The organism is Janthinobacterium sp. CG3 (genome assembly GCF_000344615.1).
GTDB lineage: Bacteria > Pseudomonadota > Gammaproteobacteria > Burkholderiales > Burkholderiaceae_D > Janthinobacterium.
In genome coordinates this window covers 507005-734442 of record NZ_KB467824.1, presented here as the reverse complement: position 1 = coordinate 734442, position 227438 = coordinate 507005, and the positions used below count along the sequence as shown (strand labels likewise).

The 227438-nt window shown below is 66.4% G+C and carries 202 protein-coding genes and 2 pseudogenes (2 of these 204 running past the window's edge); 112 read left to right on the top strand and 92 right to left on the bottom strand.

What is annotated here, in order from left to right:
• Positions 1-908 carry the 5' portion of a glycoside hydrolase family 18 protein gene (locus tag JANGC3_RS28260; RefSeq protein ID WP_081611745.1) on the bottom strand. The gene continues 550 nt to the left of window position 1, outside the view, so 908 of the gene's 1458 nt are visible here — the first part of the coding sequence; it begins with the start codon at positions 906-908; its stop codon lies off the left edge, out of view.
• A gap of 498 nt (positions 909-1406) precedes the next feature.
• Between JANGC3_RS28260 and JANGC3_RS0103415 the strand changes: the two genes are divergently transcribed.
• Complete coding sequence (locus JANGC3_RS0103415) at positions 1407-2351, top strand: cation diffusion facilitator family transporter (protein ID WP_017875089.1); 945 nt, start codon at positions 1407-1409, stop codon at positions 2349-2351.
• Positions 2352-2418: 67 nt separating this feature from the next.
• Here the strand turns inward: JANGC3_RS0103415 and JANGC3_RS0103410 are convergent, their stop codons facing one another.
• The 3 genes from JANGC3_RS0103410 to JANGC3_RS0103400 all read right to left on the bottom strand — a co-directional run bounded on the left by JANGC3_RS0103410 (position 2419) and on the right by JANGC3_RS0103400 (position 5978).
• Complete coding sequence (locus tag JANGC3_RS0103410; protein ID WP_017875088.1) at positions 2419-4665, bottom strand: RelA/SpoT family protein; 2247 nt, start codon at positions 4663-4665, stop codon at positions 2419-2421.
• A 7-nt stretch (positions 4666-4672) separates the two neighbouring features.
• Positions 4673-5023 (bottom strand): RidA family protein, encoded by a 351-nt coding sequence (locus JANGC3_RS0103405; protein WP_017875087.1) that lies wholly within the window; start codon positions 5021-5023, stop codon positions 4673-4675.
• Between the two features lie 73 nt (positions 5024-5096).
• Complete coding sequence (locus JANGC3_RS0103400; RefSeq protein WP_017875086.1) at positions 5097-5978, bottom strand: alpha/beta fold hydrolase; 882 nt, start codon at positions 5976-5978, stop codon at positions 5097-5099.
• 183 nt (positions 5979-6161) lie between these two features.
• Between JANGC3_RS0103400 and JANGC3_RS0103395 the strand changes: the two genes are divergently transcribed.
• Positions 6162-6944 carry a 3-hydroxybutyrate dehydrogenase gene (locus JANGC3_RS0103395; RefSeq protein ID WP_017875085.1) on the top strand — a complete coding sequence of 261 codons (783 nt, stop codon included), beginning with the start codon at positions 6162-6164 and terminating at the stop codon, positions 6942-6944.
• 201 nt (positions 6945-7145) lie between these two features.
• Complete coding sequence (locus tag JANGC3_RS0103390) at positions 7146-8465, top strand: dicarboxylate/amino acid:cation symporter (RefSeq protein WP_017875084.1); 1320 nt, start codon at positions 7146-7148, stop codon at positions 8463-8465.
• A gap of 98 nt (positions 8466-8563) precedes the next feature.
• On the opposite strand, the gene JANGC3_RS0103385 is transcribed toward JANGC3_RS0103390, so the two are convergent.
• Both JANGC3_RS0103385 and JANGC3_RS0103380 read right to left on the bottom strand, forming a co-directional pair.
• Positions 8564-9214: a 3-oxoacid CoA-transferase subunit B gene (locus tag JANGC3_RS0103385; RefSeq protein ID WP_035787529.1), complete on the bottom strand. Its 651-nt coding sequence runs from the start codon at positions 9212-9214 to the stop codon at positions 8564-8566.
• Between the two features lie 20 nt (positions 9215-9234).
• Positions 9235-9933 (bottom strand): CoA transferase subunit A, encoded by a 699-nt coding sequence (locus JANGC3_RS0103380; RefSeq protein ID WP_017875082.1) that lies wholly within the window; start codon positions 9931-9933, stop codon positions 9235-9237.
• A 140-nt stretch (positions 9934-10073) separates the two neighbouring features.
• Between JANGC3_RS0103380 and JANGC3_RS0103375 the strand changes: the two genes are divergently transcribed.
• A complete protein-coding gene (locus JANGC3_RS0103375; protein WP_017875081.1) occupies positions 10074-10643 on the top strand; it encodes a LuxR C-terminal-related transcriptional regulator in 570 nt (189 codons plus the stop codon).
• Between the two features lie 107 nt (positions 10644-10750).
• Here the strand turns inward: JANGC3_RS0103375 and JANGC3_RS0103370 are convergent, their stop codons facing one another.
• The gene (locus JANGC3_RS0103370) at positions 10751-11527 is read right to left on the bottom strand and encodes an SDR family oxidoreductase (RefSeq protein WP_017875080.1); all 777 of its coding nucleotides are present in this window, start codon (positions 11525-11527) and stop codon (positions 10751-10753) included.
• A gap of 226 nt (positions 11528-11753) precedes the next feature.
• On the opposite strand from JANGC3_RS0103370, the gene JANGC3_RS0103365 reads away from it, so the two are divergent.
• From JANGC3_RS0103365 to JANGC3_RS30560, 4 genes are all read left to right on the top strand, one after another.
• The gene (locus JANGC3_RS0103365; RefSeq protein ID WP_232429647.1) at positions 11754-13430 is read left to right on the top strand and encodes an electron transfer flavoprotein-ubiquinone oxidoreductase; all 1677 of its coding nucleotides are present in this window, start codon (positions 11754-11756) and stop codon (positions 13428-13430) included.
• A 176-nt stretch (positions 13431-13606) separates the two neighbouring features.
• Positions 13607-14713, top strand: coding sequence for a flagellin N-terminal helical domain-containing protein (locus tag JANGC3_RS30565; RefSeq protein WP_017875078.1), 1107 nt, complete (start codon positions 13607-13609; stop codon positions 14711-14713).
• Positions 14714-14868: 155 nt separating this feature from the next.
• Positions 14869-15702, top strand: a complete 834-nt coding sequence (locus JANGC3_RS0103355; RefSeq protein WP_026132481.1) for a flagellin N-terminal helical domain-containing protein — start codon at positions 14869-14871, stop codon at positions 15700-15702.
• A 98-nt stretch (positions 15703-15800) separates the two neighbouring features.
• Complete coding sequence (locus JANGC3_RS30560; protein WP_157406430.1) at positions 15801-16967, top strand: flagellar hook-length control protein FliK; 1167 nt, start codon at positions 15801-15803, stop codon at positions 16965-16967.
• Positions 16968-17071: 104 nt separating this feature from the next.
• Here the strand turns inward: JANGC3_RS30560 and JANGC3_RS0103345 are convergent, their stop codons facing one another.
• The 7 genes from JANGC3_RS0103345 to JANGC3_RS0103315 are packed head-to-tail and all read right to left on the bottom strand — an operon-like array spanning position 17072 to position 23396.
• A complete protein-coding gene (locus JANGC3_RS0103345) occupies positions 17072-19159 on the bottom strand; it encodes a flagellar biosynthesis protein FlhA (protein ID WP_026132480.1) in 2088 nt (695 codons plus the stop codon).
• Positions 19156-20295 carry an EscU/YscU/HrcU family type III secretion system export apparatus switch protein gene (locus JANGC3_RS0103340; protein ID WP_017875073.1) on the bottom strand — a complete coding sequence of 380 codons (1140 nt, stop codon included), beginning with the start codon at positions 20293-20295 and terminating at the stop codon, positions 19156-19158. Before JANGC3_RS0103340 ends, JANGC3_RS0103345 begins: the two co-directional genes overlap by 4 nt.
• A complete protein-coding gene (locus JANGC3_RS0103335) occupies positions 20288-21073 on the bottom strand; it encodes a flagellar biosynthetic protein FliR (protein ID WP_017875072.1) in 786 nt (261 codons plus the stop codon). Before JANGC3_RS0103335 ends, JANGC3_RS0103340 begins: the two co-directional genes overlap by 8 nt.
• Before the next feature lie 6 nt (positions 21074-21079).
• Entirely contained in the window at positions 21080-21352 is a 273-nt protein-coding gene (locus JANGC3_RS0103330; protein ID WP_017875071.1) for a flagellar biosynthetic protein FliQ, read from the bottom strand.
• Position 21353: 1 nt separating this feature from the next.
• Entirely contained in the window at positions 21354-22139 is a 786-nt protein-coding gene (fliP, locus tag JANGC3_RS0103325; RefSeq protein ID WP_017875070.1) for a flagellar type III secretion system pore protein FliP, read from the bottom strand.
• Positions 22136-22447: a FliM/FliN family flagellar motor switch protein gene (locus JANGC3_RS0103320; protein WP_409031785.1), complete on the bottom strand. Its 312-nt coding sequence runs from the start codon at positions 22445-22447 to the stop codon at positions 22136-22138. The genes fliP and JANGC3_RS0103320 overlap by 4 nt, the downstream gene beginning before the upstream one ends.
• A gap of 58 nt (positions 22448-22505) precedes the next feature.
• Complete coding sequence (locus JANGC3_RS0103315; protein ID WP_017875068.1) at positions 22506-23396, bottom strand: FliM/FliN family flagellar motor switch protein; 891 nt, start codon at positions 23394-23396, stop codon at positions 22506-22508.
• A gap of 602 nt (positions 23397-23998) precedes the next feature.
• Between JANGC3_RS0103315 and JANGC3_RS0103310 the strand changes: the two genes are divergently transcribed.
• From JANGC3_RS0103310 to JANGC3_RS0103230, 17 genes and pseudogenes are all read left to right on the top strand, one after another.
• Complete coding sequence (locus JANGC3_RS0103310) at positions 23999-24340, top strand: flagellar hook-basal body complex protein FliE (protein ID WP_017875067.1); 342 nt, start codon at positions 23999-24001, stop codon at positions 24338-24340.
• A gap of 21 nt (positions 24341-24361) precedes the next feature.
• Positions 24362-26083, top strand: a pseudogene (fliF, locus tag JANGC3_RS28245) (flagellar basal-body MS-ring/collar protein FliF).
• Positions 26067-27101 carry a flagellar motor switch protein FliG gene (locus JANGC3_RS0103300; RefSeq protein ID WP_017875063.1) on the top strand — a complete coding sequence of 345 codons (1035 nt, stop codon included), beginning with the start codon at positions 26067-26069 and terminating at the stop codon, positions 27099-27101. The pseudogene fliF and the gene JANGC3_RS0103300 overlap by 17 nt, the downstream one beginning before the upstream one ends.
• Positions 27098-27784 (top strand): flagellar assembly protein FliH, encoded by a 687-nt coding sequence (gene fliH, locus JANGC3_RS0103295; protein ID WP_017875062.1) that lies wholly within the window; start codon positions 27098-27100, stop codon positions 27782-27784. Before JANGC3_RS0103300 ends, fliH begins: the two co-directional genes overlap by 4 nt.
• On the top strand, positions 27781-29091 hold the full coding sequence (gene fliI / locus JANGC3_RS0103290) for a flagellar protein export ATPase FliI (protein ID WP_017875061.1): 1311 nt from the start codon (positions 27781-27783) through the stop codon (positions 29089-29091). The genes fliH and fliI overlap by 4 nt, the downstream gene beginning before the upstream one ends.
• On the top strand, positions 29088-29525 hold the full coding sequence (locus JANGC3_RS0103285) for a flagellar FliJ family protein (protein WP_017875060.1): 438 nt from the start codon (positions 29088-29090) through the stop codon (positions 29523-29525). The genes fliI and JANGC3_RS0103285 overlap by 4 nt, the downstream gene beginning before the upstream one ends.
• An 89-nt stretch (positions 29526-29614) precedes the next feature.
• Entirely contained in the window at positions 29615-30991 is a 1377-nt protein-coding gene (fliD, locus tag JANGC3_RS0103280) for a flagellar filament capping protein FliD (protein ID WP_017875059.1), read from the top strand.
• A gap of 53 nt (positions 30992-31044) precedes the next feature.
• The gene (gene fliS / locus JANGC3_RS0103275) at positions 31045-31434 is read left to right on the top strand and encodes a flagellar export chaperone FliS (protein ID WP_035787528.1); all 390 of its coding nucleotides are present in this window, start codon (positions 31045-31047) and stop codon (positions 31432-31434) included.
• Complete coding sequence (locus tag JANGC3_RS0103270) at positions 31427-31738, top strand: hypothetical protein (RefSeq protein ID WP_017875057.1); 312 nt, start codon at positions 31427-31429, stop codon at positions 31736-31738. Before fliS ends, JANGC3_RS0103270 begins: the two co-directional genes overlap by 8 nt.
• 2 nt (positions 31739-31740) lie before the next feature.
• A complete protein-coding gene (locus JANGC3_RS30555) occupies positions 31741-33210 on the top strand; it encodes a flagellar hook-length control protein FliK (RefSeq protein WP_051068212.1) in 1470 nt (489 codons plus the stop codon).
• A 7-nt stretch (positions 33211-33217) separates the two neighbouring features.
• Positions 33218-33712, top strand: a complete 495-nt coding sequence (locus JANGC3_RS0103260) for a flagellar basal body-associated FliL family protein (protein ID WP_017875055.1) — start codon at positions 33218-33220, stop codon at positions 33710-33712.
• A 24-nt stretch (positions 33713-33736) separates the two neighbouring features.
• Complete coding sequence (locus tag JANGC3_RS0103255) at positions 33737-34483, top strand: FliA/WhiG family RNA polymerase sigma factor (protein WP_017875054.1); 747 nt, start codon at positions 33737-33739, stop codon at positions 34481-34483.
• A 50-nt stretch (positions 34484-34533) separates the two neighbouring features.
• Positions 34534-35448, top strand: coding sequence for a flagellar motor stator protein MotA (motA, locus tag JANGC3_RS0103250; protein ID WP_035787527.1), 915 nt, complete (start codon positions 34534-34536; stop codon positions 35446-35448).
• Complete coding sequence (locus tag JANGC3_RS0103245) at positions 35432-36436, top strand: flagellar motor protein MotB (protein WP_017875052.1); 1005 nt, start codon at positions 35432-35434, stop codon at positions 36434-36436. The genes motA and JANGC3_RS0103245 overlap by 17 nt, the downstream gene beginning before the upstream one ends.
• A gap of 48 nt (positions 36437-36484) precedes the next feature.
• Positions 36485-36772, top strand: coding sequence for a flagellar biosynthesis anti-sigma factor FlgM (gene flgM, locus JANGC3_RS0103240; protein ID WP_017875051.1), 288 nt, complete (start codon positions 36485-36487; stop codon positions 36770-36772).
• The gene (gene flgN, locus JANGC3_RS0103235) at positions 36769-37206 is read left to right on the top strand and encodes a flagellar export chaperone FlgN (RefSeq protein WP_017875050.1); all 438 of its coding nucleotides are present in this window, start codon (positions 36769-36771) and stop codon (positions 37204-37206) included. The genes flgM and flgN overlap by 4 nt, the downstream gene beginning before the upstream one ends.
• A complete protein-coding gene (locus JANGC3_RS0103230) occupies positions 37193-37975 on the top strand; it encodes a glycoside hydrolase family 73 protein (RefSeq protein ID WP_051068210.1) in 783 nt (260 codons plus the stop codon). Before flgN ends, JANGC3_RS0103230 begins: the two co-directional genes overlap by 14 nt.
• On the opposite strand, the gene flgA is transcribed toward JANGC3_RS0103230, so the two are convergent.
• Entirely contained in the window at positions 37960-38622 is a 663-nt protein-coding gene (gene flgA / locus JANGC3_RS0103225) for a flagellar basal body P-ring formation chaperone FlgA (protein ID WP_232429646.1), read from the bottom strand. The genes JANGC3_RS0103230 and flgA overlap by 16 nt on opposite strands.
• 269 nt (positions 38623-38891) lie before the next feature.
• Between flgA and flgB the strand changes: the two genes are divergently transcribed.
• The 12 genes from flgB (at position 38892) to JANGC3_RS0103165 (ending at position 48816) form a co-directional block, all read left to right on the top strand.
• The gene (flgB, locus tag JANGC3_RS0103220; RefSeq protein WP_026132476.1) at positions 38892-39254 is read left to right on the top strand and encodes a flagellar basal body rod protein FlgB; all 363 of its coding nucleotides are present in this window, start codon (positions 38892-38894) and stop codon (positions 39252-39254) included.
• Positions 39255-39256: 2 nt separating this feature from the next.
• Positions 39257-39679, top strand: coding sequence for a flagellar basal body rod protein FlgC (flgC, locus tag JANGC3_RS0103215; RefSeq protein WP_017875046.1), 423 nt, complete (start codon positions 39257-39259; stop codon positions 39677-39679).
• 3 nt (positions 39680-39682) lie between these two features.
• Positions 39683-40363 (top strand): flagellar hook capping FlgD N-terminal domain-containing protein, encoded by a 681-nt coding sequence (locus JANGC3_RS0103210; RefSeq protein ID WP_017875045.1) that lies wholly within the window; start codon positions 39683-39685, stop codon positions 40361-40363.
• 26 nt (positions 40364-40389) lie between these two features.
• Positions 40390-41580 (top strand): flagellar hook-basal body complex protein, encoded by a 1191-nt coding sequence (locus JANGC3_RS0103205; RefSeq protein ID WP_017875044.1) that lies wholly within the window; start codon positions 40390-40392, stop codon positions 41578-41580.
• Between the two features lie 20 nt (positions 41581-41600).
• Positions 41601-42326, top strand: coding sequence for a flagellar basal body rod protein FlgF (locus JANGC3_RS0103200; RefSeq protein WP_017875043.1), 726 nt, complete (start codon positions 41601-41603; stop codon positions 42324-42326).
• A gap of 40 nt (positions 42327-42366) precedes the next feature.
• The gene (gene flgG / locus JANGC3_RS0103195; protein ID WP_026132475.1) at positions 42367-43155 is read left to right on the top strand and encodes a flagellar basal-body rod protein FlgG; all 789 of its coding nucleotides are present in this window, start codon (positions 42367-42369) and stop codon (positions 43153-43155) included.
• On the top strand, positions 43155-43835 hold the full coding sequence (flgH, locus tag JANGC3_RS0103190) for a flagellar basal body L-ring protein FlgH (protein ID WP_017875041.1): 681 nt from the start codon (positions 43155-43157) through the stop codon (positions 43833-43835). Before flgG ends, flgH begins: the two co-directional genes overlap by 1 nt.
• Before the next feature lie 58 nt (positions 43836-43893).
• Positions 43894-45000: a flagellar basal body P-ring protein FlgI gene (locus tag JANGC3_RS0103185; protein WP_017875040.1), complete on the top strand. Its 1107-nt coding sequence runs from the start codon at positions 43894-43896 to the stop codon at positions 44998-45000.
• Positions 45001-45012: 12 nt separating this feature from the next.
• Positions 45013-45402 carry a rod-binding protein gene (locus JANGC3_RS0103180; protein ID WP_232429645.1) on the top strand — a complete coding sequence of 130 codons (390 nt, stop codon included), beginning with the start codon at positions 45013-45015 and terminating at the stop codon, positions 45400-45402.
• 84 nt (positions 45403-45486) lie between these two features.
• The gene (gene flgK / locus JANGC3_RS0103175; RefSeq protein ID WP_017875038.1) at positions 45487-46860 is read left to right on the top strand and encodes a flagellar hook-associated protein FlgK; all 1374 of its coding nucleotides are present in this window, start codon (positions 45487-45489) and stop codon (positions 46858-46860) included.
• Positions 46861-46870: 10 nt separating this feature from the next.
• Entirely contained in the window at positions 46871-47767 is an 897-nt protein-coding gene (gene flgL, locus JANGC3_RS0103170; RefSeq protein ID WP_017875037.1) for a flagellar hook-associated protein FlgL, read from the top strand.
• Between the two features lie 5 nt (positions 47768-47772).
• On the top strand, positions 47773-48816 hold the full coding sequence (locus JANGC3_RS0103165) for a hypothetical protein (RefSeq protein ID WP_017875036.1): 1044 nt from the start codon (positions 47773-47775) through the stop codon (positions 48814-48816).
• 14 nt (positions 48817-48830) lie between these two features.
• On the opposite strand, the gene JANGC3_RS28235 is transcribed toward JANGC3_RS0103165, so the two are convergent.
• Both JANGC3_RS28235 and JANGC3_RS0103155 read right to left on the bottom strand, forming a co-directional pair.
• Entirely contained in the window at positions 48831-51002 is a 2172-nt protein-coding gene (locus tag JANGC3_RS28235; RefSeq protein WP_017875035.1) for a putative bifunctional diguanylate cyclase/phosphodiesterase, read from the bottom strand.
• A gap of 206 nt (positions 51003-51208) precedes the next feature.
• A complete protein-coding gene (locus JANGC3_RS0103155; RefSeq protein WP_017875034.1) occupies positions 51209-51646 on the bottom strand; it encodes a hypothetical protein in 438 nt (145 codons plus the stop codon).
• A gap of 150 nt (positions 51647-51796) precedes the next feature.
• Here JANGC3_RS0103155 and JANGC3_RS0103150 point away from each other — a divergent pair, with 150 nt between their 5' ends.
• Positions 51797-52009: a DUF3460 family protein gene (locus JANGC3_RS0103150; protein WP_035787526.1), complete on the top strand. Its 213-nt coding sequence runs from the start codon at positions 51797-51799 to the stop codon at positions 52007-52009.
• A gap of 123 nt (positions 52010-52132) precedes the next feature.
• Here JANGC3_RS0103150 and JANGC3_RS0103145 read toward each other — a convergent pair whose 3' ends face one another.
• Together JANGC3_RS0103145 and JANGC3_RS28230 are read right to left on the bottom strand one after the other, a co-directional pair.
• Positions 52133-52867 carry a YcbK family protein gene (locus JANGC3_RS0103145; RefSeq protein ID WP_026132473.1) on the bottom strand — a complete coding sequence of 245 codons (735 nt, stop codon included), beginning with the start codon at positions 52865-52867 and terminating at the stop codon, positions 52133-52135.
• A 103-nt stretch (positions 52868-52970) separates the two neighbouring features.
• Positions 52971-53798 (bottom strand): EAL domain-containing protein, encoded by an 828-nt coding sequence (locus JANGC3_RS28230; protein ID WP_051068208.1) that lies wholly within the window; start codon positions 53796-53798, stop codon positions 52971-52973.
• 223 nt (positions 53799-54021) lie between these two features.
• Between JANGC3_RS28230 and JANGC3_RS0103135 the strand changes: the two genes are divergently transcribed.
• Positions 54022-54837, top strand: coding sequence for a class II glutamine amidotransferase (locus JANGC3_RS0103135; RefSeq protein WP_081611743.1), 816 nt, complete (start codon positions 54022-54024; stop codon positions 54835-54837).
• Positions 54838-54870: 33 nt separating this feature from the next.
• Here JANGC3_RS0103135 and JANGC3_RS0103130 read toward each other — a convergent pair whose 3' ends face one another.
• Positions 54871-55398: a GNAT family N-acetyltransferase gene (locus JANGC3_RS0103130; RefSeq protein WP_026132472.1), complete on the bottom strand. Its 528-nt coding sequence runs from the start codon at positions 55396-55398 to the stop codon at positions 54871-54873.
• 315 nt (positions 55399-55713) lie between these two features.
• Between JANGC3_RS0103130 and JANGC3_RS0103125 the strand changes: the two genes are divergently transcribed.
• The 3 genes from JANGC3_RS0103125 (at position 55714) to JANGC3_RS0103115 (ending at position 58381) form a co-directional block, all read left to right on the top strand.
• Positions 55714-56748, top strand: coding sequence for a sulfate ABC transporter substrate-binding protein (locus tag JANGC3_RS0103125; protein ID WP_035788121.1), 1035 nt, complete (start codon positions 55714-55716; stop codon positions 56746-56748).
• 180 nt (positions 56749-56928) lie between these two features.
• Positions 56929-57147 carry a TOBE domain-containing protein gene (locus JANGC3_RS0103120; protein ID WP_017875027.1) on the top strand — a complete coding sequence of 73 codons (219 nt, stop codon included), beginning with the start codon at positions 56929-56931 and terminating at the stop codon, positions 57145-57147.
• Positions 57148-57439: 292 nt separating this feature from the next.
• On the top strand, positions 57440-58381 hold the full coding sequence (locus tag JANGC3_RS0103115; protein ID WP_017875026.1) for a serine hydrolase: 942 nt from the start codon (positions 57440-57442) through the stop codon (positions 58379-58381).
• A gap of 89 nt (positions 58382-58470) precedes the next feature.
• Here JANGC3_RS0103115 and JANGC3_RS0103110 read toward each other — a convergent pair whose 3' ends face one another.
• The 3 genes from JANGC3_RS0103110 to JANGC3_RS0103100 form a co-directional block, all read right to left on the bottom strand.
• A complete protein-coding gene (locus tag JANGC3_RS0103110) occupies positions 58471-59097 on the bottom strand; it encodes a helix-turn-helix transcriptional regulator (RefSeq protein ID WP_017875025.1) in 627 nt (208 codons plus the stop codon).
• The gene (locus tag JANGC3_RS0103105) at positions 59094-60305 is read right to left on the bottom strand and encodes an MFS transporter (protein ID WP_035788115.1); all 1212 of its coding nucleotides are present in this window, start codon (positions 60303-60305) and stop codon (positions 59094-59096) included. Before JANGC3_RS0103105 ends, JANGC3_RS0103110 begins: the two co-directional genes overlap by 4 nt.
• 110 nt (positions 60306-60415) lie before the next feature.
• Entirely contained in the window at positions 60416-61426 is a 1011-nt protein-coding gene (locus tag JANGC3_RS0103100; protein ID WP_017875023.1) for a DMT family transporter, read from the bottom strand.
• A gap of 105 nt (positions 61427-61531) precedes the next feature.
• On the opposite strand from JANGC3_RS0103100, the gene JANGC3_RS0103095 reads away from it, so the two are divergent.
• Both JANGC3_RS0103095 and JANGC3_RS28225 read left to right on the top strand, forming a co-directional pair.
• Positions 61532-62434 carry a LysR family transcriptional regulator gene (locus JANGC3_RS0103095; RefSeq protein ID WP_017875022.1) on the top strand — a complete coding sequence of 301 codons (903 nt, stop codon included), beginning with the start codon at positions 61532-61534 and terminating at the stop codon, positions 62432-62434.
• Between the two features lie 177 nt (positions 62435-62611).
• Entirely contained in the window at positions 62612-63019 is a 408-nt protein-coding gene (locus JANGC3_RS28225; RefSeq protein WP_017875021.1) for a DUF4124 domain-containing protein, read from the top strand.
• Here JANGC3_RS28225 and JANGC3_RS28220 read toward each other — a convergent pair.
• The 3 genes from JANGC3_RS28220 to JANGC3_RS0103075 form a co-directional block, all read right to left on the bottom strand.
• Positions 63016-63240, bottom strand: a complete 225-nt coding sequence (locus JANGC3_RS28220) for a hypothetical protein (RefSeq protein WP_051068206.1) — start codon at positions 63238-63240, stop codon at positions 63016-63018. The two genes, JANGC3_RS28225 and JANGC3_RS28220, sit on opposite strands and share 4 nt — an antisense overlap.
• A 3-nt stretch (positions 63241-63243) precedes the next feature.
• Positions 63244-63435, bottom strand: a complete 192-nt coding sequence (locus JANGC3_RS32270; RefSeq protein ID WP_198291981.1) for a hypothetical protein — start codon at positions 63433-63435, stop codon at positions 63244-63246.
• Positions 63436-63619: 184 nt separating this feature from the next.
• The gene (locus JANGC3_RS0103075) at positions 63620-65872 is read right to left on the bottom strand and encodes a PhoX family protein (protein WP_017875018.1); all 2253 of its coding nucleotides are present in this window, start codon (positions 65870-65872) and stop codon (positions 63620-63622) included.
• A 318-nt stretch (positions 65873-66190) separates the two neighbouring features.
• On the opposite strand from JANGC3_RS0103075, the gene JANGC3_RS0103070 reads away from it, so the two are divergent.
• Both JANGC3_RS0103070 and JANGC3_RS28215 read left to right on the top strand, forming a co-directional pair.
• Positions 66191-67933, top strand: a complete 1743-nt coding sequence (locus tag JANGC3_RS0103070; RefSeq protein WP_017875017.1) for a GMC oxidoreductase — start codon at positions 66191-66193, stop codon at positions 67931-67933.
• Positions 67934-67943: 10 nt separating this feature from the next.
• Positions 67944-68543: a cupin domain-containing protein gene (locus JANGC3_RS28215; RefSeq protein ID WP_051068204.1), complete on the top strand. Its 600-nt coding sequence runs from the start codon at positions 67944-67946 to the stop codon at positions 68541-68543.
• A gap of 63 nt (positions 68544-68606) precedes the next feature.
• Here the strand turns inward: JANGC3_RS28215 and JANGC3_RS32265 are convergent, their stop codons facing one another.
• Positions 68607-68885 carry a hypothetical protein gene (locus JANGC3_RS32265; RefSeq protein WP_157406429.1) on the bottom strand — a complete coding sequence of 93 codons (279 nt, stop codon included), beginning with the start codon at positions 68883-68885 and terminating at the stop codon, positions 68607-68609.
• A gap of 237 nt (positions 68886-69122) precedes the next feature.
• Here JANGC3_RS32265 and JANGC3_RS28210 point away from each other — a divergent pair, with 237 nt between their 5' ends.
• Entirely contained in the window at positions 69123-70544 is a 1422-nt protein-coding gene (locus JANGC3_RS28210; RefSeq protein WP_017875015.1) for a GGDEF domain-containing protein, read from the top strand.
• A gap of 172 nt (positions 70545-70716) precedes the next feature.
• Here the strand turns inward: JANGC3_RS28210 and JANGC3_RS32070 are convergent, their stop codons facing one another.
• On the bottom strand, positions 70717-70893 hold the full coding sequence (locus JANGC3_RS32070) for a hypothetical protein (RefSeq protein WP_017875014.1): 177 nt from the start codon (positions 70891-70893) through the stop codon (positions 70717-70719).
• Positions 70890-71315 (bottom strand): hypothetical protein, encoded by a 426-nt coding sequence (locus JANGC3_RS28205; RefSeq protein WP_017875013.1) that lies wholly within the window; start codon positions 71313-71315, stop codon positions 70890-70892. The genes JANGC3_RS32070 and JANGC3_RS28205 overlap by 4 nt, the downstream gene beginning before the upstream one ends.
• A 436-nt stretch (positions 71316-71751) precedes the next feature.
• Between JANGC3_RS28205 and JANGC3_RS0103040 the strand changes: the two genes are divergently transcribed.
• The 3 genes from JANGC3_RS0103040 (at position 71752) to JANGC3_RS31145 (ending at position 75262) form a co-directional block, all read left to right on the top strand.
• A complete protein-coding gene (locus JANGC3_RS0103040) occupies positions 71752-72243 on the top strand; it encodes an Hcp family type VI secretion system effector (RefSeq protein ID WP_017875012.1) in 492 nt (163 codons plus the stop codon).
• Positions 72244-72876: 633 nt separating this feature from the next.
• A complete protein-coding gene (locus JANGC3_RS28200; protein WP_017875011.1) occupies positions 72877-74064 on the top strand; it encodes an IS4 family transposase in 1188 nt (395 codons plus the stop codon).
• Positions 74065-74314: 250 nt separating this feature from the next.
• Complete coding sequence (locus JANGC3_RS31145; RefSeq protein ID WP_198291980.1) at positions 74315-75262, top strand: hypothetical protein; 948 nt, start codon at positions 74315-74317, stop codon at positions 75260-75262.
• Here the strand turns inward: JANGC3_RS31145 and JANGC3_RS31140 are convergent.
• From JANGC3_RS31140 to JANGC3_RS33130, 6 genes are all read right to left on the bottom strand, one after another.
• Positions 75234-76574: a site-specific DNA-methyltransferase gene (locus JANGC3_RS31140; RefSeq protein ID WP_035787525.1), complete on the bottom strand. Its 1341-nt coding sequence runs from the start codon at positions 76572-76574 to the stop codon at positions 75234-75236. The genes JANGC3_RS31145 and JANGC3_RS31140 overlap by 29 nt on opposite strands.
• A gap of 167 nt (positions 76575-76741) precedes the next feature.
• Positions 76742-78712 carry an exodeoxyribonuclease V subunit alpha gene (recD, locus tag JANGC3_RS0103025; protein WP_017875009.1) on the bottom strand — a complete coding sequence of 657 codons (1971 nt, stop codon included), beginning with the start codon at positions 78710-78712 and terminating at the stop codon, positions 76742-76744.
• Positions 78709-82395 carry an exodeoxyribonuclease V subunit beta gene (gene recB / locus JANGC3_RS0103020; protein ID WP_017875008.1) on the bottom strand — a complete coding sequence of 1229 codons (3687 nt, stop codon included), beginning with the start codon at positions 82393-82395 and terminating at the stop codon, positions 78709-78711. Before recB ends, recD begins: the two co-directional genes overlap by 4 nt.
• Entirely contained in the window at positions 82392-85814 is a 3423-nt protein-coding gene (recC, locus tag JANGC3_RS0103015; RefSeq protein WP_026132470.1) for an exodeoxyribonuclease V subunit gamma, read from the bottom strand. Before recC ends, recB begins: the two co-directional genes overlap by 4 nt.
• Positions 85815-86058: 244 nt before the next feature.
• Positions 86059-89082, bottom strand: a complete 3024-nt coding sequence (locus JANGC3_RS0103010; RefSeq protein WP_157406428.1) for a CHASE domain-containing protein — start codon at positions 89080-89082, stop codon at positions 86059-86061.
• A 254-nt stretch (positions 89083-89336) separates the two neighbouring features.
• Positions 89337-89879: an FxDxF family PEP-CTERM protein gene (locus JANGC3_RS33130; RefSeq protein ID WP_198291979.1), complete on the bottom strand. Its 543-nt coding sequence runs from the start codon at positions 89877-89879 to the stop codon at positions 89337-89339.
• Positions 89880-90237: 358 nt separating this feature from the next.
• Here JANGC3_RS33130 and JANGC3_RS0103000 point away from each other — a divergent pair, with 358 nt between their 5' ends.
• Both JANGC3_RS0103000 and JANGC3_RS0102995 read left to right on the top strand, forming a co-directional pair.
• Complete coding sequence (locus JANGC3_RS0103000) at positions 90238-91971, top strand: CehA/McbA family metallohydrolase (protein ID WP_017875004.1); 1734 nt, start codon at positions 90238-90240, stop codon at positions 91969-91971.
• A 218-nt stretch (positions 91972-92189) separates the two neighbouring features.
• Positions 92190-94277 (top strand): prolyl oligopeptidase family serine peptidase, encoded by a 2088-nt coding sequence (locus tag JANGC3_RS0102995; RefSeq protein ID WP_017875003.1) that lies wholly within the window; start codon positions 92190-92192, stop codon positions 94275-94277.
• Between the two features lie 106 nt (positions 94278-94383).
• Here the strand turns inward: JANGC3_RS0102995 and JANGC3_RS0102990 are convergent, their stop codons facing one another.
• Together JANGC3_RS0102990 and JANGC3_RS0102985 are read right to left on the bottom strand one after the other, a co-directional pair.
• The gene (locus tag JANGC3_RS0102990) at positions 94384-95232 is read right to left on the bottom strand and encodes an aldo/keto reductase (RefSeq protein WP_026132468.1); all 849 of its coding nucleotides are present in this window, start codon (positions 95230-95232) and stop codon (positions 94384-94386) included.
• Positions 95233-95319: 87 nt separating this feature from the next.
• Positions 95320-95949: a LysE family translocator gene (locus JANGC3_RS0102985; protein WP_017875001.1), complete on the bottom strand. Its 630-nt coding sequence runs from the start codon at positions 95947-95949 to the stop codon at positions 95320-95322.
• Positions 95950-96031: 82 nt separating this feature from the next.
• Here JANGC3_RS0102985 and JANGC3_RS0102980 point away from each other — a divergent pair, with 82 nt between their 5' ends.
• On the top strand, positions 96032-97357 hold the full coding sequence (locus JANGC3_RS0102980; protein ID WP_017875000.1) for an aminotransferase-like domain-containing protein: 1326 nt from the start codon (positions 96032-96034) through the stop codon (positions 97355-97357).
• A gap of 34 nt (positions 97358-97391) precedes the next feature.
• On the opposite strand, the gene JANGC3_RS28190 is transcribed toward JANGC3_RS0102980, so the two are convergent.
• The 3 genes from JANGC3_RS28190 to JANGC3_RS0102965 form a co-directional block, all read right to left on the bottom strand.
• Entirely contained in the window at positions 97392-97976 is a 585-nt protein-coding gene (locus tag JANGC3_RS28190; protein WP_157406427.1) for a GNAT family N-acetyltransferase, read from the bottom strand.
• A 165-nt stretch (positions 97977-98141) separates the two neighbouring features.
• Positions 98142-99173, bottom strand: a complete 1032-nt coding sequence (locus JANGC3_RS0102970) for an RNA methyltransferase (RefSeq protein WP_017874998.1) — start codon at positions 99171-99173, stop codon at positions 98142-98144.
• 40 nt (positions 99174-99213) lie between these two features.
• Positions 99214-99711, bottom strand: coding sequence for a VOC family protein (locus tag JANGC3_RS0102965; protein WP_017874997.1), 498 nt, complete (start codon positions 99709-99711; stop codon positions 99214-99216).
• Between the two features lie 199 nt (positions 99712-99910).
• Between JANGC3_RS0102965 and JANGC3_RS0102960 the strand changes: the two genes are divergently transcribed.
• A complete protein-coding gene (locus tag JANGC3_RS0102960; RefSeq protein WP_035787524.1) occupies positions 99911-100318 on the top strand; it encodes a hypothetical protein in 408 nt (135 codons plus the stop codon).
• Positions 100319-100410: 92 nt separating this feature from the next.
• On the opposite strand, the gene JANGC3_RS0102955 is transcribed toward JANGC3_RS0102960, so the two are convergent.
• Both JANGC3_RS0102955 and JANGC3_RS28185 read right to left on the bottom strand, forming a co-directional pair.
• Positions 100411-101091 (bottom strand): ribonuclease T2 family protein, encoded by a 681-nt coding sequence (locus JANGC3_RS0102955; RefSeq protein WP_157406426.1) that lies wholly within the window; start codon positions 101089-101091, stop codon positions 100411-100413.
• A gap of 189 nt (positions 101092-101280) precedes the next feature.
• Positions 101281-103098 (bottom strand): GAF domain-containing sensor histidine kinase, encoded by a 1818-nt coding sequence (locus JANGC3_RS28185; protein ID WP_198291978.1) that lies wholly within the window; start codon positions 103096-103098, stop codon positions 101281-101283.
• A 208-nt stretch (positions 103099-103306) separates the two neighbouring features.
• Between JANGC3_RS28185 and JANGC3_RS0102945 the strand changes: the two genes are divergently transcribed.
• From JANGC3_RS0102945 to JANGC3_RS0102935, 3 genes are all read left to right on the top strand, one after another.
• Complete coding sequence (locus JANGC3_RS0102945) at positions 103307-105151, top strand: putative bifunctional diguanylate cyclase/phosphodiesterase (RefSeq protein ID WP_157406425.1); 1845 nt, start codon at positions 103307-103309, stop codon at positions 105149-105151.
• A gap of 136 nt (positions 105152-105287) precedes the next feature.
• Positions 105288-110177 (top strand): HAMP domain-containing protein, encoded by a 4890-nt coding sequence (locus JANGC3_RS0102940; protein ID WP_017874992.1) that lies wholly within the window; start codon positions 105288-105290, stop codon positions 110175-110177.
• Complete coding sequence (locus JANGC3_RS0102935) at positions 110165-111028, top strand: CheR family methyltransferase (RefSeq protein ID WP_157406424.1); 864 nt, start codon at positions 110165-110167, stop codon at positions 111026-111028. Before JANGC3_RS0102940 ends, JANGC3_RS0102935 begins: the two co-directional genes overlap by 13 nt.
• A 99-nt stretch (positions 111029-111127) precedes the next feature.
• Here JANGC3_RS0102935 and JANGC3_RS0102930 read toward each other — a convergent pair whose 3' ends face one another.
• Positions 111128-111916, bottom strand: a complete 789-nt coding sequence (locus JANGC3_RS0102930; RefSeq protein WP_017874990.1) for a hypothetical protein — start codon at positions 111914-111916, stop codon at positions 111128-111130.
• Positions 111917-111983: 67 nt separating this feature from the next.
• On the bottom strand, positions 111984-112544 hold the full coding sequence (locus JANGC3_RS0102925; RefSeq protein ID WP_017874989.1) for a hypothetical protein: 561 nt from the start codon (positions 112542-112544) through the stop codon (positions 111984-111986).
• A 317-nt stretch (positions 112545-112861) separates the two neighbouring features.
• Between JANGC3_RS0102925 and JANGC3_RS0102920 the strand changes: the two genes are divergently transcribed.
• The gene (locus JANGC3_RS0102920) at positions 112862-113083 is read left to right on the top strand and encodes a hypothetical protein (protein ID WP_017874988.1); all 222 of its coding nucleotides are present in this window, start codon (positions 112862-112864) and stop codon (positions 113081-113083) included.
• Positions 113084-113179: 96 nt separating this feature from the next.
• Here the strand turns inward: JANGC3_RS0102920 and JANGC3_RS31135 are convergent.
• A pseudogene (locus JANGC3_RS31135) lies at positions 113180-113427 on the bottom strand (glutathione S-transferase N-terminal domain-containing protein); the annotation flags it as partial.
• 186 nt (positions 113428-113613) lie between these two features.
• Between JANGC3_RS31135 and JANGC3_RS0102905 the strand changes: the two are divergent.
• Positions 113614-116253 (top strand): M1 family metallopeptidase, encoded by a 2640-nt coding sequence (locus tag JANGC3_RS0102905; protein ID WP_035787523.1) that lies wholly within the window; start codon positions 113614-113616, stop codon positions 116251-116253.
• Positions 116254-116879: 626 nt separating this feature from the next.
• Positions 116880-117620, top strand: coding sequence for a YceI family protein (locus tag JANGC3_RS0102900; protein WP_017874986.1), 741 nt, complete (start codon positions 116880-116882; stop codon positions 117618-117620).
• A gap of 19 nt (positions 117621-117639) precedes the next feature.
• Here the strand turns inward: JANGC3_RS0102900 and JANGC3_RS0102895 are convergent, their stop codons facing one another.
• A complete protein-coding gene (locus JANGC3_RS0102895; RefSeq protein ID WP_035788100.1) occupies positions 117640-118269 on the bottom strand; it encodes a LysE family translocator in 630 nt (209 codons plus the stop codon).
• Positions 118270-118484: 215 nt separating this feature from the next.
• Between JANGC3_RS0102895 and JANGC3_RS0102890 the strand changes: the two genes are divergently transcribed.
• A complete protein-coding gene (locus JANGC3_RS0102890) occupies positions 118485-121346 on the top strand; it encodes a hybrid sensor histidine kinase/response regulator (RefSeq protein ID WP_017874984.1) in 2862 nt (953 codons plus the stop codon).
• 201 nt (positions 121347-121547) lie between these two features.
• A complete protein-coding gene (locus tag JANGC3_RS0102885; protein WP_157406423.1) occupies positions 121548-122012 on the top strand; it encodes a hypothetical protein in 465 nt (154 codons plus the stop codon).
• Positions 122013-122437: 425 nt separating this feature from the next.
• Here the strand turns inward: JANGC3_RS0102885 and JANGC3_RS0102880 are convergent, their stop codons facing one another.
• Complete coding sequence (locus tag JANGC3_RS0102880) at positions 122438-125509, bottom strand: NAD(P)-binding protein (RefSeq protein ID WP_017874982.1); 3072 nt, start codon at positions 125507-125509, stop codon at positions 122438-122440.
• Positions 125510-125879: 370 nt separating this feature from the next.
• On the opposite strand from JANGC3_RS0102880, the gene JANGC3_RS0102875 reads away from it, so the two are divergent.
• Together JANGC3_RS0102875 and JANGC3_RS0102870 are read left to right on the top strand one after the other, a co-directional pair.
• Positions 125880-126416 carry a hypothetical protein gene (locus JANGC3_RS0102875; protein WP_017874981.1) on the top strand — a complete coding sequence of 179 codons (537 nt, stop codon included), beginning with the start codon at positions 125880-125882 and terminating at the stop codon, positions 126414-126416.
• 424 nt (positions 126417-126840) lie between these two features.
• Positions 126841-127746, top strand: coding sequence for a PAS domain-containing protein (locus JANGC3_RS0102870; RefSeq protein ID WP_157406422.1), 906 nt, complete (start codon positions 126841-126843; stop codon positions 127744-127746).
• Between the two features lie 468 nt (positions 127747-128214).
• Here the strand turns inward: JANGC3_RS0102870 and JANGC3_RS0102865 are convergent, their stop codons facing one another.
• Complete coding sequence (locus JANGC3_RS0102865; RefSeq protein WP_232429644.1) at positions 128215-128442, bottom strand: hypothetical protein; 228 nt, start codon at positions 128440-128442, stop codon at positions 128215-128217.
• Positions 128443-128681: 239 nt separating this feature from the next.
• Between JANGC3_RS0102865 and JANGC3_RS0102860 the strand changes: the two genes are divergently transcribed.
• From JANGC3_RS0102860 to JANGC3_RS0102845, 4 genes are all read left to right on the top strand, one after another.
• The gene (locus tag JANGC3_RS0102860; RefSeq protein WP_026132464.1) at positions 128682-128882 is read left to right on the top strand and encodes a hypothetical protein; all 201 of its coding nucleotides are present in this window, start codon (positions 128682-128684) and stop codon (positions 128880-128882) included.
• Between the two features lie 61 nt (positions 128883-128943).
• Positions 128944-129519 (top strand): chromate transporter, encoded by a 576-nt coding sequence (locus JANGC3_RS0102855; protein WP_026132463.1) that lies wholly within the window; start codon positions 128944-128946, stop codon positions 129517-129519.
• Positions 129516-130100, top strand: coding sequence for a chromate transporter (locus JANGC3_RS0102850; protein WP_017874977.1), 585 nt, complete (start codon positions 129516-129518; stop codon positions 130098-130100). The genes JANGC3_RS0102855 and JANGC3_RS0102850 overlap by 4 nt, the downstream gene beginning before the upstream one ends.
• Before the next feature lie 135 nt (positions 130101-130235).
• Entirely contained in the window at positions 130236-131381 is a 1146-nt protein-coding gene (locus JANGC3_RS0102845) for a sensor histidine kinase (RefSeq protein ID WP_017874976.1), read from the top strand.
• Between the two features lie 18 nt (positions 131382-131399).
• On the opposite strand, the gene JANGC3_RS28175 is transcribed toward JANGC3_RS0102845, so the two are convergent.
• Entirely contained in the window at positions 131400-132725 is a 1326-nt protein-coding gene (locus tag JANGC3_RS28175; protein WP_198291977.1) for a diguanylate cyclase, read from the bottom strand.
• A gap of 442 nt (positions 132726-133167) precedes the next feature.
• Here JANGC3_RS28175 and JANGC3_RS0102835 point away from each other — a divergent pair, with 442 nt between their 5' ends.
• Complete coding sequence (locus JANGC3_RS0102835; protein WP_017874974.1) at positions 133168-134007, top strand: hybrid sensor histidine kinase/response regulator; 840 nt, start codon at positions 133168-133170, stop codon at positions 134005-134007.
• An 18-nt stretch (positions 134008-134025) separates the two neighbouring features.
• On the opposite strand, the gene urtE is transcribed toward JANGC3_RS0102835, so the two are convergent.
• The 8 genes from urtE to JANGC3_RS0102795 all read right to left on the bottom strand — a co-directional run bounded on the left by urtE (position 134026) and on the right by JANGC3_RS0102795 (position 142663).
• Positions 134026-134724, bottom strand: coding sequence for an urea ABC transporter ATP-binding subunit UrtE (gene urtE / locus JANGC3_RS0102830; protein WP_017874973.1), 699 nt, complete (start codon positions 134722-134724; stop codon positions 134026-134028).
• Between the two features lies 1 nt (position 134725).
• Positions 134726-135559 (bottom strand): urea ABC transporter ATP-binding protein UrtD, encoded by an 834-nt coding sequence (gene urtD / locus JANGC3_RS0102825; RefSeq protein WP_017874972.1) that lies wholly within the window; start codon positions 135557-135559, stop codon positions 134726-134728.
• On the bottom strand, positions 135556-136677 hold the full coding sequence (gene urtC / locus JANGC3_RS0102820) for an urea ABC transporter permease subunit UrtC (RefSeq protein ID WP_017874971.1): 1122 nt from the start codon (positions 136675-136677) through the stop codon (positions 135556-135558). Before urtC ends, urtD begins: the two co-directional genes overlap by 4 nt.
• Complete coding sequence (gene urtB / locus JANGC3_RS0102815) at positions 136677-138281, bottom strand: urea ABC transporter permease subunit UrtB (protein WP_017874970.1); 1605 nt, start codon at positions 138279-138281, stop codon at positions 136677-136679. The genes urtC and urtB overlap by 1 nt, the downstream gene beginning before the upstream one ends.
• 175 nt (positions 138282-138456) lie before the next feature.
• On the bottom strand, positions 138457-139710 hold the full coding sequence (gene urtA, locus JANGC3_RS0102810) for an urea ABC transporter substrate-binding protein (protein ID WP_026132461.1): 1254 nt from the start codon (positions 139708-139710) through the stop codon (positions 138457-138459).
• 315 nt (positions 139711-140025) lie between these two features.
• On the bottom strand, positions 140026-140802 hold the full coding sequence (locus tag JANGC3_RS0102805; protein ID WP_017874968.1) for a DUF4349 domain-containing protein: 777 nt from the start codon (positions 140800-140802) through the stop codon (positions 140026-140028).
• A 171-nt stretch (positions 140803-140973) separates the two neighbouring features.
• Positions 140974-141669 carry a M23 family metallopeptidase gene (locus JANGC3_RS0102800; RefSeq protein WP_232429643.1) on the bottom strand — a complete coding sequence of 232 codons (696 nt, stop codon included), beginning with the start codon at positions 141667-141669 and terminating at the stop codon, positions 140974-140976.
• Positions 141670-141679: 10 nt separating this feature from the next.
• Positions 141680-142663 carry a L,D-transpeptidase family protein gene (locus tag JANGC3_RS0102795; protein WP_017874966.1) on the bottom strand — a complete coding sequence of 328 codons (984 nt, stop codon included), beginning with the start codon at positions 142661-142663 and terminating at the stop codon, positions 141680-141682.
• 427 nt (positions 142664-143090) lie between these two features.
• On the opposite strand from JANGC3_RS0102795, the gene JANGC3_RS0102790 reads away from it, so the two are divergent.
• Genes JANGC3_RS0102790 through JANGC3_RS0102780 form a run of 3 tightly spaced genes read left to right on the top strand, consistent with a single transcriptional unit; the run spans position 143091 to position 148452 of the window.
• Positions 143091-143690: a DUF2760 domain-containing protein gene (locus JANGC3_RS0102790; RefSeq protein ID WP_017874965.1), complete on the top strand. Its 600-nt coding sequence runs from the start codon at positions 143091-143093 to the stop codon at positions 143688-143690.
• Positions 143687-145546 (top strand): Hsp70 family protein, encoded by a 1860-nt coding sequence (locus JANGC3_RS0102785; RefSeq protein ID WP_017874964.1) that lies wholly within the window; start codon positions 143687-143689, stop codon positions 145544-145546. The genes JANGC3_RS0102790 and JANGC3_RS0102785 overlap by 4 nt, the downstream gene beginning before the upstream one ends.
• On the top strand, positions 145543-148452 hold the full coding sequence (locus tag JANGC3_RS0102780; protein WP_017874963.1) for an Hsp70 family protein: 2910 nt from the start codon (positions 145543-145545) through the stop codon (positions 148450-148452). The genes JANGC3_RS0102785 and JANGC3_RS0102780 overlap by 4 nt, the downstream gene beginning before the upstream one ends.
• Before the next feature lie 67 nt (positions 148453-148519).
• On the opposite strand, the gene JANGC3_RS0102775 is transcribed toward JANGC3_RS0102780, so the two are convergent.
• Together JANGC3_RS0102775 and JANGC3_RS0102770 are read right to left on the bottom strand one after the other, a co-directional pair.
• Positions 148520-150679: a phosphocholine-specific phospholipase C gene (locus tag JANGC3_RS0102775; RefSeq protein WP_017874962.1), complete on the bottom strand. Its 2160-nt coding sequence runs from the start codon at positions 150677-150679 to the stop codon at positions 148520-148522.
• A gap of 52 nt (positions 150680-150731) precedes the next feature.
• Complete coding sequence (locus JANGC3_RS0102770; protein WP_017874961.1) at positions 150732-150923, bottom strand: hypothetical protein; 192 nt, start codon at positions 150921-150923, stop codon at positions 150732-150734.
• A gap of 254 nt (positions 150924-151177) precedes the next feature.
• On the opposite strand from JANGC3_RS0102770, the gene JANGC3_RS0102765 reads away from it, so the two are divergent.
• Entirely contained in the window at positions 151178-152359 is a 1182-nt protein-coding gene (locus tag JANGC3_RS0102765; RefSeq protein ID WP_035788093.1) for an aminotransferase class I/II-fold pyridoxal phosphate-dependent enzyme, read from the top strand.
• Between the two features lie 205 nt (positions 152360-152564).
• Positions 152565-156104 (top strand): Dyp-type peroxidase, encoded by a 3540-nt coding sequence (locus JANGC3_RS0102760; RefSeq protein ID WP_017874959.1) that lies wholly within the window; start codon positions 152565-152567, stop codon positions 156102-156104.
• Positions 156105-156261: 157 nt separating this feature from the next.
• On the opposite strand, the gene JANGC3_RS0102755 is transcribed toward JANGC3_RS0102760, so the two are convergent.
• On the bottom strand, positions 156262-156828 hold the full coding sequence (locus JANGC3_RS0102755) for a YceI family protein (RefSeq protein ID WP_017874958.1): 567 nt from the start codon (positions 156826-156828) through the stop codon (positions 156262-156264).
• Between the two features lie 341 nt (positions 156829-157169).
• On the opposite strand from JANGC3_RS0102755, the gene JANGC3_RS0102750 reads away from it, so the two are divergent.
• A complete protein-coding gene (locus JANGC3_RS0102750; RefSeq protein ID WP_026132459.1) occupies positions 157170-157553 on the top strand; it encodes a YbaN family protein in 384 nt (127 codons plus the stop codon).
• A 50-nt stretch (positions 157554-157603) separates the two neighbouring features.
• Here the strand turns inward: JANGC3_RS0102750 and JANGC3_RS0102745 are convergent, their stop codons facing one another.
• The 5 genes from JANGC3_RS0102745 to ssuE all read right to left on the bottom strand — a co-directional run bounded on the left by JANGC3_RS0102745 (position 157604) and on the right by ssuE (position 162246).
• Complete coding sequence (locus JANGC3_RS0102745) at positions 157604-158458, bottom strand: ATP-binding cassette domain-containing protein (protein WP_017874956.1); 855 nt, start codon at positions 158456-158458, stop codon at positions 157604-157606.
• Positions 158459-158583: 125 nt separating this feature from the next.
• A complete protein-coding gene (gene ssuC, locus JANGC3_RS0102740) occupies positions 158584-159360 on the bottom strand; it encodes an aliphatic sulfonate ABC transporter permease SsuC (RefSeq protein ID WP_026132458.1) in 777 nt (258 codons plus the stop codon).
• 2 nt (positions 159361-159362) lie between these two features.
• The gene (gene ssuD / locus JANGC3_RS0102735) at positions 159363-160511 is read right to left on the bottom strand and encodes an FMNH2-dependent alkanesulfonate monooxygenase (RefSeq protein WP_017874954.1); all 1149 of its coding nucleotides are present in this window, start codon (positions 160509-160511) and stop codon (positions 159363-159365) included.
• Between the two features lie 18 nt (positions 160512-160529).
• Complete coding sequence (locus JANGC3_RS0102730; protein WP_026132456.1) at positions 160530-161510, bottom strand: sulfonate ABC transporter substrate-binding protein; 981 nt, start codon at positions 161508-161510, stop codon at positions 160530-160532.
• A gap of 61 nt (positions 161511-161571) precedes the next feature.
• On the bottom strand, positions 161572-162246 hold the full coding sequence (ssuE, locus tag JANGC3_RS28170; RefSeq protein WP_051068201.1) for an NADPH-dependent FMN reductase: 675 nt from the start codon (positions 162244-162246) through the stop codon (positions 161572-161574).
• 224 nt (positions 162247-162470) lie between these two features.
• Between ssuE and JANGC3_RS0102720 the strand changes: the two genes are divergently transcribed.
• The 7 genes from JANGC3_RS0102720 (at position 162471) to JANGC3_RS0102690 (ending at position 169902) form a co-directional block, all read left to right on the top strand.
• Positions 162471-163691, top strand: a complete 1221-nt coding sequence (locus JANGC3_RS0102720) for an acyl-CoA dehydrogenase family protein (protein ID WP_017874951.1) — start codon at positions 162471-162473, stop codon at positions 163689-163691.
• Between the two features lie 7 nt (positions 163692-163698).
• On the top strand, positions 163699-164535 hold the full coding sequence (locus tag JANGC3_RS0102715) for a methionine ABC transporter ATP-binding protein (protein WP_017874950.1): 837 nt from the start codon (positions 163699-163701) through the stop codon (positions 164533-164535).
• Positions 164528-165190 carry a methionine ABC transporter permease gene (locus JANGC3_RS0102710; RefSeq protein WP_017874949.1) on the top strand — a complete coding sequence of 221 codons (663 nt, stop codon included), beginning with the start codon at positions 164528-164530 and terminating at the stop codon, positions 165188-165190. The genes JANGC3_RS0102715 and JANGC3_RS0102710 overlap by 8 nt, the downstream gene beginning before the upstream one ends.
• 224 nt (positions 165191-165414) lie before the next feature.
• Entirely contained in the window at positions 165415-166242 is an 828-nt protein-coding gene (locus JANGC3_RS0102705) for a MetQ/NlpA family ABC transporter substrate-binding protein (protein WP_017874948.1), read from the top strand.
• 9 nt (positions 166243-166251) lie between these two features.
• On the top strand, positions 166252-167640 hold the full coding sequence (locus JANGC3_RS0102700) for an LLM class flavin-dependent oxidoreductase (protein ID WP_017874947.1): 1389 nt from the start codon (positions 166252-166254) through the stop codon (positions 167638-167640).
• A gap of 141 nt (positions 167641-167781) precedes the next feature.
• A complete protein-coding gene (locus tag JANGC3_RS0102695) occupies positions 167782-169344 on the top strand; it encodes a methyl-accepting chemotaxis protein (RefSeq protein WP_017874946.1) in 1563 nt (520 codons plus the stop codon).
• Between the two features lie 75 nt (positions 169345-169419).
• The gene (locus JANGC3_RS0102690; RefSeq protein ID WP_017874945.1) at positions 169420-169902 is read left to right on the top strand and encodes a hypothetical protein; all 483 of its coding nucleotides are present in this window, start codon (positions 169420-169422) and stop codon (positions 169900-169902) included.
• 54 nt (positions 169903-169956) lie between these two features.
• Here the strand turns inward: JANGC3_RS0102690 and JANGC3_RS0102685 are convergent, their stop codons facing one another.
• On the bottom strand, positions 169957-170685 hold the full coding sequence (locus tag JANGC3_RS0102685) for a pyridoxine 5'-phosphate synthase (protein ID WP_017874944.1): 729 nt from the start codon (positions 170683-170685) through the stop codon (positions 169957-169959).
• A 33-nt stretch (positions 170686-170718) separates the two neighbouring features.
• Complete coding sequence (locus JANGC3_RS0102680) at positions 170719-171585, bottom strand: LysR family transcriptional regulator (RefSeq protein ID WP_026132455.1); 867 nt, start codon at positions 171583-171585, stop codon at positions 170719-170721.
• Between the two features lie 100 nt (positions 171586-171685).
• Between JANGC3_RS0102680 and JANGC3_RS0102675 the strand changes: the two genes are divergently transcribed.
• Positions 171686-172336, top strand: coding sequence for an FMN-dependent NADH-azoreductase (locus JANGC3_RS0102675; RefSeq protein ID WP_017874942.1), 651 nt, complete (start codon positions 171686-171688; stop codon positions 172334-172336).
• Positions 172337-172651: 315 nt separating this feature from the next.
• The gene (gene bla, locus JANGC3_RS0102665) at positions 172652-173545 is read left to right on the top strand and encodes a subclass B3 metallo-beta-lactamase (RefSeq protein WP_081611736.1); all 894 of its coding nucleotides are present in this window, start codon (positions 172652-172654) and stop codon (positions 173543-173545) included.
• A gap of 73 nt (positions 173546-173618) precedes the next feature.
• Here the strand turns inward: bla and epsC are convergent, their stop codons facing one another.
• The gene (gene epsC, locus JANGC3_RS0102660; RefSeq protein WP_017874939.1) at positions 173619-174602 is read right to left on the bottom strand and encodes a serine O-acetyltransferase EpsC; all 984 of its coding nucleotides are present in this window, start codon (positions 174600-174602) and stop codon (positions 173619-173621) included.
• A gap of 227 nt (positions 174603-174829) precedes the next feature.
• On the opposite strand from epsC, the gene JANGC3_RS0102655 reads away from it, so the two are divergent.
• Entirely contained in the window at positions 174830-176026 is a 1197-nt protein-coding gene (locus tag JANGC3_RS0102655) for a multidrug effflux MFS transporter (RefSeq protein ID WP_017874938.1), read from the top strand.
• A 7-nt stretch (positions 176027-176033) separates the two neighbouring features.
• Here JANGC3_RS0102655 and JANGC3_RS0102650 read toward each other — a convergent pair whose 3' ends face one another.
• Positions 176034-176282: a hypothetical protein gene (locus JANGC3_RS0102650; protein WP_017874937.1), complete on the bottom strand. Its 249-nt coding sequence runs from the start codon at positions 176280-176282 to the stop codon at positions 176034-176036.
• A 99-nt stretch (positions 176283-176381) separates the two neighbouring features.
• Positions 176382-176822, bottom strand: a complete 441-nt coding sequence (locus JANGC3_RS0102645; protein ID WP_026132454.1) for a carboxymuconolactone decarboxylase family protein — start codon at positions 176820-176822, stop codon at positions 176382-176384.
• A gap of 166 nt (positions 176823-176988) precedes the next feature.
• Between JANGC3_RS0102645 and pdxR the strand changes: the two genes are divergently transcribed.
• The 5 genes from pdxR to JANGC3_RS0102620 all read left to right on the top strand — a co-directional run bounded on the left by pdxR (position 176989) and on the right by JANGC3_RS0102620 (position 180576).
• Entirely contained in the window at positions 176989-178422 is a 1434-nt protein-coding gene (gene pdxR / locus JANGC3_RS0102640) for a MocR-like pyridoxine biosynthesis transcription factor PdxR (RefSeq protein WP_017874935.1), read from the top strand.
• Positions 178423-178555: 133 nt separating this feature from the next.
• Positions 178556-179008: an RrF2 family transcriptional regulator gene (locus JANGC3_RS0102635; RefSeq protein ID WP_035787522.1), complete on the top strand. Its 453-nt coding sequence runs from the start codon at positions 178556-178558 to the stop codon at positions 179006-179008.
• 114 nt (positions 179009-179122) lie between these two features.
• On the top strand, positions 179123-179359 hold the full coding sequence (locus tag JANGC3_RS0102630; protein ID WP_017874933.1) for a hypothetical protein: 237 nt from the start codon (positions 179123-179125) through the stop codon (positions 179357-179359).
• 132 nt (positions 179360-179491) lie between these two features.
• Positions 179492-179989: a GNAT family N-acetyltransferase gene (locus JANGC3_RS0102625; protein WP_157406421.1), complete on the top strand. Its 498-nt coding sequence runs from the start codon at positions 179492-179494 to the stop codon at positions 179987-179989.
• Positions 179990-180081: 92 nt separating this feature from the next.
• Positions 180082-180576: a GNAT family N-acetyltransferase gene (locus JANGC3_RS0102620; RefSeq protein ID WP_017874931.1), complete on the top strand. Its 495-nt coding sequence runs from the start codon at positions 180082-180084 to the stop codon at positions 180574-180576.
• 75 nt (positions 180577-180651) lie between these two features.
• Here JANGC3_RS0102620 and JANGC3_RS0102615 read toward each other — a convergent pair whose 3' ends face one another.
• Entirely contained in the window at positions 180652-182016 is a 1365-nt protein-coding gene (locus JANGC3_RS0102615; protein WP_017874930.1) for an NAD-dependent succinate-semialdehyde dehydrogenase, read from the bottom strand.
• Between the two features lie 231 nt (positions 182017-182247).
• Here JANGC3_RS0102615 and mdcA point away from each other — a divergent pair, with 231 nt between their 5' ends.
• The 7 genes from mdcA to JANGC3_RS0102580 are packed head-to-tail and all read left to right on the top strand — an operon-like array spanning position 182248 to position 188350.
• Positions 182248-183915, top strand: a complete 1668-nt coding sequence (mdcA, locus tag JANGC3_RS0102610; protein ID WP_026132452.1) for a malonate decarboxylase subunit alpha — start codon at positions 182248-182250, stop codon at positions 183913-183915.
• 55 nt (positions 183916-183970) lie between these two features.
• The gene (gene mdcC, locus JANGC3_RS0102605; protein WP_017874928.1) at positions 183971-184285 is read left to right on the top strand and encodes a malonate decarboxylase acyl carrier protein; all 315 of its coding nucleotides are present in this window, start codon (positions 183971-183973) and stop codon (positions 184283-184285) included.
• Positions 184282-185178, top strand: a complete 897-nt coding sequence (locus tag JANGC3_RS0102600; RefSeq protein WP_017874927.1) for a biotin-independent malonate decarboxylase subunit beta — start codon at positions 184282-184284, stop codon at positions 185176-185178. The genes mdcC and JANGC3_RS0102600 overlap by 4 nt, the downstream gene beginning before the upstream one ends.
• Positions 185178-185894, top strand: a complete 717-nt coding sequence (gene mdcE, locus JANGC3_RS0102595; protein WP_017874926.1) for a biotin-independent malonate decarboxylase subunit gamma — start codon at positions 185178-185180, stop codon at positions 185892-185894. The genes JANGC3_RS0102600 and mdcE overlap by 1 nt, the downstream gene beginning before the upstream one ends.
• Complete coding sequence (mdcG, locus tag JANGC3_RS0102590) at positions 185869-186537, top strand: malonate decarboxylase holo-[acyl-carrier-protein] synthase (RefSeq protein WP_017874925.1); 669 nt, start codon at positions 185869-185871, stop codon at positions 186535-186537. The genes mdcE and mdcG overlap by 26 nt, the downstream gene beginning before the upstream one ends.
• Positions 186537-187454, top strand: a complete 918-nt coding sequence (gene mdcB, locus JANGC3_RS0102585; RefSeq protein ID WP_017874924.1) for a triphosphoribosyl-dephospho-CoA synthase MdcB — start codon at positions 186537-186539, stop codon at positions 187452-187454. Before mdcG ends, mdcB begins: the two co-directional genes overlap by 1 nt.
• Positions 187451-188350 carry an acyltransferase domain-containing protein gene (locus tag JANGC3_RS0102580; RefSeq protein WP_017874923.1) on the top strand — a complete coding sequence of 300 codons (900 nt, stop codon included), beginning with the start codon at positions 187451-187453 and terminating at the stop codon, positions 188348-188350. The genes mdcB and JANGC3_RS0102580 overlap by 4 nt, the downstream gene beginning before the upstream one ends.
• On the opposite strand, the gene JANGC3_RS0102575 is transcribed toward JANGC3_RS0102580, so the two are convergent.
• The 4 genes from JANGC3_RS0102575 to JANGC3_RS0102560 all read right to left on the bottom strand — a co-directional run bounded on the left by JANGC3_RS0102575 (position 188255) and on the right by JANGC3_RS0102560 (position 190315).
• On the bottom strand, positions 188255-188638 hold the full coding sequence (locus JANGC3_RS0102575) for an aspartate/glutamate racemase family protein (RefSeq protein ID WP_157406420.1): 384 nt from the start codon (positions 188636-188638) through the stop codon (positions 188255-188257). The genes JANGC3_RS0102580 and JANGC3_RS0102575 overlap by 96 nt on opposite strands.
• 15 nt (positions 188639-188653) lie before the next feature.
• Positions 188654-189118, bottom strand: a complete 465-nt coding sequence (gene trxC, locus JANGC3_RS0102570; protein ID WP_017874921.1) for a thioredoxin TrxC — start codon at positions 189116-189118, stop codon at positions 188654-188656.
• Between the two features lie 10 nt (positions 189119-189128).
• A complete protein-coding gene (locus JANGC3_RS0102565; RefSeq protein ID WP_017874920.1) occupies positions 189129-189596 on the bottom strand; it encodes a hypothetical protein in 468 nt (155 codons plus the stop codon).
• Between the two features lie 113 nt (positions 189597-189709).
• Positions 189710-190315: a LysE/ArgO family amino acid transporter gene (locus JANGC3_RS0102560; protein WP_026132448.1), complete on the bottom strand. Its 606-nt coding sequence runs from the start codon at positions 190313-190315 to the stop codon at positions 189710-189712.
• A gap of 89 nt (positions 190316-190404) precedes the next feature.
• Here JANGC3_RS0102560 and JANGC3_RS0102555 point away from each other — a divergent pair, with 89 nt between their 5' ends.
• Entirely contained in the window at positions 190405-191289 is an 885-nt protein-coding gene (locus JANGC3_RS0102555; RefSeq protein ID WP_017874918.1) for a LysR family transcriptional regulator ArgP, read from the top strand.
• A gap of 92 nt (positions 191290-191381) precedes the next feature.
• Here JANGC3_RS0102555 and JANGC3_RS30545 read toward each other — a convergent pair whose 3' ends face one another.
• The 7 genes from JANGC3_RS30545 to JANGC3_RS0102520 form a co-directional block, all read right to left on the bottom strand.
• The gene (locus JANGC3_RS30545; protein WP_157406418.1) at positions 191382-191900 is read right to left on the bottom strand and encodes a hypothetical protein; all 519 of its coding nucleotides are present in this window, start codon (positions 191898-191900) and stop codon (positions 191382-191384) included.
• A 297-nt stretch (positions 191901-192197) separates the two neighbouring features.
• On the bottom strand, positions 192198-192908 hold the full coding sequence (locus JANGC3_RS0102545; RefSeq protein ID WP_232429642.1) for a phasin family protein: 711 nt from the start codon (positions 192906-192908) through the stop codon (positions 192198-192200).
• Positions 192909-193198: 290 nt separating this feature from the next.
• The gene (locus JANGC3_RS0102540) at positions 193199-193567 is read right to left on the bottom strand and encodes a VOC family protein (protein ID WP_017874915.1); all 369 of its coding nucleotides are present in this window, start codon (positions 193565-193567) and stop codon (positions 193199-193201) included.
• 127 nt (positions 193568-193694) lie between these two features.
• The gene (locus JANGC3_RS0102535) at positions 193695-193991 is read right to left on the bottom strand and encodes a cupin domain-containing protein (protein ID WP_017874914.1); all 297 of its coding nucleotides are present in this window, start codon (positions 193989-193991) and stop codon (positions 193695-193697) included.
• 168 nt (positions 193992-194159) lie between these two features.
• Complete coding sequence (locus JANGC3_RS0102530; RefSeq protein ID WP_017874913.1) at positions 194160-194747, bottom strand: C39 family peptidase; 588 nt, start codon at positions 194745-194747, stop codon at positions 194160-194162.
• A 51-nt stretch (positions 194748-194798) separates the two neighbouring features.
• Positions 194799-195476, bottom strand: a complete 678-nt coding sequence (locus JANGC3_RS0102525; RefSeq protein ID WP_017874912.1) for a hypothetical protein — start codon at positions 195474-195476, stop codon at positions 194799-194801.
• A 466-nt stretch (positions 195477-195942) separates the two neighbouring features.
• Positions 195943-196554: a cysteine hydrolase family protein gene (locus JANGC3_RS0102520; protein ID WP_017874911.1), complete on the bottom strand. Its 612-nt coding sequence runs from the start codon at positions 196552-196554 to the stop codon at positions 195943-195945.
• Positions 196555-196689: 135 nt separating this feature from the next.
• On the opposite strand from JANGC3_RS0102520, the gene JANGC3_RS0102515 reads away from it, so the two are divergent.
• Complete coding sequence (locus JANGC3_RS0102515; RefSeq protein WP_017874910.1) at positions 196690-197682, top strand: GlxA family transcriptional regulator; 993 nt, start codon at positions 196690-196692, stop codon at positions 197680-197682.
• A 205-nt stretch (positions 197683-197887) separates the two neighbouring features.
• Here JANGC3_RS0102515 and JANGC3_RS0102510 read toward each other — a convergent pair whose 3' ends face one another.
• Together JANGC3_RS0102510 and JANGC3_RS0102505 are read right to left on the bottom strand one after the other, a co-directional pair.
• Positions 197888-199594, bottom strand: a complete 1707-nt coding sequence (locus tag JANGC3_RS0102510) for an NYN domain-containing protein (protein ID WP_232429641.1) — start codon at positions 199592-199594, stop codon at positions 197888-197890.
• A 130-nt stretch (positions 199595-199724) separates the two neighbouring features.
• Entirely contained in the window at positions 199725-200882 is a 1158-nt protein-coding gene (locus JANGC3_RS0102505) for an alpha/beta hydrolase family protein (RefSeq protein WP_017874908.1), read from the bottom strand.
• A gap of 394 nt (positions 200883-201276) precedes the next feature.
• Here JANGC3_RS0102505 and JANGC3_RS0102500 point away from each other — a divergent pair, with 394 nt between their 5' ends.
• From JANGC3_RS0102500 to JANGC3_RS0102480, 5 genes are all read left to right on the top strand, one after another.
• The gene (locus JANGC3_RS0102500; RefSeq protein ID WP_017874907.1) at positions 201277-201912 is read left to right on the top strand and encodes a GntR family transcriptional regulator; all 636 of its coding nucleotides are present in this window, start codon (positions 201277-201279) and stop codon (positions 201910-201912) included.
• Between the two features lie 38 nt (positions 201913-201950).
• Complete coding sequence (locus tag JANGC3_RS0102495) at positions 201951-202499, top strand: isochorismatase family protein (RefSeq protein ID WP_017874906.1); 549 nt, start codon at positions 201951-201953, stop codon at positions 202497-202499.
• A complete protein-coding gene (locus JANGC3_RS0102490) occupies positions 202493-203614 on the top strand; it encodes a trans-sulfuration enzyme family protein (RefSeq protein WP_017874905.1) in 1122 nt (373 codons plus the stop codon). The genes JANGC3_RS0102495 and JANGC3_RS0102490 overlap by 7 nt, the downstream gene beginning before the upstream one ends.
• Before the next feature lie 217 nt (positions 203615-203831).
• Positions 203832-204164 (top strand): flagellar basal body protein, encoded by a 333-nt coding sequence (locus JANGC3_RS0102485; RefSeq protein ID WP_026132444.1) that lies wholly within the window; start codon positions 203832-203834, stop codon positions 204162-204164.
• 162 nt (positions 204165-204326) lie between these two features.
• Positions 204327-205487 (top strand): acyl-CoA dehydrogenase family protein, encoded by a 1161-nt coding sequence (locus JANGC3_RS0102480; protein WP_017874903.1) that lies wholly within the window; start codon positions 204327-204329, stop codon positions 205485-205487.
• 83 nt (positions 205488-205570) lie between these two features.
• On the opposite strand, the gene JANGC3_RS0102475 is transcribed toward JANGC3_RS0102480, so the two are convergent.
• Positions 205571-208687 carry an EAL domain-containing protein gene (locus JANGC3_RS0102475; protein WP_017874902.1) on the bottom strand — a complete coding sequence of 1039 codons (3117 nt, stop codon included), beginning with the start codon at positions 208685-208687 and terminating at the stop codon, positions 205571-205573.
• A 239-nt stretch (positions 208688-208926) separates the two neighbouring features.
• Here JANGC3_RS0102475 and JANGC3_RS0102470 point away from each other — a divergent pair, with 239 nt between their 5' ends.
• Entirely contained in the window at positions 208927-209433 is a 507-nt protein-coding gene (locus JANGC3_RS0102470) for a DUF1993 domain-containing protein (protein WP_017874901.1), read from the top strand.
• 59 nt (positions 209434-209492) lie between these two features.
• On the opposite strand, the gene JANGC3_RS0102465 is transcribed toward JANGC3_RS0102470, so the two are convergent.
• Both JANGC3_RS0102465 and JANGC3_RS0102460 read right to left on the bottom strand, forming a co-directional pair.
• Positions 209493-209687, bottom strand: coding sequence for a DUF1289 domain-containing protein (locus tag JANGC3_RS0102465; RefSeq protein WP_026132443.1), 195 nt, complete (start codon positions 209685-209687; stop codon positions 209493-209495).
• A gap of 71 nt (positions 209688-209758) precedes the next feature.
• On the bottom strand, positions 209759-210337 hold the full coding sequence (locus JANGC3_RS0102460; protein ID WP_017874899.1) for a DUF1415 family protein: 579 nt from the start codon (positions 210335-210337) through the stop codon (positions 209759-209761).
• A gap of 413 nt (positions 210338-210750) precedes the next feature.
• Between JANGC3_RS0102460 and JANGC3_RS0102455 the strand changes: the two genes are divergently transcribed.
• The 4 genes from JANGC3_RS0102455 (at position 210751) to JANGC3_RS0102435 (ending at position 215911) form a co-directional block, all read left to right on the top strand.
• Complete coding sequence (locus JANGC3_RS0102455; RefSeq protein ID WP_035787521.1) at positions 210751-212181, top strand: transglycosylase SLT domain-containing protein; 1431 nt, start codon at positions 210751-210753, stop codon at positions 212179-212181.
• 215 nt (positions 212182-212396) lie between these two features.
• Complete coding sequence (fabI, locus tag JANGC3_RS0102450; protein WP_017874897.1) at positions 212397-213185, top strand: enoyl-ACP reductase FabI; 789 nt, start codon at positions 212397-212399, stop codon at positions 213183-213185.
• 414 nt (positions 213186-213599) lie between these two features.
• On the top strand, positions 213600-215006 hold the full coding sequence (locus tag JANGC3_RS0102445) for a DEAD/DEAH box helicase (protein WP_017874896.1): 1407 nt from the start codon (positions 213600-213602) through the stop codon (positions 215004-215006).
• A gap of 209 nt (positions 215007-215215) precedes the next feature.
• Positions 215216-215911, top strand: a complete 696-nt coding sequence (locus JANGC3_RS0102435; RefSeq protein WP_081611734.1) for a YkgJ family cysteine cluster protein — start codon at positions 215216-215218, stop codon at positions 215909-215911.
• Positions 215912-216007: 96 nt separating this feature from the next.
• Here the strand turns inward: JANGC3_RS0102435 and JANGC3_RS0102430 are convergent, their stop codons facing one another.
• Positions 216008-218023: a UvrD-helicase domain-containing protein gene (locus tag JANGC3_RS0102430; protein ID WP_017874893.1), complete on the bottom strand. Its 2016-nt coding sequence runs from the start codon at positions 218021-218023 to the stop codon at positions 216008-216010.
• Positions 218024-218069: 46 nt separating this feature from the next.
• The gene (gene senA / locus JANGC3_RS0102425) at positions 218070-219266 is read right to left on the bottom strand and encodes a selenoneine synthase SenA (protein WP_232429640.1); all 1197 of its coding nucleotides are present in this window, start codon (positions 219264-219266) and stop codon (positions 218070-218072) included.
• A 36-nt stretch (positions 219267-219302) separates the two neighbouring features.
• On the opposite strand from senA, the gene senB reads away from it, so the two are divergent.
• From senB to leuA, 3 genes are all read left to right on the top strand, one after another.
• On the top strand, positions 219303-220334 hold the full coding sequence (senB, locus tag JANGC3_RS0102420; protein WP_017874891.1) for a selenoneine biosynthesis selenosugar synthase SenB: 1032 nt from the start codon (positions 219303-219305) through the stop codon (positions 220332-220334).
• A complete protein-coding gene (gene selD / locus JANGC3_RS0102415) occupies positions 220331-221389 on the top strand; it encodes a selenide, water dikinase SelD (RefSeq protein ID WP_017874890.1) in 1059 nt (352 codons plus the stop codon). Before senB ends, selD begins: the two co-directional genes overlap by 4 nt.
• Positions 221390-221807: 418 nt before the next feature.
• Positions 221808-223505: a 2-isopropylmalate synthase gene (leuA, locus tag JANGC3_RS0102410; protein ID WP_017874889.1), complete on the top strand. Its 1698-nt coding sequence runs from the start codon at positions 221808-221810 to the stop codon at positions 223503-223505.
• A 51-nt stretch (positions 223506-223556) separates the two neighbouring features.
• On the opposite strand, the gene JANGC3_RS0102405 is transcribed toward leuA, so the two are convergent.
• The 3 genes from JANGC3_RS0102405 to egtD all read right to left on the bottom strand — a co-directional run.
• On the bottom strand, positions 223557-224921 hold the full coding sequence (locus tag JANGC3_RS0102405) for a sensor domain-containing diguanylate cyclase (protein WP_232429639.1): 1365 nt from the start codon (positions 224919-224921) through the stop codon (positions 223557-223559).
• 337 nt (positions 224922-225258) lie between these two features.
• Positions 225259-226578 carry an ergothioneine biosynthesis protein EgtB gene (egtB, locus tag JANGC3_RS0102400; protein ID WP_017874887.1) on the bottom strand — a complete coding sequence of 440 codons (1320 nt, stop codon included), beginning with the start codon at positions 226576-226578 and terminating at the stop codon, positions 225259-225261.
• A gap of 2 nt (positions 226579-226580) precedes the next feature.
• Positions 226581-227438 carry the 3' portion of an L-histidine N(alpha)-methyltransferase gene (egtD, locus tag JANGC3_RS0102395; RefSeq protein ID WP_017874886.1) on the bottom strand. It continues 57 nt past the right edge of the window, so the window shows 858 of its 915 coding nt (coding positions 58-915); its start codon lies off the right edge, out of view; the stop codon is at positions 226581-226583.

The window sequence follows — 227438 nt, the reverse complement described above, 5'->3', positions numbered from 1 at the left end:
GGGCTTTCTGAGCCGGGATAATTGAACAACGGCGTGTTATGCCCTGCGATATCCGACCAGCCGCCGTTGATATCGTAACTCATGATATTAAAATAGTCCATGCTGGCCTGCAATCTCGCCCAATCAAATCCTTCCAAGGATACGGGAGAAGCGGACATGGCCGCCGTGATCAGTTTATCGCGGCCGATTTTCGCACGCACCTCCTCCATCATGATGGCAAAATTTCCGTAATCGGCCTCGGAATAATGCTCGATATTCATTCCCTTGGCATTGGGGTACTCCCAGTCGAAATCGATGCCGTCGAAGCCCATTTCGATCAGCTTGGAGCACTCGCGGACAAGGGTGCCGCGCATGGCCGGATCGGCCGCCACCTCGCAAAAGTGCTTGGACATGCTCCAGCCGCCCAATGAGGCCATCACCTTCGTACCTTCGGCGTGGGCCTTTGCCAGCAAACCGGGCCGCCCGTCCGGCTTGGGCAGTAGCAGCGGAAACGCGCCGCTTGCTTGCGTATTGATGTTTTTCCAGCCGCCTGCTTCGTTACGATAACCCTGCTGATATTCGTAGCTATTGTCCTGAATCCAGGAAATCACCAATAGTTCACCATGCAGAATATGCATATCAAAGCTGCTATAAATATCGCTGTGAATCAACTCATTCGGTTCTTGCACCTGCCCGGCCAGATGGATTTGTTGGTTGCGATGATCACCGCTATGCAGGGTGCCATCCTTCGCCAGGCCAAAGAAGGAGAAATTCAACATGGTGTATTTACTAAAATCCACGTTCAATTGATTATACCCGCCTTTTGGCACCAGGCCGGCGACATCCTTCCAACCGTCATACTGCGTTATATAACCAATAACCTGCTTGGAATGTTGCGTACCTGCGTTGGATCGTTTGATGGCTGACATATTTTCCTTTTATGGTTTATTTCCAGAGGTTATCCAAAAAATTCCCTAGCGCGCGCAGTAGTTTTCGCGGCTTGTCCAAAAACGGCCTACCCAAAATGATTACTTCCGCAATTAGCAACCAGAATAAGTTCCTTGCCGATGCGCGTTTATTTAAATGAAATAGGCACGTTGGACTTTCAAACAATAGCGCCACGCCGCATATTAATCGATGCCGGCGCGCGGCTTTATTGATCCTTCTCAAGCGAATTCATCATTGCCACCAAGGCGTTCATTTTATAGCTGAGTTTTTCGGATATAACCGCGTCGAGGCATTGAGACTACTCACTTGCACGTCAAAGCAGCACGATCGAAACGCCTATCGCCCTCGGGCGCGCAATCAAAAACCGCAAGCCTGCCGCAACGCGCGGGCGTCGCTTGACTGGCGCCGGCGGTTGACGTACACGCCCGCGCCACACTTCCTTTACACTGGCGTTACCCTTATTAACTTTGAAATCACCGATGCCCGCAAAAAATCCCTCTTCGGCCCATTTGCACGCCCACCTTGCCGGCGACGCCAAGCACGCGCATTTTTTCGAGAACCGCAGCCAGAAGATCCTCGCCTGGGCGCTTGGCCTGACCTTGGCGTTCGCCGTCGTCGAGGTGCTTGCCGGCTTCCTCTCCCATTCGCTGGCGCTGATTTCGGACGCCGGCCACATGGTCACCGACGCCGCCGCGCTGGGCCTGGCCTTGCTGGCCCAGGTCATCGCCAAGCGTCCGCCGTCGGCCAAGCATTCGTTCGGCTTCGGCCGCGCCGAGGCGCTGGCCGCCTTCGTCAACGGCCTGGCGATGTTGGCGGTGGTGTTGTGGATTGCCTACGAGGCGGTACAGCGTTTCGCCGCGCCGCAGCCGGTGCAGGGCGGCATGGTGGTGGTGGTGGCGGCGATCGGCCTGGCGATCAATCTGGTCGTGGCATGGGTGCTGTCGAAGGACAAGGACAGCTTGAACACCCGCGCGGCGCTGGTGCACGTGATGGGCGACTTGCTCGGTTCGCTGGCGGCGCTGGCCGCCGGCGCCGTGATCTACCTCACCGGCTGGATGCGGATCGATCCGCTGCTGTCGATTTTCGTCTCGCTGCTGATCCTGAAATCGACCGTCGGCGTGCTGCGCGAGTCCTACCATTTCCTGATGGAGGGCGTGCCGCGGCAGATCGATTACCTGGCCGTCGGCGCCGACCTCGCCCAAGTCGACGGCGTACTGTCGGTGCATGATTTGCACGTGTGGGATATGTCGCCGGGCCAGCCGGCGCTGATCGGCCATCTGGAGATCGCCGACCTGCGCGAGTGGCCGCGGGTGCTGCGGGCGGTAAAGGCGATGCTGCTGGAGCGCCACAACATCGACCATGTAACCTTGCAGGCGGAGGCGGCCGGCATGGGCGATTTGCACGCGGCCGAGCACACGCATTGATGGTTCGCGGTCCTGGTGCCGTAGTCGGATGCGCCGCCGACGTTGCGCAGCGGCGTGCCGCGTTGCGCTAGTGGCGGCGCGCCTCGAGCACGCCGCCGACGTCGCGGATGACCGTGAGCGCCTTCAGCAGTTGCGCGGTCGAGCCGATTTCGGCCGTGAACGTCATGCGCGCCTGCCCTTTCGCGCTTTGCGTGTTGACGCCGATGACGTTGATCTTCTCGCGTGAAAAAATCTCCGAGATGTCGCGCAGCAGGCCCTGGCGGTCGCCCGCCAGGATGAAGATATCGACCGGGTAGACGGTGTCGTGGCCGGCCCGGCCCCACTCGCTGGCGATGACGCGCTCGGGCGCCTTGGCGCGCATTTCGGCGAAGTTCTTGCAGCTGGCACGGTGGATCGAGACGCCCTTGCCGCGCGTGACGAAGCCGACGATGCCGTCCGGCGGCGCCGGTTTGCAGCATTTCGCCAGCGCCGTCATCAAGCCCTCGGTGCCGACCACCAGCACGCCCGACTTGGCGCCCTTCTCGACGCTGGAGGCGCGGCTCTTGCCCAGCACCACCGCGTCCTCCTGCTCGGCCACCTCGCCGTTGTCGTGCAGCGCCTGCTCGACCTGGCGCAGGCTAAACTCCTCCTTGCCGACCGACAGGAACAGCTCGTCGACCTTGGCGAAGCCGAGTTTTTGCGCCAGCGCCTCCAGGTTGACGGCGGTCTTGCCCTCGCGCTGCAGCGACTTTTCCACCATCGCCCGCCCGTGCGCCAGCGTTTCCTGCATGTCGATGGCGTGGAACCAGGCGCGTACCTTGGAGCGGGTGCGGTTGCTGACGCAGTAGCCGGCGCTGAGCCAGTCGCGCGACGGCCCGGCGCTGCCGGGCGCGCCCTTGGCGGTGAGGATCTCGCAGGTCTGGCCGTTCCTCAGCTGGGTGTTCAGCGGCACCATGACGCCGTCCACCCGCGCGCCGCGGCAACGGTGGCCGACGTCGCTGTGCAGGTGGTAGGCGAAGTCGATCGGCGTCGCGCCGACCGGCAGCTCCAGCACGCGCGCCTGCGGCGTCAGCACGAAGATGCGGTCGTCCAGCGTCGCCGATTTGAGCTTCTCCACCCATTCGCGCTGGATTTCCTCCTGGCCGACGACGGCGTCGGCGACGTCCGACTTCCACGCCAGCAGCTGGCGCAGCCAGGCGATTTTCTCGTCGTACTTCTGGCCGGCGAAGTTCGAACCGCCCTCCTCCTTGTAGCGCCAGTGCGCCGCCACGCCGTACTCGGCGAAGCTGTGCATTTCGTTGGTGCGGATCTGCACCTCGAGCGGACGGCCGTCGTCGGCCGTCACCACCGTGTGCAGCGACTGGTAGCCGTTCGGCTTGGGCCGCGAGATATAGTCGTCGAATTCCTTGGGGATCGGCGTCCAGATGTTGTGCACCACGCCGAGCACGGTATAGCAGGTCTTGACGTCGGCGACGATGACGCGGAAGGCGCGCACGTCGTACAGCTCGGTGAAGTCGAGTTCCTTGCCGCGCATCTTGCTCCAGATGCTGTAGATGTGCTTGGGCCGGCCGAACACCTCGGCCTGGATGCCGGCGCCGGCCAGCTCGCTCTGCAGGCGCAAGATCGCCGACGAGACGAAGCCCTCGCGCATCATGCGTTTTTCCTCGAGCATCTTGGCGATGCGCTTGTAGGCCTCCGGCTCGATGAAACGGAACGACAGGTCTTCCAGCTCCCACTTCAACTGCCAGATGCCGAGCCGGTTGGCCAGCGGCGCGTACAGGTCCAGCGTCTCCCGGCCGTAGGCGCGGGTGGTTTCGTTGAACAGCTTGTGGTCGGCGTAATAGCGCAGCGTCATCACACTCGAGGCCAGCCGCACCAGCACCACGCGCATGTCGGTGGCCATCGCCAGCAGCATCTTGCGCAGCGTTTCCACCTGGGCCACGGCCAGCAGCGCGGCGTTCTTGCCGCGCCCGCCGGCGCCTTGCTGGCCCTGGGTCAGCGCGCGCAGCCGGATCAGCTGGCGCACGCCGGTGACCAGGTCGCACACCTGCTGGCCGAAGCGCGGCGCGATCGTCGGCGCCTGCGTCGGGTCGAGCAAGGTCAGCTCGAACATCAGCCCGGCGATGCGGGTTTCGGCGTCGCTGCGCAGAAACGCCAGCGTGTTGGCCACGCCGACCGAAAACTCCAGCGCCGGCTGGCCGCTGGTGCCGGTCTTGTCGCCGTACATCTCGCTGGCGTACTCGAAGGCGGCCAGCACGCGCGCGCCGTCGGCCTCGCTCAAGCCCTGCACCAGTTGCTCGGTGGTTGCGCTCGCGAGCGCCGAAATGGACACCATGGCCCGCCTAACGCTGCGCCGCGACGACGACGATTTCGACCAGGCAGGCCGGGTCGGCCAGTGTCGACTCGACCGTCGCGCGCGGCGGCGTGTGGCCGGCGGCGACCCAGTCGTCCCAGACCTCGTTCATGCCGGCGAAGTGCGCCATGTCGGCGAGGTAGATCTGGCAGCTCAGGATGCAGGTCTTGTCGCTGCCGGCCTCGGCCAGCAGGCGGTCGACGTGGCCCAGCACCTCGCGCGTTTGCCCGACGATATCGGCGGCGGTGTCCTCGGCGATCTGGCCGGCCAGGTACACGGTGCTATTGTGGATTGCCACTTCGGACAGGCGTTTTCCTACGTACAGTCGTTTGATTTCCATGCTATTTCTCTTCATTGTTACTGGTTAAAGCGGTACGGATGTCAAGCTGCGCCCCGGGCCATACAAGGCCGGCTTAGCGGCCCAGCAAAAACCGGCGCGCGATGGCGATCTGGTCCTCGTGCGTAAAGGTCGGCGCGTGGCCGACGCCGGCGATTTCGACCAGTTGCGCCTTCGGCCCGCGCCCGGCCATGATGGCGGCGGTCTCGCGCGACAACAGGTCGGAGTCGGCGCCGCGCACCAGCAGCGTCGGGCAGCGCACGGCGTCGTAGGCGGCCCACAGCATCGCCTCGTCGGCCTTGGCCGACTCCGGCGTGGCCGAACGGAACGGCTGCGCCAGCCCCATATCGTAGTGCCGTATCCATTGCCCGTCCTTGTCTTGACGCAACACGTCGGACGCCAGCTTGTACCACTCCCGCTCGCTGTGTTCGCCGAAGGTCTGCGAGACGTCGCGGATGAATTTGGCGCCCGCCTCGAAGCTTGGAAAGCGCAGATCCTGGCCGATGTAGTCGCCGATGCGCTGCAAGGCCTCGGGGGCCAAGGTGGGGCCGATGTCGTTCAAAATCAAGCGTTCGACCGGACTGTCCGGCAGCGACGCCAGGCCCAGGCCGATCAAGCCGCCCATCGAGGTGCCGAACCAGGCCACGCTTTGGCGCTCGCCGTCGGCCAGCACGCGCGCCAGCAAGGTGACCATGTCGCTGACGTATTGCGGCACCCGGTACAACTGCGGGTTGCGCAACCAGCCGGAGCGGCCGCGCCCGACGACGTCGGGGCAGACCACGCGGAAGTCGGCCGCCAGCGCGCGCGCCAGGTTGTCGAAATCGTCCGACACGCGCGTGACGCCATGGACGCATACCAGCACGTTCGGGTTGTCCGCCTCGCCCCATTCCTTGTAGGCCATGTGGTGCAAGCCGGCCGGGGACAGGCACTGGACGGACTTTATTTTCGCTTCGATCATGCCGCTTCCTTGTGAGATGCGTATTTGTCGCCAACTACGCAGGGTGAATCGCGTGACAGTAAATGCGTGACGCGTGCACATGTGCGCCATTTTACCGGGCGTTGCCCTTAAAATCATAGGGCAGCGTGACTTTGGGTAGCAATCCAGCATCTTCCACTCACAGAGGACTCCATGACAAGCACTATGTTAAGCGGCAAGACCGCCCTGGTAACCGGCTCCACCTCCGGCATCGGCCTGGGCCTGGCCCGCTCGCTGGCCGCCGAGGGCGCCAATATCCTGTTCAACGGCTTCGGCGACGCCGCCGAAATCGAGCGCCTGCAAGTGGCCGTGGCCAAGCAATTCGGCGTGCGCACCGCCTACCACAACGCCGACATGTCGAAGCCGGCCGAGATCGAGGCGATGGTCAAGTTCGCCGACGCCACCTTCGGCGGCGTCGACGTGCTGGTCAACAACGCCGGCATCCAGTTCGTCGCCAACGTCGAGGACTTCCCGGTCGAGAAATGGGACGCCATCCTCGCCATCAACCTCAGCTCGGCCTTCCACACCTCGCGCCTGCTACTGCCGCAAATGAAGGCGCGCAACTGGGGCCGCATCATCAACCTGGCGTCGGTGCACGGCCTGGTGGCGTCGGCGCAGAAATCGGCCTACGTCGCCGCCAAGCACGGCCTGATCGGCCTGACCAAGGCCACCGCGCTGGAGACGGCGCACACCGGCGTGACGGTGAACGCCATCTGCCCCGGCTTCGTCCTCACGCCGCTGGTGCAAAAGCAGGTTGACGACCGCGCGGCCAAGGACGGCACCGGCGTCGACGAGGCCAAGAAGGCGCTACTGTCGGAAAAGCAGCCGTCGGGCGAATTCGTCTCGCCGGAGGAATTGGGCGCGCTAGCCGTGTTCATGTGCAGCGACGCCGCCAGGCAGGTACGCGGCGTGGCGTGGAACATGGACGGCGGCTGGGTCGCGCAGTAGGTTTTTTTGGGGAGGGGGTGAAGCGTACGCGTCAACCGGCGCCGCCCCCCCGGGCTCAGACCTTCCCGCCTTGGCGCGAAGGGTCTGTCCAGGCTCTTTGCCGTTGGTTTGAAATAGCGCCGACGGCGCGCACTGCGGTTATCCACAATTGTGACAAAACGCCCGCGGCGTGATCATGAAGTCTCTAGCCGGGAGACAATCATGAAAAAACCATTCTATAAAATCCTCTACATTCAAGTCCTGTTCGCCATCGTGTGCGGTGTGCTGCTGGGCGTGTTTTACCCCACCAACGCCGTCGACATGAAGCCGCTCGGGGACGGGTTCATCAAGCTGATCAAGATGATCATCGCGCCGGTGATTTTCTGCACCGTCGTCTCCGGCATCGCCGGCATGCAAGACATCAAAAAAATCGGCCGCGTCGGCGGCAAGGCGCTGCTCTACTTCGAAGTCGTCTCGACCATCGCCCTGGCCATCGGCCTGATCGTCGCCAACCTGCTGCAACCGGGCGCCGGCTTCAACGCCAACCCGGCCACGCTCGACACCAAGGCCATCAGCCAGTTCACCGACAAGGCCAAGACCCAGAGCACCACCGATTTCATCATGAACATCATCCCGAACACGGTCGTTGACGCCTTCGCCAAGGGCGACATCCTGCAGGTGCTGCTGATCGCCATCCTGTTCGGCTTCGCGCTGTCGATTCTGGGCGACAAGGGCCGCCCGGTGGCCAAGCTGGTCGACGACGTGGCGCACGCCTTCTTCGCCATCGTCAACATCGTCATGAAAGCGGCCCCGATTGGCGCGTTCGGCGCCATGGCCTTCACCATCGGCAAATACGGCCTGGCCTCGCTGCTGCCGCTGGCCAAGCTGATGGGTTCCTTCTACCTGACCTGCTTCCTGTTCATCTTTGTCGTGCTGGGCACGATCGCCAGAATGACCGGCTTCTCGATCGGCCGCTTCCTGCTCTACATCAAGGAAGAGCTGCTGATCGTGCTCGGTACCAGCTCGTCGGAAAGCGCGCTGCCTGCCCTGATGACCAAGCTGGAAAAACTCGGTTGCTCGAAACCCGTGGTCGGCCTGGTGGTGCCAACCGGCTACTCCTTCAACCTGGACGGCACCAACATCTACATGACCATGGCGGCCCTGTTCGTGGCCCAGGCCACCAACACCGACCTGACGCTGATGCAGCAACTGACCATCCTCGGCGTGGCGATGCTGACCTCGAAGGGCGCCTCCGGCATCACCGGCGCCGGCTTCATCACGCTGGCCGCGACCCTGGCCGTGGTGCCAACGATCCCGGTGGCCGGCATGGCCTTGATCCTCGGCATCGACCGCTTCATGAGCGAATGCCGCGCCATCACCAACTTCATCGGCAACGGCGTCGCCACCGTGGTCGTCTCGAAGTGGGAAAAGGAACTCGACGTCGAACGAATGCACCGCGAACTGGCTAACCCTAGCCATGCCACGGCCCACGCCGTGCCGGTGGCAGCGCCGGTGGCCGTCAAGCACGTTCGCGCCGCGTAAGTAATAGAGAAGGCGGCGCGCCAGCGGCGCGCTGGCGTAACAAGGCAATAAAAAAAGGCAGCGGATTGTTCCGCTGCCTTTTTTATTGCGCGCCGTTTTTACACGCCGCTGACGTCCAGCTCGGCGCCGCTGGCGGCGACGATTTCCTCTTTCGTCACGCCCGGCGCCAGCTCAATCAGCTTCAGCCCGGCCGGCGTGACTTCGATCACGCCCAGGTCGCTGATGACCAGGTCGACCACGCCGACGCCGGTCAGCGGCAAGTCGCATTGCTTGAGCAGCTTGTGCGAGGTGCTGCCGTCCTTGGCGGTGGCGACGTGTTCCATCAACACCACCACGCGCTTGACGCCGGCCACCAGGTCCATCGCGCCGCCCATGCCCTTGACCATTTTGCCCGGTATCATCCAATTGGCCAGGTCGCCCTTTTCCGACACCTGCATCGCGCCCAGGATGGCCAGGTTGATTTTGCCGCCGCGGATCATGCCGAACGAGTCGGCCGAGCTAAAGTAGGCAGCGCCCGGCAGCGCCGTCACGGTCTGCTTGCCGGCGTTGATCAAGTCGGCGTCGACTTCGGCGTCGACCGGGAACGGGCCGATGCCCAGCAAGCCGTTCTCCGATTGCAGGAACACCTCCATATTGGCCGGCACGTAGTTCGCCACCAGAGTCGGCAAACCGATGCCCAGGTTCACATAGAAGCCGTCCTGCAGCTCTTTCGCCGCGCGCGCGGCCATTTCATCACGAGTCCATGCCATAGTAATCTCCGTCTTTCTTATTAGTTGGCGCGCACGGTGCGCTGTTCGATGCGCTTTTCCGGGTTCGCGTTGACGACGATGCGGTGCACGAAAATGCTCGGCGTGTGGACGTCGTCGGGATCGATCTCGCCGATCTCGACCAGCTTCTCGACTTCGACGATGGTGATCTTGCCGGCCATCGCCACGTTCGGATTGAAGTTGCGCGCCGTCTTGCGGTAGACCAGGTTGCCGGCGCGGTCGGCCATGTAGGCTTTCACCAGTGACACGTCGGACACCAGGCTGCGCTCCATCACGTATTGCTCGCCGTCGAATTCGCGGATTTCCTTGCCGTCGGCGACGATGGTGCCGACCCCGGTTTTGGTAAAGAAGGCCGGGATGCCGGCGCCGCCGGCGCGCAGCTTCTCGGCCAGCGTGCCCTGCGGCGTGAATTCCAGCTCCAGTTCGCCGGCCAGATACTGGCGCGCGAATTCCTTGTTTTCCCCGACGTAGGAGGCGATCATCTTCTTGATCTGGCGTGTCGTCAACAACTGGCCCAGGCCGAAGCCGTCGACGCCGGCGTTGTTCGAAATGGCGGTCAGGTTGCTGACGCCGGAGTCGCGCAGCGCCTCGATCAGCGCCTCGGGAATGCCGCACAGGCCGAAGCCGCCGACCGCGATCGTCTGGCCGTCTTTGACAATACCGGCCAGCGCCGACGCGGCGTCAGGATAAACTTTATTCATACGTGTCCCTTTTCTTTTGTTAAGCTGTGTCGTGTCCGGTTGTAGCGTATCAGCATAAAATACGAGAAGGAAAAGCACAATACCGTAGAACTACCGGCCTTCCAGCGTTCCTTACCTTAACAGAATTGATTTCGCGCCCGATGAATGTTCCGCAAACTACGATCGACTATGAAACGATTTTTCTGCACGCGCCGGTCGGCATGTGTATTTCGGAAAACCGCATCATCCAGACCTGCAACGAGGCGCTGGCGGCCATGTTCGGCTACGCCCGCGCGCAACTGGTCGGGCAGTCGTTCCGGGTGCTGTACCCGACGATGGACGAGTTCCTGCGCACCGGCGACCGCATCATTCCGATCATGAACGCCAAGGGGCGCTATTCGGACGAGCGCATCATGCGCCGCGCCAACGAGGAATTGTTCTGGTGCCACGTCAGCGGCCACGCGCTGGTGCCCAGGCAGCCGCTGGGCGCCGGTATCTGGACGTTCGAGGATGTCAGCGAAAAGCGCCCGGTGACGGCCGAGCTGACCCCGCGCGAACGGGAAATCGCCGCCCTCTTGGTCGAGGGGAAAACCAGCAAGCTGATCGCGCGGCAGATCGACCTGAGTCCGCGCACGGTGGAAATGCACCGCGCCAAATTGATGCGCAAGTTCGCCGCGGCCACGTCGTCGGAGCTGGTGCACAAGCTGGTCGGGTTGCAAACGCCGCGCTGACCGGGTCCACACCAAGGACGCCACCCCGGGGTCGTATCCTAAGGCCTGACCCCGGCTCCCGCCATTGGGTTTGGCGACTGTCGCGGCGTCTGTGGAAATCCACCATTTTACAAGGCGGTCATGCCGCCGTCGGCGGAGATGATGGCGCCGTTGATGAAGTGCGAGTCTTCCCCGGCCAGCAGCAGCAGCAGGCCGTCGAGGTCTTCCGGCTTGCCAGGGCGCTTGTGCGGCAGCGTCTCGATCAGCTTCTTGCCCTGGTCGCTGGAGAAATAGTCTTCGTTGATCTCGGTCGAGATGTAGCCCGGGCAAATGGCGTTGGTGTTGATGCCGTACTTGCCCCATTCCACCGCCATGGCCTTGGTCATGTGCACCATGCCGGCCTTGCTCATGCAGTACACGCCGATTTGCGGCAGCACGTGCAGCCCCGCCATCGAGGCGATGTTGATGATGCGGTGCTGCTTTTTCGGGTCGCCCTTGGCGCGCGCGATCATGCGCTTGGCCGTTTCCTGCGCCACGAAGAAGGAGCCGCGCAGGTTGGTGTCCATGACGAAGGCGTAGTCCTCGGGCGTCACGTCGACCAGCCGCTGCGTCGTCGAGACGCCGGAATTGTTGACCAGGATGTCGATCGCCCCCGCCTCCGTCTCGGCGTGGGCGATGGCCGACTTGATGCTGGCGTAGTCGGTCACGTCCAGCGCCACCACGTGGGCGGCACCGCCGTCGGCCTCGATCTCGGCGCGCAACTCCTTCAAGCGCTCGGTGCGGCGCGAGGCCAGCACCACTTGCGCGCCGGCCTGGGCCAGCACTTTCGCGAAACGCGCGCCAAGACCGCTGGAGGCGCCGGTGATCAGGGCAATCTTGCCCTCAAAGTTCACTTCAATGCCCACGAGCTACTCCCTGTATTGTTTTTTGATAAAAATATGATGCAGCGTGCCTGCCGGCGCGGGGGCGACAGCGCCGCGCCGCCTATGCCACAGTAAACGCAATCATTACACAAATTATCAGGATTAGATTGCGGCGTCTAATAATGTCCCTCAAAATGGCGCCAAAGTTGCATTCCGCCCTAAAAACAAGCACACTCGTGCTTAAATTTTCTTTTACCACGACGAGACCATGACACAGCCTAATAATATTGTTGAACAGTACGGCCCCCGCGACACGATGGAATACGACGTCGTCGTTGTCGGCGGCGGCCCCGCCGGCCTGGCTGCGGCCATCAAACTGAAGCAGCTGGCCGCCGAAAAAGGCCAGGACGTTTCGGTATGCGTACTGGAAAAAGGCGGCGAACTGGGCGCGCACATCCTGTCGGGCGCCATCATGGACCCGAGGGCGCTCACCGAGTTGATCCCGAACTGGAAGGAACTGGGCGCGCCACTCCACACCGAGGTGACGGAAGACCGCATTTTATTCCTCACCGAAACCAAAGCCATCAAAACGCCGAACTTCGCCGTGCCGGCCTGCTTTGAAAACCACGGCAACTACATCGTCTCGCTGGGCAACGTGGTGCGCTGGATGGGCCAGCAGGCCGAAGCGCTGGGCGTGGAGATCTTCCCCGGCTTCGCCGCCGCGGAAATCCTGTACAACGACGACGGCTCGGTCAAGGGCGTGGCCACCGGCAATATGGGCGTCAAGCGCGACGGCCAGCCCGGCCCCGACTTCCAGCTGGGCATGGAACTGCACGCCAAGTACACGCTGTTCGCCGAAGGCGCGCGCGGCCACCTGGGCAAGCAATTGATGACGAAGTACGACTTGAACAAGGGCAAGGACCCGCAGTCCTACGGCATCGGCATCAAGGAATTGTGGGAAATCGACCCGTCCAAGCACACGCCGGGCCTGGTGATCCACTCGACCGGCTGGCCGCTCGACAGCAAAACCTACGGCGGCTCCTTCCTATACCACATGGAAAACAACCAGGTGATGGTCGGCTACGTGGTTGGCCTGAACTACGAAAACCCGTATCTGTCGCCGTACGAGGAATTCCAGCGCTACAAGACGCATCCGGCCATCAGCACCTTCTTCGAGGGCGGCAAGCGGATTTCCTACGGCGCCCGGGCGATCACCGCCGGCGGCCTGCAAGCGCTGCCGAAACTGGTGTTCGCGGGCGGCGCGCTGATCGGCTGTGACGCCGGCTTCCTCAACATGAGCCGCATCAAGGGCAGCCACGCGGCCATCAAATCCGGCATGCTGGCGGCCGAGGCGGCCTTCGGCGCGCTCGGCGCCAAGCGCCAGCACGACGAACTGGCCGCCTACCCGGTGGCGTTCGAACAATCCTGGCTGCACGAGGAATTGCACGTCGCGCGCAACGTCAAGCCTTGGCTGTCGCGCGGCTTGTACCTGGGCAGCGTGATGACGGCGATCGACCAGATGATTTTCCGCGGCAAGGCGCCGTGGACCTTGCGCCACAGCCACGGCGACCACGAGTGCCTGAAGCCGGCGGCGCAGTGCAAGCCCATCGTCTATCCCAAGCCGGACGGCAAGCTGACCTTCGACAAGATGTCGTCGGTGTTCATTTCCAACACCAACCACGCCGAAGACCAGCCTATCCATCTGACGCTGCGCAACGCCAGCGTGCCGGTCGACGTCAACCTGGCCACCTACGCCGGTCCCGAGGCGCGCTACTGCCCGGCCGGGGTGTACGAGTTCGTCAAGACCGACGAGGGCAAGGACCGCCTGCAGATCAACGCGCAAAACTGCGTGCACTGCAAGACCTGCGACATCAAGGACCCGACCCAGAACATCGTCTGGGTCACGCCGGAAGGCGGCGGCGGCCCCAACTACCCTAATATGTAAGATGTAATGTAGCAAGCTGCGCGGCGCCCGGCGGGGCCGCCCCCCCCCCCCCCCCCCGTTTTTTCACCTGCGTCCGCCGCTTGACGCAGCGCATCGGCTTTCACCGAATTTCCCAAAAGCATTTAATTGCTGTTACAGTTAGCCTATTCCCCCCACTTTGCATGGCCGCACTCCCGATGCTGAGTCTCCACACCAACACCGTCGCGTTGTACGCACGCAGCTCGCTTGCGCGCAGCCAAGGCAGTTTATCGACCGCCATGACGCGCCTGGCCACCGGCTACCGCGTCAACTCGGCCATGGACGACGCCGCCGGCCTGCAAATCGCCACCCGCCTGCGGGCCCAGACCAGCGGCATGGCCGTGGCCATGCGCAACGCCCAGAACAACATTTCCATGCTGCAAACGGCCGACGGCGCGCTGCGCGACGGCACCGACCTGCTGATCCGCATGAAGGATTTGGCCACCCTGGCCGCCGACGCCTCGGCGTCGGCGCAGGACAGGAACGCCATGCAGGCCGAATTTGGCGCGCTCAGCCAACAGCTGAGCAATATCTCCGGCAACACCACATTCGGCGGCGCCAAGATACTCTTGGGCGACACCAGCGTCGAACTGGCGGCCGCCGGCGGCGCCGCGGCGGCGGCCGCCGGCGCGTTGGCCACGGCCAACGCCCTGCTTGCCAGCGCCGTCGCCAACGACGCCAGCGCGTCCACGTCCGCCACCGTCGCCGCCGTCGCGGCGGCGGCGACGGTGGCGGCGGCGGCCAGCCAGACCGCCGCGTCGACCCTGGCGTATTCGGCGGCGGCCACGGCGGCCGCCGCCAAGGGCACCTTCTCCGCCGCGGTCGACTACCAGATCGGCGCGACCTCCGGCGACCTCATGTCCTTCGACTTTTCCACCCGCCTCGACGCGATGCACGCCGCTCTGCACGCCGCCGCCTCGACCTACAATACCTTCGGCATCGCCAGCGCCGGCGCCGGCGCCGGCACCGACCTGACACTGCCCGGTTCGGCCTCGGCCAGCATCGACACATTGCGCGCCGCGCTCGACGCCGTCGCCGCCGCCCGCTCGGAAATGGGCGCCGTCGGCAACCGCCTGGGCCGGGTGCTCGGCAACCTGTCCAACATCAGCGACAACACCCGGGCCGCCAGCGGGCGCGTCATGGACGCCGACTTCGCCCAGGAGAGCGCCGCCATGACTTCCAGCCAAATGTTGCTGCGGGCGGGCGGCAGCATGCTACAGCGCAGCAACGGCATGTCCTCGATCATCATGGCACTGTTGCAATAAAGCGCGCGCCGCCCGCCGGGCCGGAAAGGCGCTTGGAAATTATTTTTAAAAATTTCTTCAAAGCATTTAATAAGTTTCCCTGGACGGTCGTCTTGTACTTGGGAGAGCAGGAAGATTCGATGCTCCGAACCGAACCCACCTACCAGGAGTTACTCATGCTTAGCCTTCACACCAACAACGCTTCCCTGTCCGCCCAGTCCTCGGTCGCCAAAACCCAGCAAACCCTGTCGACAGCGATGACGCGCCTGAGCACTGGCTTCCGCATCAACTCCTCGATGGACGACGCCGCCGGCCTGCAAATCGCCACCCGCCTGAAAGCGCAAACCAGCGGCATGGCGATGGCGATGCAAAACACCCAGAAAAGCACCTCGATGCTGCAAACCGCCGACGGCGCGCTGAACGAAGTGTCGAACATGCTGGTGCGCATGAAAGACCTGGCAACCCAGGCGGCCGACGTGTCCTCGACAACCAGCGACAAAACCGCGATGCAAGCCGAATTCGACGCGCTGACGACGGAAATCACCAACGTCATGGGCAACACCACGTTCGGCGGCACCAAATTGCTGACCGGCGGCACCCTCGGCACGGCCGCCGTCAACTTCCAGATTGGCGCCACCACCGGCGAACAAATGAGCGTCGACTTCTCCACCGAAATGGGCGCCATCACCACCGCCACGGCAGCGTCGAACACCGGCACCTCGATTTCCAGCACCGCCAACGCGACCATCGACTTGCTCGACGCCTCGATCGCCGCCGTCAGCACGGTGCGCTCGCACATTGGTGCGACCAACAACCGCCTGGACCACATCAACACCAACTTGATGAACATCAGCAACAACACCAAAGCCGCCAGCGGCCGCATCATGGACACCGACTTCGCGACCGAAAGCTCGACCATGACGTCCAGCCAAATGCTGCTGCAAGCCGGTACCGCCATGCTGAAGCAAAGCAACAGCATGTCGTCGATGGTCATGTCCCTGCTGCAATAATGGTTCAAGATTCCTGACGCGGCGACGCGCGGGTCCACCAAGAGCCAACCCTTCAACCGGTTGGCTTTTTTTTACCCCTTACCTCTGGGGGAATGGCGATGGCGATAGACAGAATTCCCTTGATCAACCTGGCGCCGATGCTCACGCAACGCCTCGACATGAGCAACGTGACGGCGCTGGCGCCGGCCAGCGTGGCGGCGCTGGCGCAACTGGCGGCGTATACGCCGGAACTGCCGGCCGCCAGCGCCGGCCTGCCGGCCCACGGCCAGCAGGCCTTCGGCGGCGCGCCCGCCGCCGGCGCGGGCGCCGACGCCACCCCGCACGACACCAGCGCGATGCAGGTCAACCAACTGTTTTTTTCACGCCAACTGGTCTGGCAGGCGCCCAACCCCGCCACGCTGGCGGCGTCCTGGCGCGTCATGGTCAGGACCTACGGCGAGCAGCGCGCCGCGTTGCAGGAACAGGCGCGCGGCCAGCACGTGCCGGGCAACCTTTTCATGGCCGAGCAAAACCCGGCGGCGCTGCGCGAAGCGGCGCGCCCGCCCCTGATCATGGACGCCGAAGCCTGGCGCTTCGCGGTGTACGGCTGGGCCGGCCAACGGCTGATGCTGCGCGTGCTGGCCGGCGACCCGGACGAGGACGACGCGCCGAAGCGGCGCCACGGCAAGGTCGCGCTGCGCCTGGAGCTGGTGCTGGCCGACCTGGGCCGGGTGATGATTCAAATGGAGGCGATGGCCGACGGCATCTTGCTGGAGTTGGCGGCGCCCGACCCGGCCGCGCAGCAGTTGCTGCGGCGCATGCTGCCCGAGCTGGTCGAGGCGATCGGCCGCTCCGGCCTGCGCATCTTGCGCTGCCGCATAGGCCGCGAGCTGCAATCGGCGCGCGTGCACAACAATTATCCGATGCAGGCCGCGGCCGCCTCGCTGTCGCTGCCGGTGTTCCGCGCCATGGCCGAGGTGGCGCTGCTGCTGTCGCGCGAGGCGGCGGCGCCGGACTATACGGCGCTCGAACAGGACGCCGACACGGTGTTGCAGCAGCAGCGCGAAGCGGAACCCGCGCCGCCGCCGGAGCCGCTCACCTTGATGGTGGAACAGAGCCTGCCGCGGCAGGAGGCGCCGGCGCTGGAACCGGACCTGGCGCCGGACTTGCTGCTGGAAGCCGAGCTGGAGGCGGAAATCGAAGCGTCGATGCAGCTGGAGCTCGACTTGGGCTTGCCGCCGCCGCCGCCGCGCCGGGCGGCCGACGACCAGGCCGCCGGCGTTTGACGGCGCCGGCGCGCCGCGTACGCCTAACCACAGCTGGGGCACAGAGCCGGGGTCCGACCCCGCGGGTTCGCCCCCGGCGTTAAGCCTGGGTGTGAGGCGGCCCCTTAGCCGACGGTGCCGATGATGCTCACTTCGCGGTTTTCCGGTATTTCGTTGTACGACAGCACGTGCAGGCCGGGCGCGAACAGGCGCGCGTAACGCGCCAACAGCGGGCGGATCTGCGGCAGCACCAGCAGCAGCGGCGGGGTGGCCTGCTGCTTCATCTGCTCGCGCGCCACCGGCATGTTCAGTTGCAACTGCGACAACAGGTGCGGGTCGATCGGGTAGTTGTCGAGCGCCACCTTGCCACTCTGGCGGGCCTGGTTCAGCGAACCGAGCAACATGTTCTCCAGCTCGCCGCCAAGGTTGAACGCCTGCATCTCGGCGCGCTGGCCGAACAGGCCGCCGACGATTTGCCGGCGCAGCGCGCAGCGCACCTCGGCCGCCAGCAGGATCGGGTCCTTGGTGGTCTCGGCGCTGTCGAGCAGCGTCGTGGCGATCGACACGATGTCCTTGAGCGAGACGTTTTCGGCCAGCAGCACGCGGAACACCCGCAGCAGCTGGGTGTGCGTCAGCGCCTTCTCCAGCGCGCCCGACAGCTTCGGCGACAGCGCCGTCAGCCGCTCCAGCAGCGCCGGCACGTCTTCGTGGCGGAACAGTTCCGGCAGGTATTCGCGGACCATTTTCGACACGTGCGTGGCGATCACGCTGGGCGCCTCGATGACCTGGTAGCCCAGGCCCAGCGCGTGGGCCTTCTCGCCCACCTCGATCCAGGTCACTGGCATGCCGTAGGCCGGCTCGATGCCGGGAATGCCGTCCAACTGGCCGTAGACGTTGGGCGACGGGATCGCCATCAGGCGGTCCGCCATCACCTCGGCCTGGGCCACCACGCTGCCGCTGAGAACGATCGAATACTGCGACGGCTTCAGCGCCAGGTCGTCGCGCACGCCGATCGGCGGCAGCAGCAGGCCGAGCGCCTCGCTCAGGCTCTGGCGCACGCCCTTGATGCGCTTGTTCAGCGGCTCGCCCTGGCTCTTGTCGATCATGCCGACCAGCTTGTAGCCCAGCGCCACCGAGATCGGTTGCACCGCCGGCAGTTGCGGCCAGTCCAGGTCGGGCACGCGGTCGTCGCGCAGCGCCGCCTCGATCGCCGCCATATTCGCCAGGTCGGGCGCCTTGACGCGCTGGCTCAGGCGCCAGGCGACGAAGGCCAGCACCGCCGCGAAGGCCATGAACATCAACCACGGCATGCCCGGGATCAGCGCCAGCGCCACCATCATGCCGGAGGCGCTGAAGATCACCGTCGGCGAGGTCAGCACCTGGCCGGCGACCTGCTGCTCGAAGTCGCCCGAGTCGCTGATGCGCGTCACCAGGATGGCGGCGGCGGCCGACAGCAGCAGCGCCGGGATCTGCGCCACCAGGCCGTCGCCGATGGTCAACAGCGCGTATTGGCGGAAGGCGTCGCCGAACGACAGGTCGTGCATCATCGAGCCGATGGCCACGCCGCCGACCATGTTGATGATCAGGATCAGGATGCTGGCGACGGCGTCGCCGCGCACGAACTTCGAGGCGCCGTCCATGGCGCCGTAGAAGTCGGCCTCGGCGGCGACGTCGAGGCGCCGCATCTGCGCCTTTTCCTGGTTGATCAGGCCGGCGTTCAAGTCGGCGTCGATGGCCATCTGCTTACCCGGCAGCGCGTCCAGCGTGAAGCGCGCCGAGACCTCGGAGATGCGCTCGGCGCCCTTGGTGACGACGGCGAAGTTGATGATCATCAAGATCACGAAGACCACGATACCGACGACGAAATTGCCGCCGATGACGACGTTGCCGAACGCTTCGATCACCTGCCCGGCCGCGCCGGTGCCGGTGTGGCCGTGCAGCAGCACCACCCGGGTCGAGGCGACGTTGAGCGTCAGGCGCATCATCGTCGTCGCCAGGATCACCGTCGGGAACACCGAGAAGTCCAGCGGCCGCTTGGCCGAGACGCTGACCAGGATGACGATCAGGGCCAGCACGATGTTGAACGTGAACAGCACGTCGAGCAGCACCGGCGGCAGCGGCAGGATAATCATCGCCAATATCACCAGCAGGAACAGTGGCGTAGCGAACTTGTGGCGGCGCAGCTCGGCGACCATTCGGTTCAGGAAATTCATCTCGGAGAGACCTCACTCAGGTGAGATGGCACGGCCACCTCGTTGGGAAATGGGGGCTGGGCAGTGCGCTGCCCAGTTCGAAAAGCCTGCAATTGCAGCACGTAGTTCAGCACCTGCGAGACGGCCTGGTACAACTGCACCGGGATCTGCTGCTGCACCTGGCTGGTGTGGTAGATCGCCCGCGCCAGCGGCGCCAGTTCGAGCGTCTCGACGCCGTGCTCGCGCGCCACCTGGCGGATGAACAGCGCCATCTCGTCGACGCCCTTGGCGACGACGAACGGCGCCTCGGCGCGGCCGGCGTCGTACTTCAGCGCCACCGCGTAATGCTCCGGGTTGACGATCACCACGTCGGCCGTCGGCACCGTCTTGCGCACGCTGCGCCGGCTGATCTGCTGCTGCAGCTGGCGGATGCGCTGGCGCACCTCGGGCCGGCCCTCGCTGGTCTTGTGCTCCTCCTTCAACTCCTGCTTGCTCATGCGCTGGCCCTTGGCGAAGAAGAAGGCCTGGGCCGGCACGTCGACCACCGCGAAGATGACGAACACCGCGCACAGCGACATCAGGCCGTCGAGCATCAGGCCGGCGCCCTGCGCCATCGCCACCTGCAGCGGCGCGTGCTGCAGGCGCACGTAGGCGCCGACGGTGTCGCGCCCGACGTGCACCAGCACCCAGCCCAGCACGCCGGCCTTGGCCACCGAGGTGGCCAGCTCGAACGCGTGCTTGCCGCCGAACAGGCGGCCGAGGTTCTTGGCCGGGCTGAGCCGCTCCATCTTCGGCGCCCAGTGCTTGGTGCTGACCACCCAGCCGCCCGGCACCAGCGAACCGAGCACCACGAACAGCGGCACCACGAACAGCGGCAGCAGCATCGTCACCAGCAGCGACACCGAGCTGGCGAACACGCCCGAGAAGGCGTTGTCGAGCGTGCCGTCGCCGTCCAGCGGCAGGAAGGCCATGGCGAACAGCGCGCGGAAGTCCTCCATGTAGCCCGGCAGCAGGAAGACGAACAGCTTCAGGCTGGCCAGGATGCCGATGGCGGTGGCCAGGTCGCGCGAGCGCACCACCTGGCCCTCCTCGCGCGACTTGCGCAGCTTCTGGTGGGAAGCCTTTTCGGTCTTGTCGCCGCCGCTCGCGTCAGCCATGGCCGGCCGCCCGCATCTGCTGCTGCAGCATCTCCAGCACCCGGTTGGTCATGCCGATGTAGTGCTCGGGCACGAAGCGGATGATTTCCACCAGCATTACCAGGCCGAACAGGGTGATCATCGAAAACCCCAGCGAAAACAGGTTCAGCGACGGCGCCACCCGGTTCAGGAAGCCGAAGCCGAGCTGCACCACCATGGTCGAGAAGACGATCGGGATCGCCAGCAGCATCGCCGCGGCGAAGATCCAGGAAACGTTGTAGGCCACCGTCTGCAGCAGCAGCGGGCCGTAGCCCTGCCCCAGCGGCCAGGCGTGGAAGCTGGCGCCGATGACGCCGGCGATCACCAGGTGGCCGTCGATGGTAAAAAAGACGATGATGCTGAGGATCGACAGCAGCGCCGAGACCACGTCCGACGAGGTGCCGTTGATCGGGTCGTTCATCACCGCCATCGAAAATCCCATCTGGCTCGACACCAGGTAACCGAGCACGCCGATGACCGACATGCTGAAGTGGAAGGCCAGCCCGAGCACGCCGCCGATCACCGCCTGCTCGACGGTGGCGACGAGCGCGTGCAGCGAAAACGGGTCGATCGGCCCGACCAGGCCGCGCGTCATCGGCAGCATGACGATCGCCAGCACCAGCGCAACGAGCACGCGCACCGTCACCGGCACCATCAGGTCGCCCAGCACCGGCGCCGCCGTCAGCATCGCCAAAATACGGCAAAACGGCCACCACAGGGCTGACAGGAACGGCAGCAACTGGTTGAAAACCTGTTCCATCGCGCGCTAGCCGACCAGGGTGCCGGCGCGTTGGAAGATCGACACGCAAAAGTCCATCAGGTAGCCGGCCATCCAGCGCCCGGCCAGTATCACCGCCAGCAGCGTGACCAGCAGGCGCGGCAGGAAACTCAGCGTCTGTTCGTTGATTTGCGTTGCCGCCTGCACCAGCGCCACCAGCAGGCCGGTGATCAGGCCCGGCACCACCAGCACCACCACCAGCAGCATGACGATGCGCAGCGATTCGATGACCAGGTCGACGGCCACTTCCGGGGTCAGCATCTCAGTACGCCTGCACGCTGGTGACGAGGGTGTTGACGGTCAAGGTCCAGCCGTCGACGAGGACGAACAGCAGCAGCTTGAACGGCAGCGAAATGACCAGCGGCGAGAGCATCATCATGCCCATCGCCATCAGCACCGACGACACCACCAAGTCGATGATGAGGAAGGGGATGAACAGCATGCAGCCGATCTGGAAGGCAGTCTTGAGTTCGCTCAGCACGAAGGCCGCCAGCTTGACCGTAAACGCGTGCTCGGCCGGCTTGGTGGCGGCCGGCTCGCCGGCCAGGCGGGCAATCTGCGCCAGCGCCGCCTTGCTCGTTTGCGCCATCATGAAGCGCGACAGCGGCTTCTCGGCGATTTTCAGCGCCTCCTCCAGGCCGATCTTGTCGCGGTCGTAGGGGACGAAGGCCTCGCTCCAGATCTGTTCGCCGATCGGGCGCATCACCAGCAAGGTCAGGATCAGCGCGACGCCGGTGACGATGCGGTTGGGCAGGCCCTGCTGCAGGCCCAGGGCCTGGCGCAGCAGCGACAGCACGATGACGAAGCGGGTAAAGCTGGTCATCATCATGACCATCACCGGCAGCAGCCCGAGCAGGGTCATGATGACCAGGATCTGCGTCTTCACGGTCAGCTCGGTCTTGGCGCCGGGGACGATGCCGCCCAGCAAATCCACCGGCGCCGCCGCGCCGGCCGGGCCGGCGTACAGCGCCGCGCCCAGCAGGGCCAGCGCCGCCAGCGCGGCCAGTCCGGCCCGACTGCGCGCGCGGCCGGTCAAGCCCAGCGTCATGACGTCATCATGTCGAGGTTGAGGCCGTCCAGGTCGATTACCTTCAAGCCGTAGTTCTCGCCGGCGACGACGACCTCGGCGCGGCCGATCGGCGTGCCGTTGACCTTGATCACCAGCGGTTCGCCGGCCAGCATGTCGAGTTCGATCACGCTGTCCGGGCCGATCGCCATCAATTCTTGCAGCGAAATGCGGGCCGAGCCGACCTCGAGCGTCAGGGTCACCGGGATCTTGCGCATCATTTGCGGGATGTCGCGCCGCGTGCGCGCCGGCGAGACGTCGCTGATGTCGCTGACCTGCTCGATGATCATGTCGTCGGCCAGGTCCCCCAGCATGTCGTCGCCCTGGTTGGTTTCGTTCATATTCATATTATTCGACATCTTCAAATGAGGTTAAACAGAGCTTGCCCTTGTGTTCCGACACCGCCGCCGTGAACAGGCGCGAATCGGCCAGCATGACGTCGGTGCGGTTCAGGCTGACGGGGATCACGTCGCCCACGCGCAGGTCGAACAGCGCGCCCAGCTGCACCTCCTTGCTGACCAGCCGGCCCTCCAGCGTCACCTGCAGCCGCGCGGCCAGCGGGCGCACGCTCTTCAGGGCCTTCTTGGCCTGCTCGCGCTCGGGCAGCAGGCCGTGCAAGACGTCGGCCATGGCGGCCTTGTCGAGCGCGAACCAGAACTGGCCGCCGATGCCGGCGCCGGCGGCGCCGTCGCTGACGCCGACGCCGACCACCCAGCTGCCGCGCGCCGGCGCCGTGCCGGGCGCGGCGGACAGTTCGGCGGCGGCGGGGATGCCCAGCGGCGCCGCCTTGTCCAGCGCGGCCAGGTTGTGGCGCACGCGCGCCAGCAGGGCGGCCACCATGTGTTGCCCAAGAACAACGGCAAGCCGTTCCTCGGTGGTGGTCACGCGCACCGTCTGCGGGTCCGGCGCGGCGGCCGCCTTGGCGCCGCTGCGCCCGTAACGCTGGTTGAGCACGCCCAGCAGCACTTGCCGTTCGAGCAGGAAGCCAATCTGGCCGTGCTGGTCGCCAAAGCTGAGCCAGCGTCCGCGCGGCGCCTCGCCGTCGATGCGGCTGAAGGCGACGGCGTCGACCTGGTAGGCGCCCCAGTAGCGCCGGCTCAGCGGCAGGCGCATGGCGCCCGCGAGGTCGTCGCGCAGTTGCGCGGCGAACACGTGCAGCAGGTGGACAGGGCGCCCCAGCAGGCAGGAATCGAGCACTTGGTGCTGCGGCGTGGAATCTGTCTTGGTTATATTGGTCATGGAATGGTCATGTCAGATCACGTCGGTGGCGAAGCAATTATACGGATCGCGCGAAATTCCGGCGGCAATTGTGATTGCCCTTGCCGGACCATTTAACGCATCGTAACTTAAAGTCCGATGATCTCGGAAGTAAACGATACATCAATTTGACGATTATTGCCACGCATCAATACCCACGGGGCAAATCACCCTTTACAATATAGTTGCCAGCAGGTAAGCTTGGAAGGATAAAATTCCGTCCCAGCCGTGCCGGCGAGCGCGTCGGCGATATGCCATTCGCGCGGCGATTTTAATTATCGATATTGCCGTGAATTTTTATTACCGTTGATTTACAGCAGGTTTATCATAGGCATGTCGTAGCTGACATTGCCGTGCCGCCGCCGGCATGGGCGGGGCCGGCCCCGGTCCATGTAAAAACGGGCTCAAGTTAAAAACGGGCTCAAGTGGCCGGCCGGGCGGCCGATAACGGCATGGGCGGCGCGGGCGCGGCGCCCATCCGCCCCCATCCACAACGCGCCGTCCCGCGCGCGCACCGACACCCCAGCGTGTCCGGGCGGCGCGGGCGGCAACCATGGCAGCGAACGTGACAAAAGAGGTCCAAGATGGCGAATGAACTGGCGGGTCTGATCAAGGCCGATTTGGCGGCGTTGCAAAACGCCGCCCACAACCTCGCCGCGCCCCAGGTGGCGCCGGCGGCCCTGCTCGACGGCAGCGCCGGCGCCGGCCCCTCGTTTTCGCAGAGCATGCAGGACGCGCTGGGGCGGGTCAACAACGACGACCGCATGGCGGCCGAGCGCATGAGCGAGGTCGACAGTGGCAAGAGCGACGACCTGGTCGGCGCCATGCTGGCCAGCCAGCAAGCCAGCCTGTCGTTTTCCATGCTGATGCAAGTGCGCAACAAGGTCATGGGCGCGGTTGATGAACTCATCAAGCTGCCCCTGTAAGCCGATCCGAAAGACCGACACGTGAACAACCCCTTCAAGTCCGCCATCGCGCGCTGGCGCAGCGCCGGCCTGCCCTCGGCCTCGCCGGCGCTGCTGAAAACCCTGGCGCCGCTGCTGCTGCTGGCGATCGGCCTGACCGCCATGGTAATGATGTATTTCTGGCGCGACCAGGCCGGCTACAAGCCGGTCTTCGGCAACCGCGAGAAAGTCGCCGTCACCGAGATGATGAACGCGCTCGACGCCGAGCACGTGCCCTACCGCCTGCATCCCGACAGCGGCCAGGTGCTGGTGCCCGAGGCCCAGCTGGGCAAGGTGCGCATGATGCTCGCCTCCAAGGGCGTCACGGCGCAACTGCCGGCCGGCCTGGAGCTGATGGACAAGAGCGACCCGCTGGGCGTGTCGCAGTTCGTCCAGGACGTGCGCTTTCGCCGCGGCCTCGAGGGCGAGTTGGCGCAAAGCATCATGAGCCTGGACGCGATCGCCTAGGCCCGCGTCCACCTGTCCATCGCCAAGTCGACCTCCTTCGTCGCCAGCGACGGCGAGAAGTCGTCGGCCTCGGTGGTGGTGGCGGCCAAACCCGGGCGCACGCTGGCGCCCGAGCAGATCGCCGCCGTCATCAACATGGTCGCCGGCAGCGTCGCCAGCCTGAGCCCGCAGCGCGTCAGCCTGGTCGACCAGGCCGGCAACTACCTGTCGGCGCGCATCGACCTGAGCGAGGGTTTCGAGGCCGGCAACCAGGGCAACGAGAACGCCAAGCGCATCCAGGACGAGATCCGCCGCAACGTCAAGGATCTGCTGGGACCGGTCATCGGCGAGGATAATTTCAAGGTCAGCGTGACGGCCGCGGTCGACAACGACAAGATCGAGGAAACGCTGGAGAAATACGGCGAGGCGCCCAAGGTGACCAGCGAGGCCACCCGCGAGGAGCAGGACCGCAACCGCATGGTGCTGGGCGTGCCCGGCAGCCTGAGCAACCGCGCCCCGGCCGCCGGCGTGCCGGCGCCGGCCGGCGCGCCCGGCGCCGCCGGCGCCGACGCCAACAAGGGCGGCGACGAGGGCTCGGCGCACAAGAACGCCACCTCGCGCCAGTTCGCCTACGACCGCAGCATCACCCAGATCAAACGCAGCCGCGGCCGCCTGCAGCAGCTCAGCGTCGCCGTGGTGCTCAACAGCGCCGCCGCGCCCAACCCGAAAAGTGGCTGGAACGCGACGGAGATGGCGAATATGGACAAGATGCTGCGCAGCGGCCTGGGCATCAACGCCAGCCGCGGCGACGTGCTGGCGGTGTCGGCGCTGAGCTTCCCGGCCAAGGCGCCGGCGGCGCAGTGGTGGGAAGAGCGCGACAACGTCGTCGACATGAGCAGCTGGGCGATCTACCTGGTCGGCGCCTTGCTGGGCTTTTTGCTGATCGTGCGCCCGTTGCTGCGCTTGTTGACAGTACGCTTGACGCCGCCCATGATGCAAAACGTCGAGGCCACGCTGGCGCAGGCCGGCGCCGCCGCCAACGGCGCCTCGGGCGGCGGCGCCGCCGCGCTGGGCGCGCCGGGCGCGCCGCAGTTGCCGGGCATGGCCGCGAGCAGCCCGATGCCGGTGGTGCCGCTGCTGGAAAACTACGACCTGCCGCCGCCCGGCTCGGCGGTCGACGTGATGGTCGACCATTTGAAAGTGCTGGCCGAGAAGGAACCCGAACGGGTCGCCGAAGTCGTCAAACAATGGATGCAGAAAAATGGCCGAAACCAATAACATGAACGAGCGCGACGACGACGACGAGATCGCCCTGTCCCCGGTCGAGCAGGCCGCCATCGTGCTGCTGAGCATAGGCGAGGAGCCGGCCGCGGCGGTGCTGCGCTGCCTGTCGCGCGAGGAGTTGCTCGAGGTTACGCAGGTGATGTCGCGCATGAGCGGCATCAAGGTCGAGTCGGTCAAACACGCGATGCAGACCTTCTTCGACGACTACCGCCAGCAAAGCGGCGTGCACGGCGCCTCGCGCACCTACCTCAAGCGCGCGCTCGACCTGGCGCTGGGCAGCGACATCGCAAATAGCGTACTCAACAATATTTACGGCGACGCCATCCGCCCCAAGATGGCGCGCCTGCAGTGGGCCTCGCCGAAATGGCTGGCCGAGTACATCGTCAACGAACACGTGCAGATGCAGGCGGTGTTCCTGGCCTTCCTGCCGGCCGCGCTGGCCGGCCAGATCCTCGACGCGCTGCCGGTCGAGGGGCGCGACCTGGTGCTGCTGAACCTGGCGCGCCTGGACGAGATCGACCGCGACCTGCTGAGCGAACTGGACGAGCTGGTCGGGCGCTGCCTGTCGACCTTCGACACCCAGAGCACCAGCGTCGAGGGCGTGCGCCAGGTCGCCGAGATCCTCAACCGGCTGCCGGGCAACCGCTCCGACATGGTCGAACTGCTGCGCGCCCACGACCCGGAAGTGGTCGCGGCGATCGAACTGAGCATGTACGACTTCTTCATCCTGTCGCGCCAGAGCGAGGTGGCGATCACCCGCATCCTCGAGGACGTGCCGCTGGAACTGTGGGCCATCGCCCTCAAGGGCGCCGAGCCGCTGGTGCGCGAAGCCGTCATGAAGACCATGCCGAAGCGCCAGGCGCAAAGCTTCGAGGACATGATGCGCCGCTCCGGCCCGGTGCCGCTGAGCCGCATCGAGCAGACCCGCCGCGAAATCATGGCCACCGTCAAGGGCCTGGCCGACGCCGGCGAGATCGAAGTGCAACTGTTCGCCGAGGCGGTGGTCGAATGAAGCACTCCTTCCGCTCCTACCGCTTCCCGCCGCTGTCGCAGTTCATCGCCGCCGGCCAGCGCTCCGAGGACACCGACGGCCAGTGGCAAGCCTCGGTGGCGGAGGGCTTCGAGCAGGGCCAGCGCGACGGCTACGAGGTCGGCCTGGTGCGCGGCCAGCAGGACGGCTACGACGCCGGGCGCAGCGACGGCACCGCCCAGGGCCGCGAAGAGGGCCGCAACGAAACCCTGGTCGCGCTGGACCGCCTGGCGCGCCCGGTCGACGCCATCCTGAAGAACTTGAAGAAGGTGCGCGCCGACTACCGCGCCGCCCAGCGCAAGGAAGTCGTCGACCTGGTGGCCAAGGTGGCGCGCCAGGTCATCCGCGCCGAACTGGCGCTGCAACCGGTGCAACTGCTGGCCCTGGTCGACGAGACGCTGGCGTCGATGCCGCCGACGCGCGAGGAAATCGACGTCTTCCTCAACCCCGAGGAGCTCAAGCGCATCAGCGAACTCGATCCGAAGCGCGCCAAGCGCTGGAACCTGATCGCCGACGCCCGCCTGGACGCCGGCGAGTGCCGCATCAAGGCCGGCGACAACGAAGTCGACGCCGGCTGCCACCAGCGCCTGGCCGCCTGCATGGACCAGGTCAGCAGCCACCTGCAACTGGCGGCCGACCACGCCGACGAGGAAGTGACGTCATGATCGCCGACTCCCTGCGCAGTTTCGAGATCGACGCGGTACCGGTGGCCACGCCCACCGGGCGCCTGGTCGGCGCCTCCGGCCTGCTGCTCGAAAGCGCGGGGTGCCGCCTGCACACCGGCCAGCGTTGCCAGATCGAATCGGTCAACGGCGAGTGGATGGACGCCCAGGTGGTGGGTTTCCGCGACAAGCTGTCGTTCCTGATGCCGTTCAAGAAGGCCACCGGCATGACCACCGGCGCGCGCGTGCTGCCGCTGCCCGACAAGGCCAACCTGCAAATCGGCCCGTCCTGGCTGGGGCGCATGGTCAACGGCCTGGGCGAGCCGATCGACGACCTGGGCCGCCTGACCGGCGAGCACGTGCTCGAATCGACCCCGCCCAAGGTCCATCCGCTGAAGAAAAAACCCGTCGACGAGCCGCTCGACGTCGGCGTGCGCGCCATCAACGCCATGCTGACGCTGGGCAAGGGCCAGCGCGTCGGCCTGATGGCCGGCAGCGGCGTCGGCAAGAGCGTGCTGCTGGGCATTATCACGCGCCAGACCGTCGCCGACGTCGTCGTCGTCGGCCTGATCGGCGAGCGCTCGCGCGAGGTGCGCGAATTCGTCGAAAAATCGCTCGGCGTCGAGGGCTTGAAAAAGGCCGTGCTGGTGATCGCCCCGGCCGACGAGTCGCCGTTGATGCGCATCATGGCCACCGAACTGTGCCACTCGATCGCCGCGCACTTCCGCGACCAGGGCAAGCACGTGCTGCTGCTGGTCGATTCGCTGACGCGCTACGCGATGGCGCTGCGCGAGGTGGCGCTGGCGCTGGGCGAGCCGCCGGCCACGCGCGGCTACCCGCCGTCGGTGTTCTCGGCGCTGCCGCAACTGGTCGAGAGCGCCGGCAACGGCGAGAACCAGGAAGGCAGCATGAGCGCCATCTACACCGTGCTGGCCGAGGGCGACGACCAGCAGGACCCGGTCGTCGACACCGCCCGCGCCATCCTCGACGGCCACATCGTGCTGACGCGCGAGCTGGCCGAGCGCGGCCACTACCCGGCCATCGATATCGCCGCCTCGATCAGCCGCTGCATGGCGCAGGTGATCAGCCAGCCGCACATGCTGGCGGCGCGCGCCTTGAAGGCGTCGATGGCGCGCCACGCCCGCGTGCGCGATTTGATTCCGCTGGGCGCCTACGTGCCCGGCGCCGACCCGCTCACCGACCAGGCGGTGCAGTTGCACCCGCGGGTCGAAGCGTTCCTGTGCCAGGGCACGAAGGAAGAGGCGCCCCTGGTCCCTTGTGTAGTCCAACTCGAAGAGATGATGGCATGACAAGCTCGCACACGATTCAAAATTTGACCACCCTGGTGCAACTGCGCAACACCGAAGTCGAACGCCTGCAAGGCGAAATGGCGGCGCAGACCCAGGTCAAGGAGCGCTACCAGCGCAACCTCGAGCGCCTGACCGGCCTGTACACCGGCAGCGGCGCCTCCGGCGCGCTGCCGCTGGCGCTGTCGGTCAACTGCGGCAACTACAAGCAGGCGGTGATGCACATGGTCGACCTGCACCGCACCGACCTGCACCTGCACGAGGCCAACATGGCGCACTCGCAGCGCGCGCTGAACGCCGCCTGGGCCAAGCGCGAGGTGCTCGGCCAGGTGTTGGAAAAAAAACAAAAGGACGCCGACGGCGAGCAACACCGGCGCGACGCCAAGCGCCAGGACGAGGTGGCGACGCAGTTCTGGTTCCGCGGCCAGGCTAAATAAAGTTTCTTGTGGAAATCATTTCAGCGGCGCGCGGATTTGGTCGCCTTGTACTCAGGTATACATTGAGTTTCCCTTTTTAGGAGTCCGTCATGACCACCACCGCCCCCGTACCGTACAACGTCGACGCCTCGGCCAAGGCTTGGACCGACAAGTACACCGTCGACCAGCAAGCCCTGATCACCTTCCAGACCAGGCGCGCCGCGACCACGGCGAGCGCCCTGACGAGCTTGAAGACGGCGATCACCGCCTACCAGACCAGCCTGACGGCGCTGACGGCCAACAAGACCCTGATGGCCCAGGCCGGCACGCTGAGCAACCCGGCCATCGGCAGCGCCACGGCGGCGCCCACCGCCGCGCCCGGCACCTACTCCTTCTTCGTCGAAAGCCTGGCCACCAAGCACCAGGTGTCGTACGGCGGCTTGAGCGACGACGCCACCCCGACCGGCAACCTGGCCCTGAGCCTGGCCGACGGCAGCAATTTCACGGTGAACATGGCGGCCGCCGACAAGAACAACAACGGCACCCTGACGGCCAAGGAAATCGCCGCCGCCATCAACGCCGAGCCGACCAACCTGTCGAAGGTGACGGCCTCGATCATCACCATCGGCGGCGTGGCCCAGCTGGTGCTGACCTCGAACGTCAGCGGCAGCGCCGGCAAGATCACCCTCGACGCCAGCGCCCTGTCGAACGGCGCGCTGAAAACCGCGCTGACGACGCCGGCCAACGTCACCCAACTGGTGGCCGAGCAAGACGCCGTGGTCTACCTGGGCGGCGCCAGCGGCACCCGTATCCAGCAAAGCTCGAACACCTTCACCAACATCGCCGACGTCGCCGTCACCTTCACCAAGGCGCAGGCGCCGGGCGACCCGGCGGTGACGCTGACGGTCGGCCTGGACGGCGCCGCCACCAACGCCAACGTGCAAAGCTTCGTCGACGCCTACAACAAGCTCAAGGGCGTGCTGGACGACATGACCGACCCGGGCGACCCGCAAAAGGGCGTCGCCGCCGGCCCCTTCGCCGAGGACAGCGGCATGCGCGTGCTGCGCGACCAGATGACGCGCACGCTGCGCGAAAACAGCATCGGCGCGATGTCGACCTACGGCATCACGGCCACCCGCGAGGGCAAGCTGTCGCTGGACACGGCGCGCCTGGGCAAAATGCTGGCGGTCAACCCGGCCGGCCTGGACGCGGCGATCGGCAGCACCTCGGCGAGCGCGCCCAGCGGCGTCACCAGCAAGCTCGACAAGTTCCTCAAGCTGTGGAACAACGGCGCCACCGGCCAGTTGGTGCAGCGCCAGGCCGCCACCGCGAAACAGCAAATGGCGCTGGAGCGGCGCCAGGCCGATTTCGAGAAAAGTTATGTGGCAATGTTTAACAGCTACAAACTGCAGTTCGGCAAGTTGAACCAGTTGCAAGACCAGATGGCCCGCAACAACGACATGTTCGACGCCCTGTTCAGCAAGTAATCCGGCGGCGTCCGCGCCGCCTTGCCCCACCCAGCTTACACCGCGAGAATATTATGTTGAACCACGATGCATACAGCAGTTACCATTCAGTCAATCTGGATGCGCAAACGGCGCGCGCCTCGCCAATCGAACTGGTGCTGGTGCTCACCGACGGCTTGCTGGAGGAGCTGGCGCGCGCGCGCGGCCACATCACCGGCAAGCGCTACGAACAAAAAGGGATCAGCCTGAACAAGTGCGTGGAAATCATCAATGGCTTGTCCAGTTCGCTGGACTACGAGCACGGCGGCGAAGTCGTCGCCAACCTCGGCCACCTGTACGATTATTGCGCCGGCCGCCTGTACACCGCCGGGATCAAACTCGATCCCGCCATGATTGACGAGGTCAGCACCCTGCTGACCACGATCAAGCAGGGTTGGCTGGGCGTACAGGCGAAAAATGGATAGGCTGCGCGCCATCGCGCAGTTGAGCGCGCGCCTGGGCGCGGCCAGCGACGGCGCCGACTGGGACGCGCTGCAGGCCGCGTGCACGGCGCTGGCGGCGGACTTGCCGGCGCTGGCGGCGCGCGGCCCCTGGACGGCGCCCGAGCGCGCCGCGCTGGTGGCGCTGCGCTCGGTCCACGCGCAAGCGTTCCAGTTATGCTCCGAAGAAAAGCAACGCCTGGGCCTCGAGCTCGGCGACATACAGGCAAATAAAGAAGGCTGGCTCGCCTATGCCCTCATCGGCGAGACCGAACTGGACGGGAATTAAGAATGACTATGCACATCAGCAGCACGTCCACACCTAGCACGAAGGCAGCGCCGGCGCCGGCGCCGGCCGCTTCCGCCGCCATCCGCGCCAGCGCCGCCGCCAACGCGGCGCCGCCGGCCCGCACGCGCCAAGCGGCGCCGCCGCGCGCGGCGGCGCCGGCCGGCGCCGCCAACCCAGCCAACCCAGCCAAGGCGCCCGCCAACGCCAACGCTAACGCCGCCGACGCCGCAACCAGCGCTGCCAGGGCCGCGCCCGCGCCGCCGGCCGGGGCCGGCAACACCGTCCCGCCGCTGTTCGCGCAATTTCTCGGCTTGGCCGACACGCCGCACGAGGCCGGCGCGCAAGACGACGCCGACGCCGAGGCGGCGACCGACCCTGCCGCCGCCGACGCCGGCGCCGCCGCCGACACCCTGCTGGCGTCCATGATGCCGGCACCGCTGCCGTCGATGGCGCAGGCGGCGCCGATCCAACTCGGCGTTTATCTGGACAACCGCGGCGCCGCCGCGCCCGACGCCGCCAGCGACAACGGCGCCGACAGCGCCGCCGCGACGGCCACCGGCGCGCCGACCGCCACCGCCGCCGGCGCGCCCGAGCTGGCCGGCGCCAACCAGGCCAGCGTGGCGCTGACGCTGACAATGAATCCGACGCCGATCGCCTTCAACGCCCAGGCCGCCCAGGCCGCCCAACTGCCGGCGCGCGGCACCAGCGCCGCGCCCGCCGGCCCGGCCGTCGCCCCGGTCGCCGGCCACGCCAAGCCGGGCGCCGCCGCCCCGGCGCCAAACGCCGCGGCCGCCGCCGTCGCCGCTCCGGTGCGCCCGGCGTCGGTCTTGCCGCCGCCGTCCCAGCTGGCGAGCGCGGCGGCCAAGCCGGCCGACTACGCCGTCGTAGCCGCCGCCGCCAACGCGGCAGGCGCGGCGGCGGCGGCCGAACCCGAGCGCGCCGGCACCGGCGCGCCCGCGCCCGCCATAGCCGCCAGCGCCGCCAGCGCCGCCGTTGCCGGCGCCATCGCCGCGCCGGCCGCCGACAGCGTCAAGCTGGCCGGCCCGGCGCCGCAATGGCAGCAGACCCTGCGCGAGGCGCTGGGCGAGCGCCTGCAAGTACAGATCGGGCGCCACGCCGAACACGCGGTGATCCGCCTCGATCCGCCCAACCTGGGCCGCATCGACATTTCCATCGTCCACAGCGGCGGCGCGCTGCAGATCAACCTGAGCGCCAGCAACGCCGAAGTACTGCGCCAGTTGCAGCACGTCGGCGAAAGCATGCGCCAGGACCTGGCGCAGCGCAACACCGGCGACGTCGCCGTCAGCGTCAGCGCGACCCCGCGCGGCGCCGGCGCGCAAGGCCAGGGCCAGTCCGACGGCGACAGCCGCGGGCGCCAGCCCGGCCGCCAGCGGGACGAGGCCGAACCCGGCCGCGCCCTGTCCGACTCCGGCGCGGCCGGCGCCACCTACGCCATGCATGAACGGGAGTAAACGGTAGATGAAAAAGAATCTAAAACTAATCGTCGGCTTCGTCCTGGTCGCCGTCATCGGCGCCGGTGCCGCCGGCGGCGCGCTGTGGTGGTTGTATTTGAAAAAGCCGGCCCATTCGGCGCCGTCGGCCCGCGCCGACGCGCATGCCGAAGAGGCCGAGCCGCAGCCGGCCACCGGCAAGCACGCGCGCAAATACCTGACGCTGGAAAAAGTGATCGTCATGCTGCGCCGCAACCCCGGCGACGTCGAGTCGCACTACCTGTCGGCCGACCTGGTCATCACCACCACCGTGGAACAGGAAAAGCAGGCCAAGGACCACTTGCCGCTGATGCGCAGCATCGCCGTCAAGGCGCTGGCAAGCTATCCGATGGAGAAGGCGCAGGCGATGACGGTGGAGCAGTTCGCCGAGCAGATCAATACCGCGTTCGATGCCAGTTATGCCAAGGAAAAGGCGGAAAAGCCGTTTTCCGAGGCCATGATTGGCAAGCTCATCATTGAATAAGCCATGACACGCGCGGGAGCACACATGGGCGACGATCTGGCGTATCTGGAGCCGGGCGCGGCGTACGGCGAGGACTACGGCGCGAACGCGGCCGCGCCGCTGCTCAGCCCGGCCCAGGAGCAGCGCCACCTGCTGGCCTACGCGCCGCTGGTCAAGCGCATCGTGCGCCAGCTGAACTCGCAGGTGAGCGGCGCCATCGACCGCGACGACATGGAGCAAATCGGTCTGATGGGCCTGCTTGAAGCGCTGCGCCGCTACGGCGAGCCGGACGCCGCCTTCGGCAGCTACGCCGGCCTGCGCGTGCGCGGCGCCATCCTCGACGAGCTGCGCCGCCAGGACTGGCGCCCGCGCGCGGTGCGCCAGGAAAGCCACAAGCTGCGCGACGGCGTGCGCGCCCTCACCCGCAAGCTCGGGCGCGAGCCGGCCGAGCAGGACATCATCGCCGGGCTGGGCATCACGGCCGAGGCCTACCGCGACTACCAGATGGCGCAGAACGCCGAGTCGATCGGCAGTTTCGACGAGGTGCTGCAGGAAACCGTCGGCCAGGGCGAGAGCGCGCCCAGCCCGGAGGACCAGTTGATGGTGCGGCGCAGCCTGGAACAGGCCCTGCGCGGACTCGACGAACGCGAACAGCGGGTGGTGCAAATGTATTACGAGTTCGAACTGAGCTACAAGGAAATCGCCGCCGTGCTCGACCTGACCGACGCCCGCGTCTGCCAGCTCAACAAGGGCGCGCTGGGCAAGATGAAGGCGGTCCTGCAGAGCGCTTGAGCGCGGCGCGACGGCACAACGAGACACATGCAACTAAAAGGCAAAACAAGATGGTGATTATCGGTATTTTAATTGTATTGGGCTGCGTCTTCGGCGGCTTCGCGCTGATGGGCGGCAGCGTCAGCGCCATCTGGCACCCGATCGAGCTGGTCATCATCCTCGGCGCCGGCGCCGGCGCGGTGGTGCTGGGCAACCCCAAGCACGTGCTGATGGAAATGCTCGGGCAGATCCGCAAGGTCGTCACGCACAAGAAACAGGGCTCGGAATTCCAGCGCCAGTTGCTGCTGCTGATGTACGAGCTGCTGCAGACGGCCGCCGGCGGCCTGAAGGCGCTCGACGCCCACGTCGAGGCGCCGCGCGAGAGTCCGCTGTTCCAGCGCTACCCGCTGGTGCTGGAAGAGTCGAAGCTGCTCGCCTTCATCGTCGACAACTTCCGCCTGATGGCGATGGGCAAGATCAACGCGCACGAGTTGGAAGGCGTGCTGGAACAGGAGCTCGAAGCCATCCACGAAGAGTTGCTGCAGCCGTCGAAGTCGCTGCACAAGATCGCCGAGGCCATGCCCGGCTTCGGCATCATGGCCGCCGTGCTGGGCATCGTCATGGCGATGAACTCGGTGGCCGGCGGCGCCGACGCCGGCGAAATCTCGACCAAGGTGGGCGCCGCGATGGTCGGCACCTTCATCGGTATTTTCTTTTGCTACGGCGTGCTCGACCCGCTGTGCAACATGATGAAGCAGCTCGTCAGCGAGGAAGGCTCGACCATGGAATGCGTCAAGGTGGTGCTGGTGACCCACGTCGCCGGCAAGCCGCCGCTGCTGGCCATCGATGCCGGGCGGCGCCTGGTGCAACTGAACATCAAGCCAAGCTTCGCCCAGCTCGAGAGCTGGATCAACGCCCTCGAGGGCGCCGACGCCGCCGACGAACCACCGCGCCGCACAGGAGACCGTCGTGCTAAAGCCGCATGACAAACATGAACAGGCGGTCATCAAGCGCGCCGGGCGCAAGCACGCGCACGAAGAGCACGGCGGCGCCTGGAAGGTAGCCTTCGCCGACTTTTGCCTGGCCCTGCTGTGCCTGTTCCTGGTGTTGTGGCTGATGGCCGCGCGCGAGCAGCAGGCGATGAAGGAAATCATGCTCGAATCGAAGGGCGGCAAGCAGAGCGACGGCGCCGGCGTGCTGCCCGAGCAGAAAGGCGGCCCGCGCGGCAGCCTGATCGAGCGCCACCCGATGCCGCGCAACGGCAGCGGCAACAGCAGCAACGACGGCAAGATGATGGGCGCCGGCCAGGGCTCGCCCGACGCCAAAACCCAGCAGAAAGTGAGCTACCAGTCGCCCGAGGACTTGACCAAACTGGCCAAGGAACTCTCCAAACTGAGCGCCGAAGCCGGTCTGACCAGCAATTTGCAGGCGGTGGTGACGCCGTACGGCCTGCGGGTGATGTTGCACGACACCGACCACCAGGGCATGTTCGTGCGCGGCAGCGCGATACCCACCGGCCGCTTCCGCCGCCTGCTGCGCGACATGGGGCCGCTGTTCGCCCAGATGGACAACCAGATGCTCATCGTCGGCCACACCGATTCGGTCCAATACGCCGTCACCGACAACGAATCGTTCTCCAACTGGACGCTGTCGAGCAACCGCGCCATGTCGGCACGCGCCAACCTGCTGGCCGGCGGCATGAACAGCGACAGCGTGTTGCAAGTGGTCGGCATGGCCGACCGCGCGCCGGTCGACTCGAACAACGCCACCGCCGGCGTGAACCGGCGCATCGAGCTGCTGGTGCTGACCCGCGGCCAGGCCAACGGCGTGGCGGCGATGTTCGGCGTGCCGAAGTCGGGCGACGCGCTGGTCGGGGACGTCGACACGGTCGAAGCCGAATCGGCGGCGCTGAAAAAACTACGCCAGAAACTGGCCCCGGCGACGCGCAAGCCGCTCTCCGAGCAGGACCATTAACCCAGCAGAGCAGTCATGACCATTAACACTAAAGCACGAGGCCAGCGTATGAGAATCTCTTCCGGAAATGGCACGGCCGACACCGCGCCGCTGCAACGCGGCGCCGCCGTCGACGCCGCCGACGGCGCCGCCGAAGCGGCCGGCGCCGGCGCCGCCGCGGCCGCGCCGCTGCAATCGGCCGTGCTGCAACCGGCGCTGGAGTCGCTGCGCGCCATGCCCGAAATCGACCACGAACGCGTCGCCCAGCTGCGCGACGCGCTGGCCAAGGGCGAGCTGCCGTTCGACCCGGCCAAGCTGGCCGGCCTGATCCAGCGCTTCCACGGCGGCGAGTCGTGACGCCAGCCCCGGGCGAACGGCGCGACGCCATGACGCGCCTGCTGCGCGGGGTCGCCGACGACGTGCCCGCCTACCAGGCGCTGCTGCTATTGCTCGACGAACAATTCGACGCCGCGCTGCGCCACCAGAGCGCGCGCCTGGCGACGCTGGCCGAACACATCGGCGCCGCCGTCGACACCATCGAGGCGCGCCGCCGCGAACGGGTGGCGCTGGTCGCCACCCTGCTGGGGCCGGGCGGCACGCTGGCCGGCGCCGCCGAGCTGCTACGCGGCGCCACCCGCCAGGGACTGGAACGCAATTGGATCGAGCTCGAGCAGATGGTGCTAGAATGTAAGCGCCGCAACATCCGCACCAGCGCCCTGCTGAGCGAGCAATACAGCATCATGCAAAGGGTGCTCAACGGCGAGGAGGACCAAATCTATGCGCCACTCTGATACGCAGTCCACTATGTTTACCGCCGCCACCCGCCCCACCGCCGCCACCGCGCCGACGGCCGCGCCGGCGCGCGCCAGCCTGCCCGCCGGCGCGGCCGCCAACGCCGGCTTCGCCAGCGTATTCCAACAGGTGCGGCGCGACGTCGACAGCTTTATCAGCCAGGGCGGCCCGGCCGCCGCGCCGGCGCTCAGCCCCGAGGGCCGCGCCCTGCTCGGACGCAGCCTGCCCAGCGCCGCCATCGACGGCGTTGCCGCCGGCGGCCGCCCCGCTGGCGCCACCAGCTTGCTGCAACAACAATTCCTGGAATCGATCAAACCCTGGGCCGAAGAGGCCGGCCAGAAACTCGGCGTGGCGCCGGAGATCGTCGCCGCCCACGCCGCGCTGGAGTCGGGCTGGGGCCAGCGCCCGCTGCGCCAGAGCGCCGGCGCCGACACCAACAACCTGTTCGGCCTGAAAGCCGGCGGCCAGTGGCGCGGCGACGTGGCCGCCGCCACGACCACCGAATTCGAGGGCGGCGCGGCGTTGAAAAAGACCGAGCGCTTCCGCAGCTATCCGGACCAGGCCAGCGCCTTCCGCGACTACGCCCAGGTCTTGCTCGACAATCCACGCTACCGCGCCGCGCTCGGCGCCGGCGCCGACGCCGGCGCCTTCGCCCAGGGCCTGGCGCGCGGCGGCTACGCCACCGACCCGGCCTACGCCGACAAGCTGACGCGCCTGGCGCAGCGGCTGCAACAGGGCGCCGCGCCGGCGCTTCAGTCGGACGACTGAATGCGCCCCGGCAGATCGAGCGGTTCAACCGTCCCGGCTGCCACCACCCTGGCGCGTATCACCGCGCCGCTGTTGGCGTTGCGCACCCGCACCACCGCGTCCTGCGCGCCGCCGTCGAGCGCCTCGCCGGCCATGCTCACTTCAATCGCGCCGCGGCGCGCGACGATTTGCACCGCCTCGCCGCGCTTGACCAGCGCCGGCGCCGCCATCTGGCCGCTGCGCAGCAGCTCGCCGGCGCGCAGCGAGCGCCGGCTGGCCAGGCCGACGACCGCGGCCGGGTCGGCCACGCTGTCGGCCACCATCGACACGTCGCGCCGCTCCAGCGCCACCTCGTCGGCCGCCAGCGCCCGCCCGGCCGGCAGCGCGGCGGCGGCGACCGCCACGCGCGCCGTGACCTGCGCGCGCGCGACGAAGTCGTATTTCCAGCCGGCGGCCCCGGCGCACACGGCGGCGAAGCGCATCCTGTTGCTTTGCCGCACATCCAACGCCTCGATTGTGACCGTTTGGCCACACGCCGGCAGTACCCGGCCGGTGCGCGCCACCACCACCTCGAACTGCGGCTCGACCAGCCCGGCCGCCGCCGCCTGCTGCGCCAATTGCGTGCGCGCCGCTTTCTCAATGTGCGATATTATATTGTCGGCTGGCAATTCAACGCTTCCTGCACTACTATATAGGCTGGCCAGCGCGAGTAGCCAGGCCGGCGCTATCGGCCGGCGCCGCCCGATAGCGCCCGCAACGGGCCGCGCGCCGCGGCGGGAGTCGGCGAAATGGCTGGAATCGGTCATTGTTTTACCTTGAACAAAAGTTTTCACGCGGTATGCCGTTAAGATCCGTATGTGCGGCATTCTACAGCGCCCGCCGCGTTTATCAGCAAGCCGCGCCGCGCAATAACGGCGCCCAACGACAAAGGATGGCCATGAGTATTAATTTCACCGAAGCGCTGGGGGTGCACGCCGACGCGCTGCACCTGCGCGCCGAGCGCACGCGCGTGCTGGCGTCGAACATCGCCAACGAGAATACTCCCGGCTTCCAGGCCAAGGACATGGATTTCGGCGCCGTCATGCAGCAGATGCAGGACGGCGCCAACGGCGAACTGTCGCTCGACACCGACGCCGGGTCGCTGTACCGGGTGCCCTACCACCCCAGCCGCGACGGCAACACCGTCGAGATCGGCGTCGAGCAAGCGGCGTTTTCGCAAAACGCCTCCGATTTCCAGACCAGCCTGACCTTCACCAACATGAAGCTGCGCGGCCTGGCCAAAGCCATCGCCGGACAATAATTATGACCTTCAAAGACATTTCGCAAATCGCCGGCTCGGCCATGGCGGCGCAGACCGTGCGCCTGAATACCATCGCCAGCAACCTGGCCAACGCCGACTCGGTGGCCGGCTCCGAGGGCGAGGCCTACCGCGCCCGCAAGCCGGTCTTCGCCGCCGTCATGCAGCAGGGCCTTGGCGCCGCCGACGGCTCCTCGGCGCGGGTGCAGGTGCTCGACGTCGTCGAAAGCGACGAGCCGCTGCGCAAGGTCTACGAGCCCGGCCATCCAATGGCCAACGCCGACGGCATGGTGTTTTATCCAAACGTCAACCAGGTGGCCGAGATGACCGACATGATGTCGGCCTCGCGCGCCTTTGAAACCAATGTCGAAGTGCTGGGCCGTATCAAGGCCATGCAGCAGTCGCTGCTCAAACTAGGTGAAGGTTAAGCCATGCAAACGAATCTGTTCAATAACACCAGCGGCGCCAACACCGCCAACGCCAACAACGGCGTCACGCCGGCGATGGACCAGGCCAGCAAGACGTCCGACATGTTCACCAAGCTGCTGGTGGCGCAAATCCGCAACCAGGACCCGCTGGCGCCGAGCGACCCGAGCCAGTTCGTCAACCAGTTGTCGCAACTGAGCCAGACCGAGGCGCTGCAAAACCTGGCCAAGCTGACCACCGGCAACGCCGGCGTGCTGCAAAGCATGCAGGTGCTGGCGCTCGGCGCCCAGGTCGGTTCGGACGTGATGGTCAACACCGACAGCGTCAAGCTGGGCACCGACAAGGTCGCCGGCAGCTTCGCGCTGGACCAGGCCAGCAACAAGAACACCGTGGTGCTGACCGGCGCCGACGGCGCCGCCCACGAGGTGCAACTCGGTTCGCAGGGGGCCGGCGTCGTCAACTTCACGCTCGACCCGGCCGCGCTGCACCTGCCCGCCGGCACCTACAAGATTACGGTGCGCACCAGCGCGGCGACGCCGGCGCCGGTCGACATCGTCGGCAAACTCAACAGCGTGCGCCTGTCGGCCGGCGGCGCGATGGTGCTCAACGTCGCCAACGTCGGCGAAGTGGCACCGGCGGCGGTGACCGGTTTCAACGGCAAAAACACCTTGGCCTCGGCAAACTAACCCATTTCACTGAAGGGAATTCCACCATGAGTTTCGACATCGCTTTGTCCGGCATCCAGGCCATCAACGAACAACTGAACACCGTCTCGAACAACATCGCCAACGCCGGCACCTACGGCTTCAAGAGCAGCCGCGCCAACTTCTCGTCGATGTACGCCGGCAGCAAGGCCACCGGCACCGAAATCGGTTCGCTGACCCAGAACATCGGCCTGGGCGGCGGCGTGCTGAACACCGGCCGCGGCCTGGACGCCTCGATCAACGGACGCGGCTTTTTCGTCACCCGCGACAACCAGAACACCATGATGTACAGCCGCGTCGGCATCTTCAACGCCAGCGACGAGGGCTACCTGATCAACGCCTCCGGCAACAAGGTGCAGGGTTACGCGGCGGCCGTCGGCACCGGCGCGCTCGGCCCGATGGGCGACCTGAAGGTGCCGACCGGGCAAATCCCGGCGGTCGCCACCACCAAGCTCGGCTACGTCGCCAACATGTCGCTGGACTGGCCGGCGCCGGCCATGGCGACGTTCAACATGAACGAGCCGACCTCGTACAACATGTCCAAGCTGTCGGTGGTGTACGACTCGCTCGGCGCCAAGCACAACGTGACGCAATATTTCGTCAAGGGCCCGGCGACCAACCAGGTCACGGTGCACTACGGCATGGACGGCGCCGCGCCGACCCAGCAGACGACTTTGCAGTTCAACGCCAACGGCGTCTTGACGTCGCCGCCGGCGGTCAACGTCACCGTGCCCACCAGCAACGGCTCGGTCAGCCCGATCGCCGTCGCCCTCAACTACACCGGCACCACCCAGTACGCCGGCGAGGCGACCACGTCGTCGGTGATCGTCGACGGCTACGCGTCGGGCACCTACACCGGCGTCGAGCTCAGCGAGAACGGCTCGCTGCTGGCCGCCTACACCAACGGCCAGAAGCAAAACGTCGGCGCGCTGGCGCTGGGCACCTTCGCCAACGAGGGCGCGCTGAGCGCCGTCAACGACACCAGCTGGGTCGCCTCGACCACCTCCGGCACGCCGCTGTACGACCGCCCGGGCACCGGCATGACCGGCAAGCTGACGGTGGCCTCGCTGGAACAGTCGAACGTCGACATCACCTCCGAGCTGGTCGGCCTGATGACGTCGCAGCGCAACTACCAGGCCAACTCGAAGGTCATCTCGACCGAGAGCACGATGCTGCAGTCGCTGATGCAAGCCGTTTAACCTAGCCGGGGCCAAGCACGATGGACGCGCTGATTTATACCGCCATGAGCGGAGCCGACCGGGCTCTGCGGGCACAGCAGGTACACGCCAACAATCTGGCGAACATGGAAACCGGGGGCTTCCGCGCCAACCTGGAGGTCTCCAGCCAACAGCAGTTGTCCGGCTACGGCTACGACGACCGCCACATGACGCAGTTGCAGGCCAGCGCGATCGCCACCCGCTCCGGCGCCGTCAAGGAAACCGGGCGCGAACTCGACGTCGCCGTCACCGGCCCGGGCTACCTCACGGTGCAGTGGCAAAACGGCGAGGCCTACACCCGCGCCGGGGCGATGGACATCGACGCCGACGGCGCGCTGTCGATCAACGGCCACGCGGTACTCGGCGAGGGCGGACCGATCGTGCTGCCGCTGTACACCAGCATGGCCATCGGCGGCGACGGCACCATCTCGGTGCAGGTGCCGGGCGCGGCGCAGATGCAGACCGTCGACAAGCTCAAGCTGGTCAACGCCGAAGCCGGCACGCTGACCAAGAACGAGGCCGGCCTGATCGTCTCGCGCGGCGGCGAGCCGCTCGAGGCCGACCCGGCCGTCAAGGTGCGCGACCGCCACCTCGAGGGCAGCAACGTCTCGGCCGTCGAGGAAATGGTCGCGACGATGAGCCTGACCCGCAGTTTCGAGATCCAGATGAAGCTGTTCAAGGCCAGCGACTCGATGGCCGAGTCCGGCAACCGCCTGCTGGGCGCCTAAGCGCCCCGCCCTTTTTCACCGCACACTCTAGGAGCACCCCATGAATCCAGCAATGTGGATCAGCAAGACCGGCGTCCAGGCGCAAGACGCCAAGCTGCAGGCGATCGCCAACAACCTGGCCAACGTCAACACCGTCGGCTTCAAGCGCGACCGCGTGGTCTTCGAAGACCTGTTCTACCAGGTCGACCAGCAACCCGGCACCCAGCGCGCCGACAACACGCTGTCGCCGTCGGGCGTGCAGCTGGGCAACGGCACGCACATGGTCGGCACACAGAAGGTGTTTACCACCGGCAGCCTGCAAACCACCAGCCAGCCGCTCGACGTCGCCATCACCGGCAACGGCTTCCTGCAGGTGCGCCGGCCCAACGGCGAATCGGGCTATACCCGCGCCGGCCAGTTGTCGGTCGACGCCAACGGCATCCTGATCAACGCCCACGGCTTGCCGCTGGTGCCGCAGATCACCGTGCCCAACAACGCCACCGCCGTCACCATCGGCGACAACGGCATGGTCTCGGCGACCATTCCCGGCACCGCCGCCGGCGTCGAGCTGGGCCAGCTGACCTTGACCAGCTTTGTCAACCCGACCGGCCTGCTGGCGCTGGGCGAGAACCTGTTCCAGGAAACCGCCGCCAGCGGCACGCCGACCGAGGGCCGCCCCGGCGAGGGCGCGCTGGGCAAGCTGAAACAGGGCGCGCTGGAAGGCTCGAACGTCCAGGTGGTCGAGGAAATGGTCGACATGATCGCTGCCCAGCGCACCTACGAGATGAACACCAAGGTGCTGTCGGCGGCCGACAATATGCTGCAGTACCTGGCGCAAGTGGCACGCTGATGAAAGCCGCACTGAGCGCCGCGCTGGCGCTGGCCGCGGCCGCGGCGCTGGCCGGCTGCGCGGCGCTCGCGCCGGCGCCGGTGCGGCCCGGCCCCAGCCCGGACGACGAGGCGCCGCCGCTGGCGCGCAGCGCGCCGCGCGGCGGCGTCTCCGGCGGCGTCTTCAACGCCGACGCCGGCCTGTCGCTGACCTCGGACAGCCGCGCCTTCCGCGTCGGCGACCTGGTCACCGTGTCCCTGCAGGAAACCACCCAGTCGAGCAAGAAGGCGGGCACCACCTTCAACAAGGGTTCCACCGTCGGCGTCTCGCCGCTGGGCCTGCTCGGCAAGGTGTTGCCGAAGACCGGCATCGACCTGGCGGCCGACCGCGGCTTCGCCGGCGACGCCACCAGCACCCAGCAAAACGCGCTGAGCGGCGCGATCACCGTGGTGGTGCAGGAAGTGCTGCCGAACGGCCTGCTCAAGGTCAGCGGCGAAAAGGTGCTGACCTTGAACCAGGGCGAGGAATTCGTGCGCCTGCGCGGCTACCTGCGCGCCGCCGACATCGATTCCAACAACAACGTCTCGTCGCTGCGCATCGCCAACGCCCGCATCGCCTACTCGGGCCAGGGCACCTTGGCCGAATCGAACGCGCCGGGCTGGCTGATGCGCTTTTTCACCGGCCCGTGGATGCCGTTTTAGGCTGGGGCGGCGCCGCCGGCGCCGTTCCGCCGTTTTCAAGCTTAATTAGGTGAATGATATGAAAGTGCCCTACTCCGCCCTCGTCGCGTTGGCCCTGCTGGCCGGCCACTGCGCGCCGGCCCACGCCGCCCAGGCGCTGCGCGACCTGGTCAGCATCGAGGGGGTGCGCGACAACCCGCTGGTCGGCTACGGCCTGGTGGTCGGCCTGAACGGCAGCGGCGACACCACCCAGGTCAAGTTCTCCAGCCAGTCGGTGGTCAACATGCTCAAGCAATTCGGCGTCAAGCTGCCCGACGGCGCCGAGTCGAAGAGCAAGAACGTCGCCACCGTCATGGTCAGCGCGGTGTTCCCGCCCGGCTACCGGCGCGGCCAGGCGATCGACGTCACCGTCTCCTCGCTGGGCGATTCGAAGAGCCTGCGCGGCGGCACCCTGCTGCTGACGCCGCTGCGCGCGGCCGACAACGAAACCTACGCGCTGGCGCAGGGCAACCTGGTGGTCGGCGGCCTGGCCGCGGCCGGCAAGAGCGGCTCCAGCGTCACCGTCAACACCCCGACCACCGGGCGCATTCCGAACGGCGCCAGCATCGAGCGCGAAATCGCCACCGACTTCGCCACCAAGCCGAGCATCACGCTGAACCTGCGCCACCCGAATTTCCAGACCGCCACCAACATCGTCGACGTCGTCAACCGCCGCTTCGGCCAGGTCGCCACCACCAGCGACGCCACCAGCGTCGACGTCGTCGCGCCCGACAACCCGACCGCCCGCGTCGCCTTCATGGCCAAGCTGCAGGCGCTGGCGATCGACATCGGCGCCGACAGCCCGAAAGTGGTGTTCAATTCGCGCACCGGCACCGTGGTCATCGCCGACGGCCTGCGCGTGCGCGCCGCCGCGGTCACGCACGGCTCGCTCAAGGTGGTCATTTCGGAAAGTTCCAACGTCAGCCAGCCGGCCCCGTTCGGCCGCGGCCAGACCACCGTCACGCCGCAGTCGAAGGTCAGCGTCGACCAGGGATCGGGCCAGATGTTCCGCTGGCCGGCCGGCGCCAAGCTGCAAACCATCATCGACGTCGTCAACAGCCTGGGCGCCTCGCCCGACGATATCATGGCGATCCTGCAGGCGCTCGACCAGGCCGGCGCGATCGAGGGCGAGCTGGTGGTCATTTAAGGAGCAATGCGCATGAACCCTATCGACAACCGCGGCGCGGCCGCCACCGCCCCGCACGACGACGGCGCCGCCCCGGTGGCCGCCGCCGACCCGGGCTATATCGCCAAGGCCACCAAGGCGGCGCTGCAGTTCGAGGGCTTTTTCATCGCCCACATGCTGCACCAGATGCGCGCCGGCACGCGCGCCATGGCCGGCGAGGACAGCGTTTTCAAGGACCCGGTCAACAGCGACATGCTCGACCTGGCCGACACCCTGGTGGCCGACAAGATGGCCGGCCAGCGCGCCTTCGGCATCGCCGACGCGATTTTGCGGCAGTTGCTGCCGCCGGCGGCGCCGCCGGCCAAGCCCGCCGCCGCCGCCGCCGCGGAAAGTTTGCCGGCGCCGCTTAATCGCCCGGCGTAAACGGTCGCCTGTTACCTTTAACGGAAGTATGGGCCGTACCATGCCGCCAACGCGAAAAATCTTACTCCGAAAGAACATTGCAAAATGGGTATCCTGAATAACGCGCTCAGCGGCTCGCTGGCGGCCCAGGCCGCGGTCAACGCGGCCAGCCAGAACATCGCCAACCTGCAAACCCGCGGCTACACCCGCCAGGGCGTGCTGCTCGGCTCCCTGTCCGGCAACGGCGGCCGGCTCGCGCCGGGCAGCGGCGTCGAGGTGCAAAGCCTGCTGCGTTTCAGCGACGCCTACAAGAACCAACAAATGTGGCGCGCCGCCTCCGACCAGGGCGCGCGCTCGCAAACCCAGCCCTACCTGACGCAACTCGAACGCATCATGGGCGACAACGCCTCGAGCATCAGCAACGGCGTCGACAATTTCTTCCGCGCCCTCAACGCCGCCGGCGCCGACCCGACCTCGACGCCGCTGCGCCAGCAAGTGGTGACGGCCGCCGACGCCATGGCCCAGCATTTCAACAGCATCAACAACGTGATGAACAACCAGTTGCTGTCGGTGCACCAGCAGCGCAGCGCGATCCTGCCGCAGGCCAACACGGCGCTGGCCGGCATCGCCGAGCTGAACGCCAAGATCAGCGCCGCCGGCGCCAGCGGCGCCAACCCCTCGGCGCTGATCGACGCGCGCGACCTGGCCATCGACGGCCTGGCCACGCAAATGGCGCTGGAAGTGGTCGACCAGCCCGACGGCAGCCGCAACGTCTCCCTGCGCAGCGGCGAACCGCTGGTGATCGGCAACATCGCCGGCACCCTGGGCAGCGCGCTGGACGCCAGCGGCACCCAGATCATCAGCCTGCAGTTCACCAACGCCAATTTCAAGGTCGACAACGTCGGCATCGGCGGCCAGATGGGCGGCCTGGGCGCGTTCGAGCGCGACGTGCTGGCGCCGCTGCAACAATCGGTGCGCGATATCGCCAGCGCCGTCTCGGACAAGATCAACGCCCAGCTGGCGCTCGGCCAGACCATGGCCGGCGCGGCCGGCACGCCCTTGTTCGTCTTCGGCGTCAGCGGCGGCGCCGGCATCTTGAAGGTCAGCGCCGGCTTCGGCGCCGGCGACCTGGCGTTTTCCTCCGACGGCACGCCCGGCAACAACAACAACCTGCAATTGCTGATCGACATCAAGAACCAGGCCATCCCGGTGACCTCGATCGGCAACGTGCTGCTGAGCGACGCCGACACCCAGCTGGTCGGCAAGCTGGCCATCGACAGCCAGAAAAACAAGGCGCTGCTGTCGACCGCCGACACGGTGCGCAACCAGGCCGTGGCCGACTGGAACGCCACCAGCGGCGTCAACAAGGACGAGGAAGCGGTCAACCTGTTGGAATTCCAAAACATGTTCCAGGCGAATATGAAAGTTATTTCGGTAGCCAATGAAATGTTCGATGCCACTTTGGCGATGATGCGTTAAGGAGAAGACGATGCGAGTCGCCAGCAACCAATTCCAGTCCACGATCAACAGCGCGGTCCAGATGAACCAGGAGCGCATCACCGCGCTGACCCAGCAGGCGGCGTCGGGGCAGCGCATCCTGCTGCCGTCGGACGATCCGATCGGCAACGTGCAGATTTCGCGCCTGAAGCGCGAGCAATCCATCATCACGCAATACGAGAGTAACATCACCTCCGTCAAGACGCGCCTGCTCAAGAACGAAAACTACCTGTCGAGCATGGTCGCCGACCTCGGCCAGGCGCGCGACCTGCTGGTCACGGCGCCCGACACCAGCAACACCTCGGCCGACCTGAACGCCATGACCTCGTCGCTGACGGCGCTGCGCGACAGTATTTTCTTCACCGCCAACCTGAAGGACCAGGAGGGCCGCTACATGTTCTCCGGCACCGCCACCGACGTCGCGCCGCTGGCGCTGAGCGCCGGCGTGTATTCCTTCGCCGGCAACACGCAGCAGCAAACCGTGGTCGTCGGCAACGGCGTCAACCAGGTCGCCAACGTCGACGTCAGCGACGTCGAGGTGATCCTCAACAAGTTGAACAGCGTCATCAGCACCTTGCAGGCGCCGGGCGTCAACGTCAACGATCCGGCGGTGCGGCTGACGCTGGCGGCCGGGCTGGACGGCACCGACGACGCGATGGGCCTGCTCTCGGGCCGCATCGCCACGTTCGGCGGCGCGCAAAACATCCTCAGCACGCTGCTCGACAACCACGGCAACGTGTCGCTGTCGAACAAGATGGCGCTGACGGACCTGGAAAGCACCGATCTGGCCGAGACGATGACGGAGTTGAACGGCTACCAACTGGCGCTGCAGGCGACCTATAAGGCCTACGCCAAGGTCGGTAGCCTGTCCCTGTTCGACGTCATCTGAACATCATGCACATCGCGCAATCGAACCCCACCCCGGGCGTCGGCAGCGGCGCCAGCCGCGGCGTCGACGAGGCCGCGGTCAAGCTCAACGGCGCCAAGGCTGCGCCCAAGGCGGCCGCCGAGCCGGGCGCCGCGCCGCCCGCCCGGGCGGCGCCGCTGCGCCGCGGCCTGAGCAACTGGGACCACCAGTTGCAGGGCGAAATCTCCAGCGCCCAGCAGGCGCTCGACTTCCTCGAACAAAGCACCAGCCAGTTGCAGGCGCTGAAAAGCGAACTGGCCGCCAAGCTGGCGGCGCACCTGGGCCGCGACGGCCAGGTCGAGGCGCGCGTGCGCCAGTTCAACAACACCTGGCGCGCGCGCCAGAGCGCCTCCGGCGGCACCCTGAACAGCCAGCTCAACTACAGCAGCCCGGCGCCCGCCGTGCAAAACTTCAGCGTGCGCGGCCTGAACATGGCGGCGCTGCAAAACGGCCCGCGCGAAGTGCTGGCCTTTTCCATCGGCGGCGCCAGCCAGGCGCTGCGCTCGGTAAACATCGAACCGGGCATGAGCGAAGCCGAGATCGTGATGCGCTTCGACCAGGCGCTGGCGCCGTCGAACATCCGCGTGAGCGCCGGCAGCGAGGGCGCGCTGGTGTTCAGCACGCCCGAGGCGGCCTGGCCGGGCGTGCGCGACAGCCTGGCCGTGCGCGGCAGCGGGATCCGCTACCCGACCGGACAAATGAGCCGGGTCAAGGCCGACGAAGAGCCGCCGCTGATCGCGCCGGAAGGCTGGAGCACCGCCGACACCGAGGCGCTGCGCCAGACGCTGCACCAGGTGGTGCAGGCGCTGGCCCACATGCAGCAGGCGCGCGACTCGGTCAGCCTGGCGCTGTCGCTGGCCTCGTCGCGGGTGGAAACGGCGCAGCCGGTCGAGCTGGCCGGCATCGACCAGATGGCGCAAAACTTCACCAGCACCGCCAACGACCCGGGCTACGGCTCGCTACTGGCGATCACCTCGGCGCTGGTGGGCATCAGCCGCGAACGCGTGCTGTCCCTGCTCGGCCTGCGCTGACGCGGCCGGCGGCGTCAAGGCCGCGCCGCCCTGGCCATCGCCGCCACCTGTTCGGCCGGCAGCGCGGCGGCAAACACATAACCCTGCGCGTAGTCGCACCCCGCCGCCAGCAGTAAATCGCGCTGCTCCAGCGTCTCCACCCCTTCCGCCACCACTTCCAGCCCCAGCTTGTGGGCCATCGCGATGATCGCCTCGCACAGCGCCAGGTCGCTGGAGCCGGCCTTGAGCTGGCTGACCAGCGAGGGGTCGAGCTTCAGGCAGTCGATGTCGAACTTGCGCAGGCACGACAGTGAAAAATAGCCGCTGCCGAAGTCGTCCAGCGCCAGCTGCAAGCCCATCGCGCGGAACTGCCGCAGGCGCTCGACGACCTGGCGCGCCTCGTCGGCCAGCACGCCCTCGGTGATGTCGATGACGATCGCCCGCGGCGGCAGGCCCTGCTCGCCCAGGTAGTCGAGCCAGCCCTGGTAAAACGTGGCGTCGCAGCGAAATTCCAGCGGCGACTTGTTGACGCTGACCTGGAACGCCGGGTCCAGCTCGGTCTGCCAAATTTTGACCTGCCGCACCGCTTGGCGGAACACCCAGTCGCCGATCTCGACGGTCAGGCCGGCCGATTCGGCGAAGGGCAGGAATTCAGCCGGGCCGAGCAGGCCACGCAGCGGGTGGCGCCAGCGCAGCAGCGCCTCGGCGCGGCGGATGGCGCCGTCGCGCAGGCCGACGATGGGCTGGTAGTGGATCTCGAACTGCTGCGCCGCCAGCGCGGCGCGCAGGTCGAGCACGGTTTGCAGGCGCAGTTGCGCCGCCGCTTGCAGGTCGGCGGTGAAGTAGCTGTAGCGGTTGCGCCCGGCGTTCTTGGCCGCGTACATGGCCTGGTCGGCGTGGCGTATCAACTCCTCGATATCCGGCGCGTCGGTCGGATACAGCGCGATGCCGATGCTGGCCGACACCAGCGCCGACTCGCCGTTGAGCTCGAACGGCAGCGCCAGCCGGTTGACCATCTGCTGGGCCACCCGTTCCACGCCGGCGAGTTGCTCGAAGCCGGCCAGGATCACCGTAAACTCGTCGCCGCCCAGGCGCGCCACGGTGTCGGTGGCGCGCACGCACTCGACGATGCGGCGCGCGGCGCCGGCCAGCAACAGGTCGCCGCGGTCGTGGCCGAGGCGGTCGTTGACCTCCTTGAAATTGTCCAGGTCGATAAACAGCAGCGCCACGAAGCGGCCCTGGCGGCCGGCCTTCTTCACCTCGTTTTTCAAGCGGTCGAGGAACATGTGGCGGTTCGGCAGCGCCGTCAACTCGTCGAAATTGGCTTGCTGCCAGATGCGCGCCGACGACTCCTTGCGCTCGGTGATGTCGGTCACCAGCGCCAGCGCGCCCAGATAGGCGCCCTCGCCGTCGAAGATCGGGTTGGTCGCCAGCGTGGCCCACAGTTCGGCGCCGTCGCGGCGGATGAACTTGAATTCGTGGCGCTCGGCGATACCCTGCTGGCGCCGCGCGATATTGCGTTCGAGCATGGCGCGGCCCTCGTCGTCCATGAAGGCCACCAGCGGCTTGTCGAGCATGTCCTCGATACGGTAGCGCAGCATCTGCGCCATCTTCGGATTCACAAAGCTGGTGCGGGCCGAGGCGTCGATCTCCCAGATGCCCTCCTCGGCGCTGTGGACGATGCGCCGGAAGCGCTCCTCGCTGCGTTCGAGCGCGGCCAGCTTGCCCTCGGCCAGCTCGAGCACCACGCGGAAGGCCTGGCCGCTGCCGTCGGCGCTGGCCAGCAGCGTCACGGCGACGCCCTGGTCGTGGCGCCCGCGTTTGAGTTGCAGCTGTATGCGTTCGGGCTGGCTGCTGTTGAGGGCGAGATGCACGAAACTGTCGAAGTCGGGCAGGAAGGGCTCGCCGACGAAATGGCGGAAATGGTACTTGGCGGCGTGGTCGCGGGGCACGCCGAGCAGGTCGGCGCCGACCAGGTTGACCTGCAGGATCGCGGTGTCGAAGGCCAGCACGAAATAGCCGACCGGCGCCAGCAGATAGATGTCGTTGAAATAGGCTTGTTCGCGCTCGAAGCGCAGCCGCTCGGGGCTCAGCACGGCGTCGTCGAAGGCGTCCGGCGGCCCCCCGTACTCGGGCGTGCCGCCCATCGCGGCGATCACGGCGTGGTGCGGATGGAACGCCGGCGGCGCCTGCTGGTCTCTGTCCATATCGTTCCTCCGCGCACAAACCGATGGGATCGCAGCGCCGTCGACGCGCCCGCTGATGGCTATCATGACACTGTAAGCTGGAGCATGCAAGCAAGGAAACTCCGGGCAAACCGGAGCCGATTCTTATGCCGCGAGGCAATCATAAAGGATGGCGGGCGGCGGCGCCAGTGGTGCCGGGCTGACCCAGCGCAAAGATCGGGCGCCGCTCAGCGGCCAACGCCGATGGAACGGCGTTTCGCGCCGAACCGGTGGCCGACCACCAGCGTGGTGCTCGCCACCAGGCTGCTCAGGCCGAAGATCAGTTGGATCAGCTTATCGTCCGGCAAAATCCACAGCGACGTGCCGGGCGCCTCGGTGCGGGTGGCGGCGCTGATCAGCGGCGCCACCCACTCGGCGTCGGCGGTCACGTCGAGGACGACGGCGCCGTCGGCGCTGGTCTGCATGAAAATGTCGCCGCCCTCGGCCAGCGTGAAGCAGACGCCGTAGCCGCTCTCGTTCGGGCGTATGTTTTCCTGCAAGCTGCGGTTGTGTTCCTCGATCCACAGCTCGACGTCGTACGCCGACTCCAGGGGCTGCCACGGGCAGGGGCGAAAGCGTGGCCGCTCCGCCGTTGAATCGCTGTCGTTCTCTGTGACGCCTTGCATGATGATCCTGAATCTGGTTGCGATGGCCTGCTGCGGCCAGCCAAGACGATATTATCCCCTGTTCGCCGGCAACGTGGCGAAATAACCGCCGCGCGATGGAACGGCGCCGCGCCGCGCCGGTCAAATAGGAATATAAGGGAGCCAAGCGCCATGCGAAAAAAAGACATCCGCTATCGACCCGGCCACGCTGGATACGTGTCGGAATTCACCCGCTTTATCGACGACTTCATCGACGGGCATCCGGAAGTGCAACAGAGCCAACGGCACGGCTGGTACATCTACTGGGACCACAACATCGACTTGAGCGAGCTGGAGCGGCAAAAGCGCGACAACGTCCCGGCCAAGCCGTATTCCTACGACTAGCACGCCGCTGGCGCCACCGGTCGGCTTATCCACGCCGCGCAAGGGATTGCGGGCTAAGCTAAGCCGGCCTAGGAAAATTGCACTAAGGCGCAGAGCGGGGATGCGCCCCCTGGTTTTGGCCGCCTAGCCCTTCCACGTCCGCGCCAAGCCGGTGTCGGCGTGAATCCAGCCGCCCCTGGCACCGGCGCGGTAATAAAACCCGACCCCGCCCTTGCGGAAGCTTTTCACCAGCGAGCCCAACACTTCGGCGTTCAAATTCGGGATACGGATATCGGCGGCGCGCCCCGAGATGTGCAGCGACTGGCGCGCGGCCGGCACGCCGGCCTCGATCAGGCGCTTGTTCGAATTCGGCGTGCGGTAGCCGGACAGGATCTCCAGCGGATGCTCGATGCCGTAACGCGCCACGAAGGCCTGCGTGCCCCACAACGTTTCCAGCAATTTCGGATCGATGGGCGCGGTTTCCTTGCCGTTCACGTCGCGCAGCAAATGGCACAACTGTTGGTAGGCGGAGTCGATGACCTCGCCGTCTTTCCAGTACAGCAATTTGGCGTGTTCGTTGCTGGCCGGGCGCGTCACTTCCAGCACCCGCGGCCGCAACCAGAATTCCAGGTCCAAGGCCTGGGCGTCGAAAATATCCGGCGGCGGCTCCATCTCGGCGGCGCCGCCCTGGCTCGGCGCGACGGCGGAGCGGGCCGCGCCGGAGGCCGGCTTGGCGGCCGCGGCCAGCGCTTTCGGACGCCCGCTTGCCACCGGCGCCGGCGTTACCGTGCGGGCGGCGCAGCCGATCATCGGACTGGTGATAACGCCCAGGGCCGCCACGCCCATCCCCTGTTGAAGAAAATCTCTACGCGATGCCATATTCTACCCATTGAAACAAGGTGTTTACTATAGCGCATAGCAGGGGGAAACAAAAAGCCCGCAGGCAATCGCGCGGGCTGACGACGGCGTGCGCGGCCGCTCTTCAGGCCGGCGCCAGCAGTTCCAGCGCGCCGGGCCGCAGCAGCGGCGCCGGCGTATCCAGCAAATAACCCTGCGCCAGCACCGGCAAGCCGGCCGCCTCGCCGATCCGCAGCAGCGTCTCGAACTCCTTGCGCGACTCCAGCCGCTTGAAAACCACCTTGACGCGCGCCGCGTCACACACCTTCAGCAGGTCGACGACCGCGGCCTCGTCGGCGAGATCGCGGGAGTCGAGCTTGAAGGCGTCGGGACGCAGCCGCTCGAGCAGGGCGGCGGCCTCGCGCGGACCGCTGGCGTTGACGGCGAAACGGAAGCCGTTGCGGCGATAATTGTCGGCGACATAATTCAGCAACCAGCCCTGGTTCGGCGTCACCGCCGGCAACTGCAAGACGATACGGTCGATCGGCAAGCCCAGCGCGTCGAGGATGCGCTGGAAGGCGTAGCCGTGGTTGCTGCTGACGGCGCTCAACAGGCGATCGTGCACGTTCAGGTACAAGTCGGCCTGCTGGGCGTCTTGCTGGCGGAAGAAATTAATCGCGTGCAGCATCCGGCACAGGCGGTCGAGTTCGACCGACTCGTCGTCGCTGGCGGCGTGGTCCAGCAGCTTCCACAACGATAGCCCGGCGTCGGCCGCCGACACGCTGCGCGCCAGCCCCTCGAAGCCGATCACCGCGCCGGAGTCGAGTTGGCGCAGCGGCTGGAACGCGCTGGTCATCGTGCAATTGAAAAAACGCCCCTGCGCCCTGCCCTCGGCATCAAGGCGGACGCTGGTGGCCGGCTGGCTCGGATCGGACAGGCGGGCAAGATAGTGTTTCAAGACGGGGAACGGCATCACACTCCTTCGCATGGCGGCGCCCGGGATCACCGCCGGCGCCAAAGCATGCAGGATAGGCCGGCAAGCCACAAAGCAACACGAATCGTTTCAGCGTTGCTTATGCGCGCGGCGCATAAGGGCGCCCCGCATATGCATATAAAAAAACATTCCTTCACGCCGGCAGCGGCGCCGCTTACTCTCAAGCTTGGCACCAGTAAACTCGACACGGACAGGAACGCACATGTGCCAGCTACTCGCAATGAACAGCAGCAAACCGGCCGCACTGGGATTCTCCTTCGAGGGTTTCGCCGAACGCGGCGGCCGCACCGGCGAGCACAAGGACGGCTGGGGCATCGCCTTCCACTGCGGCGACGGCTGCCAGCTCTACACCGACGAGCTGGCGTCGATCGACTCGCCGCTGGCGGCGTCGATCAAGCAACACCCGGTCAAGGCCAGGAACATCGTCGCGCATATCCGCAAGGCCACCCAGGGCCGCGTCGCGCTGGAAAACACCCACCCGTTCACCCGCGACCTGTGGGGCGCGACCTGGTCGTTCGCCCACAACGGCGACCTCAAGGCCTGGCAGGCGCCGGCCGACGCCGAGTACCGCGCCGCCGGCGAAACCGACAGCGAGCGCGCCTTCTGCCACCTGCTGGCAAGCCTGCGCCAACGTTTCCCGTACGGCCGGCCGGCGCGCGCCGCCCTGTTCGCCGCCATTGACGCGCTGAGCGCGCCGATCGCCCAACACGGCACCTTCAACTTCCTGCTGTGCGACGGCGAAACCCTGTTCGCCCGCTGCTCGACCTCGCTGCACTATGTCGAGCGCGCCTATCCGTTCGCCCGGGCGACGCTGATCGACTGCGACCTGAGCATCGACTTCCGCCGCCACAACCACTTGGACGACCGCATCGCCGTCATCGCCACCGAACCGCTGACCTCGAACGAGCAATGGACCGCGTTCGCGCCGGGCGAGTTGAAAATGTTCAGCGGGGGAAAAGTGCTGGCGCCGGGGGCGGACGGCGCCGCGGCGCGCACGCCGCAATGGCGCATTTGCTGATGCGCGGCCGGAACCGGCCGCCCGCCTAGCCAATCAGACGTTATTGCAATTACAAAAACGCTTGCGTTTCGCGTCGACGCCGGCCGCGCCGGCGTCGAGTTGCTTCCAGAAAAATATCGTTTCCACGCCATAGGACGACTTGACGCTGCCGCCGGCGCTATACCCTTGGCCCGCGTAAAAGGACTCGGCGGTGGCGGTGCTGTGCAACTGCAGCGCCTTGATGCCCCACTCCCTGGCCTGCGCTTCTGTGCGCGCGAGCAAGGCCCGGCCGACGCCCTGGCGCCGCGCCTCGGGCAACAAATAGCACAGCGCCAACTTGCCGGCGCGCGTCAACAGGGCCACGCCGACGACCGCGCCGGACTCGACCGCGACGAGCGAAAAATTGGTTGGCGACGCGAACCAGCCGGCCACCATCTGCGGCGTTTTGTTGCCCAGCCAAGCCTCGAGGATGGCCGGATCGTCCTGATGATCCAGGCGGCAGCATTCGGTAATCGAGCGGCGCAAGACACCGCACGCCTCGAACGCGTCAGTCGACGTTGCAATACGAATTTCAAGACTCATGTGCACTCACAAAATAATACCAATAGCGAAATCAAGCCGACATGGACTCCCAAACTGCCCCTCAATACGCACTTTCGACTATACACCAAGCAGCAAAAACCGTGCTTTCACGCGAACGCTGCAGCACACAGCCTAGCGTCGGCGCGGCCTTTTTCCCACGAATCATTTCAAAAAAACATATGCGTTTTCGGCGCGCCCGGCGACCCGCACGGCAAGCTATGCGTCAGGCACATCTAAGCATATTACGAAAAGTTCTTGGCTTTTTCGGGGCGGATTTTAGACTATGACCGTCTGTCTTCACAATATGAGTTGATTATGACCATCAAATTTGCCTCCTTAAAACTTGCCGCCCAGCCGCGCCGCTGGTTCCTCGCCGCCGCCGTCGCGGCCCTGGCGCTGCCGTTGAGCCCCGCGCTGGCGGCCGAACCGGCGCTGCTGAACGTCTCCTACGACGTCATGCGCGAACTGTTTAAGGAAATCAACCCGGCCTTCATCGCCGAGTGGAAAAAGAACACAGGCGAAACGGTCAGCGTCAACCAGTCGCACGGCGGCTCCAGCAAGCAGGCGCGCTCGGTCGCCGACGGCCTGGAGGCGTCGGTGGTGACGATGAACCAGGCCAACGACATCGACCTGCTGGTCGAGCGCGGCCTGGTCGCGCCGGACTGGGCCAAGCGCTTCCCGAACAACGCCGCGCCGTTCTATTCGACCATGGTGTACCTGGTACGCAAGGGCAATCCGAAGCAGATCAAGAACTGGGACGACCTGGCCAAGCCCGGCGTCAAGGTGGTGGTGCCCAATCCGAAAACCTCGGGCAACGGCCGCTACACCTATCTGGCGGCCTGGGGCCATGTGATCAAGCAAGGCGGCAGCGAGGCGCAGGCGCGCGAGCTGGTCGGCAAGCTGTTCAAAAACGTGCCGGTGCTCGACACCGGCGGGCGCGCGGCCACCACCACCTTCACGCAGCGCGAGATCGGCGACGTGCTGGTGACGTTTGAAAACGAGGTGCAACTGGTGCGCACCGAGTTCGGCGATAACTTCGAGGTGGTCTACCCGCCGGCCTCGATCCTGGCCGAATCGCCGGTGGCCGTGGTCGACAAGGTCGTCGACCGGCGCGGCATCCGCAAGCAGGCCACGGCCTACCTGCAATACCTGTACTCCGAGCCGGGCCAGGAAATCGCCGCCAAGCACTTCCTGCGGCCGCGCTCGCCGGCGGTGGCCAAGAAGTACGCCGCCACCTTCAAGCCGATCAAGCTGTTCACCGTCGACGAGGTCTTCGGCGGTTGGCAGCAGGCGCAAAAGAAGCACTTCGACGATGGCGGCGAATTCGACAAGATCTACCAGAGCAAGTAAGCGCCAGGGGGGCCCGGCGCACACGACAAAAAAACCGGGGCCGCGCCCCGGTTTTTTCATGTGCGCATATGACGCATATGAATATGCGAATCGCTTCGTTCCCAAAACAGCGGCGCGACGTTAATCTGAACTCAAGCGCCATAGCGTGATCAGCCCCCTCACTCAAGAATAGGAAACACGATGGCCATTTCAGAAATCAATGTACGCAATCAGTTCAGGGGCAAGATCAAGGAAATCATCTTGGGTTCGGTGGTCTCGGAAGTCGACGTCGAAACCGAGCACGGCATCGTCACCTCGGTCATCACCACGCGCTCGATCAAGGACCTGGACCTGAAGGTCGGCAGCGAAGTCATCGCCCTGGTCAAATCAACGGAGGTATCGATCGCCAAGATCCAGTAATGGCCCCCGCCCCGCCCCTCCGCCACCCAACACCAGCCCTGCCAGCGCGCAGGGCTTTTTTTCGTCGACGCCGCGCCCATCTATTCCAACAATTAGCAACTTATTAACTGAAATTAAGCGGAGATGACGACGCCGCGACGTAAAAACAGGCAGAAAATTCCTGAAAAACATGGTCTACATCAAGGTTTAATGGTATGGTCTATTCTTGGCAAGAATATTGCCGCAGACCCACAAAATATTAGCGTGGCACCCTCTTCTGGTGCCCCACCCTGTCCCAGCCCATAAAAAGCCCATGTTTAAAAAAATTATCGCAGTTGTACTGGCGTCGCTGACGTCCGTCGCCCTCGCCGTTCCGCTCGGTTCGCAATCCGTGCTGGTGGTGGAAGACGGCACCGGCAAGATCCTGGTGGAGAAAAACTCCAACGTCGTCGTGCCGATCGCCTCGCTCACCAAGCTGATGACCGCCATGGTCGTGCTCGATTCGAAACCCGACATGAACGCCCCGATCAGCATCGACAAGAACGACGTCGACATGCTCAAGCACAGCACGTCGCGCGTGCCGGTCGGCGCCACCCTGAGCCGCCAGGACATGCTGCAACTGGCGCTCATGTCGTCCGACAACCGCGCGGCGGCCGCGCTGGGCCGCACCTACCCGGGCGGCCCGACCGCGTTCGCCCTCGCCGTCAACGCCAAGATCAAGGCGCTGGGCATGACCCAGACCGTGATCGAGGAGCCGACCGGCCTGTCGCCGAACAACCGCTCGACCGCCGCCGACCTGATCAAGATGGCCGTGGCCGCCTCCACCTACGCCGACATCCGCCGCATCACCACCGATTCCGAGGACGTCATCAACATCAACGGCCGCCAGGTCCAGTACCACAACTCGAACCGCCTGGTCGGCGCCAAAGGCTGGGAAATCGGGCTGTCGAAAACCGGCTACACGGAAGAAGCCGGCCGCTGCCTGATCATGCGCTTCAAATCGGCCGGCAGGAACGCCACGCTGGTGCTGCTCAACGCCCGCGCCAATTCGGCCCGCGTGATGGACGCGCTGAACATCCGCCGCTTCATCGCCGGCGACGAAGCCGAGCCGAAGGTGATGAAGGTCTCGCTGCGCAAGCAACGCCTGATCTCGGCCGGCGGCAGCGCCAAGCCGGTGGTGCTGAAGGCGTCGCCGCGCAAGAAAACGCGCATCGCCAAGGCGCCAAGCCGCCGCGTTCACCGCGTCGCCCACTAGGCGGGGCCTGGTTAGCGGGCCGGCAACGCTGAAACACACCAAAGGCAAAGTGCCGGGACGCCCTTGTTTTTTTAGCGTCGCCGAACGCTTTACGCCGCCACCGCTTTGATGACGTAGACGCAGCGCCGCTGGCCCGCCAGCAGGTGCTCGCTGCGCGCGACCGTGCAGCCGGCGCCGAGCACACGCTGGAATACGTTGAGTTCGGAGCGGCAAAAATTCTGGCACTCGCGCGCCGCCGCGCAAATCGGACAGTGGTTTTCGACCAGTAGCACGCTGCCGTCGGCCTGCGGCTCGGCGTTGGCCAGGTAGCCCTCGGCGTCGCGCGCCCGGGCCAGCGCCGCCACGCGCGCCGGCAAGGCGGCGTGCGCGTCAACGCTGGCGCGGTAGTGCGCTTCGCTGCTGCGCTCGCGCGCGACGATCAGCCGCTCCAGCCCCTCCTCGCCGAACAGTTCGCGCGCCTGCACGATCAATTGCAGCGTCAGCTCGGCGTGGCGGTCGGGGAAGCGCGCGTGGCCGGCGTCGCTCAACATCCAGCGCCGCGACGGCCGGCCCACCTTGTCGGCCACTTCCTCGAAGCCGACCAGGCCCTTTTCCCCGGCCGCCTCGAGCTGGCGCCGCGCGCCCATCGACGTCAGTTCCAGCAATTGCGCCAGTTGCTGCGCGGTTTGCGGGCCGCGCGTCTTGAGCAGGTACAGCATGCGTTCGGCGGTGTTCATGGCGCCACCCCGCCCACCGCCGCCGGCGCCACCCGCCAGCCCAGCATGCGCCAGCCGGCCCAGGCGCTCAGCGCCGCCCCCAGCAGCAGGATCAGGCGCGTGTCGATCAGCGTCAGCACGGCGCCGATCAAGGCCATCAAAATATTCGCCACGCAGAACGTCGTCGACAGCAAGCCCATCACCGCGCCCTGGCCGTAGCCGCCGAAGCGTTCGGCGCACCAGCCCTGCACCACCGAGTTGTAGAGCGCGTTCGGGATGCCGAACAGGGCGATCGCCAGCAGCCCGATCCAGACGTTGCCGACCGCCACCAGCGCCACCGCCAGCGCGCCGCCGAAGGCGAAGCGGGCCGCGCGGCGCAGCGGTTCGGCCGCGCTCGGGCCGCCGCCGAACAGCGACGCCAGCGTCATCAGGCCGCACAGCGCCATGTTGACCCAGGCGATGCCGCGGCTGTCGTAGCGCGCCACCTCCACCAGCCACAGCGGGTAAAACTCGTAGAACGCGGTGACGCCGCAGGTGTAGGCCAGTTGCACGCCGAACAACTTGCGCAGCTCCGTGTGGCGCAGCAGGTTCAGCGAGTGGCGCTCGCGCGCCACCTGCCACCACGACGTCGTCGCCAGCGACGACGCCTCGCGCGGCAGCGCCACCAGCACCAGCAGCGCCGCCAGCAACAGCGCGCCGACAGCGATCCAGAACGGCGTCGTCAAGCCCCAGTCCAGCGTAAAGCCGGCCAGTAGCGGGCCGACCAGCCAGCCCATATAGAAGGCGCCGTTCAGCCACGACATTGCGCGCAGCCGCAGCGGTCCCTGCAGGCGGTCGGCCAGGAGGGCGCGCGCCACCGAGCCGTTGCCTTCGAGCAGACCCGTCACGAAGCGCGCGACGATGAACAAGGGATACGATTGCAGCATCAGCGCCAGCGCCGTGATGGCGTGGCCGGCGGCGGCGCCAAACGCCGTGACCAGCAGCACGGGACCGCGGCCGTAACGGTCCGACAGCGGCCCCAGCAGCGCCGAACCGATCAGCAGGCCGAGCGGGTTGATCATCAGCGCCAGGCCAAACAGGAACTTCGGTGGCAGCCCGAGGAAATGATTGAAGTCGTTGGCGGCGCCGGCGGCGAACAGCGGCGGCAGGATAGGGAACGGCAGCGATGCCCCGGTCGTCGACAGCAGGGCCAGCAGGCAGGCGGCGGTAATCAACAGCGCGGTTTTCATGGACATCTTCAAGAGTCGGGATAGCCACGAATATACCGATGAGTGTTGATTAAGTAAACTAAGATGTTTACTTAATCCAACGAGGGATCCTGTGGCGGGCCGGCGCGGCGCTACCTGCCGCCCGGGCGATTGGTCAGGAACACCCCGACGATGGCCATGGCGCCGCCCACCAGCATCGATACCAGCACCGGCTCGTCGAGCAAGACGGCGGCCAGCGCGATGCCGAACACCGGCACCAGATTGTTGAACACGGCCGTGCGCGACGGTCCGATCGCCTTCACGCCCTCGTAGTACCAGACAAAACCCAGTACCGTGCCGAACACGCCGAGATAGGCGATCGATGCCCACGCCCGCCAGCCCAGCGCCGACCAGGCGATCGACGAGAACTCCAGCGCGGCGCCGCCGGCCAGCAGCGCCAGCCCCCACATCGCGGCATAAGTGGTGGCGGCGATCGGCGTCAGCCCCTTCAAGGCCGAGCGGCCGATCATCGTGTAGGCGGCCCAGCTGCAAATGGCGCAGAACATCAGCAACTCCCCCGCCCCGATCGACTGGCCCAGGTCGTCCAGGGCGCCGAGCGGGTCGCCGCGGGTGATGACGACGGCGGTGCCGGCGAAGGCCACCGCGATGCCCAGCCATTTGATGCCGCCCAGGCGTTCGCGCAACAGCCAGGCCGAGGCCAGCGCCGTCACGATCGGATTCAGCGCCACGAACAACGCGGTGCGGCCGGCCGGCATGCGCGCCAGCGCCGCCAGAAAACACAGGTTGTACAGGAAGATGCCGGTGAAGCCGAGCGCCGCCGTCGTCGCCAGCTGGGTCTTGTTCAGGCGCGGCAGGCCGCCCTCGACCTTCCAGGCCAGCAGCAACAGCAGCGCCACCGCCACCGCGAAACGCCCGGTGGCCGCCGTCATCGCCGGCAGCGCCTGGGCCACCACGCGCCCGGCGATGAAGGTGCCGCCCCAGAACAGCGCCACCAGCACCAGCTTGATGTAGACCAGCGCGGCGGTCGGCGCGGCGGCGGCGCGCTGGCTGGGCGGCGGGAACGCCGATGCGGCGGTGGCGGTGGCGGTGGCGGTGGCGGTGGCGGTGGCGGTGGCGGTGGCGGGCGAGGCGGGTGTCGGCATACGGTATCCTGGACGGTGCTGCTGGCTTGCGCGGGGAGTCGCGTCGCTATATATTAATGCTAATCCCAACTCATAGAAAAATGAGCGAAAGCTCATACCCCCCCCATGACTTTTACCCAACTGGAAATCTTCGCGCTGGTCGCGGAACTGCGCGGCTTCACCGCCGCCGCCGCCAAGCTGTCGATCAGCCAGTCGGCGGTGTCGCACGCGCTCAAGGGGCTCGAACGCGAACTCGGCGTCGAACTGCTGGTGCGCCACCAAGCCAGCGTCGAACTCACCGACATCGGCCGCCAACTGCTGCTGCGGGCGCGCGAAATCCTCGGCCTGTCCGAGGCCATGCGCCAGGAAGTGGCCGACGCGCGCGGCCAGCGCCGCGGCTCGCTGCGCATCGGCTCGTTCGGACCGACCTCCTCGCTCAAACTGCTGCCGGCCATCCTCGACGAATACCAGCGCCGCTACCCCGGCATCGAAGTGCGGGTCGACGAGGGCGGCGACGACGAAGTGACCCAGTGGATACTCGAGCGGCGCGTCGACGTCGGCTTCGTCGTCCTGCCGCAGGAACGCTTCCACACCGTCGCGCTGGCGCAGGACCAACTGGTGGCGTTGCTGCCGCGTACGCACCCGTTGGCGACCCGGCCCTCGGTCGCGCTGGCGCGGCTGTGCGACGCGCCCTTCATCATGTCCGAGGCCGGCTGCGCCGCGTTGATCGAACCCTTGTTCACGGCGGCCGGCCTGGCGCCGCAGGTGCGCTACCGGATCGCCCAGGTCATCACCATCCTCGGCATGGTCGAGCGCGGCATCGGCGTGAGCATCGTGGCCGAACTGGCGCTGCCGGACCGGCTGGCGGGCAACTACCCCGGCCTGGTCAAGGTGCCGCTCGACCCGCCCGCCACGCGCCGGGTCGGACTGGCGGTGCGCGACCGGCGCCAGAACAGCCCCGCCACCATCGCCTTCCTCGACGTCGCCAAGGAAGTGGCGCCCACGCTCGTGTTCGCGTCCCGCCGTTAAGTGAGCCGGCCGGCAGCGCTTAAAGCATAGCAAAGGCCCTCGGGGTCCGCCCCCGGTTTGCGTCGTTGGTTTTGGTTAACTTTAATGTCGATTTGCCAGCGCCAACGTGTGCCACCGAACGGATGCCGTAGCCGTACTCCAGCAAAATGGATTCATCAACCAAACAGGAGTACGACCATGAACCGCCCCGCCTTCACCACCACACTTTTTTTGAGCTGCATGATGGCCGCATCGGCCGCAATGGCCGGCTCCGAGATCGTTAAATGCGTAGACGTGGCCGGCCATGTCGTCTTGACCGACCAACCATGCGAGGGCGGCACGCAAATCGCATTGACGCCGGCGGCGGCGCCGGTCGAGGCCGCGGCGGAGGCGCCAGTCGCGCCGGCCAGCGCGGTCAGAACGGTAACGCTGGAGCGCTTCGCCGCCACCACCCAAGGGCGCCCGCGCGTTGTGCTGGCCAAGCGCGCCGCCATGCCAACGATGTCGGCGGACGCGGCGACACTGCGCGCCGCCCGCTTGAACATGCAGGCGTCGGACCATGCGTCGTCGCTGATGCGCCAGCAGCGCCTGGCCGGCCTCAACTAAGCGTCTTCCGGGGCGCCTTTATAGTTCGGACTTTGCTCGCACTTCGGCCAGGCCGAGAAGGCAAGCAAATACAGCGCGATCAGATTCACGCCCGGCACCATGGCCAGTAGCGCCCACCAGGACGGATACCCGGCCTTCGGCAGTATGCGGGAAAACAGCAGCGCCGGCACCACCAGCGCCAGCATGAACAGTAGCCAGTACTTCATTGGAAACATGCCCATGGCTTAGCCCCCCGGCGACGACAGACGCCGCCGCGCCGCCGCCGGCCATTCGGCGAACGCCAGGATACCGGCGACGACCAGCAAACCGAGCACCGGAACAATGGCAACGAGCGCCAAAGCCGGAGGAAAGCCGGCGCGCCCGCAGATTTTCCACAGCGGAAGCACCAACAACGCTAAAGCTAACAACGCACCCATGTCACCTCCCTAAGTTGCATCCTCTATCAATGCGAGCGATGCCGCGATACCGCGGCGGCAGCCTCGGCTGTGCCGAATCCATAGTATAGACCTCCTATTCATCAACATATCGGGGCGACCCGGCATAAAAAAAGGGCGGGATCGGTTCTCCACCGACCCCGCCCTTCGCATCGCCTAAGGCCGCTTAACTACCGATGCGGCCGCCGTCGTTCTTGGTAATGACAATAGTGGCCGAACGCGGACGCTTGCCGGCGCCATAGCCGGCGTTGCTCGGCCACAAGCTGCTGTACTTCGTCGTATCGCCGATGTTGGCCTGGCTGGTTCCTTCGCCCGGATGCTGGATATTGATGAACAGCGCCTTGCCGTCCGGCGTTTCGCAAATGCCGGTGATTTCGCTGTCGACCGGGCCGACCAGGAAACGCTTCAGCGTATCGGTGCTCGGCGCCTTGCCGACGTAGGTATCGACCAGCAGCGGCGCGCCGGCGGTGGTCGGGTAGCTCAGCGACACTTTCTTGCCGTCGCCGACCTGGCCGGGCAAACCCGCCAACATCATGCAGTTGGTCACGTCGGTATAGGCGCCGTCGTCGGTCTGGATCCAGATGATGCCGGTCGACGGGCTGAACGCCAGGCCGTCCGGGCTGGAGAAGTCCTGGTCCGAGGTCAGGCTCGACAGGTTGACCTTGTCGGCGGCGGCGCCCGACTCGGCGCCAAACAGATACACGTCCCATGTGAACGCCAGGGCGGTGGCGCCGGCGGCGCCTTCCTTGACGCGCAGAATGTGACCGTTCGGATTGCCTTTTTGCTCGCTACTCCCCTTCAAATCGGTGTAGGCGCGCGGATTGGCGCTGTCCGGCACCAGTTGCGAGGAACCGCTGGCGTTGACGTTGCGGTTGCTGTTGTTGGTCAACGAGAAATACACTTCGCCGTTGGCCGGATTCACCGAGCACCACTCCGGACGGTCCATCTTGGTGGCGCCGACGGCGTCGCCGGCAAGGCGGGCGTTGACCAGCACGTCGGCCTGGTCGGCGAAGGCGTAACCGGCGTAGGCGGCGATCTTCGGATTGCCGATCGCCAGTTCGATCCACGAACCGCTGCCGTCGGCGGCGAACTTGGCCACGTACAGCTTGCCGGAATCGAGGTACTTGTCGCCGGTTGCCAGCAGGTCCGACGGGGTCGCGTCGGCCGCGTTCCACACCGCGCCCGACACATACTTGTAGATGTATTCGTTGCGCGAGTCGTCGCCCATGTAGACCGCCAGCGGCTGGCCCGCGACCAGCTTGCCGAAGGCCGCGCTTTCGTGCGCGTAACGGCCCAGCGCGGTGCGCTTCTTGGCGGCCTTGGTCTTGTTGTACGGATCGGCTTCGAGGATGTAACCCATGCCGTTCATTTCGTTGCGGTAGTCGTCGCTGCCGTTGCTCGACGCGCCCAGCTTGCCGATGTTCCAGCGCGCGTACTTGTCGTCGGCGCCGCCGCTTTCCCAGCCGTGGCGCGAGGACGCGCCCTGGTTGCGGCCGTAGCGCTTGAGCGAGGCCACGCTCTTATCGTTGCCGCGCGCGGCATCGTCGGCGGCGCCGCGGGTGAAGTAGCCGGACCAGTTTTCCTCGCCGCTGACAAAGCTGCCCCAAGGCGTTTTGCCGGTGCCGCAGTTGTTCAGCGTGCCGCGGATCTTGGTGCCGTTGCCCGAATACTTGGTCACCGCCAGCGCGTTGCCGCGTACCGGGCCGGACAGCTCGCACTCGGTCAGGCAGGTGATGCGGCGGTTGAAGCTGGAATCCTTGACGTATTCCCACTTGCCGCCGGCCTTGCGCACTTCGACGAAGGAGACGCCGTGCAGCGCGGTTTCCTTGTCGATTTCGGCGGCCGGGCGCGGCAGCGTGTTGGTGCCGCCGTTGGCGTGGATGAAGAACGACGCGCGCGACTCGTTGGTGGTGGCCTCGTGGTTGACGCCCAGCAGGCCGCGCCCGACGCTGCTGCTCGACGCTTTGCCGTCGGCGCCCAGCCCGAAGAACTCCATACCGTCGTGGTGGTCGCCGGCGCGGTTCTCGAAATCGGTGTCAGTGCCGTCGTTCTTGTAGGCCGGCGTGGCGGCGTTAAGCGGATCGCCCAGCGCATAAATAATGCTGGCAGTGTAACCGGCCGGCACCACGACGGCGTCGGCCAGGCTCTTGCCGACGGCGGTAAAGCTGAGCAGTTTCTCGACCGGCACGACCACCGGCGGCACCACCGGCGCCACCGGCGCGGCGGTGCTGTCGCCGCCGCAGGCGCTCAGTCCCAACGAACCCAACATGACGCTGGCGGCCGACGCGGCGCCGCCGCGCAGCAGATTGCGCCGGCTCACCCGCTTGTCGAGGATGTCGCTGAAGTGTTCATTCGGGGTGTCGTTGTAGCCGATGTCATCCGGATCAATGGCTGCTGGTACGCGGTCTTTGCTGTTCATGAGCTTTTCTAGTGAGGGGTAAGGGAACTGACCGCGCTCATTCTAGAGATGAAAAATGACAAGATTGTGACTTGAACAGCAGCAAACAGAATTTCCTGGCGAGAATAGTCGGCGCGCGCAACCGGCGCGACCGGCGGGAGGCGGCGCCGGGCGCCCTCTACCGTGCGGCAAACGTGACAATTGAATAGAGTTGCGAAAATTTATTGAAATACTATCCATCTCAGCCACGGTATGTTGCAGGCCCCGAGCCTTGTCGTTACCGAATGGGGCTTACGCTGCCGTGCCATTCAACGTTCTTTTCTTCTGGCTAAAACTACAATGAAAACATACTCGTCCAGCAAGCAGTTCGCCAATGGCTACCCCACTCCCGGGCCGCAGCATCCGACCCCGCAAAACGTCATGGACCACGTCTTCTTCCTCTCCGAAGGCGGCTGGAAGGAGGCGCGCGAGCAAGACCAGTTTGACTACATCATTGTCGGCAGCGGCTTTTGCTCGCTGGCGTTCGCCGAGCGCATCCTCGGCGCCAAACCGCACAGCAAGATCCTGATCGTCGAGCGCGGCCCGTTCTTCCTGCCCGAGCATTTCCAGAACCTGCCGCTGCCTTACCAGAGCACCTTGGGCGGCCTGTCGGAAACGTTCCCGTGGACGCTGGCGCGCAGCACCGCGCAACAGCCGGCGGGCAACATCAACTTCCAGCACGGCATGGTGCCGTTCTTCGGCGGCCGCAGCATCATGTGGAGCGCCTGGTGCCCGCGGCCGACCGCCGACGAAATGCAGTACTGGCCGAAACAGGCGATCGCGGCCGCGCAAAAAAACTTCGAGTCGGCTGAAAAACTGCTCAACGTGGTGCCGGCCGACCAGATCGACGCCGGCCTGCCGCCCGCCGTACTGGCCCACGTCGCGCAGCAACGCCCCGTCTACGGCACGCTGCAACTGAGCCTGCAAACCATGTTGCAGGACAACCTGCATAAAATCGAAACGGCGACCCGCTGCATGGCCGCGCCGTTGGCGGCCGGCGCGGGCCAGCAGAAAGGCCTCGATTTCGCCAAATTCTCCACCCCGTCGGTGATGCTCGAGCTGGCCGCCAAACAGGCCCGGCTGAGCGCCGCCAACCAGGGCGCGCCGCTGAAAATCGTCACCAACTGCGTCGTCAAGCAAATCTTCGAACAGGACGGCGTCGCCACCGCGCTCGACACCTCGCGCGGCACGGTCAGCATCGGCAGCGCCAAACTGGTGCTGGCCATGGGCACGCTGCCGCCGGCGACCCTGCTGATGAACTCCTTCCCGCAAGTAAAGAACGCCGGCGCGCGCTTCACCGCCCACTTCATCACCTCGATCGTGGCGCGCATCCCGCGCAGCGACTACCCGTTCGCCGACAAACTGGCCGAACTCGAGCTGGCGGCGATCTACCTGGCCGGGAAAAATCCCGACAGCGGCATGCAATACCACGTCCAGCTGTCGGTGCTGTCCGACCTCAATCCCGCCGAGAACGCGCCAAAAGCGGCGCGTTACATGCCCGACGTCGTCGCCACCGCCTCGCTGGCCCAGCTGGAAAGCTCGCAGGACTATCTGGTGTTCGTCTGCGCGGTGCTGGGCGAAACCGACTTCAGGAACCCGGACAACCACCTGCGCCTGAACGGCCAGGACGATCCGACCAGCAACGTCACGCTGCAAGTGCTGGCGAACGACACCGACCGCGCGACCTGGGACACGATGGACCACGCCACCTTTGAAATGCTGGAACGGGCGTTGGCGCCGAAGGCTGGCCGCGTCCAGTACTGGCACGGCGAGCCGAACCAAGGCGAGTGGTCGGACGCGCGCCCCGCCGTCGCGCAGCGCCGCGTCGGCGGCCTGGTGCACGAAGGCTCCAGCCTGTGGCTGGGCGACAACGGCGAGGGCGTCGTCGGCCTCGACTACCGCCCCCATGGCGTGCAGAACGTCTACGTCACCGGCGGCGCGCTGTGGCCGGCCAGCGGCTCGTGGAACCCGACCATGACCATGGTGGCGCTGGCCCAGGACTTGGCCGACCAACTGCTTGAACCAACCGGCCCGCGCGCCTGAGGACGCCCGGATGCACACGCCCAACACCTTTTGCGCCGCCGACGGCGGCGCCAGCAACGCCAACAACATCGGCGGCGCCGAGTCCTTTGCCGCCACCGGCGACCCGGCCGACCGGCTGATCGCGCGACTGCGACTGCAGCCGACCGGCATCGGCGGCTACGTGGCGCCGGGACCGGGCGGCGCGGCCACGCTACTGCGCGCGACCCTGCCCGAGCGCTTCGACGGCGACCGCCCGATTTACTCGAGCAACTACTTCCTGCTCAAAGCCAGCACGGTGCTCCAACTGCACGGCCTCAACCAGGACGAGCAGTGGTTCTTCCACCAGGGTAGCGCCATCCGGCTGCACGCGTTTGCCGACACCGGGCTCTACACCAGTTGCGATATCGGCGCCGATCTCGAGCAGGGCCAGTCGTTTCACGGCGTCGCGCGCGGCCAGCAGTGGTTTGGCGCCGAACTGCTGGGCCCCGGGTACGCGCTGGTCAGTTGCAGCCTGGCCCCGGCCTGGGACAAGCGCGACTCGTCGCGTCCGAGCGCGGCGCAGATCAGCGCGCTGCAGGCGCAATTCCCGGCGCAGGCCGCCATCATCGCGCGCCTAGGCAGTCCAAGCTGACACGCGCCGGGCTTGCACCGATCGGGGTCGCATGCGGGACGCGGCCCCGGTTAGATCACGCCGTCAATCGCAATACAAGCCCTTTTCGGGGTGGAAGCCATCACGAATTTTCCAGTCAATACCTTTACATTCCGCCAGAGCCTGTTTCCGCATCAACTTCGCTTCGGCATCCGTATATCCCCATCCTCGTTTTTGCCGCTCCGTTTCGACCACCTCACAAAGTTTTACGGGCGTGTTTCTGGGATCGATAGTGCATGAGTCGCCCCCGACATACACGAATGGTGAAAAATACCTGCACCCACTAAGAGCGAAGACGACGCCCAAGCAGAGGCTGACGGTCATTATTGTTGCCTTCATTGTATTGTTATGTCCTTGTTAAAATACGGATAATACACGTTTAACGCCAAGCGGAAGCTGGGCGGGCACGCTGCGGTCGACCTGGCAGTGGCTGGTGAGTTCAATCATGGCAAGGGCGGGTACGACGACTGAGGCGCCGCGCCGCCACATCCTTGCCACGCCGATTGACTTGAGCTACCGACTTGCGCACAATGGACTGATTGATTTAGGTGGAGGGCCTTCATGGGCATCAACCAGGCCGCCGACGACGCGCGGCCAGTCGACGGCTTCGACCTGCAAGACGTGCTGTTTATCGGCGTAATCGTCTTCGCCTGCTCCATTTTCGGCATCTACACCGCGCCGCCGGGCGTGCTTGCCGCTTTCTGGCCCGCCAACGCGGTGCTGGTCGGCCTGATGCTGCGCCCCCGCCATCCGCCAACACCGCTGCACTGGCTGGTGGCCGCCGGCGCCTACATGCTGGCCGACCTCTACATGCAACACGGCTGGCCCAAGAGCGCCATGCTCACCGCCACCAACCTGATGGGTGTATCGGTCTGCTATTTCCTGCTGTCGCGCATGAACCCGGAGTACCAGAGCCTGCGCCACCCGCGCTCCATGCTGCGTTTCGTGCTGGTGGTGGTCAGCGGCGCGGCCGCGGCCGGCGCGGTGGGCATCTTCATCCATCCGGTGCTGTTCGGCGGCAGCCCCTCCCACGGCTTCGCATTCTGGTTTTCGACCGAGCTGGTGAACTACATCGCGATACTCCCGGTGATGCTGACCATGCCCGACGTGCGGCGCTGGTTGACGGAGCACAAGCGCCGCGCCGACTGGTCCAGCTGGCGCGTGGAGCAACTGGCGCCGCTGGCCGCCTTCGCCGCCAGCCTGTGGCTGGGTACGCAGCTGGGCGGGCCGGGCGTGATCCCCTACCCCATCCCCGCCATGCTGTGGTGCGCGCTGACGTACAGCCTGTTCGCGACGGCCGGCATCACGCTGTTCTTTTCCCTGTGGACGCTACTGGCCATCTCCAGCGGCACGTTGGTGATCGGCGCCAATTTCGACAGCCAGCAAGCCATCATGTCCTTGCGCGTCGGCGTGACATTGACGGCGCTGGCGCCGCTGACGGTGGCCAGCGTGATGGTGGCGCGCGACGAACTGCTGGCGCGCCTGAAATACGCCGCGTCGCACGACGCGCTGACGCAGGTGCTGAACCGGGGCGGCTTCTTGACATGCGCCGAAGCGCTCCTCGCCACGCCGCAACTGCATCGCCGGCCGGTGGCGGTGATGATGATGGATATCGATTTCTTCAAGAAGGTCAACGACAGCTACGGCCACGCCGCCGGCGACGTGGTGTTGACCAACTTCGCACGCGTTGCCGAAGCGGGCCTGCGCAGCGGCGACCTGCTGGGACGGCTGGGCGGCGAGGAATTCGCCGTGCTGCTACCCGGCTGCGGCGCGGAGGACGCGCGCCTCATCGCGCAGCGCATCTGCGACGCGTTCGCGCGGCACGCGGTGGCGGTGGGCGGCAGCCAGTCGCTCAATTCCACCGTCAGCATCGGCGTGTGCTGTTTGCCGGGCAGCGGTACACCCATCGAAACCATGCTCTCGTCGGCCGACACGGCGCTGTACAAGGCCAAGCATTCCGGCCGCAACCGCGTGGAACTGTAAGGCTAGATGATGCCGGCTTGAACCAAGAACACTCCAGGTATTCTGACACCGGGGAATGATCATAGCGTTTTTCGACACTAATATTTTGGCGTTCTCAACGGGATTCAAACGAAGTCGGCGTCAGCGAAGCCGGCGTCAGTGGCAATGACCGACACAGGTCATTGCTAAGAAGCTACTTGTCGCGCTGCTCGCGCAGCTTGCGGCGCAGCCGAACGTTGTCAGCGGCGACAATAACGAGCGCGACTATCATAAAAACGCCGAACGCATCGTTACCAAGAAAATGCCAAAAGGCCCAAGCAATCACCGAACACAGTGCTGCGGCAAGCATCAGAAGACCGGAATCCCTCATGCTGTAGCAGCCTGATAGCGATACAGCGTTCGTCCAGCTATCGCGTTGTTGTAGATACCCGGCCACCGGCGGAGAGTAAAAGGTAACCATGGACGACTAACGCCGTACTTGGTGGCAACCAGAAGCACGTCTGAAATTGAAGTACCTCCCGCCAAGGAACGGCCTGTTGCGATGGCAATGCTTCCAATGACGGCACCGGCATAGAAGGAAGCGGAGAGCGCCGCGATCACACCAAGTTGTTCCAGTTTGGTGCCCGCGCCTATTAGTTCCCCAATAGTAACGGTCTTTCCGAACTTATCAATTTGGCTCAGAAATATAATCAAATTTCCGAGTGCTAACTGCGCGTTGCCAAAAAGAGTCTCAGGCGCCGGCAAGCCCAAGCCATCCATATTTTCCTTGAAGTACTTGTAGAAATCAGACATTTCATGGCTCCCCTGTAATAGTCAATCGATAAAACGCAGCGACGCGCCAATCGAGACAAGCAGTAGCCTAGCTTAGCTTAGCTTAGCGGCGGCAGCGCGCAGATAACCATGCCAATAATAAGGTAGTGTATCTCGGCAGACCGGCGGTTGATGTTGAAGCCAATCAAGTAACAGGTGGAGCGATCGAGTAAATTCTATCCTTCCTCGTCAAATATCAGTTCATTGCAGAGGTGACTATCCTCAGATATCGCGTTGGATTGCACGGCGTTCTCACAGACCAAGTGCATCTGATGCCCTGCCCGACATCATTTCGCCGCGTTTGAGCAAGTACAAGAGGCGTTCAATTATTGCACTTGGCTTGATACGGCCGAGTTCCTCCTTGAAAAGACTGAGCAACAATGCGCTTAGCACTCCCCCAACCAATCTCGGAGATATCATGGCACTCGACGTATATCTGCAAATCGACGGCATCAAGGGCGAATCGGCCGATTCCGCGCACCAGTCCTGGATCGAAGTCACCTCGGCCCATTGGGGCGTAAAACAGCCCAAAAGCGCCACCGCATCCACCGCAGGCGGACATACAGCCGAACGCTGCGAGCACAGTAGTCTATCGATCACCAAGCTCGCGGACATGTCCTCGCCGGTCCTGATGCAAACTTGCTCCGCAGGCCGGACGATCCCAAAGGCGAAGCTCGAATTCATGCGCGCAGATGCCGATGGCAAACCCGTGAAATATTACGAGGTCGAGCTGGAAAATGTCCTGATCGGCAGCATGGAACAGCTCGTGCACGAAGGTAGCGTCCTGCACGACTCCATCGGGCTAAAATTTTCGAAGGTGCTGTGGAAATACACCCAGCAGAAGATTGGCGGTGGCGCCGGCGGCAACACGGCAGGAGGCTGGGACCTCTCGACCAACCGCATCGCGTGATGGAGGGAACCATGCTCGAAGTCCAACCCAAGAATTCACGCGACTTTTCCATGGTTCCCCAGGCTCCGGAAGACGCGGCTGCCACATCTACGGCACACCGGGCTGCGGCGCTGGTCGGTACGCGCACCCGCGATGATGACCTCGATCCTTCGCGTAGAGCGGGAATGGCTGGCCAGCGACGACCGGGGCCAGGAAAGCCACGCTCAGAGCCGACATTTGGACATTCTGCTATAAAAATGTCCGAATGTCGGCACTAACCCCGACACTGGCAGCAGCGATCAACAAGTTGCAGCCGAGTCCGTGTCCAAATATCGGAACTGACCCCAATACCTACAGCCGTCCTGGGCGGTTTGAAACCTGTTTCTGCAAGCCGATTTCGGGAGGCCGACGTCCATCGCTGATATGGCATCGCAGGCTTGCCCCAGCGTTCGTAACACACTCGGCACTGACCCCGGCTCGCTGGTCGTGCGCCCAATCCACCGAACTTAAGGATATCGCCTCCACTCGGCGAAAATATTTCACATAGTTCTTGACAAGACTGCGGCTGCGCGCGGTCGCCGCCCTGCTGACGGGGGCGTTTTCACGGCAGCAGGGCGGCGACCAATGAAGGCTTTTTGACCTTCACCAGCCGCCATGTCATCGACCATCTTGTCCACGCTATTTGCGGCGTTCGCCCAGCATCTGCAATCGCCGCAGTTTCGCGACCATGCCCGCCATGCCGACCATCCCAGGGCGTTCTGCCGCAACCGCAAGCTGCCGTTGCATTGCTTGATAGCGGCGATGCTGACCGGGATGCGCAAGAGCACCCAGGCCGAGCTCGACGAGTTCTTCGGCCACCTGCATCAACAGGCCCAGCTGCTGCGCGAGGTCACCGCGCAAGCGTTCTCGAAGGCGCGCGCCAAACTCTCCGGCACGGCCCTGACCTCGCTCAACGACTGGCTCATTGAGCGGGCCGAGCGCGACGGCTACATCCCCCGCTGGCACGGCCTGCGGCTGGTCGCCGTCGACGCCAGCGTGCTGCGCTTCGGCCTGCGCGCCAGCCACGTCCCGCGCGCCGCCGCCGTCGACCAGATCGCGTTCGGCCTGTTCCTGCCCGGCGCGGAAATGATGCTGGCCGCCGCGCTGCACAGCACCCACGAGAACGAGCGGCAAATGCTGTACGAGCAGCTCGGGCGCCTTTCCCCCACCGATTTGCTGCTGCTCGACCGCGGCTACCCCTGCCGCTGGCTGCCCGTCGTGCTTGGCGAGCGCGGCATCGCCTTCTGCATGCGCGTCGAACACACCAAGTCGCCCGACAGCAACGAACACGCCGAAAAATCCGGCTTCGCCTGCGTGCGCCAGTTCCTGCGCTCCGGCGCGACCGACCAGATCGTCACCCTGCGCGCGCCCGACCGTGCCGACGCGACCGACTACGAATGCGCCGCCGTGGGCCAAACCGTGCGCCTGGTCCGCCACGTCGCGCCGAACGGAAAAATCCGCGTCCTGATGACCAACCTGCTCGACAGCGCCGCGTTCCCGGCGCACTGGTTCGGCGACCTATACCATCAGCGCTGGAGAATTGAAGAGGCGTTTAAAAGATTGAAACACCGCCTCAACCTCGAACACGTTTCCGGCCTGTCGCACCTGGCCGTCATGCAGGATGTCGCCGCCAAGGTGCTGTGCGACAACCTCCAGGCATTGACTACCTTGACCGCCCGCGCCGACGCAAACCTGCCAGCGAGCACCCGTATCAACCGCGCTTACGTCCACACTGCGCTTAAGCCCCTCTTGCCGGCATTGCTGTTGGGGCGGCGCGGCGCGGCGCGGCCAAACTACTGCTGACGCTGCTCAAACTCGTGGCCCGGAACACCTACAGGCATAAAGAAGGACTCTCGAAGCCACGAAAATCAAGACCAAAACTCCATAAACACATGACCCTGAAACCATGCTGACGGCGCGCTAAATCCTTAAGTTCGGTAGATTGGTCGTGCGCCCGACGTGGGCTGCGGCGAGTCTTCAACGTTAATTTACTCCCGGGTGATCAGTTCAAAAGCTCTCCAGTGAAAAAATAGTGGCATAAAATATTTCTCTTATGCTATTCTGGTCATTCGGAAATAATTTAGAGAAAAAAATGCCCGTTACTCCTCTCTCTGCATACGACAACCCCAGCACAATTATTACCGCAATTGACAATGCGGTACGTTTTCCAGAAGTTCTCATGGCTTCCAGCGCAAAATATTCAGTTGAAATTGCAACGTTTAAGAGCTTGGTGGCAGCAGCTATGAATAGTGCGGATCTCCTCGCAAAGATTCGGACAAAAACTTTTAATGCCGATCAACGAATGGCATTTTTAAAAATATTCCGGCGAGCCGTTTCACCTGTCCTTGACACGGAAATGGCGAAAAAAATAAGTGTCCCAACTGAGAGATTAGTCGCAGGCATTGGCAATACGTTTAAACCAATCGAATTACTTAAACAACAATTTTCTAGCATGTCACCACACGAGGATGCAGCACTGGCAGCGCTAATTGGCGAGTATGACACACGCGGCCAGCTCGGCTACCTTCTTACCGGGCAATTTTTCGATTGGTTTGAGACTCGTTTTAATAATGAGTTTTTCATCGAAGGACCACGTGGCGCCGGTCGCGACGTGGAACTATCTACTATTTACTCCAATTATATAGGAAATTTCCCTTGCGATTTTGTAATCCGCTCCCAACAGGACAACATCGTTCGTGCAATCGGCTTTGCGCGCTATGATTCAACACGGGGTGGAGCCCAGTCAGATGATAGAACTGGGGGAAATTCAGATAAGGTAAGCAAAGCCCGAGAATTTTGCCGGATTAGCGGCAATAATTTTAAAGTTATCTTCCTCTCTGACGGCCCTGGTATGGCGCACCGAGACACCTGGGCAGAAGCATGTCTATTGGACGTCAGCTGGAATGATAATGTTAGGGTGACGACGCTCAAAACTGCTGATGAGCGCGTCACCTCAGGCTGGCTTATGGATACTACCGGAGGAGTTGTCGTAGCTCGCTGACTTCTGCACCAAGAGATATCGCAATGTGCGTGTCAACGTAGACCTGAAACTCTAAAGCACTAGTCTCACGACGAACTGACTGTGGCGTTTCAAGTTTCCCGAATAAATTGACTTCGTTCATGCGATCTACAAAATCCCCCATCGGTTGCCTTCCGTCTTGCAGCCGCGATATGACTGTCTTCGCTGACAGGAATGACTCGTCAATACCGATCCACCGACGTTTAAGTGTCTCAGCAGCGTGTATGGTTGAGCCAGAACCGCAAAATGGATCGATCACCAATCCTCCTTCAATACTGCTGGCACCAATGATAGTCTTCATCATGTCAAAATTCTTTTCAGTTGGATAACCAGTAATAAGAATACTTTGATGGTGTGCATCGCGATAATCGTCCCAGTAATCAGTCAGCGCCAAGCCCTTATTCTCTTCAAGATATATTTTTTTTCTTGGATTACCTGTTTTTGACCAATGAATATTTCCAGCAGCATCGAGCTCATCAAGAGTTGATGGTGCAAATTGCCAATGCTTTCCTTTTGGTGGCGGCACGCCTCGCCAGTTCTCACCTGTCGCCCCATTACGTATGCCCGGAGCATGTAATGGAACTAGCTTATACTGCCCTCGCTCGTCGTTTTTTGTGTATTCTTTAGCGATCCAGTCAGCTGTTGCCTTCTTTTTAGGTTGATTCCAAATGTAATTTTTTGATTTTGTGTAAAATAAAATATAATCATTTAAATTTGCGTATTGATGTCGCGTAGAGTTTTTGCTACTGCATTTTCGCCGCACTATAATATTTTTAAAATTTTGTGGACCAAATATTTCGTCAAGTATTAGTTTTAATTCCGCAACCATTTGATGCCCAATATGGACGTAAATAGAACCATCTTGCTCCAACAATTCACGCATCAAAATTAACCGTCGACGCATAAACTCAATATAGGCAGACTGGCCAAGTGAATCATTATACGCATGCTCTTGCTTTCGGGAGGCAAAATCCATTCCAGTCGCATAAGGTGGATCTAGATAGATGAGCTGGGCCTTTTCGGCAGATTCAATCAGCGAATGAAGGCCGTACCAATTGTCGCCCCAAATAAATCCATTGGAATGCGGCACGCTACACTCCAAGTCATTAGATTTTGAAATCTGCAGATATTTGCTACTCACAGGAATTAAAATTTCCGACTCAGGCAACTTTCCACGATATGAGATAGTAAAGCCTTCGGACGACGACGGCAGTGCAGGAGAAAAATGTTCTGGGCGTGTCGCACGAACAGAGTCGATTCCGACGAGCTCGGCCTTGTTAAGTCCTATTGCCATGATTTATTACTAACTTTCCAAATTGTTAACTTATTTTGCCATCGCTGTGTGTGCGCATGCCATACCATATGAAGCGGGTAGAAGTATAGCGCACGCCGATGCGCTATTCGGCGGATTCATGCCATCGCGAGGCATGACCTATTTGACATGTCAAAGCTGGCGTCAGCCTACGCCCCAATCAAGCCCCGCAACCCGCTGGCCCGCTGCGTGCGCCGCATAATCGCGTCCAGCAGCACCGTCTGCGTCGGCGACACCAGCGTGAAGTAATCGCGCGCCCGCGTGATGCCGGTGTAGATCAGCTCGCGCGCCAGCATCGCCCCGCCCTCCTTCGGCAGCACCAGCACGGTGTGGCGGAACTCCGAACCCTGCGATTTGTGCACCGTCATGGCGAACGCGGTGTCGACGTGGCGCAGGCGCGTCGCCAGTACGCTGCGCACCGTTTCGCCTTCCAGAAAATACACGCGCAGCGAGGTTGGCCGCGCCGGGTCGCGCAGCGTCAGGCCGATGTCGCCGTTGAAGACGCCGGTGCCGTAGTCGTTGCGCGTCACCATGACCGGCCGGCCGACATACCACTCGCTGCGTTTGATCAAGCCCGCCCGCTCGAGGCGTTGTTCGATGGCGGCGTTCAGCCCGCTCACGCCCCACTCGCCGTCGCGCACCGCGCACAGGATGCGGAAGGCTTCGAAGCTGTGCAACACGTCACGCACCCAGGCTTCGTGTTCGCGGCCGTCGGCGCCGTCGCGCACCATGGTCAAATAGGGCTGATAGCCGCCGCCGGCGCCGGCGCGCCCGGCCAACGCCAGTTGCAGCACGTCGCTCTGCTGCGCCGGTTCGATCCAGGCGACTTTGCCGCCGCGGTCGCCGCCCAGGCAGGCCAGCGCCTCCTTGCTCATGCCGGCGTTGACGGCCAGCGCCAGCGCGCCGATCGGGCCGCTGAAGCGGTGGCTGTGGCGCAGCATCACGGTTTGCTGCGCCAGCGCGCCGGCGCCGCCCTGGAATGCGGCGCCGATGCGCTCCCCCGTGGCCGCCTGCGCGTACGCCAGCGTGGCGGCCGTGTAGCCGCCGGCCTGGGCGTCGTGGCACAGGTCGCCCAGCACGGCGCCCGCCTCGACCGACGCCAGTTGGTCTTTGTCGCCCAGCAGGACCAGGATGGCGCCCGGCGGCAACGCGTCCAGCAGCGACGCCATCATCTCCAGGTGGACCATCGAGGCTTCGTCGACGATCAGCACGTCGACGTCGAGCGGGTTGCCGGCGTGGTGCTGGAAGGCGCGCGTGTCGGGGCGCGCGCCCAGCAGGCTGTGCAGGGTGCGCGCCGCGCCCATGCGCTGCGCCAGTTCCTTCAGTTCCGGCAGCTCGCCGCCCACTTTGGCGGCCAGGCTGTCGAGGGCTTTGTCGATCGATTGTTTCAGCCGCGCCGCCGCTTTTCCGGTCGGCGCCGCCAGGGCGATCCGCAGCCGCTCGGGGTGCTCGGAGACGGCGAACAGCAGCGTCAGCAGGCTGGCGACGGTGTAGGTTTTACCGGTGCCGGGGCCGCCGGTGATGATGGCGACGCTGCCGCGCAGCGCCACCGCGCAGGCGATTTTTTGCCAGTCCGGGCCGCCGTCCGGGGTCGGCTGGTCGAACAGGATGTCGAGCCAGCGCCGCACCGCGGGCAGGTCCGGCGTGCGCGCGCTGTCGCGGGCGCGCGCGCCGATGGCGTCGGCCACCAGTTTTTCGTCGCGCCAGTAGCGCCGCAGATACAGGCGGTCGCCGTCCAGCGCCAGCGGCTGGTCGAAGTCGAGGTCGCCGATTTGCCACACCTGGTCCGCCTGCGCCAGCAGCGCGCGCCACGCCGCCACGCTTTTCGGCAGCGCGCCGGAGGCGGCCACCAGCGCGCGCCATTGTTCATCGGTCCAGCCCATCAGCAGACCGGGGTCGTTGACCAGTTCGTCGAGCATCAGGCAGCTGTGGCCGCGCCCTTCCAGTTCGGACAGCAGCACGCAGGCCAGCGTCAGTTGCGCGGAACCGGCGCCAACCGAGCCGATGAAGCGGGCGAAGGCGCCGCTCAGGCGCCGCAGCTGGCCGTCCTCGGTCAGGGCGTCGACGTGCGCCAGCAGCGCGGCGGTGGTGGTGGCGGCGCTGCGCGGGTCAGTCTTCATGGTGGTGTTCCATCTGGCGTTGCGTCGAGTAGCGTGTCGAGGCCGTCGAGCAGCGCCATCTGCGGCTCCAGCCAGTAGCAGCCGTGCGTGTGCGGGTTGGCGATGCCGCGCAAGAACAGGAAAATGGCGCCGCCCAGTTGCCGCGCCGGGTCGTAGTGTTCGCCCAGGCGGCTGCGCAGCAGGCGGTGCAGCGCCAGCATGTAGATGGCGCCCTGGATGTCGTAGCGGTGCGCCGCCATGCCGGCCGCCAGCGCCTGCTTGTGGTAGGCGGCGTCGCCGGCGCCGAGCGCGTTGGATTTGTAGTCGAGTACCCAATAGCGCCCCTGGTGTTCGAAGACCAGGTCGGCGAAGCCTTTCAACATGCCGTGCAGCTGGCGTTTCGGCAGCGCCGGGCGCGGCGCGTCGCCCAGCAGGTGGCGCGAGCACAGGCGGTCCAACCCGTCGGTGCCCAGGCGCTCGCTGGGGAACCAGAATTCCATCTCGGGCAGCAGCGCTTCGATGGCGACCAGCGGCGCGCCCAGCATCGGCAGCGGCGTCGTCGCCACGGTGCGCAGCCAGGCCACCGCGTCTTCCTGGCGGTGGCCCCAGCCGGCCCGTTCGCAGCGCGCGCCCAGGCGGGCGGCGAAGCCGGCGTCGTCGACGATGCCGAAGCCTTCGCTGCCGATCCATTCGAGTTGCTCGTGCAGGAAGTTGCCGGGCACGGAGCCGCGCGGGAAGCGGTGCCACGGCGCGTCGTCGCCGCGCGCCGACGCCTGCGCGTCGTCCTCGTCTTCGAGCAGGGTTTCCTCCTTGGCCCGCTGCGGCACGTGGACGCTGGCGACCAGCGGCCCCACTTGCCGCGTCAGCGAGGTGAAGCTGCCGACGGTCCAGTCGCGCTCGAAGCTGCCGTCGAACACGGCGGCGTCGCTCAGCTCGGGCAGCAGTTCGACGCGGTCGAGCATGGTGGCGCGGCCCGGCTGGACCAGTTCGGCGATGGCGATGCCGGCGCAGTCGCCGCGCAGCCGCTGCCAGCGCGCCAGCAGGTCTTCCGCCGGCAGCTTCTCGCCGCCGGTCAGCAGGTAGCCCAGCGCCGAGTCGTGCAGCGTATTCTCGCCGGCCTTGCGCCCGGCCAGCGCCGCCACGCCCAGCCACAGGAAATGGCAGGCGCGCGTCAACGCCACGTACAGCAGGCGCAGGTCTTCTTCGATGCGCGCCGCCTCCACCGCTTCCTGCGCCGGCTCCGACAGCGTCATGTCGAGGTGGCGCACGCCGTCGCCGTCGGTGTATTCGAAGAAGCTGCGGTTGCGCTTGTCGACCTTGCGCGCGGTGACGGCGAACGGCAGGTAGACCAGCGGGTATTCCAGGCCCTTCGACTTGTGGACGGTGACGACCTTGACCAGTTCGGCGTCGCTTTCCAGGCGCAGCACACGTTCGTCGCCGCCGCCGCCCTCGCCGGCGATTTGCTCGGCCAGCCAACGGATCAGCGCCTGTTCGCCGTCGAGCTGGCGGCTGGCCGTTTGCAGCAGTTCGGCCAGGTGCAGCAGGTTGGTCAGGCGCCGTTCGCCGCCGGCCTGGCGCAGCATCGCCGCCGGCAGTTTCAGTTCGTGGATGAAGCGCCGCAGCATCGCCAGCACGCCCTGGCGCTGCCACACCAGGTGCAGGCCCTTGAGTTGTTCGGCGCGTTTTTCCGATTCGATTTCGTCGTTCGACAGTTGCGCCAGTTCGCTCAGCGTCATGCCGACCGTGCCGGTGGCGAAGGCGGCCCGCGCCAGCGCGCCGTCGAGCGGGTTGGCCAGCGCGCGCAGCCAGCGCAGCACGTCGGCCGCCTCGTCGCTGTTAATGACGGAGTCCTTGTCGGACAGGTAGACGCTGGCCACTTGGCGTTTTTGCAGCGCCTTGCGAATCGCCGCCGCCTCCTTGCGGTCGCGCACCAGGATGGCGATGTCGGCCGGTTGCAAACGCCTAAAGCCGGTTTTGCCTTCGAAACCGGCGCAGGGGTCGTTGAGCAGGCCGACGATGTGCTCGGCGCAGTGGTGCGCGAAGAATTCGCGGTAGGCGTCGCCCTTCAAGCCGTCGGCGTGGCTCAGGGCCACCGTCAATGGCGCTTCCGGGCCGTCGCCGCGCACCAGTTGTTCGGCGCGGCCCATGGCGCCGACGGCGTCGAACGGCAGCGGGTTGGCGCCGCCCTTGCGGAAGCGGAAGGCGCCGGACGGGAAACCGTCGCGCCGTGACTCACCTTCGCCGTGGCCCTCGGCGTGCAGGAACAGCTGGTTGACGGCGTCCACCAGCGCGCCCGTCGAGCGGTAGTTGGTGCCCAGCTGGTAGTGGCGCCCCTCGGTGGCGGCGCGCGCCGACAGGTAGCTGTGGATGTCGGCGCCGCGGAAGCCGTAGATCGATTGTTTCGGGTCGCCGATCAGGAACAGGCCGCGCGCCGGGTCGTTGTCGGCGACCCGGTACAGCAGGTTGAAGATCTGGTATTGGCCGGGCGCGGTGTCCTGGAATTCGTCGACCATCGCCAGCGGGTACTGGTCGGTGATGCGCTGGCGCAGCGCGGCGCCGTTCTCGCCCTCCAGCGCCGCCTTCAGGCGTTCCAGCAGGTCGGCGAAGCCGAACTGGCGGGCGCGCCGCTTCAGTTCGTCCATGCGCGCGGCGATGGTGGCGGCGGCGTGGCGGTACAGTTCGTGCGACAGCGGCGCGATCCGCGCCAGCGCCTCGGCCAGCGCCGCGGTGGCGTCGAAGTCGTCCGGCACCTCGGCGCTGTGGCCTTTCGAGAAGGCGTCGGCGATGCCGTCCGGCGTCAGGCGGCGCCAGGCGGTGTCGTTGACGCCGGCCGGCTGCACGGCGGCGGCGTCGAGCGCCCAGGCGCGCAGGCCGGCGAACCATTTGGCCAGCGATTCGGGTTTCATCTTGTTGCCGTTGAAGCACTTCGGCGCGGCGTCGCGCTGCCGGCCTATCCATTGCTCCATGCGGTCGGCGCGCTCGGCCCAGCCGTGCTTCAGCCCGGCCAGTTGCGCCCGCTGTTCTTTTTGCACGCGGGCGATCAGGCCGCCCAGCGTCGGCTCGCCCGCCGCGCCGATGGCGCCGGCGCGCTTGACCAGTTCGCGCACGGTTTTTTTCAGCACCACCACGTCGCTCCAAGCTTCCAGCAACGGTTCCAGCGCGCCGGCGTTCAGCGGGTAGACGTGCTGGCGCCAGTAGTCGTGGGCGGCGTCCTCGAACAGCGCGTTTTCGTCGCTGACCAGTTCTTCGTTGAACAGGCTGCCGCTGTCGAAGGCGTGTTCGCGCAGCATGCGCTGGCACCAGGCGTCGATGGTGAAAATCGCCGCCTCGTCCATGGTTTCGGCGGCCAGCGTCAGGCGGTGCGCGGCGCGCTGCCGCTCGGCGTGGTCGGGGTAGTCGTCCAGCAGCGCGTCGAGGTAGGCGTCGGGCTGGCCGGCGCCGGGGTCGCGGAAGTAGGCGGCCGCTTCGATCAAGCGCTCGCGCACGCGGTTCGACAGTTCGCGCGTGGCGGCGCGGGTAAAAGTCATCACCAGGATGTCGGCCGGTTGCAGCGCGCGGCCGAAGCCGGCCGCGCCGCCGTGGCCCAGCACCAGGCGCACGTACAGCGCGGCGATGGTCCAGGTTTTGCCGGTGCCGGCGCTGGCCTCGATCAGGCGGGTGCCGTGCAGCGGGAAGGTCAAGGGTTGTAACAGTTGGCTGCTCATGGGGCTTCCGTGCCGTCCGCGCCGGCGTCGATGGCGGCGATGGTGATATGGTTGTCCAGCCAGGCCGCCAGCGGCCCGTACAGCTCCAGCGAGCAGTCGGCCCAGGCCTCCTCGGCCGCCAGCGCGGCGAAGTCGGGCCATAGTCGCGCCAGGCACAGGTCGGCGCGCTCGCCGGCCATGTCGAAGCCGCCGTCGTAGACCGCGCGCGGGTCGCCGTCCTGGGCCAGCGCCAGCGCGGTCTTGCAGGCGGTCGGCAGCGGGTGGTTCATGTTTTCGCGCCACAGCGCCAGCAGCGCCGCCAGCGCGTCGCGCGCGCCGGCCGGCTCCAGCGGCGCCATCGTCACGACGGCGTCGCGCGCCAGCAGGTAGCCGGTCACGGGCACGTCCTGCGCCGCCGCCGCCAGCTGGCGCAACCACATGGCGATGAGTTTGTCGCCGCGCGCCTTGCCGCCCTTGTCCAGCACTTTCGAGGAGATTTGCATCAGCCAGGCGATCTTGCCGCCGGCCGACTCGTCCTGGCGGCGCAGCCGGTCGAGCCAGTCGTCGATGCGCAGCTCGCCGTAGCGCAGGTCGATCGCCAGCTTGTCGGCCGGGCGCGGGAAGCGCTGGCACAGCGCCAGCCAGGCGCTGCGCACCGGCACCAGCGCGTCGACCAGCTGGCGCTGCCACTGTTCGCCGATCAGGCCGATCGGCAGCACGCCCTCGCGCTCCAGCCGTTTGGCGCGCAGCGTCAGGCTGGCGCGCACCTCGGACTGCGGCTCGGGGGCGTCGGCGTCGTCCAGCAGCGTGTCTTCCAACAGATAGCGTTCCAGCGCGTTCAGCGCGAACGGTTCCTCGTCGTCGCCGATCAGGTCGGCGTCGGCGAAGGCCACGCTGAGGCGGCGCCGGAAGAAGTATTTGACCGGCTGGCGCATGAAGTTGGCCAGGTCGTTGAGCTTCAGGCGGAAGTTCGGGTCCAGCTCGAACGGCGGCAGGCGTTCGGCGGCGCGCTCGTCGTCCGGCGCCGCCGCGGCGCCGTGGGCGGCGCGCCATTCGCCTGCGTAGGTCAGCAGGCCGCCGCTCTCGAAGTATTTGCGGCTGAACGGTTGCAGCGCGTGTTCGGTGGTCAGGCTGGCCGGGTTTAAGCCCCAACCGGCCTCCAGGTAGTCGCGCAGTTGCGACACCAGCACCGACGGCGGCTGTTCGCTGTTGTCGCGCACGTTGCGGCCGACCCAACTAATATATAGCTTGTCGCGCGCGGCCAGCAGCGCCTCCAGCATCAGGTAGCGGTCGTCGTCGCGGCGCGAGCGGTCGCCCGGGCGCGCCATGCCGGGCAGCGCCAGCAGGTCGAAGTCGGCCTTCGGCGCGCGGCGCGGGAAGTCGCCGTCGTTCATGCCCAGCAGGCAGACCACGCGAAACGGCACCGCGCGCATCGGCATCAGGGTGCAGAAGGTCACGCCGCCGGAGACGAACTGGTGGTTCAGGGTCGGTTCGTCGAGCAGGCCCAGCCAGGCTTCGCGCAGCACCGCCAGCGGCACCGACTCGGTGAATTCGGCGCCGTCGCAGGTTTCCAGCCAGCCTTGCAGCGCCTGTTCCAGCAGCGCCAGCGTCAGGCGGTCGCCCTCCTCGCCAGCCCTGAAGAAGGCCGCCAGCAGCGCGCGCGCCTGCGCGCCCCACTCGGCCGGGGTGCGCGGCTGCGCCAGCGCAGCGCGCCAGTGCAGCAGCGCCTCCACCAGCTGCGCCAGCGAGCCGGCCAGCGCGGCGTCCAGCCCGCCCACTTCGGCGTACGGTTCGATGCCGGCGAAGCTGGCGCCGTTGCCGCTGGCGTAGCCCAGCAGCATGCGCCGCACGCCGAAGATCCAGCTGTTTTGCTCGCGCGCGGCGCCCAGGCCGAGGCCGTCGCGGTGGGCCTGGTCCAAGCCCCAGCGCACGCCGGCGCCGTCGATCCACGCGCCCAGCGTGGCCAGGTCTTCGCCGTCCAGGCCGAAGCGCGCGGCCAGCGCCGGCACGTCGAGCAAGTCGCGCACCTCGCTCTGGCGGCAGCGCTGCTGCGGCAGGCGCAGCAGCCATTCCAGCGCCACCAGCAGCGGGTTGACGCTGCGCTCGTTGACGTCGCCGATTTCAAACGGGATGAAGCGCGGGTCGCCGCGCTTGTGCTGGCCGAACACCGCGTGGATGGCGGCGGTGAAGGTGTCGATGTCGGGCACCATCACCACCACTTCGCGCGGGCGCAGGCCGTTGCCGGCGCCGAGCATCGCCAGCAGCTGGTCGTGCAGCACTTCGACTTCGCGCTGGACGCTGTGGGCCAGGTGGAATTCGACCGAGCGGTCCGCCGCCGGCGGCGCCGCCTGCGCGTGCTCGCTGAGCGGGCGCAGTTCGCGGATGGCGCCCTGCACCTGGGCCAGCAGGCTGTCGCCGTCCTCTTCGCTAAAGAGGTCGACGCGCATGCTTTCCGGCAGCCAGGCGGCGCGGTGGGCGTCGAATTCGTCGAGCAGGCGGATGAAGTCGCGGCCCTGCCGGCCCCAACTGGCCAGCAGCGGGTGGCTGAAGGCGTGCAGCTCTTCCATCGGCAGGTCGCCGAGGTCGCGGCCGCCGCGCGCCTGTTGGCGCTTGTGCGCGCTGCGCAGCAGGTCGCGGCCCTCGATGATGTCGCTCCAGTAGTATTGGCAGGGGTTGGGCACCGCCAGCAGCACCTGGGTGTGCTGCGCCAGCGCCGCCAGCGCCTGCAGACTTTGGTAGGGCAAGGCCGAGACGCCGAACAGCACGATGCGCCGCGGCAGCCGCCCGGCCGGCGCGTCGCCGCGGGCGATGGCGTCGAGGAATTGCTGGTGGATGGTGGCGCGGCCGGAGGCGCGCTGCTGCTCCGGCACGCTGGCCGTGACGGCGCGCCACAGTTGCGCCTGCCAGCGCTGGTCGGCGGCCATCGGCGCGGCCTGGCCGGCGGCGTTGCGCAGCTGGTCGCGCCCGAGCGCCCAGTCTTCCAGCCAGTCGGCCCGGTACACCTGGTATTGGTCGAACAAGTCGGCCAGGCGCTCGGCCAGTTGCAATCGCCGTTCGGCCTCGCCGTCGGCCAGGAAGTAGCGCAGCGGCGCGAAGGCCGGCTCGGCCAGCAGCGTCGGCAGCAGGCGCATCAGGCGCCAGGTCAGCGGCCCCTTGTCGAACGGCGAGCGGCTCGGCACCCGCTCGCGTCCCAGCATGCCGCGGTAGCCCTCCCACAGCAGCCGCGCCGGCAGCGCGATGCGGGTGGCGGCGCACACGCCCATTTCCTCGGCCAGCGCGATCTTCAGCCATTCGGCCACGCCGTTCGACTGCACCAGGAAGATGTCCGACTCGAGCGGCGCCAGCGGGTTGTTGCGCAGCCACTGGAAGACGGCGGCGCGCAGTTGTTCGAGCTGGTTGCCATGCAAGATGAGCAGGCCTGGCGTGACGGGTGAAAGCATGCTGCTCCGATAAGGGGGAAACGCGCGGCGGCGCTGTCGTTATTGCAAGAGGGAAAAGCGCGCGCGGACAATCCGATATTATCGCCTGTGGCAAGCTTGTGCGACGGAAAAAATGCGGGAAAGCGGGGTCGAACATGCCGCGGGTTGATGTTATCGCATCAAAAGCAAGGGCGAAAGGCTGGGGCCAGACCCGCTCGCCTTGGCGCCGCGGGTCCGCCCCCGTACCGGCGCCCCCTCAACGCTGTTAACCGGCGTCTTCCGCCATCAGGTCCCGGCCGATTTGCAGTTTCAGGCGCTCCAGCAGCGGCTGCATCTGGTCGAGGACGCGGCGGGCCTGGACCGGGTCGCCGTCGGCCTGGATCGCCTCGATGGTGCGGCACAGCGCGGCAAAGCTCATCGCGCCGACCGCCCGCGCCGACGATTTGGTGCGGTGCCCCAGCTCCGACAGGCGCACCAGGTCGCCCTGCGCCATCGCCTGGTTCATTTCAACCAGGGCGTCGCGCGCCGCGTCCAGGAACATCAGCGCGAACTTGCGCATCTTGTCGGGCCGGTTGCCGAAGGTTTGCCCCAGCGCGGCGATGTCGAGCAGGGCCGCCTCGCCCATCAGCGGCGCGTCCTCGTCGTCGTCCTCGGGCGCCGGCGCGTGCGTGGCCAGCGCGACCGCCGGCGCCGGCAGTGGCGCCCGCGCGCGGCCGCTGCCGCGCTGCGCCATCCATTTCGCCAGCACGGTAAACAGCAGCTTCGGCGCGATCGGTTTGGTGATGAACTCATCCATGCCGGCGGCCAGGCAGCGCGCCTTGTCCTCGCTGCCGGCGTTGGCCGTCATCGCCACCACCAGCGCGCCGCTCAGCTTTGGATGGGCGCGGATCATGCGGGTGGTCTCGAAGCCGTCCATCAGCGGCATCTGCACGTCCATCAGCACGCAGTCGAAGCGTTCCTTGAGCATCAGGTCGATCGCCTCCTTGCCGTTGTTGGCGACGCAGACGGTGGCGCCGGCGTCCTCCAGCAATTCCTGGCCGACCTGCTGGCTGAAGATGTTGTCCTCGACCAGCAGGATGGCCGCGCCCTTGATGATGTCGAGCACGTCGGCGCGCACCAGTTCCTCGCTGACGGCGAAGAACTCGGTGCCCTTCTCCAGCCGCGCGGCGAACCAGAAGGTGCTGCCGGCGCCGGGCGCGCTTTCGACGCCGACGCCGCCGCCCATCAGTTCGGCCAGTTGCTTGCTGATCACCAGCCCCAGCCCGGTGCCGCCGTATTTGCGCGTGGTCGACGGGTCGCCCTGGTGGAAGGATTGGAACAGCTGCGAGACCTGCTCGGCGCTCATGCCGATGCCAGGATCCTGCACCTCGAAGCGCACCATGGTGTGCCGCTCGAGGTCTTCAAGCGGGCGGGCGCGGATGAAGATCTGGCCGTTCCCGGAGAACTTGATGGCGTTGCTGGTCAGGTTCAACAGCACCTGTTCGAGCCGCAGCGGGTCGCCGCGCAACTGGTGCGCCAGGCCCGGCCAGATCTCGAACACCAAGGTCAAGCCCTTGGCCGCGGCGCTCTGGCCAAGCTGGCTTGAAATGTTCGCCAGCAGCGTGTCGAGCGTGAAGTCGAGTTCCTCCAGTTCCAGCTTGCCGGCCTCGATCTTGGAAAAGTCGAGGATGTCGTTGATCAGCCCCAGCAGGTGCTGGCCGGAGTGGTAGATCTTTTGCAGGTAGTCGCGCTGCTTCGGGTCGGCCACCGACTTCAACGCCAGGTGGGCCATGCCGATGATGCTGTTCATCGGCGTGCGGATCTCGTGGCTCATGTTGGACAGGAAGTCGCTCTTGGCCTGGTTGGCGGCGTCGGCCTGCACCTTCAGGTTGTGCAGCTCGGTGACGTCGGTCGACAGGCCGATGACGGCGTCGATGCGCTCCTCGTGCAGCAACGGCACCTTGACCGTCCACAGGTGGCGCGCCTCGCCGTCGCGGTCGACGTACTGCTCCTCGGTGGTGTGCTTGACGCAATCCTCGAACACCTGCTTGTCGAACTCCCAGGCGGCGTCGGCGCGCGCGGCCGGCATCAGCTCGCGGTCGAGCTTGCCGATAATGTCCGCCACCGGCCGCCCCAGCACCTCGGCCATCTTGGCGTTGGCGTAAATGTAGCGGCGGTCCTGGTCTTTCATGTAAACGTGGGCGTCGATGTTGTTGAGCACCGTGTCGAGCAGCACGCGCTGCTCGATGGCGTTGCGGCGCGACGAGTACAGCGTGAAAAAGTAACCATAGATCAGCATGCTGCCGGCGAAGCCGGTAAACAGCGCCAGCCACGGGAACAGGCGGTCGAAGCCGGTGTACAGGTCGGTCTTGCGGACGCGGAACTGGGCCTTCCACAGGCTGCCGTTGAAGTCGATCGGCAGCACCGTCTCGAAGAAGTCGGCGGCCTCGGCGGCCGGGGTCGGGTCGGCCTCGGTGCTGCCGTTGTCGTTGAACAACAGGCGGTCGGTTTTCTCCAGCACCAGGCGGCGCAGCTCCGGCTCGGTGGCGTTGTCGGCGAACAGCGACAGGCGCACCTGGCGCAGCGCCATCTCGTCGAGCGCGCCCTGCACCAGCTTGGGAATACTGAAACCGATACCGACCGCGCCCAGGTAGGCGGCGCGGCGCGTCGCCGTGTCGAGCAGCGGCATGCCGCGGCGGTACACCGGCAGGCGCATGCCCAGCGCGATGTGGCGCGGCGGCCCCTGGACGATAATCGGCTGGCCCGACGAGCTGACCAGGCCGGAGTCGCGCGAATGCTCGAGCACGCGCCGCACCGCCGGCGTGGCGGCGATATCGACGCCGAACTTCTCCTTCAGCGTTGCCATCGGTTCCATATAGGTCAGCACCGAATACCACGAACGCCGCCCGGCCGGCCTGATGGCGAAGTCGGGATAGCCGCCCGGCTGGAGGCTGGTGTCGGCGCGCACCTCCTTTTCGAAGGCGTCGCGCTGGGCGTCGTCGAGCGACTGCGCGTACGTCAGCGCCTCGATGGCCGGAAAATGCCGCGGCAGGTCCAGGCCGGTGACGTATTCGTGGAATTGGCCGCGGCTCAGCGAGTCGGCGGTGCGAAACAGCGCCACCAGCCCGCGCACCAGGTCGGAATAGGCCTTGACCCGCGCCGACAAGCCGTACTGGGTGCTGCGGGCAACGTTGTCGAAGCGCTGGCGCGCGTCGTCTTCGACCGTCTTGGCCGCCGCCGCGTACAGGGCCGCGCCGATCAGCAGCGCCAGCGACAGGCCGGCGCCCCACAGCGGCAATTTTGAAACCATCCAACCCTTGCCAAACTTGCCAAAAATCCGCATCGTCAATCGCTTTATCGTCTTGCCATGCAGCGCCGGTGGAACCGGCAGCCGATCGCGTTGCCAGGAGACTTCATTCCAGCAGGATACTATCAAAGGCGGTGGACGACCACCCCTTCGCGCGGACGCGCGTCAAAGGCGGCGCGCGGCGGCGGCGCCGCGCGGCGGACGTAAAAAAACCCGCACGCGGCGGGTTTTCCACAACAAGAAGGCGGGTAGCCGACTTATTTGCTGGCTTTGCGGCGAGCGGTGAAAGCCAACAGGCCCAGACCGGCAACCAGCATGGCGTAGGTGCCTGGCTCTGGTACTGCCGACACGTTCATGGTCAGCGTGCCGCCGTACGAACCGCCCTTGGCGACGTTTTTGATGTTACCGGCGAAGTTGAAGCCGTACATGCCGGTTGGCAGGACCGACGCCAGGTAGAAACCGTTAGCGTCGTAGGTCGTGTCCAGCGCGGTGTGGCTGTTGTCGGCGTTGATTTTGAAGAACGACAACGAGGTGTTGTTGATCGTAGGAACCAGGAATTTGCCGACTTTGGTGGCGCTCAGGGTGATGGTGCCAACTGGATCGCTGGTGCTCGCCGCTGGCACGTTGAACAGGAAGTCGTCCGAGAAGCTCGCCACGCCTGGACCGTAGGTCGCGCTGAAGCTGGCGCTTTCGCCGTTGAAGTTCAGCACGGTGGTAGCGGCGCTGGCCGAAGCGGCTGCGAACATGGATACGGCGATCAGTGCGGAGCCGGCTACTTTAGCGAAAAAAGATGTGTTCATTAAGATATTTCCTATTGTTGTGCTTAAATTGGGAGGTAAAAACATGCTCTGTATCAACGTTTTAAACTCAACTACAAGTTTTATTTCCGTTAACGTTGTTTCATGCCGCTAATGTAACACAAAATACTCGGATGGCAATATAAAAATAGAATCTTTCATGTTTTTGATGCAACGCAAACATCGTACAGAAACAAGTGGACGGAAAACAACACAATTTCATTTCCCTGCGGAAATGACACGTTTCGCGCGGCGCCATGGCGCCACTCCGCTGGCATCAAGCGGCAAGCCGCGCCGGCCGAACTTTCCGGCGCGGCGCGGTGTCTAACTGTCGAGCTAACACGGCTTGGCGGGAGGATCTATGCGCACGAAAGCGGCGGCAACGGTGCTGTTGGGCATGCTGGCGGCGATGGCGGCCGGGAACGCGCGCGCGCAAGCCCCGTTCGAGCACCGCGAGTTCGACGCCACCCTGGAGGCGGCGTACCGCGCGGCGCCGGGCGGCGGGCGCAGCTTCGCGCTGCACTTCAACTATCCGGGCGCGCCGCGCGAACAGGCCGTCACCTGGCGCTTGGAGCTGCTCGGTCCATCCGGGCGGCCGGTGCAGCGCTGGTTCGGCGTCGAACGCCTGCTCGAGGGTCCCGTCACCCTGCGCATCCCGTGGGCCGGCCGGGCCAATGCCGCGGCCCTGCCCGACGGCGTCTATCAATTGCGCCTGCGCGCGCTGTCGCGCGACCGCGCCGCGGGCGCACCGGCGCGGATGGCGTCGCGGCGCGCCGGGCCGGCGGCCGACGCCGCCCTGGCGGCGGTCGAACGCACGCTGGCCGGCGACCAGCCCGACCTGATCGAGCAACGCTGGGACATTATCGTCGGCAACCCGGCGCCGCGCGCCATGCCCGCCTTCCGGGCGCTGCCCGGGCGCGCCGACGTCGCAGCCGGCGCCGCGGCCGCACCGGCGCCGGCCGCCCTGCCCTTCACCGTCTACTATGGCAATCTGCACAGCCAGACCAACCACAGCGACGGCGGCGCCGACGTGGCGCACTGCGCCGGCGCCCAGCATCCGCAAAGCGGCGCGTTCGGTCCGGGCGACGCCTACGCGTTCGCCCGCGGGCGCGGACTCGACATCCTGGTCACGTCCGAGCACAACCACATGTACGACGGCTCCGACGGCACCAACGGCAACGCCGATCCGGTCAGCGCGCAAGCGCTGTACCGCGCCGGCCTGGCGCAGGCGCGCGAATTCAACACCGGCCATCCCGACTTCGCCGCCATCTACGGCCAGGAATGGGGCGTCATCAACAACGGCGGCCACCTGAACATTTTCAACAGCCAGGAACTGCTGGGCTGGGAACGCAACGACCGCCAGCAACTGCTGGCCGACACGCTGACGCCCAAGAACGAGTACGCCGCCCTGTACGCGCTGATGCGCGAGCGCGGTTGGATCGGCCAATTCAACCACCCGGCGCTAAGCGGCCAGTTCCGTGTCGGCGGCGTGCCGTTCGGCTACAGCCCCGACGGCGACGAGGCCATGGCCCTGTGCGAAATCATGAACAGCTCGGCCTTCTCGACCAACCTCACGGAGACCGAGAGCCACCGCAGCAATTACGAACTGGCCTGCAACAAGGCGCTCGAAGCGGGCTACCACGTCGCCTTCAGCAGCAACCAGGACAACCACTGCGCCAACTGGGGCGCGTCCTACACCAACCGCACCGGCATCCTAATCCCCAACGGCGTCGCGCTGTCGCAGGCCAGCGTGTTCGAGGCGCTGAAGGCGCGGCGCGTGTTCGCGACGATGGACAAGGCGTCGCAACTGGTGCTGACCGCCAACGGCCACCTGATGGGCGAACGCTTCAGCAACAGCGGCCCGCTGCATTTGCTCGTCAACCACGCCAACTCGGCGGGGCGCGGCGTGGCCACGGTCGCCGTCTTCGAAGGCGTTCCCGGGCGCAACGGGGCGGTCACGCAACTCTCCCGCGAGGCCGCCACCACCATCACGCCGGCCGACGGCGAGCATTACTATTACGCCAAAGTAACGCAGGACGACGGCAACGTGTTGTGGTCGGCGCCGGTGTGGGTCAACCAGCGCGGCTGCGAATAGCAGACGCCGCTGCGGCGGGACTCGCCCCCCACCCCGGTCCGGCCCCAGGGCTACGCCCTTGGCGTCGATTCTTACCGCCCGCTACTTTTCCAAATGAACATGGCGACGTCGATGTGCGCCCGCCAACCACGCGCGCTGGTGCTCTGGAGCAATTCATGTCACAGTGTGCTTACTGTCGCCCACTCCGCGCGGCTTGGCCACACATGAGAGACATCCGAATGCGAGCATATCGAAAACTGGCTGGCGACGCCCCGCGGGCACAGGCCGCCGTCGGCGGCGGGCACGCCGGCGCGGACGCCGACCCCTACCAGTGGCTGGAAGATGTCACCGGCGACAAGCCGCTGGCCTGGGTGCGCCGGCACAACGCCGCGACCCGGCATGAAATCGAGGGCCGGGCCCAGTTCGCGCCCATGCACGCGCGCCTGAAAACGGTGCTCAATTCCAGCGAGCGCATCCCCTACGTCAGCAAGAACGGCGCGCACTACTACAATTTCTGGCGCGACGCCGGGCATGTGCGCGGCATCTGGCGCCGCACCACGCTGGCGCAGTTCCAGCTGGCGCAGCCGGACTGGGAAACCGTGATCGACCTCGACCAGCTGGCCGAGGCCGAACGCGAAAACTGGGTCTGGGGCGGCGCGTCCTGCCTCTACCCGCTGGGCCAGCGCTGCCTGGTCTCGCTCTCGCGCGGCGGCGGCGACGCCCACGTCGTGCGCGAATACGACATCGAGCGGCGCGCCTTCGTCGAGGACGGCTTCATGCTGGCCGAGGCCAAGGGCGGCGCGTCCTGGATCGACCTGGACACGCTGCTGGTGTCGACCGACTTCGGCGCCGGCTCGCTGACCAACTCCGGCTACCCGCGCATGGTCAAGGAATGGCGCCGCGGCACCCCGCTGGCGCAGGCGCGTACGCTGTACGAGGCCACGCCCGACGACCTCGGCGTGGGCGCCTACCGCGACTTCACGCCCGGCTACGAGCGCCAGTTCATCGAGCGCCAAAGCGGCTTCTACAGCAGCGAACTGTTCCTGCGCAGCGGCGACACGCTGACCCGGATCGCCAAGCCCGACGACGCCAACGCCTACACGGTGCGCGACCAGTTGATTATTGACCTGCGCTCGGACTGGCAGGTCGGCGGCAAGACCTATCCGCAGGGCGCGCTGCTGGCGACCGACTTCGTCGACTTCCTGGCGGGCGGGCGCGACTTCGAGCAGCTGTTTACGCCGACGCCGACCAAGTCGCTCGACGGCCTTACCGCCACCCGCGGCGCGCTGCTGCTGAACGAACTGGAAAACGTCAGGAACCGCATCGTCGAACTGCGCCGGATCGATGGCCGGTGGCAACGCCGCGCGGTCGATGCGCCGGCCTTCGGCACGCTGGAGCTGAGCGCGCTCGACCCGATCGACTCGGACCAATACTTCCTGACGGTGACGGACTTCCTCAACCCGACCACGATGTACCTGGCGCAAGCCGGCGACGACGCGCGCGCCAGTCTGAAGGCGCTGCCGGCGTTCTTCGACGCCCGGCCCTACACGGTGCAGCAGTTCGAAGCGCGCTCGGCGGACGGCGTCGGCGTGCCCTACTTCGTCATCATGGCCAGGGATACCAAGCTCGACGGCAAGAACCCAACCGTGCTGTACGGCTACGGCGGCTTCGAGGTGTCGATGAAGCCGTTCTATAGCGGCGTTACCGGCGAAGCCTGGCTGAACAACGGCGGCGTCTACGTGCTGGCCAACATCCGCGGCGGCGGCGAATTCGGCCCGCGCTGGCACCAGGCGGCGTTGAAGGAGCAGCGCCAGCGCGCCTACGACGACTTCATCGCGGTGGCGCAGGACCTGATCGCGCGCCGGCTCTCCAGTCCCCGCCACCTCGGCATCATGGGCGGCAGCAACGGCGGCCTGCTGGTCGGCGCCGTGATGGTGCAGCGGCCCGACTTGTTCAACGCCGTGGTGTGCCAGGTGCCACTGCTCGACATGCGGCGCTACAGCAAGCTGCTGGCCGGCGCCTCGTGGATGGACGAATACGGCGACCCGGACGACCCGGCGCAATGGGCCTACATCGGCAAATACTCGCCGTACCACAACGTGAAGGCGGGTCGCAACTATCCGCGCGCGCTGTTTACCACCTCGACCCGCGACGACCGCGTCCACCCCGGCCACGCGCGCAAGATGGTGGCGAAAATGCGCGACCAGGGCCACGACGTGCTGTATTGGGAGAATTTGGAGGGTGGCCACGCCGGCGCGGCCAACAACGACCAGCAAACGCAAATGTGGGCGCTGACTTACACATTCCTGCTGAATCAACTGCAGTAGGATTCCCGTAGGTCGGGTGTAACCCGACTGGCGTCGGCGGCGGCGCGGCGTCGGATGACGCGTTCGCCTCGGCGGCCTGCGCATCCGACCTGCGGCAGCCGTCAAGCTAACGCATTTCCAGCGGCACCTTGCGCCGCGGCGGCGGAAACGCCCGGTCCAGCTCGGCCAGGTCCTGCGCCGCCAGCACGATATCCAAGGCCGCCCGGTTGTCCTGCACATGGGCCGGATTGACCGCCTTCGGAATGGCGATCACGCCGTCCTGGCGCAGCAACCACGCCAGCGCGATCTGCGCCGCGCTGGCGCCGTGGCGCGCCGCGACCGCCTTCAGCGCCGGCGTTTCCAGCAGGCGCTTCTGCTCGCCCGGCTCCGACGCCAGCGGCGAATACGCCATCAGCGGCACGCCGTGCTGGCGGCACCACGGCAGCAAATCCCATTCAATACCGCGGCGGCCCAGGTTGTACAGCACCTGGTTGCTGGCGAGCGCCGCGCCGCCGGGCAACGCGGCGGCCTCCAGCATGTCGCCCGTGTCGAAGTTGCTAACGCCGAAATCGCGTATCTTGCCGGCCCGTTGCAAAGCCTCGAACGCCTCCAGCGTCTCCTGCAGCGGCACCGCGCCGCGCCAGTGCAGCAGGTACAGGTCGAGGTGGTCGGTGCCGAGCCGGCGCAAGCTGCGCTCGCACGCGGCCCGGACGCCGTGGCGGTCGGCGTTGTGCGGATATACCTTGCTGACCAAAAACACCTGGTCGCGCCGGCCGGCGATGGCCGCCCCGACCACCTCCTCGCTGCCGCCGTCGGCGTACATCTCGGCGGTGTCGATCAGCGACATGCCGAGGTCGAGGCCCAGTCGCAGGGCGTGAATTTCGCGTTCCTTCTGGGCCGGGTCTTCGCCCATGAACCAGGTGCCTTGTCCCAGCGCGGCAATCGGCCGGCCGGATGGCAGTAGTAATGTCTTCAATCTCGTCTCCGCATTGGCTGGCGCAGCCATGTCCATGAACAAAACGCCTAGCCTAACAGTTTTCCGCGCCGGCCAGCGCCGTCGCAGCTACGCCGGGCGCTGCAGCAGCACCAGGCGCAGCGCCAGCGACAGCATCAGCGCCGCCAGCGCATACGGCCGCATCCGGCCCAGCGTCGGCCTGCCCGCCAGATAGCGTCCGGCCGCGCCGCCGATCCAGCCCAGCAGCGTGTGAAACACCGTGCCGATGAGGGTCAGCACGCAACCGAGAACGAACAACTGCCGCGCCACCGGGCCGCGCCCGAGGTCGACGAACTGCGGCAGGAAGACCATGAAAAACAGCAGGGCCTTCGGGTTCAACAGGCTGTTCAGCATCGCGCGTCTGAACACCGTCGCCAACGAGATCGACGCGCACGCCGCGGCGGCCTGCGCCGGACTTCGCCGCAGCGCCTGGTACGCCAGGTGCAGCAGGTACAGCACGCCGGCATAGCGGATCAGCTCGAACGCCGGCGGCCAGGCGGCGACGACGGCGGTAACGCCGCTTGCCGTCAACAGCGTCAGCAGCAAATCGGCGGCGCCAATGCCCAGCGCCGCCGCCACGCCGCCGCGCGCGCCGTGGCTGGCGCCCTGCGCCAGGACGAACGCCATATTCGGGCCGGGCGACAACAGCAGCAGCGTCACGGCCGCGCCGAACATGAACAGGGTGCCAAAGGCAATCATCGCGGCGCTCCAGAGTTGAGGGAGCGGCCAGCATAGCCGGATTATCTGATACAGTTAAAGAATTGTCCTAGATACAAACACGATGCCCGCGATCCGCTACAAAACCATCGTCGACGACTTCAGCGCCCGCATCGGCAGCGGCGCCTTGCGTCCCGGCACGCAACTGCCGACGCTGCGCGCGCTGATGCGCCAACACCGCATCGCGCTGGCGACCGCCTCGCGCGTCTACGGCGAACTGGAGGCGGCCGGCCTGGTGGCCGCCGAAACCGGCCGCGGCACCTTCGTGCGCGACACCTCGCTGCCGCGCGGCCTGGGCCTGGAGCAGCAGGCGGCGCGCCGCGGCGCGGTCGACCTGACCTTCAACTACCCGTCGCTGCCGGGCCAGGCCGAACTGCTGCGCGACGGCTTGCGCAAACTCGCCGGCGCCGGCGACCTGGACGCGCTGCTGCACTCGGCGCCGCAGGGCGGTCGCCCGCACGAGCGCGCCAGCGTCGCCAAACACCTGCGCAACCGCGGCATCCGCGTGCCGGCCGAGCAGGTGTTGATTGTCAACGGCGCCCAGCAGGGCCTGTCGAGCGTGGTGCTGGGCCTGCTCAAACCGGGCGACGTGCTGGCGCTCGACGCGCTGACCTACCCCGGCATGAAAACGCTGGCGCAGACCTTCCGGCTCGACCTCGAGGCGCTGCCGCAACGCGACGGCGCGACCTGCCTGGACGCGCTGGAGGCGCTGTGCCGGCGCCGCCCGGTGCGCGCGCTGTACGCCATGCCGACGCTGCACAATCCGCTCGGCTCGGTGATGGCGGCGCCGGCGCGGCGCCGCCTGGCCGCGCTGGCCGAGCGCTACGACTTCCTGATCATCGAGGACGGCGCCTACGCCTTCCTGGCAGAGCCGGCGCCGGCGCCGTTGTTCACGCTGGCGCCGCGGCGCACCGTCTACGTTTCCGGCCTGTCGAAAAGCGTCGCCTCGGGGCTGCGCTTCGGCTTCGTCGCGGCGCCGGCGCCATTGATGCCGGCGCTGCAACGCGCCATCCGCGTGTCGACCTGGAGCACGCCGTCGCTGACGGTGGCGCTGGGCTGCGAGTGGATCGAGGCGGGCGAAGTGGACGCGCTGGAGGAGAGGAAACGGGTCGACGCGCGGCGCCGTCAAAGCCTGGCGCGGCGCGTGTTGAGCGGCTGCGCCATCACCGCGCATCCGTCCTCGTATTACCTGTGGCTGGCGCTGCCCGACGAGTTGCGCGCCGACGGCGTCGCCGCGCAACTGGAGCGGCAAGGCGTGATGGTGACGACCGCCGAACCGTTCGCCGCGGGCGCCCACGCGCCGCACGCGCTGCGCCTGGCGCTGGGGTCGGTCGCGCTGGACGCGCTGGAGGCGGCGCTGCGGCAGGTGCGCCTGGCCGCGCAGGGATAGCGGCGATGGCGCCGTGAAGGCGCCGGCGAGTCGGTTAAGCGGCAATGCCGCCGAGGTCGGGCGCGGCCACCGGCCAGACAAAATCGTCGCGCAACAGGCCGTACACCCAAAGGTCGCAGAACGCGCCGTCGAGCAACTCGGCCTGCCGCAGCACGCCTTCGCGCACAAAACCCAGGCGCTCGGCCAGGCGGATGCTCGGCGCGTTCGCCGCCACGCAGCGCAACTCGACCCGGTTGACGTCGAGCGCCTGGAAACCGTACTCCAGGATGGCGCGCACCGCCAGCGTCGCAATACCGTTGCCCTGGTAGTCGGCGCCGATGTAATAGCCGATCGATACCTTGTGGTGCTCGGTCTCGATGTGGTTCAGACGGACCGCCCCGCACAACTCGCCGTGCGAAAAGATATGCCATTCCAACACGTCCCCGCTCTCGGCGAGCGCGTCGGCGTGGCGCAGATACGCCTCGGCGTCGGCCGGCGACGCCAGCGCCGTGACGGCGGGCAAATAGCACAACAAATAAGCGTGGTTCTTCTGCACCAATGCCGCCAGCGCCGCCGCGTCCGCCACCGCCACAGGGACCGCCCGCAGCGACGGTGCAACTTCAAGAATGCTAGCTTTCATGGCGCTCCGAAAATGGGCTGGCGTGGAATCTCCGCCAATGTTGACGAATTGAAAATCCAAGTATGCCGCATAAACCCGGCGCGGGCAATCCATCCGCCGCCATCGGCTGCCAAACCCGCGAACATGCCAAAAAACAACGCGATCAGCGGTGCGTGGCGTGGCGCTTCAGGCGGCGTGGATTGTGATGCCGCGCGGCGCGCCCGCCATGGCGCGCGCGCGCAACTGGCCGCAGCCGCCGTCGACTTCCTGCCCGGCCGAGTCGCGCAGCTTGGTCAGCACGCCGCGCTGGCGCAACGCCGCCGCGATCGCCCGCGCCCGCTCCCAGCTCGGGCGCTTGAAGTCAAGGTCGGCGACGGTATTGTAGGGAATCATGTTGAGCACCGCGTACTGCCCCTTGAGCAATTCGACGATGCCGTCCATTTCGTCCTCGCCGTCGTTGACGCCCTCCAGCAGCGTCCACTGGTACTGCACCGGGTAGGCGGTGGCGCGGGCGTATTCCTGGCCCAGTTCGACCAGTTCGCGCGGCGTCAGGCGCGGCGCCCGCGGCAGCAGCTTTTCGCGCAGGGCCGGCTTGGTGGTGTGCAGCGACAAGGCCAGCGCCGGCTTGACCGCGCCCCGCGGCAGGCGCTGGAACACGCGGGCGTCGCCAACCGTCGAGAAGACCAGGTTCTTGTGGCCGATGTTGCCCTCGGTACCCAGCAAGTCGATCGCCTCCATCACGTTGTCGAGGTTGTGCGCCGGTTCGCCCATGCCCATGAACACCACCTTCTTGACGGGGCGCTGGCGGCGCCCCAGCACCACCTGGGCGATGATTTCGGCGCTGCTGAGCTGGCGGATCAGGCCGTCGCGGCCGGTCATGCAGAACTGGCAGCCGACCGCGCAGCCGATCTGGCTCGACACGCACAGGCCGTCGCGCGGCAACAGCACGCTTTCCACCGTCTGGCCGTCGGCCAGGCCGACCAGCAGCCGCGCCGAGCCGTCCTCCGCCGGGTGCGAACTGAGCAGGCGCGCCAGGCCGTGCAGCTCGGCGTCCAGCGCCGGCAGCGCCTCGCGCACGCCCCGCGGCAGGAAGTCGTTGGGGCGGCGCCGGCCCTGGTCGTGCGGCTGGGCCAGCACCCAGTCGCGCAGCACGCGTTGTTCGTGCAGTGGCTTGGCGCCCAGCGCGCGCAGGCGCTGGCGTATCGTTTCAATGTGCATGGGGCGGGCGGTAGCGGTAGTGTGGGCGTGATTTTAAACGCTAACCGGCGAACGCGCGTCGTAGTTGCTCGATATCGATTTTTTTCATTTGCATCATGGCCGCCATGGCGCGCCGCGCCTTGGCCTGGTCGGCGTCGCCGAGCATCTCGATGAGCACGCGCGGCACCACTTGCCAGGAGACGCCATATTTATCCTTGAGCCAGCCGCACTGCTGCGCCGCTTCGTCGCCGCCTTCGGACAGGCGCCGCCAATAATGGTCGGTTTCCATTTGGGTTTCGCAACTAATTTGAAACGACACGGCTTCGTTGAACTTGAACACCGGGCCGCCGTTGAGGGCGGTGAAGGCCTGGCCGTCCAGCTCGAAGGCGGCCACCATCACGCTGCCGGGCGCCTTGCCGTGGACTTCCCGGCCGGCTTCGCCGTAGCGCGAGATCGCGGTGATCTTGGAATGCGGAAAAATGCCGGTGTAGAAATTGGCGGCCTCTTCGGCCTGGTCGTCGAACCACAGGCAGGGGGTGATTTTTTGAGCGCTTTGCACGGTGTGTCTCCAATGAAAGAATGGCGGGGACCGCGGCGCGGCGGCCGCGGCGTAGCGAAATTGCCAACGCCAGACTACCCGGCTTGGCCGCCGTCAGGCGCGCCGCTGGTGCAGGTTGACAGTGCCGCGGCGGCAAACGATACTGAGGTATCGATGCCGTGGCGCCGCCCGGCAGCAACCCCATGCAAGCGTGGCCCCTATGCCAGAAGCGCCGACCTTCCCCATTCGCAAGGAATGCCCGCCCGGGGCCTGCGTGTGCGCGCGCGAGGAACTGCTGCTCGACCCCGCCGGCGACACGCGCATACTCAGGCTGACCCGCGAGGAAGAGAAAAAACTCATCGAGCGCATCGACGCCATTTCCAGCTACGCCGATTTGCGCAAGATTGGCGAGCGCATGCAGGCGCTGCTCGGCGTCGCGCTGAATATCACGCCGAGCGAGCGCGGGGTGCGCACCGTGCGCGGCATCAGCGTCGCGCTGGCCGAGCGCCCCGGCCTGTGCCGCAAGACCCGGCAGGCGATTCCGGCGGCGGTGCGTAAGTGCCTGGAGCGCAATCCCGAGATCGTCTACGCGCTGCTGAACGAACGCGATTTGCTGGGCGGGGAGTAAGCGGGAAACGGCGCCGCCGCGGGCCAACGTTGTCGGGTTGCGCCCGATGGGCCAACCCGGACTGCGAACATCGACAACCGCGCGCCTGAGCCTTACCTGACGCTTGGCAACAGGAAGCTGGCTAGCCCGCAGGCTTTGTTGGAACGCTTGACTTCCTGCGCGCCGCAGCTTTGCGCGCGGCCGCCCTTGTCGAAGCAGGCCCGCACCTCGCGCAGGAAGCGCCCGCCATCACCGCAAAACGGCAGCAGCGAATCGGCCGGCATGGCCGGGTTGGCCGCCTTGAACGCCCGGACCAACTCGGCGCTGCTGGTGCGCACCGGCGTGGCCGGACGCTGGAAGGCCGGCGGGATGGTGATCCGCTCCTTCAGTTCGCGCGACAAGTCGAAGTAGGCGGCCGGCGCCAAACCGGAACAGGTGCCGTGCTTCGACCATTCGTGCCCGGCCAGGCCGGGCGACGGGTAGATCGCCGCGTATTTTTGCCGAACGTCGGCCGGCAGCGGCGCCGTCGAGCAGTTCTGCGGATAACCGTTGACGTACTGCGGCCACAGCCCGTGCAGCACGAAGCCCAGCTGGCGTCCGCTGGCGCACTGGTTGGCGTCCTGGCGCGTGGCGCAATAGGACGGCGACCAGCTCAGCGCCACCGTGTAATAGTCGAACTGGCCGGCCACGCCGGCTTGCTCGTGTCCGCCGCCGCGCTGCTGGCGCCGCTCCGCCTGCGCGCCGCACGCCAGCGCCAGCAAGGCCGCGAAAAGAATCGTTTGACTTGTTTTCACTCCACACTCCCAAGATTGGTACCACGGATTGGACGCGGCTGGCGTCCATCAAAATATCCACACCGCAACATGTATATAATATAATGATTGCGCGAAAGGCAGCGGGTTGATACGAACCCGCGCGAGAACACGGCAGTGACACTAACCAATGAGCCCACCATGCCAGTCCGTTTGAACTTTATTCGCGTCCTAGCCGTTGGCATGGCCCGGCGCGGCGTCGGCCAGCCGGCGCGGCAGCGAAAAGACGAAGCATACCCCATGGCCGGGTTCGCTCTCAAGGCGCACGCTGCCCTTGAAGATCGCCTGCACGATGTTGTGCACGATCGACAGGCCCAGGCCGGAACCGCCCTGCCCCATCTTGGTGGTGTAAAAGGGTTCGAACACCTTGCCCTGCAAGGCTTTCTCGATGCCGCGGCCGTCGTCCCGGTAGACCAGTTCGACCCGGTCGTGCCGGGCGCTGGCGCTGATGGTAATGCGGCCGCCGTCGCGCCCCTCGAAGCCGTGGTTGATCGAGTTGGTCACCAGGTTGGTGATGATCTGGTCCATCGAGCCGGGGTAGCTGTCCATGCCGATGCCGGCCGGGATCCGCACCTCCAGCGTGACGCGCGCGCGCCGCGTAATCGGCCCCAGCGCCGCGGCCATGTCCTGCACCGTCTTGCGCAGGTCGAACAGGCGGCGCTGCTGGCTGGCCTGGTCGACGGCGACCTGCTTGAAGCTCATGATCAACTCGCCGGCGTGCAAGCCGTTGCGCTCGATCAGTTCGCAGGCCGTCTTGCCGTGGCCGAGGAATTCCTGCAGCGCCGCGAAGGTCAGCCGCTTGCCGGCGGCGAGCCGGTCGACGCCGTCGATGGCTTCCTTCAGCGTCGACGAGGACAGCACGATGTTGCCCAACGGCGTGTTCAACTCGTGCGCGACGCCGGCCACCAGGCGCCCCAGCGAGGCCATCTTCTCGGTGAGCATGATTTGCTTCATGGCCTGCTGCAACTCGGCGGTGCGGGCGGCAACGCGCTCCTCGAGCCGGTTGTTGAGCGTGAGCAGTTCGAACTCGGCCTGCTTGCGCGCGGTGACGTCGGAATACGTGCCGATCATGCGCAAGGCCTGGCCGGCGCCGTCGCGCCCGACCACCATGCCGCGGATGAGCAGCCATTTCCAGTCGTCGCCGACCTTGAAGCGGTGTTCGTTGGTGAACTGGCCGCCGCCCCCTTCGAGGTGCGCCTCGATGGCCTCGGTCAGCGCCGCCAGGTCGTCCGGATGGACGTGGCCGCGCCAGTCGCTGAACGGGACGCGGCCGTCGGCGCCGGCGAAGCCGAGCAGCTCCAGGCAGCGCGCCGAATAGAACATCGAGCCGGCGCCGATGTCCCAGTCCCACACGCCGTCGCCGGCGCCCTCGAGGGCGAAATGCCAGCGCCGCTCGCTCTCGCGCAGCAACTCCAGCGCCTGCTGCTCGCCGCCGCGCAGCAGCTGGAGCTCGCGGCGCACCCGTTCGGCCTCGTCGGCGCGCACCGCCGCGTCCTCGCGCGCGCGCAGATGGGCGGCGTCGATCATTTGCAGGTCGCGCTCGACGATGCCGCGAAATTGTTGCAACAATTGCAAGAACACCGGGCTGTAGGGGTTTTCGCGCCCGTCCAGCACGCAAATGGTGCCGAACAGGTGCTGGTCCGGCCAGGTCAACGGCAGGCCCATATAGGACACCATGCCCAGCTTGACGTCGGGGTTGTCGCGCCAGCGCGGATCGGCCAGCGCGTCGGGGACGATCAGGTGGGCGCGCGTGGCCAGCACCGTTTCGCAGTACAGGCCGCTGCCCAGCGGCGCCGCCTCGTCTTCTTCGTAGGGGTTGCCGTCCGAACGGCTCGACACGCACACCTTGATCGACGCCGGCTCCACGCGCATGATCAGCGCGGCGGGGATCTGCACAATCCGGGTCAGCAGGTCGAGCAGCTCCTGCCATTTGTGCAAGACATCGTGGTCGATCGCCGCCTCGCGCACATTGATGCTCGTTGTACCCACCCGGCCTCCCGAAGACGACAAATAGTGCGGGCGCCGCCAGCTTGCGGCTGCGCGGCCTGCTCGGGCGCCCAGGCGTTCGCCTTATTATAAGGTAGAACGGCGCCCGCACCGGCGCGCAATTAGGTCTTGACACCTGCGGGTACAAGAGTATCTTTTAGGCTGCTGTTTTTGTAGCCCGCCCCACCCCACCATAGGCGCCGCATCAAACGTGTTGATCCCCAAAGTCCTTCTCGTCAATGACGACCCGGCCAGCCTGTTCGCCCTCGAAAGCCTGTTGACGGACGCGGCCACGCGGCTCGAATACGAACTGTTCAGCGCCGGCTCCGGCAAGGAGGCGCTGCGCCAGGTGCTGCGCCACGACTTCGCCGTGATCCTGCTCGACGTCGGCATGCCCGGCATGGACGGCTTCGAGACGGCCGAGGCGATCCATTCGCACCCGCGTTCGGACGCCGTGCCGATCATCTTCATCACCGCCCACTACGCCGATGAAATCGACCGGCTGCGCGCCTACCAGAGCGGCGCCGCCGACTACCTGTTAACGCCGATCATCGCGCAGGTGTTGCAGACCAAGGTCGCGGTGTTCGTCGAGATGGCCAAGAAAAACATCCTGCTGCAAGCCAAATCGGCGCAGTTGGCCAAGCTGAACCAGGACTTGCGGGTGCAGCGCCTGCAAGACCTGGAGCGCATCAACGCCGAACTCGAACTCGAAGTGGCCGAGCGCAAGCTGGCCGAGCAGCGCGCCTGCGAGCTGTCAATCCGCGACCCGCTGACCGGGCTGGTGAACCGGCGCTCGCTGATCCAGCAGCTCGAACACGCCGTCACGCTGGCCGACCGCCAGGGCGGCGAGTTCGCGCTGCTGTTCCTCGACCTCGACAAGTTCAAGGGCGTCAACGACAGCTACGGCCACGAGGCCGGCGACGAGCTGCTGCGCCAGGTGGCGGCGCGGCTGACGGCGGCGGTGCGCGTCTCGGACGTCGTCGCGCGCCTGGGCGGCGACGAATTCGTCGTGCTCGTCGAGGGCAAGTCGGCCGCCGCCAACGCGGCCCGGGTGGCCAAGAAGATCGCCCAGGCGCACGCCCGCCCCTACGCCATCGGCCGGCACCAGATCCGCACCTCGAGCAGCATCGGCATCGGCCTGTACCCGCAGGACGGCGCCTCGGCGCAACTGCTGATGAAGAACGCCGACCTGGCGATGTACCACGCCAAGCAGTTGCAGCGCGGCGGCATCAGCTTCTTCCACGAGGCCTTCAACGAGCGCGAAATCGAGCGCGAGCAATGGCGCCGGGAACTGCGCGCGGCGCTCGACGGCGACCAGCTGGAGCTGTACTACCAGCCCACCGTCGACATCGCCAGCGGCGCCGTGGTGGCGGTCGAGGCGCAACTGCACTGGCGCCACCCGCGCCTGGGCCTGCTCGCCGCGCCCGACTGGCAGGCCGAGGTGCCCGACCTGGCGCTGCTCGACCGGCTCGACGATTGGAGCATCGCCGCCGCCTGCGCCCAGGCCGCGCGCTGGCGCGGCGCCGCGCCGCCCTGGCGGGCGCCGCGCATCGGCATCAACCTGATGAGCGCGCAACTGCACGCCGACCTGCCGCAAAAACTGGCGATCCGCCTGCAGCGGCACCAGCTGGACGGCGCCAGCGTCGCCCTGGAGCTGCCCGAGCCGCTGCTGTGCGGGCCGGGCCGGCACGCCGGCGCCGTGCTGGACCAGTTGCGCGCGGCCGGCGTGGGCCTGAGCGTCGACCATTTCGGCAGCGCCGGCGCGGCGCTGGCGCTGTGCAAGACGCTGCCGCTGGACGAGCTGAAGATCGACGCCGGCTTCGTCGCGGCGATCGGCGACGACGACGGCGGCACCGACATGGCCGCCGCCATCGTCCTGCTGGCGCGCGCGCTGTCGCTCAACACCGTCGCGCTGGGCGTGCAAAACGCCGCGCAACTGGCGCAACTGGCGGCGCTGGGCTGCCGCCACTACCAGGGCGAGCTGTTCAGCGCGGCGCTGCCGGCCGACGCGCTGCGGGAGCGGCTGCGGGAACGGCGCCGGGAAAGCGCCATATAAACCTCTGGCGCGCCACTATTGGCGGCGCGGCGTTATAGTTGAGGGGTAGCAATAAGTCCAGCAACGCCAGCCCCGCCGCCGGGCCTGGCGTGCGAGTATACCGGATCATGACATTGTATCGATGAGGATTGTGTGTATGAATGAGATGACTGAGGTCGGCGAGGCGCTTGACGTCAAGCTGTTGCTGGCCACGCTGATGGCGCTGAAAAAGGGCGATTTCGGGGCGCGCATGCCGTCCGACTGGACCGGCATGGCCGGCAAGGTCGCCGACACCCTCAACGAGATCATCGAGACCCAGGAAAACATGGTGCGGACGATCACCGAGGTCAGCCGCGTGGTCGGGCGCGAGGGCCGCCTGACCCAGCGCGCCTCGGTGCCGCAGGTGGCCGGCGGCTGGACCACCATCATCAGCGCGGTCAACACCCTGATCGACGACCTGGTGCGCCCGACCACGGAGATGGCGCGCGTCATCGGCGCCGTCGCCAAGGGCGACCTGTCGCAGACCATGGAGCTGGAGGTCGACGGCGTGCCGCTCAAGGGCCAGTACCTGCGCGCCGCCACCACCGCCAACACCATGGTCGAACAACTCTCGTCGTTCTCGTCGGAGGTAACGCGGGTGGCGCGCGAGGTCGGCACCGAGGGCAAGCTCGGCGGCCAGGCCCAGGTCAAGGGCGTGGCCGGCACCTGGAAGGATTTGACCGACTCGGTCAACTCGATGGCCGGCAACCTGACCTCGCAGGTGAGGAACATCGCCGAGGTGACGACGGCGGTCGCCAACGGCGACCTGTCGAAGAAAATCACCGTCGACGTGCGCGGCGAGATCCTGCAACTGAAGGACACCATCAACGTCATGGTCGACCAGCTGCGCTCGTTCGCCTCGGAAGTGACGCGGGTGGCGCGCGAGGTCGGCACCGAGGGCAAGCTCGGCGGCCAGGCCTACGTGCCGGGCGTCGGCGGCACCTGGAAGGACTTGACCGACAACGTCAACTTCATGGCCTCGAACCTGACCGGCCAGGTCAGGAACATCGCGGCGGTGACGACGGCGGTGGCCAACGGCGACCTGTCGAAAAAGATCACGGTCGACGTCAAGGGCGAGATCCTGGAACTGAAAAACACCATCAACGTCATGGTCGACCAGCTCTCCTCGTTCGCCTCGGAGGTGACGCGGGTGGCGCGCGAGGTCGGCACCGAGGGCAAACTCGGCGGCCAGGCCCAGGTCAAGGGCGTGGCCGGCACCTGGAAGGACTTGACCGACTCGGTCAACTCGATGGCCGGCAACCTGACCGGCCAGGTCAGGAACATCGCCGACGTCACCACGGCGGTGGCCAACGGCGACCTGTCGAAGAAAATCACGGTCGACGTCAAGGGCGAGATCCTGGAGCTGAAAAACACCATCAACGTCATGGTCGACCAGTTGAACTCCTTCGCCTCGGAGGTGACCCGGGTGGCGCGCGAGGTCGGCACCGAGGGCAAGCTGGGCGGCCAGGCCAACGTGCCCGGCGTGGCCGGCACCTGGAAGGACCTGACCGACGGCGTCAACTCGATGGCCGGCAACCTGACCGGCCAGGTCAGGAACATCGCCGACGTCACCACGGCGGTCGCCAACGGCGACCTGTCGAAGAAAATCACGGTCGACGTCAAGGGCGAGATCCTGGAGCTGAAGAACACCATCAACGTCATGGTCGACCAGTTGTCCTCGTTCGCCTCGGAGGTGACGCGGGTGGCGCGCGAGGTCGGCACCGAGGGCAAGCTGGGCGGCCAGGCCTACGTGCCCGGCGTGGGCGGCACCTGGAAGGACTTGACCGACAACGTAAACTTCATGGCCTCCAACCTGACCGGCCAGGTCAGGAACATCGCGGCGGTGACGACGGCGGTGGCGCGCGGCGACCTGTCGAAGAAAATCACGGTCGACGTCAAGGGCGAGATCCTGGAACTCAAGGACACCATCAACGTCATGGTCGACCAGTTGTCCTCGTTCGCCTCGGAGGTGACGCGGGTGGCGCGCGAGGTCGGCACCGAGGGCAAACTCGGCGGCCAGGCCAACGTCTCCGGCGTCGCCGGCACCTGGAAGGACTTGACCGAGAACGTCAACCAGCTGGCGGCCAACCTGACCAACCAGGTGCGGGCGATCGCCGAGGTGGCCACGGCGGTCACCCGCGGCGACTTGTCGCGCTCGATCCAGGTGGAGGCGCGCGGAGAGGTGTCCTACCTGAAGGACAACATCAACGAGATGATCCGCAACCTGAAGGAAACCACGCAGAAGAACGCCGAGCAGGACTGGCTCAAGACCAACCTGGCGCGCTTCACCCGCCTGCTGCAGGGCCAGCGCGACCTGGAGGCGGTCACCCGGCTGATCCTGTCGGAGCTGGCGCCGCTGGTGTCGGCCCACCACGGCGTGTTTTATATGATGGATTCGCAGGAACGCGACGCCCGCCTGCGCATGATCGCCAGCTACGGCTACCGCTCCAGCCGCAAGCTGCCGACCTCCTTCCTGCCCGGCGAGGGCCTGGTCGGCCAGTGCGCGCTGGAGAAGCTGCGCATCTGGCTCACCGACGTGCCGCGCGATTACATCGCCGTCTCCTCCGGCCTGGGCGCGGCGCCGCCCAACAACATCGTGGTGCTGCCCATCCTGTTCGAGCAGCAGGTCAAGGCGGTTATCGAGATCGCCTCGCTGGACCGTTTCACCGAGACCCACCTGTCCTTCCTCGACCAGTTGATGGAGTCGATCGGCGTGGTGCTCAACACCATCGAGGCGAACAGCCGCACCGAGTCGCTGCTGACGCAGTCGCAGTCGCTGGCGCAGGAGCTGCAGCAGACCAACCAGGAGCTGGCCGAAAAAGCCCGCCTGCTGTCCGAGCAAAACATCGAGGTCGAGCGCAAGAACCGCGAGGTCGAGCAGGCCAAAATGGCGCTGGAGGAAAAAGCCACCCAGCTGGCGCTGTCGTCGAAGTACAAGTCCGAGTTCCTGGCGAACATGTCGCACGAGCTGCGCACGCCCCTCAACAGCCTGTTGATCCTGGCGCAGCAGTTGGGCGACAACCCGGAGGGCAACCTGTCGGGCAAGCAGGTCGAGTTCGCCAAGACCATCCACGGCTCCGGCAGCGACCTGCTGACCTTGATCAACGACATCCTCGACCTGTCGAAGATCGAGTCCGGCACCGTCACGCTGGAAGTGTCCGAGTACCGCTTCCAGAACCTGCGCAACTACGTCGACCGCACCTTCCGCCACATGGCCGAGGCCAAGCACCTGAACTTCTCGGTCGAACTGGCCGAGGCGCTGCCGACGGCGATGATGACCGACACCACGCGCCTGCAGCAGGTGCTGAAAAACCTGCTGTCGAACGCCTTCAAGTTCACCAGCCACGGCCGGGTCGCGCTCGACATCGGCCTGGTCACCGGCGGCTGGAGCAGCGACCACCCGAACCTCTCCAGCGCCGACGCGGTGCTGGCCTTCACCGTGCGCGACACCGGCGTCGGCATCGCCGCCGACAAGCTGCAACTGATTTTCGAGGCCTTCCAGCAGGCCGACGGCAGCACCGCGCGGCGCTACGGCGGCACCGGCCTGGGGCTGTCGATCTCGCGCGAACTGGCGCGCCTGCTGGGCGGCGAAATCCGCGTCGAAAGCGTGGTCGGCGCCGGCAGCACCTTCACCCTGTTCCTGCCATACAACCGGGCCGGCTTCGTCAACTACGAGCAGAACCGCCAGCTGCCGGCCCGTCCGCGCGAGCCGGCCTCGCTGGTGGTGTACGCGCCGGCGGCCTGGCCGGCCGAGGCCGCGGCCGCCGCGCCGCAGCCGCAACCCGACGCCAACGACCACGAGCCGGCCTTCGACGACCGCGGCTCGCTGGCGCCGGGCGAGCCGTCGGTGCTGATCGTCGAGGACGACGAGCGCTTCGCCAAGATCGTGCTCGACTACGCGCGCGAGAAAAGCTTCAAGGGCATCGTCACGCACCGCGGCGACTCGGCCCTGAGCCTGGCGCGCGACTATCTGCCGTCGGCGATCCTGCTCGACCTGGACCTGCCCGACATCGACGGTTTCACGGTGCTCGACCGCCTCAAGCGCGACCCCAACACGCGCCACATTCCGGTGCACGTGATGTCCAGCCTGCGCGAGCGCGAACGGGCGCTGCGCCAGGGCGCGATCTCGTACATGAACAAGCCGATCGGCGCCGCCGCGCTGCAGGAGGAGTTCAACCGCATCCAGAAATTCCAGCTCGGCGGCAAGCGCAGCCTGCTGGTCGTCGACGACGACCAGATGCAGCGCGACGCCATCGTCGCCCTGATCGGCGACAGCGACCTGCGCATCGTCGCCGTCGAGAGCGGCGAGGCGGCGCTGGCGGCGCTGCGCGAGTCGCATTTCGACTGCATGGTGCTGGACCTGACGCTGCCCGACATCAACGGCTTCGACCTGCTCGACATGATCGGCAAGCAGGTCGCGCTGCGCGACCTGCCGGTGGTGATCTACACGGCGCAGGACCTGAACCGCAAGGAGGTGGCCAAGCTGAAGCGCTACGCCAAGACCATCGTCATCAAGGACGCCCGCTCGCCCGAGCGCCTGCTCGACGAAACCGCGCTGTTCCTGCACCGCTCGCACGCCAGCCTGCCCGAGCTGCAACGCCGCATGCTCGAGGAGATCCACGCCGCCGACGGCGGCCTGGCCGGACGCAAGGTACTGATCGTCGACGACGACCTGCGCAACATCTTCGCCCTGTCCTCGCTGCTGGAGCGCCAGCAGATGCAGGTGTCGTTCGCCGAAAACGGCCGCGACGGCATCGAAGTGCTGGAAAAGGACACGGGCATCGAGATCGTCCTGATGGACATCATGATGCCCGAGATGGACGGTTACGACACCATGCGGGCGATCCGCCGCATACCCAAGTTCAAGTCGCTGCCGATCATTACGCTGACGGCCAAGGCGATGAAGGGCGACCGCGACAAATGCATCGCCGCCGGCGCCTCCGACTACATCACCAAGCCGGTCGACGTGGCGCAACTGCTGTCGCTGATGCGGGTATGGTTGCATTGATGGTTGAATTGCTACAGGGCGCCGTCAACCAGGTCGCGCCGGAGACCGAGGAGCTGGAGATCGCCCTGCTGCTGGAGGCGCTGCTGCAGCGCTACGGCTTCGACTTCCGCGGCTTCGAGCGCGCCGCCGTGCGCCGCCGGCTGCACGGCGCGATGCGCCAGCGCGGCCTGGCCACCGTCTCGGCGCTGCAGGAGCGGGTGCTGCACCAGCCGCAGGCCGGCACGGCGCTGCTGCGCGCGCTGGGGGTGGCGCCGGCGGCCATGTTCGACGACGCCGACGAGGCGCGCCAGTTGCGCGCGCTGCTGGGTCCCTGCCTGCGCGCCTCGGCCGTGCCGAAGGTCTGGCTGGCCGAATGCGCCGGCGCCGAGCAGGCCTGGACGCTGGCAATCCTGCTGCTGGAGCAGCAGTTGCACAGCCGCACCGAAATCTTCGCCAGCGTCGCCAGCGAGCAGGCGCTGGCCGAGGTCGGCGACGCCGGCTTCCCGGCCGCGCGCCTGGCCGAGTACGAGGCGAACTACCGGCGCGGCGGCGGCAAGGCCCGCTTCGCCGACTACTTCGAGGTCAGCGGCGAGCGCGCCGCGCTGCTGCCGGCGCTGCGCCGGCGCATCAACTGGGCCCAGTACAACCTGGTGACGGACGCCTCCTGCAACGAGTTCCAGTTGATCGTCTGCCGGCGCGCCCTGCCCGACTACGGCCCGCTGCTGCGCCAGCGCGTGCTGCAACTGTTCCACGACAGCCTGGCGCGCTTCGGCGTGCTCGGCCTGGACCGCGCGCTGCGCGACGACGAACCGCTGGCCGCCAACTACCAGGCCATCGCGCCGCCGCAAGCCTGGTACAAGCGCATCGCTTAGCTCGGCTTGGCGCGCCGCGCGCGCGTAACCGGACAATGCTGGCGCCTAAGCCGCCAGCCGCGCTTGGATCAACGTTGCCGCTTTGCCCCCAGCAACGCCTCAGCCGGCCTTGCGCTTCAAGCCGTCCAGCTCGGCGCTGATTTTCGCCGCCCTGGCGCCGGCCTCGCGCTTCAAGCCGTCGCTGGCTTGCTGCGCCAGCCTGGTGCCGCGGAACCAATCGGCGCTGATGCTGTCGCCCATCTTCTCGGATACGATGTGCCAGGCATAGGCCTCCACCGCGTTGTTCTCCTGCAAATACAACTCCGAGATGATGCCCGCCGAACGGATATTCCCGGCGGCCAGCGCCAGCTTGAACGACTCCTTGGCCGCGGCCGAATAATCGGTGCCGCTTTCATACTCCGGGTTCGACTTGTTACCGTTCAGCTCGAAATAATACTTCTCGCCCAAATGCACCATCGCGTAGGCGTCGCCGCCGTTGGCCAACTGGCGCAAGGTCTTCAGATCCTTGCTGTAATAATCCGGCGGCACCATATACCCGAGCGTGGCCATTTTCTTGCGGCGCGCGTCCTCCTGGGCGGTGATGACTTCCGGCCCGGGCGCGACCGGTGGCGCCGTTGCCGCGACCGGCGCCGCGTCGCCGGACGGCGCGCCGGCCGCCCCGACCGGACCGAACGGCGAGAGCATTTCGGCGTTGCCGGGCGCGGCCGCGCCGACGCCGCCGGCGCCGCCCTGTCCGGCGAGCAGGACCGGCAAGCCGCCTGCCGGCCCGGCCGCCGGGCGGCCGTTCGACGCGACGCCGGCGAGCGCTACGGGGTCGTTCCACAAATAGACGGCGCCCGCGGCGCACGCCACGACGGCGCAAGCGAATGCGCGATGCAGCTTTTTCATACGGTATCCGTTGAGTATCCCCGGCCCGGGCGTAGCGCCGGGCCGGGGCGATGCGGCTAAACGACGCTTAAACGCGCGGCAAATTGTTGAAGCAATTGAGCATGCCGTTGGCGTATCCCCAGCGCGTGTAGTAGTCGCGCTGGGCCGGCGTGCCATGCTCGCCATAGTCGGCGGCGGCGCGGGCGCTGCTGACGGCGCCGGCCAGGAACGACGGATAGCCCAGATTGTTTTGCGCGTGGCGGATGAAGGAGCCGCCGGTGCAATCGGCCTGCAACTCGTTGTACGGCGCGCCGTTGTTGATGTTGTACGTGAACTGGATCGAATGGCCCCATTCGTGTGCCATGACCATCTTGGCGACGTAGTTGCCGTGCTGGTTTTCCTGCGACTGCAGGAAGCTGCTGCCGACGCTGATGATGTTCGGACCGCAAGCGAAGGCGGTCGGCGACGGTTCGCCGCAGGCGTTCTGGTTGATGTACACCGTCGGACGCGCGTACTGGCCCAACTGGCCGCGGATTTCAGTGGCGCTGTTGTTGATGTAGGTGCTGTTGACGGGAACCGAATTGGCTGTTTGCGATATGCCGCACAACAGCAAGGCGATCAGGGCGGGCAGACGGATGGAATTTTTCATGCACTCTCTCCAAGTAATGTGACTGTACGGGGCCGCGACAAACCGTGGCCCCGGTTATACCAACGCCTTTGTGGGGAGCTGGACAGGCTTCCCTTTTTTGATGGGAATTATTGATAAGACAAGCAGCCGGGTGATTTTGTCACATCCATTGAGAAATATTAAGATTTTTATATACTTGTTGTAAATTCACCATAGCGACCTGAAAGCGCGCTTGGGCGCCCGCCACCGTCGCCCTATGTATCCCAGCGTACAGAGCGGCGCGGCGTTTAAGCGCACCCTTCAGTCATTCACACATCGACACAACAGGGAGTAACAACATGAACACCACCAAAATTATCGGCGCGGTACTGATCGTCGGCGGCATACTGGGCCTGGTCTACGGCGGTTTCAGCTTCACCAAGGAAACCCACCAAGCCAAGCTGGGTCCGATCGAGCTGTCGGTGACGGAAAAGGAAACCGTCAACGTGCCGCTGTGGGCCAGCATCATCTCGATCGCCGCGGGCGCCGGGCTGCTGCTGGCGGGCTCGAAGAAGGGTTGATACGGTTTGACGCGGACCGTGGCGGGCGCGATGTCCGTAGGTCGGCTTAACTCAACGCCGGGGGTCGCCCCCCCGGGGTGACGCCGCCGCGGCCGCCTACCACGGCGCCGACGCGCTGGGCCGCTCGGCAATGCGGTCGCGGTAGGCCTGCAGATGCGCCATGCCTCCGGCGCCGGGCCGGAACTTCATCAGCCCGCGCGCGAACTCCAGCGCGCAGAAAAGGCGCGCTCCTCGAAATCGCCCCCCATCAGGTTCGGCCCGGGTTGCAAGCCCTCCAGGTAGGTGCACATGGCGGGCGTTTCGCACAGCACGCGGCCGTCGTCGAGTTCCAGCGCCGGCACCCGCTATTCCAGCACGCGCGCACTGTACACCCAGACATGATTGACAGGTTGACAAGCCCGTGCTTTCACTTTAAATTCGATGCCGGGAACCGCTGCCAAACATAGCCAGCGATGTCCCAGGTAACAGCAGTATAGCGGCGCCGCCAGCAAGCGCCGCCCCCCTCCCATGCCCCTCCACCAAGGTTGCTCATGCATCGCACACTCGTTTCCACCGCCGTCTTGACGCTGGTCGCGCTGGCCGGCGCCGCCGCCGCCAGCCAGGGCACCACGCAACTGCCGCGCGGCGTCAGCCCGAGCCACTACCAACTGTCGCTGACGCCGGACGCGGCCGCCGCCAGCTTCAGCGCCAAGGCCACCATCACGCTGACGCTGAGCCAGCCGACGGCGAGCATTACGCTCAACGCGCTGGGGCTGGACTTTGCCGGCGCCGTGCTGCGCCGCGCCGGCCAGGCCGACCAGGGCGCCGCCGACATCACCCTCGACGCCGCCCAGCAAAGCGCCACCTTCCACTTCGCCAAGCCGCTGGCCAAGGGCCGTTACCAGCTAGCGCTCGACTACCGCGGCAAGATCGGCACCCAGGCCACCGGCCTGTTCTCGCTCGACTACGACAGCGCCGAGGGGCGCAAGCGCGCGCTCTACACCCAGTTCGAAAACTCCGACGCGCGCACCATGATCCCGTCGTGGGACGAACCGGCCCACAAGGCCACCTTCGCGCTCGACGTGACGGTGCCGACCGAGCATATGGCGGTCGGCAACATGCCGGCGTCCTCCAGCACCGACCTGGGCGGCGGGCGCAAGCGCGTCCAGTTCGCCACCACGCCGAAGATGTCGACCTACCTGCTGTTCCTCGGCGTCGGAGAATTCGAGCGCGCCACCGCCAGCGTCGACGGCACCGAGCTGGGCGTCGTCACCAAAAAAGGCGCGCTGCCGCAGGCCGGCTACGCGCTCGGGGAATCGAAGGCGATTCTGCGCGAGTTCAACGACTACTTCGGCGTGCGCTACCCGCTGCCCAAGCTCGACAACCTGGCCGCGCCGGGGCGTAGCCAGTTCTTCGGCGCCATGGAAAACTGGGGCGCCATCTTCACCTTCGAGCGCGCGCTGCTGCTCGACCCGCGCATCTCCAGCCTGGCCGACAAGCAGGGCATCTACACGACGATGGCGCACGAAATGGCGCACCAGTGGTTCGGCAACCTGGTCACGATGCGCTGGTGGGACGACCTCTGGCTCAACGAGGGCTTCGCCTCCTGGATGGAGGCGCGCACCACCGAGCGCCTGCACCCGGAGTGGCACACCCACATGGGCGCGGTCAACGCGCGCGAGGCGGCGATGGCGCTCGACGCGCTGGTGAGCACGCACGCCATCGTCCAGCCGATCGCCACGGTGCAGCAGGCCAGCCAGGCCTTCGACGGCATCACCTACCAAAAGGGCGAGGCCGTGATCCGCATGCTCGAAGCCTACGTCGGCGAGCGGGCCTGGCGCCAGGGCGTGCGCGCCTACATGCGAAAACACGCCTACGGCAACTCCGTCTCGAACGACCTGTGGCGCCAGATCGAGCGCGCCGCCGGCAAGCCGGTTAGCGCCATCGCGCACGATTTCACGCTGCGCGCCGGCGTGCCGCTGGTCAAGGTCGGCGACGGCGTCTGCCGCGCCGGCCAGACCCGCGTTACGCTGACCCAGGGCGAATTCAGCAAGGACCGGCCGGACAAGGCGCCCGGCGCCTGGCGCGTGCCGGTGTTGGCGCAGGTCGCCGGCCACGCGCCGGTGCGCGCGCTGCTCAGCGGCGGCAAGGCCGGCGTCACGCTGCCGGGCTGCGGCCCGGTGCTGGTAAACGCCGGCCAGAGCGGCTACTACCGCACGCTGTACACGCCGGCCGGCTTCGCCGCCGTCGCCGCCGGCTTCGCCGCGCTGGCGCCGGTGGACCAGCTCGGCTTGCTGTCGGACACCTACGCGCTGGCCATGGCCGGCTTGCAACCGGCCTCCGACTTCCTCGAACTGGCCCAGGCCACGCCGCTCGACGCCGACACCCAGGTGTGGGGCAAGATCGCCGACATCTTCAACGGCCTGTACTACAATTACCAGGCCGAGCCGGCGCGCCAACAGACCTTCGCCGCCTTCGCCATCGCGCGCCTGGCGCCGCTGATGGACAAAACCGGCTGGCTGGCGCGCGCCGGCGAGTCCGACACCGTGGCCAACCTGCGCGAGGACTTGATCGGCACGCTGGGCGCGATGGGCGACCCGGTGGTGCTGGCCGAGGCGCGCCGGCGCTACCGCGCCGACGCCAACGATGCGGCGGCGATACCGGCGCCGCTGCGCCGCGTCATCATGAGGGTGGTCGCGCACAACGCCGACGCCGCCACCTGGGACGCGTTGCGCGCCGCCGCGCAGGCCGAGAAGACGCCGCTGGTCAAGAACGCGCTGTACGACCTGCTGGCCAACAGCAAGGACCGCGCGCTGGCGCAGCGCGCGCTGGCGCTGGCGCTGACCGACGAGCCGGGACTGACCAACAGCCCGGCCATGATCAGCAAGGTCGGGCACAACCATCCCGACCTGGCGTTCGACTTCGCGCTGGCCCACCTGGCGCAGGTGACCGAGCGGGTCGACGCCAGCTCGCGCACGCGTTTCTTCGCGCGCCTGGCGGCCGGCTCGGCCGAGCCGGCCATGGTCGCCAAGCTGAACGCCTACGCCGAGTCGCACCTGCCGGCCGACGCCCGCGCCGACGCCGCCAGCACGGTGGCCAACATCGAGTACCGCATCCAGCTGCGCAAGGAGCGCCTGCCGGCCATCGACGCCTGGCTGGCGCGCGCGCCGCAGCCGGGCGCGCGCCAGTAAAGGGCGCGGCGCCGGCAAAAAAAAGCCGGCGCCGCTGTACGCGGGCCGGCCAAAACGCTGATGAGGGCGTAGGGATGGGTACGGGCGGGAGCGGCGTTGCCGGTCGCGCGGGAAATGGTGCCGGTCATCAGGAAACCGGCGGCCTGGTGGCGCCACATCGCGTGCCTGCGCCACAACGCCACTGTGCCAGCAATCGTCCGCGGCAGGCTTAAGATCTGATTAAGGTGCGCCGCGGCGGAAACGCGCGCGGGCGCCGGAATTGGTGCCGGTGTTCGAGGCCACCGGCTAACCTGCTGAGACGCGTCCCGTGAAATCCTACGTCTGCTTGGGGCGTAGCGACCAACTTGGGGCGTGCTGAAGCCAGCGAGAGCCATCATAGCGGCGCCGTGTGACGGCCGCATGACGTGCCGCAAGTAAACCTGAGCAGCGAAAAAAAATGCCCGCAACCTTGCGGCGGCGGGCGAAATATCCAAATCGGGAAGACCTGAAGAGTGCAAGCATCTTCGCACACGCATATGACGGCGGCGTGACAGGCAAAGAACTCCTTTTCATGCCGCGCCGCCGTGCGCAAGCGCGGCGCCCTGTGCTAGTCTGCAAAGTCTGTTTACTATGAGGGGGCGTCAACGATGTCGATCAGCCACATCCCACTGCGCCGCAGCGCCGCGCGCCTCGCCCTGGCCTGCCTGCTGAGCGCCTGCGCGCCGGCCATCGTCGCGCCGCCCGCGGTGCCGCCGGAGGCGAGCAGCGTGCCGCCGCCGGCCGCTGCCGTGAGCGACTTCCATCGCGCCTATTACGACTCGCTGCGTGGCGACGAGCCGGTGCTGGCCATCGCGCCGCTGGCGTCGCTGATCGCCATCACCGTGCGCCGCGCCGGCGCCCTGGCGCACCTCGGACACGACCACGTCGTTGCCAGCCACACGGTCGAGGGCTTCATCGCGCCCAAGCAGGGCCGCGCCGACTTCCATTTCCGCCTCGACCAGCTCAGCGTGGACGAAGCCGAGCTGCGCGAGCAAGCCGGCCTCGCCACCCAGCCCTCGGCCGCCGCCATCGACGGCACCCGCAACAACATGCTCAACAAGGTACTCGACGCCGCCCGCTTTCCGGACGTGACGGTGCAGGTGACCCGGGCCGCGACGCACACGCCCGGCGCGCCGCTGGGCGTCGCCATCACGCTGCACGGCGTCACCCGCACCATGAGCATTCCGGTGGAGTTCGAATTGAACAAGGTGGGCGACATGGTCGCCAGCGGCCGCCTGACACTCAAGCAAAGCGACTTCGGCCTGGTGCCGTTTTCGGTCATGGGCGGCGCCATGGCGGTGCAGGACCAGATGGAACTGCGTTTCCGCCTCGTCGCCAGCGCGCTTTGACGGCCGGCGGCGCCGCGCGTCAGCGCGCGACGATCAGGCGCACGCCCAAACCGACGAAGATGGTGCCGGCGACGCGGTCCAGCCACAGCCCGGCGCGTGGATTGACGTTGATCCATTTGCCGACCGCGCCGGAAAAATAACCCAACAAGCCGAACAGCACGCAACCCTGGGCCGTGAAGATCAGCCCCAGCTGGGCGGTCTGCCAGCTCACGTGGCCTTGCTCGGCGACGACGAACTGCGGCAGGAACGAGAGGAAAAACAGCACGACCTTGGGGTTGACGCTGTTGGCGAACAAACCCTTGGCGAACAGCCGCGCCAGCGACTCGTCCGGCACGCCGGCGCCGTCGACGCGGGCGCCGCCGCGGCTGCGCAGCGCGCAGACGCCGAGCCAGACCAGGTACAGGCCGCCGCACAGCTTCAGGACCGAAAACGCCAGCGGCGAGGCGGCGATTAGCGCGCTCACGCCCAGCGTCGCCAGCAGCGTGTGCGTCAGGCAACCGAGCGCGCAACCGAGGCCGAAGACCGTACCCTGGCGCCGGCCGCGCGACATGCCGATGCCCAGCACCATCAAATTGTCCGGCCCCGGCGAGGCGGTGATGAGCAGCGCCGCGGCGAGAAATCCAAGGAACTGTTCGGGGCTGATCAGCATGGGAAATTGTTCCGTTTCGTCATAAACCGCCATGATACAAGCTGCGCCGAACGGCGCGCAGGAAAAATCCGTATTCCTGGCGCGCCGGCCGGCTGTTGGCGCGCGTTGTCGATTAGAATGTTAAGCAGCAAGCGCGCCGCGTCCGCGCGCGCACCGCGCCGGCGCCGCCGGAACCTCACCTAGCTGGCAACATGGCCATATCCCCGACCACATTCTTGTCGATCGCCCCTCTGCGCTGCCTGCTGCTGGCGTGGGCGCTGGCGTTCGCGTGGCCGCCGTGCTGGGCCGGCGCGGCCGCCGCGCCGCTGTCGCTGCAAGACAACGTCAGCCGCGACCTGGCCGCCGGCGCGCGCCTGTTCCGCGCCGGCGCCGAGGCGGCGCCGCTGCACGCGGCCGCGCTGCCGGCCTGGCTGGCGGCCCGGCGCCCGAGCGCCAGCGTCGACCTGTTCGGCGGCGATTACTGGTTGTACGTGCAGGTGCGCAACGACAGCGGCCGCGACGCCTGGGTGCTGGACCCGCACGGCACGCTGATCGAATACGTCGAGGCCTCGATCTACGACGAGCGCGGCGGCGCCGTCACGCTGCTGACCGGCTACCACCAGCCGCACGACTACCTGCTGCACTACGGCAAAGACATCGAACTGCGCCCGGGCGCCACCTACCACCTGCTGCTGCGCTTCTCGAGCCGCTATTACGCGCGCGCGCCGGAGCTGGCGCTGGCCCCGCGCGACGCCTACCAGCGCCTGGTGGCCAAGGAAAACGTGCTGACCATCGGCGCCATCGGCGCCCTGCTGGCGATGGCGCTGTTCAATTTCTTCATCTTCTCCATCACCCGCGACACCTCCTCGCTGTATTACTCGTTGTACGTGCTGACCTACGCCATCGCCTGGGGCATGACGTTCCACCTGGCGGCCGACTTGTTCGACTGGCACCGGCTCGACCTGCACTACGTGCCGTTTTTCCTGCTGCCGGTGTTTAGCACCCTGTTCTACCGCAAGTTCCTGTGCCTGGCCGAGTTCTCGCCACGGCTGGACCGGCTCAGCCGCATCAACATCGCGCTGCCGCTGCTGCTGCTGCCGAGCTGCTTCGTGGCGCTGCGCTACGCCCACACGCTGGCCACCATCGTCATCTCGATCTGGATGCTGCTGGCGCTGGTGTGCGGCGTGGCGGCCTGGCGCCGCGGCTTCCGGCCGGCGCGCTACTTCGTCTTCGCCTTCATCGCGCTGATGCTGCCCGGCCTGGTCGTGCTGCCGGCCAACCTGGGCCTGATTCCCGCGCTGGTCGACAACGCCGAGCTGCTGACCCTGCTCGGCGGCACCCTCGACGGCCTGCTGCTGGCGTTCGCGCTGGCGGACCAGATCCGCCTGCTGCGCGACAACCTCGAGCTGCGGGTGCGCGCGCGCACCGTCGAACTGACCAGCACCAACGACGCGCTGACGCTGGCCAAGGAACACGCCGAGGTCGTCAGCCGGCACCGCATCGACTTCCTGTCGGCCATGAGCCACGACATCCGCACGCCGCTGGCGGGCGTCATCGGCATGCTCAAGTTCGCGCTGCGCGACCAGTCGGTACGCGGGCGCACCGAGGAATACCTGCGGATCGGCCTGCACAACGGCGAGGCGCTGCTGGTGATCCTCAACGACATCCTCGACTTTTCCAAGATCGACGCCGGCAAGCTGACCATCGAAAACGTCGACTTCGACCTGCTGGCGCTGATCGGCGACGCCGTCGGCATCGTCCAGGGCCAGGCCGACGCCAAGAGCCTGCTGTTGCGGCGCGACCTGGCGCTGGAGCTGCCGCGCTACGTCAAGGCCGACCCGACGCGGCTGCGGCAAATCCTCATCAACCTGCTGGGCAACGCCATCAAATTCACCGACAACGGCGAAGTACGGCTGCAGGTGCGCCAGCGCCCGCGCCCGGACGGCGGCGCCAGCGTCAGCTTCACCGTCAGCGACACCGGGCCGGGCATCGCCGCCGAGACGCTGCCGCGGCTGTTCCGCAAATTCGAGCAGGCCGACCACTCGACCACGCGCCAGTACGGCGGCACCGGCCTGGGGCTGGCGATCTGCAAGGAACTGGTGGAACTGATGGGCGGCGTCATCGGCGTCGACAGCCGGCCCGGCGTCGGCTCCAGTTTTTACTTCACGCTGCCGCTGGCGCGTGGCGCTGCGCCGCCGCCCGCCGCCCAGCAGGCGCCGCGGCGCGCGCGCCACGACTACCGCCTGCGCGTGCTGTGCGCCGAGGACGTGCGCACCAACCAGATCATCATCGGCACCCTGCTTGAGGGTATGGGCCACGAGGTCAAGATCGTCGACAACGGCGTCGAGGCGCTGCGCGCACTGTCCGAGTATGAATTCGACGTGGTGCTGATGGACGGACGCATGCCGCAGATGGATGGCGAGCAAGCCACGCGCCTGATCCGCGGCGGCGGCGGCGCCGCGCACGTGGTGCTCGACCCGGGCGTGCCGATCATCGCGTTGACCGCCAACGCCAGCGCGCACGACAGCGCGCGCTACCTGGCCTGCGGCATGGACGGTTTCCTCAGCAAGCCGGTCGACGAGCGCCTGCTGTACGCCCAGATCGAGGCCACCATCGCGCTGCTGCAACAGCGCGGCCGCCTGCTCAACCCGAACGAGGCGGCGGCGCCCGACGACGCCGGCGCCGACCCGCTGGCGCAGCAGTTCGGCGTCGACGCCGGACTCGACGCGCACGGCGGCGCGGCGGCCGGCGGTGCCGGCGCCGGCGCCGGCGCGATCTACATCCTGCCGCTGGCCGGGTTGTCGCGCCAGCACATGCAACGCATCACCCAGGCCTTCCTCGACGAGGCGCCGCGCCGGCTGGAACAGGCGCGCCACGCCCTCGACGCCGGCAACGCCGGCGCGGCGGCCGCCGCTTTCCACGCCCTCAAGGGCAGCGCCGGCTACCTCAGCGGACAGCGCCTGCATGGCCTGTGCCACGCGATGGAGGGGTTGGCCGGCGACGGCGCGCTCGACGCCGTGCGCCAGGCGCTGCCGGAAGTGCGCGCGGTGCTCGAGCAAGCTTGCAGCGACCTGCGCGGCGCCGGCCAGCCCGGCTGACCCGCGGCACCAGACCGGGGCCAGATCGGGGCCAGGCCCTGAGGGTCTGACCCCAGCGTTACGCCCTTGGTTTGAAACGCCCTCAGCAGCGCCGCATCCAATTCCCCCCCGCCTTTGACTTGCGCCAACGCAACAATTCACCTGCGCAATATTGTAAAGTACCCATACTTATTCAAACCTCACACCACCGAAAGCCACACTATGCGTCTAGTCGACTCAGGCAAATCCCTCCTGGTTTTGTGCGCGGCACTGTTGTCGGCCTGCGGCGTCAGCGTCGACAAGGCCATGGTGATCGACGTCCCGGGCGACAGCATGTCGCTCGAATGGAGCGGCGCCGGCAAGGACGAACTGCCGGACCAAGCCCACTTGTACCGCTTCCGCGGCAAGGAGTACGTGCTGCTCGAAAATGGCGACAAGATCGGCGGCTACATGCCGCTGCAGATCGCCTCGCGCAGCGCCGGCGACATCGAACTGCGCGCGCTCGACCCGAAGCGCGTGGCCTACCGGATCAAGCGTATGAAGCTGCCGCTGACGTACCGGAAACTGTGGCTGCGCCAGGAAATCTACCTCGAGGCCGGCCTGTTCGAAAAACTTCTGGCGCAGCACGAAGGCGCGATCTTCCAGAAGGGCGTCGCGGTTCGCATGCAGAAAATCAAGGACGATTGAAGGGCGCGGTGCGAACTTCCCAAGTCCATGTCGCTCCTGCTGATTGCTGCCTTCTTGCCCCAACGTATATGCCTAGTTCACAGGAGCCGCAGTGATTTTTCCAGAGAAACGTAAATTATTTTCCACCCCATTATTCGTTGCCCATTGGTCGATTTCCAGCTTCAGCAGACCGATAATCGCCATTTTGCGTCTGCCGAGAAAGGCTCATGCTCGTGGCCCGTTGTAAGCTCTGTCAAAAGTTGTTGAACACGTGCTCCAACTGCGTCATCTGCCTTGATAAATGCGTACGCATTGAGCGGTTTATCCTTCGACTCCTCTTTACGCGGTGCTTGTTGCGAGCCGACTTAAACGCAGTTAATCGCCAACAAACCATCAGCTCACGACGCCAGCCAGCGGCAAGCAATTGCCGCAGGCCCGCCCCCTCCTCAAAAATCAGTCTCGCCCTGGATCACCGCCGGATGGCCGGTGATGGCGCGCGAAGTCTGCATGCCGGCCATCACGGCCGCCTCGACGCAGCCGGCGTTCAAGCCGGTCTTGATCCAGTCGCCCGTCAAGTACAGGTTCGAAAAGCCGGACTGGTCGGTCGCCAGCCGGTACTTGGTGCTGCCCACCACCGACATCACGTAGCGCTCGGACGGGTCGACGTTGGCGCGCCAGTACTGGCTGTCGAAGCGCGCCGGACCGCTGCCATCCCCGCTGTCGACCAGCCACTGCCACGGGAACGCGCCGGCCGGGCCGGCCGCCGACCACAGCGCGCTGATCTGCTTGCCCAGCTGGTTCAGCGCGCCCTCCTTCGCCTGCGCCGCGCACAACCCGGCGAAGCCGCTGTCGGCGAACGGCGGGTAGTTCGCCAACGGCAAGGCGCTGCAAAAATACGAGACGTTCTTCGGCTCGGCGCCCGCCGGCCAGTCTTCGCGTTCGAGCAACTGGTCCATCGGCGCCCAGGTGTCGTAGGGTTCCGAAAAACCGCTCAGCACCGGCTGCTGGCCGCCCGGCTGGTGGGTCCAGCCCATCTGCGCCAGGTCCTTGTTCAGCCACACCTGGTACGCCTGGGTCGTCACCGTTTGCACCTTCAGCGACGTGGTTCTCAACGCCGGACTCAGCTCCAGCAATTGCGGACACAGCGCCGGCAGCGCGCCGATCGCCACGCCGAAGATCACCTTGTCGAAGTCGACGCCGCGTTGTAGCACCAAGCTGGGCAGCGGCCGGCCGAACGCTTGTTCGTAGCGCTGCGGCCAGTCGCTCCAGTACGACTCCAGGTTGACCGCGCCGGCCTGCAGCGCCGCCGCCTGGGCCGGTTCGATCTGCGCGTAATCGGGTTGGTTCGGCCAGCAGCCCAGCCCCTTCACCGTCACCAGCGGCTCATATTCCCGGCCCGGCGCGGCCAGCGCCACCTGCTCGGTCATGCGGATGCTGCCGATGGCGCCGTTCTCCGGCACCAGTTCCTCGACCTTGTGGAAGAATTTAAATTGCACGCCGCGCCGCCGCAGCACTTCGTAGAGCGGCGTGAAGACGGTGTCGCCCATGCCGGCCTGCATCTTGAACATGATGCCGCCCTTGTATGCCATGCCGATGCGCGCCATCGAGCGCAGCATGGTGCCGGCCTCGATGTTGGGCTTGGCGAAGTCGCCGCCCTCGTAGGCGAACACCAGGTCGTAAAAGCCGCGCACCGGCGCCGAGTTGACGCAGTATTCTTCGTCGCCGCCGTGCTTGCGCAGCCAGTCGCGCAGGTCGATGTCGTTGATGACGTCGAAGCCGTGCTTGAACACGCCGTCCTCGAACATGCCCTTCATGACCGTGGTGCCGAGGTCGAGGCAGATGAACAGGCGGCGCAGGTCGTCGTTGGCGTCGATCAGCTTGTGATAGCGCGCGTGCAGCCAGGCGCGGATGCCGCCCAGGCTGGCCGCCAGCACGCGGTGCTTGCCGCTGTCGTGCTGGCGCGAGTCGGACGACAGATTGCTCACCAGCGCCGCCAGCGCGCCGATCGACAACGTCACGTCCAGCCCCAGGTCGTCGACCTCGTCTAAGACCTTGTCGGCCAGCCGGTGCAGCCAGTCGGACTTGCCGCCGCCGTCCGGCGCGTCGTCGTCGTCGTGATCGTGGGCGATGGCGCGGATTTGCTTGAGCCACAGCTCGATCCAGCCGACCATCGCCACCGCCATCTGCCACAGCGAGACGTCCTCGCCACCCTCGCCCGGCTCGCCCGGCAGCGACGGAAAGACGATCGGCCAGTTGCGCCGCTGCCCGTCCACGTCTTCCGACAGCGCCACGTAGTCGTGCTGCTTGAAGGCGTCCTGCCAAGTCGCCAGCGGCGCGCCGGCCGGTCGCCCCAGGCCGGCGTAGGCCGCCTTGATCATGGCGAAGGCGTTGGCGTAGAAGCCGAACCAGATGTGCAGGCCGTGCTCCTCGATGCGCTGGCCGAGCGCCGCGTTGCGCCCGCTGGCGCCCTTGCCGCCTAGGCGCCAGCCAAGCTGGTAGACGGTGATCGCGTAGTTGTTTTCCCAGCCCGGCTGGTCGGTCAGGTAATACGCCGCCGTCATCGAGCCGACGCCGCCGCCCAGGATGGCGATTTTTTCCGACGCCACCACCGAATTGTCGACCAGCTCCTCGCCCGGCATCGCCGTGAAGTCGAAGTTGACGTTGAACGGCAGGATCGCCGCCTGCGGCCCCAGTTGCAGGCCCAGCGTCTGCGCCAGCGGAAAGCTGTCGAAGGCGTGCAGCGTGCATTCGTATTCGTAGCCCAGCAGGCGGGCGCTGTGCAGGCGCTCGATTTCGGCCGGGGCCGCCACCAGCGCCTGGTACACCGCTTTGATGCCGGCGCTGTCGGGGAATTGCTTGAGGAAGATCTGGTCGATGCGCGGATTGCGCAGCAGCGACAGGATGTCGGCCCAGCCGGCCGCGTCCATGTTGAAGAAGTCGGGCATCGACAGGAACAGCTTGAACGCTTCCTCGATCAGGTCGGCGAAACTGTCGACCGCCTTGTGCGGCCCGGTTTTGACGGTGGCGTTCACCTCCAGCAGCGGGTGCATGGCGATTTTGGTTTCCGGCGCGAACGGCTGGAAGCCCTTGGCGGCCACGGCGCAGCGCAGCGGCTCGGTGCCGGCCGCCGGAATGGCGTACTCGCACAGGTATTTCGGGTAGCCGAACAGCTCGCGCCCGTTGATTAGCGCCATCGCGTCGTCGACGAAGATGTGGCAGGGATACCAGTAGACGTGGGCCAGCTTGCCGGCCTCGTCCATCGACCCGACCATGATCCAGGTGACGATGTCGACCTCGCTGATCCAGCCTTTGGCCTGGTCGACCGGGTTGGCCGAGTCGGCGTGGTTGACGCGGGTGAAGGTCAACATCACGTACGGCGACAGCGCCTTCAGGGTCATGCGCCCGGCCGCCACCTGGTTGAGCGTGGTGTCGACGGTGCTTTGCAGCTTGGCCAGGTCGCCCTTGACGAAAAAGCCGTACATTTCCGATTGCTTCAATTGCAGCGGCGAATGCATCATCACCGAACCACCCTGATATATGTACGAAGGTCTTACCGTCATTGCCGCTCCCGGGTCTGTTGATGCTTCACAATCTTATAAGTGTATTTCATAAGCAACACTTTAAGATGGAAAGTAGCGAAAAATACCCGGGCCGGGGCCGGGTTGTGCAGTTCGGGTCAGCCGGAATGGCGTAACCCGACAACGTTGGCCGGGAGCGGCGCGTCACGCGTCGGCCAACATTGTCGGATGACGCTACGCCAATCCAACCGACGGTCGCCGCCGCGGGCCGGTTTTCGGCGCTTCCGGCGCGCCAAGCCGGCGTCAGGTGTAGGATAAGGGCGAGGCGCCGTCCCGTTTGCCGGCGCCACCGCATTCGACGGACGCGCACATGATTACCACCGACTACGTTTCGACCTTCTCCGGCAACCGCTTCTACCCGCTCGAACCACGCATCGACCGCGTCGCCATCGAGGACATCGCCCACGGGCTGGCTTACCAGTGCCGCTTCAACGGCCAGACGCGGGAATTCTATTCGGTCGCCCAGCACAGCCTGGTAGTGGCGCAACTGGTGCCGCCGCCGTTGCGCATGGCCGCGCTGTTGCACGACGCCGCCGAGGCCTACCTGGGCGACATGGTCAAGCCGCTCAAGGTCTTGCTGCCCGCCTTCGCGCTCCTGGAGGAGCGCGTGACCGGGATCATCGCGGCCACTTTCGCAATCGATTTTTCCGATTACGCGCCGATCAAGCGCGCCGACCTGATCGCGCTGGCCACCGAAAAACGCGATCTGATGCCGCACTCGGTGGAGCGCTGGGCCTATCTGGACGACATTGCCGCGCTGCCGGACGTCATCGTACCGATGACCCCTGGCCAAGCCAAGCACAGCTTCTTGGAAGCCTTCGCGCAGCTGTCCGCGCTGCGCCGCTGAGGCCGCCGGCGCCACCATCGGCCGGCTTCGCCCACATTCTCATCAGGCAACCCTAACTGCCTGCGCCACAAGGGGGTTTTTATAGATATCCACAGCAACTGTGGATAAAGTTGTTGATAAAGCCCCCTTGACAAGCCGCAACGCCAGTATTGGTGCGGGTCTCAACACATTGCCCATTCCACAGGCAGTATTTTTTATGAATAAAATCAATGACTTACAAAGCCTGTCCGGAGGCCGGGAGCGGCGTTCTTAAAATTTCTCAAAAATATTTTCTGTGCATAAGTCGCATGGCGGGGGGCGGCGGCGGAATGCTTTGACAAAAGTTGCGCACTGGAATAGTGTCGTTCATGCGTCGCAAGCAGATCTTGCAGGGTGGCGCGATAATAGGGGAACGGTTCCCTATCCTGAATGTGGCGGAAAACGCATGGATGCGAAAATTACTAGTGAAGAGTCCGATACCGATTGGTTGCTGGAGGAGGACCTGCCGGAGACGGATAACCAGGGCGACGCGGCCAACGCGCCGCCCCCTTGGCGTGTGTTGATCGTCGACGACGACGTCGATGTCCACGTCGTAACGAAGTTTTCATTAAGTAACAGCTCCTTCCTCGGGCGGCGCCTGAGCTTTCTGCACGCCTATAGCGGCGCGGAGGCGCTGACGCTGCTGCGCAACACGCCCGACATCGCCGTGGTGCTGCTCGACGTCATCATGGAAAGCAACGACGCCGGCCTGCAGGTGGCGCGCCGCATCCGCGACGAGCTGGGCAACAAACTGGTACGCATCGTCCTGCGCACCGGCCAGCCGGGCCAGGCGCTAGAACACAGCATCATCCTCGACTACGACATCAACGACTTCTGGTGCAAGACCGACCTGACGACGCGCAAACTGTTTACCACCGTGATCTCGTCGCTGCGCACCTACGCCAGCCTGGCCAAGGCCGAGCAGCGCGCCGGCGCGCTGGGCGCGGCGCTGGACAAGGCGCGCCAGCTGGAAACGGCGCTGGATCAGTATGCGCTGCTACTGACGCTGGACCCGAACGGCAACATCGCCGCCGCCAACGCGGCCCTGTGCGCCCTGCTGGGTTACCAGCCCGAGCAATTGCTGGGGCAGCCCTTGAGCGCACTCTGCCCTCCCGGCGGTGCCGGGGAGCACTGCGCACTGGCGCTGCAATCGGTCGCCCAGGGGCAGGCATGGGCAGGCGACTTGGCGGCCCGCGCCGCCGACGGCGCCATGCTGCCTTTGCGCGCGCTGATCGTGCCCATCAACAAAGACGGCAAGGACAACAAGGCCCGCCACCACCTGATGATATTGAGCCCGGCAACGCCCGGATAAGTCGCCACGTGGCGGCGCCTGAAAGCTGTTATTTTCCGGCGCCAGCGCCTACCAAACAAATACCACTGGACATGCGTCCAGTAGAAAAATGCGCGCCGCCGCCGCGCGTAAACCACCCCGTAACGCCGCCCCGTCCACGCCGCCATCGCTAAGTGGCGGATTGTTAAGACCTTTTTCAGATATCCACATTGGCTGTGGATATCTTTGTGGATAAGTCCCTCTTGACACCCCCAAGAGCGAGTGTTTATGCGGGTTTCAACAAACTGCTCATTCAAACAGCAAAAATAAAAGCCATAAAAATCAAGAGCTTAAAAATCTAACGTTTGAGCCAGGAAAATAATTTACGCTATTTCTTGTCGATATTTTTTGTGCATAACTCGGTGCAAGATGGCAAATATAACAACACCCAGAAAGCGTCCGTGGAGCGGCGCCGGCGGGGTGCCTGGCAGGCGGGCGCGGGCGGCCCGCTCAGTGGCAGGTTTTGCGGCGCTGCTCTGGATGCAGCAGCACGCGCTCGATCACATTGGCGTCGACGTTGTGCGACTTCATGTATTCGATCGCGCAAACGGTATTAAAACTCGCTTGCACCGCAATGCCCTGGTTGACGACGTTGTGGGCCTCCTGGTCAACGCGTTGTTGATACAGTTCCGTTATCATCGGGGAACGAAGAGCTTGCAGCAGTCGCGGCGCGTTCATCACTATCCTTCAAATGACCTTGAAATCATGGTTGATCGGACGTGAACCGGGAGTTCACAGCAAGCAGTATTGGCGAATAAAACGCAAAGTCAATGTCTGCTTTCCATCGCGGCGACATATATGCATCCTCGCGCCGCATCCGGCGCCGGCGAAGCGTTTTGCGCTATATCAAACCCGGCGCGCGGCGCCGGCCTAGCATGGAGGTTGGCGCCCCAGGGCGGCTTCACCGGAGAGACCCAATGCACACCCCAGCAGACAACTCACCCGCCATCCATCCCGACCAAGCTGTCAACCCCGGCGACGAAGCGGCGCCCGGCACGCCCGGCAGCGGCGAGGACACTTGCAGGCATTGCCGGGGCCGCGGCGTGATGGAGAACGGCAGCCAGTGTCCGATGTGCGGCGGCACCGGCCTGGTCATCGAGGGCATAGGCGGCGGCTAGCGCGCGCCGCCGCGCTACTTGCTCATAGACAAGCCGGCTCGGCCGGGGCGATAATGACGGGATGACACCCGACACTGCGCCAGTGCGCCCCCAGCCGACCTCCTTGACCGACCTGTTCGTGTCGTTCACGCTGCTGGCGTTGCAGGGTTTCGGTGGCGTGCTGGCGGTGGTGCAGCGCGAACTGGTCGAGCGCAAGCGCTGGCTGACGCAAGAGGAATTCGTCGAGGAATGGGCGGTCGCGCAAATCATGCCGGGGCCGAACGTCGTTAACTTGTCGCTGATGATAGGCGGGCGCTATTTCGGCTTGCCGGGGGCCTTGTGCGCGCTGGCCGGTATGCTGGCGGTGCCGCTGGTGATCGTGCTGCTGCTGGCCCTGCTGTACACGCGGTACGCCCAGGTTCCCGGCATCGGCGGCGCCCTGCGCGGCATGGCAGCGGTCTCGGCCGGCCTGATCGCCGCGACCGGCCTGAAACTGGCGGCGGCGCTGAAAAAGCACCCGCTGCCGCTGCGCCTGACCGTGCCCATGTGCCTGCTTGGCGTGTTGATGGTGGCCGTGCTGCACTGGCCGCTGCTGTACATCCTGCTCGGCCTTGGCGGCGTGGGCTGCGCGCTGACCTACCGCCGGATCGCCGCGTGAACGCGCCGCTGCAGCTGGCGCTGGGCTGGGCCGACTGGCTTAACCTGTTCGCCCACTATCTGCTGCTGTCGCTGATGTCGATCGGCGGCGCCATTTCCACCACGGCCGAAATGCACCGTTTTCTGGTCGAGCAGCACCACTGGCTGACGCAGGCGCAGTTCAACGAATCGATCGCCATCGCCCAGGCGGCGCCGGGGCCGAACGTGTTGTTCGTCGCGCTGATGGGCTGGAACGTCGGCCTCAACGCCGGCAGCTATCCGGCCGCCTTCCTCGGCGTGGCCGTGACGATGATCGGCATCATGCTGCCGAGCACCACGATCACCTACCTGGCCGCGCAATGGGGCCACCGCAACCGCGACTTGCTGGCGGTGCGCGCCTTCAAACAGGGCATGGCGCCGACCGTGATCGCGCTGCTGATCTCCACCGGCATCATCCTGGGCGGCGCCAACCACGACTGGCGCAGCGACTGGCCGCTGTGGACCCTGTCGGTTGCCAGTGGCCTGCTGATCTGGCGCACCAAATTCCATTTGCTGTGGCTGCTCGCCGGCGGCGCCGCGCTGGGCTGGTTCGGCCTGGTCTGACACGGCGCGCGCCCCCGCGGTTTTTTACCCCCGTTCCTGCCGGGGCGCAAACTGTCGTGCGGCGACCTTGCCGGAAGTGTCGTACAATTGCACGGCATTAAAAGACTACCCGACACCGCACCCGCAGGGACCTCAATGAAATTATATGACTTCATCGGCGAGCACATGGAGGCCATTCTCGCGGAATGGGAAGCCTTCGCACGCACGCTGGACCCGGCGACCAACCACATGTCGGCGGTGGCGCTGCGCGACCATGCGCGGCAGATCCTGCAAACCATCGCACTCGACATCAACACGACGCAAAATTCCGCACAGCAATTCGAGAAATCCCAGGGAATGGCCGACGACGACGCCGACAGCGACGAACACAGCGCGGCCTCGATCCATGGCGCGTTGCGCCAGGCCAGCCATTTCTCGCTGTTGCAGCTGAGTGCGGAATTTCGCGCGCTGCGCGCCACCGTGCTGCGGCTGTGGCTGCCGCAAGTGCGGACGATGTCGGCCGGCAGGGTTGACGAAATGGTGCGCTTCAACGAGGCCATCGACCAGGCCCTGGCCGAATCCATCGTTACCTACTCGGCCCGCGCCGAGCAGACCCGCGACCTGTTCCTGGCTATCCTCGGCCACGATTTGCGCGCGCCCTTGTCGACCATGTCGCTGGCCGGCCAGCTGTTGCTGCGTCCGGACACGCCGCCCGAGAAGGTGTTACAGATCGCCGCCCGCGTCAAACGCAGCGCCCATTTGATGGTCAGCATGGTCGACGACCTGCTCGGCTACACCCGCACCCAGCTCGGCAGCGGTATGCCGATGGTGCTGCTGCACGCCGACCTCGGCAACATCTGCCAGTCCGCCATCGAAGACGCCAAGGCGGTGCACCCGGCCTGCGAGTTCGAGCTGAGCGCGGCGGGCAGGCTGGGCGGCGCTTTCGACAGCGTGCGCCTGCACCAATTATGCACCAACCTGTTCGTCAACGCCGCCCAATATGGCGCCAAGGGGCGCCCGGTGCTGGTCGACGTGCGCGGCGAGGGTGAGCAGGTGGTGCTGCGGGTCACCAATTTCGGCGCCGTCATCGCGCAGGCATCGTTGCAGGCGATCTTCCAGCCACTGATCCAGCTCGAGGCCGACGAGGAACAGGACGCGCGCCCGCGCACCAGCCTCGGGCTGGGCCTGTTCGTCGCGCGCGAAATCGCGCTGGCGCACGGCGGCGGCATCGCCGCCACCTCGAGCGAGGCCGAGGGCACCGTTTTCACCGTGCGCCTGCCGCGCGGCGCGGCGCCGGCGTAGACTCGGCCGACCCCGGCGCTAGGCGCGGCGGCGGTTGCCGTCGACGCGCTCGCGCTCGATCAAGGGCGGATTCGACTCGCCGCTGAAAAACTGCCGGTTGTTGCGGCCCCTCGCCTTGGCCCGGTACATCGCCGCGTCGGCGTTCCTGAGCAGGGTATCGGCGTCGTGGCCGTCGTCCGGGTACACGCTGATACCGATGCTGGCGCTGACGTACAGTCCGTGCCGAGCCACCGCGTGCGGCGCCGCCATCGCCGCCAGCACCTTGTCGGCACTGACGGCGGCGTCGGTGGCGCAGCCGATGTCGGGCATCACTACCACGAACTCGTCGCCGCCCTGGCGGCTGACCGTGTCGGCGCCGCGCACACTGGCGCGCAGGCGCCGCGCCACCGATTGCAGCAGCAGGTCGCCGGTGGCGTGGCCGAGCGAGTCGTTGACGTGTTTGAAATTGTCCAGGTCCACATACAACACGGCGAAGCCGCCGCCGCGGCGCTGCGCCTGCTCGACGGCCTGGCCGATGCGGTCGTTCAGCAAGACCCGGTTCGGCAAGTCGGTCAGGAAATCGTGCTGCGCCAGGTGCGCCATCTTGACGCCGATCGCGCGCGTCGCGCTGATGTCGCGAAACACCATCACGGCGCCGACCAGGCGTTCGCCGGCGTCGTGGATCGGCGTGGCCGAATCGGCGATGGCCGCCTCGCTGCCGTCGCGGCGCAGCAGCAGCGCGCCCGGCGCCAGCACGGTCGGCGCGTCGCCGCCCAGCGCCAGTTCCAACGGATGCGGCAGCGGCATGCGCATCGCGCCGCACACCAGCGGCATCACCTCGCCGACCTGCAGCCCGCGCGCCTGGGCCAGCGACCAGCCGGTGACGGCCTCGGCCGCAGGGTTCAGGTAGTCGACCCGCCCCTCGAGGTCCACGCCGACGACGGCGTCGCCCATCGAATTGAGGGTGTTCTCGGCGCGCGCCAGCCGCGACGCCAGCGCGACGCGCTCGACGACGTGGCGCAGCGACTGCGGCAGCAGCGCGCTGCGGAAGTGGGCTTTGGAAAAGTGCCCGTGCGCGCCGCGGCGCATCGCCTGGTCGGCCAGCGCCTGGTCCTCGCCCAGCGTCAGGATAGGCGTGTCCGGCGCGGCCGCGGCCAGCGCCTCGACGCCGGCCTTGCCGGCGCCGTCGGGCAGCGCCAAGTCGGCCAGGATGGCGTCGAAGCGGCCGCCGCGCAGGCAATCGAGGGCCTCGCCCAAGCCGCGCGCCCAGGCCGCGTCGAACCCGCCGTGGCGGTCGCCGCGCAGCACGTCCTTCAGGGCGCCGGCGCTGGCCGGGTCGGCGGTAACGATCAATACTCGGCTCATTGCATACTTTCTGGTGGCGCCAACGCTAACGAAACCCCCAGCGGCCGGCGAAAAAACGATGGGCAACCGGACCAGGCCGGTCGGCCATGATGGAAACGATATTGTTGACATGAATTTTCTAACGCAGCTAGAGTAGACAGCATTTGCCGCTGGCGGACTGTGCGCTAGCACACCCAGGTCCGGCCAGCGCGCACCCGGTTAAAAATATTTGTACGAAGGTCTTATTTCACATAGGCTACAATGGCGCAAAGGACAGGGTGACGACACCCTGACGTTACGCAAACGGAATTCGCCCTTGCACGTTGCATATATTTTATTGGCCATGCATGGATAAACACCACGACAATCGGCAGCAGTTGAGTCTTGACGCGCCCCCGCAGTTTCAGGGTCGGCGGTCGGGCCGCCCGTCCGCGCTCAAAGCGCCCATCTGACGGCGCCGCCAATGTCCAACCACGACCTCCCAGTTGACGCCGCGACGGCGCCATCCCCGGCCGGCGGCACGCCTGCCGAGTGGCAGGCGCTGCGGCGCGAGGTGGCGCAGTTGCGCGAGGCCAACCAGAACCTGACGCTGGCCGCGCTCAGCGCCCAGACCCTGCGCGACGAGGCCGAGGCGAGCAGCCAGCGGCAAAACGAATTCCTGTCGACGCTGGCGCACGAGCTGCGCAACCCGCTGGCGCCGATCAGCATGGCCGCCATCCTGCTCGGCCGCGTCGCCGACGCGCCGCCGCAGGTGGCGAGCCTGCAGGACACCATCAGCCGCCAGGTGGAACATATGTCGCGCCTGCTCGACGAGCTGCTCGACGTGGCCCGCATCCGCGACGGCAAGGCCACGCTGCCGCTGTCGCGCACCCCGGACGCGGCGTCGCCGGCACCCAAACGCCAAGTGGCGGCGGCCGGCTACCGCATCCTGCTGGTCGAGGACAACGCCGACGCCAGCGCCACCCTGAGGGACTTCCTCCAACTCGAGGGCCATACCGTCAGCACCGCCTACGACGGCACCAACGGCCTGGCGATGGCGCGCGGGCGCGATTACGACGTGCTGATCTGCGACATCGGCCTGCCCGGCATGAACGGTTTCGACCTGATCCGCGAACTGCGCGCCTCCACCGACACCCACATCCCGTTCGCCATCGCCCTGTCCGGCTATGGCCAGCCGCAAGACCGCGCGCGCGCCATCATGGCCGGCTTCGGCCACTACTTCGTCAAGCCGGTCGACGTCGACGCGCTGTTGGCGTTGATCGCCTCGAGCGCCGTCTCGAAGCTGGTGGCGCCGCCCGCCTGAGCGGAGGGCGGCGCCCGGCTACACCGCCAAATGCCGCCTGACGTCCTCGCCGTCCATCAGCTCCGGCGCGCCGCCGGCGACCACCTCGCCGCGCGACAGCACGACGAACTTGTCGGCCAGCGCGCGGGCGAAATCGAAATACTGCTCGCACAACAGCACGGCGATGTCGCCGCGCTGGCGCAGCAGCCGGATCACCCGCTCGATGTCCTTGATGATGGACGGCTGGATGCCCTCGGTCGGCTCGTCGAGAATGATCAGCCGCGGCCGCGCCAGCAGCGCGCGGGCGATCGCCAGTTGCTGCTGCTGGCCGCCGGACAGGTCGCCGCCGCGCCGCCGCAACATCTCCTTCAACACCGGAAACAGCTCGTACACCTCGCCGTCGATGCGGGCAGCGTTGCGGCCGGAACGCGTCGCCATGCCCATCAGCAAATTCTCCTCGACCGTCAGGCGGGCGAAGATCTCGCGCCCCTGCGGCACGTAGGCGATGCCCAGCCTGGCCCGTTCGTGCGGCGCCAGCCGGGTGATGTCGCGGCCGTTGAAGACGACCCTGCCCTGCGCCACCGGCAGCACGCCCATCAGGCATTTCAGCAAGGTGGTCTTGCCGACGCCGTTACGGCCCAGCAAGGTCAGGCACTCGCCCTTGTCGAGCGACAGCGACACGCCGCGCAAGGTGTGCGAGGAACCGTAATACTGGCTTAATTGTTCCACTTGTAGCATCTTAGCGCCCCAGATACACTTCAATGACCCGCTCGTCGGCCTGGACCTGGTCCATGCGCCCCTGCGCCAGCACCGCGCCCTCGTGCAACACGCTCACGACGCCCTGCTGCGCGATCTCGGCGACGAAGCCCATGTCGTGCTCGACAACCATGATCGAATGCTTGCCGCGCAACTCGTTGAGCAGCTCGGCGGTGCGCGCCGTCTCGGCGTCGGACATGCCGGCCACCGGCTCGTCGAGCAGGATCAGCTGCGGCTCCTGCATCAGCAGCATGCCGATCTCCAGCCACTGCTTCTGGCCGTGCGACAACAAACCGGCCGGCCGGTGTTCCTGGCCGCGCAGGCGGATCAGCGCCAGGATCTCGTCGATCTTGCCCTTTTGCTCGGACGACAGCCGCGCAAACAGGGTCGGGCGCACCCGCTTGTCCATCTTCATCGCCAGTTCCAGGTTTTCGAACACGCTGTGCTGCTCGAACACCGTCGGGCGCTGGAACTTGCGGCCGACGCCGGCGCGGGCGATGTCGTATTCGGTCATGCGCGACAAGTCCATGGTCTGGCCGAACCAGGCGGTGCCGGAACTGGGCCGCGTCTTGCCGGTAATCACGTCCATCATCGTGGTCTTGCCGGCGCCGTTGGGGCCGATAATGCAACGCAACTCGCCCACCGAGATATCCAGGCTGAGCTTGTTGAGCGCCTTGAAGCCGTCGAAGGACACGGTGATATCCTCCAGATACAGGATCGCGCCGTGGCGGGTGTCGACGCCCTCGCCCTTTACGCGGCCGTAGGAAACGCCCTGCCCGCCGCTCTCTCCGCGCATTGGCGCCGCGACTGCGTTCATACCGTCTCCCCTTCCACGGCGCCGCCGCCACGCTTGAATGTAATTTTTTGCAACAAGCCGACGATGCCCTTCTGCATAAACAGCGTCACCAGGATGAAGAGCAGTCCCAGCGCGAACAACCACAAGTCCGGCAGCGCCGCCGTGAACCAGCTTTTCAAACCGTTTACCGCGAAAGCGCCGACGACAGGCCCGACCAGCGTGCCGCGCCCGCCGACGGCGGCCCAGATCACCATCTCAATCGAATTTCCCGGCGACATCTCGGACGGGTTGATGATGCCCACCTGCGGCACGTACAGCGCGCCGGCGACGCCGCACAGCACCGCCGACAGGGTCCAGACGAACAGCTTGAACCACAGCGGGTTGTAGCCGATGAACATCAGGCGCGACTCCGCGTCGCGCACCGCCTGCAGCACCCGGCCCAGCTTGGACTTGACGATGGCGCGGCACAACACCAGCGCGCCAAGCAGGAAGGCCAGCGTCAGCAAATACAGCACGGCCTTGGTGGCCGGCGCCGTGACGCTGTGGCCGAGAATGCGCTTGAAGTCGGTAAAGCCGTTGTTGCCGCCAAAGCCGGTGTCGTTGCGGAAAAACAGCAGCATGAAAGCGTACGTCATGGCCTGCGTGATGATGGAGAAATACACGCCCTTGATGCGCGAGCGGAACGCGAAATAGCCGAAGACGAAGGCCAGCGCGCCCGGCACCAGCACCACCAGCGCCATGCAGTACCAGAAATTGTCCGTCATGGCCCAATACCAGGGGTAGGCTTTCCAGTCGAGAAAAACCATGAAGTCGGGCAGATGGCTTTGATACACGCCGTCGCGGCCGATCGAGCGCATCAGATACATGCCGTGGGCGTAGGCGCCCAGCGCGAAAAACACGCCGTGGCCGAGCGAGAGGATGCCGGTGTAGCCCCACACCAGGTCGAGCGCCAGCGCCGCCAGCGCGTAACACATGAACTTGCCGACCAGCGCCACGGTGTAGCTCGACACGTGCAGCGCGTGGCCGTCTGGAAAGGCCAGGTTCAGCAGCGGCAGCAAAGCCGCCAGCATGGCGCAGGCGACGATGGCGCACCAGGCCGGGCGGGAAAACAGCGATGACGCCAGGGAGGAATTGCTCATTAGTCGACGCTCCGTCCCTTCATCGCGAACAGCCCTTGCGGACGGCGCTGGATGAAAATGATGATGAATACAAGAATGACGATTTTGGCCATCACGGCGCCGGCCAGCGGTTCGAGGAATTTGTTGACCTCGCCCAGGCCGAGCGCGGCGATGACGGTGCCGGCCAATTGGCCGACGCCGCCCAGCACCACCACCATGAAGGAGTCGACGATATAGCTTTGCCCCAGGTCCGGGCCGACGTTGCCCAGCTGCGACAGCGCCACCCCGCCCAGCCCGGCGATGCCGGAGCCGAGGCCGAAGGTCATCATATCGATCTTGCCGGTGGACACGCCGACGCAAGCGGCCATGCGGCGGTTTTGCGTGACGGCGCGCACGAACAGGCCGAGCCGGGTCTTGTTGAGGATCAGCCAGACCGCGACGACGACGAACAGCGCGAAGAAAATGATGACGATGCGGTTGTACGACAGCACCAGCGAGCCCAGCACGGTGACGCCGCCGGACATCCACGACGGATTGGCGACCTCGACGTTTTGCGCGCCGAACACCGTGCGCACCAGTTGCATCAGCATCAGGCTGATGCCCCAGGTCGCCAACAGCGTTTCGAGAGGGCGGCCGTAGAGCCAGCGGATGACCGTGCGCTCCAGCGCCACGCCGACCGCGCCGGCGACCAGGAAGGCGGCCGGCAGTGCCACGAGCAGATAGGCGTCGACCGCCCCGGGCAGGAATTTGCGGAACAACAATTGGCAGACATAGGTGGTGTAGGCGCCTATCATCAGCAATTCGCCGTGCGCCATGTTGATAATGCCCATCAGGCCGAAGGTGATGGCCAGCCCCAGCGCCGCCAGCAGCAGCACGCTGCCGAGCGAAATACCATAGAACAGGTTGCCGATGAATTCGGTACGCCGGACCCGGCCGCGGATCTCGCCGAGCGTGGCGACGACGGCGATGCGCACCGCCTCGTCCGGCTCGACGTTGCCGCCGTCGGGATTTTTTTCCAGCATTCTTTGCAACTGCGGCAAAAGCTTGGCGTCGCTGCTGTCGGCCAGGGCGCGCACGGCGGCTTGGCGCAGCGCCGGCTCGGGCGCCTGCAAATTGGCGCTGGCGATCAGTAGTTGCAGGATGGTCTTGATGGTGGCGTCGGATTCTTTCTCCAGCGCCTTCTGGACCAGCGGCACCTGGACCGGCTCTAACGTCTTTTGCAACTCCAGCGCCGCGGCCAGGCGCAGCGCGGGCTCCGGCGCGAACAGTTTCAATCCCGACAGCGCGCCCTCGACGGCGCCGCGCAAACGGTTGTTGACGACGATGCCGTCTGCGCCCTCCGGCAACGGAGCGCTGACGCCGGTGGCGGGATCGAAGGCCCGCCCGCCGTCGACGATCACGACCTTGCCGTCGGGCACGGCGTACAAGGCGTCATTCTTCAGTGCCAGCAAGACCCTGGCGGCGTCCTCGTTGGCCAGCGCGGCGATGCGCGCCACCGCGGCGATGCGGGCGTCGGCATCGTCGCCGGCCAGCGGCGCCAGCACGGCCGCGTCGATGGCGGCCTGCGCCGCGAGCGCGTGCAGGCACAGGCAGCCGAGCAACAGCAGTTTTTTTATCGACATCATTCGTTTCGTTTGTTGTGAAGGTGGAAGGCCGAAAACCGGGCCAGGCAGATTTGTAGGTCGGGTTAGCGCACAGCGCGTAACCCGACTGGCGTCGGCAGCGGCTCGGCGTCGGATTACGCGTTCCGCTAATCCGACCTACGACACGCAAGGTTCCCGGCGCCCTAGCGGCGCGACATCACAACTTCTGCTTGGCCTCGTTACCCGCGATAAACGGGCTCCACGGCTGCGCGCGGATCGGCGCCTTGGTTTTCCATACCACGTTGAACTGGCCGTCACCCTTGATTTCGCCGATCATCACCGGCTTGTGCAAATGGTGGTTGCTCGGGTCCATGGTCAGGGTGAAACCGGACGGCGCCTTGAAGGTCTGCCCGCCCATCGCCGCGATCACCTTGTCGGTATCGATCGACTTGGCCTTTTCCACGGCCTGCTTCCACATATGTATACCGACATAGGTGGCCTCCATCGGATCGTTGGTCACCGCCGACGCCGCGTTGGGCAACTTCTTGGCGAGCGCGTACGCCTTCCATTGCTTGATGAACGCGCTGTTGACCGGATTCTTGACGGACTCAAAATAGTTCCACGCCGCCAGATGGCCCAGCAAAGGCTTGGTGTCGACGCCGCGCAACTCCTCCTCGCCCACCGAGAACGCCACCACCGGCACGTCGGTCGCCTTCAGGCCGGCGTTGCCCAGTTCCTTATAAAAAGGCACATTGGAATCGCCGTTGATCGTCGAGATTACCGCGGTCTTGCCGCCGGCCGAAAACTTCTTGATATTGGCGACGATGGTTTGATAGTCGGCATGCCCGAACGGGGTATACACCTCGTCGATGTCCGAGTCCTTGACGCCCTTGCTTTTCAGGAAGGCGCGCAGGATCTTGTTGGTGGTGCGCGGATAGACGTAGTCGGTGCCGAGCAGCACGAAACGCTTGGCGCCGCCGCCGTCCTTGCTCATCAGATACTCGACCGCCGGAATCGCCTGCTGGTTCGGCGCGGCGCCAGTGTAGAACACATTTTTTTCCAATTCCTCGCCCTCGTATTGCACCGGATAGAACAACAGGCTGTTGAGTTCCTTGAACACCGGCAAGGCGGATTTGCGCGACACCGACGTCCAGCAGCCGAAGACGACGGCAACCTTGTCCTGCGAGACCAGTTGGCGCGCCTTCTCGGCGAACAGCGGCCAGTTCGACGCCGGGTCCACGATGACCGCTTCCAGTTTTTTGCCCATCACGCCGCCGCTGGCGTTGATCTCGTCGATCGTCATCAAGGCGACGTCCTTCAGCGAGGTTTCGGAAATGGCCATCGTGCCCGACAGCGAATGCAAAATACCGATCTTGATGGTATCGGCGGCAATCGCCGCGTGCATAAAGGACGAAGTCGCTAGAGCCAAAGCGGCCGCCGCGCCCGCCTTCAGAAGAATACGTCGTGACATGGTTGCTCCTGGGTGGTTGAAATCGAAAAGTTTGTAAAAAAGACCGACACAGCATCTATAGCAGGATGCGTGCCACCTTTTTCAGTGCGTTTTTTCGATTCCAGGGCCAGGCGGGCTATCGTTTCTGGTGCGGGCGCGCCGCAGCTTGGTGAGCTTTGCGCGCAGCGCAAGGCGGACGTATTAAAACGGTGCGGCCCGCCGCTTTGAATCGCCCGCGAGCATACATCGTAGGTCGGATTAGCCCATCGGGCGTAATCCGACAATGTTGGCCGACGCAAGACGCGCTGTTCCAGGCCAACAATAAAGGCATTCAACTTAGGAGCGGATTTTGCGCCAAGCCTTGCGCCCGAGCGGGAACAGCAGCAGGAAGGCCAGAATCCACGGCAACATATACGCCATTCCGGTGATCGCGCCGGCCATGCCGCTCGACAGGTTGCCGGAAAAATCACCCATCGCGCGGCGCACCGGCGTCCAGAACGAACGGTTCATGCGCGTGCCGATCGACACCTTCAACACGTCCTTGTTGACCCGCTCCATCAGGCGCGCGTTGTCGCCGCTGGCCTGCTCCAGCTCGGACTGGATGGTGGCCAGTTCGCGCGACACCTTGATCAGCGCGTCGACGTCGCGCTCGGCGCGGCGCTCCAGCTCCTGCAGTTTCTTCTGGTATTGCTTGAGCATGTCGAGCCGCTTGTTGCTGTCGACGATAGGACCGGCCAAGTCTTCCACCTCGGTGGACTGGCTGACCAGTTCGCCGCCGGCCGACGCCAGGGCGAGCAGGCGGCGCACGCCGGCCGGGGCGGCGCGAAAGCTGACGCGGGCGCTAACGTCGCGCCCACTGCTGAGCTCGGAATCGAGCAGCACGCAGCCGTCGGCGGGCTCCGCTTTACAGGCGGCGACCAACTTATCATACAAGGGCCGCACGCCGTCCTCGGCCGTATCGACCGAGGCGGAATGGGCGTACGCCAGGTAGGCGCTGCCCTTGCCCTTGTCGCCCACGCTGACCGCCGCGCCGCCCGGACCGCCCGCGTCCCTTTTCGCGCCGCAGCCCGCCAGCAGCAGCGTGCCTATCAAAACCGGAAAAATCACTTTCATTTCTTTGTTCTCATAAGAAGACGCAGGCCACGCATGTCGAGAACGCGCTCGAAATCGTGGCCTGGTGGATGTGGAGTTGTTGCTTGAATTATTTAGCGGGAAATATTGTTTTTATCAACATATGCATATTAACCCATATAGCAACAACAACAGTCGTCAAGCTTGCCTGTCTTACAACACCGGTTGCAGCAGCGGGTAGGGATTTTGCGGCGCGCCCTTCCACCACTCTTTGGCCGGCTCCAATTCAAAGACGGCGAAATGCAGATGGGGCGCGGCGGGATCGGCGTTGCCGGTGGTGCCGACGTAGCCAAGCAGCTCGCCGCGCTTCAAGACCTTGCCCTCGACGACGCCGGGCGCGTAGCGGTCCAGGTGGGCGTAGTAATAGGCGAACTTTTCGCTGGCGTCGAACTGGTACAAGGTCACTCCGCCCGGCTTGCTGATAAACAGCTTGGCCACCTTGCCGTCCGCCGCCGCCAGCACCTTGGCGCCCTTCGGGGCCATGATGTCGAGCGCTTCATGGCGGCGTTCGCCGGGGCGCGGCTGGTTAAAGGTATCGCTCAGTTGGGCAAACGTGACGCCCTCCACCGGCATCTGCAAGACGGCGGCGGAAGCGGTGCTGGCCGTTGTGGAGGCGGCGGGCGGCGCCGACGGGTCGGCAATCTGCGGCACCGCGCCGACCTGCGGCGCCGCCGCCGGGGTGGCCAGCGGCTGCTGCGCCGTCGTCGCCAGCGGCGGCTGCACCGCGACGGCCAACGGCGCCGGCGCGACCGGCGGCGCAACCGAGTGCGGCTTTAAGGCAAGGAAGAAAAACATGGCGCCGGCCCCCAGCGCGAGCGCCAGCAAGATAAAGATCCCTTTTCGCATCATATTCTCCTGGTTATTCCTGCAACAACACTTGCGCGCCGGCCGACACCGCCTTGGCCACGGCCGTCACGTCCCAGTTCGTCAAACGGATGCAACCGTGCGACTGGGTCTTGCCTATCGTCGACGGCGACGGCGTGCCGTGGATGCCGTAGTGCGGCTTGGACAAGTCGATCCACGCCACGCCGACCGGATTGTTCGGTCCCGGCGCGATCTTCGCCGCCTTCTCGTCCGCCTTGGCGTCCCAGAACAGTTTCGGGTTGTAATGGAAGACCGGATTCATGAGCACGCTGTCAACCTTCCATTCGCCGACCGGCAAAGGGTCGCGCGAACTGCCGGTGGTGGCCGGATATTGCGCCAGCACCACGCCCTCCGCGTCGAGCAGCGTCAGGGTGCCGTCGGAGCGGTCGACCACGATTTTCTTCGCCTGCGACAAGGGCGCGATGTCGAGCACGTTCGGTACGACAATCTGTTCGCCGGCGCGGCTAAAATCGCGGCCCGGATTGAGCCGTTTCAGCAGCGCCGGGCTGGCGTGGAATTTCTCGGCCAACGCCTCCTCGGCACTGGCATAGCCGAGCGCGGTCAGTTTCGCCTGCTCCGCCATATTCACCGGCACCGCGGCAAACGGACCGGCAACGTCGCTCTCCTGCAACGTGTAGGTGATCAACACCGCGGCCGCGTCGGCGTTCAGCGCCGTCCACGTGGCGGCGTCCACCGTTCCGCTGACGTTGATGCCCTGCTTTTTCTGGTAGCCGGCGATGGCCAGGCGCAGGTTCGATCCGTATGCGCCGTCCAGTTCGCCGGACGAGAATCGCGCGCGGTCGAGCAGGATTTGCGCGCGCAGCACCGCCGCGCCCTTGGCGTTGGCGCCCACCGTGGGCGCGGCGTCGGCGGCGTTGACCGCCTCGACCGACCAGGCGCCGGCGGCGGGGGCCGCCTGCGCAAATGCCGCGCTGGCGGCGCAGACGCTAATAACTGCCAGAAGAGTACGCTTTAACATTGTTTCCTTAGCCGCGAAGAGGGGTGTGAGTAGCCAGGATAGTTGCTCGCGGCCACTTGATCTGTACGCTAGCGTACCTTTCAATCGACCACGCCCGAGCGTCGCCGTTGTAGACATGGAACAAGGAAGCCGCATTATTCCAAGCAATCCGGCGGAAACTGGAGAACACTATGACGCGTTGCAACATGCCGGCCCGGCGTGGCTCATGTTTGCTATTTGGCACCGGCCCGGCAACTGGTATCATGCGAGCCTTGCAGCTGGCGATCCGTTTTTCCGCCGTCCCGCCGCCCGCCGCCACGGGCCGGACGGCCGGATGGCCGGGCGCGCGGCGCTGCCGCATTGCATCATCTACCTCGGGTCCGCCTCGCCATGGCCAGGCGCAGGCCCGACTTATTAATCTGAGCTGTTCCTAATTCACGGGCATTGAATGACCAATTCGACCTCACAACCGCAACCGCCGTCGTTCTGGAGCAGAATTCCGCTCGCCTTCGGCGCCTTCTTCAGCACCCTGTCCGACCCGGCCTACGCGGCGCGCGTGCGCGCCCTGTCCGAACCCGCCGTCGCCGCCGCGCCGGTCGCGACCGCGCCGACCCGCGCGCCCGAACCGGCCCAAGCCGCGCCCGCGCCGGTACGCCCGCTGAAGGAAGCGAGTCCCGACGCCGCCCTGCAACTGCTGGCCCTGCTGCAACGCGAAGCGCGCCTGATCGACTTCACCCAGGAAAACCTGACGGCCTATTCGGACGCCGACATCGGCGCCGCCGCCCGCGTGGTCCACGAGGGTTGCAGCAAGGTGCTGCGCGAACATTTCACCATCGAGCCGGTGCGCACGGAAGCCGAAGGCAGCCGTATCGTGCTGGAGAACGGCTTCGACGCCGGCGCCGTGCGCCTGACCGGCAACGTGGTCGGCAGCGCGCCCTTCCGCGGCAGCCTCAGCCATCGCGGCTGGCGCGCCGCCAGCGTGCGCCTGCCGAAATTGACCGACAGCCATGACGCCAGTGTGCTGGCACCGGCGGAGGTGGAGTTATGAGCGAGCCGCGTTTCGCCATCGGCATCGACCTTGGCACCACCCACAGCGCGCTGTCGTATGTCGACCTGGGCGCCAGCGACGGCGAAAAATCGGTGCACGGCGTACTGGCCGTGCCGCAACTGACGGCGCCCGGCACGGTGGAGGAATTGCCGCTGCTGCCGTCCTTCCTGTACCTGCCGCACGCCGAGGAAATGGCGCCCGGCGAGCTGGGCCTGCCTTGGCGCGAACAGCAAAGCAACACCGACTACGTGGTCGGCGAAATGGCCCGCAGCCGCGGCGCCACCACGCCGATCCGCCTGGTGTCGAGCGCCAAAAGCTGGTTGTGCCACCCCGGCGTCGACCGCCGCGCCGCGATCCTGCCCAACGACGCCCCGGCCGAGGTGGAACGGGTGTCGCCGATCACCGCCTCGACCCGCTACCTGGAGCACCTGCGCCAGGCCTGGGACGCCGCCCATCCCGAGGCGCCGTTCGCCGAGCAGGAAATCACCGTGACGATCCCGGCCTCGTTCGACCCGGCCGCGCGCGAATTGACGGCCGAGGCGGCCACCACGGCCGGCTACGCCTCGCTGACGCTGCTGGAAGAACCGCAGGCGGCGCTGTACAGCTGGATTCAAAGCAGCGCCGGCAACTGGCGCAAGGAAGTCAAGCCGGGCGACATCATCCTGGTGGTCGACGTCGGCGGCGGCACCAGCGATTTCTCGCTGATCGCCATCCTCGAACGCGACGGCAACCTGGAACCGCACCGGGTCGCGGTGGGCGAGCACATATTGCTCGGCGGCGACAATATGGACTTGGCGCTGGCCCACCTGGTGGCGCGCAAGGTCGCCGCCGCCGGCACCCAGCTCGACCCGTGGCAAATGCGCGCGCTGACCTACGGCTGCCGCAGCGCCAAGGAAACTCTGCTGGCCGACGCCAGCATCGAGTCGCTGCCGATCGTCGTGCCGAGCCGCGGCTCGAAACTGATCGGCGGCTCGATCCGCACCGAACTGACGCGCGCCGAAGTCACCAATTTCATCCTGGAAGGCTTCTTCCCGAAAGTGGAGGCGTCGGCCCGTCCGGCCGTGCGCGCCCGCTCCGGCCTGACCCAGCTCGGCCTGCCGTACGCGCAGGACGCCGCCATCACCCGCCACCTGGCCGCCTTCCTCGGCCGCCAGGTCGAAGCCACCAGCGAACTGCAAGGTTTCAACGGCGCGCTGAAGGCCGACGCCAGCTTCCTGCACCCGACCGCCGTGCTGTTCAACGGCGGCGTGTTCAAATCCGACATTTTGGTCGAACGCATCCTCAGTACCGTCAACGACTGGCTTTACCTGGAGGGCGCGGAACCGGCGCGCATGCTCAGCGGCGCCGACCTCGACCTGGCGGTGGCGCGCGGCGCGGCCTATTACAGCTATGTGCGGCGCGGCCACGGCGTGCGCATCCGCGGCGGCACCGCGCGCTCCTATTATGTCGCGGTGGAATCGGCGATGCCGGCCATTCCCGGCATGGAACCGCCGATCCAGGCGCTGTGCGTGGCCCCGTTCGGCATGGAGGAAGGCACCGAGGCGGAATTGCCGACGCAACAATTCGGCCTGGTGGTCGGCGCGCCGGTGCATTTCCGCTTCTTCGGCTCGTCGGTGCGCCGGCATGACCAGATCGGCACCATGCTGGACTTCTGGCAAGCCGACGAATTGCAGGAACTCAACGAAATCCACGCCACCCTGTCCGCCGACGGCCGCCAGGCCGGCGACGTGGTGCAGGTGAAACTGCACGCCAAGGTCACCGATTCGGGCACGCTGGAGTTAATGGCCGTGTCCGACGCCGACGGCCAGCGCTGGAAAGTCGAGTTCGACGTGCGCGGCCAGTCCGGCGGGCAATGAAGCAATACGTCGTCAGTATCGACCTGGGCACGACCAACACGGTCGTTGCCTACTCGACAATAGGCGCCACACCGGGCAAGGACGCGATCCAGCTGTTCGACATCGAACAACTGCTGGCGCCCGGCGAGGTCGGCGCGCGCGCGCTGCTACCGTCGCTGCGCTACCATCCGGCCCCCGGCGAACTGGCGCCCGGCGAACTACAATTGCCGTGGCCGCAGGCCGACGTGGCGGGCATCGACCAAGTCGTCGTCGGCACGCTGGCGCGGCAACTGGGCGCGCAAGTTCCCGGGCGGCTGGTCGCCAGCGCCAAAAGCTGGTTGTCGCACCCGCACGTCGACCGCCTCGCGTCCATCCTGCCGTGGGGCGCCGAGGGCGAGGTCGCCAAGGTCTCGCCGGTGGCGGCCAGCGCCAGCTACCTGGCCTACGTGCGCGCCGCGTGGAACTGGCGCTTTCCGCAACAGCCCCTTGAAGACCAGCAAGTCGTGCTGACCATTCCGGCCTCCTTCGACGACGGCGCCCGCGCGCTGACGATGGCGGCGGCGCGCCAGGCCGGCCTGCCCGGCGTGCGTTTTCTCGAGGAACCGCAGGCCGCTTTCTATGACTGGCTATACCGCCATCGCGCCGCGCTGAACCAGGAGCTGGCGCAAACGCGCCTGATTCTGGTCTGCGACGTCGGCGGCGGCACCACCGATTTCAGCCTCATCAAGGTGGAAGTGGCCGACGGCGAACCGCGGATCACCCGCATCGGCGTCGGCAACCACCTGATACTGGGCGGCGACAATATGGACCTGGCGCTGGCGCACCTGGTCGAGGCCCGCCTGGCCACGGCTGGAGCGGGGTCCGAACCGGCCGCGCGGCTGTCGGCGGCGCGCCTGTCGCAGCTGATGGAACGTTGCCGCGCCGCCAAGGAACAACTGCTCGCCGCCGACGCGCCCGAACGCGCCAGCGTGACCCTGCTCGGCGCCGGCGCGCGCCTGATCGGCGGCAGCCGCTCGGTCGAACTGACGCGCGACGAAGTCGAACGGCTGGTCGTCGACGGCTTCTTCCCGCTGGTCGGCGCCGACGAAACGGCCAAGCGCGGCCGCGGCGGCATCGTCGAATTCGGCCTGCCCTACGCCAGCGACGCCGCCATTACCCGGCATCTGGCCAGCTTCTTGCGGCAGCACGCGGCGGCGGCGCGCCAGGCCTTGGGCCTGGACGACGCCGCCGCGCCGGCCATTCCCGACACGTTGCTGCTGAACGGCGGCGTGTTCCGCGCCGACGCGCTGGCGCGGCGCCTGCAAGCGACCCTGGCCAACTGGCGCGGCGCGCCGCTGCGCCTGCTACACAACGACAACCCCGACGTCGCCGTGGCGCGCGGCGGCGTCGCCTACGCGCTGGGCCGGCTGGGCCGGGCGCCGACCATCGGCGGCGGCTCGCCGCGCAGCTACTTCCTGGTGCTGGACCAAGAAAAGGCACAAGAGCCGGGGCCCGGCCAGCCGGCCGCCGCGCGGGTCCAGCGCGCCATCTGCATCCTGCCGCGCGGCAGCGCCCAGGGCCGGGAAATCCGCCTAACGGAGCGCATCTTCGCGCTACGCCTGGGACGGCCGGTGCGCTTCCACCTCGCCTCCTCCATTGCCGAGGCCGGCACGCCGCCGCAACTGGGCGAACTGGTCGACCTGAACCAGGGCGACTACGTGCGCCTGCCGCCGATCGCCACCGTGCTGCGGGCGCGCGCATCGAAAGACAAGCAGGTCGAAAAGCGCGACGAGAAACATGAAATACCGGTGCAACTGGCCACCGCGCTGACCGAAGTGGGCACGCTGGAAGTGCATTGCGTAGCGGCCGACGGCGACGCCGCCCCGGCCCAGCGCTGGCTGCTGGAATTCCAGCTGCGCGGCCAGGACCAGGCCGGCGACGGCGCCGACGCCGCCGAACACGACGCCAGCATGCCGCCGCGCCTGGCCGAAGCCTTGGCCGCCATCGAACGCATCTTCGGCGGCAAATCGCAACAAGTGGCGGCGAAGGAAGTCAAGCAATTGCGCCTGCACTTGGAAAAGCTGCTCGGCGGGCGCGAAAACTGGCACACGCCGCTGCTGCGCAAACTCTTCGACGCGCTGCTGCAACGCGCGCGCGGCCGGCGCCGTTCCGCCGAGCACGAGCGGACCTGGCTGAACCTGGCCGGCTACTGCCTGCGCCCGGGGTTCGGCTGCCCGCTCGACGAATGGCGAATCGAGCAACTATGGACGCTGTTCGACGCCGGCGTGCAACACCACAAGGACAGCCAGGTCTGCGCCGAATGGTGGACGCTGTGGCGCCGCGTCGGCGGCGGCCTGGACGCCACGCAACAATTGCGCCTGCTCGACGACTTCGCCTTCAACCTGCAAGCCGACCCCGAGGAGCAACGCCAGCGTCCGGTCACGCTGGTCAAAGGCGGCGACGACGACATGATGCGCCTGGGCGCCTCGCTCGAACGCATTCCGGGAAGCTACAAAAGCGAAATCGGCGCCTGGCTGCTGGGCCGCCTGGGCGGCGCCGACGCGGCGCAAGGTGCCGATGCCGAGGGCATCGACGCCCGCCGGCTGTGGGCGCTGGGAAGGATCGGCGCGCGCCAGCCGTTTTACGGCAGCGCGCACGACGTGGTGCCGGTCGAGGTCGTGGCGGAATGGCTGGACGCCGTGCTGGCGCTGGATTGGAAACGCGTCGAGCCGGCCGGCTTCGCCGCCGCCCACATGGCGCGCATGACGGGCGACCGCACGCGCGACATCCCGCAAGCGTTGCGCGACACCGTCCTCCGCCGCCTGGCCGCCGTCAACGCGCCGCCGGGCTGGACCGCGATGGTGCGCGAAGTGGTACAACTGGACCAGGCCAGCGAGCGGCGCATGTTGGGCGAAGCGCTGCCGCCCGGACTAAAGCTACTCGCCTGAACGATTTTCGTTGGTCGGGTTAGCGCGCGGCGCGTAAGCCGACCGGCGTCGGCGGCGGCCCGGCGCTTCAGCTAACGGCCAAGCCCCCCATCGCGGGATCGCTGATCCCGTCCTTACCGGTCTCGACACGGCCGGCGAAGCGCCGCGCATAAGCCGGCAACTCCTTCACCTGCACAAGGAAGTCATACCAGTTGCCGCAGTCACACAAGGGCCAGGTCTGCTCCGCCGTCCCGTTCGGGGCCACGCTGACAATCCACGGCGCCGGATCGAAATACGCCTTGGCGCCCACCGAGAAGGTGGCCGCGGCGGCGCCGGTGTTGTGCAATTTCACCGTCACGCTGCCATTAACGACGTCGTAGCATACCTGGATCTCGGGATTCGGCCCCGTGCGCGACGCGTTGGCGTTGCCGCTGAACTGGCGGTGGAAGCCGTTCGGACCGAGCACCCACAGATCGTAAGCGCCGAGTTGATCTCCCAGCGCCCAGGCGCCCTTCAAATCCTTGTTCGCCTCCACCGTGTAGCGGCGCGGCACCTGTTTCAAATTCATCTTGTCATAGACATGGAACACCGCCGCCGCCGTCCCGGTGTTGGCGAACAACAGTTCAACCTGCACCGTGTCGGCGTGGACGCGCGCGCTGGCGTGCAACTCGTAGGGCAAGGCCCGCGACGGCCGGGTGCCGCTGGCCTGGCTGGGCAGCTCCGGCAAGGCCGGCGTGATCGGCGTGCGCGTCGAACTCAGTAGCTTGGCGCGCTGGGCCAGCGCCTTGGTGTCGGGCAAGGCGGCGGCGAAAGCGGCGCCGTCGGGATCGCTGAAGTTGAAGACGCTGCTCAAATCGCCGCAGACGGCGCGCCGCCACGGCGTAATGTTCGGCTCCATCACGCCGAAACGCTGCTCCAGGAAGCGGATCACCGAGGTGTGGTCGAACACCTGGGAATTGACCCAACCGCCCTTGCTCCACGGCGAGATCACATACATCGGCACGCGCGGCCCCAGGCCGTAGGGCCGGTGCATCAGCGCGGCCGACTCGCCCGACTCGGCGCTGGCAAAATTGTGGTATTCGCCGGCGGTGCTGACGGTGGACGCGCCCGCCAGCGTCGCCTGGGCCGGGTCGGCATTCCAGCGCACGTACGAGGGCGCGGCGGGCGGCGGCACGTGGTCGAAGAAGCCGTCGTTTTCATCGAACATCAGCAGCAGCACGGTCTTGCTCCAGACCTCCGGATTCGCGGTGAGCGCGTCCAGCACCCTGGCGGTGTAGTCGGCGCCCTGGGCCGGGCTGGACGGCCCGGGATGCTCGGAACCCTCGGCCGTCGCCACGATAAAGGAAACCTGCGGCAACTTATTGTTTTGCACGTCCTGCTTCAGCATGTCGATGTCGCGCGTGCTCAGGCCGCGCTCGCGCAGTTGCGGATCGGCGCTGCGCCCGCCGGCGTAGGATTCGCGGAAGCTGCGGAAGCCGGCCAGCGGATTGTCGGTGAAGTTGTCGTCCATGTTCTGGTACACCTGCCAAGTGACGCCGGCCGCCTGCAGGCGCTCCGGGTAGGTGGTCCAGGCGTAGCCTCCGGTCGGATCGTGGTCGAGGTTGTCGTAACTATTGCCGATCACCGGGCCGTGCCCTTGCTGCAAGGGATCGTTGGCGCCGGTCCACGCGTACACCCGGTTCGCATTGGTGCCGCCCTGGAAGGAGCAATAGTAGGCGTCGCAGATCGTGAACGCGTTCGCCAGCGCGAATTGGAAGGGAATATCGGCTTCCGTGAAATACCCCATCGAATGGTTTTGCTTATAGGTAGGCCATCTGTCGAGCATGCCGTTGCTCCACGCGTCCTGGGCGTTCGGCCAGGAGTGCGGCGTACCCGACACGCGCATATAGTCGAAGGATTGCTGTGTGTTCAGGCGGAACGGCGCGATTACGCGCGGCAACGCGGCGTTGCTGTCGTTGAGCTGATACCAGACGTTGTGCTTGCCGATGGCGGCGGACTCCGGCAGCGGGATGGGGAAGCGGTCGGCGAAGCCGCGCACGCCCTTCAAGGTGCCGAAATAATGGTCGAAGGAACGGTTCTCTTGCATCAGGATGACGACGTGCTCGACATCCTTGATGGTGCCGGTGCGGTTGCTGGCCGGCACGGCGAGAGCCCGGCGTATGGCCGGCGGAAACAGCGAAAGCGTGGCGGCCGCGGCGCCGGCGCCGGCGGCTTTGCGCAGGAAGGCGCGTCTATTGTCATTGGTCATGGATAATTTTTCTTCTTGGCGATGGATGGTCGCGCACGGGAGCGTGGCGGAGTCAGGGCGCGCAGCGGTTGTTGGGCGATTTGACGCTACAGTTGCGCGCCGGATCGGAGGTGTCGGCCGGCTTTTCTGGCGGCGGCGGCTCGGCGCTGTCGCCGCAGGCGGCGAGCGTGGCGCACATCAGCGCGGCGAGCACAAAGCGGGCGCCGTGGCTGCGCGAGGGGCGTGTCGGGGTCGGGGACAACATGGGTTCTTCTTTCATGGCAGGGATGGAGTATCGGGAACGAGGCGGCCGCTTCGCTTGCAGGCAGGATAATATTAAGAAAATATTACGTCACGGTGACTTGCGCGCGACAGCCTGAACATTCCAGGAAAAGCCAGGCCGCCGACGGCTTCGCCCGCGTTAAAATACCGGCCATGGACCCTGCGGCAAGGCGCCGGGACGAACCCCGCGCTCGCCATGCCCGGCGTACACAACAAGGAAAACGCTAAAACATGAACATGAAATTTTCTGACAGGGCACGCGCCGTCGCGCCATTTTTCGCCATGGAGTTCGGCAGCCGCGCGGCGGCGCTGGAAGCGCAGGGCCATCGCGTCATCAAACTGAGCCTGGGCGAACCCGATTTCGGCGCGCCGCTTCCGGTCGTGAACGCGATGCAGGAAGCGCTGCGCGGCACCGCCATGCCGTACACGTCGGCGCTGGGCCTGCCGGCGCTGAGGCAGGCGATCGCCCGCTACTACGACACGACCTACGGCGTGCAGATCGACCCCGCGCGCGTGGTCGTCACCGCCGGCGCCTCGGCGGCGTTGCTGCTGGTGACGGCGGCCCTGGTCAATCCGGGCGACAAGGTGCTGGTGGGCGACCCGTCCTACCCATGCAACCGGCAGTTCCTGGCGAGCTTTGGCGCCGACGTCACGCTGGTGCCGACCGACGCGTCGACGCGTTACCAGGTCGACGCGGCCCTGGTGCGCCAGCACTGGTCCGACGACGTCCGCGGCCTGATGGTGGCGACGCCGAGCAATCCGACCGGCACCTCGGTGCCGCCCGAGGAGCTGGCCGCCATCTGCGAACTGGCGCGCAGCCACGGCGCCTGGCGCATCGTCGACGAGATTTATCTGGGGCTGGCCGACGCCGACGCCGCCGGCCGCCCGGCGCAAAGCGTGTTGGCCATCGACCCCGGCGCCATCGTCATCAACAGCTTTTCCAAGTACTTCGGCATGACCGGCTGGCGCCTCGGCTGGTGCATCGCCCCGGCCGAGATGATCCCGGTGCTGGAGCGGCTGGCGCAGAACTACTATATATGCCCGTCGACGCTGGCCCAGCACGCGGCCCTGGCATGCTTCCTTCCCGAAACAATCGCCATCTGCGAGTCGCGCCGCGAAGAACTGGTGGCCCGGCGCGCGCTGGTGCTCGAAGGCCTAGCGCGCATCGGCCTGCCGGTGCCGGTGCCGCCCGACGGCGCCTTTTACGTCTACTTCAACGTCGCCGCCACCGGACTCGATTCGATGCAATTTTGCGAACGCGCGCTCGACGAGGTCCATGTCGCCCTCACCCCGGGCAACGACTTCGGCCAATGCGGCGCGGCCGAGCACGTCCGCCTGTCCTTTGCCGCCTCCAGCGCCGACCTGAACGAAGCCTTGGCCCGGCTGCAACGCTTCATGACGCAATTTCAGCGCGCGTAACACGCTTTGAGCCGGGCCAGTGGTCCGCCATTCCCGGCTCAAAGCCGCGTCCGTTGCGCCACCGCCAACGACGCCCTTCGTTTTCGTTCCCCGGAAATGAAATATCAACAATTCCAGTAAATACTATATTAGAATTGTTTTCCTTGCAGCAATACAACCCACACAACCATTCCCGGCGCCGCCGCGCCACGAAAAGGATCATGCCATGTTGTTCGACGCCATCCAGCACTCCCAATACGGCCTGTTGACGCGCGCCGTGTTCGGCCAGATCGCCACCATCACCTTGCGCGACCACACCGAGGCGACCCAGCAGACCCTGCTCGAACTGATACGCCTGCTGGCCAGGGAGGCCAAGGCGGCGCCCGACAACTCCGGCCTAGTGGCGGCCTTCAACCCCGAGCTGTGGGGCCGCTGGCAGGGGCGCGACATTCCGGTCTCGCGCACGGTGCTGAACAACTCGCCCAAGCTGCGCGACACTGGCGGCGACGTGCTGCTGTATGTCAAGTCGGGCAGCGCCGCCACCGCCGCCCGTCTGATGGGCGAGGTGCGCGCCGCGCTGGAGGCGCTCGCGGTCGAGATTGAAATCCTACCGCTGGGCAAGCGCCCGGACGGCAAGGTCATGGGCGGGCGCTACCTCGACGGCATCACCAATCCGAACGATCCCGTCAGCCTGGCCAGCGACATCCTGGTCGACGGCGAGTTCCGCGGCGCCAGCTTCGGCTTCACCCAAAAATTCCTGTTCGAATGGGGCAGCATCGCCGACATGCTGCCCGACGCGCAGGACGCCATGCTGGGCCGCGACACCCACGGCGCGATGCTGCCGCAGCACGACCGCAACGCCCACATCCACCGCGTCCACGTGCTCGACAGCAACGGCGACAACCTCAAGCTGCTGCGCCAGGCCCTGCCCTTCGGCGAGCACGCCGGCAGCGCCGCGCGCGAAAAAGGGCTGATGTTCGTCGGCTTCTGCGGCGCCCAGCCGCGCTTTGAAACCATTATCCGGCACATGATGGGCGAACGCCCGGACCGCCCGGCCGACCGCCTGATGAGCGTGGTGCAAGGCGTCGCGGGCAGCTACTGGTACGTGCCGAACGCGCGCGAGCTGTCGGTGCCGTCGGCCGCCCTCGACGACGTGCGGGAAGACCCACACTGGAACGTGCGCAGCCCGAACGGCTACATGTTCTACAACTCGCAAGACTATCTGCACCAGATGAGCGAAGGCAAGTACGTGGCCGGCGATCCGCCGTCGCCGCGCCTGCTGGCCCTGCTCGCGCGCACCTTCTCGCACTGGTCCGACGGCTGGCTCAAGCGCACCCCGTTCCCGCGCCTGCCGCACCTGGCCGAACTGGACCCGGCGGCCGGCGCGCCGGACCAGCCGGTGGCGCTGCGCAAGGCCAACGCCAACCGCTACACGCTGACCGACTTGCTGTCGAGTCCGGGTTCCGAGATCGCCCGCCACAACGGCTTGCTGCGCATCTACCCGGAGGAGTTGATCGTCGGCGTGATTCCCGACTTCACACTGGGCCGCGGCAAGGAAGTGCTGCCCTACCTGAGCGAGGATGAAACCGTGGCCGCCTGGCTCAAGGGCCAGTTGAACGAGTGGTCGGCGATGGGCCACGTGGTGCCGAATTACGAGAAACTGGTGCAGCGCGGCCTGAACGGCCTGATTGAGGAGATGCAAGATTGCGTCGCCGCCAGCGCCAGCCGGCTGAGCGGCAAGCCCGACGACGCCGCCGCGCGCGACCAGCTGCAGTTCCACCAGTCGGCGCTGGTGTCGCTGCAAGCGGTGCAAGGCTACCTGGCCAACTGGGCCGAGCTGGCCGACGCCGCCGCCACCGCCGCCGACGCCGCCGGCGACAGCGGCGCCGACGGCGCCGAGAATATGCGCGCCGTGGCCGCGCGCCTGCGCCGCCTGCGCGAGCAGCCGCCCGCCAGTTTCCAGGACGGCGTGCAACTGGTGTACTCCTTCCACTGCTGCCTGCACCTGGTCGGCGAACTGACGTCGCTGGGGCGGTTGGACCAGATCCTGTGGCCGCTGCTGCGCCTCGACAACGTCACGCCCGAGCGGGCCCAGGACATCATCGACTGCCTGTGGCTGAAAATCGGTGAAAACGCCTTCGCCAACCGCGCCGACATCACCGACTACGTCAACTACGGCACCACCGCCGTGTGCGGCTACGGCGGCAACTTCCCCCAGGGCGGCGGCATCAACCAGTGGGTCCAGCAAATCACCGTCGGCGGCTACGTCGCCAACGACGACGCGCTGCCGACCGGCGGCGTGAACCCGGTGACGATGCTGTGCCTGAAGGCGGCGCGGCGCATCCCGGTCAACGCGCCGACGCTGTCGCTGCGGGTGTACGACGGCATTCCCGACGAGATCATGGACGAGGCCGCCAAATGCCTGTTGGCCGGCGGCGCCCATCCGATCCTCTACCAGGACGACCGCCTGTGCCAGGCGCTGCGCGATTCCGGCGACGTTTCGCTGGCCTGGTCGCGCAACTACGCCGCCGACGGTTGCTACGAACCGATGCTGGCCGGCGCCACCGGCTTTTCCTTCAACAACGTCACGCCGATGACGGCGCTGGAGCAGGCGCTCAACCAGGGCGCCTGCTACGGCGCGGCCGGCCCGGTCTACCTGCGCGGCCTGAAACAGACCTTCCGTTCGCCGCCGGCCGCCGCCATCGCCAGCTTCGCCATGCTGCAAGAGCAATTCCTGCGCCAGCTCGAATGGATCACGATCCAGAGCTACAACACCATCCTGAGCGGCTTCGGCGCGCTGGCCGGCATCTGCCCGAGCCCGCTGCTATCGGCGCTGATCGAAGGCTGCACCGAATCCGGCCGCGACCTGACCAACGGCGGCGCCAAGTTCAACATGATCGCGCCGCTGTGCGTGGGCGCCTCGAACACCATCGACTCGCTGTACGCGATCCAAAAACTGGTGTTCGACCCGGCCACCGCCGTCACCACCCTGCCCGAACTGCTCGACTGCCTGATCAACGACTGGGGCTACACCATGGTCGAGCCCTACCAGAGCCAATTGCTGGGCGCGGCCGACGCCGGCGAACGCGGCCGGCGCTACCAGGAACTGCGCGACATCGCGCTGGCGCTGCCGAAATGGGGCAGCGGCCACAGCGAGGTCGACGCCCTCGGCACCTGGGTGATGGACAACCTGGTGCGCACCTGCGTCGAGGTGATCCGCAAGCCGCACCCGGCGTTGCAAGGCGCGCTGGCGGGCATCGCCCAGACCTACGGCGAGTTCGACTTCGTCATCACGCCGGGCATCGGCACCTTCGAGGGTTATGTCGGCGACGGCTTGGGCTGCGGCGCCTCGGCCGACGGGCGCCGCAACGGCATGCCGATCGCCTCCGACCTGTCGCCGGTGCCGGCGCCGCAAGACCTGCCGGCCGCGCCCGCCTTCCGCAACATCTACCAGTCGCTGCAAAGCTGGCGCGTCGAATCGATCGAACACGGCCTGTCGAACGCCTCGCCGGTGGACATGAACATCGAGGAGGATTTCCCGCTCGACCAGTTGCAACGCTTCGTCAAAGCCTACGCCCGCGGCGAGACCGGTTCCAACCTGATCACGCTGACCTGCGCCGACCTGGGCACCTACCAGGCGGCGACCAACGATCCCGAGCGCTACAACCTGGTGCGGGTGCGCATGGGCGGCTGGACCGAGTTCTACGCCACCATGTTCCCGGTGCACCAGGGCCAGCACCAGCGGCGGCAATACTTCACGCCCTGAGTTCCGCTGTCGCCGCTCGACGCCGGATACAGCCATGCCCGCGCGCCGCCGCGCGCGCGTGGCAGCGGCGCGCGGGGCCAGTCCGCGCCAACGCGAACGCCCATAAAAAATGGCGGCGCCGACAAAACCGGGCCGCCATTCTTGTCATCCGCCGCGCTTACTCTTTAATCGATTCGATCGCGAAGGTCAGCGTAACGTCGTCGCCGACGTTCGGCGCGTATTTGCCGGCGTTGAATTCGGTGCGTTTGATCTTGGCCACGGCGTTGGCGCCGCAGGCGTCTTTCTTCACCATAGGATGCGGCATGCACTGGAACGAGGTTACGCTCAGCGTCACCGGCTTGGTCACGCCTTTGATGGTCAGGTTGCCGTCCACCGAGGCCAGCTTGTCGCCGACGAAGTTCAGTTTGCTCGACTTGTAGGTGATGCTTGGGAACTTGGCGGTGTCGAGGAAATCCTCGCCCTGGATATGGTTGTTGAACGTGGAGTAACCGGTGTTGACCGACTTGGCGTCGATAACCACGTCGACCGAGCCGGTCTTGGCGGCGCGGTCGATGACGATTTTACCGGCGGTGGTGTCGAAACGATTCTGCTGGGTCGAGTAACCGAAGTGGCTGTACTCGAAGCGCGCCGCGGTGTGGGTGCTGTCGATAACATAGGTTTCCGGCGCGGCGACGGCGGCCAGCGAGATGCCGGCGGCGGCGATAAAGACGAGCAATTGCTTCATGGGTCAGACTCCAGTATGGTGGTTGATACTTCAGTTTTCACAGCCCAAGCGCAATGCCTCGATGCCGCGCTGGTGCGCTTTAGTGACGGCTATTATGCCTTCACTAAAGATCGATGTAAAACGTAAAGTTTACGTACTTATCATCGAGAAAATCGATAATGATTCGTGCCGTGATCGGCCGGCGCCCGCAGCGGTTAAAATCCGTAGCAAACACATCACAGGAAGCACATGAACGCAGCCCCCCACACGCCCCGCCACCACATCGGCTGCGCGTCCGCATGACGCAACCGGCGACGCAAGCAGAAGCCACTGCGCCCCGCGGCGACCGCGCGGCCCGGCTGATGCGCTGGGGCTATGGCGCGCTGGGCGCGCTGATGATGGTGCTGGCGGTGATCGGCGCGCTGCTGCCGGTGATGCCGACGACGATTTTCCTGATCCTGGCGCTGGCCTGCTTCAGCCGCTCCTCGCCGCGGCTGGAACACTGGTTGCTGCACCACCCGCGTTTTGGTCCACCGCTACGGCAGTGGCGCGAACACCGCGCCGTCTCGCGCCGCGGCAAACGCATGGCGTGCATCGGCATGGCCATCGGCTTCGCGATCATGTGCGCGGGCGCGCCGCCGTGGTGGGTAATCGCGCTGGTCGGCGCCACCGAACTGCTGGTGCTGAACTACCTGCTGCGCCGCCCCGAAGGCCCCTTCCCCGAGCGGCCCGACGGCGCCGACTAAAAGTTAGCGTGTCGTATGTCGGGTTACGCCCTGGCGGGCTAACGAGCATCTCAAATCGCCCAGCGCAGCTGCGCCAGCGGCGTCGGTGCCGCCCGCTCCACGACCGCCGGATGCTCCAGCACATGCGCCAGTATGCGTTGCACAAGCGCGGCAAACGCCGCGCTGCCGCGCGCGCGCGGGCGCGGCAGGTCGATCTTGACGTCGAGCGCGATGCGGCCGTCCTCGATCAGGATCACGCGGTCGGCCAGCGCCACCGCCTCCGCCACGTCGTGCGTGACCAGCACGGCGGTGAAGCCGCGCGTCAGCCACAGCGATTCGATCAACTGCTGCATCTCGATCCGCGTCAACGCGTCGAGCGCGCCGAGCGGCTCGTCGAGCAGCAGCAATTGCGGCTCGTGTACCAGCGCGCGCGCCAACGCGACGCGCTGCCGCTGGCCGCCCGACAGCGCCGCCGGCCAGTCGTCGGCGCGCTCGGCCAGCCCCACCGTCCACAGCGCCGCGGCGGCCGCGCCGACCGAACGCGGCAAACCCAGCGCGACGTTGTCAAGCACGGTTTTCCACGGCAGCAGGCGCGCCTCCTGGAACATGATGCGGACCTCGGGCTTGCTGCGGCCGCTGCCGACGACGATGCTGCCGGCGTCGAGCTGCTCCAATTGCGCGATGGTGCGCAGCAGCGTGCTTTTGCCGCAGCCGCTGCGTCCAACGACGGCGACGAATTCGCCGGCGGCCAGTTCAAGGCCAACGTCTTTCAGCACCGTGCGCGCGGCGTAGGCTTTCGACAGGCCGCGCAGGGTCAGCGGCACGCCCTGGCGCGCCTTGGGAACGCGCGGCGGCGCCTCGGCGACGGCCGCTGGAATCAGCAGCGACAGGAAGTCGGATTCAAGTTGGGCGGGTGCGAAGATCATATATATCCAGTTAAGTTAGGCGGCGTCGACGTAACCCTGGGGTCAGACCCGGCTACGAGTTAGCGCTATTCGTAGGTCGGGTTAGCCCGCCAGGGCGTAACCCGACTGGCGTCGACGGTTCCAGTTCAGCGATAAGCCGGATTCCAGCGCAGGCAATACCGCTCCAGCCGGCGCGAGAAGACGTCGGCGAATTTCCCCAGCAGCGCGTACAGCAGTATCCCCACCAGCACAACGTCGGTTTGCAGGAATTCGCGCGCGTTCATCGTCATGTAGCCAATACCGGCCTGCGCCGAGATGGTTTCGGCGACGATCAGCAGCACCCACACCAGTCCCAGCGAGAAGCGCACGCCGACCAGTATCGACGGCAGCGCCGCCGGCAAAATCACGTCGCGGTACAGCGGCCAGCCGGACAGGCCGTAGCTCTTGGCCATTTCAATCAAGCCCTGGTCGGCCGAGCGGATGCCGTGGAAGGTGTTCAAGTAGACCGGGAAGAACACGCCCACCGCCAGCAGAAACAGCTTCGCCGTCTCGTCGATGCCGAACCACAGGATCACCAGCGGAATGAGCGCCAGCGCCGGGATGTTGCGGATCATTTGCAACGTCGTGTCGAGCAGCGTCTCGGCCCGTTTCACGCTGCCGGTCAGCAGCCCCAGCGCCAGGCCCAGCCCGGCGCCGATGGCGAAACCGACCGTGGCGCGCCACAGGCTGGTCTTCAGGTGCACCCACAGTTCGCCCGATTCGGCCAGGTTCCAGAACGCCTTAACCACGGCCCACGGCTCGGGCAGGATGCGACTCGACAGCCAGCCGGCCTGCGCCGCTACCTGCCAGGCCAGCACCAGCGCGGCCGGCAGCGCCCACGGCGCGAACGCCTCGAACCCGCTTTTGACGCGGCCGGCGCGCATGCTCAAGCCGCCTTTTTCGGCAGGATGTTGCTCGCCATGACTTCGCCGAACGGGCCGCTCAGCGACTGCTCGCCGTGGTCCCTGCCCTTGCCCAGCAGCGGGAACACCAGCTCGGCGAAGCGGTACGATTCCTCCAGGTGCGGGTAGCCGGAAAAGATGAAGGTGTCGATGCCGAGGTCGGCGTATTCCTGCATCCGCGCCACCACCGTTTCGGCGTCGCCCACCAGCGCGGTGCCGGCGCCGCCGCGCACCAGGCCGACGCCGGCCCACAGGTTGGGCGACACTTCCAGCTTGTCGCGGCGGCCGCCGTGCAGCGCGGCCATGCGCCGCTGGCCCTCCGAATCCATCTTGCCGAACGCCGCCTGGGCCGCCGCGATGACGTCGTCGTCGAGGTGGCTGATCAACTCGTCGGCGGCGCGCCAGGCCGCCTCGTTGGTCTCGCGCACGATGACGTGCAGGCGGATGCCGAAGCGCACCGTGCGGCCGCGCTTGGCGGCGCGGGCGCGGATGTCGGCGATCTTCTCGGCCACGGCGGCCGGCGGCTCGCCCCAGGTCAGGTAGACGTCCATCTGCTCCGCCGCCAGCTCGTGCGCCGGCTCGGACGAGCCGCCGAAGTACAGCGGCGGATACGGTTTCTGCACCGCCGGGTACAGCGTCTTGGAACCGCGCACCTGGATATGCTTGCCCTCGAAGTCGTAGCCGGCGGCGCCGCCCTCGCCGGCCAGCGTGGCGCGCCAGACGCGGATGAATTCGTCGGAAATCTCGTAGCGCTTGGCGTGGTCGGCGAACAGGCCGTCGGCCTCCAGCTCGCCCTGGTCGCCGCCCGTCACCACGTTAATCAGCAGGCGCCCGTTCGACAGGCGGTCGAAGGTGGCGGCCATGCGCACCGCCAGGCCCGGGGTCGTCAGGCCTGGCCGGATCGCAACCAGGAATTTCAATTTTTGCGTCACGCTGATCAGCGACGACGCCACCACCCAGGCGTCCTCGCAGGAGCGTCCGGTCGGCAGCAGCACGCCGTCGTAGCCGAGCGTATCGGCCGCCACCGCGCACTGGCGCAGGTAGTCGGCGTTGACCGGGCGCGCTCCCTGGGTGGTGCCAAGGTAGCGGCTGTCGCCGTGCGTAGGGATAAACCAAAAGACATTCAACGACATTTTTCTCTTCCTTTTACATTACAACTTGAATGACAGCAGCGCGTCTTTGACGTTGATCGGCTTGGGGATCAACTTCAGCGCCGAGAACGCGTCGGCCACCTTCTGCTGCTGCGCCACCACGTCCGGCGTGACCGACTTGACGCCATAGGCGTAGCGCGCGGCGGCCAGTTCCAGGATGGCCGGATCAAGTCCGGTTTGCAGCGCCAGCACGGCGGCGACCTCCTTCTGGTTGACGCGGCCCCATTCGTCGACCTTGGCCAGTTCGTCGATGACGATGCGGATGATTTCCTGGTTTTTTTCGGCGTAGGAACGCGCGGCCAGGTAGAACTGGTGGTTCGACACCAGCCCTTTGCCGTCGGCCAGCACGCGCGCGCCCAACTGCTTTTCGGCGGCCGCCAGGAACGGGTCCCAGATCGCCCAGGCGTCGACGCTGCCGCGCTCGAAGGCGGCGCGGGCGTCGGCCGGCGGCAGGAACACGGTCTCGATCTCGCGGTAGCCGACGCCGGCCTTTTCCAGCGCCTTGAGCAGCAGGAAATGCACGTTGGAGCCCTTGTTCAGCGCCACCCGCTTGCCTTTCAAATCGGCCAGCGTACGGATTTTCGAATCCTTCGGCACCACGATCGCCTCGCTCGACGGCGACGGCGGCTCGTTGCCGACGTAGACCAAATCAGCGCCGGCGGCCTGCGCGAAGATCGGCGGCGCCTCGCCGGCGGTGCCGAAGTCGATGCTGCCGACGTTCAGCCCTTCCAGCAGCACCGGGCCGGCGGGGAATTCGGTCCATTTGACGTCGACGCCTTTGGCGGCCAGGCGTTTTTCCAGCGTGCCGCGGCCTTTCAGCAGGGTCAGCGTGCCGTATTTCTGGTAGCCGATGCGCAGCACCGGTTTGGACTGGGCCAGCGCGGCGCCGGGCAGGCCGGCCGCCAGCGCGCCGGCCGCGGCGGCGGACAGCAGACCCAATACGTGGCGGCGGGATAGGCGAATTTCGTGACGCGTGCTCATGTTTTTCCTTGAATGTTCGGGGGCGCGATGTAGATTTAGAACCAGAAGCGTGACCCTGGGATCAGACCCCGAGGGGCTCACCCCGGCTCGCTGTCTCTGGCTCTAATTGGGTTGGCGGCACCTGGCTGTACGGGAGGTCCTTTAACGACCGCCCCGGCCGTGCGCTGGTATCGATGTCGGGTTGCGGCGCGGTGGCGCGCGCCAGCCGCAGCGTGCGCAGTCCCGCCGTCAGTTCTTCGACGCCGGCGCCGACGCGCGCGGCGATCGCCGGCGCCAGCGCCAGGCCGCCCTGCTCGCTCCATTCAAGCTGCTCGGAGGTGGCATAGATGCTGGTCAGGACGTGCTTGGCGGCCAGCGCGTGCAGCACCGGGCGCAGCGCGTAGTCCAGCGCCAGCATGTGCGATTGGCTACCGCCGGTGGCCAGCGGCAGCACCAGCTTGCCGGCCAGGCCGTCTTGTGGCAGCAGGTCGAGGAAGGCTTTCAGGATACCGGTGTAGGAGGCCTTGTAGACCGGCGTGGCGATGACGACGGCGTCGGCCGCGGCGACGGCGGCGATGGCCCGCGCTATCGTGACGTCGGCGAAGTCGGCGTGCAGCAAGGCCTTGGCCGGCAGGTCGCGCACATGCAGCTTGCTGGTGCGGTGGCCGTGCAGCGCCATCTGCTCGCCGACGTGCAACAGCAGGCGGCTGGAGCTGGATGGAATCTGCGGGCTACCGCTTAATAATAGTATGTTCATGTGCGATCTCTCCGTGATGGTGGTGCGTCGTTTCAGAGGACAGATTAAGTCCGGCGCGGCAAATTCAGAACGAATGCTTTCGCGCTTCGATATGTGTTTTCTGGATATCGCCACGGGCGTGCACTTCGGATTTACGCATAAGCAAAGACGGAATTAATCGTTCACAAACGCCGTTGTGCACTGCAATACTGCGCCACCGATTCCACTACAAACGGCTTTGCACAATGTCAAAAGCATTCATCAAGGCGCAGCATGGACTCCATGCAGACGCTTCCGCACCCCCTTCGAACGATCCGATCCAGGTCGCCACGGCGCTGGCCGCACGCCTGGCCGAATCGGCCAACGAACGCGACCAGGCCGGCGGCCACGCCGCCCGGGAACGCGAATGGATACGCGAGTCGGGCCTGCTGACGCTGTCGATTCCCAGCGAATTCGGCGGCCAGGGCGCCGACTGGGCCACCGTCTACCAAACCATCCGCATCCTGGCGCGGGCAGACAGCGCCCTGGCCCACGTGTTCGGTTTCCACCACCTGCAACTGGCCGGCATCCGCCTGTACGGCAGCGCGCGGCAGCAACGCCGCCTGCTCAGCGACACGGTGCAGCAGCGCCTGTTCTGGGGTAACGCGCTGAACCCGCTCGACAAGCGCACCGTCGCCGCCGACGCCGCCGACGGCTTTACGCTCGACGGCATCAAGAGCTTCTCGTCCGGCTCGGTCGGCTCCGACTGGCTGACGGTGTCGGCCTGGCACGCGCCTAGCCAAAGCGCGCTGATCGGCGTGCTGCCGACGCGCCAGGACGGCGTCGCCGTGCAGCCGGACTGGGACGCCTTCGGCCAGCGCCAGACCGACAGCGGCAACGTCCACTTCACCCAGGTTGCGCTGCCGGCCGAACTGGTGTTGCAGGCGCCGGCGCAGGAAGCGACGCCGCAGGCCACGCTGCGCTCGCAGGTGGCGCAACTGATCATGACGAATCTGTACCTGGGCATCGCCGAGGGCGCCTTCGAGGCGGCGCGCAATTACACCCGCGACGAAGCGAAGGCCTGGTTCGCCTCAGGCGTCGCCAAGGCCAGCGCCGACCCGCTGATCCAACACCGCTACGGCCAACTGTGGATGCTGCTGCGCCCGGCCGTGCTGCTGGCCGACCACGCCGGCGTCGAACTCGACAAAGTCTTCAACAAGGGCGCCTTGATCAGCGCCCGCGACCGCGGCGAACTGGCGGTCGCCGTGGCCGAGGCCAAGTGCCTGGCGCACCGCGCCGGCGTCGAGATCAGCAGCCAGATGTTCGAGCTGACCGGGGCCCGTTCGACCTCGGCCAAATACGGCTTCGACCGCTTCTGGCGCAACGTCCGCGTGCATACCCTGCACGACCCGATCGACTACAAGTACCGTGACCTGGGGCGTTTTGCCCTTGAAGGCACGCTGCCCGAACCCACCGCCTACTCCTAAGAAAAATATGAGCACACCTCTCAACCTATCCGCGCTGCCGGACGCGAAGCGGGCCACCGTCATTCGCGTCGACGCCGCCAGCAAATCGTTCGCGCTGCCGCGCGGCGAACAATTCCACGCCGTGCGCAAGGTCTCGCTGGACGTGCGCGAAGGCGACGTCTTCGGCCTAATCGGCAAGAGCGGCGCCGGCAAATCGACGCTGCTGCGCCTGCTCAATTTGCTGGAGCGGCCCGACAGCGGCAGCGTCACCGTGGCCGGGCGCGAGCTGACCGCGCTGGGCAAACGCGAGCTGCGCGACGCGCGCCAGAACATCGGCATGATTTTCCAGCAGTTCAACCTGCTGCAAAACGCCAGCGTGTTCGACAACGTCGCCTTCCCGCTGATCATCCACGGCAAACTGAAGGGCGCGCACATCGCCGCCCGCGTCCACGAATGCCTGGCGCTGGTCGAGTTGAGCGGCAAAGCCGACAGCTTCCCGTCGCAACTGTCGGGCGGCCAGAAGCAGCGCGTGGCGATCGCCCGCGCGCTGGCCAGCCGGCCGGCGGTGCTGCTGTGCGACGAGCCGACCTCCGCGCTGGACGCGGAAACCACCCGCGCGCTGCTCGACACGCTGCGCGACATCAACAAGAACCTCGGCGTCACCATCGTCATCGTCAGCCACGAGCTATCGGTGCTGGGCGCCATCTGCAACCGCGTCGCGGTGATCGAGGACGGCGCCATCGCCGAGCAATTCGCGCTGGCCGACACCGGCACCGTGCGCAAGACCGCGCTGGGGCGCGAGCTGGCCCACTACGGCACGCCCGCCTTCGAAGCGACCGCATTCAAGGAGCGCGCACATGCTTGAAAATATTATCGCCATGCTGCCCGAGCTGTGGACCGCGCTGGGCCAGACCCTGACCATGCTGGCCATCGGCCTGACCTCGGCGGTCGTCATCGGCGGCCCGCTCGGCGTGCTGCTATTCCTGATCGCCGACGGCCAGTCGCTGCAAAACCGCCCCGCCGCGCTGATACTCGGCTGGTTCGTCAACGCGGTGCGCTCCTTCCCGTTCATCATTTTGCTGGTCGCGCTGGTGCCCTTCACCCGCGTCATCGCCGGCACCTCGATCGGGCCGCTGGCGGCCGCCGTGCCGCTGTCGTTCGCCGCGATTCCCTACTTCGCCCGCATGGTCGAACAGAACCTGCGCGAAGTGCCGCGCGGCGTCATCGAGGCGGCCCACGCGATGGGCGCCTCGGAACTGCAAATCGTGCTGCGCGTGCTACTCGTTGAAGCGCGCGCCGGCCTAGTGCTGGCGCTGACGGTGTTGTCGATCAGCTTCCTGTCCTACTCGGCCGTGGCTGGCGTGGTGGGCGGCGGCGGCATCGGCGACCTGGCCATCCGCTACGGCTACTACCGCTTCGAGACCGACGTCATGGTCGCCACCGTCGTGGTGCTGATGCTAATCGTGCAAACCATCCAGTTCACCGGCAACCGCATCGCCAAGCGCCTCGACAAACGCTGAGGGCCGGGGGCATTAAGTTAGCGTGTCGTAGGTCGGGTTAGCCCGCAAGGGCGTAACCCGACCATGTTGGCCGAAGCGTGCCGCGCTGCTCCAGGCCAACGTTGTCGGGTTACGCCGTTCCGGCTAACCCGACCTACGAAAATTGCGCCAACTTATCGGCAACGGCCCTGCATTTAATTGACCCATCAACACCCACACATTCACCCCAAACTAAAGGAAACACCATGACCATCGCACGCCGCACCCTGATCCTCAGCGCCTTGACCCTGGCCCTGGCCGCGAACTTCGCCGCCGCTAAGGACCCGAAGGAAATCGTCATTGGCACCAGCGCCGGCCCGTACGCCGACCAGATCAAACTGGGCATCAAGCCGATCCTGGAAAAACAGGGTTACAAGATCAAACTGGTCGAGTTCAACGATTACGTGCAACCGAACTTCGCCTTGGCCGAAGGCTCGCTCGACGCCAACGTGTTCCAGCACATCGTCTACCTGAACAAATTCGCCACCGAACACAAGCTGGCGCTGACCGACCTGGTGACGATTCCAACCGCGCCCATCGCTATCTACAGCAAAAAGCACAAGTCGCTCGACGAAGTGAAGGAAGGCAGCAGCGTCGGCGTTCCCAACGACCCGAGCAACGAGGCGCGCGCGCTGGTGCTGCTGGACCAACTGGGCTGGATCAAGCTGCGCGCCAACTTCGACCCGGTGCGCGCGTCCGAGAAGGACATCGTCGGCAATCCGAAGAAGATCAAGATCATCCCGCTGGAGGCGGCGCAACTGCCACGCTCGCTGGGCGACACCGACTACTCCTTCATTAACGGTAACTACGCGCTGGCGGCCGGCATCAAACTTACCGAAGCGCTGATCGCCGAGAAGATTTCGGCGAACTACATCAACCTAGTGGCGGTGCGCACCGGCGACAAGGACAAGCAGTTCGCCAAGGACCTGGCGGCGGCCTACCGCTCGCGCGAATTCCTCGAAGTGACCAACAAGCACTTCGCCGGCTATTCGAAGCCCGACTACCAGCTGGCCCTGCAAAGCGCGAAGAAGTAACACCGGACCATGAGCAAAACGATCCGCTTCAACGCCTTCCAAATGAACACGGTGGGCCACCAGTCGCCCGGCTTGTGGACCCATCCGCGTGACACCAGCCACCGCTACACCGATCCGCAGCACTGGATCGAACTGGCGCAACTGCTGGAGGCGGGCCGCTTCGACGCCATCTTCCTGGCCGACGTGCTGGGCGTGTACGACGTCTACCAGGGCGGGCTGGACGCGGCCCTGCGCGGCGGCGTGCAGGTGCCGCTGAACGACCCGCTGGCGCTGGTGCCGCTGATGGCGCAGGCGACCACGCGGCTCGGTTTCGGCGTCACCTGCGCGCTGACGTACGAGCACCCGTACAGCTTCGCGCGGCGCCTCTCGACGCTGGACCATTTGACGGGCGGGCGGATCGGCTGGAACATCGTCACCGGCTACCTCGACAGCGCGGCGCGCAACCTCGGCCTGGAGCGCCAGCTCGGGCACGACGAGCGCTACGACTTGGCCGACGAATACCTCGACGTGGTCTACAAGCTGTGGGAGAAAAGCTGGGACGACGACGCCGTCGTCAACGACAAGGCGCGCGGCGTCTACGCCGAGCCCTCGCGCGTGCATCCGATCAACCACGCCGGGCGCTACTACCGCGTGCCCGGCATCCACCTGTGCGAGCCGTCGCCGCAGCGCACGCCGCTGCTGTACCAGGCCGGCACGTCGGCGCGCGGCACCGCCTTCGCCGCGCGCCACGCCGAATGCACCTTTGTCAGCGGCCCGAGCAAGGCGGTGGTGAAGCGCTACGCCGACGACTTGCGCGCCGCCGTGGGCGCGGCCGGCCGCGACGGCGAGGCCCTGCTGATTTACGCGCAGGCGCTGGTGGTCACCGGCGCCACGGCGGCCGAGGCGCAGGCCAAGTACGAAGAGTACCGCGGCCACGTCGACATCGAGGCGGCGCTGGCGCTGTTGTCGGGCTGGACCGGCGTCGACTTCAGCCGCTTCCCGCTGGACGCGACCATCGACTACATCGAGTCCGACGCCGGGCGCTCGGCGCTGGCCTCGTTCAGCCAGGCCGACCCGGACCGCAAATGGACGGTGCGCGAGGCGGCCGAATTCATCGGCATCGGCGGGCGCGGCCCGGTCTTCGTCGGCGACCCGGTGCAGGTGGCCGACCAGTTGGAGTCGTGGATGGACGACACTGGCATCGACGGCTTCAACCTGGCCTTCGCGGTGGCCGACGAAAGCATGCGCGACGTCGTTGAGCTGATCGTACCGGAACTGCAGCGGCGCGGGCGCTACCGCAAGGAATATGGCGACGGCGTGCTGCGCCAGCAACTGTTCGGCCAGAGGCCGCGGTTGCCGGCGGCGCATCCGGGGCGGCAGGTGCGCATCGACGCCGCAGAAAAGGTTTCCATAGATTAACTATTTACATTAAACTAATCCAGGACGCGCATACAGCGTGTCCTGTTGCTGCGATCCTGCGTATCCGATCGATACCTGTCGTGCGACAACCGGCATCTTGCCGGGAGCAACATCGTCAATCACAGTTCAGAATCGAGACGCATGATGAAAATAACCGACTTTAACATCGGCACCCGGCTGTTCGGCGGCTTCGCCTCGATCCTGGTGGTGGCGATCGCCGCCAGCGCGGTCGGCATCTGGCAACTACGCACCGTCGCCATCGAAACCCGCACCATGGCCGAACAGCCGCTGGCGAAGGAACGCTTCGTTTCGGACTGGTATCGCAACACCGCCAGCAACATCCTGCGCACCACGTCCATCGTGCGCAGCGCCGACGACACGCTGGCGAGCTTCTTCGCCGCCGACATCGCCGCCACCAGCGCCAGCATCACCGACATCCAGAAAGCCATCGAACCGCTGCTTGCCAGCGCCGCCGAAAAGACCGCCTACGAGCACGTCGGCGAAGCGCGCAAGCTGTACATCAAGGCGCGCGACGGCGCCATCGCGGCCAAGCGCGGCGGCGACGCGGACGCCTCGGCGCGCCTGATGGAGCAGCAATTCCTGCCGGCGGCGAAGCAATACAACGAGGCGCTGAGCGCGCTGCTGGCGATGCAGCGCGAGAGCATCAACGCCAACGCGCAAAACATCGAAAAGCAGTATCAAACCGGCTTGACGCTGATGCTGCTGCTGATCGCGCTGCTGGCCGCCTTCGGCATCGCCTGCGCCACGCTGATCACGCGCAGCATCGTCAAGCCGCTGCAAACGGCGGTGGCGGCGGCGCGCAAGGTCGCCAGTGGCGACTTGAGCGGTGACATCGTCGCGCAGACCGGCGACGAAACCGGCCAGCTGCTGCTGGCCTTGCGGGACATGAACAACTCGCTGCGCGGCATCGTCGGCACCGTCAGGGGCGGCGCCGATGCGATCGCCACCGCCTCCAGCGAAGTCGCCACCGGCAACCTCGACCTGTCCGCGCGCACCGAGGAACAGGCCAGCTCGCTACAGGAAACCGCCTCGTCGATGGAAGAGATCACCTCGACCGTCAAGCACAACGCCGACAACACCCGCCAGGCCAGCGCGCTGGTGGCGTCGACCTCGGACGTGGCGCGCCAGGGCGGCGCGCTGGTGGCCCGGGTGGTCGCGACGATGGGCGGCATCAACGCCTCGTCGAAGCAGATTGCCGACATTATCGGCGTCATCGACGGCATCGCCTTCCAGACCAATATTTTGGCGCTGAACGCCGCCGTCGAGGCGGCGCGCGCCGGCGAACAGGGCCGCGGCTTCGCCGTGGTCGCCTCCGAAGTGCGCAACCTGGCGCAGCGCTCGGCGGCGGCGGCCAAGGAAATCAAAACGCTGATCGGCGATTCGGTCACCCAGGTCGAACAGGGCTCGACGCTGGTCGGCCAGGCCGGCGCCATCATGGAGCAGATCGTCGCCAGCGTGCAGCGCGTCACCCTGGTGATGGGCGAAATCGCCACGGCCAGCGGCGAGCAGGAGCACGGCATCGAACAAATCAACCAGGCCATCAGCCAGATGGACACCGTGACCCAGCAGAACGCGGCGCTGGTCGAGCAGGCTGCTGCGGCGGCGGAATCGCTGCAGGACCAGTCGGCTAAACTGGCGCGGGCGGTTAGCGTGTTTAAGCTTGTGCGGCATGAGCATGCTTAGCGGGCTGGCGGGCTGGCTGCGGCCAACAGCAGACAATCATAGATTGAAGCCGCCGTATGGACTAAAGGAATATCTATGTTGAAGCTGTATCGTTTCGCCGATGGGAAAAAAGAGTACTGGGAGACTTGGCAGGACGATAGTGGCGCGTACACCATTCATTGGGGCGAACTCGGTACGAAGGGAGAATCCAGAAACGTTCGCTCTACCTTGTTCGCTAAGGCTGAGAAGGCAATTCAAAAAGAAATAGATCGTTTGGTTACGCAGGGATTTCATTCCGTCGACATGGACGATCACCATACTCTGCTTATTGAATACGCAGTCGATGGTATGGGTACGAGCAACGACGTCGAGAAACGCCATCGGCTTGAAGATCGAATGAATGAGACTTTAGGTTGGACTGGCATAGGAACGTGTGACGGGGGAAGCATTGGTAGCGGGTCAATGGAGGTCTGTAGTTACGTTGTTGACTTCGAGGTGGCGAAGGCAGTCATTGAGAAAGATCTCGCCCGTACAGAGTTCGCAAACTACACACGCATCTTTAACGAAGAGTGCCAGTAGCGAGGCTGATCGGCCTCGTCAAGTATGGCGGCCGTGACCGTCCGCAATGGGGCGTTAGCGGCCACCTACGATCTCGCTGTAGCGACCAACAACCTTTTCCATGCCTGATTCGATACACTCGGCCACCAGCGCGTGGCCGATCGACACTTCCAGCACGCCGCCAATGGCGAGGAAGTGCGGCAGATTCTCCAGGTTCAGGTCGTGGCCGGCGTTCACGCCCAGGCCCAGCGCGGTCGCGCGCACCACCGCTTGGCCGAAGCCGGCGTAGATCGCGTCGCCCTCGGCGGTGCCGAAGTGCTCTGCGTACGGTTCGGTGTACAGCTCAACGCGGTCGGCGCCCACCTCAACGGCGGCCTCGAAATGCGCGTAATCGTAATCGACAAACAGGCTGGTGCGGATGCCCAGCGGTTTCAGCTCGCCGATCACGCGGCTCAGCAACTCAGCATTCTTGACGATGTCCCAGCCATGGTCGGAGGTCAGTTGGCCCGGCGCGTCCGGCACCAGCGTGCATTGCGCGGGGCGCACCGCTTTCACCACGTCGAGGAACTGCTCGGACGGGTACCCTTCGACGTTCAATTCGCAACCGCGCGCGGCGCACAGGGCGGCCAGTTCTCTGACGTCGGAATAGCGCGCGTGGCGCTGGTCTTCGCGCGGGTGCAGCGTGATGCCGTGCGCGCCCAGGTCGAGGCAGCGCGCGGCGAACGCCGCCACGTCGGGGAAGTTGCGCCCGCGCGAATTGCGCAGCAGGGCGATTTTATTGATATTGACGGATAACAGGGTCATGTTGGGCGATCATCAAATTCGGCGATGTCAGCATTATTGCAAATTTATCGCGCCAAGGGGACGGCAACTGTCAACGATTCGCTCGGCCAGCGCCGCCAGCATCGCCCGGTCGCCGCCCTCGGCGACGAACAGCATGAACTCGACGTCGGGCAGCGGCGGCAAGCCTTGCTCCGCCTTCAGCGCCACCAGGCCCTCGCCCAGGCGGCTGGCGGCCAGCGGCGCCACGGCGAAGCCGGACAGCGCCGCCGCGCGCAGGCTGGCGATGCTGTTGCAGACCATGACGGTGCGCTGGGCCATGCCGCAGCGCGCCAGGCTGGCCAGCGCCGCCTCGCGGTACGGGCATGGTTCCGGAAACAGCGCCAGCGGCAGCGGCGACGGCAGCGTCACGCTGGCGTGCGCCGCGCGCGCCCACACTAGCGGCTCGCGCCACAGCAGGCGGCCCCGCTCCGGCCCGCCGCATTGCGAGCCGACGACGATGTCCAGCGCGCCCTGCTTCATTTGCCGCAGCAGGTCACCGGGTATGCCGACCTGCACTTCGACTTCGATGCCCGGATATTCGTCGGCGAAGGCGTGCAGCGCGCGCAGCACGCCGGTGTCGGCGAAGTCCTCGGCGATGCCGACGCGCGCGCGGCCGTGGTAGTCGGCGCCCGCCATTTGCGCGGCGGCGTCGCGGTTCAGCGCCAGGATGGCGCGGGCGTAGCCGATCAGGCGCGCGCCGTCGGCGCTCAGTTCAAGCGAGCGCGTGGTGCGCTTGAGCAGTGGCTTGCCGACCTGTTCTTCGAGCCGGCGCAGGTGGCCGCTGACGGCCGATTGCGTCAGGTGCAGGCGCTCGGCGGCGCGGCTGAAGCCGGCCTCGTCCACCACGGCGACAAAGGTTTTGAGCAGGACGGTATCGAACATATATTTCAAATTGAACTGAATTGTCGATAATAACTCAATTTACATTTTGAAATAGACTATGTTTCAATGGCGTTCTCCAACCACGCCACAAGGAAATAGCATGACCACATTGCTGCACATCGCCTGCTCGCCGCGTAAAGAGCGCTCGGCCTCGCTTGAGGTCGCCCTCGCCTACATTGACGCCTACCGCGAAGCGCACCCCGACGCGCAGGTGAGCACGCTCGACTTGTGGGACGGCGCGCTGCCCGAGTTCGACGAGCACGCGATGGCGGCGAAGTACGCCGGCTTGAGCGGCACGCCGTTGAGCGCGGAGCAGGAAAGCGCCTGGGCCACGCTGGGCGCGCTGGCCGCGCGCATGCACGAGGCGGACGTGCTGGTGCTGTCGGTGCCGCTGTGGAATTTCAGTATTCCGTACAAGCTCAAGCAGTTCATCGACCTGGTGTCGCAAAAGGACATCCTGTTCTCTTTCGACCCGGATACCGGCTTGAGCGGCCTGCTGCGCGATAAGCGCGCCGTCGTCGTCTACGCCCGGGGCATGGATTTTTCGGCCGGTTCGAGCACGCCGGCGCAGCGCTTCGACTTCCAGAAGCCGTACGTCGAGGCGTGGCTGCGCTTTGTCGGCGTCGACGACGTGCACGCGCTGATTGTCGAGAAAACCATTATGGGAAGCGATGTCGACGCCGGGGCCAGGGACGCGGCCAAGGCCGAGGCGCGCCAGTTGGCGGCGACGATGGCTGGCAACCTGACATAGGTCACAGAAAATATCTTTTAAAAATAGCTATATTTTGATCGAATATTTCATCCAGAAAAGTCTAAGATGCACACGCGTTTACCGATTATTCAAAGAGGGATGCTATGCAAGCTAACGATTTCATGGGAAAACTGTTCGATTACAAGGCCTGGGCGAACCGGGAGTTGTTTGCCGCTGCCGACGCCAGGCGGGTTACGCCCCTTGGGCTAACCCGACTACAAAATCTGGCCTGTGAGCTTATGCCGTTGCTTCATTGACACTTCCGTGGCAGCATACGGCACTCCCGGCCCGACCGCTAACTTTGAGAAGCACGCCATGTCCCATTCATCACGTTTTCGCCTTGTCCGCGGCGCCTTGTTGGCCGCCGCGCTGCTCGCCAGCGCCCACGCCCGGGCCGACCCTGCCCCGGCCTGCGAGCTGTGTGCGCAATGGAACGCACCGCAGAAGCCGTTCCAGGTGTTCGGTAACACTTACTATGTCGGCGTCACGGGCCTCGCCTCGGTGCTGATCACGTCGCCGTCCGGCCATGTGCTGGTCGACGGCGGGCTGCCGCAGTCGGCGCCGCTGATCGCCGCCAACATCCGCGCGCTCGGTTTCAAGCTCGACGATATTAAGTTGATTTTGAATTCGCACGCGCACTTCGACCACGCCGGCGGTATCGCCGAGTTGCAACGCCTGAGCGGCGCGCTGGTGGTCGCCAGCCCGTCCGCCGCGCTGGCCCTGGCGGCCGGCCAGGTCGGGCCGGACGATCCGCAATACGGCGCGGCGACGCCGTACGCGCCGGTGCTCGACATGCGTCTGGCGCACGACGGCGAAGCCATCGCGGCCGGCGCCATCGAGGTCACCGCGCATGTCACGCCGGGGCACTCGCCCGGCGGCTTGAGCTGGAGCTGGAAGTCGTGCGAGGGCAAGGTTTGCGCCAACGTGGTATTCGCCGACAGCCTCAACCCTTACTCACGCAAGGGCTTCAAGTTCGGCGCCAGCGAAGACTATCCGAACGCGTTGCAAGATTTCCAGCGCAGCTACGCGACGCTGGCCGCCCTGCCCTGCGACATCATGCTGACCGGGCATACGGACGCCGAGCTGTTCACTAAACAGGCCAAGCCGCGCGAGGCGGGCAAGAATCCGTTTGTCGATCCTGAGGCTTGCCGCAAATATGTCGCGGCCGCGCGCGACGCGTTGACCAAGCGCATCGCGACGGAACGCTGAATCGCTGCCTCGGCGGCCCCCGCAGCCGACCTACAAAATCTTAACGTAGCGGCATTCGGGCCAAACCCCGGGGTTACGCCGTTGGTTTTAAAGCTGCGGCTTCACGGAACTTCAGCTCGGGACAGTCGTCGTTGCGCATCTGCGCCTGCGACACGTTGCTGCCCGGCGGTACGCTTTGGGTCAGCCAGACGTTGCCGCCGACGGTGGAGCCGGCGCCTATCGTGATGCGGCCCAGGATGGTCGCGCCGGCGTAGATGACGACGTCGTCCTCGACGATCGGATGGCGCGGTATGCCTTTGACGAGCGCGCCGGTGGCGTCGGCCGGGAAGCGCTTGGCGCCCAGCGTCACGGCCTGGTACAGGCGCACGCGCTGGCCCAGGATGGCGGTCTCGCCGATCACCACCCCGGTGCCGTGGTCGATGAAGAAGCTGGCGCCGATATGCGCGCCGGGGTGGATGTCGATGCCGGTCAGCGAGTGGCCGATGTCGGAAATCAGGCGCGCCAGGAACGGCGCGCCCAGCCGGTGCAGGCTGTGCGCCAGGCGGTAGTACAGAATCGCGATGGTGCCCGGATAGCACAGCATGATCTCGGCCACCGAGGTGGCGGCCGGGTCGCCGGCGAAGGCGGCCTGCACGTCCGACACCAGCAGCGCGCGGATCGCCGGCAGGCCGGCGGCGAAGTCGCGCGTGATCTCGTCGGCGCGCTCGGCCAGCGCGGCGTCGTTCGGCCCGTCCGGCGCCTCGCTCTGCGACGAGAACAGCAGCCCGCGCCGGACTTGTTCGGTGAGCCGGTTCAGCGTCGTGTTGAGCGTGTCGCCGACGAAGTAGTCGATGCTCTCGTCGGTCAGGTTGGGGCGCCCGTAATGGGTCGGGAACAGCACCGCCGAGAGGCCGTTGACGATGCCGGTCAGAACCTCGCGCGACGGCAGTTCGCGGATCCGGCCGTGGTGGCGGATGTTGTGCGTGGCCTCGCGCGAGATGCGCAAGCCGTCGATGATCGCGCCCAGGTTCCAGCGCGACGGCGTCGGCCTGGAGTGATCAAAGGTATCGAGTTTCATATGTATATCCCTTGCTTGCTGCGGCAAAAGGCGGCGCCACGCGCCACCGGCGATAAGACGGACGGTCCAGCTTAATTACCCCTGCGGCAAAACGGAACGAAGCGTTTCCTTGATCGATATGTGCGATTCGCATATCGACGCGCGCGCGGCGGCGGCGCGGCGGACCTGGGCCGACAGGAAATCCCTTGCTGGCGTAAAATACCCGGCTAACGAACCAGCCACCAACAATGAACCTCTTACTGACACTGATCCTGGCCGGGCTGACGATGGTCGGACCGCTCGCCATCGACACCTACCTGCCGTCCTTCCCCGCGATTGCCGCCGAATTTTCCGCTAGCCCGTTGCTGATCCAGCAGACGCTGAGCGTGTTCCTGTTCACGTTCGCCTTCATGATGCTGTTCTACGGCACGCTGTCCGATTCGTTCGGCCGCCGTCCGGTGATACTGATCTCCCTGATACTGTACATCATCGCGTCAATCGGTGCAGCGCTCGCGCCGTCGCTGGGCTGGCTGCTGGCCTGCCGCGTGCTGCAGGGCCTGTCGGCGGGGGCCGGCTCGGTGGTCGGGCGCGCTATCGTGCAGGACCGCTTTTCCGGCGCGGCGGCGCAGAAAATCCTGTCGCACATCATGATGGTGTTCGGCCTGGCGCCGGCGATCGCCCCGGTGCTGGGTGGCTGGCTGCAGGTGTCGCTGGGCTGGCGCTCGATTTTCTGGTTCCTCGGCGGCTTCGGCGCGCTGATGCTGGTGGTGGTCTACCGCGCGCTGCCGGAAAGTTTGGCGCCGCGCGAGCGCCACCCGTTCCACTTCGGCGCCATCGCGGCCAACTACTGGAAAGTGCTGTGCCACCGCCAATTCCTGCTGCTGTCGGTCGCCGTCGGCCTGAGCTTCGGCGGCTTCGCCCTGTACATCGGCTCGGCGGCCTACTTCGTCATCAACATCCTGCACCTGCCGGAAACCGCCTTCGCCTGGCTCTTCATCCCCTTGATCAGCGGCATGGTGGTTGGCTCGGCGCTGTCGGCGAAGTTCGCCCACCGCTACACGCAGCAGCAACTAGTGTGGAGCGGCTACTTCCTGATGCTGGCCGCGGCCCTGGCCAACATCGGCTACAACTACTATTTCGCCGCCGAGGTGCCGTGGGCCGTGCTGCCGCTGTTCCTGTACTCGTTCGCGCTGGCCGCCGCGATGCCGCCGATGACGCTGATGGCGCTCGACTATTTCCCCAACAACAGCGGGCTGGCCTCGTCGATGCAATCGTTCATTCAAATGCTGCTGTTCGCGCTGGTCTCCGGCCTGGTGGCGCCGCTGCTCTTCGACAGCGCGCTGAACCTGGCCTACGGCGTCATGGCCGGGCTGGTGCTCAGCCTGGCGAGCTGGCTGGCGGTGCAGGCCGGCTCCCGCACGAACGGCGCGCCCGCCCAGGCTTAGGCAGCGCTCAGGGCCAGGGCGCCGGCGTCACATCGACATACTGCGGGCCGCCGTCCTCCGGCTCAGGCGCCCGCCGGTTCAACTCGCTCGTCGTCGTGCCCAGCGCCAGGATTTCCTTGCGCGCCTCGACGAAATCGGCCGACGACAAAGGCCGCTCGGCATCCGGCCAATGCTCGACGGCCCACTGCTGCACCTCCTCGAAGCGACGCCACAGCTCATTGACGAACTGGCGCCGCTGCTCTTCGTTTTGCATCATCGACTCCCGCAGCAATAAAACGCCAGCCTAAGGCCGCGCCCGCGCGCGGTCGGTACGCTGACGCACGCAACAACCTCTGGGGTTGTAGCATCGCTGGCGTTACAGGGTCGGCAGTTTGCGGAAGCCCAGCGCCAGGCGATTCCAGCTGTTGATGGTGTTGATGGCCATGGTGACGTCGACCATTTCCTTTTCGCTGAATTGCGCGGCCAGCGCGGCGTAGTCGGCGTCCGGCGCCTGGGTGTCCGATAGCCGGGTCAGCGCTTCGGTCCATGCCAGCGCGGCCCGCTCGCGCTCGCTGAAGAACGGCGTTTCGCGCCACGCCACGACGGCGTGCAGGCGCCGCTCGGTTTCGCCGGCCTTGCGCGCGTCCGCCGCGTGCATGTCGACGCAATAGCCGCAGCCGTTGATTTGCGAGGCGCGCAGTTTGATCAGTTCGAGCAGCGAGTGCTCCAGGCCCAGTTTGCCGACCGCCATTTCAAAGGCGATCATCGCTTTCATCGCTTCGGCGGAGGCGGTGTAGAAGTCTGCTCTTGGTTCCATTGTGCTTTTCCTTGTTGTGAATGAAGGCGTTCATTGTAGGCGGCGCGGGCCTTGCGCGAGGAGGCCAATGCGGCCGTTTTCAGCCACGCCAACGCCGCCGCGGGTTGCCAATCCGGCCGAATGCAGGCAGGCTGTGCAAAACAATACAAATAATGGGGTGGCGGGCATGGAGTTGCATATCGTTATAGAGGGCGGCCGCGATCTGGCCGGCCAGTTGTTCCGCCAGTTGGAGCTGGCGATCCGCTCCGGGCGCCTGGCCGACGGCCAGCAGATTCCGCCGTCGCGCCTGCTGGCGCAGCAATTGGGCCTGTCGCGCAAGACCGTCGCGCACGCCTACGCCCGCCTGACGCTGGAGCGCCTGCTGGTGGGCCGGGTCGGCGTTGGCAGTTACGTCTGCGCGCCGCCGGCGCCGCGCGCGCAGGCGCGGCCCGCCGCCGCGTTGGCCGGCGCCGCCGTGCTGCGCAAATGGCAGCAGATGGCGACGCCGCTGCTGCACGCCGCCGAGCAGGGCAGCGCGCGCTACGAGTTTCTCGGCGGGCGCACCACGCCGGGCCATTTTCCACAGGACGCGTGGCGCCGCTGCGTGCTGCACGCGCTGCGCCAGGACGTCCAGACGCGCGGGCGTTACGGCGCCACCGAGGGCGTGCCGGCGCTGCGCCAGGCCATCGCGCGCCACGCCGCCTTCAGCCGCGGCCTGGTGTGCACGGCGGCGCAGGTGCTGGTGACGAACGGCACCCAGCAGGCGCTCGACCTGCTGGCGCGGCTGCTGCTCGAACCGGGCGGCAGCGTCGCCGTCGAGGAGCCCGGCTATCCGATGGCGCGGCTGCTGTTCGCCAGCCACGGCGCGCGCGTGGTCGGCGTGCCGGTCGACGAGGAAGGTCTGCTGGTCGAGCGCATTCCGCGCGGCGTCAGCCTGATCTATGTGACGCCGACCCACCAGTTCCCGCTCGGCATGCAGATGAGCCTGGCGCGCCGCCACGCGCTGCTGGCGCGCGCGAGAGAGATCGGCGCCATCGTCGTCGAGGACGACTACGACAGCGCGTTCCGCTACGAGGGCCGGCCGGCCGATTCCCTGCAAAGCCTGGACCGGCACGGCATCGTCGCCTTCGTCGGCAGTTTTTCCAAGGTCTTGCTGCCCGAACTCAGGCTCGGCTACGCGGTGCTGCCGAAGGCGCTGATGCCGGCGGCGCTGAAGGTCAAGCACGTCGGCGACTGGCACTGCGCCAGCATGGCGCAGCACGCGCTGGCCAAGTTCATCGACGACGGCCACCTGCTCAGGCATATCCGCCGCTGCCACGCGATTTACGCCGCCCGCCGCGAGCGGCTGCGGCAGTGGTTCGACGGCGCGCTGGCGCCGTGGTTCACGCTGGTGCCGGCGACGGCCGGCTTCCACGTGGCGGCGCTGTGCCACGCGCCGCTCGACGTCGCGCTGCTGGTGCGCCTCGCGCGCCGCGCCGACGTCGGCCTGTATCCGCTGGCGCAGTTCTACCACGACACGCCGCCGCGGCAGGGGCTGGTAATCGGCTACGGCGCCATCGACCTGCTCGACATTGACGTCGCGCTGGGGCGGGTGCGCGATATTTTGCTGGGGATGGAGTGAGGGCGGCGCCGCCACTCGGTTCCCTTCGGCAATACATATTGCCAACGCCGCTATATGGTGTGCGGCATCAAGTAAAATGTCGGCTTAGCCGCCATTTTGCGGCCGGCACGCCATATTCACACGGACTTGATTGATGCGACTGACCACCTACACCGACTATACCCTGCGCACGCTGATGTACCTGGGCGTCAACCGGGATCGGCTCGTGACGATTCAGGACATTGCCGATTTGCACGCGATCTCGAAGAACCACTTGATGAAGGTGGTGTACCAGCTGGGCCTGTCGGGCATCGTCGAGACGGTGCGCGGGCGCAACGGCGGGCTGCGCCTCAAGCGCGAGCCGGCCGACATCAACATCGGCGCGGTGGTGCGCGAAACCGAAAGCGACTTCTTCATGGCCGAGTGCTTCGACCGCGCCAACAACACCTGCCCGCTGACGCCGAACTGCAAGCTGAAGTCGGCGCTGGCCCAGGCCACCCAGGCCTACCTGGCGGTGCTCGACAAAGTGACGCTGGAGTCGTTGCTGGCGCCGGACCCGGCGCCCGGCAACGTCATCCACTTCCTCCATCCGTCCGAGCGGGCCTGAACCGCCTTCCTGCGGCCACACTCTGGCGGCGCGCGCGGACCGGCCTATTTGTGCGACATGGCGGCGTGAAAATTGTTACATTGCCGGCTTCTCCAGTACAGAAGGGCCAGCATCGTGACCGACACCGCCACCGCGCAACTCTACAAAACCGCCGTCTTCACCGACCAGGCGCGCGCAGATTTCCCCTGCGACAATCTGCCCGATACCCCGGTTCGGGTGCAGTTCCTCAAGCGCATCCGCCGGTCCGGCCAGGACGCCTTCGAGAACGTCTACGCCTGCTGGCGCGACATGCACGAAGCCGAGTTCATCGGCCGCTTCCTGGGCGGCACGCTGACCGATTTCGCCACCTGAGCCGCGCGCGCCGGGCAGGCGAATCTGAAAATGGCTGTCGCAGTTGCGGTAGACCATCACGGTGGCGGTTTTTATAATAGACTTGCAGGCGCAGCCACTGGCGCTGCCCGCTCACGTCATATGAGGAACCGCATGGCCCCTACCCCATCCGTAAAAATTGAACGTATCAACCCCGACAACGCCGCGGCGCGGCGCCTGATCGCGCTGTCCGACGAACTCATGAACAGCCTCTACCCGGCGGAAAGCAACCACCTGGACGGCGTCGCCGCGCTGCAGGCGCCCGGCGTGGCTTTTTTCGGCGGCTACGTCGGCGACGAGCTGGTCGCCTGCGGCGCGGTCAAGGTGCAGCCGGACGACAGCCGTTGCGCCGAACTCAAGCGCGTCTTCGTCGCCGCCGAACACCGCGGCCTCGGCCTGTCGAAAGCCATCATGGCGGCGCTGGAACTGCACATGCAGGCCATCGGCGTGCGCACCGCGCGGCTGGAAACCGGCATCAAAAACCCGGAGGCGCTGGGACTGTACGCCCGCCTCGGCTATGTCGAACGCGGCCCGTTCGGCGGCTACGCGCTCGACGCTTTGAGCGTGTTCATGGAAAAGCACATCGAGCCGCAGGCGTCGATCAAGCAGTAACTCCGGCGCGCCGCCGCGCCCGCGAAAACCCATGCCCGTCGGCGCGCACAACACCGCCCCAAACAAGCTTCCCCACCCATCACGAAAGCACCATGAACACGACCAACGCATTTTCCATCCGCCCCGCCGAGCCGTCCGACGTCGCCCACATCCACGCCATGATCCTCGAACTGGCCGTGTTTGAAAAGCTCGAACACCAGGTGGTGGCCACCGAAGCGATGCTGCACGAAGGCCTGTTCGGCGCCAAACCCGCGTGCGAAGCCATCATCGGCGTGGCGAACGGCGAGGTGGTCACGTTCGCCCTGTTCTTCCACAACTTCTCGACCTTCCTGACGCGCAAGGGCCTGTACCTGGAAGACCTGTACGTGCGCCAGGCGCACCGCGGCCACGGCTACGGCAGCAAGATGATGGTGGCGCTGGCGCAACTGGCGCTGGAACGCCAGTGCGGCCGCTTCGAGTGGACCGTGCTGGACTGGAACGCCAACGCGATCAAGCTCTACACCGGCATGGGCGCCGAACTGCTGCCGGAGTGGCGCATCTGCCGCGTCACCGGCGACGCGCTGCAACAGATGGCCAAGCCGGGCTGACGCGAATACCGCCAATGTTGGTCGGGTTGGCGCATCGGGCGAGTACCAGGACGGTCTTCATCGCCGGCCCCGACCCTACGACACGCGGATCAGCTTTTTGTTGACGAACTCCTGGATGCCGGCCGACGACAGCTCGCGGCCGTAGCCGGAATTCTTGACGCCGCCGAACGGCAGGTCCGGCGCCGACGACGCGGCGCGGTTGATGAAGACCATGCCGGTATCGATGCGCCGCGCGACCCGCTTGGCGCGCTCGATATCCTGCGAAAACACCGATCCGCCCAGGCCGAACGGCGAATCGTTGGCCAGCGCCACCGCCGCGTTCTCGTCGGCGACGCGGAAGAACAGCGCCACCGGTCCGAACAACTCTTCCTTGTAGGCCGGATTGGCCTCGTCGATATCGGTCAGGATGGTCGGCTGCATGAAGGCGCCGGAGTGGTCCAGGCGGGCGCCGCCGAGCACCACGCGGGCGCCCTTGGCCACCGCGCGCTGCACCTGGTCGAGCAGGTTTTCCAACGCGGCCGGCGACGACAGCGGCGCCAGCGTGGTTTTCTCGTCCATCGGATCGCCCGGCGTGAATTTCGCCAGCGCGGCCTGGAATTGTTCAAGGAAGCGGTCGGCCAGCGCCTCGACGACGATGAAGCGCTTCGACGCCGTGCAAGTCTGGCCGGAATTGCCCATGCGCCCGGCCACGGCCTGCTTGACCGCCAGCGCCAGGTCGGCGTCTTCGAGCACGATGAAGGCGTCGTTGCCGCCCAATTCCATCGTCGATTTTTTCAGGTTCCGCCCCGCCCGCGCCGCTACGACGGCGCCGGCCGCCTCGCTGCCGGTCAGCGCCACGCCGCGGATGCGCTCGTCGTCGATGACCTGCGCCACCTGGTCCTTCGAAATGAACAGGTTCGTGTAGCCGCCCGGCGGCAGGCCGGCGTCGGCCATCAGGCGCTCGAAGGCCAGCGCGCATTGCGGCACGTTGGAGGCGTGCTTGACCATCACCACGTTGCCGGCCATCAGATTGGGCGCGGCGAAACGGGCGATCTGGTAGTAGGGGAAATTCCACGGTTCGACGCCGAACAACACGCCAACCGGGCTGCTTTCGACCAGCGCCTCGCCTTTTTCGGTCGGCAGCGACTCCGGCGCCAGGAAGCGCTCGGCGTGCTGCGCGTAGTAGTCGAGGATGGCGGCGCTGATGTCGACTTCGCCGCGGCTTTGGGCGATCAACTTACCCATCTCCAGCGTGATCAGGCCGGCCAACTGCTCGCGCCGTTCGCGCATCAGGGCGGCGGCGCGATGCAGCACGGCGGCGCGCTCGGCGAAGCCGGTGCCGCGCCAGGCCGTGAAGCAGGCGGCGGCGCGCGCTAGATTTTCCTCCAGCTGCGCCGGGGAACATTCAGGGAAGGATTCGAGCGTTTTGCCGTTGAATGGATTGATGCTTTGGTATGCCATATGGTTCCTTTTTTCGATTCGCCGCGGGCGAGTACACGAGGCGCCCCATACTACACCGATGCCAAAAATACCTTTGTTCGCTAACGAAGCGAAGGATTTCCGCCCGATGCCGCTCTATTTGACGCCGTTCAAATTGGCGGGCTCGTGTTCGCCTTCTTTCCGCCGCCGCTTTCGATTATCCTGATGGCCGTGCCGGCCGTTCAGCCGGCAACCATCATGGGAGTGAAGTACATGCATTCGTCGCCTCGGGTTTGGAACACGCTGCAAGCGAACCGCGGCCAGCGCCTGGAGCGCGCCCGCGCCGCGCTCGGCGAGTCGCTGGACGGCAAGGCGCTGCCGGCCGCGCGCGTCAGGGACCTGCTGCACGCGGTGCTCGAATGCGGCGACCGGGTTTGCCTGGAGGGTAACAACCAGAAGCAGGCCGACTTCCTCGGCCAGGCGCTGGCCGGCCTCGACCCGGCGCGCATCAACGGCCTGCACATGCTGCTGTCGGTGCTGGCCCTGCCCGAGCACCTCGACGTGTTCGAGCGCGGCGTCGCCGAGCGCCTCGATTTTTCCTTCTCCGGGCCGCAGGCCGGGCGGGTTGCCAAGCTGGTCGCCGCCGGCAAGCTCAATATCGGCGCGATCCACACCTACCTGGAGCTGTTCAGCCGCTACTTCATCGACCTGGCGCCGCGCGTGTGCCTGGTCGCGGCCGAGGCGGCCGACCGCCACGGCAACCTGTACACCGGCCCGAACACCGAGGACACGCCGGCCATCGTCGAGGCCACCGCCTTCAAGAACGGCGTCGTCATCGTCCAGGTGAACCGCATCGTCGAGACGCTGCCGCGGGTCGACATTCCGGGCGACTGGGTCGACTTCGTGGTGCAGTCGCCCAAGCCGTATTACATCGAGCCGCTGTTCACGCGCGACCCGGCGCAGATCTCGGAGATCCAGGTGCTGATGGCGATGCTGGCCATCAAGGGCATCTACGCCGAGTACCAGGTCGAGCGCCTGAACCACGGCATCGGCTTCGACACCGCCGCCATCGAGTTGCTGCTGCCGACCTACGCCACCGACCTCGGGCTGAAGGGCAGGATCGCCCGGCACTGGGCGCTGAACCCGCACCCGGCGCTGATACCGGCGATCGAGTCGGGTTTCGTCGAGTCGGTGTATTCGTTCGGCTCGGAGCTGGGCATGGAGGACTACATCCGCGCCCGGCCGGACGTGTTTTCGGTCGGGCCGGACGGCTCGATGCGCAGCAACCGCGCGCTGGCCCAGGCCGCCGGCCACTACGCCTGCGACATGTTCATCGGCTCGACCCTGCAGATCGATTTGCAGGGCAATTCCTCGACCGCGACGGCGGGGCGCATCGCCGGCTTCGGCGGCGCGCCCAACATGGGCGCGGACGCGCGCGGCCGGCGCCACGCCAGCCCGGCCTGGCTGAAGGCCGGCCAACAGGCGCGCGCCGGCGGCAACGCCATGCCGCGCGGGCGGAAGCTGGTGGTGCAGATCGTCGAGACCTTCCGCGAGCACATGCAGCCGGCCTTCGTCGAGCGGCTCGACGCCTGGGAGCTGGCCGAGCAGGCAGGCATGGCGATCCCGCCGGTGATGATTTACGGCGACGACGTCACCCACATTTTGACCGAGGAAGGCATCGCCAACCTGCTGCTGTGCCGCGGCGAGGAGGAGCGCGAGCAGGCCGTCCGCGGCGTGGCCGGCTACACCCCGGTCGGCATGGCGCGCGACAAGCGCGTGGTGGAGAACCTGCGCGACCGCGGCGTCATCGTCCGGCCCGAGGATATCGGCGTCGACAAGCGCCTGGCCACGCGCGATTTGCTGGCGGCGAAAACCATGAAGGACCTGGTGCGCGCCTCGGGCGGTTTGTACAACCCGCCGAAGCGGTTCAGGAATTGGTAGGCACCACGCCGAAGCCGCCGCCCTCGCGCGGCCAACGCAATTGAGGAGATTTTTGATGGAAAACCTGAGGTACCGTTTTGAACACGGCAGCCGCGCGCTGCCGGCGCAGGCGCAGTTGGTCGGCGTGGCCGGCTCCGGCAACCTGGAGGTGCTGATCGAGGCGGCGCCGCTGGACGGCGCCTGCTGCGTCGAGGTCAACACGGCGGCGGTCGGCTTCGGCGTCATCTGGGCGGCGGTGCTGGGCGACTTCCACCAGCGCTGGCAGCTGGCCGACGTGCGCATCGCCATCAACGACGTCGGCGCGACGCCGGCGGTGGTCAGCCTGCGCCTGGACCAGGCCGTCGAAAGCATGCTCGGCGAGGCGCCATGAGCAGCTATCTGGAAGCCAACGCGCGCCAGCGCCTGCGCCGCCTGTTCGACGCCGGCAGCTTCGAGGAACTGCTGCCGCCGGCGCAACGCGTCGTCAGCCCGCACCTGGCGCAGCTGAACCTGCCGGCGGCGTTCGACGACGGCGTCGCGGTCGGCCGCGCGCGGCTGGACGGCGCCGCGGTGTTCGCGGCGGCGCAGGAAGGCGGCTTCATGGGCGGCGCGGTCGGCGAGGTGCACGGCGCCAAGCTGACCGGCATGCTGCGCCTGGCCGTGGCCGAGCGCGCCAGCGCCGTGCTGCTGCTGCTGGAGTCCGGCGGCGTGCGCCTGCACGAGGCCAACGCCGGCCTGGTCGCGGTCTCCGAGGTGATGCGCGCGCTGCTCGACGTGCGCGCCGCCGGCATTCCGGTGATCGCGCTGGTCGGCGGCGCCAACGGCGCCTTCGGCGGCATGGGCATCGTCGCGCGCTGCGCCAACGCGGTGCTCATGTCGGAGGAAGGCCGGCTGGCGATGTCCGGCCCGGAGGTGATCGAAACGGCCGCCGGCGTCGAGGAGTACGACGCGCGCGACCGCGCGCTGGTGTGGCGCACCTGCGGCGGCAAGCACCGCTATCTGATGGGTGACTGCCAGGGCATCGTCGCCGACACGCTGGCGGCGTTCCGCCAGGCGGCGATCGCGGCGCTGGCGGCGGCGCGCCATCAAGCGGTGGAGTTGACGCTGGCGGCGCTGGAGGCGGAGCAGCGGATGCTGGCGGCGCGCATCGCGGCGTTCGGCACGCTGCATGAGCCCGCCGATATTTGGGCTACACTGGGCATCGCGGACGCGGCCGGCATCCCCATGCTGGACATCGACAGTTTCGTCGCCGCCGCCGACGCCCACCGTCTGGGAGCGAGATAATGCATTGGCAAACACTGGCGGCGGCCCTGTTCCCGCTCGGCCACTCCATCACCGAACGGGACGACTTCCTGTGCGGCGCCGCGCGGGTCGGCGCCGACACCGTCGAGGTCATCGGCACCACCGGCCACGCGCCGATCGGCGTCGAGATCGCGCTGGCGCAGGCGCGCGCGGTGCTGCGCGTGGTGCGCGAGCAGCCGCGCCGCGCCATCCTGCTGCTGGTCGACACCCAGGGCCAGCGCCTGCGCCACCGCGACGAAATGTTGGGCATCAATAGCTACATGGCGCACCTGGCCAAGTGCGTCGACCTGGCGCGCCGCCAGGGCCACAAGGTCATCGGCCTGGTGTACGACCAGGCCCTGTCGGGCGGTTTTATCAGCAGCGGCATGATGGCCGACGCCTGCTACGCGCTGCCCGGCGCCAGCATCCGCGTGATGGGGTTGGCGGCGATGGCGCGCATCACCAAGGTGCCGGAGCAGCGCCTGCAGGAGCTGGCCAGGGACAACCCGGTGTTCGCGCCGGGGCCGGAAAACTACCTGCGCATGGGCGCGCTGGAGGCGATCTGGGACGGCGACCTGGCGGCGCGGCTGGCGCAGGCGCTGGCGCCGGACTATCCGGGCGACAGCCGCGCCGCGCTCGGGCAGGCGCGCGGCGGACGCAAGTTGGCGCAGCCGGTGATCGAGGCGATCCTCCATGGCGACCATGTTCGCGCGGCATAGCCTGGTCTGGTTGTCGGCGCCGGGCTGGCAAGCGGCGCGCGCGGCCGCCGTCGCGGCCGGACACGCCGAGGCGCTGGAGCGCTGGCGCGACGCCGACTGGCCGCTGGTGGCGCGCCGCCACGACCCCGACGCCGACGTCGATCAGGTTTGCCTGGGCCTGCCCTCGCCGCCGGACCCGGCCAGCGGCGCCAGGCGCCGCTTCGCGCTGCGCGTGCCGGCGGACTATGTCGCCAGGAGCGCGCCGCCGCTGCCGCTGAAGGCGGCGCTGGCGTCGCTGCCGCAGCCGTGGGGCGGCGCGCTGGCGCGCCTGCGCGACGCCAGCGTCGGCCTCGAACTGCGCGTCTACGGCTCGGCCGCGATGCAGGCGCTGACCGGGCTGGCCTACCTGCGGCCCGGCTCCGACATCGACCTGCTGCTGTACCCCGCCACCGCGCAGCAGTTGCGCGCCGGCCTGGCGCTGCTGGAACGCTTTGACGCGGCGCCGGCGCTGGACGGCGAAATCGTCTTCCCGAACGGCGCCGCGGTGGCCTGGAGGGAATGGCGCGCGGCCGAAGCCGGCCACGCGCGCGTGCTGGTCAAGGCGGCGGACGCGGTGCGCCTGAGCTCGACCAACGCGCTGCTGGCCACGCTGAGGGCGCCCTGATGCAAGCGCCGACGCGGCGCGCCCGCGGCGCCGGCGCCCGGCCGCCGCTGGCCTTGGCGTTGGCGGCGCGGCAGAACCGCGCCTTCTGCGTCGACACGGCGCGTCTGGCGGTGGGCGCGCTGCACGCCGAACTGGCGCTGCACCCGAAACCGGGGCTGGTGTCGCTGGTCGACAGCGGCAGCCACGACGACATGACGGCGGCGACCTTCATGCGCAGCCTGTTCTCGCTGCGCCACTACTTCGCGCTGATCTGCCAGGCCGGCATCGACGACGCCCCCTTCGCCACGCTGAAGCGGCTCGGCGTCGAGGCCGAGCTGCGCATGATGCGCGCCACCGGCGGCGTCAACACCCACCGCGGCGCCATCTTCAGCCTGGGCCTGCTGTGCGCGGCGATCGGCCAGGCGCGCGCGCACCGGGTCGAGGTGTCGGCCGAGGCGCTGCGCGCCATCCTGCTGCTGCGCTGGGGCCTGGAGCTGGCCGCGCACACCCGGCCGGCGCCGGCCGAGGCGCCCACGCACGGCCTGCGGGTGGCGGCGCTGCACGCGGCGGCCGGCGCGCGCGAGGAAGGCGCGCTCGGCTTGCCGTCGGTGTTCGAGGTGGCCCTGCCGGCGCTGCGCCACACGCTGCAGGCCGGACGCGGCCTGCGCCACGCCCGCGTCGACGCGCTGTTCGCGCTGATGGCGCACATCAGCGACACCAACGTGTTCCACCGCGGCGGCGCCAACGGCGCCCGCACCGTCCGCCTGCAGGCGCGGCGCTTCCTGGCGCTGGGCGGCACCGCCCAGCCGGAATGGCAGGCCCAGGCGATGGCGTGCCACCGCCTGTTCGTGCGCCATAAACTGTCGCCGGGCGGCGCCGCCGATTTGCTGGCGGCGACCTGCCTGGTGCACGCCGCCGTCGCGCGCGAGGGCGCATGAGCCGGCGCCTGTTGATCCTTTGCCCCGGCCAGGGCGGCCAGCACGCCGGCATGTTCGACCTGGCGCGCACGCACGCGGGCGCCGCCGCGCTGCTCGAGCGTATCGCGGTGCCGGCCGAGCCGGCGCGGCTGTTCGCCAACCGCGTCGCCCAGCCGCAGATCGTCGCGGCCGGCCTGGCGCTGTGGCAAGCGATCCGCGGCGTCGCGCCGGCGCCGGCGCTGGTGGCCGGCTACAGCGTCGGCGAGCTGACCGCCTACGGCGTTGCGGGCGCGCTGGCGCCGGACGACGCGGTGGCGCTGGCGCAGGCGCGCGCGGCGCTGATGGACGCCTGCCTGGAGCACCACCCGGGGCAGGCGCTGGCCGCCATTTCCGGCCTGCGCCTGCAGCGCGTGCGCGAACTGCTGGCCGGCGACCTGTACCACGTGGCGATCGAGACGGGTGAAGACAGCTGCGTTGCCGGCGGACCGGCGGCGGCGTTGGCGGCGCTGACGGCGGGCGTCGCGGCGGCCGGCGGGCGCCTCAAGCGGCTGCCGGTCGACGTCGCCGCCCACACGCCGTACATGGCGCAAGCCGTGGCGCCGTTCGCCGCCGCGCTGCGCGCCACCGGCTTCGGCGCGCAGCAGGCGCCGGTGCTGTCGGGCATCGCCGCCTGCGGCGTCGTCGGCAAGGCCGGCGCGGTCGAACACCTGTCGCGCCAACTGGCCGAGCACATTGTCTGGACGGAGTGCATGGACGCCTGCGCCGAGGCCGGCATCGGCGTCGCGCTGGAACTGGGACCGGGCGCGGCGCTGTCGCGCATGCTACAGGCGCGCCATCCCGGCATCGCCTGCCGCTCGACGGCCGACTTCCGCAGCCTGGCCGGCATCGCCCGGTGGCTGGAGCGGCACTGCGAATAGCCCGGCGAAGGCATTGTCGGCGAAGCGGTGTACGCCGTTGGCGCAGAACAGGAAAAAATCGGCTCCGGCGGCCTTCAGGCGCACGCCCTCCTCCACGAGAAAGTCGTGAATCGACGCCGGATCGGCCTGCGCCGCGCGCGCCGTGAAGTCGAACTGGTCAATGCTGAACAGGATGATCCTGGCGCTGTGCGCAACGCCCAGGCGCGCGCCGATGCGCTCGTTAATGAGCCGATAGTATTCGGCCGTGGAGGCCCAGCCAATGCCGCCGATTAATCCGATGGTCTGCATCGCCGCGCGCACCGTTCAGCCCAGCCGGGCGCTGTTGCGCGCCCACGCCATGATATTGTTGGCGTCCATCGCGCCCGGCTGGCGCGCCACTTCGCGCCCGTTGCGAAACAGCGCCAGCGTCGGAATGCTGCGGATCGCGAATCGCGCGCCAAGGTCCTGCGCCTCTTCGGTGTTGACCTTGACGACGCGGAACTGCGGCTCCAGGCCCTGCGCGGCTTGGGCGTAGAACGGCGCCATCGAGCGGCACGGGCCGCACCACGGCGCCCAGAAATCGACCAGCACAGGAATGTCGTTACGCTCGATGTGTTTCAGGAAGCGCGCGCTGGGCAAATCGACCGGCTGGCCGCTGAACAGGTCTTTCTGGCACTTGCCGCAGGTCGGCTGCTGGTTCAATTTGGCGGCCGGCAGCCGGTTCACCGCGTCGCAATGCGGGCAGACGATGTGCAGCGACTCGGGCGAAGTGGAGGTGGGTGGATTCATGGCGCAGTCCTTAGTCGAACGATGGAATATCCAGCACGACGCTGTACGTCAGGCGCTTGCCCTGCCACAGGCCGCCGCCGCGCACCATCGCGTCGCACGAGGTAGGCGCGTCGGCGATGCCGCCGCGGCCCAGTTTGCGGCGCAGGTTCAGCGCGTCTTCCTGCGCCAGGTGGCCGACCACCGCGCCGCCGAGGAAGACCGTGACGGCCTTGTCGTCGTAGGGGTTGAGGTCGTCCGGCACCAGCACGGCCTGGTATGGCACGTTGGCCTTGTCGGCGCCGTGCTCGCCGGCCAGTGCGCGAATGGCGCCCTGGAAGGCCGACTCGACTACGACCTCGGTGTTGTAGCGGCCGCCGTCCTGCCAATGGCAGGCGGGCGCCGTGGCCGGCAAGACCAGAGAATATATTACGCCGGATGGCGTGGCGAAGGCGCCCGGCTTCGACGCCGGCCGGCTCTTGAACACGAAATAGATCGTCAAAAATGCCGGAATAAGAAGCAATAACTGCATGACTAGCCTCGGATGAAAAGAAGCCAGCATGTTACAGGAAAGTGCGCGAAGCGCCATCGGCGGGTACGCCCGAGTGCCGCCTGCTATAAAAGCAAAGACACGGCGATCGCGCACATGACGATAGCGATCACGCCGTCCAGGACGCGCCAGGCCAGCGGCTTGGCGAACAGCGGCGCCAGGAAGCGCGCGCCATAGCCGAGGCTGGCGAACCAGATCGCCGACGCCAGCATGGCCCCGGCGCCGAAGTAATAGCGCCCGGCGCCGGCCTGCTGGCCGCCGATGGCGCCGAGCAGCACGACGGTGTCGAGATAGACGTGCGGGTTCAACAGCGTCAAGGCGAACGTGGTGCCGATCACGGCCATATAACTGGCCGGCGCCCTCTCCGAGCCGACGACCAGCGCCGCCGGGCGCCAGGCGGCGCGGGCCGCGCGCAAGGCGTAGCCCAGCAGGAACAGCGCGCCGGCCAGCTTGATCCACAACAGTAAGGAGGGGGCGCCCGTGATCAGGCTGCCCATGCCGGCGACGCCGGCGGCGATCAACACGACGTCGCAGGCGATGCAAATGCAGGTGCAGGTAAAGACGTAATGGCGCTGCAAACCTTGCTTGAGCAAGAAGGCGTTTTGCGTGCCGATGGCGATGATCAGGCTGGCGCCCAAGCCCATTCCCTTGAAAAATACCGCTGCGTCCATGTCGCCCCCTTGGTTTGAATGGAGGCCAGCATAAGGCGGCGGACAATATAAGTATAATGAATATTATTTACCATACATAAGAGTTACTTATGAGAGCAGTCGACTACCGGGCGCTGGCTGCGCTCGACGCCGTGATTGGCCACGGCAGTTTCGAGAAGGCCGCGGCGGCGCTGGCGATCAGCCAGCCCGCCGTGTCGCAACGGCTACGCACGCTGGAAAACAGCGCCGGGACGCTGCTGGTCGTGCGCAGCCAGCCGCCGCAGGCGACCGCCGCCGGGCAGCGCCTGATTGCCCACTTCCGCCAAGTCAAGCTGCTGGAGGCGGCGCTCGACGACGAACCCGGCCAAGGCGCGCAACTGCCGGCGCTGGCCATCGCGGTCAACGCCGACAGCGCCGCGACCTGGGTATTGGAGGCGCTGCAACCGTTGCTGACGCCGCCGTCCTGCCTGCTCAACATCCACCTCGACGACCAAGACCACACCCTGAGCCAGTTGCGCGAGGGCCGCGTGTTTGCCTGCGTGACGAGCGAGACGGCCCAGGTGGCCGGCACGATTTCGACGCCGCTAGGGGTGATGCGCTACATCTGCGTGGCGGCGCCGGCATTCGCCGCGCGCTGGTTTGGCGGCGGCTTTACCGCCGACGCGGTGGCGCGCGCGCCGGCGCTGGTGTTCAACCAGCGCGACGCGCTGCTGGAGCGTTACGTGCAGCACCGGCTGGGCGCGGCGCTGCGCTATCCTCACCATTCGCTGGCCTCGTCCGAGGCGTTCGTGCGCTTCATCGAAGCGGGCGTGGCCTACGGCATGGTGCCGGTGCTGCAAGTGCGCGCAGAGTTGGCCGCCGGCACGCTGGTGGACGTGACGCCGGGCGATGGCCTCGACGTCGCGCTGGTCTGGCACGCCTGGGACATACAGACGCCGCTGACGCGCCGGTTGTCGGAGCGGATCATCGAAACGGCGCGGACATGGCTGTTATAGGTCGGTTTGGCGGAACGCGTCATCCGACGCCGAGCCGGCGCCGACGCCAGTCGGGTTACGCGCTGTGCGCTAACCCGACCTAGCAAACCTGGCTACGGCGTCACCGAGCCCTGCAGGTTAACCGTCGGCGGCCGTTCGAGCAGGCGGCGCGGCCACACCATCGCCACCGAGCTGTGCCCGCGGCGGCCGACCCTGACAAGCCGGTTCACCGGATGCCCGTCGACCTCGGCGCGCACCCGGTAGCCGCCCGCCTTCGGAAAATTCACCAGCATGATGGGCGCGTCGCAGCTGGTGCGCAGCAGCTCGTTGCCACGCGTGTCGGCGATGCTGACGTCGACGGCGGCCAGGTAGGCGCCGGTGTTCTCGGCAAAGGTCAGCATGAGATGGTAGTTGCCGGCGTCGCGCTTCATTTGCGCGGCCTCGGTGGAGCCGATGCCGCCGCAGAGGTAGGTAATGCCGTTTTCGGTTTTTGGCGCCAGTTGGACCGCCGCGTCAACGGCCGGGGTGCTGTCGTAGGCGGTGCCGGAACTGGTGTTGCGCGCCGGTTCCTGGGCCAGCGCCGCGGCGCAGGCCAAAGCGCAAGCCGTTAAATATCCATATTTCGCTTTCATGGTTCAAATCTCCCTCAAATGCGGCGTGATTGGTAAGGCACCTAGCGCATTGATGACGCTGGACCGCACACTTGCCGTCTTGCGGGGCGGCGCCGTATCACGTGCGACACCCGCGACGACGACAAGCAAGTAGTTTGGATGCCGCCGGCCGGCGCCAGTTCCGCACCGGCCGGGAGCCAATGGATGCGATGGCGATTCAACGCAAAACGCCCGGCCGAAATGGGCCGGGCGCGATACTGCCACGTCATTACTTACTGCCGGCGCTTCGGCCATGGCTGGCCGTTGGCGCCTGCGTTATTACTCCTTGCGAGCGCCGGCGCCGCCCGGCTGTTTGCCCGCCTGGCTTGCGCTGTGCTGAGCTGCTTGCTGGGCGCTGCTGGAACTGCCCTGCATGGAACCCTGGCCTTCACGGCCTTCCATACCGGCGCTCTGCAGGCTTTCGCTGCCGCGCATTTCGGCGCCGCGCGACTGGCGTTGCTGCATGCCGTCGGCGAACTGCTCAAACGGATCGGCGAATTTCTTCATCGCGTCCTGTTGGTTGCGCATGCTTTTTTCTGTCTCTTCCGATGCGACGCGGGCGACTTCGTCGGCCAGTGCTTTGGCCGTGCGGCTGGTTTCCGATACATGCTCTTCGGCCACTTTGGCCAGGTCCACCTGGGTATCGGCGGCCAAGCGGGAAATATGCTGCTGGTAAGCGCGGATTTTGCCGGCGGCCGGTTGGGCATGCGCGGCGGCGGCGTTGAACGCTTCCGTTGGCTGGTCGGCGGTGATCATTTCATGGCTGGCGTTGGTCGATTCTTCCAGCATGGTCTGCGCCAGCTGCATGTTCAGATCGGTGAACTGCTGTGCCGAGCGGAACAACGATTTGGACATGGCGTTAAAAAAAGACAGCTGCGCTTCCAGGTGGGTTTTGGCGGCTGGACCGGCGGAGGTACGATTAAATGGATACATAAATGCCTCATAAAAAAAATCAGTAAATGGAGGGTTTTTAGCAGTACCGCGAGACAAGCAAGACGATCGGAAATTGTCGAAGGTCGCGTTGCCGAGCTTGCGCGCCGTGAAAACAGCGTCGTCTTTGGTCCGTTGAACGACGCGTCTGCGGCACGAGACACAAGACTACGTTAGCGAGAACGGCCGGATATGATCTGAATCAAACGTGCGTCAGGCGGACATCGAACGCTGCCGAGGAGGTTTTCCGAGAGGAAAAGTAAGCGATTGCCCGCCGAGCGGCGCGCCGCTCGGCGGGCGGCGGCGGCGGCAAAGCGGACAACAAACATAGCGCCGCCGAAGCGCTGAAATCAGGCTTCGGGCGCGTGGCAGACGGCTTCGATATTCAGCCCGTCCGGGCCGGTGACGAAGGCGCCGTAGTAATGCGGATGGTAAATCTCGCGGATGCCGGGCGCGCCATTGTCTTGCGCGCCGGCGGCCAGCGCGGCCTGGTAAAAGTCCCTGACCTGCTGGCGGTTTTCGGCCACGAAAGCGATGTGCATGCGCGCCGGCGCCGTCCCCTGGGAAAACCAGAACTCCGGCTTGCCGCCGCTGCCGTAGCCGGCGTTGCCATGGATTTCCATGATCAGCCCGATGCCCAACGGCGCCAGCGCCGCGGCAAAGAAGGTCTTGCCTGCTTCGTAGTCACTCAAACCAATGCCGATATGATCAATAATCATGCGATTCTCCTCAAAGAAAAGTAAAGCCGCGATAAAAGCACCCAGCGCGCCAATAGGATACCGGCGCCGGCGCAAAAAATACCATAAAAACAATTAAACTGGAATGGCGGCCAACGTCGCCTGGCCCTCAAATGTCAACAATCATCAGCGTGCCGGCGCTGCCCGGTGCGACCGCGTGCGCGACGCCGGCCGGCACCACGAACAGCTCGCCGGCGCGCACCACGACCAGTTTGTCGTCGATGGTCAGGTTAAGCTGGCCGTCGATCACCAGCAATCCCTCGGGATAATCATGCGCCTCGTCGGGATAGGCCGTGCCATCCATGCGCAGCACTTTCAAATTGGCGCCGCCGACGCGCGACAGCACCGTCGATTTCCACGCTTGCGGCAAGCCGGCGGCTGTTATGTTCAGGTGCGTATGGCTCATATATATGTCGCGTAGCAGGATAAGGGTGAGGTGGCTGATGCGAAAAAGCCGCGCCCAGACTCAGGGCCTGACCGCGGTTTTTTAGCCGTTGGCTTTTTGCGTCGTGTGGCAACACAGCGAGGCGAAGCTTGGCAAGAATATCACATGTTGTCTACGCGCGCGGCCGCCCTAGCCGTTGATATTCATGCGCTGGGTATGCGTCCATTGGTGGTCGGAAGCCGACACCGCCGAATTGTAGGTGCGATAAGTCTGCCCCTCTCCCGGCCACGGATTCATGATATAGATATAGTTGGTGCCGTTCGCCGTTTCATAGCCGCGGCCCACCATAATATGCCCGCCGCCGCCGCTCCAGCCATAACGGATCACGAACGGCCGATTGGCGTTGATGTCGGAGACCACGCTGTTCCATGACGAGGCAACGCTATACGCGGTGTTCGGCACGCTCCAGGCGTTCAAGATGTTTTGCACGCTGCCGTTGCTGCCGTACATACTATTCGGCTGGTTGGCGTTACTACTCCAATTGAAATTGGTATTGCCGCACGCGTAATTCAAACCATATGCCCAATTGACGATCTGGCACTGGCTCGGCGTCTTGTTGTAGAAATTTAAGACCGCTTTGCTGGAACCCGCCCAGCACCATTGACTATGCTCCTGGGTGACCAATGGAACGTTCAGCGTGCGCATTTGGGCGTGGGCCAGCTGGAATACCAACAGCAAGCCGGCGCCAACGATGATGCGGCTCGGAAGTTTTGTCATCTTATTGTCCTCGAATGAAGTTCGACAGAATGGCTGGATATGGCGACGCTATCAGCGGAAGGCTTCCATATTGGATTTGACCGCGGCGCGCAAGGGTTCCAGGTACTCGGCCGGATCGGCCAAACCATCGCCGGCGGGCTTGCCGTTTTTCTGCGCGCGCTGCTGCAACAGCAAGGACTCGCGCGCCGACTGCAGTGGCGCGAAGCGGGCTTTGCCGTCGTTGCCGGAGACTACTTCGAGGAAATCCGACTGGGCCTGGAAAACACGGATGAAGCGCAGGTTGGAACGCTCGGCGTTGCCGTGGAAGGCCATCAGCGCCTCGACGTCCTTGGACAGCACGGCGGCGCCGTAGGCCACGGTTTCCCACGCGGCGCCGCTGCGTTCAACGGTGGCCAAGCCAATCGGCTTATCGTGCACGGTGATGATGAAACGCCAGACCCCGGTCGGCTTGGCCATGCTGCTCAAGCCGCCGCGTCCGGCGACAATGTCCTTCGGATCAATGGTGTAGACCTGGAAGCCGTAGCCGATCTTGGCGTCCTTCAAATCCTGGATGTCGTTAATGTCGAGCGGGAACTCGGCCGGCTGGCCGGCTTGGCGGGTTTGCAAATTGTGCTGGACGAACTGGGCCAGATCCCGGCGGGCGGCGGCGCCGGCGGCCTGGGCCTGGCCCGCGTCCGCCATCTGCACCGGCGCGCCTGCCAGGACGCGGGCGGGCGGTTGGGCGAACACGGATGCGCTCCCTAAAATGAGGCTGGCGCCAAGTAATAAAGCGGGAATGGCTGAACGGCGGCCGCGACGTGATATTAAAACGGAATGCATTGTTGATTTCTCCTCGATACGGTTGAAATTCAAATACATCGCACATGCCCGGCCGGCCAAAATGGTCAATTAGCCGCCGAGCGCGATTGAATTGTACATAACTTTTACTCAACCATAACAAGCATAACCATGAATATTATTCTTTCAATTGCCTCTCACCAATTAAAGTTTTCATCACCCTCATCGCCGGGGTTTACATATAATTATTTCCGGGAAACAAGGCGTAACTGACAGAATGGAATCCCATCAAATTCAAAAACAGCCGACCATATATTCACGCGTCGATTATAAAAAATAACAGCGATAATATTTTTCATGCCGCGTCCGGCAAATTTTATGCGTGGACGCGGAAACCGACTTGCTGGTGCCGCGCGCTTTACGCCTGGGACAGTTCGAGAATGCTGCCGGTGTTCAGCACCGCGCCGAAGGTGTCGGCGACGCTCACCAGCGCGGCGCGGTGCAACATGTCGTGCGGCACAAGTTTGCCGTCGGTGCCATCGATGTCGCGGCTCGCGCAGGCGTCGGCGGCGACGATCACCGCGTAACCGAGCGGCACCGCGTCGCGCGCGGCGCCGGCCACGCAGGCGTGCGTCATCAAGCCGCTGACGATCAGGGTGGTCACCTTGGCCGCCTTCAAACGCGCGTCGAGGTCGGTGGTCGGAAACGAGCTAATCGAACTCTTGCGCAACACCGTGTGGTGCGGCGCCGGTTGCAGTTCGGCGTGGAAATGGACCGTGTCGCTGTCTTCGGCGAACACCGGCGCGCCGGCCGGCGACACGTGCTGGATGTGGAACACCGGCATTTTGTGCTCGTCGGCGAACGCGACCAGGCGGCGGGCGTTGGCCATGGCCGCCGCGCCATCGGGAATCGGCAACTTGCCGCTGAAGTATTCGTTCTGGAAGTCAATCACCAGCAAGGCCGTGTGCGCGGCGTCGATGCTGCTTGGGGCGGTGGCGCCGGCGATGCTGCGGATGGTTGGATGCGACATAGTGATTCTCCTGCTGGCCTGGGCGGCATGGTGGGCGGGCTCGCCCATCGAATGCGTTTGGCATGGCAACCATTGTGGCCCTTCGTCGCGGCCGGCAACAGCGGCCCAATAGACAAATTGTGATAGGATCGGGCCATGTTGCCGACCTCCACAGCCAAAGAACACACCATCGCCCTGATCGCCTTCGCCGGCATCAGCCCCTTCCATTTGTCGGTGCCGTGCATGGTGTTCGGCGACGATTTGGCGCGCCTTGGCGTGCCGCGCTACCAGCTGCTGATCTGCGGGACGGCGGCCGGCGCCGTGCGCACCATGTCCGGCTTCAGTATCGAGATCGAGCACGACCTGACGGCGCTGGCGCTGGCCGACACCGTGATCGTGCCGGCCTGGAACGACCCGGACGAGCGCCCGCCGCAAGCCTTGCTGGACGCGCTGGCGGCGGCGCACGCGCGCGGCGCGCGCATCGTCGGCCTGTGTCTGGGCGCGTTCGTGCTGGCCGAGGCCGGCCTGCTGGACGGCCGCGCGGCGTCGACGCACTGGGTCTGGAGCGACGACTTCGCCCGCAAGTACCCGCGCGTCAAGCTGGACCGCAAGGTGCTATACGTCGACGACGGCGATATTATTACCTCGGCCGGCACGGCGGCGGCGATCGACTGCTGCCTGCACCTGCTGCGGCGCGACCATGGCGCCGAGGTGGCGAACCGGATCGCCCGGCGCATGGTGGTGGCGCCGCACCGCAGCGGCGGCCAGGCGCAATACATCGAGCAGCCGCTGCCGGAGCCGGCGCGCGGCGACCAGTTGACCGCGACCCTGGAATGGGCCGTCGCCCACCTCGACCAGCCGCTGGGGCTGGACGTGCTGGCGGCGAAGGCGGCGATGAGCCGGCGCAACTTCACCCGGCGCTTCAAGCTCAGCACCGGCACCACGGTCACGCAGTGGCTGCTCAACCACCGGCTGGCGTCGGCCCAGCGCTTGCTGGAAACGAGCGACAAGGCGATCGACCGGATCGCCGAAATGATCGGCTTCGGCTCGACCGTGTCGCTGCGGCAGCACTTCGCGGCGGCGTTTTCGGTCTCGCCGGCGGCCTACCGCAAGCAGTTCCGGCGCGACGGCGCCGCGGTGGGGACGTAAAAAAACCAGCGCGAACGCTGGTTTTTTTCGTCTATGACAGGCCGCTAATGACGGTTGCGTCGGTCGGATGCGCAGGGCCGCCGGGGCGAACGCGACATCCAACGCCGAGCCGCCGCCGACGCCAGCCGGGTTACGCCGTTCCGGCTAACCCGACCTACGACATTCCTTAACTAAGCGGCACGGGGGTGAGACCCCGAGGGTTTGCTTACACGCCGTCGGGCGTAGCGTCGGCTTTGCGCGAGCGACGCGCGCGCGCCGCCGGCTTGTCGGCAGACTTGGCCGGCGTTTCGTCCGCGGCCGCCTGCGATACCGGCACTTCCGGCACCACGTCCGACTTGGGCTTGCGGGTCGCCGTCTTGCGTGGCGCGCGCGCCTTGGCGGCCGGCTTTTCTTCCGCGACGGCGGGCTCGGCAACTGGCTCCGGCGCGACCACTTCCAACACCTCCGGCACGGCCACCGGCGCTTCCGGCGCAGCCTCCACTAGCGGCGCTTCGGCGCGGTTGCGATTGCCGTTGGCGCCCGATTTCTGCTTGCGCCCGCCACGCTCGTTGCGCCGCGGTTCGCGCTGCGCAGCGGCCACCTCGACGGCCGCCTCGACGGCGACGTCGACTTCGTCTTCGATCGCGTCAACCGCCTCGACGACGTGTTCGATATCGAACACCGGCTCGAAGGTCGGCGCGGACTTGCCGCGGCCGCCGTTCGACGACTTTTCGTTGCGTCCGCCGCGACCGTTGCGGCGCGGCTCGCGCTGGGCCGCTGCCGGCTGCGCATCGCCCGCGTGCAGTTCGCGTTCCGGCTCCTGCTCAAGCTGTTCCTGCTCGCGGTCGAAGGCCAACATCGACTCGGCCGGCTGTTCCAGCCCGCCGGCCGGCACCGGTGCGCCGCGCCCGCGCTGGCCGTTGCCGGCGCCACGTTCGTTGCGCCCGCCGTCGGCCGACTTGCGCCCGCCGCGGCCGTTGCGGCGCGATTCGCGCTTGCCCTGGCCGCCGGCGTTGCCCTGCGCGCCGGTGTTGGCCTGAGCGATGCTATTGCCCGGCTCGTGCGCTTCGGCCACGTCCGCGCTCTCCAGCGCCAGCGGCGCCTCGGCCGACTGCTCGGCCATCGCGTCGATCACCCCCGGGGCGTTGCTGCTGCGGTAGACATACGCGCCGGACTTCTCGTCGCGGCCGAATTCGAGCAAACCGCGCGCCTGCGCCTCCTCCAGCAGATTGCCGAAGGTGCGGAAGCCGTAGTAGGACTCGCTGAAATCCGGTTTGCGGCGCTTGATCGCCTCCTTCAGCATCGAGGCCCAGATCTTGCCGCTGTCGCCGCGTTCGGACACCAGCGCGTCGAAGGTTTCGACCGCCATCTCGATGGCCTGGGTCTTGCGCGACTCGTATTTTTCCTTGCGGTGTTTTTCCTCGTCCGGCGTGCGTTTGACGGCGGCGGCCGGTGCTTCGCGCTTGGCGGCGGTGCGGCGGCTTTCGCGCACCAAATCGTCGTAGAAGATGAATTCGTCGCAATTGGCCACCAGCAGGTCGGACGTCGACTGCTTAACGCCGACGCCGATGACCTGCTTGGCGTTCTCGCGCAGCTTCGACACCAGTGGCGAGAAGTCGGAGTCGCCGCTGATGATGACGAAGGTGTTGACGTGGGATTTGGTGTAGCACAGGTCGAGGGCGTCGACGACCAGACGGATGTCGGCCGAGTTCTTGCCGGACTGGCGCACATGCGGGATTTCGATCAGCTCGAAATTAGCCTCGTGCATGGTGGCCTTGAAACTCTTGTAGCGATCCCAATCGCAGTAGGCCTTCTTGACGACGATGCTGCCCTTGAGCAGGAGTCGTTCCAGGATAGGCTTGATGTCGAACTTCTCGTAGTTCGCGTCGCGCACGCCGAGCGCGACGTTTTCGAAGTCGCAGAACACTGCCATGCTGAGGTTTTCAGGGGATGAAGCCATATGATTTGTTATTCTCTAAAGATGGGTTGGCCAGCAACGATGATTATACCCAACAACATCGCGCCTTAGCGCTTGCGATGATACCGCGATTCCGCCGCCGCTCCTATTCCGTCGAACCGGCGGCGGCGGTGGTGGTGGTGCCGGCGGCGGCGGTGGCGGCGGTGGCCGGCCACACCACGTAGTCGTCGACGGTATACAGCCGGCACGGCTTGCTGCTCTTGATCTGGCAGGCGGCGACGGCGCGCTCGTCGGGCGACTCGCCCTCCTCGGCCCAGCCCCAGGCGCCGCTGGCCGACAGCGCGAACGCGCGCGGCGTCAACCGGCCGAGGAATTCACGGTAGGCCTCGCGCCCGCTGTCGGGCAGGTAGGGCACGGCCTCGACGTCGTCGAGCGACGCAAAGTCGGTGCGCGCCGGCGTCGGCGGCTCGGCCACCGCGTACACCTCGGCGGTCGGCATGTCGATCTGTCGCAGGAAGCGCTCGACGTCGGGCAACCAGACTTTTTCGCCGTCGCGGCTGGCCAGCATCACGTGGGCGTCGCGCTTGAAGGCCGGGAAGACGCGCAGCGTCGCCGTGCCGCCCGAGTGGACGAAGGAGCGGTACATGCGTCCGACCAGGTGCGGCCCGAAGTAGGAGTCGTTGGCGCCGTACATCCACAGCGAGGCGATCTGGTTGCGCGCGCCGAAGTTGGCGAAGGCCTTCACCAGCGCCGACTGCCAGTCGCACTGGCCGCCGTCGACGCGCAGGCCGCCGGCGATATTGATCACGCCGCGCACCCCCGGCACCTGCTGCGCCGCCAGCGCCATGCTGGCCAGGCCGCCGTAGGACTGGCCGGCAACGACGATACGGTCGGCGTCGACCCAGCTTTGGCCGCGGGCGTAGCGGATCGCGTCGAGGACGTCCTCGGCCTGGGCGTAGCCGTTGGCGGTCATGTTGCAGCCGTAGTCGGCGTAACTGCCGCTGGAACGGGCGAAGCCGGTGCGCATCGGCACCATCACCGCGTAGCCGCGCCGCACGAACGCGGTGGCCATGTAGAGGAAGCGGTCGCGCTTTTGCATCTGCGGGTTGCCGGGCTGCTTGCCGTGGTTGATGACCAGCAGCGGGAACGGCCCGGTGCCGCTGGGCCGGAACACCGTCGTTTCGAGCCGCTGCTCGCCGTCGGGGCCGGCCGGCACCATGATGATGGTTTCGTTGAGGCGGCCGTCGAGGATGACCACCGGGTCGATGGCGGACGACGGCGTCAGCAGGCTGCACAGCACCACTGCCAGGGCCAGATGACGGCGTTTTGGTCGACGACTAAAGATGATGCGCTCCGGTCAGGGCTGCTGAGACAATCACTTGATTTTATGCAGGTGCGTTCCCAAAGGCAATATCAAAATAATAGCTAAGAGCATTCTTTTGCACATGGGGCCGTTTCCGCCACAGGCCGGCTTGTCGGGTAGTCAACGGCGGCCCGCCAAGATAAGTTTCCGTAGGTCGGATGAGCGGCACGCGTAATCCGACGCCGAGCCGCCGACGCCAGTCGGCGTACGCCCTTGCGGGCTAACCCGACCGACGCAAATGCTTCACTTAGCGGCATTCAAGGATGGGGCGGGAATGCTTGCTAAACCAATCACAAATCAGTAATATATTACATACTAGCCAACCGAGCCGCCCATGCCGATCCCCGCCACCGCCCTCGCCGTCCACCGCACCCTGGCGCGCGAGGACGTCTACCGCACCATCAAGCAATGGATCGTCGCGCTGCAACTGGCGCCCGACGAATTGATTCGCGACCAGGACATCGCCGAGCGCCTCGGCGTGTCGCGCACGCCGGTGCGGGAAGCCCTGCGCCGCCTTGAAGACGAGGGCCTGGTCGTCACCCGCTTCCACAAGTGGACCAAGGTGGCGCCGGCCGCGATGGCCGAAGCGGCCCAACTCTACCCGGTGGTGGCGGCGTTGGAGGCGAGCGCGGTCGAGTTGGCCCTGCCCCACCTGACGGCCGCCGACCTGGCCCAACTGGCCGCGCTCAACGCCGCGCTGACGCTGGCCATCGATGGCGCCGACGTGGCGCAGTCGGCGCTGCTGGACCGCGCCTTCCACGCGCTGCTGGTGCGGCGCAGCGGCAACCAGGAATTGGCGCGGCTGCTGGCGACGCTGTTGCCGCGCATCGAGCGCATCGAGCTGGCCCACTTCGGCAACCAGCCGGTGGCGCGCCAGTCGGTGCGCGAGCACGCCGCCATCATCGATGCTTTGCAACTAGGCGACGGCGCCAGCGCCGCCGCCATCATGAAGAAAAACTGGCTGTGGTAGCCAGCCCCCACCCCACCCTCGCGCCAGGAGCACCCGCCATGCAATCCGCCCTCGTTGTCATCGACTACCAGAACGCCGTCTTCGCGGCGCCGCCGGCCTACCAATGCGAGCTTGTGCTCGGACGCATCGCCGGCTTGATCGAACGGGCCCGCGCCAACGCCGTGCCGGTCATCTACGTGCAGCACCAGGTCGACGGCTGCGAGTGGCAAGCCGGCAGCCCGGGCTGGGAATTCCCGGCCGCGATCGCGCCGCGGCCGGGCGAACACGTCAGCCCCAAGAACGCCTGCGACGCCTTCATCAACGGCGCGCTGGAGCGCCACCTGCGCCAACAGGGCATCGAGCAGGTCTACGTGTGCGGCTTCGCCACCGAGTTCTGCATCGACACCAACGTGCGCCGCCTCGCCAGCCTGGGCCTGGCGACGGTGGTGGTGGCCGACGCCCACACCACGCGCAACCGCCCGCACATGAAGGCGGCGCAAATCATCGAGCACCACAACTGGGTCTGGAGCGACTTTTCCAGCCCGGGCGTGTCGCTGGCGCTGCGCGACAGCGCGGCGGTCGATTTCCGCGCGGACGCGCCGTGCTGAAGCCGGCCACCCAACTGGCGCAACCGGCGCCGGCCGCGCCCGCCGGCTACGCGGCCCTGTCGCAAGGCGTGTTCCACGCCTCGACCATCCTCTACCCGAGCGTGGCGGCGTTCCTGAACCGCGACGCGCGCCAGCACTACGCCTACGGCCAGGACGGCACGCCGACGCAGCACGCGCTGGCCGCCAAGCTGGCCGAGCTGGAGGGCGGCGGCGAGACGGTGCTGGTGCCGACCGGCCTGGCCGCCATCGTGCTGGTCAACAGCAGCGTGCTGAAGACGGGCGACCAGGTGCTGCTGCCCGAGGCCGTCTACGGCGGCAACCTGGAGGCGACCCGCACGCTGTTCGGCAAATGGGGCGTCGAGTACGCGCTATATGGAAACGACTTCGAAGCGCAGTTGCGCCCGAACACGCGCCTGGTGTGGATCGAAAGCCCCGGCTCGAATTCCATGCTGATGCAGGACGTGCCGGCGCTGGCCCGCGCGGCCAGGGCGCGCGGCGTGCTGGTGGCGATGGACAACACCTGGGCCACGCCGCTGGGGCTGCGCCCGCTCGACGTCGGCGTCGACTTCTCGGTGCAGGCGCTGACCAAATATGTCGGCGGCCACTCGGACCTGCTGATGGGCGCCGTCACCACCCGCGACCGGGGCCAAGCCGCGCTGCTGCGTGACACTTGCGAGCTGCTCGGCTATTACGTAGCGCCCGACGAATGCTTCCTGGCGCTGCGCGGCCTGCCGACGCTGGCGCTAAGGCTGGAGCGCCATTTCGCCTCGGCGCTACGGATCGCCCGCTGGCTGGATGGCCACGACGCGGTGGCGCAGGTCAACTATCCGCCGCTCGACAGCGACCCCGGCCACGCGCTGTGGCGGCGCGACTACAAGCTGGGCAACGGCTTGCTGTCGTTCACGCTGAAGGACGGCGACATGGCGGCGGTCGAGCGCTTCGTCGGGCGGCTCGCGCTATTTCGACTCGGTAACAGCTGGGGTGGCGTGCACAGCCTGGTCGCCGTCGCGCCGGCGGGCGCGGGCACGGATGGCGGCTGGCTGCTGCGGCTGCACGTCGGCGTCGAGGACGCCGACGACCTGCTGGCCGACCTGGAGCGCGCGCTGCAACCGTGACATATATATACGGGGATATACGGGGTCGCGCGGGATGAAAGCGCCGCGAACCGGCCGCACCCGCGCAGAATGAGTTAAAACCTGTGTGCGTACTTGAACGATGTGCTTCGTGGCATATGGCCCGCTGTAGCCTTTGCTTTCAAACAAGCGAGCGCGCGCGTTTCGGCACGCCCGCAAACAAAGGAGTACACTTCAGATATTACAGAAGGGAAACTATATGTCTATTTCCGCTCTCAGCGCCGGCTTGTCCGGCATCGTCGCCAACCAGCGCGCGCTGGATATGTCGGCTAACAACGTCGCCAACGTCAGCACGCCGGGTTTCCAGCCGCAAGGCGCGGCGTTCCAGGAAAACAGCCCGGCCGGCAGCGGCGTCACCCTGTCTGTCGAGGGCCGCAATTTGTCGACGGCCGGCGCCGGCGCGGCCAACGGCGTCGACCTGGCCAAGGAAATCACCAGCTCGCTGGTGTACAAGGCCGGGTTCAACTTGTCGGCCAACGTGGTCAAGGCGGCCGACGAGGCCCTCGGCAGCTTGATCGATATTCGCGCGTAAGGCGCGCGCCGCGGCGCTTGTTCGGGCGCCGCGAATCCAAACCAGCGGCGTCGCCCCGGGGCAGACCTTCGGGTCCGAGCCCGGCTCTTTGCCGTGGCTTGATTTTTCAGCGTTGCCGGCCCGCTAATTGGCGGCGTTTTCACGCCCACTACTTCCCTACCCATGATCAGAGACCAGCAAACCCTCACCCTTCTGCTCGACAGCATCGCCCGCTTTGTGCGCGAGGTGCTGGTGCCGAGCGAGCACACGGTCGCCGAGAGCGACGCGATTCCGCCGGCGATCGCGGCGCAGATGCGCGAACTCGGCCTGTTCGGCCTGACCATCCCCGAGCAGTACGGCGGCCTGGAGCTGACGATGGAGGAGGAGGTGCTGGCGGCCTTCGAGATCGCCCGCGCGGCGCCGGCGTTCCGCTCGCTGATCGGCACCAACAACGGCATCGGCTCGCAAGGCATCCTGATCGACGGCACCGAGGCGCAGAAGCAGTACTACCTGCCCAGGCTGGCCGCCGGCGAGATCATCGGCTCGTTCGCGCTGACCGAGCCCGGCGCCGGCTCGGACGCGGCCTCGCTGCGCACCAGCGCCGTGCGCGACGGCGAGTTCTACGTCATCAACGGCAGCAAGCGCTTCATCACCAACGCGCCCGAGGCCGGCATTTTCACCGTGATGGCGCGCACCGACCCGGACAAGCGCGGCGCCGGCGCCATTTCCGCCTTCATCGTCGAGCGCGACACGCCCGGCCTAAGCCTGGGCAAGCCGGACAAGAAGATGGGCCAGCAAGGCGCCCACACCTGCGACGTGATCTTCGAAAACTGCCGCGTGCCGGCCGCCAATCTGATCGGCGGCAAGGAAGGCGTCGGCTTCAAGACGGCGATGAAGGTGCTCGACAAGGGCCGCTTGCACATCGCCGCGGTGTGCGTCGGCGCCGCCGAGCGCATGCTGGCCGACGCGCTGCGCTACGCCATGGAGCGCCAGCAGTTCGGCCAGCCGATCGTCGAGTTCCAGCTGGTCCAGGCGATGCTGGCCGACAGCAAGACCGAGATCTACGCGGCCCGCTGCATGGTGCTCGACGCCGCGCGCCGGCGCGACAACCAGGAGGACGTCTCGACCGAGGCCTCGTGCTGCAAGCTGTTCGCCTCGGAGATGTGCGGCCGCGTGGCCGACCGCTCGGTGCAGATCCACGGCGGCGCCGGCTACGTGTCGGACTACGCGGCCGAGCGCTTCTACCGCGACGTGCGCCTGTTCCGCATTTACGAGGGCACCTCGCAAATCCAGCAGATCGTCATCGCCCGCAATATGATCAAGGCGGCGCAGGGGTTGAAATAGTTAACACCAGCGGCGTAAAGCGTAGGTCGGATTGGCGCGGCGTAATCCGACACGGTCCGCGGCGGCGCTTGTCGGCTGGCCGTTCACGGGCGCCAGCGTTCCAGCAGGTCGGGCGCCGCCACCGGGCGGCTGTACAGGTAGCCTTGCGCCTGCTTGCAGCCGTGCCGCAGCAGGAAGGCGGCCTGCTCTTCGGTCTCGACGCCCTCGGCGATGACGGACAGGTTCAGGCTCTTGCCGAGCTGGATGATGGCGATGGCGATGGCCTCGTCGTTGGCGTCGGTCGAGATGTCGGTGATGAAGGAGCGGTCGATCTTCAGCGTCTGCACCGGCAACTTCTTCAGGTAGGCCAGCGACGAGTAGCCGGTGCCGAAGTCGTCGATCGCCAGCCCGACGCCGATCGAATGCAGGTCGTTGATGAACACTAGCGCGTCGCCGGTGTTCATGATGACCGACTCGGTCACTTCCAGTTGCAAGCGCTCCGGCCCCAGCCCGGTCTCCTTGAGGATCTCGGCGACCATGTTGACGATGCTGCCGCGCTCGAATTGCTTGACCGACAGGTTGACGGCGATCTTCGGCACGCATAGGCCGGCGTCCTGCCAGCGCACCATCTGCCGGCAAGCCTCGAACAGCACCCACTTGCCGAGTTGGTTGATGAAGCCGCTGTCCTCGGCCAGCGGGATGAAGCGCACCGGCGGCACCAGCCCCAGTTCCGGGTGGTTCCAGCGCACCAGCGCCTCGACCCCGATCAGGCGGCCGGTGTCGATTTCGACCTGCGGCTGGTAGTTCAGGAAGATCTCGTTTTTCTCGATCGAGCGGCGCAGGAAGGTCTCCAGGCGCAGCCGTTCGACGCCCTCGCCCGTCATCGACGGCGCGTAGAAGCGGTAGCCGTTGCGCCCGCGCGCCTTGGCCTGGTACATCGCCACGTCGGCGTTGCGGATGAGCATGTTCAAGTCGACCGCGTCGTCCGGGTACACGCTGATGCCGACGCTGCAGGTGACGAACAGCTCGTGGTCGGCCACCGTGAACGGCTGCTCGAACATCGCCACCAGCTTGTCGGCCACCAGGCTGGCGCCGTACTGGCCGTCGACGTTTTCAAGTAGCACGATGAACTCGTCGCCGCCCAGGCGCGCCAGCGTGTCGCCCTCGCGCAGCTTGGCCGACAGCTGGCTGGCGACCTGTTTCAGCAGCTCGTCGCCGATGTGGTGGCCGAGCGTGTCGTTGACGTTCTTGAAGCGGTCCAGGTCGATGAACAGGATCGCCAGCTGCTCGTGCTCGCGCCCGGCGCGCTGCAGCGCGTGGTGCAGGCGGTCGTGGAACAGCAGCCGGTTCGGCAGCGCCGTCAGCGGGTCGTGGTGGGCCATGTGGTCGAGCTTTTCCTGCGACTCCTTGACCAGCGTGATATCGCTGAACACGCCGACGTAGTGGGTGGTGACGCCGGCCGTGTCGCGCACCGCGCTGAACGTCAGCCACTCCAGGTACAGTTCGCCGTTCTTGCGCCGGTTCCAGATCTCGCCGCGCCAGAAGCCGCTCGCCACCAGCTCGATCCACAGGTTCTTGAAGAAGTCGGCGTCGTGCCGGCCCGAGCGCGCCAGCGTGGCGTCGCGGCCGAGCGCCTCGTCCTCGCCGTAGCCGGTGATCTGCGTGAAGGCCGGGTTGACGGCGACGATGGTGCCCTTGGCGTCGATCACCATGACGCCGTCGGCGATGTGCTCGAGCACCGTCGCCGACAGGCGCAGCTTCTCCTCGGCCTCCTTGCGCGCGGTGATGTCGGCGTAGACCCAGATGCTGCCGTCGTAGGCGCGGCCCGGGTCGAGCGCGCAGCCGCTGACCAGGGCCCAGAACAGGCTGCCGTCCTGGCGCACGTACTGGCGCTCCTCGTTGAAGTAGTCGCCCGCGCTCAGGCTCGGGTACTGGCGCTCGCCGCTGCTGTCGAATTCGAACGCGGTCGGGAAGACGATCGAGGTCGAGTTGCCGGTCATGGCGCCGGGCTGGTAGCCGAACAGTTCCTCGCAGCGGCGGTTGACCGAGACGATGTTGCGCCGGCGCACGAACATGACGCCGAACATGACGTTGTCGAGGATCGCGCTCTGCTCGGCCAGCAAGCCCTCGATGCGCATCTCGTTGTGCTTGCGCTGGCTGATGTCGGAGATGATGCCGTCGACCCAGGAAGGCGCGCCGGCCTCGTCGCGCTGCGGCTGGCCGTTCTCGGCGACCCAGCGCTCGGTGCCGGTGGCGTCGATGATGCGGTATTCCAGTTCGTACGGGGTGTTCTCGACGACCGTCTGGGATACCGCGCGGCGGTGCGCCTTGCGCTCCTCCGGGCAGATCAGGTCGGCCCAGGCGTGCGTGGTGCTGCGCATGAACAGCCGCGCCGAATAGCCGGAGATGTCCTCGATGGCGTCGCTGACGAAGTCGATCGGGCCGTCCGGGCGGTAGCGGAACACCGCGCCGGGCACCTGCGTGACGATGGTGCGGAAGCGCTCCTCGCGCTGGCCGACGTCCTCGAACAGCTGGCGGATCGCCACGCGCATCTGCTCGAGCTGGCCGGCCAGGCGGCCCAGCTCGTCGTTGCTGCCCAGGTCGAGGCGGGTCTCGAAGTCGCCGTGCGAGAGGCGGTCGGAAAAGCGCATCAGCTTGCGCAGCGGCGTCAGCAGGCGGCGGTTCAAGAACAGCGCGATCAGCGCCATCGACACGCCCAACTGGGCGGCCAGCACGAAGACGTAGGAAATCTGCTTTTCGCGCAGCTCCTGCTGGCTGCGGGCGTCGTCCATCTCGACGACGATGCGGCCGATGCGCTCGCCGCGCACCAGGATTTCGCGCTCGGCGCGGTAGACGGTGCCGATGGTGCGCGGCGGCGCCTGCACCGTCATGAACTGGGTGTCGGACTGGCCCACCACCTGCACCTGTAGCACGGAACGGTCGCGCATGAGCGACTCGACCAGCGAACGGGCCGACTCGGCGTTCATGTTCCACAAGGATTCCTGCATGCCCAGCGCGAGGATGTCGGCGTTGCGCTGCAAGGCCTCGTTCAGGCTGGTCTTGGCGGACTGGCGCTCGTGCACGCCGACCAGCAGGTAGCTGCCGACCATTGCCGGCACGACCAGGCCGCCGAACACGACGAGCAGCAGCGCGCCGTAGATCGACAGGCCGTACAGGGCGCTGAGCCGGGAACGGAGGCGGTGATACAGTGTTCTAGCCATGCAAGTGCAGCGCACTGGCGGCCGGGTCGGTGGTAGGTGTCATCAAACTTATCAATAAGAATTCGGAACGGCGGGCGGGCGACGCGGCCAATGCGCGGCTAAGATTTCCAAAGGAGAATTATGCACGCAATAAGCACCAAAAGTCACCAACAAGCGCACGCGCGCGGCCGCGGCGTGGCGCCGCGAGCAGAAAACCGCCAGCCTTGCTATCATCGCGGCACTTAATCAAAGGAAGCGCCATGACCCTCTCCATTTACTCCGCATCGATTCCCGTCTTCAAACAGATCCTCGCCAGCCTGTCGGCCATCCTCGACAAGGCCGACAACCACGCCGCCGAGAAAAAAATCGACCCGAGCGCGCTGCTGAGCTTCCGCCTGTACCCGGACATGCTGCCGTTCGTGCGCCAGGTCCAGATCGCCACCGACTTCGCCAAGGGCTGCGGCGCGCGCCTGGCCGGCGCCGCCGTGCCGGCCTACGAGGACAGCGAACAAAGCTTCGCCGAACTGAAGGCGCGCATCGCCAAGACCATCGCCTTCCTCGACGCGCTGGCGCAGGCGGACATCGACGGCAGCGAAGAGCGCTCGATCACCACCGGCAGCGGCGAAAAAACCAAGCACTTCACCGGCCAGAGCTACCTGTTCCACTACGCGCTGCCGCACTTCTTCTTCCACGCCACCACCGCCTACGACATCCTGCGCCACAACGGCATCGAAGTCGGCAAGAAGGACTTCATCGGCAGCTATTAATATGTAGTCGCCGGCGGCGCCGTTCAAGCCAACGGCAAGGGCCCCTCGCGGGCCTTTTTTTACGTGTTGCGGCGCGGGTAGCCCTGCGCCAGGATGCGCACCCAGACGACTTCCTTTTGCTCCGGCGTCATCGACACCCAGTGCGCGACCTCGACCACGCTGCGTCCGCAACCGCGGCAAATCTCGTCGAACGTGGTCGAGCAGACGGCCACGCAGGGCGTGTCCGCCCGCGCCGGCAACGCGGGGCCGCTGATCTCGCACACGCCGCTGTCGCGCCGGCTGATCTCGCCGACCCCGGTTTGGCTCTTGTCCATCGCGCCCATGCCTAGGTCGACGCCAGCAAATCAAGCTTGTCCCAACCCGCGTGGCCGAGTTGCTCCAGCGTCTCGATATTCTTTTCGAAAATATCGGACGCCTCCGGGAAGGCGTCGACCGCGCGTTCGATGCTGTCTTCGCGCAGCAGGTGCAGCGTCGGGTACGGCGAGCGGTTGGTGAAGTTGCCGATGTCGTTGGCGTCGGTCTCGGCAAACTGGTATTGCGGATGGAAGCTGGCGACCTGCAACTCGCCGGCCAGGTCCAGGTCCTCCACCGCCGCGTCGGCGACGTCGAGGAATTCGTTGTAGTCGAGGAAGTCGGTCAGCACATAGGGGTGGATCAACAAGGTCGTGTCGATGCTGTCGGCGTCGCTATCGGAGAGCAATTGTAATTCGTCCATCAGTTCCTGCAGCAATTGCTCGGGCGTGTCGGCGCCGCTGACGACGTAGCGGATCTGCTTTTTGACGTGCACGGCCTTGGCGAACGGGCACAGGTTCAGGCCGATGACGGCCTTTTCCAGCCAGTTCACGGTGTCGGCGATAATAGTGTCGTGCTCGGCGTCGCGCTGGGCGGAGGTGGTCATGTTCATTGTTTCCTGTGAATGGGGGGGGGACGGCGCGGCGGCCGGAAGCAGCGACACGGCGGCGCGCAAAAGCCAAATTGTACGCACTCTTTGCGCAGTCTCATACTTAATGGGCGCCGGGCTTGCCGTTTAGCCGGGCCCGGCTATGCTACAGAACACAGTAAACGGCCGCTCCGCAAACCCGAGAGACCGCAAACATGGCGCCATTGTCACACTAGACATAGCCACAAAATTGACACATCTTCTGCTTACGTCAGGCAACTTTTCCTAACTAAGCGGCAATTGTTAATCAAAAGAAATATCGTTAATTCCTGTCATCAAGCCGACATATTCCTTGACTCAGGCGTTCGGTCCTACGTACACTCCAAACTCACTCATGGTCAAGTCCGATGTTTCCTAGACCGCAACAATGGAACGCTATGCACGAAAACACGATTAAACCATCGACCCTGGCGGCGCTTGTCCTAGCCCTTGCTCCTGCGCTCAGCCACGCGTTCGAATCGACGGCCCCCGAGCCGACCATGGCGGCGCCCTTCGACAGCGCCGCCCCAGCCCTGATCCCCATGGCCGCCGTGGTCACGGCAAAACTGCCGACGCTGAACAACAATTCCCAATTCAAAACCGACAAACTACTCAAAGTCAACGCCGACGCCGGCGACGGCTACCGCGACGCCGACGTCTGGGGCCGCATCCGCTCCGGCTACGCGATTCCCGACCTGTCCAACCCGCTGGTAGCGAAACACGTCAGCTGGTACACCACCCGCCCCGACGACATCGCCCGCACCACGGCGCGCGCCTCGCGCTACATCTTCCACGTCGTGCAGGAACTGGAAAAGCGCGGCATGCCGACCGAACTGGCGCTGCTGCCGATCATCGAATCGGGCTTCAACCCGCAGGCGTTTTCCAGCGCCAGCGCGGCCGGCATGTGGCAGTTCGTGCCGGCCACCGGGCGCGACTTCAACTTGAAGCAAAACATGTTCAAGGACGACCGCCGCGGCGTGCTGGCCTCGACCGACGCCGCGCTGACCTATCTGCAGCGCCTGTACGACATGTTTGGCGACTGGCAACTGGCGCTGGCCGCCTACAATTGGGGCGAAGGCTCGGTGCAGCGCGCCATCAAGAAAAACCAGGCGATGGGCAAGCCGACCGACTTCGAAAGCCTGGCCGAGCTGATGCCGGCCGAAACGCGCAACTACGTGCCGAAGCTGCAGGCGGTCAAGAACATCATCGCCAATCCCGGCCACTACGGCGTGTCGCTGGCCCTGGTCGACAACCAGCCCTACTTCACCGCGATCGACAAGACCAGCGACATCGACATGACCATCGCGGCCCAACTGGCCGAGTTGTCGATGGACGAGTTCAAGGCGCTCAACCCGCAATTCAACCGCCCGGTCATCACCGGCGGCGAAAAAACCAAGATCTTGCTGCCGCAGGAAAACGCCGCCAAATTCACCTCGAACCTGGCGCAGTGGGGCCGCGCGCTGTCGACCTGGACCACGCACAAGATCACCTCCGCGCGCGAACGCATCGACACGCTGGCCTCGCGCTTCGGCACCACGCCCGACGTGCTGCGCCAAGCCAATAACATCCCGCAGAAAACCAGCCTCGTGGCCGGCTCGACCATTCTGGTGCCGAAGACCTCGGCCTCGCTGGATATCGACATCACGTCCGACATCGCCGACAACGCGACCATGGGCTTCGTTGCCGACCGCCCGGAGCGCGCGCAACGCTCGAGCAACCGCAAAGTGTCGAAGAACGGCCGGAACGCGGCCGACGCGCCGATTTCGCTGGTCAAGCCGCGCGTGGCGCGGGGCGGCGCGAGCCGCAACCCGGTGAAGGCCAAGCGCTAAGTCCGCCGGGGTGCCGCGAGCGCCAAGCATTGGCGCTCGCCCTCCCCCCCCCCCCGCGACGACGAACAGTTGCAGTCGGGCCGCACACGCCCTACAATCTCGGTCTTGCGTCAGCTGCCCGCACCGGGCGTCGAAACATCAAACAACAACCCCCACTGCCGTCAACGCCACCCAGGGGTGAGCGTGCCAGCGCGGCAGTAGCAATCGGAGTCACTATGGCGTTCTTGCAAGGCAAAAAAATCCTCATCACCGGCTTGCTGTCGAACCGGTCCATCGCCTACGGCATCGCGAAGGCCTGCCACCGCGAAGGCGCCGAACTGGCCTTCACCTACGTCGGCGAGCGCTTCAAAGACCGCATCACCGATTTCGCCAAGGAATTCAACAGCGAACTGATCTTCGATTGCGACGTCAGCAGCGACGAACAGATTACCGCCGTCTTCACCGACCTGGCGACCCACTGGGACCAGCTCGACGGCCTGGTGCACGCGATCGGCTTCGCGCCGCGCGAAGCCATCGCCGGCGACTTCCTCGACGGCTTGTCGCGCGAAGGCTTCAAGATCGCCCACGACATCTCGGCCTACAGCTTCCCGGCGATGGCCAAGGCGGCGCTGCCGATGCTGCGCTCGGGCTCGTCGGTACTGACGCTGACCTACCTCGGCGCCGTGCGCGCGATTCCTTACTACAACACGATGGGCCTGGCCAAGGCGTCGCTGGAAGCGTCGGTGCGCTACCTGGCCGAATCGCTGGGCCAGAAAGGCATCCGCGCCAACGGCATCTCGGCCGGCCCGATCAAGACCCTGGCCGCGTCCGGCATCAAGGACTTCGGCAAGCTGCTGGGCTTTGCCGCCTCGCACGCGCCGCTGCGCCGCAACGTCACCATCGACGAAGTGGGCAACACCGCCGCCTTCATGCTGTCCGACCTGGCGTCCGGCATTACCGGCGAGATCACCTACGTCGACGGCGGCTTCTCGCACGTCATGGGCTTGAACGCGGAAGACTACTAAGCGGCGCCGTGCGGGTAGGCCGTCCTGCCCGCACCGAACCGCCATGTGTGGCGTTTTTGTCGACGTACGCGGAAAAACAGCGCCGTTCATATCGGAAACTGCAATTAGACGGTGCAAAGCTATCTGAAATCCTGTATAGTCCTGTTTGTGCGCTGCAATATGTTTCCGCAAGAGACAAAGCGATCGCGACACCGCAGTATCCCGAAATAAAACCTTAGCAGCTTCGCAAGCCTTAGCGCATCCAACGGATGCCGCTGAATAAAGCCCTCCCGCCTTGTGTGTCGCACCTGACACCGTCCCGGCGCAAAGCTTTTGTGCCGAAATTTCTTTCTATTTGAGTCATTTCGTTTTGGTTGGCGTTGCTATTTTGCGTTCTGCTTTTTGCAAGAACGCTGATTTTTACGAAAGAAAAGAATGACTTTTGAATCCCTTGGCCTCCATCCGTCCATCATCGCAGCGCTGACCGAGTCCGGCTACACCGCCCCGACCGCAGTGCAAATGCAGGCAATTCCTGCCGCGATCGAAGGCCGCGATCTGTTGGTCTCGTCGCAAACCGGTTCGGGCAAGACCGCGGCATTCATGCTGCCGTCGCTGCACAAACTGGCCAGCGCCGAACAAACCAACGCCGGCAAGACCCCGAACCAGGAAATGCAGGCTGCCCGCGCTCGCGGCGACCGTCCACGTTTCAAGGCAGCCCAGCCGAAAATGCTGGTGTTGACCCCGACCCGCGAACTGGCCCTGCAAGTGACCACCAATACCGACAAGTACAGCACCGGCATCCGCCGCATCAAGGCTGTGTCGATCCTGGGCGGCATGCCTTACCCGAAACAGATGCAATTGCTGGCCAAGAACCCTGAGATTCTGGTTGCCACCCCGGGCCGTTTGATCGACCACATGGATTCGGGCAAGATCGACTTCTCGCAACTGGAAATCCTGGTGCTCGACGAAGCCGACCGCATGCTGGACATGGGCTTCATCGACGACATCGAAAAGATCGTCGAAGCGACGCCTGAAGGCCGCCAGACCATGCTGTTCTCGGCAACGCTGGATGGCGTGGTCGGCAACATGGCCCGCCGCATCACCAAGAACCCGATGATCATCCAGATCGCCGGTTCGTCGAGCAAGCACGAAAACATCGTTCAGCGCGTCCACTTCGTCGACGACCTGTCGCACAAGAATCGCCTGCTGGACCACCTGCTGCGCGACGAAACGCTGGACCAGGCCGTGGTTTTCACCGCCACCAAGCGCGACGCCGACACCATCGCCGACCGTCTGAACATCGCCGGCTTCTCGGCCGCCGCCTTGCACGGCGACATGCACCAGGGCGCGCGTAACCGCACCCTGGACGGCATGCGCCGCGGCCAGGTCAAGGTCCTGGTTGCCACCGACGTTGCCGCCCGCGGTATCGACGTTCCAACCATCACCCACGTGTTCAACTACGATCTGCCGAAGTTCCCGGAAGACTACGTCCACCGCATCGGCCGTACCGGCCGCGCCGGTCGCAACGGTCTGGCCATTTCCCTGGTCAACCACGCTGAAGGCATGAACGTCAAGCGTATCGAGCGCTTCACCAAGCAACTGATTCCGGTCAACGTCATCGAAGGCTTCGAGCCTAAGAAGACCGCCTCGGCACCACGTTCGACCGCGCGTCCAGGCAGCTGGAAGCCGGGCGACAACCGCGGCGGCGCCAAGCCAACCGGCCAGCGCACGTTCAGCAAGCCAGGCGCGCCTAGCGGCGGCGGCTACAAGGGTTCCAACCCGCGCAGCGCTACCGACGGCGCCCGCACCGACGGCGCCCGCCGCAGCTACGGCGACCGTTAATCGGTTCGCTTCAAGCATGAGCTGATGAGAAACGGCCACCAGAGCGATCTGGTGGCCGTTTTTTTATGCCTGCCGCAATACTGAAAGATTGATAAACACCGGCGTAAGGCTGGGGTCCGAGCCGTGGCGCCCGCCGGTGGCGGCATTCCGCGCCACGCTGCTGGACGGCGTTGCCCTTGCCGCCTCGCCGGCGGAGTAAAATAACGATTATGAGTAAACGTACAACCCGCACCACCATTGCCATCAAAGCTGAACCCGCGCCGGTGGCGGCCGGCGAATTCGCCTCTTGGCTGGGCCTGACCCGCCACGCGCAGCGCCAGAAAACCGCCGGCTCCGACGTGCCTTGCGGCGAATGCAACGCCTGCTGCCGTTCCTCGTATTTCATCCACCTCACGCCGGCCGACACCCAGGCCGTCAAGCGCATCCCCAAGGCGCTGTTGTTCCCGGCGCCCGGCCTGCCCAAGGGCAACGTGCTGATGGGTTACAACGACAAGGGTCAATGTCCGATGCTGGTCGAGAATACATGCTCGATCTACGCGCACCGGCCGCAAACCTGCCGCGATTACGACTGCCGGATTTACGCCGCGACGGGGATCGAGTTGACCGACGCCGCGCAGGCGTCGATCGCCGAGCGGGTGGCCAACTGGCGCTTCGCCTACCCCGGCGAGGTGGACCGCAAGGAGCACGCGGCGGTGCTGGCCACGGCCGCCTTCCTGCGCGAGCGCAAGGCCGCCTTCCCGCCGCGCTCGCTGCCCGGCAACCCGGCGCAACTGGCCATATTGGCGATCAAGGTGCATCGGGTGTTTTTCGACTTGGGCGAGCAGGCCGGCGCCAAGCCGGCCGACGCCGACATCGCCAAGGCGGTGATGGCGGCGCTGGAGCAATTCGACGTTAGCGCGTCGTAGCTCGGCCAAGTTGACCGAAGCGGGACGCGCCGCTCCGGGCCAACGTTGTCGGGTTACGCCGTTCCAGCTAACCCGACCGACGAAGCTCGCGCTAACCTAGACTTGTGGTTTTTGGCCGGCGATGGCGGCGCGCACCTGGCTTTTGCGCAGCAGGCGCCCGCCGCTGGCCATCGCCTGGTCGATCCGCATCGCCTCGACGTAGCGGCTGCGGTAGGCCGGGTCCTCCGGCGTCAGCAGCGTCAGCCGCTCCTTTGCCCGCGTCACCGCCACGTAGAAACGGTTCTCCTCCTCCCGCGGTTCGGCTTTGCTGCGCGGGAACTCGTCGATCGCCAGGTAGGGCACGATGACGTGCGCGTATTCCAGCCCCTTGATGTGGTCGATGCAGGCGATGGCGACCTGGTGCTGGCTTTTGGCGTCGGCTTGGCCGTCCTCCATTGCGCCCAGCCACTGCGAGAACGAGGCCAGGTCGGTGCCGGCCTCGGTGCAGACGGCGATGAAACCGCTGATCGATTTCGCCACCACCCGCGCCCCGTCCGGGTCGACGTAGATGCGGCGCGCGGTCTGGTCCAGTTTCATGACGTCGAACACGTGTTGCAGCGCGCCGCCGGCCGGCGTGGCCGGGTCCAACTCGCGCAGGTAGTCGACCGCCGCCAGCGTCAGCGCCGCCTTGTCCTTGTTGGCGGACTTGCCCAGCTGGTTGGTCAGGAAACCTTCCAGCAACTCCGGGTAGGTCGACACGTCGTCCTTGGCCTGCTGCAGCTCGGCGCGGGTAAACGGGATCTCGGCGAAGACGATCAGCGCTTCGAGGATCTCGGCGCGGCGTTGCGCGCTTTTAACGCCGTGCAAATCCTTGCGGGCGATTGCCACCATGCCGCGCATCATCAGCACTTCCTGGCTGCACAGGTAGCTTTGCATCTCGACGAAGCAGTACGGGATGTGCTGCTGGAACAGCGCCGTCTCGACGCGGATCGACTGGTCGCGGTCGCGCAGCAGGACCGCCACCGTGCCGTAGCCGTGGCCGGCGGCGTGCCACTGCTTCAGCGCCGCCACCAGTTGCGCCGCGCAGGCGGCGGGGTCGGCGGCGTCGTAGGTCAGCAGGTCGATTTGGGTGCCGCGCGCCAGCGCCGACTCGCTCGGCTTGTTCTTGAAGGCGCCGACGGCTTGCGCCAGCTCGGGGCCGTAGCGGTAGGTGCGCGTCAGCGGGTAGCGCCGCAGCGCCGGGAATGCTTCGCCGAAGCGCTCGCGCAGGAAGCGCTGGTCGGCGCCCGACCAGGTGTAGATGACCTGGTCCTTGTCGCCGGCGCCGCAGAAATAGGCGTTGCCGCGGCGGATCAGCATGGCCAGCAGGCGGAACGAGGCTTCGTTCAAGTCGTGCAATTCGTCGGCGACGATGACCTGGAACTGCGGCAGTTGCTCGCGCAGCGGCGCGTCCTCGGCCATCAGGCGCACCAGGTCGTAGGTGGCGTCGAACTGGGCGCGGAATTCGATCTCGCCGCTGTCGGCGCCGCGCATGCGCTCGTATTCGCGTATCCACAGGTAGTTGGTGCGCGACATGCCGAGCATCTCGATGTTGTCCTCGATCGAGTTGTACTCGAAGTCGGGACCGTGGAAGTCGAGCCTGGCCTTGGTGCGCAGTTGCAGCTTGAGGAACTGGGCCACGGCGGTGTTGGTCGTGCTGATTTCCAGCGGATAGCGGTGGGCGTAATTGTGCGACACGTTGTCCAGCGCCACCAGCGCGTACGGCCGCAGCTCCTCCCACGAGGCGACGCTTTTCGGCGCCCGCGGTTCCAGCTTGAGCAGGATGGCGCGCGCCATGTCGTCGAAGGTTTCGATGGTCAGGCGCTTGACGATGGGCGCGGCGATGCCGATCTCGGCCAGGCGCTGCTTGAGCGCCAGCTTGGCCGCCTGGGTGAACACCAGCGCCAGCGTGCGCTCGGGCAGGCGGCCGCGGTACAGCGACTCGGCCAGGCGCAGCGCCAGCGTGGTGGTCTTGGCGGCGCCGGCGTTGGCGTCGATCAGCACCACGCGTTGTTGCGCGGTCTGGATGGCCAGCTGCTCGGCGGTCGGCTTGATCCGCTTGGGGATGAATTGCGCCGCGTTTTCTATACTCAAAATTTTCCTTGATATCGGGGGGTGGGGCTGGCCGCCGACGGTCTATTTACCAGGCGCAGGTGCGCAATCCGGCGAAGATGTCGTCGCGCTCGGGCAGGTAAAAGTTGCGGAACTTGGGCGAGCGCAGCCGCGGCGGCGTGGCGAACGAGGCCCCGCGCAGCACCTGGTGCGTCATAAACCACGGCTCCGAATATTCGCGGTAGGCGTCGGCGGAAAAGCCGGGGTAAGGCGCGAACGGCGTCGCGGTCCATTCCCACAAATGGCCCCAGCGGAAGCCGGCGTGGCCGGACAGCGCCGCGTATTCCCATTCGGCCTCGGTCGGCAGGCGCCGCTCGGCCCAGGCGCAGTAGGCCTGCGCCTCGTACAGGTTGACGTGGCGCACCGGCTCGGCCGCCGCCAGCGTGCTCAGGCGGCCGTGGTTGACGGTGCGCCACTGCAAATCCTCGCGCTGCCAGTAGCGCGGCGCCGAGCGCTCCTGCCGCATCAGCCAGGCGCTGCCGGCCGTGCTCCAGTATTGCCGCTTCTGGTAGCCGCCGTCGGCGACGAAATCGGCGTACTGGGCGTTCGACACCAGCGACGCCGCCACCTTGAACGCCGGCACGTAGCACGGGTGGCTGAATTTTTCGTTGTCGAACATGAAGCCGGTGGCGCCCGCGCTGCCCAGCTCCAACGTGCCGCCCGGGAAGGCGATGTCGCTCGGCGCCGCCAGCACGGGCTGGGCCGGCGCCAGCGGCGGCGGCGCCTCCAACCCCAGTGTCTGCAAGGTGTACAGCAGGGCTTCGCCGTGCATGTCCTCGTGCGCCAGGGCCAGGCGGTACGGGTACAGCGCGGCGTCGTCCTCGGCCTCGCGCGAGAGCTTGTCGAGGACCCGGTCGAGCACCTCGCGGCAGTAGGTTTTCAGCGCGCCGGCGGCGGGCATGTCGAGCGACCAGCGGCTGCGGTGCGGCACCGTGTTCGAGTCGAACAGGTCGTCGCCGCGCGTTAGCAGCGAGTTGTAGACGGCGTCGGCCGGATGGCTCGATTCGGCCTCGCGCAGGATGAACCACTCGGCGAACCAGGCGATGTGGCCCAGCTCCCACAGCGGCGGATTGATGGTGCGCAGCGGCGGCACGCGCGCCGCCACGTCCAGCCCGGCGGCGGCGAAACAGTCGAAAAGGCTCAGCGTATAATGGCGCGCCTGGGCCAGGGCGGCCGCCAATTGTAGTGGTGATGCGTTGGTAAACGGTGCAATATGTGAAGTCATAGGACGATTGTAACGATTTTTGATAGGTAAGCAACCTTGACCGCACCGCACATCTGGATTGTCAGCCCCGCCCTGGCCGCCGCCAACAACGGCAATTGGCACACCGCCAGCCGCTGGGCGCGCTTTTTGCGCACGCGCTACCGCGTCACGCTGGCGCAGCAGTGGCCGGCGCCGGACGGATCGGCCCGGCCGCCGGACCTGCTGATCGCGCTGCACGCGCGCCGCTCGGCGGCGTCGCTGGCGGCGTTTCGCGCCGCCTGTCCGGCCCGCCCCACGCTGCTGCTGCTAACCGGCACCGACTTGTATCGTGACATACGCGGCGATCCGGCGGCGCGGCAATCGCTGCGGCTGGCCGGCGCGCTGGCGCTGCTGCAGCCGGCCGGCCTGGCCGAACTGGCGCCGGCGCTGCGCGCCAAGGCCAGCGTGATCTACCAATCGGCGCCACAGTTGCGGCCGGCCGCCGGCCGCCGGCGCCATTTCGACGTCTGCATGGTCGGCCACCTGCGCGCCGAAAAAGACCCGGCCACCTTCATGCGCGCCGCCGCGCTGGTGCGCCGCGCCGGCGTGCGCCTGCTGCACATCGGCGCCGCGCTCGATCCGGCGCTGGGCCGGCTGGCCGCCGCCACCGCGGCGGCGACGCCGCGCTACCGCTGGCTCGGGCCGATGCAGCACGCGGCCACGCGGCAGCGCCTCAAGCGCTGCCAGTTGATGGCCTTGAGTTCGCACATGGAAGGCGGCGCCAACGTCATCATCGAAGCCGTCCGCAGCGGCGTGGCGGTGCTGGCCAGCGACGTCAGCGGCAACCGCGGCATGCTCGGCGACGACTACGCCGGCTACTTCCCGGCCGGCGACGCCGCCGCGCTGGCCGGGCTGATCGAGCGCTGCGCCGCCGAGCCGGCCTTCCACGCGCGCCTGCAAGCGCAGTGCGCCGCGCGCGCGCCGCTGTTCGCGCCGGCGGCCGAGCGCGCGGCCTTGCTGCAGTTAGTGGATAATCTCCTACTTCGGGGCGCCGGGCAGGCGCCATCCGGCATCCCGCGTCCCCACGCACAGAACATGGAAGACCTATGAGCACAAGCGAACAACACCCCATCAAACTCACCTCGTTTTCGCACGGCGGCGGCTGCGGCTGCAAAATCGCGCCGGGCGTGCTGGCCGAGATCCTGAAAAACTCCAGCGGCTTCCCGGTGCCCAAGGAGCTGATGGTCGGCATCGAGACCGCCGACGACGCCGCCGTCTACAAGCTCAACGACGAACAGGCGCTGATCGCCACCACCGACTTCTTCATGCCGATCGTTGACGACCCGTTCGACTTCGGCCGCATCGCCGCCACCAACGCCATCTCCGACGTCTACGCGATGGGCGGCACGCCGATCATGGCGCTGGCCCTGGTGGGCATGCCGATCAACAAACTGCCGCTGGAAACCATCGGCCTGATCATCAAGGGCGGCGAGGCGATCTGCGCCGAAGCCGGCATCCCGATCGCCGGCGGCCACACCATCGACTCGGTCGAGCCGATCTACGGCCTGGTGGTGCTGGGCCTGGTGCATCCGTCCAAGGTCAAGCGCAACGCCGACGCCAGGGCCGGCGACGTGCTTATCCTCGGCAAGCCGCTGGGCGTGGGCGTGCTGTCGGCGGCGCTGAAGAAGGACGCGCTGGGGCCGGACGGCTACGCGGCGATGATCGCCAACACCACCAAGCTGAACAAGCCGGGCAAGGCCCTCGCCGAGATGGCCGGCGTGCACGCGCTCACCGACGTCACCGGCTTCGGCCTGCTGGGCCACCTGCTGGAACTGGCGCGCGGCTCGCAACTGACGGCGCAGCTGAGCATGGCGCAAATCCCGCTGCTGCCGGGCGTCGAACAACTGGCGCAGGACGGCTACTTCACCGGCGCCTCGGGGCGCAACTGGGACGCCTACGGCAAGGACGTCAAACTGTCGCCGAGCATCAGCCCGGCCCAGCACACGCTGCTGACCGACCCGCAAACCTCGGGCGGCCTGCTGGTCTCGTGCGACCGCGCCAGCGTCGACGAGGTGCTGGCGCTGTTCGCGCGCGAAGGCTTCGAAGCGGCGGCCGTCATCGGCGAAATGGTGCCGGGCGCGGCGCGCGTCCAAGTCGCCGCCTAAGCGGCGGCGTCGGGCGGACGCCGGCAAACAACGCCGCGCCGCAGTTTTTCGCGGCATTTGCTTGACAGCCGGCGCCGCCATCCTTTACATTGGGGCCATGTCTTCCCTTACACATCTCTCCCCTTCCCTGCTGTCGCTAGCTAAGCGACTACTAGCAAGCGCCTAATTCGCTTGCCGCACTGCTTCGCCCGGCCACGCCGGCGCGTTTCAAACCCCAGGAAGGTTGCTCAGATGTTGTTCTCCGCCCCACACGCATTGTTTTGCCTCCGCGACTCGTTCGCCGCCGCCGTCCGCGCGCCCGCCGCCCTATCGCTAGCCCTACCGATCGGTTGCCTGGCCTAGTGTTGCGTGGCCGCCCGGTAACCCGCGCCACCGTCGAGTTTCGTCCCGCTTTCCACTTGTTATCCAGGAGTTCCCCATGATGTTGCAAAATCCAGCGTCGAAGTATCGCGCTTTCCCACAAGTCAAATTGACCGACCGCCAATGGCCAGACAACGCCATCACCAAGCCGCCCATCTGGATGAGCACCGATTTGCGCGACGGCAACCAGGCCTTGATCGAGCCGATGAGCGCCGAGAAAAAGCTGCGCTTCTTCGAGATGCTGGTGGCCGTCGGCCTGAAGGAGATCGAGGTCGGCTTCCCGTCCGCCTCGCAAACCGATTTCGATTTCGTGCGCAAGCTGGTCGACGAAAACCGCATCCCCGACGACGTCACCATCATCGTGCTGACCCAGTCGCGCGACGAGTTGATCCGCCGCACGGTGGCCTCGGCCGCCGGCGCCAAGCGCGCCATCGTCCACCTGTACAACTCGGTGGCGCCGGTGTTTCGCAAGGTGGTGTTCGGCATGTCGCGCGAAGAGATCACGCAGATCGCCACCACCGGCACGACGCTGGTCAAGCAGCTCGTCAGCCAGCATCCGGAAACCGAATGGGGCTTCGAGTACACGCCGGAGTCGTTCTCGACGACGGAACTGGACTTTTCCAAGCACATCTGCGACGCCGTCAGCGCGATCTGGAAGCCGACCCCGCACAACAAGATGATCATCAACCTGCCGTCGACCGTCGAGTGCAGCACGCCCAACGTCTACGCCGACCAGATCGAGTGGATGTCGCGCAAGTTGGCGCGCCGCGATGCGATCATCATCAGCGTGCATCCGCACAACGACCGCGGCACCGCCGTCGCCTCGGCCGAATTGGCCGTGATGGCCGGCGCCGAGCGCGTCGAGGGCTGCCTGTTCGGCAACGGCGAGCGCACCGGCAACGTCGACCTGGTCACGCTGGCGATGAACCTGTACACCCAGGGCGTCCACCCCGGCCTGGACTTCTCCGACATCGACACGGTGCGCAAGTGCGTCGAGGAGTGCAACCAGCTGCCGGTGCATCCGCGCCACCCGTACGCCGGCGATTTGGTTTTCACCGCCTTCTCCGGTTCGCACCAGGACGCGATCAAGAAGGGCTTCGCCCAGCAGAAGCCGGGCGCGCTGTGGGAAGTGCCGTATTTGCCGATCGACCCGGCCGACATGGGCCGCAGCTACGACGCCGTGATCCGCGTCAACAGCCAGTCCGGCAAGGGCGGCATGGCGTACTTGCTTGAGCAGGAATTCGGCCTGGTGTTGCCGCGCCGCCTGCAGATCGAGTTCAGCCGCGCGGTACAGGCGGTGGCCGACGCCACCGGCCGCGAGATCGCCGCCGCCGACATCCACGAGATTTTCAGCCGCGAGTACTTCGAGCAAACCTCCCCGTACGCCTACGGCGCGCACCGGATGGTCGAGGACAGCAGCGCCGACGAGTCGGTGCAGATCGATATCACGCTGGCGCACCGCCAGTCGACGCTGGCACTGCAGGGCGGCGGCAACGGCCCGATCGACGCCTTCGTCAACGCGCTCGGCCTCGACATCAAGCTGATGGACTACCACGAGCACGCGATCGGTTCCGGCGCCAACGCGCAGGCGGCCTGCTACGTCGAACTGCGCCTGGACAACGGCCCGACGCTGTTCGGCGCGGCCATCGACAGCAACATCGTCACGGCCTCGTTCAAGGCGGTGCTGAGCGCGGTCAACCGCCAGTTGAAAATCAACGACACGGCGGCCGCTCCGGCCGCGCCGGTCGAGGCGTAACAGCCGCGCCGGGCCGCCGGCGCCGCTCCCTCCCGTAATCGCCGGCGCCGCCTAGTCCGGTGCGATCTCGACGCGGTTGCGGCCGCGCTCCTTGGCGCGGTACAGCGCCGCGTCGGCGCGCACCAGCGCGGCGTCGACGCCGCCCTCGCCGGCGCGCATCGCCGCCAGGCCGATGCTGACCTGGACGGCGATGCGGCGCGCGCCGTCGACCAGCGGGCTGCGCAACAGGCGCGCCTGCAGGCGCAGCCCGAACGCCTGCGCGTCCAGCGTGCTGGCGCCCGGCAGGATGACGGTGAATTCCTCGCCGCCGATGCGCCCGACCGCGTCGACCTTGCGCAGCGCCAGCCGCAGCACGTCGGCGAAGTGCTTGAGCACCAGGTCGCCGGTGGCGTGGCCGTACTGGTCGTTGACGTCCTTGAAGTGGTCGAGGTCGATCATCAGCACGGCGGCGCAGGTCTCGCTGCCGCGCCCGAGCCGCGCCAATTGCTCCTCCATCCGCAACATGAAGTGGCGCCGGTTCGGCAGCCCGGTCAGGTAGTCCATCGTCGCCAGCTCCTGCAACTGCCGCTCGATGGCCTTGCGGTCGGTGATGTCGCTGATGAAGCCGTGCCACAGCGTGCCGCCGTCGGGGCAGCGGCGCGGCTGGGCGTCGCCCTGGCGCCAGCGCAAGCCCTGCCCCGCCAGCACCACGCGGTATTCGCACTGCCAACGGCCCAGCGCCGCCGCCGAGGCGGCCAGCGCGGCGCGGTAGCGTCCCAGATCGTCCGGGTGGATCAGCGCGTCGACGCCGGCGGCGCTGTCGCGCACCTGCTCGGGGCGCAGCTCGTAGATGGCGTGGATGCCCGCGCTGGCGTGCGGGAAACAGGCGCTGCCGTCGCTGCGTTCGAGGTACTGGTAGACCATGCCGGGCATGTCGTCGGTCAGGTTGGTGAGCAGCTCGGCGCTGTGGCGCAACTGCTCGGCCAGCGCCATCTGGGTCGAGATGTCGTAGGTGATGCCGGTCATGCGCAGCGCCAGCCCGTCGGCGTCGCGGCTGACCACCTTGCCGCGGCTGACCACCCATTTGTAGCCGCCGTCCTGGCAGCGGATACGGTGCTGCGCCTCGTACATCGCGCTGCGGCCGTCGAAATGCTCGGCGATGCGCGCCTGCACCATGGCCAGGTCGTCCGGGTGCACGCGGGTGTAGCTGTCGTCGATGTGGTTGGTGGCGTCGACGTCGGCGTAGCCGAGCATGCGCATCCAGGCGCTGGAGTAGCTCATCTGGCCGGTTTGCACGTTGCGGTCCCAGACGCCGGTGCCACTGCCATCGATGGCCAGCGCCAGCTCCCATTCGGCGGCGCGGGCCGGCGCCATGGCGGGGCCTTCGCCGCAGCTATCAGGCGGCATCAGCTCGCGCGGAGTGGGGAAACTGGTCACGGACGCCTCCGGCTATGCGACGCTCGGAGAACGCCGCTGCAAGCAATCATAGCAGGGATGGCACGGCGCGGGCGGCAGGAAGCCGCGGCAAGGGGCGAATACCGCCCAGTTAAGGATTTTCGTAGGTCGGCCGGAACGGCGTAACCCGACCGGCGTCGGCGGCGGCCCGGCGTCCGGCCAGGGCCGACGGCTGTGCAAGGAACCACAGCCAAACACTTGGGGGCAGTCCCTGACGGCGTGAAGGAAGCGATCCAAACCACGGGCGTCACCCCGGGGTCGGACCTGAAGGTCCGGCCCCGGCGCTTTGCCTTTGCTCGACTCCAGCGTTGCCGGCCCGCTAAGCGCCCTGCCTCGCCAGGCGGATGCCGCTGAACTGCCAGCGCGCGCCGGCCGGGAAGAAGTTGCGGTAGCTGGCGCGCGCGTGGCCGGCCGGCGTGGCGCAGGAAGAGCCGCGCAGCACATATTGGTTGAGCATGAATTTACCGTTGTATTCGCCCAGCGCGCCCGGCGCCGTGCGGTAGCCCGGAAACGCCGCGTAGCTGCTGCTGGTCCACTGCCAGCAGTGGCCGAACATTTGCGCCAGCGCGCCCTCGCCGCACGCCGCCGCCGGATGCAGGCCGCCGGCCGTCACCGGCTGCCCGCGCGCGGCGAACTCCCATTCGGCCTCGGTCGGCAGGCGCGCGCCGACCCAGTGGGCGTAGGCGTCGGCCTCGAACAGCGACAGGTGCGTGGCGGGCTGCCGCGGCGCCAGCGGCCGCAGCCCGTACAGCGTGAATTCGTGCCACGCTCCCCGCTCGTCGCGCTGCCAGTACAGCGGTGCGCTCAGCCCCTGCGACCGCACCCAATCCCACCCCTCGGCCAGCCACAGCGCCGGATTGGCGTAGCCGCCGGCCTCGATGAAGGCCAGGTATTCGCCGTTGCTGACCAGGCTCGCGGACAGTTCGAACGGCGCCACGTACTGGCGGTGGCGCGGCAGCTCGTTGTCGAAGCAGAAGCCGGCGCCGGCGTGGCCGATCTCGGTCAGGCCGCCGTCGAAGCGCAGCCAGGCCGGCGCCGCGGCCGGCGCCGCCACCGGGGCCGCGAACGGCGCGTCGAAATAGGCCGGCAGCAAGGCGTTCTGCGCCAGCAGGTGCTTGACGTCGGTGAGTATCAGTTCCTGGTGCTGCTGCTCGTGCTGCAGGCCCAGTTCCAGCAGCGCCGCCAGTTGCGCGTCGGGCTGGCCGGCGCCGGCCAGCAGGCGCGCGACGCGCGCGTCGACGTCGGCGCGGTAGGCCCGCACCTGCGCCATGCCGGGCCGCGTCAACAGGCCGCGCTGGGCGCGCGGGTGCTTGTCGCCGATGCCGTTGTAGTAGGAGTTGAACAGCACCCGGAAGGCCGGGTGGAACGGCGCGAAGTCCGGCTCCAGCGCCTCCAGGATGAAGGTCTCGAAGAACCAGGTGGTGTGCGCCAGGTGCCATTTGACGGGGCTGGCGTCGCTCATCGACTGGGCGCCGCAGTCCTCGTCCGTCAGCGGCTCGGCCAGCATCAGCGAGCGCCGCCGCACCGCCTGGTAGCGGACCTGCGCGGCGGCGCCGTGGTCGGGGCCGTGGCCCGATTCGTACCCGCGCTCGTACCCGCGCTGGCGCCCGTGGCCGTGCTGCGATTCGTGGCTGTCCATGCTCAGTCGCGGATGACGCGCGCGTGGATGACGGCGAACCATTGCGCCGGGTCGGTCCAGATCCGCGTGGCGCCGTAGCCGGCCTGCTCAAGCAGGTCGACGAAGCCCTCGCGGGTGTATTTGTAGCTGTCTTCGGTGTGGATGCCTTCGCCGCGCGCGAAGCGCCGCGCGCCGCCCTGCCACTGCACCGTCAGCGCGCAGCGCGCCTCCAGGTGCATTTCGACGCGCCGCTGTTCGGCGTTGAAAAAGCCGCGGTGCTGCCACTGGCGCACGTCGAAGTCGGCGCCGATCAGGTGGTTCAGGTGGCGCAGCAGGTTCAGGTTGAAGGCCGCCGTCACGCCCAGCGCGTCGTCGTAGGCGGCGTCCAGGGTGGCGTCGTCCTTGACCAGGTCGACGCCGATCAGCAGCGCGCCGTCGTCGGCCGAATTGGCGCGCAGGCGGCGCAGGAAGGCGAGCGCCTGCCGCGGCGCGAAATTGCCGATCGACGAGCCGGGGTAAAAGAACAGGCGCTGTTGCGCGCGCACGCTGCCGGGCAGTTCCAGGGCGCTGGAGAAGTCCAGCCCCAGGCCGCACATGTCGATGTGCGGGAAGCGCTGCTGCAAACGCCCCAGCGATTCGCGCAGGAAGTCGTGGGAGATGTCGATGGCGACGTATTGGGCCGGGTGCAGCAGCGGGAACAGGCTGGCGGCCTTGGCGCAGTTGCCGGCGCCCAGGTCGATCAGCGTGGCGCCGGGGCCGGCCGCGCGCGCGATGTCGGCGCCGTACTGCGCGAAGATGGCCGCCTCGGTGCGGGTCGGATAGTATTCGGGCAGCTCGCAGATGGCCTCGAACAGCTTCGAACCGAGCGCGTCGTACAGGTA

Coding starts and splice junctions, on each gene's coding strand:
- JANGC3_RS0102795 (WP_017874966.1), bottom strand. CDS start 142,663: ATGTTAAAGCGTACTCTTCTGGCAGTTATTAGCGTCTGCGCCGCCAGC.
- JANGC3_RS0103230 (WP_051068210.1), top strand. CDS start 37,193: ATGCGCCACTCTGATACGCAGTCCACTATGTTTACCGCCGCCACCCGC.
- JANGC3_RS0103125 (WP_035788121.1), top strand. CDS start 55,714: ATGACCATCAAATTTGCCTCCTTAAAACTTGCCGCCCAGCCGCGCCGC.
- JANGC3_RS0103415 (WP_017875089.1), top strand. CDS start 1,407: ATGCCCGCAAAAAATCCCTCTTCGGCCCATTTGCACGCCCACCTTGCC.
- JANGC3_RS0103365 (WP_232429647.1), top strand. CDS start 11,754: ATGACACAGCCTAATAATATTGTTGAACAGTACGGCCCCCGCGACACG.
- flgK (WP_017875038.1), top strand. CDS start 45,487: ATGGGTATCCTGAATAACGCGCTCAGCGGCTCGCTGGCGGCCCAGGCC.
- JANGC3_RS0103260 (WP_017875055.1), top strand. CDS start 33,218: ATGAAAAAGAATCTAAAACTAATCGTCGGCTTCGTCCTGGTCGCCGTC.
- JANGC3_RS0102540 (WP_017874915.1), bottom strand. CDS start 193,567: ATGATTATTGATCATATCGGCATTGGTTTGAGTGACTACGAAGCAGGC.
- trxC (WP_017874921.1), bottom strand. CDS start 189,118: ATGAATCCACCCACCTCCACTTCGCCCGAGTCGCTGCACATCGTCTGC.
- pdxR (WP_017874935.1), top strand. CDS start 176,989: ATGGAGTTGCATATCGTTATAGAGGGCGGCCGCGATCTGGCCGGCCAG.
- JANGC3_RS0103340 (WP_017875073.1), bottom strand. CDS start 20,295: ATGGCTGACGCGAGCGGCGGCGACAAGACCGAAAAGGCTTCCCACCAG.
- JANGC3_RS0102485 (WP_026132444.1), top strand. CDS start 203,832: ATGTCTATTTCCGCTCTCAGCGCCGGCTTGTCCGGCATCGTCGCCAAC.
- JANGC3_RS0103375 (WP_017875081.1), top strand. CDS start 10,074: ATGAATGTTCCGCAAACTACGATCGACTATGAAACGATTTTTCTGCAC.
- JANGC3_RS0102650 (WP_017874937.1), bottom strand. CDS start 176,282: ATGATGCAAAACGAAGAGCAGCGGCGCCAGTTCGTCAATGAGCTGTGG.
- JANGC3_RS0102695 (WP_017874946.1), top strand. CDS start 167,782: ATGATGAAAATAACCGACTTTAACATCGGCACCCGGCTGTTCGGCGGC.
- fliH (WP_017875062.1), top strand. CDS start 27,098: ATGAAGCACTCCTTCCGCTCCTACCGCTTCCCGCCGCTGTCGCAGTTC.
- JANGC3_RS0102745 (WP_017874956.1), bottom strand. CDS start 158,458: ATGATCTTCGCACCCGCCCAACTTGAATCCGACTTCCTGTCGCTGCTG.
- flgG (WP_026132475.1), top strand. CDS start 42,367: ATGAATCCAGCAATGTGGATCAGCAAGACCGGCGTCCAGGCGCAAGAC.
- JANGC3_RS0102980 (WP_017875000.1), top strand. CDS start 96,032: ATGCCCGCGATCCGCTACAAAACCATCGTCGACGACTTCAGCGCCCGC.
- urtB (WP_017874970.1), bottom strand. CDS start 138,281: ATGATGTCGATAAAAAAACTGCTGTTGCTCGGCTGCCTGTGCCTGCAC.
- JANGC3_RS0102775 (WP_017874962.1), bottom strand. CDS start 150,679: ATGACCAATGACAATAGACGCGCCTTCCTGCGCAAAGCCGCCGGCGCC.
- JANGC3_RS0103310 (WP_017875067.1), top strand. CDS start 23,999: ATGGCGAATGAACTGGCGGGTCTGATCAAGGCCGATTTGGCGGCGTTG.
- mdcG (WP_017874925.1), top strand. CDS start 185,869: ATGGCGACCATGTTCGCGCGGCATAGCCTGGTCTGGTTGTCGGCGCCG.
- JANGC3_RS0103385 (WP_035787529.1), bottom strand. CDS start 9,214: ATGGCATGGACTCGTGATGAAATGGCCGCGCGCGCGGCGAAAGAGCTG.
- JANGC3_RS0103130 (WP_026132472.1), bottom strand. CDS start 55,398: ATGAGTCTTGAAATTCGTATTGCAACGTCGACTGACGCGTTCGAGGCG.
- JANGC3_RS0102870 (WP_157406422.1), top strand. CDS start 126,841: ATGGATGCGAAAATTACTAGTGAAGAGTCCGATACCGATTGGTTGCTG.
- selD (WP_017874890.1), top strand. CDS start 220,331: ATGAGCACAAGCGAACAACACCCCATCAAACTCACCTCGTTTTCGCAC.
- JANGC3_RS0103110 (WP_017875025.1), bottom strand. CDS start 59,097: ATGAACACCGCCGAACGCATGCTGTACCTGCTCAAGACGCGCGGCCCG.
- JANGC3_RS0102905 (WP_035787523.1), top strand. CDS start 113,614: ATGCATCGCACACTCGTTTCCACCGCCGTCTTGACGCTGGTCGCGCTG.
- JANGC3_RS0102655 (WP_017874938.1), top strand. CDS start 174,830: ATGAACCTCTTACTGACACTGATCCTGGCCGGGCTGACGATGGTCGGA.
- JANGC3_RS0102705 (WP_017874948.1), top strand. CDS start 165,415: ATGACCATCGCACGCCGCACCCTGATCCTCAGCGCCTTGACCCTGGCC.
- JANGC3_RS0102865 (WP_232429644.1), bottom strand. CDS start 128,442: ATGAACGCGCCGCGACTGCTGCAAGCTCTTCGTTCCCCGATGATAACG.
- JANGC3_RS0103355 (WP_026132481.1), top strand. CDS start 14,869: ATGCTTAGCCTTCACACCAACAACGCTTCCCTGTCCGCCCAGTCCTCG.
- JANGC3_RS0102960 (WP_035787524.1), top strand. CDS start 99,911: ATGCCAGAAGCGCCGACCTTCCCCATTCGCAAGGAATGCCCGCCCGGG.
- JANGC3_RS0102800 (WP_232429643.1), bottom strand. CDS start 141,669: ATGATGCGAAAAGGGATCTTTATCTTGCTGGCGCTCGCGCTGGGGGCC.
- JANGC3_RS0102690 (WP_017874945.1), top strand. CDS start 169,420: ATGTTGAAGCTGTATCGTTTCGCCGATGGGAAAAAAGAGTACTGGGAG.
- JANGC3_RS0102895 (WP_035788100.1), bottom strand. CDS start 118,269: ATGCTGATCAGCCCCGAACAGTTCCTTGGATTTCTCGCCGCGGCGCTG.
- leuA (WP_017874889.1), top strand. CDS start 221,808: ATGATGTTGCAAAATCCAGCGTCGAAGTATCGCGCTTTCCCACAAGTC.
- JANGC3_RS0102470 (WP_017874901.1), top strand. CDS start 208,927: ATGACCCTCTCCATTTACTCCGCATCGATTCCCGTCTTCAAACAGATC.
- JANGC3_RS0103185 (WP_017875040.1), top strand. CDS start 43,894: ATGAAAGTGCCCTACTCCGCCCTCGTCGCGTTGGCCCTGCTGGCCGGC.
- JANGC3_RS0102680 (WP_026132455.1), bottom strand. CDS start 171,585: ATGTTCGATACCGTCCTGCTCAAAACCTTTGTCGCCGTGGTGGACGAG.
- JANGC3_RS0103010 (WP_157406428.1), bottom strand. CDS start 89,082: ATGGTTTCAAAATTGCCGCTGTGGGGCGCCGGCCTGTCGCTGGCGCTG.
- JANGC3_RS28225 (WP_017875021.1), top strand. CDS start 62,612: ATGAACCGCCCCGCCTTCACCACCACACTTTTTTTGAGCTGCATGATG.
- JANGC3_RS0102970 (WP_017874998.1), bottom strand. CDS start 99,173: ATGCACATTGAAACGATACGCCAGCGCCTGCGCGCGCTGGGCGCCAAG.
- JANGC3_RS0103135 (WP_081611743.1), top strand. CDS start 54,022: ATGTGCCAGCTACTCGCAATGAACAGCAGCAAACCGGCCGCACTGGGA.
- JANGC3_RS28175 (WP_198291977.1), bottom strand. CDS start 132,725: ATGAGCCGAGTATTGATCGTTACCGCCGACCCGGCCAGCGCCGGCGCC.
- JANGC3_RS0103000 (WP_017875004.1), top strand. CDS start 90,238: ATGCGCACGAAAGCGGCGGCAACGGTGCTGTTGGGCATGCTGGCGGCG.
- JANGC3_RS0103155 (WP_017875034.1), bottom strand. CDS start 51,646: ATGCAAGGCGTCACAGAGAACGACAGCGATTCAACGGCGGAGCGGCCA.
- JANGC3_RS0102575 (WP_157406420.1), bottom strand. CDS start 188,638: ATGCAGACCATCGGATTAATCGGCGGCATTGGCTGGGCCTCCACGGCC.
- JANGC3_RS0102755 (WP_017874958.1), bottom strand. CDS start 156,828: ATGAAGCAATTGCTCGTCTTTATCGCCGCCGCCGGCATCTCGCTGGCC.
- JANGC3_RS0102845 (WP_017874976.1), top strand. CDS start 130,236: ATGAAATTATATGACTTCATCGGCGAGCACATGGAGGCCATTCTCGCG.
- JANGC3_RS0102710 (WP_017874949.1), top strand. CDS start 164,528: ATGCTTGAAAATATTATCGCCATGCTGCCCGAGCTGTGGACCGCGCTG.
- JANGC3_RS0103315 (WP_017875068.1), bottom strand. CDS start 23,396: ATGACCAATATAACCAAGACAGATTCCACGCCGCAGCACCAAGTGCTC.
- JANGC3_RS0102435 (WP_081611734.1), top strand. CDS start 215,216: ATGAGTAAACGTACAACCCGCACCACCATTGCCATCAAAGCTGAACCC.
- mdcC (WP_017874928.1), top strand. CDS start 183,971: ATGGAAAACCTGAGGTACCGTTTTGAACACGGCAGCCGCGCGCTGCCG.
- JANGC3_RS0103120 (WP_017875027.1), top strand. CDS start 56,929: ATGGCCATTTCAGAAATCAATGTACGCAATCAGTTCAGGGGCAAGATC.
- senA (WP_232429640.1), bottom strand. CDS start 219,266: ATGACTTCACATATTGCACCGTTTACCAACGCATCACCACTACAATTG.
- JANGC3_RS0102805 (WP_017874968.1), bottom strand. CDS start 140,802: ATGAAAGTGATTTTTCCGGTTTTGATAGGCACGCTGCTGCTGGCGGGC.
- fliD (WP_017875059.1), top strand. CDS start 29,615: ATGACCACCACCGCCCCCGTACCGTACAACGTCGACGCCTCGGCCAAG.
- JANGC3_RS0102880 (WP_017874982.1), bottom strand. CDS start 125,509: ATGATGCATTCGCCGCTGCAATTGAAGCAATCGGAAATGTACGGCTTT.
- JANGC3_RS0103380 (WP_017875082.1), bottom strand. CDS start 9,933: ATGAATAAAGTTTATCCTGACGCCGCGTCGGCGCTGGCCGGTATTGTC.
- JANGC3_RS0102900 (WP_017874986.1), top strand. CDS start 116,880: ATGTCGATCAGCCACATCCCACTGCGCCGCAGCGCCGCGCGCCTCGCC.
- JANGC3_RS28190 (WP_157406427.1), bottom strand. CDS start 97,976: ATGAAAGCTAGCATTCTTGAAGTTGCACCGTCGCTGCGGGCGGTCCCT.
- fliS (WP_035787528.1), top strand. CDS start 31,045: ATGTTGAACCACGATGCATACAGCAGTTACCATTCAGTCAATCTGGAT.
- JANGC3_RS0103105 (WP_035788115.1), bottom strand. CDS start 60,305: ATGAAAACCGCGCTGTTGATTACCGCCGCCTGCCTGCTGGCCCTGCTG.
- JANGC3_RS0103335 (WP_017875072.1), bottom strand. CDS start 21,073: ATGGAACAGGTTTTCAACCAGTTGCTGCCGTTCCTGTCAGCCCTGTGG.
- JANGC3_RS0102635 (WP_035787522.1), top strand. CDS start 178,556: ATGCGACTGACCACCTACACCGACTATACCCTGCGCACGCTGATGTAC.
- JANGC3_RS30555 (WP_051068212.1), top strand. CDS start 31,741: ATGACTATGCACATCAGCAGCACGTCCACACCTAGCACGAAGGCAGCG.
- JANGC3_RS0102520 (WP_017874911.1), bottom strand. CDS start 196,554: ATGTCGCATCCAACCATCCGCAGCATCGCCGGCGCCACCGCCCCAAGC.
- JANGC3_RS0102645 (WP_026132454.1), bottom strand. CDS start 176,822: ATGGAACCAAGAGCAGACTTCTACACCGCCTCCGCCGAAGCGATGAAA.
- JANGC3_RS31140 (WP_035787525.1), bottom strand. CDS start 76,574: ATGGCAATAGGACTTAACAAGGCCGAGCTCGTCGGAATCGACTCTGTT.
- recB (WP_017875008.1), bottom strand. CDS start 82,395: ATGAGCAGCCAACTGTTACAACCCTTGACCTTCCCGCTGCACGGCACC.
- JANGC3_RS0102495 (WP_017874906.1), top strand. CDS start 201,951: ATGCAATCCGCCCTCGTTGTCATCGACTACCAGAACGCCGTCTTCGCG.
- JANGC3_RS0102625 (WP_157406421.1), top strand. CDS start 179,492: ATGGCCCCTACCCCATCCGTAAAAATTGAACGTATCAACCCCGACAAC.
- JANGC3_RS28220 (WP_051068206.1), bottom strand. CDS start 63,240: ATGGGCATGTTTCCAATGAAGTACTGGCTACTGTTCATGCTGGCGCTG.
- JANGC3_RS0102500 (WP_017874907.1), top strand. CDS start 201,277: ATGCCGATCCCCGCCACCGCCCTCGCCGTCCACCGCACCCTGGCGCGC.
- JANGC3_RS0102475 (WP_017874902.1), bottom strand. CDS start 208,687: ATGGCTAGAACACTGTATCACCGCCTCCGTTCCCGGCTCAGCGCCCTG.
- flgB (WP_026132476.1), top strand. CDS start 38,892: ATGAGTATTAATTTCACCGAAGCGCTGGGGGTGCACGCCGACGCGCTG.
- JANGC3_RS32270 (WP_198291981.1), bottom strand. CDS start 63,435: ATGGGTGCGTTGTTAGCTTTAGCGTTGTTGGTGCTTCCGCTGTGGAAA.
- JANGC3_RS0102930 (WP_017874990.1), bottom strand. CDS start 111,916: ATGAAAAAGCTGCATCGCGCATTCGCTTGCGCCGTCGTGGCGTGCGCC.
- JANGC3_RS0102615 (WP_017874930.1), bottom strand. CDS start 182,016: ATGGCATACCAAAGCATCAATCCATTCAACGGCAAAACGCTCGAATCC.
- mdcA (WP_026132452.1), top strand. CDS start 182,248: ATGCATTCGTCGCCTCGGGTTTGGAACACGCTGCAAGCGAACCGCGGC.
- JANGC3_RS0102925 (WP_017874989.1), bottom strand. CDS start 112,544: ATGAAAAATTCCATCCGTCTGCCCGCCCTGATCGCCTTGCTGTTGTGC.
- JANGC3_RS0102780 (WP_017874963.1), top strand. CDS start 145,543: ATGAAGCAATACGTCGTCAGTATCGACCTGGGCACGACCAACACGGTC.
- JANGC3_RS0103320 (WP_409031785.1), bottom strand. CDS start 22,447: ATGATCATCGAGCAGGTCAGCGACATCAGCGACGTCTCGCCGGCGCGC.
- urtD (WP_017874972.1), bottom strand. CDS start 135,559: ATGAACGCAGTCGCGGCGCCAATGCGCGGAGAGAGCGGCGGGCAGGGC.
- JANGC3_RS0103180 (WP_232429645.1), top strand. CDS start 45,013: ATGAACCCTATCGACAACCGCGGCGCGGCCGCCACCGCCCCGCACGAC.
- ssuC (WP_026132458.1), bottom strand. CDS start 159,360: ATGCGCGCCGGCCGCGTCAAAAGCGGGTTCGAGGCGTTCGCGCCGTGG.
- JANGC3_RS0102620 (WP_017874931.1), top strand. CDS start 180,082: ATGAACACGACCAACGCATTTTCCATCCGCCCCGCCGAGCCGTCCGAC.
- JANGC3_RS28230 (WP_051068208.1), bottom strand. CDS start 53,798: ATGCCGTTCCCCGTCTTGAAACACTATCTTGCCCGCCTGTCCGATCCG.
- JANGC3_RS0102445 (WP_017874896.1), top strand. CDS start 213,600: ATGACTTTTGAATCCCTTGGCCTCCATCCGTCCATCATCGCAGCGCTG.
- JANGC3_RS0102835 (WP_017874974.1), top strand. CDS start 133,168: ATGTCCAACCACGACCTCCCAGTTGACGCCGCGACGGCGCCATCCCCG.
- flgH (WP_017875041.1), top strand. CDS start 43,155: ATGAAAGCCGCACTGAGCGCCGCGCTGGCGCTGGCCGCGGCCGCGGCG.
- JANGC3_RS33130 (WP_198291979.1), bottom strand. CDS start 89,879: ATGAACACATCTTTTTTCGCTAAAGTAGCCGGCTCCGCACTGATCGCC.
- JANGC3_RS0102920 (WP_017874988.1), top strand. CDS start 112,862: ATGAACACCACCAAAATTATCGGCGCGGTACTGATCGTCGGCGGCATA.
- JANGC3_RS0102765 (WP_035788093.1), top strand. CDS start 151,178: ATGAAATTTTCTGACAGGGCACGCGCCGTCGCGCCATTTTTCGCCATG.
- JANGC3_RS0103040 (WP_017875012.1), top strand. CDS start 71,752: ATGGCACTCGACGTATATCTGCAAATCGACGGCATCAAGGGCGAATCG.
- JANGC3_RS0102770 (WP_017874961.1), bottom strand. CDS start 150,923: ATGTTGTCCCCGACCCCGACACGCCCCTCGCGCAGCCACGGCGCCCGC.
- JANGC3_RS0103330 (WP_017875071.1), bottom strand. CDS start 21,352: ATGCTGACCCCGGAAGTGGCCGTCGACCTGGTCATCGAATCGCTGCGC.
- JANGC3_RS0103345 (WP_026132480.1), bottom strand. CDS start 19,159: ATGAATTTCCTGAACCGAATGGTCGCCGAGCTGCGCCGCCACAAGTTC.
- ssuD (WP_017874954.1), bottom strand. CDS start 160,511: ATGTCGTTGAATGTCTTTTGGTTTATCCCTACGCACGGCGACAGCCGC.
- JANGC3_RS0103410 (WP_017875088.1), bottom strand. CDS start 4,665: ATGGTGTCCATTTCGGCGCTCGCGAGCGCAACCACCGAGCAACTGGTG.
- JANGC3_RS0102510 (WP_232429641.1), bottom strand. CDS start 199,594: ATGGCAGTGTTCTGCGACTTCGAAAACGTCGCGCTCGGCGTGCGCGAC.
- flgM (WP_017875051.1), top strand. CDS start 36,485: ATGAGAATCTCTTCCGGAAATGGCACGGCCGACACCGCGCCGCTGCAA.
- JANGC3_RS0103095 (WP_017875022.1), top strand. CDS start 61,532: ATGACTTTTACCCAACTGGAAATCTTCGCGCTGGTCGCGGAACTGCGC.
- fliI (WP_017875061.1), top strand. CDS start 27,781: ATGATCGCCGACTCCCTGCGCAGTTTCGAGATCGACGCGGTACCGGTG.
- JANGC3_RS32070 (WP_017875014.1), bottom strand. CDS start 70,893: ATGAGGGATTCCGGTCTTCTGATGCTTGCCGCAGCACTGTGTTCGGTG.
- JANGC3_RS0103395 (WP_017875085.1), top strand. CDS start 6,162: ATGTTAAGCGGCAAGACCGCCCTGGTAACCGGCTCCACCTCCGGCATC.
- JANGC3_RS28205 (WP_017875013.1), bottom strand. CDS start 71,315: ATGTCTGATTTCTACAAGTACTTCAAGGAAAATATGGATGGCTTGGGC.
- JANGC3_RS0102940 (WP_017874992.1), top strand. CDS start 105,288: ATGAATGAGATGACTGAGGTCGGCGAGGCGCTTGACGTCAAGCTGTTG.
- recC (WP_026132470.1), bottom strand. CDS start 85,814: ATGCTTTCACCCGTCACGCCAGGCCTGCTCATCTTGCATGGCAACCAG.
- JANGC3_RS28235 (WP_017875035.1), bottom strand. CDS start 51,002: ATGGACAGAGACCAGCAGGCGCCGCCGGCGTTCCATCCGCACCACGCC.
- urtC (WP_017874971.1), bottom strand. CDS start 136,677: ATGAGCAATTCCTCCCTGGCGTCATCGCTGTTTTCCCGCCCGGCCTGG.
- JANGC3_RS0102720 (WP_017874951.1), top strand. CDS start 162,471: ATGTCAAAAGCATTCATCAAGGCGCAGCATGGACTCCATGCAGACGCT.
- fliP (WP_017875070.1), bottom strand. CDS start 22,139: ATGACGCTGGGCTTGACCGGCCGCGCGCGCAGTCGGGCCGGACTGGCC.
- JANGC3_RS30560 (WP_157406430.1), top strand. CDS start 15,801: ATGGCGATAGACAGAATTCCCTTGATCAACCTGGCGCCGATGCTCACG.
- JANGC3_RS28200 (WP_017875011.1), top strand. CDS start 72,877: ATGTCATCGACCATCTTGTCCACGCTATTTGCGGCGTTCGCCCAGCAT.
- mdcE (WP_017874926.1), top strand. CDS start 185,178: ATGCATTGGCAAACACTGGCGGCGGCCCTGTTCCCGCTCGGCCACTCC.
- JANGC3_RS0103075 (WP_017875018.1), bottom strand. CDS start 65,872: ATGAACAGCAAAGACCGCGTACCAGCAGCCATTGATCCGGATGACATC.
- JANGC3_RS0102700 (WP_017874947.1), top strand. CDS start 166,252: ATGAGCAAAACGATCCGCTTCAACGCCTTCCAAATGAACACGGTGGGC.
- JANGC3_RS0102580 (WP_017874923.1), top strand. CDS start 187,451: ATGAGCCGGCGCCTGTTGATCCTTTGCCCCGGCCAGGGCGGCCAGCAC.
- motA (WP_035787527.1), top strand. CDS start 34,534: ATGGTGATTATCGGTATTTTAATTGTATTGGGCTGCGTCTTCGGCGGC.
- JANGC3_RS0103200 (WP_017875043.1), top strand. CDS start 41,601: ATGGACGCGCTGATTTATACCGCCATGAGCGGAGCCGACCGGGCTCTG.
- flgL (WP_017875037.1), top strand. CDS start 46,871: ATGCGAGTCGCCAGCAACCAATTCCAGTCCACGATCAACAGCGCGGTC.
- JANGC3_RS0102515 (WP_017874910.1), top strand. CDS start 196,690: ATGTTGCCGACCTCCACAGCCAAAGAACACACCATCGCCCTGATCGCC.
- ssuE (WP_051068201.1), bottom strand. CDS start 162,246: ATGAACATACTATTATTAAGCGGTAGCCCGCAGATTCCATCCAGCTCC.
- urtE (WP_017874973.1), bottom strand. CDS start 134,724: ATGCTACAAGTGGAACAATTAAGCCAGTATTACGGTTCCTCGCACACC.
- mdcB (WP_017874924.1), top strand. CDS start 186,537: ATGCAAGCGCCGACGCGGCGCGCCCGCGGCGCCGGCGCCCGGCCGCCG.
- JANGC3_RS0102460 (WP_017874899.1), bottom strand. CDS start 210,337: ATGAACATGACCACCTCCGCCCAGCGCGACGCCGAGCACGACACTATT.
- JANGC3_RS0102875 (WP_017874981.1), top strand. CDS start 125,880: ATGATTACCACCGACTACGTTTCGACCTTCTCCGGCAACCGCTTCTAC.
- JANGC3_RS31145 (WP_198291980.1), top strand. CDS start 74,315: ATGCTATTCTGGTCATTCGGAAATAATTTAGAGAAAAAAATGCCCGTT.
- JANGC3_RS0102600 (WP_017874927.1), top strand. CDS start 184,282: ATGAGCAGCTATCTGGAAGCCAACGCGCGCCAGCGCCTGCGCCGCCTG.
- fabI (WP_017874897.1), top strand. CDS start 212,397: ATGGCGTTCTTGCAAGGCAAAAAAATCCTCATCACCGGCTTGCTGTCG.
- JANGC3_RS0103210 (WP_017875045.1), top strand. CDS start 39,683: ATGCAAACGAATCTGTTCAATAACACCAGCGGCGCCAACACCGCCAAC.
- JANGC3_RS0103205 (WP_017875044.1), top strand. CDS start 40,390: ATGAGTTTCGACATCGCTTTGTCCGGCATCCAGGCCATCAACGAACAA.
- JANGC3_RS28210 (WP_017875015.1), top strand. CDS start 69,123: ATGGGCATCAACCAGGCCGCCGACGACGCGCGGCCAGTCGACGGCTTC.
- epsC (WP_017874939.1), bottom strand. CDS start 174,602: ATGAAACTCGATACCTTTGATCACTCCAGGCCGACGCCGTCGCGCTGG.
- recD (WP_017875009.1), bottom strand. CDS start 78,712: ATGAAGACTGACCCGCGCAGCGCCGCCACCACCACCGCCGCGCTGCTG.
- JANGC3_RS0102715 (WP_017874950.1), top strand. CDS start 163,699: ATGAGCACACCTCTCAACCTATCCGCGCTGCCGGACGCGAAGCGGGCC.
- JANGC3_RS0103070 (WP_017875017.1), top strand. CDS start 66,191: ATGAAAACATACTCGTCCAGCAAGCAGTTCGCCAATGGCTACCCCACT.
- JANGC3_RS0103400 (WP_017875086.1), bottom strand. CDS start 5,978: ATGATCGAAGCGAAAATAAAGTCCGTCCAGTGCCTGTCCCCGGCCGGC.
- JANGC3_RS32265 (WP_157406429.1), bottom strand. CDS start 68,885: ATGACCGTCAGCCTCTGCTTGGGCGTCGTCTTCGCTCTTAGTGGGTGC.
- JANGC3_RS0102560 (WP_026132448.1), bottom strand. CDS start 190,315: ATGGACGCAGCGGTATTTTTCAAGGGAATGGGCTTGGGCGCCAGCCTG.
- urtA (WP_026132461.1), bottom strand. CDS start 139,710: ATGTCACGACGTATTCTTCTGAAGGCGGGCGCGGCGGCCGCTTTGGCT.
- JANGC3_RS0102855 (WP_026132463.1), top strand. CDS start 128,944: ATGACACCCGACACTGCGCCAGTGCGCCCCCAGCCGACCTCCTTGACC.
- JANGC3_RS28215 (WP_051068204.1), top strand. CDS start 67,944: ATGCACACGCCCAACACCTTTTGCGCCGCCGACGGCGGCGCCAGCAAC.
- JANGC3_RS0103150 (WP_035787526.1), top strand. CDS start 51,797: ATGCGAAAAAAAGACATCCGCTATCGACCCGGCCACGCTGGATACGTG.
- bla (WP_081611736.1), top strand. CDS start 172,652: ATGTCCCATTCATCACGTTTTCGCCTTGTCCGCGGCGCCTTGTTGGCC.
- JANGC3_RS0103115 (WP_017875026.1), top strand. CDS start 57,440: ATGTTTAAAAAAATTATCGCAGTTGTACTGGCGTCGCTGACGTCCGTC.
- JANGC3_RS0102760 (WP_017874959.1), top strand. CDS start 152,565: ATGTTGTTCGACGCCATCCAGCACTCCCAATACGGCCTGTTGACGCGC.
- JANGC3_RS0103405 (WP_017875087.1), bottom strand. CDS start 5,023: ATGGAAATCAAACGACTGTACGTAGGAAAACGCCTGTCCGAAGTGGCA.
- JANGC3_RS0102860 (WP_026132464.1), top strand. CDS start 128,682: ATGCACACCCCAGCAGACAACTCACCCGCCATCCATCCCGACCAAGCT.
- JANGC3_RS0102885 (WP_157406423.1), top strand. CDS start 121,548: ATGCGTCTAGTCGACTCAGGCAAATCCCTCCTGGTTTTGTGCGCGGCA.
- JANGC3_RS0103270 (WP_017875057.1), top strand. CDS start 31,427: ATGGATAGGCTGCGCGCCATCGCGCAGTTGAGCGCGCGCCTGGGCGCG.
- JANGC3_RS0103145 (WP_026132473.1), bottom strand. CDS start 52,867: ATGGCATCGCGTAGAGATTTTCTTCAACAGGGGATGGGCGTGGCGGCC.
- egtB (WP_017874887.1), bottom strand. CDS start 226,578: ATGGACAGCCACGAATCGCAGCACGGCCACGGGCGCCAGCGCGGGTAC.
- JANGC3_RS0103165 (WP_017875036.1), top strand. CDS start 47,773: ATGCACATCGCGCAATCGAACCCCACCCCGGGCGTCGGCAGCGGCGCC.
- JANGC3_RS0102455 (WP_035787521.1), top strand. CDS start 210,751: ATGCACGAAAACACGATTAAACCATCGACCCTGGCGGCGCTTGTCCTA.
- JANGC3_RS30565 (WP_017875078.1), top strand. CDS start 13,607: ATGCTGAGTCTCCACACCAACACCGTCGCGTTGTACGCACGCAGCTCG.
- JANGC3_RS0102750 (WP_026132459.1), top strand. CDS start 157,170: ATGCGCTGGGGCTATGGCGCGCTGGGCGCGCTGATGATGGTGCTGGCG.
- JANGC3_RS0102555 (WP_017874918.1), top strand. CDS start 190,405: ATGAGAGCAGTCGACTACCGGGCGCTGGCTGCGCTCGACGCCGTGATT.
- JANGC3_RS0102530 (WP_017874913.1), bottom strand. CDS start 194,747: ATGACAAAACTTCCGAGCCGCATCATCGTTGGCGCCGGCTTGCTGTTG.
- JANGC3_RS0102675 (WP_017874942.1), top strand. CDS start 171,686: ATGACCACATTGCTGCACATCGCCTGCTCGCCGCGTAAAGAGCGCTCG.
- JANGC3_RS0102685 (WP_017874944.1), bottom strand. CDS start 170,685: ATGACCCTGTTATCCGTCAATATCAATAAAATCGCCCTGCTGCGCAAT.
- JANGC3_RS0102985 (WP_017875001.1), bottom strand. CDS start 95,949: ATGATTGCCTTTGGCACCCTGTTCATGTTCGGCGCGGCCGTGACGCTG.
- JANGC3_RS0102995 (WP_017875003.1), top strand. CDS start 92,190: ATGCGAGCATATCGAAAACTGGCTGGCGACGCCCCGCGGGCACAGGCC.
- JANGC3_RS0102790 (WP_017874965.1), top strand. CDS start 143,091: ATGACCAATTCGACCTCACAACCGCAACCGCCGTCGTTCTGGAGCAGA.
- JANGC3_RS0102730 (WP_026132456.1), bottom strand. CDS start 161,510: ATGAGCACGCGTCACGAAATTCGCCTATCCCGCCGCCACGTATTGGGT.
- JANGC3_RS0102785 (WP_017874964.1), top strand. CDS start 143,687: ATGAGCGAGCCGCGTTTCGCCATCGGCATCGACCTTGGCACCACCCAC.
- JANGC3_RS0102535 (WP_017874914.1), bottom strand. CDS start 193,991: ATGAGCCATACGCACCTGAACATAACAGCCGCCGGCTTGCCGCAAGCG.
- JANGC3_RS0103100 (WP_017875023.1), bottom strand. CDS start 61,426: ATGCCGACACCCGCCTCGCCCGCCACCGCCACCGCCACCGCCACCGCC.
- flgC (WP_017875046.1), top strand. CDS start 39,257: ATGACCTTCAAAGACATTTCGCAAATCGCCGGCTCGGCCATGGCGGCG.
- JANGC3_RS0103300 (WP_017875063.1), top strand. CDS start 26,067: ATGGCCGAAACCAATAACATGAACGAGCGCGACGACGACGACGAGATC.
- JANGC3_RS0102935 (WP_157406424.1), top strand. CDS start 110,165: ATGGTTGCATTGATGGTTGAATTGCTACAGGGCGCCGTCAACCAGGTC.
- JANGC3_RS0103390 (WP_017875084.1), top strand. CDS start 7,146: ATGAAAAAACCATTCTATAAAATCCTCTACATTCAAGTCCTGTTCGCC.
- JANGC3_RS0103255 (WP_017875054.1), top strand. CDS start 33,737: ATGGGCGACGATCTGGCGTATCTGGAGCCGGGCGCGGCGTACGGCGAG.
- JANGC3_RS0103285 (WP_017875060.1), top strand. CDS start 29,088: ATGACAAGCTCGCACACGATTCAAAATTTGACCACCCTGGTGCAACTG.
- JANGC3_RS30545 (WP_157406418.1), bottom strand. CDS start 191,900: ATGAAAGCGAAATATGGATATTTAACGGCTTGCGCTTTGGCCTGCGCC.
- JANGC3_RS0102480 (WP_017874903.1), top strand. CDS start 204,327: ATGATCAGAGACCAGCAAACCCTCACCCTTCTGCTCGACAGCATCGCC.